The following is a 186,116-nucleotide window of genomic DNA, read 5'->3' on the forward strand; positions in this document are numbered from 1 at the left end:
CTTTTTCCAGGCGGCGGTCGCCAAACCGTCCCAGCACCAACTCCATGCAAACGCCTCCATCTAATCTCCCCACAAGGAATCAGACGGCAAAAGCCTATGCAACTACGATGTGTGAATGTCGTAGCCCAGAAGGGAGAGGGAGCAAGCTCTGCCCCAAGGCTGCACTGTTCACCTACTCCGCAGCCAGTCTGCCGCCGTTCAGTTCGGTCATGATGTCGGCTGCGATCTGGAAGGAGCGGATGCGGGCGGCGGGGTCGTGGATGTGTCCGGTGAGGATCACCTCGTCTGGCTGATACTTCGCAACGAAACCGGCCAGTTTCCGCATCACGCTGTCGCGGGAGCCATAGGCGGAGATGCTCAGGGCTTCGTTGACGGCATGCAGCATTGCCGGCCCGACAAGTGCTTCTAGGTCTTCGACCGGGCGGGGCAGGGGGCCGGGGCGGCCCGTGCGCAGGTTGATGAAGGCCTGTTGCATGGAGGAGCGCAGATAAGCGCCTTCCTCGTCAGTGTCCGCGGCGAAAGTGTTGACCGCCATCATGAAATGCGGCTTCTCCAGATATTTCGACGGGCGGAAGCTGTGCCGGTAGATCCGGATCGCGTTGCCCAGTTCCGCGGGCGCGAAATGGGACGCAAAGGCGTAGGGAAGCCCGTAATAGGCAGCCATCTGCGCGCCATAGGTGCTGGAGCCCAGGATCCAGACGGGAACCTTCGTGCCGGTGCCCGGAACCGCCCGGATTTTTACATCTTCCTGCAGATCATCCAGATAGCCCATCAGTTCCACAACGTCTTCTGGGAAACTGTCGGAAGCGTCGGCTTTGCGGCGCAGGGCGCGCATGGTCATCATGTCGGTGCCCGGCGCACGGCCAAGACCGAGATCGATCCGGCCCGGATAGAGTTCCGCGAGCGTCCCGAACTGTTCTGCAATGACCAGAGGCGAATGGTTCGGCAGCATGATGCCGCCGGAGCCAATGCGCATCCTGCTTGTGAGGCCGGCCACATGGCCGATCAGCACAGAGGTCGCCGCCGAAGCAATGCCCGTCATGTTGTGGTGTTCGGCGAGCCAGTAGCGCTTGTAGCCTGCCGCCTCGGCGGCTTTGGCCAGCGCGCCGGTGTTGGCAAGGGCCTGGCGCACGGTGGACCCTTCCGGAACCGGTGCGAGGTCGAGAAGCGAATAAGGAATCATGGTCGATCAGGTCCGTCTGCTCTGCTGCTCAAGTCTGTGTGATATGCCAAATAGGAACGCTCAGTCCAAAATAAAACCCCTTCGAGGCATGCGGCCTCTTGAAATCTGGTCTGGCCGGTCCAATATCCGCTTCATGACAACGAGACCCGCCCAGAAACATGCCGCCGGGAGCGGTGACAGCAAGGCCCACGCCAAGGGGCAGTGCGGTCCTGGCCGTCCACGTGGATATGATGAGCAGGAAGTGCTCTCGGCCGCGCTGCAGGTCTTCTGGCGCCAGGGTTACGAGGCGACGTCGCTGGATGACCTGACCGGAGCCATGGGGCTTTCCAGGTCCAGCTTCTATGCGGCCTTCGGCTCTAAGCAGGGCGTTCTGATCGCGGCGCTGAAGAGCTATTCCGCGACGGCTCTGTCGGCCTTGCGGGAGCTGGCGGATGGTCCCCGCGAAGGGGCGGTGCGCGCCATGCTGCAGGCTCTCTCCAATCCGCAGGGCGGGCCGAAAGGCTGCCTGCTGGTCAATTGCATCACCGAACTTGCGCCTCACGAGCAGGAGGTCGCGGAGATCGGCCGCAGGCACCTGCAAGGGGTGGAAGATCTTTTTGCCTCCGCATTAAACCCGGAGGCCCCTGAAAGCGTTCAGGACAAGGCGAGGGCACTGTCGGCGCTCGCAATTGGAACGTTGACGCTGCGCAAGTCCGGCCTTCCGCCGGATCAAATCTCAAAGGCTCTCGAAGCCGCTGAAGGCATATTGACGTCTTAGGCGGTCTCATGCGTTCCAGACTTCAAGGCACCTGCAGGATCCCATGGTGTGTCGAATTCTGGAACGCTCAATCCAAAAATAGTGAACTCAAGGACACGCAATATGACTGATGCCAAGCTGTTCTCTCCTCTCAAGGCCGGGGCCATCGAGGTCAAGAACCGGATCGCAATGGCGCCGCTGACGCGGAACCGCGCCCGCCCGGAAGACGATGCGCCCTATGATATCCATGTGACTTACTATGAGCAGCGTGCCGGAGCGGGGCTGATCATCACCGAAGCGTCGCAGATCTCGCCCCAGGGCAAGGGCTATGCCTGGACGCCGGGCATCTATTCCGACGCCCAGGTTGAGGGCTGGAAGAAGGTCACCGATGCTGTCCATGCCAAGGGCGGCAAGATCGTCATCCAGCTCTGGCATGTGGGCCGCATTTCGCATCAAGTGCTGCAGCCAGGTGGTGCCGACCCTGTCGCGCCCTCAGCCATTGCGGCCAACTCCAAGACCTTCGACGGCGAGAAGTTCGTTCCCACGCCGACGCCCCGGGCGCTTGAGCTTGCCGAACTGCCGGGCATTGTCGAAGACTACCGCAAGGCAGCGGCCAATGCGATCAAGGCCGGGTTTGATGGCATCGAGATTCATGCGGCCAACGGCTATCTGCTGGATCAGTTCCTGCGCGACAGCTCCAACAAGCGCACGGACGCTTACGGTGGCTCCGTTGAGAACCGCAGCCGGCTGCTGAAGGAAGTGATGGATGCGGTCACCGCTGAAATCGGTGCGGACCGTGTTGGTATCCGTCTCAGCCCATTCTCTGCGGCCAATGATATTTCGGACAGTGACCCGATGGGGCTGTTCAGCCACGTGGTTGATCTCTTGAACGGCTATGGCCTTGCCTATCTGCATCTGGTCGAAGGTCAGACCGGCGGCCCGCGCGAGCTTGCCGAAGGTCTGAGCCTCAAGGCGCTCTACGACCGGTTCGGCGGTGTGAAGATCGGCAACAACGGTTACGACCGGGACCTTGCGATCGAGGCGGTCGAGAGCGGTTTGGTGGATATGGTCGCCTTTGGCCGTCCATTCATCTCCAACCCGGATCTGGTGGAGCGCCTGCGCCGGAACGCGCCGCTGAACAAGCTGGATCCGGACACACTCTATGGCGGCGGGGAGAAGGGCTACACCGACTATCCGGTTCTCGATGAAGAGGCAGCCGCCTGATCCAAGCCAAGAGACAAGATCCCGTGCCGGTCAGTTCAGACCGGCACGTAAGACAGCCGGTGCGGCCCTCTCTGCGCACCGGCTGTTTTCGTTTGCAGCTGGCAGTTCACGGCGTGATCAGGCGATAGAGCGCTGGGTCAGGGAAAAGGGCGAGAGAATGGGAGTTGTTTGAAGCCCGCTTTTGGTCGTTTCTCCTGAACTGGCAACGGTTCGGCTCCTGCTCGTTGTCTTGGCATGGGCTATGCAGCGGGTTGAGATCTCAAAGGCCCGTTCAAGTGAGGTTGCCGGGGTGCCATAGAAGATGCCTGTGCTGACGGTGATCTTGAGCCGCCCGCCCGAAGCCTTCGCAGCCTGAGTGGTCATCAGCCGGGAGATGCGCGTGGCAATCGCGCTCGCCGCCTCATTGTCCTGCCCCGGCAGGAACAGGGCGAACTCCTCGCTGTCGATCCGGCCGGCAAAGCAGGGTTTTTCCACCGTGTCCTGGCATATCCTGCTCAAAAGCTTCAGCATGGCATCACCAAGGGCTAGGCCAAATTGCTCGTTCACATCGGACAGCCTGTCGATGTCGATGACAAGCAGCGCATAGGCCGCATCTTTGTTCTGGCGGGCCTGTCGCCACTTTTCCGCATCGTCAAAGAAGGCGCGGCGGTTGCGCAGGCCCGTCAGCTGATCGCGGGTGGCCTGCTCCTGGAAGATAAGCTGTGCCCGTTCGAGCGAGATTGCCACGATCAGAACACTGGATAGAACCGTGCAGGTGATCAAAAGGATCAGGTACACAGAGGTCACCGGCAGGGAGAATATGTCCACCAGGGCCGCCGACGGATGGAGAAGCTGGTTGGTCAAGTGCAGCACATAGGCGCTGATTTCCAGCAGCGTAATACCCGCCAGCAGCTTAGGCGTGGTCATGCCGGAGGGCGCTTTCCTCAGGCAAAGCCAGATGATGTGCAGGGAGTTGGCGATGAGCAGAACCTGGGAGTACAGGGTTCGGGCGGCAAAGGAGTCCCGGAAGGCCGGAACCTGACACAGCACGATCCAGCCAAGCGATGCCGCGAATCCGAGCCAAAGGAGTTTGTGCTTTTGCTCAAAGAAGATCCGCAGCGCGGCAGGACGCAGGTTGTGGCCGATGAGCAAGATGGCGTTGGCGGCAACAATGCTGATGCTGTCCGGTATATGGCCGCGAAGGCCGATCAGCGTGCAGCCAAGACCAAGCATCAGCAGGGCTGCGGACCAGCACAGGCTGCTGAGCCGCATGGCACGTGTCTGGCCCGATACGGAAACTGTGAAAAGACCGAGCACGCAAGCGCCGCTGAAGCAGGCGATTGTTACGCTCGTGAAAAGGGTCGGTGTGTCTAACATCATCTGAAAAGCATCCTGCAAGTAAAATACTCATCTTGCCTGATCGGAAGCGTAAGGCACTTTCGTAAACGCTCTCTTGATATTGTATAATTTTACGAGTGCGCTAATGCCTAAATTCTTGCTTTGGTTGCTTTAAGGTTGTGCAGTGCGGGGCGGAATGCCGGTTGGCGGGATGATGATCGTACCGGAGCGTACGGTTTTGGGCTGAAGCGGCCTTTTCACAAGAGCCAAAACCTGACACAACACTGCCATAGAACAGGCCGTAAGGGATGCCCCGAGGGAGTGCGGCCGGAAGAGACAAGCGCATGCGAAGCTGCATGCGTGGACAGACGCCAAGAGGACGTAAGAAATGCCCCCCTATCGTTCACGGACATCCACCCATGGCCGCAACATGGCCGGTGCGCGCGGCCTTTGGCGCGCCACGGGCATGAAGGACGGCGATTTCGGCAAGCCGATCATCGCGATCGCGAACTCCTTCACCCAGTTCGTGCCGGGCCATGTGCACCTCAAGGATCTTGGTCAGCTGGTCGCACGGGAAGTGGAGAAGGCCGGCGGCGTCGCCAAGGAATTCAACACCATCGCAGTCGATGACGGCATCGCCATGGGCCACGACGGGATGCTCTATTCCCTGCCGAGCCGCGAAGTCATCGCCGATGCGGTGGAATACATGGTCAACGGCCATTGCGCCGATGCGCTGGTCTGCATTTCCAACTGCGACAAGATCACCCCGGGCATGCTCAATGCAGCCATGCGTCTGAACATTCCGGTGGTCTTCGTGTCCGGCGGCCCGATGGAAGCAGGCAAGGTCGTTCTGGAAAACGGCGAAGCCAAGTCCATCGACCTGATCGACGCCATGATCGCAGCTGCCAACGACAAGGTGTCGGATGCGGATGTTCTGACCATGGAACAGAATGCCTGCCCGACCTGCGGCTCGTGCTCGGGCATGTTCACCGCCAACTCCATGAACTGCCTGACCGAGGCGCTGGGCCTCGCGCTGCCGGGCAACGGCTCCACTCTTGCCACCCATGCCGACCGTGAGCGCCTGTTCGTGGAAGCCGGTCACCTGATCGTCGATCTGGCCAAGCGGTATTATGAGCAGGATGACGAGAGCGTTCTGCCGCGCAACATCGCGACCTTCCAGGCGTTCGAGAACGCCATGACGCTGGACATTTCCATGGGTGGCTCCACCAACACGGTTCTGCACCTGCTGGCAGCTTCCTATGAAGGGGAGGTCGGCTTCACCATGGATGATATTGACCGTCTGTCCCGCAAGGTTCCGGTTCTCTGCAAGGTCGCTCCGGCGGTTGAGAACATCCACATGGAAGACGTTCACCGCGCCGGTGGCATCTTCGGCATTCTGGGCGAACTCGACCGGGCAGGCCTGCTGCACACCGACGGCCCGACCGTTCACTCGTCTTCGCTGAAGGAAGCGCTGTCCCGCTGGGACATCACCCAGACCAATTCGGAAAGCGTGCATAATTTCTTCAAGGCAGCACCGGGCGGCGTGCCGACGCAGGTAGCCTTCTCCCAGTCCCGCCGCTGGGATGATCTGGACCTCGACCGCACCAGGGGCGTCATCCGCTCCAAGGACAATGCCTATTCCAAGGACGGCGGTCTGGCCGTTCTGTTCGGCAACATCGCGCTCGACGGCTGCATCGTGAAGACCGCAGGCGTGGACGAGTCTATCCTGACCTTCTCCGGTCCGGCCCGGATCTTTGAAAGCCAGGACAGCGCGGTTTCCGCGATCCTGACCGGCAAGATCACCGAAGGCGACGTGGTGCTGATCCGCTACGAAGGCCCGCGCGGCGGCCCAGGCATGCAGGAAATGCTCTATCCGACGAGCTATCTGAAGTCCAAGGGCCTGGGTAAGGCCTGCGCGCTGATCACCGACGGCCGCTTCTCGGGAGGCTCCTCGGGGCTTTCCATTGGTCACATATCGCCGGAAGCGGCAGAAGGCGGCGCGATCGGTCTGGTCGAGGAAGGCGACATGATCGTCATCGACATCCCGAACCGGGTGATGAAGGTGGATCTGTCCGACGAGGTTCTGGCTGAACGCCGCAAGGCCATGGAAGCCAAGGGCGCGGATGCCTGGAAGCCGGTCGAAAAGCGCAAGCGCAAGGTCAGCACGGCGCTGCGGGCCTATGCGGCTCTGACGAGTTCTGCTGCCAAGGGCGCGGTCCGTATCGTCGACTGATCCGGTTCTTGTCACGTTCGCGTGACGGCTGAACAAGAGAAAGGCCGCCTCCACATCACGCGGGGGCGGCCTTTTCTTTTAATTCCAGACGAAAGGGCTGGCCCTACTCGGTCATGGTCTTGAGCTGGGTATCCGTCATGGCAACGATCACGGCATCCGCGTCGATGTTGATCTCGCTGGCGGGCAGGACAACCTTCTTGGCGCCAAAGCCCAGAATGCCGCCGATCTTGGTTTCAACGGCGGAGAGCTGGCCATTGGACTGGGTCTGAACGGCTGTCACCTCACCGACGCTGGTGCCGTCGAGGGTCAGGACTGGAAGGCCGACAAGCTCTTCAGGGTTTGCGGTGACAGCAGAAGTCTGTCCGCTTGTCTTGGTACTGGTCTGAGCACTTGTCTGGCCATCAGTCTGGATCTGGCCGGTTGCCTGAGCGCCGCTTGATGGAGCCTGTGTCAGCGCATTTCCCGAGACCGCCGGAGCCTTGGGGGGAGCGGACGGCGTGGCTGCATCCATCCGGGTTTGCACCTGAGTGCCGGTTTGGGCTTCGATTGCCGCGCCGGCTGCAGGTGCTGCGCCCGCGGCGATACCGGTTTCGTTGGAAGAGCCTGCATTGAGGCTCAGGCTGTCTGCCAGAACAGGCGTGGCGGCGAACATGGTTGCGCACACAAGGCCCGCGGCGGCTTTGGCAAACAGGCCGGTACGCACTACGGTGGTTTTTCCCAGAGCGTTCATATCGGAACTCCTTCCATCAACTCAAGGCAATCAAGCCTTCGTCTGCCGGTAACACCACGCCTGATAGGCTATGGGCTTCCGGTGAGGTGGAGTTGGGGCTGACGCCGTGGCCAGACCATGAATATTTCAAAATGTTACAAGGCTTGTGATCGAAATCTTGAAATGGTTCGCAGCTGTCCGCAGTTCGGCCTGAACACTTGCAGATTGTGGACTCATTTCTCCACTCTTGCCCTAATTGAAAGCACGCGTTCAATCTCCGCTTCAACCCGCTGGTCTGCAGGCCCTGGTTTGAACCTAAATTAAGTTGTTCAAATTTATTTATTATTTCCCCATTGATGTGACTGTCGGCCTGGAGGCTGAGTTTTTGCGGATAGCTTTGCATCTCCTAGAGAGAATGCCTGTTGGACAAATAGGCCGGGCGATATTCTTAAGGGTTGAATTAAGTAGGACTTAACTCCGGTTATGGTTCCTCTGAGACAATTAGAGCCTTCAAGAGACCGGCAGCAAATAGCTGCCATTCTGTGTTCCGGAGAATTGACCATGGCAAAACCGGTACATCTGACCGGACGTGAGCGAACCTTTCCAGAAAACGAGATCATCGTCAGCAAGACAGATCTGAAGGGGCGCATCACTTACGCAAACCGCACGTTTCTCGAAGTGGCGGGCTACACGGAAAAGGAAGTCATGGGCGAGCCCCATAGCATCCTCAGGCACCCCGCGATGCCCCGGGCCGTCTTCAAGCTGATGTGGGATACGCTGGAAGCAGGCGAGGAAATCTTCGCCTATGTGATCAACCGCTGCAAGAATGGCGATCACTATTGGGTGAACGCCCATATTACGCCGAGCCGGAACGTCAAGGGTGATCTTGTCGGCTATCACTCGAACCGGCGGGTGCCGGACCGGCGGGTGGTCGAAGAGAAGATCATTCCGCTCTACAAGTCTCTGAAGGCACTTGAGGACGGGGCTGACAACCGGAAAGACGGTCTGGTGGTCTCGAGCAAGGCGGTGTCGGATCTTCTAGCCAGTAAGGGCTGCCGTTACGACGAGTTTATTGCGACGCTGAAATATGCCTGACAACAGCCTGACACCGGCGCGGCTTTGCTGCGGCAAGGATGCCTGGCGCTATAACGATCTGGATGAATAAAGACATGTTTTCTCGACTAAGCAAAGCTTCGCTGCGCAAGGCAGCTGCGGTTTGCAAGGCCGTCGCAAACGGTGACTTCGAGGCCCGCATTCTCAACATCACCGAGACGGGCGAAGCCGGGGAGTTGATGCATTCCATCAATCTGCTCATCGACCGGGCCGACGCCTACCTGCGGGAATCCAAGGCCTGCATGGAATATGTCAGCCGCAACCAGCATTTCCGGCTGATCGAAGAGACCGGCATGTCCGGCAGCTTCAAGGATGCCTCGCGCACGATCAATAACGCGGTCCAGGTGATCAAGGAGCGTCACGAAGGTCTCTGCAGGCTCGGCAATGATTTTGAGGGCCGGATGCTGACGGTGGTCAATTCGGTCACCGAGTCTGTCGACACCCTGAACTCCGTCTCGAGCGATGTCGCTGCCGCTTGTGCCGAGGCCAGCGAGCAGTCTGGTGTGGTCGCCAGCGGCGCGGAGGAAGCGTCTTCCAACATGCAGCGGGTGGCCGCCTCCACAGATGAGCTGACCAGCTCGATCGGGGAAATCAACCGCCAGGTCAGTTCCGCGGCAGAAGTCGCCGCAGCCGCTGTGCGCAAGGCCCAGGCGATGGACCAGGAAATCGAAAGCCTGTCCGAAATGTCTGCCAGAATAGGTCAGGTGGTGAAGCTCATTAATGACATTGCTTCCCAGACCAATCTTCTGGCCCTGAACGCCACCATTGAAGCGGCGCGAGCCGGAGAGCAGGGGCGGGGCTTTGCCATCGTCGCGCAGGAGGTCAAGGAACTCGCCGGGGAAACTGCACGGGCAACCGAAGAGATCAATTCCCAGATCACCGAGCTGCAGGACATTACGTCTAACGCGGTGAGCGCCAACAAGGAAATCAGCGAAGCGATCCTTCAGGTCAATCAGATCTCTGCCTCGATTGCAGCCTCTGTCGAGGAGCAGACGGCTGCGACCAGCGAGATCGCCCGCAGCATTGATATTGCTGCGTCCGGAGCTTCGGAAGTCACCAACTCGATCGCGGATGTCCGCCGGGCCACAGCCGAAACGGAAGAAGCGAGCAGCCGCGTCATCGTGGCATCCAAGGAACTCAGCCGGCAGGAAGAAAACCTGAAAGCCCTGCGCGGCGAAATGCGCGACTTCCTTATGGTCGCCACCAAGGTCGGCTGACTAAAACGGAAATGCTTATGACGGCAAAAGGGCCGCGCAAGTTTTGCGCGGCCCTTTTGTATAAGGTAGCTGTCAAATGGATCAGGAACCGGAGTTGACGGCGCCATTGCCATACGGACGGATGACCTTGTCGTCACTGCCCGCGCCACTATCAGCAGCCTTGACGTTCATATCAGCCTGCGCATTGGCGGTACCCGGAAGGACAACCTTGTCATCGTTACCAGCGGCAGTTGCCGGGGCTGCGACCGGAGCGTCCATATCCACTTCAGCCTGAGTGGCGCTAGACGGCATGATCACTTCGTCGTCGTTGCCAACGGTGTCCGGTGCCTTGGCCGCAGGTGAATTGACCTTGATCAGGGCAGCCGAGCCCAATTCAGCGGAAGCCTGAGGACGGATCACCTGGTCGTCATTGCCAGCGGCAGTTGCCGGGGCCGTGACCGGGGCATCCATGTCAACTTCAGCCTGCGCTGCGCCGGAAGGCATGATGACCTTGTCGTCGTTACCGGCGGCGGCCGCAGCTGCGGAAACGGGCGCATCCATGCCCACTTCAGCCTGGGTCGCCGCGTTCGGGCGGATCACCTTATCATCGTTGCCAACGCCCGTTGCCTGGGCTGCACTCACAAGTGCAGTCGAAGCGATCAGGCCGGCAAAAAGAGTAGCAGCAGATTTCTTAGTAAAACGCATGGTCTAATCTCCATTCCATATATTGAGCGCCGGAGTTTTGAGATCAAAGGCTATGATCCAACCTCATCGTTGACGCTTGCAAGGAAAACAGATTGGAGTTGGATTTTGTTCCGGAAAAAATATAGAAAAAACCATCAAAAATTTTGAAACAAATCATGGAGTTTCGCGTTGATTACGCTTCTATCCCGATATGGATCACGCTCTCATGCTGAGTTTATTATTATTTAGCTTCAGATGATGCCCGGGAGTACGTCTCCACCCACAGGCTCGGCGGACAGCCTTTCACCCGCAGGAATTCCCGGTTGAAGTTTGACTTGGTGTTGAAGCCGCTGGAATACATCGCGGAGGTCACACTGGCTCCATCACTCAGCAGATCGCAAGCATGAGCGATGCGGTAGCCATTTATGTAACGGGAAACATTGGCACCGGTTACCCGGTTGATTGTCGTCGAGAGCTGCTTCTCCGGGACATGGAGCTTGCGTGCGATCCGCCCCAGCGTCAGATCAGGATCCAGATACAGCTGGTTCGTGCGCATGAGCGTTTCGACACTGGCGTAAAGTGCTGTGTCCGTTCCATCTTGATCTGTTTCAGCCACTGAAGTTGAAAGGCCGGCCGCAGGACGCTCTGGAAGGTCCTCAACCTCGCTCCCGTCGGGAGAGGCCGCATCCGCCCTGGGAGATTTCAGTGTGTCCGAAAGGTTGAGGGCGCCGATAACCAGCAGGAACGTGCTGGAAAAGACCGAAATGATCCATGTGCGCAGCCATTCCTGCCCGGAGATGACAGCGAACAGGATTGCCATGTCGCTGATCGCGGAGGCAATCAGGGTAACGGCCACCCAGCGCCACAGCAGAACGGCCCGGTTGCCATGTTCGAGACGGATGAGTGGCAGTTCCTCTGCATTCCGGCCCAGCTGGGTCAGTAGCAGCAGCCCGTAGCCTGCGAAAGACAGGATCAGCACCACGTCTACGCCATCCGGCAAAAACCAGATACAGGCAACAACGAGCAGCGGCGTAATCAGGTGCAGCGCGTCTGGCAGCAACGCCAGGGGCCGTATCGATGTGCTGACGAAGGACAGATAGGCCAGGACCGGGATTGCCATGGCTGTCACTGGCTGGATGGGACCAAGCCAGTGCTGGCCGTAATAGAGGTTAGCGCTGGTGATCAGGGACTGTCCGGCACAGACTGCGATCAGCCCAAGGACCATTTTGGGTGTCTCTCCCTCCAGCGCCGCGCGCAATCCCAGAAAGGCGAGCACTGCGGCGGTGAAGAGGGGAATGGGGATGGCAAACATAGCACCTTCGCTTGCGTGGCTGGATCGCTTCCATGTCCTGAAACCGGTTCCGGGACGACCTGAAACCGGATTTAGGACGCTGCAGACGCTGCAATCAACCAGTGTCCGCCTCGTGATCCACCACATGAGGCACCGACATGACCTTATTCGCTCTTCAAACCGTTCTGAACACCTGGCGCCGCCTGAAACCGGGTATTTTGTGTGCCAGCCTTTCCATAGCAGCGCTTGCACAGTTCTACAGCCACGCCCGTGCCGGCGAGCTGCCAGGCTATGACCGGATCGATATTCATGCCAAGCACCGCAGCACTCTTGTCGCCGGGTCCGTCTGGTATCCAGCAGGATCTCAGACCTACCACAGTCTCGTTGGCGACAATCCGGTGTTTCAGGGGACGCGGGCGATGCTCGGCGCGACCGTCAAGGATGGCAAATATCCGCTTCTGGTGCTGTCGCATGGCTCCGGCGGCAACATGGACGGTCTAAGCTGGCTGTCTTCGGAGCTGGCGAAATCCGGCATCATGGTGCTCGGGATGAACCATCCAGGCAGCACCTCCAACGACAGCTCACCGCGCCGGTCCGCCCAGTTTTGGGACCGGGCGCAGGATACGGGAGCCGCTCTCGACGAGATCCTGGCCGATCCGGTCTATGGGCCGCATATCGACCGGGACCGGATCTACATGCTTGGTTTTTCACTCGGTGGCGTGAACACGCTTCAAAACATTGGAATGCGGGCAGATATCCACCTCTATGAAAAGTTCTGCACGCAACAGCCGCAGTCTCCCGGATGTGTCTTCTTCGCCAAAGGGGGCGTGGACTGGAAAGCCGTGGATGCGGAGCGGATTGGCGCTTCCTACGAGGAGCCGCGTCTGGCCGGGGCCATCGCAGTGGATCCGGGCATGCATTTCGCGATGACGCCGGAAAGCGTCGCTGCGGTGAAGAAGCCGGTTCTGTTCATCAATCTGGGCTCGGACGACACGCTCTGGGACGAGATCAATGTCGGTCCAACCGGCTCGAACCTGGCAGCCCATCTGGCTGGTGCCGAATATGTCCAGATCGCGCCAGCCGACCATTTCACCTTTCTGGGGCTTTGCAAGGAGAATGCGGCGCAGCTCCTCAAGGAGGAAAATGACGATCCGGTATGCACCGACCCGAAGGGGGCAGACCGCGCTGACATTCACCGCCGGGTGATTGATGCGGTGACGCAGTTTATCAAGAAGGAGGGTGCCCCTACCTGACGGTCAAGTGTCCCTTGCAAGGCCTCTGCGATTGGATCGCAGGGGCCTTGTACCTTTACCGTGGGGTCAATGCGGCGTGTGCTCCAGACGGCGGTTCTTCAGGCAAAGCGCCGCGAGAAGACCGAGGAAGCCGAGGAGCGCGGCAGTAAAAAACACCGGATGCAAGGCCTGAATATAGGCGGCATGCACAGCTGCCTGAGTCTCTGCCGGAAGGCGGGCGATGGCCTCGGGCGTCAGGTTCTCAAGTTTTCCAGCGCCGGGTAGAGTGAGGCTTGAGCTGTTGATCACGTAGGAAACCAGCGTGCCATAGACCGAAATGGCGATGGATGCGCCGCCCATGCGGGACAAGGTGGTCAGGCCTGTTGCCGCTCCGACATCGCGTTTGGGGGCGGCGTTCTGGACACCCAGAAGAGGCACCTGCTGCCCGATGCCGGTTCCCATGCCCTGAAGGAACAGGAGGATGACAAGAAGGACCAGGCTGCTGTCCTTGTCGATAAAGGTCAGCAGCACCAGCAGGCTTGCCGCCGTTGCGGCGCTGGCAATCGCGAAGGGCTTGTAGAGGCCGGTCTTGAAGATCAGCCGTCCCGCGTTGACGGAACCAAAGGCAATGCCGCCTGTCAGGGGAATGAAAAACAGGCCGGCCATAGAGGGCGAGAGGCCCAGTCCGGACTGCAGGAAGAGAGCATAATAGTTGGCCATGCCGATGCCCATGCAGCCGCCGGCAGCTGATATGATCAGCAGAAGGGTTATGGTCTGGTTCTGGAAAAGCTCCAGCGGAATGACCGGCTCCGCAGCGCGCCGTTCCACCAGCACCCATGAAATCGCACAGACGCATCCGGCTGCAACGATGGCAACGCTTTCCGTGGCAATCAGACTGCCGAAGAGGGTTGGGCTGTCAGCCCAGAGCACCAGGCTGGAGATCGCCCCGGCCAGAAGGGCAGCGCCCAGATAATCGATCTTCGGCGCTCTGAGCGGGCGTTTGTAGGGCAGCAGGAGGCTCAGGCTGATCACGACGGCGATTCCGATCGGGACATTGATCAGGAAGATCGAGCGCCAGCCGAAATGGTCTGTCAGGAAACCGCCGAGGGTCGGGCCAATTGCCCCGGCCAGCATGAGCACCAGACTGGTGTAGCTTTGATACTTGGCCCGCTCTCTGGGGGTGAAGATATCGGCATTCACGGAAAACACCGAGACCATGATGCCGCCGCCGCCAAGAGCCTGAAGCACGCGGGCCGCAATCAGCGTTTCCATCGAGACCGCCGCTGCGCAGGCGATGGAGCCCGCGGCAAACAGCACGATGACGGCAATGAGCACATATTTGCGGCCGAACAGATCGCCCAGTTTGCCGTAGAGCGGCATGACGGCGCTTGAGGTGAGAAGATAGGCGGAGGTTACCCAGCTGAAACCTTCGATCGATCCGAACTCTCCGACAATGGTGGGGAGGGCGGTGGAGACGATCTGCACGTCCATCATCGCCATGAACACGGAACACATCAGGACGAGATAGACGAAGAGCCTCAGCCGTTTGTCCGTGATGAGCAGGCTGTCGTCGTCATGGCCGGGCGTGGCAGAAGCCGTAGCTTCGGAAGTCGTTTGGGAGCTCATGGGAAACCTGTAAAGAACTAAGTTTCCCTTATATATGCTTGAGGCACATATTTGTCAAAGTCATAAAGGTGTAATATGCAGGTGCCGCGGCAAGCTTGGGCGAGCCGCAGACATTCATATTTAGGCTGGGAACGCGTGACCGGCACGAAAGCGGCTCAATGACGGATCAAAAAATGAAGTCTCTGATCGAGCGGATCGGCTTGACCATGGCCCGCTACCGGGTTCTGGCCAAGAGCCGTCTGATCACGCGGATGACGCTCGGCAGGATGGGTGCGGATCTCGACATTGCCTATCTGGACATGATGGAACTTGTGGGCCGTTGTGCCCGCAAGGGGCAGGAAGTGACCGTTGGCACCGTTGCTGAATTGATGCGGATCGATCCGTCCCGCGCCAGCCGGGCGGTGGCGCAACTTGTCGATCAGGGATACTTCCACCGTGACGTCTCCCAGGAAGACGCGCGGCGTTCGGTCCTGTTTCTTACGGACAAGGGACAAAAGGTTCTTCACGACAAGGTGGAGGTCAAGCTGGGCCTGATTTCCAGGATTGTCGAGGATTGGCCGGAAGAGGACATTGCCCGCTTCGCTGATCTTTACGGCCGGTTCCTCGACGATTTCGAGCGGGTTGCAGCCGACCAGCTGCGGGAGCAGCAGGACGAGGGGTAGAGGCTCGCTTGACGCGTAACAGCTAGGCGCCCCTTTTACCGTCCTACAGCCTCCGGGCCCTTGGCAGAGCCACGAGGAAGAGCAAGGCGAACCCCGCGCTCATTCCAGCCATGGCATAAAAAAGGGCCGATACACTGGTGCCGGTGTCGAGCAGAACGCCGATGATGCTGGGACCGAGGGCTCCGAGCAGAACGCCGCTGGCTGTGGTGAAAGACCGGATCGAGCCGAAGTGTCCGAGGCCGAAGAGGCGGGACAGAAGCACATCCTTGAGCGGCATCACCATTCCCATCGCCATGCCCGCAAAGCCCAGATAGAGGGCGATGCCGATGGGGTTTTGAAGGCTGCCAAAGGCAAGCAGGGCGGCCATCTGCGGCAAAAGCACGACAGGCAGCAGGCGTAAGGGGCCGATCCTGTCAGCGAGTGTGCCGGTCAGAAGCGATCCGCCGATGTTGGCAGCAGCGGCCAGCGGATAGCCCGCCACAAACCAGGCCGGATCCCAGCCCTTCGCCTGTGTCAGCGCAACCTGGTGGAAGAAGATCGCGATGTTCATGATGACCGGCGAAAGCAGACCTGGCACCAGCAGATAGAGCAGGGGGTTACGCAAAAGCTCGCCCAAGGTCCAGGACCGGGCAGTTTCTTGCGGGCGGAGCGGTTCTTCCGGTGCTGCTTGGATCTTGCCGGCATCTGCCCGAGCAGGCGGAAGATTGCGTGTCAGAGCCAGGAACAAGGGCAGGCACACCGCGATCAGGAGGATCGCCACGGTCAGCCAGGTGTTGCGCCATCCGGCTAGAGCCATAATGGCGACGGCGGCCAGAGGCAGCGTTGCTTCCCCGATCGGATTGCCAAGCGAGGCCATCGACAGGGCCCTGCCGCGCACATTGGCGGGAAACCACTGGGTCATGGAAGAAACGGAGACGTGGGGAGCCATGCCCTGCCCCATCAACCGGACTGCATAGAGTGCAAAGGCCAGAACGACCACGTTCCCGGCCAGTACAACCAGTCCGGAGGCGGCAGCCAGCGCTGAGATCGTCAGGGCGCCGATCAGAACCGTCGAATGCCGGTCCACCAGCCGTCCCAGGACCATGAGGGTCAGTGCGCTGGCGATGGTGATGGTGGTGTAGAGCGCTCCGAAGGCGCCGTTGGAGAGATCGAAGCTGCCGCGGATCTCGCCGCCGAAGACGGCAATGAAGAAATTCTGCCCGAAACTGGAGACAAACGTCAAAAGCACTCCGGCCAGAACATGTCTCGGATTTTGACGCAGGATCGTCAGCATGGCTCTTCGGTTCCCCTTTTGGCGGAAGGTTCCATTTCAGAACTCGAGCGGCAAGGCTGGTTGCGGGAAAAAGCGTTCTGCTGCGGGAGTTGTGTAGTCGGATATTGACGGCCGCCGAGCGTTCAACCCTCACCCGGCGCGTCGCGCCGACCTCTCCCATGCTTGGGAGAGGTGTCTGGAGGAGAGGCTTTTTAAGGTTGAGACGCTGGACCGGAAGAGAGGAATGCTGTCTCTCGACCTGCCGCAGCAGGTTCCCTCTCCCTGGCGGGGAGAGGGCTAGGGTGAGGGGCGGACGCAACGCTGTTTATGCGGGTTCCGCGACCTTGGCTTTGACCAGCCGGGCGACCACGTTTTCGATGATCTTGTGGCCGGCGTCCTGATCGAGAGACATGATCGACTCCGGATGGAACTGAACGGCGGCGATCGGTTCCTCGTCGTGTTCGATGGCCATGACCACCCCGTCCTCAGTCTCCGCCGTGACCCGGAAATGCGGGTCCAGCTTGTCGCGCTTGGCATAAAGCGAGTGATAGCGGCCAACGACGACCGGGGCCTTCAGCCCCTCGAACAGGATTGAGTTGCCGGCGATCGAGATCGGAGACGGCTTGCCATGCATGGGCACGTCGAGCTGGCCGAGTTCCCCGCCGAAGCTTTCCGCCAGAGCCTGAAGGCCAAGGCAGACGCCGAAGACGGGCAGGGCGCGGGCACGGGCCCGGCCGATGGTGGCCGCACAGTCGAAGTCCTTCGGGTTGCCGGGGCCGGGCGAGAGCACAACCAGATCCGGCTTCACATCCTCAAAGACATGATCGGCAACCGGCGTACGGTAGGTGACCACGTGCGCGCCGGTCTGGCGGAAGTAATTCGCCAGCGTGTGGACGAAGCTGTCCTCATGGTCGACAAGCAGGATCTTCAGGCCAGCGCCCAGCTTCGCTTTCGCGGTCTTGTCCTCGGGCTTGGTGGCAAGGCCCGCCTCGCGCACAGCTGCCCTCATGGCTTCCGCCTTGAGCTCGGTCTCGGCTTCCTCGTCTTCGGGAATGCTGTCGTAAAGTAGGGTAGCGCCAGCGCGGATCTGGGCCACACCGTCCTTGATGCGGACGGTGCGGAGCGTCAGGCCGGTGTTCATGTCGCCATTGAAGAGCACGGCGCCAATCGCACCGCCATACCAGGCGCGCGGGGACTTCTCGTGGCTCTCGATGAATTCCATCGCCCACCGCTTCGGCGCACCGGTCACGGTCACGGCCCAGGTGTGGGAGAGGAAGGCGTCGAGCGCATCCATGTCTTCGCGCAGGATGCCTTCGATATGGTCCACCGTGTGGATCAGCCGGGAATACATCTCGATCTGGCGGCGGCCGATCACCTTGACGGAGCCGGGCACACAGACACGGCTCTTGTCGTTCCGGTCCACGTCCGAGCACATGGTCAGCTCGGCTTCGTCCTTGGCAGAGTTCAGAAGCTTGCGGATCTGGGCTTCATCTTCGATGGCGTTCTTGCCGCGCCGGATGGTGCCGGAGATTGGGCAGGTTTCGACCCGCCGGCCGCCGGTAACGCGGACATACATCTCCGGAGAGGCGCCAACGAGATATTCCCGGTTGCCCAGGTTGAAGAAGAAGGAATAGGGCGACGGATTGATCTGCTGCAGGCGGCGGGACACGGCAGACGGCGGATTGGCGCAGGGCTCGTAGAAGGTCTGGCCCGGCACCGTCTCGAACAGGTCGCCCCGGCGGAAATAGTCCTTGGCCTTTTCGACCAGCCTTGCGTATTCGCCTGGCTCATGATCGCCCCGGCCCGGATCTTCATTGGCGGGGGTGTATTGGCTCTTTTCTCCGTCGCGCGGCAGGCCGCGGGTGGAGCGGCCATCGACCTCGAATTCATATTCAAGAACGTAGGCACGCTTGCCATGGTGGTCGACGATCAGAATTTCGTCCGGCAGGAACAGCACGACATCACGCTGGTCATCCGGGCGCTTGAGCTTCAGGTCGATGGGCTCGAACTGGAAGGCAACGTCATAGCCGAAGGCGCCGTAAAGGCCGAGCTGATCATCGCCACAGGCGAAGAGATCCTTGAGGGCGCGCACGATGGAGAAGGTCGAGGGCTGACGGGAGCGCTCTTCTTCCTGGAACACCCGGTCCGGCGCCTTGACGGTCAGGTCGATGCGGCCATCGGTGACAGTGAAAGTGCCCACATCCGGATGGTCCCGCAAAGCGGATACGATCGCGGGAAACAGAACCTGCCCACGCTCGTTCAGGACCCTGATGGACACGTCGCGGCCAGCGGATTCCATCACCAGGGGCGGATTGACCAGCGCCATGTCCCAGCGGGTGTAGCGTCCGGGATATTCATAGGACGAGGACAGGACCGCACCGCGCTCCGCGTCCAGCCGGTCAATCCAGCGGGACGTGCCTTCGTCGTAGTCTGCGGGGCGGGAAGAGCGGTGGATGGCGATGCCACCCTGGGTCACGTAAGTCTGGTCTGCCAGTGCCGGCATCTGTCTAATCCTCCATGGGGCGCTGTTGGAAGGCATCCCCAGATAGACCAAAGGCCGCTGGCGGGGAGCCCCGCGGCGGCCTTTTGGTCAACTTCGAACACGTTAGAACATGGGAAATCGCTGGCCGCCGTCAGACGTCCTGCCACCACCAGATTGTGTTCATAATAGCGTTCATGGGCTTTGAATATCCGATGCGCGCCAGCGTGGCAATGGGGCGGATGGCCCATTTGGGAATTTCCGCCTCATCACAGGTGGGACGCGGGATCAGGACGCGGCGACTGCGGATAGAAAGCTCTCCACCTCCGCCTTGAGCAGATCCGTCTTTTCAGCCAGGTCTCCAGAGGCGTTGAGAACCTGGCCGGCGGACCGGCTGGTCAGGCTGACCGTCTGGGACAGTTCGGACATGCTGAGCGAAACCTCTTTCGTGCCTTGCGCTGCCTGCTGGACGTTGCGGGTGATCTCGGTGGTCGCGGTGCCCTGCTGGCTGACAGCAGATGCGATCGCGGTGGTGTAGCGGCTAACGTCTTCCATGACGCCGGAGATCCCGGCAATGGCCTCCGCGGAGTCTCTGGTGGCTCCCTGGATAGAGGCGATCTGGCTTGCGATGTCTTCGGTCGCCTTGGAGGTCTGTGTGGCGAGTTCCTTGACTTCGCTTGCAACCACGGCGAAGCCGCGTCCTGCGTCTCCCGCCCGCGCAGCCTCAATGGTCGCATTGAGCGCGAGCAGGTTGGTCTGTTCGGCAATCGCCCGGATCAGGGTGACCACTTCACCGATTTTTGCGGCAGAGGCGGAGAGGCCTGCAACCAGTTCGTTCGTTGCCCGTGTGCTGCTGGTCGCCTGGTCCACCACGCCGGTGGTCTGGGTAACCTGGCGCGAAATCTCACCAATCGAGGCTGCCAGCTCCTCCGCTGCACTTGCGACGGTCTGGACGCTCTGGCTTGCCTCACCGGAAGCGCTCAAGGTGCGGTCCGCGTGTCCTGAGCTCTCTCTTGCCATGTCTGTCAGAGCGCGGGCGGTGCTGTCCAGATCCTGCGCCGTCCCGTCGACGGCTGACAGGATTGAGGCCGCCTTTTCCCGGAAGCCGGCGATCAGATGTTCGATCCGGAGCTGCCGCTGTCTGGCAAGATCTTCCTCGCGGGCCTGTTCCTCCTGGAGCTTCTGACGTTCCAGCGCATTGGTTCGGAACACTTCGACAGTGCGGTTCATGTCGCCGATTTCATCGCCCCGGTCCGTACCGGTGATCTTGATCCCGGTCTCCCCATGGGCGAGGCGCAGCATCAGCTCCGTCGTCGCACGGATCGGCTGGGCGATGGCCCGGTGCAGCAGCATGGCCAGCAGGACGCCTAGGGCGAGAGTGGCGGCGAGCGCCGAGCAGATCACCACGACGGCGTTCGACCCGGCTGCCCGGCTGTCCTTGCTTTGGGTGGTGACGATGCCGGAAATCTCGACGGCCAGTTCATCGGAGAGGCGCTGCAGATCCGCAATGCCCGCTTCTGATGCCGTTCTGGAATGGCTCATGGACTGGAAAGCTTGCTCGAAGGTGAGAATTGCTTCCGGCATAGCACTGATGGCCGAAGCGGCAGCAGGCAGCACGTCGCTGGATTTTGCCAGCTCTTCGGCAGAGGTCTTCAGCATCCCGATCTTGTTCAGGATGACCTTGCCCTGACCGGTGTCTTCCTTCTGGAAGGAAATCGTATCTGCCTGCAGGCTGGCTGCGGTGAGGGCAAGCGTGTTGCCGCTGGCGCTGATATCCGCCAGGGACGACAGGTGGGCCTGCCGCCCGATGGCGTCGCCGAGCTGGCTGTCGAGGGACCGGTAGGCCGCGACGCGCAGTTCAGGAGCCTGCGACTTGATCGTCTCGATGAGGTCCGCGACAGTTTTCTTCTTGCCCATCTTGTTGAAGAGGTTCGTTTCCGCGAGAAGGTCGGGAATGCCGGTCTGGAGAAGACGGGTGTTTTCCGCCACGCCCTTCAGGGTTTCCCCGCTCACGCCGTCGATCCTTGCTGTTTCCAGCGCCGTTCCGGCCTCAACCATTCTGGCAAGGCTGGCTTCAATCTCCAAAGCGGTTTCCGGGGTCATGTCCTTTTGCTTGAACTGGGAAGACTTGCCGAACTTCTCATCCAGCCGGGTTGCCTCTTCCCGAAGCACACCTGCCTGGCTGCCATATCCACGGGCGGAGGACTGGGTTTTGCGGGCCGCTGTCGCAGCCTCTGCAGCTTTCCGCTGTTCTTCAGCAACCTCCTTGCTGATGGTGGAAGCAAGTCCGGCGAGTTGGAGCGTCGCTGCGGCGATGGCCCTGCTCGCGTCCGCTTGATCCTTCACTTCGACGGCCACTTTGCTGAACCGTTCGCCATAGTCTCCAAGCAAAATCTGGGATTGATGGACGCTTTGATGGCTCTCCGACCCATCGGCAATCACGGTTTCAAGCCGTCGCAGGCTGTCCACCAGGCCCTGGATCTGGCCCGCTGTTGCCTCAGCGTGTTCCCTTGAAGGGTGATCGAGGAAGGTGCGCTGAGCGCCGAGAACCTGATGAAGCGAGGCGAGGGCGGCCGATGCCTTGTCCGTGACATCTGCGTTGCGCGTGAGCGCGAAGAGATTGAAGACGGCAGTTGCGCCCAGAACGCCGGTTAGCAGCAGGATGGTTCCAAGTCCACCCCAGACCTTGTGGCCGAATTTCAGATCAGAGAATTTGCGGATTCCAAACATTCTGTTGTCCCAGCAGCGTCTTGAGAAGCAGCGCTTTACCCGCTTCCGTGAAACTTGCTGCAAAGCAACAGAGCCGGATGACAGGGATATGACTATTGCTTGAGGCAAGAAACCGGGCTGGAGAGGCAATGGTTAAGCCCTGGTCCTGGCCGTAGGATCATTTTCTCAAATAGAGCTGCCGCAGCTGGAATTCAGGCGGGTACGAGCTGTTTGAGAGCACGGGATTCCAGAACTTGAGCCTCGTAAGAACTACTTAAGGATACTGGAAGTTTTCCCGGAAAAAGGTTTGGAAATCCTATCCATTGGCTCTTGCGAACACAGCGTTCAGCTTGAGAGGACAATCCTCCCTTTCAGGGGGAGCCCCAGGATCTTAAGTTGGCGGCCAGGATATGGCCCGCTTCACGGCGTGACGCGCCGCAGCCGCAACAACAGGATGACTGACAAGACAATGACCCAGACACTTGAACTTGGTCTCGATACGTTCGGTGACATCACCGAAGCTCAGGACGGCTCTCTCAAGCATGAAGCGGATGTGCTGCGGGATCTGGTGGAGCAGGGCGTTCTGGCAGATGAAACCGGCGTCGATTTCCTGGGTCTTGGCGAGCATCACCGGGCTGATTTTGCCATCTCCGCTCCGGAAATCCTGATGTCCTTTCTGGCTGCCCGGACCAGACAAATCAAGCTTGGGACCTCGGTAACGGTCCTGTCGTCTGATGACCCGATCCGCGTTTTCCAGCGTTTTTCCACCCTGGACGCTCTGTCCGGCGGACGGGCCGAGATTACCTTGGGCCGCGGCTCTTTCACTGAGAGTTTCCCGCTCTTCGGGTTCAAGCTGGATCAGTATGAAGTGCTGTTTGAGCAGAAGCTCGATCTTCTGTCCGCGCTTTTGAACAATGAAGTGGTGAGCTGGTCCGGCCAGATCCGTCCGCCGCTGAAGCAGCAGCGGGTGTTCCCGCGGGTTCAGTCCAAGCCGCTGACCTGCTGGATCGGTGTCGGCGGGAGTCCGGAATCCGTTGTGCGTGCGGTGACTTACAACATGCCGATGATGCTAGCGATCATTGGAGGTAATCCGGCCCGCTTCAAACCCTATGTCGAGCTCTATCATCAGGCCTGTGCCCAGATGGGGCATGAGGTGAAGCCCTTGGGCGTTCACTCTCCGGGCCATGTGGCCGAAAGTGATGAAGAGGCGCTGGAGCAGCTCTGGCCGCATTATAAGGCGTTTCACGACCGCCTTGGCAGTGAACGCGGCTGGGCGCCCATGGGCAAGGAGGCCTTCATCCAGGAAGCCCGTGGCGGCTCGCTTTATGCAGGGGCCCCGGAGACCGTGGCCCGGCGCATTACCAAGACGATCGGGACCCTCGGTCTCTCCCGTTTCGATCTGAAATACGCCACCGGCACCATGCCTCACAGCCAGCTGATGAAGAGCATTGAGCTCTATGGCACCAAGGTCATGCCGCTGGTGCGCGAGATGGTGGCGGGCTGAGCATCAAGCCTTTGTAACTAATTGGCGTCGTAATGAAATGAAAAGCGCTGACCGGGGTTGGGCCGGTCAGCGCTTGATTGTTTCGCGAGGAGGTGATTATTCGCCGCGCCCCGCGAGGCAGTCTGTCGGCTGGAATGGCTGGGTTTCCGGGTCGCACTCGATCAGACAGTCTGAAGCCACGAGGCAGTCGGAAATGACCTGGCAGAGGTCGTCGTCCGATCCCTTGGGGTTGCCGAAAAGGTCGCGGCTCAACGGCCAGATGTCAAACGGCGGAACCTGCTTGAACAGACGTGTGTAATCGATCAGGAAGCGGATATACATGATCGGAAGCTTGGGTTCTTCCTGGATCGACTTGGGCGTGTGGTGAATATATTCACCAAAAGCCTTGTTGCAGAAATCGACATATTCTTTGGTGTGCAGAATGAAAGTGTGAAAGAGCTCGTCGATCGTGTCGATGGTGCCATAGTTCACATTGTGAGAACCACAGACCTCGAAGAACCGGCGGAATTCCGTCTCGATGCGAGAGAGCTTCTCTTCACTGTAATCAGGGTGGTTTTTCTTGAACGCATCCATGACCTTGGAGAGGTCATAGGAGTGGATGACGTTCTTCATCTTTTCAAGATCAGTGGTCTTCATGGAAGTCTCCTCGGTCAAACTGCAGGGGGAGTGGGGGGCTTGGCGGATCTTGCTGCAATGTCTTCTCCGCGCCGGATATGAAATCGGTGCCGCAGTTTCCCCTCAGGCCTTTCTCTTGAAAGATCTTGAACCGGCTTTTGAAAGTTGGCTGAAGGTGTCCGCTGCTGTGCGAAGAAACATGGCAGGCATAAGCCGTGATTTTGATTAAAATCTACTTAAAATTGTCATTTGTGCGCATAGTATTTTTCGCTGGTGCAGCTTTTGGGAGAGCTGGTGCAATGAGCGGCGGAAAGGCGGGATTGCGGGTTGACGCGGCCTTCATGTTTCGGGCTTACCTTCTGATCTATACTGCGGTGCAATATGGAGACTGTCTGTCCGGCGAGGGGCAAGCAGCAGAGGGTAGCCAATGGACCATTATCAGCTCATCGTCATCGGCAGCGGCCCGGCTGGGCGCCGGGCAGCGATTCAGGCGGCGAAATTCGGACGCGACGTTCTTGTCGTGGAAAAAGGGCGCCGTGTTGGAGGTGTCTCCGTGCACACGGGCACAATTCCGTCAAAGACCCTGCGCGAAACCGCGCTCAACCTGTCCGGATGGCGCGAGCGCGGGTTCTACGGCCGGGCGTACCGGGTCAAGCAGGACATCTCGGCGGACGACCTGAGAGCCCGCCTGCATATTACCTTGAACCACGAGATCGAGGTGCTGGAGCATCAGTTCGCCCGCAACAAGGTCGACACCCTGCGTGGCGAGGCCAGGTTCGTGGATGCTCATACGCTGGAAGTGACGGGAGATGCTGGCGAGACCCTCAAGTTCACCGCCGACCGCTTCCTGATTGCTGTCGGCACCAAACCCTTCCGCCCGGACTATGTGCCTTTCGACGGGGAATGTGTGCTGGATAGCGACGAGATCCTGGAGCTGGCGGATCTGCCGCGTTCCATCGCCGTCATCGGCGCAGGCGTCATCGGCGTTGAATATGCCACTATTTTTTCCGCGCTTGATGTGCATGTGACCCTGGTCGAGCCGCGCAATTCCATGCTGGATTTCATAGACAGCGAGCTTGTTGCAGATTTCACCCACGAATTGCGCGACCGGGGCATGGCCCTGCGGTTCGGTGCCAAGGTTGAGAAGATCGTCAAGCATGGCCCCGGCAAATGTGAAATCACGCTGGAGGGCGGGCGTTCGGTCCGCTCCAACGTGGTGCTGTTCGCCGCCGGACGCATGGGCGCGACCGACAGCCTTAACCTGGAAGCCTGCGGGCTTCCTGCGGATCACCGGGGACGTCTCAAGGTCGACCCGGCAACCTTCCAAACCGAAGTGCCGCATATCTTCGCGGCTGGTGATGTCATCGGTTTCCCGAGCCTTGCCTCTACCTCCATGGAGCAGGGCCGCATTGCCGCCTGTCATGCGCTGGGCGAAAAGGCCTATGACCCGCCGGAGTATTTTCCATATGGCATCTATGCCGTTCCGGAAATCTCGACGGTTGGTATGACAGAGGAAGAGGTCAAGCAGCGCGGCATTCCCTATGAATGCGGCATCGCCCGGTTCCGGGAGACCTCGCGCGGCCACATCATGGGCCTGAATTCCGGCATGCTGAAGATGATCTTTTCCCTGAAGACCCGGCGTCTGCTCGGCTGTCACATCGTGGGAGAGGGGGCAACCGAACTGGTCCATATCGGCCAGGCGGTACTGAACCTGAAGGGAACGCTCGAATATTTCGTCGAGAACACCTTCAATTATCCGACCCTCGCCGAAGCCTACAAGATCGCGGCGCTGGACGCCTGGAACCGGATGCCGCCGCTCGACCGTTAGCAGCTTTCAGAACGAAAAAAGCCTCCGGAACGGCCACTCCGGAGGCTTTCGTGTTTAAGGCAAGCCCGCGCTTATTTGACGCCCAGCAGCTCGACTTCGAACTTCAGCGTTGCGTTCGGCGGAATGACCCCGCCAGCGCCGCGGCTGCCATAGCCCATCTGCGGTGGAATGATCAGCTCGCGCTTGCCGCCGACCTTCATGCCTGCGACGCCTTCATCCCAGCCCCGGATCACCCGGCCCGCGCCGAGCGGGAAGGAAAAGGGCTCACCTCGGTCCACGGAGGAATCGAACTTGGTGCCGTCCATCAGCCAGCCGGTGTAATGCACCGTGACCATCTGTCCTGCGACGGCTTCCGCGCCATCACCTACCTTGAGGTCGGTGATCTTGAGCTCTTCCGCATGGGCGATGGCGGCAGAGGAGGCAATGAGGCCAGCGGCAAGGCCGGGGCGCAGGAACTTGAACAGCTTGCGGATCATGTAAGAATCTCTCGCAGTTTCAGATGACAGGAGCCTGCCGGGTCATTCCGGCGGGAATGTGATGGCCGGCGGGATTATGGTCGGTTGTGGTCAGTCGTTCCAGAGCCAGGCCGCGCCGCGCACGCCCGAGCTGTCGCCATGGCGGGCCTTGCGGATCGGCACTTCATAGACATCGGACATGATATAAGGAGCCATGGCGGCGGGAAGGTCTTCATAAAGCTCTTCCACGTTCGACATGCCACCGCCCAGAACAAAGCAGTCCGGATCAAGCAGGTTGGCCGACATGGCCATGGCCCGGCCAAGGCGGCTGACATAGGCCTCGTAAGTGGCCTTGGCGCCTGCGTCGCCCGCGCGCTTGGCTGCCATGATCTCGTGGCCTTTCAGGGACTGCCCAGTGCGCTCCAGATGATCTGCCTGAAAGCCGGTGCCGGAGCACCAGTGGTCAATGGCGCCAGGATGGCCAAGCCAGTTGACCGGGCCGGGAAACTCCTCCGGCTTCAGCCACGGCACGGGGATCGCGCCCCATTCGCCGCCAATGCCGTTGGCGCCCCGGTGGGCCTTGCCATCAATGGCGATGCCCGAGCCGCAGCCAGTGCCGATGATGATGGCATGAACGATGTGGCAGCCCGCGCCGGATCCGTCCGTGGCCTCAGACACGGCCAGGCAATTGGCATCGTTCTGGATGCGGACGGGGCGGCCCATCCGGCGCTCCAGATCCTTGTCCAGCGGTTTGCCGTTCATCCAGGTGGAATTGGCGTTCTTCACGAGACCCGTTGCCGGTGATATGGAGCCGGGAATACCGAGGCCGAGGCTGCCGGTTTGGCCTGTCGCCTTTTCCGCGTTGGCGACCAGCGTTGCCACTGCTTCGATGCAGCCGTCATAGTCGTCGCGGGGGGTGGGCATGCGCTCGCGGAACAATTCCTCGCCCCTGTCCCCCAGGGCGATGATTTCCATCTTCGTCCCGCCCCAATCGATGCCTAGCCGCATGCTGCCTCCCGAATTTCCAAAGTCCTGAACAGCATGCGCCTGAACGGCAAACAGGCTGTGAGCGGCGTCATGTAACCGGCGCATCTAGAGGGTTTCAAGAGGCTTGATGCGGTCGCTGTTCACGAACTTTCTGAAAACCCGTTGAAATGACCCGGTTTTAGGACCAGAAGTGGGGGCAAGGAAGCTGTGCGGCGCTCTGTGGCGGAGGTTTGGCTGCATGGGTTCCTGATTGCAGCAGCTGTCTTGCGGGCGCTGCTGCCGTTTGAGGCCGGACCATGGACAAACGCAAGCGCGAATTTGAACAGGGCAAACGCCGGGCTCCCGATTGGCTGCGGCAGGACAACCGCCGCCGCATCTGGGGCGAGGATGCTGCCTTTGCCGCTGCGCCCCCGCGGCCGGTCCAAAGGGCGCCCTGGCGCGGCGGAAAGCTCAAACCCGCACCCCAGGGCCAAGTGCTTGCCCGCGCGCTGATGATCGGCCTGCCTCTTGTGCTGGCCGCAGCCCTGACAGGAGCGGTGGTGTTCAGCGATGAACTCGGTCTGACAGAGCCGGCCCCGGCGCCCCTTGCGGCGCCTCAAATCCCGGATCCCCTGGCCGGGTTCGATGCCGGCACCCGCCAGACCCTGACGGAACCGGACGTCCTGGTCCCCGCAACGCTGAAGCTCGGCTTTAGGGGCGATCCCCAGTCGCTCTGCGACGAGATGGGCGCCATGGGGCTGGAGAACAGCGGCTGGAACCGTGCTCCCTTTATTTCGGGCGCCTGGCAATGCGCGTCCAGCCTGGTGCCGCTGACCACGCCCAGCGTCGACTATGGCCCCGCGACCCTGTTCTTCCTGCTCAGGGGCAAGGCTGCGGACAAGGTCGACTATCTGCGGCTGAAGCTGAACGTGGAAGATCCCAAACAAAAGGAAATTGGCGAGAAAGCGGCCCGCATGGTCATCTCCGCCTTGTCTGACCGCTATGGCTGGGCCGTGCCTGACGAATTCCTCCAGGCCATCCGGGACTTCAGGCCGCTGGAGACCACGGACCGGGGCGTCCGCCTCTCCGTTGCCCCGGAAAATCCGAATCTGACCGGCGACCCCGCCGCCGCCCGCCGCCTCAACATCATCATCGACTTTGGCGACCCGGAACTGATCCGCCCGGCGGACGGGTTCGAGCGGTGAACGGGGCGTTGTCACGCTCAGCAGGACTTTGGCCTGCCGCCCGGCCTTTTATTATGGCATCCTCAGGATGAGGATGAGAGGTTGATGACAAAGGGGGGCTCTTTTCCCGTTCGTCATGGTCGGGCTTGACCCGGCCATCTGCAAGTCATTGACTTGTTTAGGTCCTCGGCTCAAGGCCGAGGAAGACGGAGGAGAGGTGGGGGGCAGCAGTCTGGCCTCCTCAGGATGAGGATGAGAGTTATTTGGCACCGCATATCAACACGGCCGCCTCATCCGAAGATGCAGCGATGCTGCGTCTCCAAGGATGGGAGGCTTCAGCCTTTCTTTGCCTGACCCATCAGGAATTGCTCCTGCCTGCAAGAATGACCTAGGATTGCTGACGCGGACTTGCTCCATGGGGCAGGGCATTCATCAATAGGCTGGGGGCAGTCATGTTCTGAATTGGCAAGTTCACGTTGGAAAAAGGCACCGGTCCGCAGGCCGGACGGCGGAAACAGGTGGGGAGGCTTGCCTCTTGCCGGAGATTGGGGCTGGCGCTGGTCGTGGCACTCAGCGGTCTGGGACTGACGACCACCATCTCCCATGCAGCCGATTACGCCGTCTATGAAGAGCATTCGCCGGAAACCAAGCCGATGCAGCCGGGCGGGAACCTGCGGACGCTGAACCGGGTGATCACCCAGACGGGCGATGCGATCCATCTGGACACGGAAACCGGCATCGTCTCGCTCAAGGCTGGAACCTACCGCATCTCTGGCGTGTCCGTGGTAACCTATTTCGACGCCACGGCGGATACGGATGGCCGGGTGTCGGCTGCAGCCCGACCCAATGCCAGCTATGCCATGCTGCTACATCCGGGCAAGGCCAGCCGCGACGTGGAGCCTCTGGCTCTGGGAACCGTCGCGACCGCAAACATGGTCCCGAGCCTCGTCGACACGATCCTGACCTTCGACCAGGACACCCAGATCGTGCTGATGCACCAGGCCGGCCGCGATGTGGAAGGCATCTATCTGGAGGTCTATGTCGACAACTCCGACAAGCACGTCATGGCCCGGCTGGTGATCCAGAAGCTGGAATAGGGGCGCCTCAATAGAAATGAAGGGCTGGATTTTCATCGAATTTGGAAAGTGGGTTTACTATGAAATACTGTCTTATAGTGTCGTTGGCCGTTGTTCTTGTTGGGTGTGTGAGCACTGAAAGTAACTATAATCGTGGTGATAATTCACAACGAAGTGCTGACATGGATGATTGCCAAGTGAATGCGCTTTCCAAGGCGCCAAGGGCGCTAAATAGTTACAACGTTGACCTAAATTTTGACTTGCGAATGAGGATATTTGACGCGTGCATGTCCGAAAAGGGGTATGCGAAGACGTAGCATTGGGGCCAGGGAAGTAAGTTCTTTGGTCTTCTCGGATAGAAACCCATGCATGCAGTGTCACCCCGGCCGAAGGCAAAGCCGGAGAGCCGGGGCCTACTCATTTCCAGAGTGGTCGTGCCGTCTGGCGTGGCCGCAAGTTCAATTCCTAGCGCCTCTTTCCCTCAGAGTGGGGAGTGAGCGGGTATCCCGTTCTTTCTCAAGGCGAGGCAGTCGATCTGATCTGGAAACATGCGATGAGATGACAGGCTACATCTTCACGATTGGCAGGAATTGCTCAGCTCTGGCAATGAGTAGGCCCCGGTTCTCCGCTTCGCTGCGACCGGGATGACGACCAGCTAATAAATGCCTCACCCGAACATCCCCCGGTCTTCCGCAACGCAATTGCGGAGGAAGTCCTGGACCACGGAGACGTGGCGAAGGGGGCGGGAGCTTTCGTGGGTGACCATCCAGTAGGCGCGCTCGATCCTGAGGTCCGGCAGCACGGGGATCAGATCCGGCAGGCTGCGGGCAATGAAATGATGCAGGATGCCGATGCCGGCCCCCGCCTTTACAGCTTCCGTCTGGCCAAGGGCCGAGGCGATCTCGAAGCGGGAGGACCAGTCCCGCACCACATCCGCCGCATAATTGAGGGCAGGGGAATAGATCAGGTCTTCCACGAAGCCGACCAGATCATGGTCTGAGAGGCTTGCCGGGGTCTCCGGCATGCCCCGTTCTTCCAGATAGGCCGGAGACGCATAGAGCCCCAGGGCATAATCCACCAGCTTGCTGGCGACGAGCCGCCCGTGCTCGGGCCGCTCGACCGTGACGGCAATATCCGCCTCGCGCCGGGACAGGGAAAAGGAGCGCGGCACAGGCACCAGCTGAATGGTGAGGCCTGGGTGGGCGCGGGTAAGCTTAGCAAGGCGCGGGCCGAGATAGGCCACGCCGAAACCGTCCGGCGCGCCAATGCGCACGGTGCCGGTAACCTCTACCGAGTTGCCGCCAAGATCTTCCTTCGCCGCCATCATTTCCGCTTCCATGCGCTCGGCCCGTTCCAGAAAGCGGGACCCTGCCTCGGTCAGGAAGCAGCCGCTGGTGGAGCGGTCGAACAGGCGGGCCTCCAGCGCGGTCTCCAGCGCGGTGAGACGGCGGGCGACGGTCGCATGGTTCAGCCCGAGGCGCCGGGCGGCGGCGAGAATCTGGCCAGACCGGGCAATGCCGAGAAAAATGCGGATATCGTCCCAGTTCACAGGCTGGCTCCCGTCTGGCAAGGTCTGCGGATCAAGTGTCTGTTGCTTTAATTTTCGCACAATGGATGCGGAAACCATACCCTTGTTTGCGGCAAAAATAAAAGGCACTAAAGGGTCACTTCAAAGGGGCCGGTATCAGCTGGCTCGACAGCAGGGAGATTACGCCATGCGCACGATTGGTCATTTCATCGGCGGCAAGCACGTAGAGGGCACCTCTGGCCGCTTTGCCGACGTCTTCAATCCGGCAACCGGTGAGGTTCAGGCCAAGGTGGCGCTGGCAACAGATGCGGAAATGGCAGCCGCTGTCGCCAATGCCGCTGCCGCGCAGCCGAAGTGGGCCGCCACCAACCCGCAGCGCCGCGCCCGCGTGATGATGAAGTTCGTCGAGCTTCTCAACCGGGACATGGACAAGCTGGCCGAAGCCCTGTCGCGTGAACACGGCAAGACCCTGCCGGATGCAAAGGGCGATGTGATCCGCGGTCTGGAAGTGGCAGAGTTTTGCATCGGTGCGCCGCACCTCCTGAAGGGCGAATTCACCGAAGGTGCTGGCCCGGGCATCGACATGTATTCCATGCGCCAGCCTCTGGGCGTCGTGGCCGGCATCACGCCGTTCAACTTCCCGGCCATGATCCCGATGTGGAAGTTCTGCCCGGCCATTGCCTGCGGCAATGCCTTCATCCTGAAGCCGTCCGAGCGCGATCCGTCCGTGCCGATCATGCTCGCCGAGCTGATGATCGAAGCCGGTCTTCCCGCTGGTGTTCTGAACGTCGTCAACGGCGACAAGAGTGCCGTGGATGCGATCCTGGACGATGAAACCATCCAGGCCGTGGGCTTCGTCGGGTCGACCCCGATTGCCCAGTATGTCTATGCCCGCGCAACCGCGTCCGGCAAGCGCGCCCAGTGCTTTGGTGGCGCGAAGAACCACATGATCATCATGCCTGATGCGGACATGGATCAGGCTGCCGATGCGCTGATTGGCGCCGGTTATGGCGCTGCCGGTGAACGCTGCATGGCCGTCTCCGTTGCTGTTCCGGTTGGTGCCAGCACCGCGGATGCGCTGATCGCGAAGCTTGCGCCGAAGGTCGAAGCGCTGAAGATCGGGCCGTATACCGCAGGCGATGATGTCGACTTCGGCCCGCTGGTGACCAAGGAAGCGCTTGCCCGCGTCAAGGGTCTCGTGGACCAGGGTGTCAAGGAAGGCGCGACGCTGGTTGTCGATGGCCGCGGCTTCAAGATGCAGGGCTACGAGAACGGCTACTTCATGGGCGGCTGTCTGTTCGACAACGTCACCCGTGACATGGATATCTACAAGACCGAAATCTTCGGCCCGGTCCTGTCCGTTGTCCGCGCAGAAACCTACGAGGAAGCGCTTGAGCTGCCGATGAGCCACGAATACGGCAACGGCACGGCGATCTTCACCCGCGACGGCGATACGGCCCGCGACTTCGCGTCCCGCATCAACATCGGCATGGTCGGCATCAACGTGCCGATCCCGGTTCCGCTGGCCTATCACACCTTCGGCGGCTGGAAGCGGTCCGGCTTCGGCGATCTGAACCAGCATGGTCCGGACGGGTTCCGTTTCTACACCCGCACCAAGACCGTCACCTCCCGCTGGCCGTCCGGCCTCAAGGATGGTGCCGAGTTCTCCATCCCGACGATGAAGTGAGACCTGATCCGGGCGTCAGCCCGGATCATTCGCTCCAGCGGAGCTTGCTGCGAATTTCAACGCCGCCCTTTCGGGGCGGCGTTTCTGTTTCAGCGGGCTCAGCTTGCCTTCAGGTAGTTCTGGGCAGAGGCCTCCACCTTCCGGTCCAGCCGGTAGTGGGACATGCTGATGATCCCGTCGATCGAGCTCATGAGGGCGGCGAAGCCGGGATCGGTGCGGACCCGTTCCCCGGCGGCCTTTGCGGCCTCAAGGCTCTCCCACATGGCCACATCGGCAAAGACAGTGGCGTCGTCCTCACTCTCCCAGGCGGCCCAGGACAGAAAGCCCTCGTACTGGCTTATGGCATCCTGAGCGGCCCGGCGGGCCTTTGCCGCGTCATCGGGGTTCTTGATCCGGTAGATCACGAGTTCAAGGCAGGGGCTGGCGGGTGTCTGTTTGGCGGTCATGTTTGTCTCCGGTTTGTCTTTGCCGCAGTCTCCTGCGGGAAGGGGACGGGCCTTAGGCCCATGACCGAAACAATAGCGAAGGCCTCCTGACAGCCTTCTGTCAGGAGTGCCGGTCCTGGCGCCCCACGCCGGCATGTTTTTTGCGAGCCGGGGAAACCGCTTTTTAAAAAAAAGACCGGCAGAGCCGACCTTGAAGGTGATGTTTCGGGTTGCCCGCAACCGGGCCTGAATGCAGCAGAAAGCGGAAGGGCTGCCTGTCAGCGGGACTGGAATACATGCGGAAAAAAAGCTCTGTTTGAAACGCGCGCATTACAACCATGACAGGCGTCGGAGTGCATCCTCTTTTCGCAGTTTTCCACATGTTGTGATTTTCAAGATGCTCAGGGTGCGCAACCTTGCGGTGCTTTTCTGGTTTTGTCCGAGGGTGAAACTTCTTGAAACGATGGGTTCCTGGTGTTGCGGAGGGGCAACATTGCCTGTGGATTGCTGTTTGTGGCGCAAATGTGGACTCGGTAAAAATTATATATGAGTATAATACTCATGAATAAGTCTCCGGTGCCTTCGATGCAGCCCCTTGCGGCTGCCTGCTCTGCTTTACCGGTCTGACATCGCCAGCCAGCCGGGCGCCGCCTGGAACTCAGCCAGCCTTTTCTCCAGACAATCGAAACCTAAAAGGATGGCCGTATGTCATATCATGCGCGCATGACGCTCCTGCTTGCCGGGACCGTGATCGGAACATTGGGAGGCTGGACCTCTGCTCATGCCCAAAGCGCAGCAGTCAAGGCTGCCGAAGCTGCAGAAGAGGGCTCTGCCGGGCAGGCCACGCTTTTGAAGAAGCTGGTCAGCAATTTCCAGGAAGCTGAAGTTTCCGGTGCGACGGTGAGCACGGTTACCTCGCTGCAGCTTGAAGACCGGCAGGTTACCACCCTCAAGGATCTCAACAAGATTGACCCGAGCGTGGACTTCAACACCGACAACGGCAGCGTCAACATCCGCGGCCTCGATGGCTCCCGTGTCCTGACCACCATCGATGGCGTGCCCGTGCCGTGGATGAATGAGCCGATCTATGGGGCGCAGGGCGGCGTCAGCACCTTCGGCTTTGATACGCTGTCGCAGGTCGACATTCTCAAGGGCGGGGATTCCTCCCGCTACGGGTCCGGCGTTCTCGGCGGCATGATGGGTCTGCGCACCATCACCGCGGAAGACATCATCTCCAGCGGCAAGACCTGGGGCGGGGAGAGCAAGGTCTCCTATGATTCCTCCGACAGCAGTGTCAGCCTGAGCCAGGCAGCAGCAGCTCGCGTTGGCGCGACCTCTGTCCTGTTGCAGGGCGGCTACAAGATCGGTCACGAGACTTATACCCAGGGTGAAACCGGTGGCACAGGCTCAGCCCGCGACAAGGCGAACCCGGCTGACTATGACCAGTACAATCTCCTGGGCAAGGTCTTCCACGATTTCGACGGTGGCCACCGGGTTGGCGTCATCGCGGAACATTATCACAGCAAGGATGATGTCGATGCGCTGACCTCGCGCAGTTCAACCTATTCCGACTATGACACCATCGAGAAGAGCGAGCGCACACGCGTTTCGTTGCAATATGACTATGACGCCCAAACGGAAAATCCGTTCCTGGATGAGGCGCATGTCCTGGCCTATTGGCAGCAGCTCAAACTGAACTATGACAGCGAAGCCATCCGGACCGGATCGCTGGCCGGTGACTATGACCGCGGCGACGAGCTGACCCGGGATGGCTTCGGCGGCCATCTGGACGGCAGCAAGACACTTCAGCTGTTCGGCCAGGAAAACCGGTTCCTGTTCGGCATGGACGGCTATTTCGGCCAGTCCACCCAGTACACATCCGGTCAGGACGCCTGCTCGGTCACCTACAGTTTCTCCTGCAGCTTCTATCACACCAACCAGTCCTACCAGCCGGACGTGGACACACGTACCTTTGCGGCTTTCCTGGAAGACCGGATTGCGCTTGGGCAGACGGGGTTTGCGATCACACCGGGTGTGCGCTTTGACTGGTACACTCATAATCCCAGCATCTCGGCCGGATACGCTGCCAATGACTCGGCTCTGGATCTCGACAAGAACACGGACAGCGCCGTCTCCGGCAAGTTCATGGCCGAATACGGCTGGAGCTTTGGCCGGGTCTATGGCCAGTGGGCTCAGGGCTTCCGGGCTCCGACGGCGGATGAGCTTTTCACCACCTATGGCTCACCCGCGACCTATCTCACCATCGGCAATCCCAACCTGAAGGCCGAAACCAGCAACAGCTTCGAACTAGGGCTTCAGCTTGGCGATGATCAGTTCGGGGGCGGTGCGGCAACGTTCCTCAATCTCTACAAGAACTTCATCGACACGGAATCCGTCACCGCAGCCTCTCTTGGCCTTTCCGGTTATCCATACGGGGTAACCCGGTACATCAACCGTCAGGACGTCCACATTTATGGCGCGGAAGCCAATGTCCACTGGCGCTTCAAGCCGAACTGGAAGGTCAGCGCTTCCGTTGCCCTCATCAATGGCGAGGATGCGGACACCGGCGAGACGATCAAATCCATCCCGCCGTTCCGCGGCATCCTGGATCTGGCTTATGATGACGGCACCTGGGGCGCGGGCGCGACCTGGACCGTTGCCAGCAGCCGGGACAATGTCGGCCTGTCCAAGGGCTATACCCCGGGCTACGGGCTGCTGGACTTCCGGGCGAGCTACAAGCCGGAGCAGATCGCGGGCCTCAGCATTTCGGCCAGCGTCGAGAATGTCTTCGACCAGACCTACTACAACGCGGTGCGTCTGCCGACCTCGTCCCTGTCCCAGCCGGACCTCTATTATTCCGAAAGCGGCCGGACCTTTAAGGCAAACCTGACCTACAAGTTCTGAGATCTGAAGAGTGTGGCAGCCGGGTCCAATCCGGCTGTCCTGTTCCCCCGCGTATCAGCACAATAGCCTCCGGCAGATCCTTGCCGGAGGCGTTTGACTGCTGACGAAGGAAAAACCTTTCGAGGTCATCCCGGTTTGGCGTATGAGCGCCAAGACCGGGATCCAGTATCCCGTGGGTCACGTTTTTGGGAAAAAGAAGACATCTCAATTGGTTACTGGGTCCCCGCCTTCGCGGGGATGAAAGCCGTCTACTCCGACGATCCTAGAGGTCTTAGGGTTTGGAAGGTTTTTGACTGCTGACAAACCCGGATTTCAGAAGTGTTCTCCGCGCCGCCCCGGCCTTGAGCCGCGACCTGCAATTTTCAGCATAGTCATCAGACGGGAGATCCCGGATCTCCGCTGCGCTTCGTCCGGGAAGGCGCAGCGGCGAGGTGTGAGATCAATATGCAGTTTCCCGTCCTGCCTGCCGGCCCGCTCCATTGGCACCGGCTTGCCGTGCGAAGCGGCAGAAGCCGCCAGCCAAGCGAGACGCCTGCCGCCGCAAGAATGATGGCCGCCGCACCGGCAATCTGCACCGGCTGCAGCTCAACACCGAACGCGAACCGGTCGACCGCGATGGCGGCAAGCGGATAGATGTAGGAGAGCGCTGCGGTCAAGGTCGTTGGCAGCTTCTGGATCGCGCCATAGAGCAGCGCATACATGATACCCGTATGCACAAAGCCAAGGGTGATCAGGCTGCCCCAGGCAGCCCCCGTCTGCGGCAGGTCGCTGAACGAGGCGAAGGGCGCCAGGATGACCATGCCGGTGGCAACCTGAACCAGGGCAATCAGGTGAGGGGGGATGCCCCGCAGCTTCTTGGTGACCGCCGCTGCTATGGCGTAGAGCGCCGCAGCCCCGAGAGCCAGGGCAATGCCCGTGCCGTAATCAGTCCCCACGTAGCTTGTTCCATGGGCGCTCTCCGGGCGGCTGCTGATGATCAGAACCACCCCCAGGAAGGAAATCACCAGCCAGCCGGTTTTCTGGAGGCTTGGCCGCTCCCCGAAGACAGTCATGCCGATGGCCGTCAGCATGAAGGGCTGCGTGTTGTAGACGACGGTTGCCACGGAAATACTGGCTCTGGGATAGGCCTCGAACAGCAAAAGCCAGTTCAGAACGATCGCAACGCCTCCGGCCACCGCGAGGCCAAGGAGAGGCAATGTGAAACGGGCCTTTGCAAACAGGCCAAGGCTCCAGCAGATGACAAGAAGGGCAAGCAGTCCAATGGCGCAGCGCCAGAACACCACTTGGAGCACAGGCAGTCCCGATTGAAGGACGAACCAGCCGATGGTGCCTGAAATCAGCATTGCTGCCGTCATTTCAAGCCCGCCGTGAACATTCTCGGATTTCATGTTGGTCACTCCAGTTTCTAAGTGACCTCAGGATCTCAGATCGCTGCGCTGCTCTCCATGGACTGAGTAAGATCGTTGCGCTAATATGAGCTCGAAATTTAGGTAAAAAAATTAAGAAGCCTTAGAAATGAAGATTGATGATGTCGACCGCTGTCTGCTGGAAGCCCTGCTTGAGGATGCCCGGCTGCCGCTTAAGGAGCTGGCCGCCAGGGTCGGCATGTCCTCTCCCGGTGTGTCCGACCGGTTGAAGCGGCTGGAGGAAAACGGCGTGATCCGCGGGTTCACGCTGGATGTGGACCCGAAGGCGCTGGGATATCTGTTTCAGACCATCGTTCGCGTCCGCCCCTTGCCGGGAAATCTGCATGTGGTTCAAAAAGCCTTGCAGGACACCCCGCAGATCACCGAATGCGACAAGGTGACGGGGGAGGACTGCTTCGTGGTCCGGATGCATGTGCGCTCCATGGAGGAGCTCGACCAGGTTCTGGACAAGATTGCTGAGAAGGCGGAAACGAGCACCGCCGTCGTCAAGTCTCAGCCGGTAATACGCCGTTTGCCGCCCGTTCTGTGACCCGCCTCTGTCCAACCCCTGCCACAGGGCTGGGAAGGGCCAGATTTCTGCCCAGTGAACGGAACAAATGCGTATCCCGCCGGTTATCTGAAAGACCGGCTGTGCAGCATTCGATCTGGCGGATACAGTCCGGACTGAAGTGATTGTAAAATTCAAGGACGACATCATGCTGACGTTGAAAGACCCCGGACTTCTGACCACCAAGGCCTATGTCAACGGCAAGTGGATCGAGGGCGGGGAAACCTTCGAGGTGACCAATCCCGCAACGGGCGAAGTGATCGCCAACGTGACCCATGTTGACGTTCCGGGCGTGACGGCTGCCATCGACGCCGCCTATGCGGCCAAGAAGGGCTGGGCCGCGCATACGGGCAAGGAGCGCAGCGCGATCCTGCGCAAATGGTTCGAGCTCATGGTGGAGAATGCCGACGACCTCGCCACCATTTTGACGGCTGAAATGGGCAAGCCCTTCTCCGAAGCGCGGGGTGAGATCCTTTATGGCGCGTCCTTTATCGAGTGGTTCGCAGAAGAGGCAAAGCGCGTTTACGGCGATACGATCCCAGGCCACCAGCGCGACAAGCGGATCGTGATCCTGAAGCAGCCGATCGGCGTTGTCGGCTCGATCACGCCCTGGAATTTCCCGAATGCCATGATTGCCCGCAAGGTGGCGCCTGCGCTCGCCGCAGGCTGCACCTTCGTCGCCCGTCCGGCCGAGCTGACACCGCTTTCTGCGCTGGCCATGGCGGTTCTGGCCGAGCGGGCAGGGGTCCCGGCTGGTGTCTTCAACATCATCCCGTCGAAATCTGCTGCTGAGACCGGCGAGGAGCTCTGCCGCAATCCGAAGGTGGCCAAGATCTCCTTCACCGGCTCAACCCGCGTCGGCACGATCCTGATGCAGCAGTGCGCGCCGACCATCAAGAAGATGTCGCTGGAACTGGGCGGCAATGCACCGTTCATCGTCTTTGACGATGCGGATGTTGATGCTGCTGTCGACGGCGCCATGATCGCGAAGTTCCGCAATGGTGGCCAGACTTGCGTCTGCGCCAACCGCATCTATATCCAGTCCGGCGTCTATGATGCCTTCGCTGAAAAGCTGGCCAAGAAGGTTGCCGCGCTCAAGGTCGGCGATGGCCTTGCCGACAAGGACGCCGCAGTCGGTCCGTTGATCAGCAAGTCCGCTGTCGAGAAGGTGGAAGATCACCTGAAGGATGCGCTGGCGAAAGGCGCGAAGGTAGAAGTCGGTGGCAAGCCCCATGAAAAGGGCGGTACTTTCTTCCAGCCGACAGTGCTGACCGGCATGAAGCCGGAGATGAAGATCTCCACCGAGGAAACCTTCGGCCCGCTGGCTCCGCTCTACCGCTTCGACACCGAAGAAGAGGCGCTGGATCTGGCCAATGACACCGAATTCGGTCTGGCCGGCTATTTCTATTCCCGCGACATCAACCGCATCTGGCGCGTTGCCGAACGCATGGAAACCGGCATGGTCGGCATCAACACCGGTCTGATTTCCACGGAAGTGGCCCCCTTCGGCGGCGTCAAGCAGTCCGGCCTTGGCCGCGAAGGCTCCAAATACGGCATCGATGACTATGTGGAGATCAAGTACCTCTGCTTCTCCGTCGAGAACTGAGGTCAATTAAAACAAAAAGACCCCGGCGAGCTGCTGCTGGCCGGGGTCTTTTGGCGTCTGGCTCTTCGTTTTGCGAAGCGGCTAGGGCGTCAGGGTCAGCAGGGCTTCCCGGAAAGAAGGCTCGCTCAGCACCACTTCGCCAGCGCCGAGAGCGGCTGCGTGGCGCAGGGCGCGGGCGGTCAGTGTCTGGGCGGTCTCAACGGATCGCTCAAAGGGCAAGCCACGGCCAAGCCCGGCGATGATCAGCCCGGCGAACAGGTCGCCGGTTCCCGGAAGGGCGATCGGGAGATGCTCGGTGGGGTGACGGCTGAGGCCGTCCGGTCCCATGATGACGCTCTCGATATGGCCCTCCGGCGTATCTTCCAAGGCGCAGCCGGTCGCGATCAGCCGGGTGGACGGGGAAACGCCAAGCAGGCGGCTCGCCTCCCGGATGTCATCGATTGACCTGATCGTCTGGCCCGTCAGCCAGGACAGCTCAAATGGGTTCGGCGTGGCAATGTCCGCCTGGGGCAGAAGCCGGGTGCGCATGACATCGGCGATTGTTTCGGGCACGTAAAGGCCCGGCCCCTCATCCCCCATCACCGGATCGCACAGGTAGATCAGGTCAGGATTGCGGGCCTTGGCCTCGGCCACGAAGTCTGCGGTCATCTTGGCAACCTCCACGGAGCCGATGTAGCCGCTGACGATGTAGCTCGCCCGCTCGGGTAATCCGCGCTCACGGGCTCCCTGCAGCAGATCGGAAAAGAACTCCGGCGGCAGCGCCTGACCGCGCAGGGTCGGGTAATCCGGTGTGTTGGAAAAGATCACGGTCGGGATGGCGGCGGCTTCCAGTCCGGCGGCCTGCATGGGAAACAGGGCAGCGGAATTGCCCACGTGGCCGAAGACCACCTGGCTCTGGATCGAGATGACAAAGGGCGGACGTTTCATTTCATATCTTCCAGGCGTTTGCTCCAGTCGGGGACCCGGCCTCTGCGGCCAAGACAAGCCGGGTAGTCCGCCAGCTCAATGACAGCTGTCATGCGTCAAACTCCAGAAAGTGACCGGCGATGGGGGATGATGAGGAGGGCAGGAGGAAAACGATGACTTGAGAGGCGGGAAAAGCAGTGTGGCATTTCCTGCGGCTTCGGCAAATACCCTGCCACTCAAATAACCGTTTGGGCCTGCTTGCTGGTCCAGGTTCTGCAGGCAGGCGCAGCCCGCCGCCTGCTTCTACTTTTCCCACCAAATTTACGGGGTTGCCGGAGTGCCGGAAATGCAGATGCCGTGCGGGTTTGCGCAAGCCGGGGGCTTCGGCCGGCGGCCGCAGGGCAACGGAAACCTGCCTCAATCATATTTACATGAGTATTTGACTCAGGTATTAGTTCGATCCGTTAAAACCTGAAATTGTACCTTCGAACAATCCCAAGGTGACGAATGCGGGCATTGATGCTGGCTCTCGGGGCCAATGCGTTTCATCAGGCGGCGCTTATCGCCCTGGTTCCGGTCTTGCAGGCGCTTTATGGCGTCCCGCTTGCCGTTCTGGGCGCGCTCGTCGGCCTGGGACTTCTGGTTGCAGCAGCTGCCGTTCCCCTCTGGGGCAGGGCGGCGGCGGCAGCTGGGCTGCGCCTGGCGCTGTCCGCAGCCCTGACCGGCGCCTGCGCCGGGGTCGTGCTCATGGGTGGGAGCCTTTTCCTGGTGGCGCGGGATCTTATTGATGCCACGGCGGGATTTGCCCTGCTGGCCGCTGGGCGGCTGCTGTTCAGCCTGAGCGCGCCCGCGCTTTTGCCGCTGGTCCAAAGCGCTGACGGTTTGCTGCCGGCCCGGCCATCCGGTTCAGGCGGCGCGGGCAGAGGCACGCTTGCCGGTCACATTGGCCGGGTGAATGCCATGAACGGCTTTGGCCGTCTGGCCGGCAATGCGCTGATCGCGCCTCTGCTTGCCTTTGGCCCCTGGGTGCCTGCGGTTCTGCCGCTGCCGGTCTATCTCGCCGCTCTGATGGTTCTCCTGCGCCAGGCGGGATCTGGCGGCGCGCGGCTGAAGAAGAGCCCGGCGGTCATGGCTGATGCAGCCAATGGTGCGCCGCGGGCGGCTCTCCGATGGCGGCCGCTTTCCGGCCCGCTTGCCTTCGGCTTCCTTCTGCAGCTTGCCGCCGGTGCGTCCTATGTTCTGCTCGGCCCGGTTATCGCCTCCCGGCTCGGGCTCGGGGCCGAGGCGGCGGCGGGTGCGGCAGGCTTTTGTCTTGCGGCTGCGGTGGCAACCGGTCTGGCTGTTCAGCTTGGTCTTGAGCGCCTCGTCGGCCCGCGCCTGCAGTTGGGCCGTCTGGCGGGCGCTGTCCTGTGCGCCCTCGGCCTCGGCCTCTTGTCGGCAGCAAACAGTCTGCTGGTTCTCGCCGCCGCCGCATCGCTGATGGCCGCAGGTGTTTCGGCGGCGCTGGGCGCCAACACGGCCTTTACCATTGAGCTTGGCCGAGAGCAGAACCAGGGCGGGGCCGGGGGCACGATTGCCGCCACGCGGCTCAGCAGCGTTCAGTTTGCCGGGCTCGCCGCCGGCGCCTTTTTGGGCGGCGCCCTTGGCGGGACGGATCTGAACGGCGCCCTTGTCGTCTTCACCATCATGGCGGCTCTGGCAGCCCTTCCATCTTTGGCCGCTGTCCTTGCCGTGGGCCGGGAGAGGCGAGGCCGCGAGCCCTCCAGCTCCCTGTCACTTGATCCGGTTCTTCCCACAACTGCTGTCCGTAAAGGAGCATCTGAATGACTCCCGTTCTCGAAATGCGCCCGCCTGCCGCCGCGCCAAAGGGCGTGCTTGATGTTGCCGGTGTCGGTGTTGGCCCCTTCAATCTCAGCATCGCCGCCTTGCTCGACCATGTGCAGGGCATTGAGGCGCGCTTCTTTGAAAAGAAGCAGAAGTTTGCCTGGCACCAGGGCCTGATGTTTCCCGGTTCGATCCTGCAAACCTCCTTCCTGAAGGATCTGGTGACACCGGTTCTGCCCACCAGTCCGCATTCCTTCACCGCCTTCCTGGTGGAGAAGAAGCGGTTTTACGATTTCCTCTCCGGCCGTTTTACTGGTGTGACCCGGATGGAATTCAATGAATATCTGCAATGGGTCAGTGGGCGGCTGGAGAGCTTGGTCTTTGGCGAGGAGGCCAGCGCCGTGCGTCTCGACGGCAACCGCCTCCGGCTGGAATTTGCGGGCGGGCGGACGGAGCTGACCCGGAACCTGATTGCGGGGGCGGGGATGATGCCCTTCTTTCCGCCTTGCACCGCGCCACATGTCGGGCCGGATTGCTTCCATGCCGGAACCTATCTGAGCCACCCGCGCAGCTTTGCGGGCAAACGCGTGGCGGTCATTGGCGGTGGGCAGACGGGGGCGGAAATCGTTCTCGACCTGCTGACCCGGTCCGAGGGCGCGCCCGCGCATGTCAGCTGGATCAGCAATCTGGCGCGGTTTTCGCCGCTGGAAGAAGGCGGTTTTGTCGATCAGGTGTTCACGCCTGGCTATGTCTCTGCCTATCAGACCCTGAATGACGACGCCCGGCGGAGCGAGATTTCCGGTCAGAAGCTTGCGAGCGACGGCATCACGCCGATAACGGTCGATACGCTGTTTGCGGAGATCTACCGGCGGCGGCACCTGATGGGCGAGAACTGCATTTCTCTGCTGCCGGGCCGTAACCTTGAGGCCATGGACCGGCAGAACGGCAGTTTTCTGCTGCGCACCCGCGCCCTGCCAAGCGGCGGGGACGAGTTTTACAACGCCGACATTGTGATCCTTGCCACCGGGGCAAGACCGGCGCTTCCCGCCTGTCTCGAGCCGCTGCGCTCCCGGATGGATCTCGACGCCAACGGCCTGCCGGTGCTGGATGCCAGCTACCGGATCCAGTGGGACGGCCCGGCAGGCGTCAGCCTGTTCGGCCTCAATCTCGGCCTGTCCTCCCACGGCATCGTTGATCCGCAGATGAGCCTGATGGCCTGGCGCAGTGCCGTGATCATCAACGCGCTGACAGGGCAGGACGTGTTCGACGTCAGCGCAGGACCGGAGCTGGTCGACTGGCCGAAGCGGCTGCCGGACGAAACCCCCATGACCCGCGCCGCCAGCTAATGCTGCCCGCCCCTATGCCCTTGAGGGCAGGGGCCTCACCCTATCCTGAAGTGACGAGGAAACGGCATGAACCAGCTTCTGCCAACAAAACGGATTGTGCCCGCCGAACCGCAAATACTGCCCATGAGCGCAGCGGCGCTGGCCGGCCATTCCGCCGCAAGCGCCTTTTTAAATGCCTTGCTGCGCGAATGGGACGGCTGGCGTCCGCTCGGCCCGGCCGAACGGTCAGCGCTTGAACCAAATCTGCCGGAGGGCTTTACCCCTGAGGGCGGCGAGATCCTGACCCTGCCGCTGGCCAGTGGCGATGCGTTGCTGGTCCATGCCCCCGCCCGCACCGCCTTCCGGGTTGCCGTGGGTCTGCCCTTCTGTCTCCTGGGGCGCGATGGCAGTCTTCGGACGGTTCCGCTTGCAACAGCTCTTTCGCTGCTTGTTACCGACCCTGTGGCCAGCGCCGGAGAGCCGGATTTGCAGATGAAGCTGCTGCAGCGGGTCGTGGATAGCCATCTGGCGGTGGAGGAGGCCTTCCGGCTGCGGACGCCTCCCGGTTTGGCGTCGGACTGGAATTTCCAAGAGGGCGAGCAGGCGCTGACCGGCGGCCATGCGACCCACCCCAATCCGCGCAGCCGCGACGGTCTGGATCTGGAAGAAGCCCGGCGCTTTGCCCCGGATCTTGGCGGGCGCTTTCCCCTGTTCTGGTGCCTGGCGCACCGCTCCGTCCTGGTTCTTGCCAGCGGCACGCTGATCCCGGCGGAACAGATGCTCCGTTCGCTTGCTGGCAGCGATCCCTCGTTGCCGGAAACCCTGCGCCAGCCGGAAGACGGTTTCGTGCCGCTGCCCTGGCATCCGTTCCAGGCGCCAAAGCTTCTGGCCCGGCCGGAGGTGATAACGCTCATCCGCGACGGCTGGCTCAAGCCTCTGGGAGAACTTGGCCAGTCTTTTGCGGCAACCGGCTCTTTCCGGGGCGTTCATGCTTGGCACGCGCCGTCGATGCTGAAATTCTCCTTGTCCCTCAGGTTGACCAACTCCCGCCGCACCTTGGCCGGCAAGGAAGTGGAGCGGGGGCTTCAGCTGGCCGAACTGCTGGATGGCCCCATTGGCGCCGCGCTGACGGAAGACTTCCCGCAGGTCTCGATCCTGCGCGAGCCTGCCTATGTGGCGCTGAAGGACCGGGAAGGCGAGGCGCTAGAGGAAAGCTTCGTCGTCCTGCGTGACAATCCGTTCCGCAATGCCGCTGCTCCCGGCCCGGTGATGATGGCGAGCCTGTGCGAACAGCGCCCGGACAGGCCGTCGCCTCTGGGCGCGCTGGTTCTTGCCCGCGCAGCGCGTGAGGGCGGTGACACGGAAGCGCTCGCGGAAAGCTGGCTTCAGACCTTCCTGGACGTGGCGATCCATCCGCTTCTGGAAATCCGCGCCCGCTACGGCCTTCTGTTCGGCGCCCACCAGCAGAACATGACGATCGCTCTTGAAGAGGGCTGGCCCGCCCATCTGTGGCTGCGCGACTGCCAGGGCACGGGGCATCTGACCACCCATCACGACATGCTGGCCCGGCATCTGCCGGATATTGGCAAGAACGCCGGGAATGTGCTGAGCCCGGAGCTCGGCGACGGGCTCTTTTGTTACTACGTCATCGTCAACAACGTGATGAGCGTCATCGCCACGCTCGTGCTGGACGGCCTGATTTCCGAGGAGCGGGCCAACCGCTGCCTGCTCGCCTTTCTGGAGCGGGAAAAGGCGCAAAGCCAAGGCGATACCAGCCTCTACGAGTTTCTGCTGAACCGGCCAAGCTGGGTCAGCAAGGGCAACTACCGCACCAGCCTCAGCAATGTGAACGAGGCCTCGGGCGACGGCTCGGGCCAGCTCGCCAGCTTTCTTGAAATCCCGAACCCGCTGCTGGCGCTGAAGCGCGCAGCGGACACGGCATCCCAAACACCGGAGACAGTCTGATGAACTTTCACGCCGCTGCAAACACACCCGTGCAGGACGCCGGATATGCCAGCGCCCGCCTGCGTCTAGCTCCCGGCAATGGCCCAGCTCTAACAGCGAGCCCGGACGCCCCGGACAGTGTGAAGCTTCTTCTGGCCGGCCAGCCTTTTGCAAATGCCCGTTTGTCCTCTGCGGGGGATACGCCAGTGCTGGCCCTAAAGTTTGACGAAGCCGACCCAGCGCCGGAGCAGGTGCCCGGCGCGGCGCTTCTGGCGCTGGAAGCGGTCTTCGCGCAAAACGGCGGTCTCGACCGGCTGATCCTCGATCTTGGGCACGCAGCGCTTACCCTGCGCGATCTGCCCTTCGCCCATCCGGTGGCCCAAGGTAAGGATTGTGGTCTCGAAGTTCGCCGGGATGGCTTCTACCAGACGGATCAGCTCTGGCTCGGGCATACGCCGTCCGGACGGTTGCGCACCGGCTTTGTACCCGGCCCGGATGGCCGGGACCATCCGCTGCGCCCGCCCCATCCGCAAGGCGTGGTCTATGAGCGCTACGATCCGGTTGCGGATGTGACCGTCTCGTTCCGCACGGTCGATATCGACCGGGATCTCGACACCTTCCACCGCTGGATGAACGATGGCCGGGTCGCCTATTTCTGGGAGCTGGCCTGGGAAAAGCCGAAGCTGCGCGACTATCTCGCGGCTTTTGAGGCGCGGCCCCACACCTATCCGCTGATCGGCTGCTTCAACGGCGAGGACGCCGGTTACTTTGAAACCTATTGGGTGCGGGAAGACCGGCTCGGGCCGTTCTATGACAGCGGGCCCTGGGACCGGGCCTGGCACGGGCTGATCGGTGAGCGCAAGCATCTGGGCCGCGCCAAGACCGGCGCTTGGCTGCGCGGGCTGATCCATTATCTCTTCCTCGATTGCCCCATGACTGAGAATATCATGGGCGAGCCGCGTGTCGACAATGCCAAGCTGCTCAGTTACGCGGCGGAGGTCGGCTATGAGAAGGTCGGGGAGTTCGACTTCCCGCACAAGCGCTCGGCCCTGATGCGCTGCACCCGCGACCGCTTCTTCTCCGAGGTGCGGCTATGAACGCGCCCTTTGCGCTGAGTTCACCGGCGGAGAGCAGGGCAGCCGCCCAGAAACTGTGGGAGGAGGTCTGCTGGACGGCTCTTGCCAAGATGCTGGACGAGCTGACCTATGAAGAGGTTCTGGTCCCGGAAGCGGAAGGTGAGGGGCGCTACGTCCTGCCGCTCGCCTCCGGCGTGACCTGGCGGTTCGAGGCGGCCACAGGCGCCTGGGGCAATCTCCTGACTCGCAGCGGCACGATCCGCCGGGAGCCGGAAGGCGCACCCTCACCGCTGCAATTCACCCTGGATGCGCGGGCCGAACTGGGCATGGCGCCCGAAACGCTGGCGACCTTCCTGCGCGAACTGTCCAACACCTTGCGGCAGGACCTGGTCCTGCGGCAGAAGACCGCTGGGCTCAGTGCAGACAGGCTTCTGGATCTGCCGGTGCATGTGCTGCACGGCCTTCTCGAAGGCCACCCGAAGGCGGTTGCCAACAAGGGCCGTCTTGGCTGGGGCGCGGAGGATGCCGCCCGCTATGCGCCGGAATCTGCCGAACCCTTTTCTCTTCTCTGGCTGGCGGCAGCCAGGACCAACTGCCGGACAGGCGGGGAGGGGGATGAGGCGGCATTTCTCACCCAGCAGCTGGGGGAGAGCGAGGCTGGAAAGCTGCTCTCCCGGCTGGCGGACAAAGGCCTCTGCCTGGAGACCCATACGCTGATCCCGGTTCATCCCTGGCAGTGGGACAATGTGATCCAGCAGGCCTATGTCGGCGATCTGGCGACGGGTGATCTGGTGTTCCTTGGCAGTTTTGGCGGCCGCTTCGTGGCCGGTCCCAGCTTGCGCACATTGACCAGCATTGACCGTCCGGGGGCGGCGGATGTGAAGGTGGCGCTGACCATCCTGAACACCTCCGCCTGGCGCGGCATTCCGGGCAAATACATTGCCATTGGCGCTGCCCTGTCGGACTGGCTGGAGGGGATTGTCGCCTCGGATGAGCTGCTCGCCCGGCATGTGACGATCCTGAGGGAATCGCGGGGCATCTGGTACCGCCATCCGCTCTTCGGCCAGATGACGGATGCGCCCTATCAGCACGGCGAGACGCTCGGTGTGATCTGGCGGGACAGTGCCTCTGCCCGGGTGGGACCGCACCGCCGGGCCTGTCTCTACGCGGCGCTGCTGCATCCGGATGCGGACGGGCGGCCTTTGGCGGTTGCCCATGCGCAGCGCGCAGGGATGGCCTTCGAGGATTGGCTGAAACGCCTGTTCGAGGTCAGCGTGGTGCCGCTCTACCACATGCTCTGCCGCTTCGGCACGGGCTTCATCGCCCATGGCCAGAACATCACCGTGGTGCTGGAGCGGGACGTTCCCGCGGGCATCGCCATCAAGGATCTGCAAGGGGACGTGGATCTGGTGAATGTGCCCTTTCCGGAACAAGCGGGACTGCCCGATGAGGTGCGGGCCGTGCTGCCGTCAAAGCCGCCGGCCTATATCGTGCACAACATCCAGACGGCGCATTTCGTCACGGTGCTGCGGTTTTTCTCGTCGCGGCTGGCCGCTTGCGGCGTTCTTGCCGAAGACCGGTTCTACGCGCTGCTGTCCGGAGTGCTTCAGGCCTATCTAAAGGCTTATCCGGATCTCGCCGAGCGGCACAGGATGTTCGACCTGTTCAATCCCGCAATGCCGCGGGTGTGCATCAACAAGGTGCGTTTTGCGATCGGCTATGGCGATGCAGCGCAGCGTCCCTTGCCTGCGCTCGGCACGGATCTTCTCAATCCGTTGATCTGTGGCGAAAATGTGACGTGATTGCAACACTGCAACTAAAGCAATCAGTTACAGCGAGAATAAACTTGAATATTTGAGATAAGTATGAGGTATGTATCCGCAAAATTGCATAGCCAGGCCGGTCTCAGGCCAAGCCACCGCAGACTTCTCCAAACACTTCACGCGACAGGCAGCCAGCTATGCATATCAGGACACTTGCGCTGACGACGACAGCGCTTCTTTCGGCACTTCCAGCCTTGGCCCAGGACGGTAGCGACACCAGGACGGCAACGACGCTCGATCAGATCGTTGTTACGGCAGGCCGCAACGAGGCCGAAATCAGCACGCTGGCACAATCCGTCGTCGTCATCGACCAGGAGCAGATCGAGAATGCCAATTTCGGTTCCACCGATGCGGCTGATCTGATCGCCCGGCTTGTGCCCGGCTTCGCGCCGTCGAACCAGACCCTGTCCGGTGCTTCCGAAACCTTCCGCGGCCGCGACGTGCTGATCATGGTCGACGGCGTGCCGCGCAACACGCCGCTGCGCGACAACTCCCGCATCCTCTCCATGATCGATCTGTCGACCATTGAGCGGATTGAGGTCGTCAACGGCTCTTCCAGTCTTTATGGCGCCGGCGCGACGGGCGGAACGATCAACTTCATCACCAAGCGCGGCTTGGAAGACGGAATCCGCACCACCATCACGACCGGGGTCTCCGCCTATACCCAGGACATCGGCAATTCCATTGCTCCGCAGGTTAGCGCGAATGTGGAAGGCCGGATCCGGCAATTCGACTATTTCTTCTCCGTATCCGGCGATATGACCCGCAAGGCCTACGACGGCCAGGGCCGGGAGATGGCCTCCGATGCCATGCTCGGCCAAGGCGGCGCAGACCGGACGAAGCAAGGTAACCTTTTCACCAAGCTGGGATATGAGAACGAGGGCCGCCGCTTCGACCTGAGCTTTGACTGGACCTATCTGGAGCAGAACCCGGACTGGCTGACCAATTACAACACCTCTCCGGTGTCGCCGGACTATTCGTCTCCCTATGTGGGCGATCCGCTGAAGGAAGATTCCAAGTATCTGACCGGCAAGTTCACCGACGAGAACTTTGCCCTCGGCAAACTCGCTGTGACAGCGTTCTACAATTCGATCGAAAAGCAGAGCCCCTTCAACACGCTCTCCTCCGTCAACTCGATCGTCTATTATTCTGGCAACCGCACCAGCCCGACTTCGCCCTATAACCAGAGCGTTCTGAACAGCGAGCGCGCTGGTATCAACGCAACGGTGAACAGCGCCGTCGACTGGCTGCGCCAGGGTGCGAACCTGACCTGGGGCATCGACTACACCTACGACCACACCACCCAGGAGTTGACAGACGGCACGACGGTCATTTCGCCGATGACCCAGAACCAGATCGGCGCCTTCGCCCAGCTGGAAGTTCCGGTGACCGACCGCCTGACCCTGCAGGGCGGCGCGCGGTTCGACCAGTTTTTCCTGACTGTGGATGACTTCGTCCGCCCGGCGGCGGTCCAGTACCGGTCATCGAGCGCCTACACGCTCTGGCCAGCGGTCAACGTGACCGGTGGCGACTTCAATTACAATTCGCCGACCTTCAACCTCGGCGCTGTGTTCGACATCACCGAAGAGGCTCAAGCCTTCGCGAATTTCTCGCAGGGTTATTCGCTGACGGATATCGGCAGTTTCACGCGGCGGGCCGGCGTGAATAGCCTCAGTGAGATCTGCGCAGCTTACGGCGCGCTGGCGGCAGCCTATGGTTGCTCCGGCTCGCCGACCTACGCAATCAACTACGCGTCCATTGCGCCCGAGCCGCAGCTCGTGAACTCCTATGAAGCCGGTCTCCGGGGAGACTGGGGCCGCTTCCGGGGCATGGTCAGCGCCTATCTCTCGACCTCGGAAAACGGTGTTTCCTACAACGTGACAACCAACCAGGTCTCCCAGCAGAAGGAACTGATCTGGGGGGTGGATGCCAGTGCCTCAGCTGATGTGCTCGACAATCTGACCCTCGGCACGGTCTTCTCCTATGTCGAGGGCAAGTATGACGCCGATGGCGACGGCGAGATCGAAGCGGGGGAATATCTGCCGAACAACCGCATTCCGAACAATTACAAGATCAACGTCTTTGGCGAAATGCGGTTCATGTACGACATCATGGCCCGGGCCGAGGTCGAGTATCTGTCCGGCCGCAACGTGACCTCGCAGGACCTGCCGGAAGTGACACTGGTCAATCTCGGCTTGTCCAAGGATTTCGGCAAGTCGGGCAAGCTGTCGCTGGCGGTGCGGAACGTCTTTGACACCAGCTACGTCAACCCGGTTGCCAGCGCTGTGCGCGGAGCGGAGGTGCCGGGTCTCGGCCGCACGATCGCTCTGACCTACCGCGTGACGTTCTGATCCTTCTGCCACCGCAGCTCTTCGCGCTGCGGTGGCTTTCTTCTTTTTTGGAAAGACCAGTGCCATGACAGGCGCCGAGAACAGCCGTCGGGACAAAAGCCGGATCCGTCTTTATGTGACGCTTGCCGGCCTTTACCTTGCCCAGGGTATCCCGACCTATCTGATTGCAGCAGCCCTGCCGCCCGTCCTGCGGGAGCAGGGCGTTTCGCGCACGGACATTGGCATCTTCTCTCTCCTGATGCTTCCGCTGGTGGTGAAATTTGCCTGGGCGCCGCTGGTGGACCGGATCCGCCTGCTGCCAATCGGCCACCGGCGCGGCTGGATCGTGCCGATGCAGCTGGTTAGTTCGGCTGCCATCCTGGCCATGGCTTTCATCGAGCCGGTCAATGTGACCGCTCTGTTCATCATCTGTATGATCATCTCCGTGAGCATGTCCACCCAGGACATCGCCACCGATGGCTATGCCACCCGCAAGCTGGAAGCTGCGGACCGGAGCGTCGGCAATGCCTGCCAGGGCGGCGCGGTTGCCTTCGGCGTGGTGATTGGAGGCAGCCTGTCGCTGTTCCTGTTCGAGACCTGGGGCTGGCAGCCGACTCTGCTGCTGGTGGCTGTGCTGACCTTGGTGCCGCTGGCCGTGACCCTGCTCATGGAGGAGGACGAGGCGGAAGATCAGTCCGCAAGCGGCCAGGTCCAGCGGCCACGTCCCTCCATCAAGGCGTTTTTCCGGCGTCCGGAGGCGGTTCAGATCCTGATCGTGGCGCTTGTGTTCCGCGCCAGCGAAGGCCTGGTGAAGGCCATGGAAGGGCCTTATCTGGTCGACGCGAAACTGCCCCTGTCCTGGATTGGCTATCTGTCGGGCGGTTCGGCAGCCACCGCAGGCCTCATCGGATCTGTCGCCGCTGTCGGGCTGATCCGCTGGCAGGGGACGACCGCCGCGCTGATCACGCTCGGCGTGCTCAGGACCCTCTGTTTCCTGATGTTCACCACCCACGCCATCGGCCTTTCGGACAGCATCTACACAGTGATGGGCGCTGCCGGGTTCCAGACCTTCATCCGCTATATGGAGATCGTGGTTCTCTATTCGCTGTTCATGTCCGTGTCGTCCAGGGAACAGCCGGGCACGGACTTCACCCTTCTCGCCTGCGCCCAGCTCGTGGTCTATCTGATCGGAACCAGCGTCTCCGGCGTTCTTGCCGACCGGCTGGGATATGGCACGCTGTTTGTCGTCTCGACCAGCCTGTCTGCACTTGCGGTCCTGCTGACCGCCCTGTTGCTCTACCGTAAGCTGCCGTCGCGTAAACAGGCCGTGCGGAAGTTTGAAGAAGCCCGCTCATGACGGCTGCCTTGCAATGCTCGGCCTCTGTCCTGCTTCCCGGCAGTGGCCCCACGCCGATGCTGGAGATGCTCGTCGCGGAGATGAACCGCCACAGCATGGATGTCACGCGTCTGTCTCCGGCAGAAGCGCTCCTCAATCTCGACGGCAACTTCGTCCGCCTCAAGGTCCGGGACGGGGAGGGGCTGCTCGTTTCCATTGAGGCGGGGGGCGTGGTGCCTCTGCACCGGATCAAGCAATGGCTCGTCGAGCATCTGGAAGAGCTGCTGCCGGGCAAAGCAGCTGGCCTGCGCTGGTCGGATGACCTTGAGCGGACCAGCGAAGTCCCGCCGCCCTATTTTCACGAGCTGACTGTCCTGCGCAAACGGGCGCTGAGCCCGCTCTTTCTGCGCCTAACCTTCCGGGTGGACGGCATGGACCGGTTGGGCCGTGACGGCATCCATGTGAAGCTTGCACTGCCGCCGGAGGGGCGCAAGCCGGTCTGGCCCACACTTGCCCTCAACGGCGGACTGAACCTGCCCGGCGGCGAGGACGCGCTCAGCCTGCGCTATTACACCATCCGGGCCGTAAGGCCGGAGGCAGGCGAGATCGACATCGATATCGTGCGGCACAAAGGCGGCGTGGTGTCGGACTGGGCGGAAACCTGTACGCCCGGTGCGGTGATAGGCCTTCTTGGGCCTGCCGGCTTCCAGCACCCGCCGCTTGCCGGGCCTCTCCTGATTGCAGCTGACAGCACGGCCGCCCCGGCCGCCGTCCGGATGATCGAGGCTTTGGCGGAGGATGCAGCCCGCAGCGGGGCAGCGGTCAGCGGCGGGGGGCATGTGTTCCTCGGTCTTGGGACGGGCGAAGACGCGCGCTCCTATCTGGAGGGGCTGGAGCTGTCTGCGCTTGGCCTGAGCATCCATGGTCTCGCACCGGAGACTTTCGATGCGGAAATCGAACCTGCCATCCGCTCAGCCTTTGATCAGACATCCCCCGTTTTCGCCTGGTTTGCCGGTGAACAGCAAACCGCGCAGCGCCTGCGCGCCCTGTTCCGCAAGACCTACGGCCTCGGCAAAGGCAGCCAATACGCCATTGCCTATTGGACCCGGGGCAATCCGGTTTAGCGGGCCGTGAGCCGTAAGCGCTGGCAGCAGTTGCGGCAAGGCTTTCCCCGAAAGATCAATGGGCTTTCTCAGGCCGGGGTCATCCATCGGTGGGGTCGTGGCGGAACTTCAAAGCCGTGGAGTCCGCCACGCCGGAATAGGCCGGCTGGTTCAACCATCACGGTCTTCTGAAGCCCATCGGAAACATCCTTCCGGCTGGAGCCGCAGAGCGATATGTGCCTATGCTCGACACACCAGCCATGGCCGTATGACCTAAACCAAACAGCCTCCGGAAAATCTGCCGCGGTTCAGGTGTCTCATGCGATCGCTTCGAAACCAGCGTCCAGGGCAGACAGGATGGTCTGGACGTTTTGCTGTGACAGCACGAGCGGCGGTGACATGATGATGTTGTTACCCGAAACACGCACCATCACACCGTTTTCATAGGTGACGCGATGCACCTTGCCGATCACCTGCTTGTTGACCGGCGTCTTGCTGGTGCGGTCGGACACGAGTTCGAGCGCGCACATAAGGCCGTGGCCGCCACGGACGTCACCGATGGCTTCGTGCTTGTCTGCGAGCTTCAACAGCCCCTCGTAGAGCTCAGCGCCGCGGGCAGCGGCATTGTTCTTGACCTGCAGCCGTTCCGTTTCCTTCAGACAGGCGATTGCCGCTGCGGCCCCCACCGGGTGACCGGAATAGGTGTAGCCGGAGCCGATGGCGCCCTTGCCGCTCTTGTCGTTTTCGAAGACCTCCGCCACGCCGTCGGCGACCATCACGGCGCCGAACGGAAAATAGCCATTGGTAATCGCCTTGGCCGTGCACATGAACTCAGGCTTGACGCCCCAATGGCGGGAACCGGACCACGATCCCGTCCGGCCGAAGGCCGTGATAACCTCATCGGCGATGAGAAGGATGCCGTATTTGTCGCAGAGGGAGCGTACGCCCGGCATGAAGCTTTCATGGGGCGGAATGACCCCGCCCGCGCCTAGCACCGGCTCCATGATGAAAGCGGCAATGGTTTCGGCGCCCTGGAACCGGATCTCGTCTTCAAGGGCCGCCAGACAAAATTGGGCGAGCCGGGCGGGATCAGTTTCGTTGAACGGATTGCGGTAGGTGTAGGGCGCTGGAATGTGATAGCAGCCCGGCATCAGCGGTTCATATTGGGTCCGGAAATTGGCGTTTCCGTTGACCGACGCCCCGAGCGTATGGGTCCCGTGATAGCCCTTCTTGAGGCTGAGGAACTTCACCCGGCCCGCTTCGCCTCTGATCTTGTGGTACTGCCGCGCCAGCCGCAGGGCGATCTCGACGCTGTCGGACCCGCCGGAGGTGAAGAATGCACGGGAAAGCCCGTCCGGCGCGAAGAAATCGCGCAGCATGGCACTGAGCTCGATCACCGCGTCGTTGGAGGTGCCGCGGAAGGTCGAATAATAGGGCAGCTTGTTCAGCTGCGCCGCAATGGCGTCCTTCACCGGCTGGCAGGAATAGCCGAGATTGACGTTCCAGAGACCGCCAACGGCATCAACCGTGCGGTGTCCGTCCACATCGACGATCTCGACACCCTCGCCCTCAACGATGATGTCGGGCGGGTTTGCCAGACTGTCTGCCGGATGCGCCATCGGATGCCACATGTGGCGGGCGTTGTTTTCCTTGAGAAAATTGTCGTCCTTCATCGGGGTCCCTCAGGTGCGTAGCAGTGAAAGCGCCTGGGCGTAGCTGTCGCCCGGCCGGGTCACGTCGAAGTGGACGAAAGGCATGCCGACCGCTTCCGCTCCCTTCAGGTTCTTCTTCTGGTCGTCAACGAAAACGCAGTCCGCAGACTTGATGCCGAGTCCTTCGGTGATGAAGCCGAAAGCCCGGGGATCGGGCTTCAGGATGCGGGTATAGGTCGCGTCGACGATCAGCTCGAAATCGGCGAGGAACGGCAGCTTCGCGCGGAAGTCTGCACCATAGAAGAGATCGAGCTCGTTCGACAGGATCGCCAGACGGTATCCTTCCGCTTTCGCGCTTGCAATTGCCTCCAGCGCCTCTGGCCGGATCACCGACGCCGGGTCCGCGCCGCGCACGCGGGCGATGAACTCGGGGAAAGTGGTCCAGGTTTCGCCCACAAGCGCGCCCGTCTCCTCCATGCGCAGGAACCAGTAGTCGCGCTCCGTCATCCCGCCGGCCTGCATCGCACGCCACGCAGAGTCCATTGCCGGATCGAAAGGGCCGCGCCAGGTCAGTGTTCCGGGCGCCAGGCCCAGTGCGGTCTCCGTCAGGTCATGTGTCTCGAACAGCGTCTTGGAAATGACACCGCCGAAGTCGAGAACGAGCGCGCGGGTCACAGCTTTATCCAGGCGGTCTTGAGGTCGAAAAACTTGTCGAAGGCGTGAAGCGACTTGTCATGGCCGTTGCCCGACTGCTTGACGCCGCCGAGCGGCACGGTGATATCCGCTCCGCCATAGGTGTTGACGTGAACCACGCCGGCCTTGACGGCACGGATCATCCGGTGGGCGCGCGACAGGTTTGCCGTCCAGACAGCGGCCGCAAGGCCGAACTGGGTTCCATTGGCGATCGCCACGGCTTCCTCCTCCGTGTCGAACGGAATGACGGCAAGAACAGGTCCGAAAACCTCTTCCTGAGCCAAGGCGTCCTCCGGCGAAACCCCGGCGACGATGGTCGGCGCCATGTAAAAGCCGCCGCTGTCTTCCCGCACCCGGTGCCCGCCCGTGACAATCGTCCGGCCCTTCGCGCGGGCCTCTGCCACGAAGCGCAGATTCTGGGCAAGCTGGCGCTCCGAATTGATCGCCCCTGCCGACGTCGCCGGATCGAGCGGATCGCCTACAACCATTGCCTCCGCCACCGACTTGAGCTTCGCGACGAAGGCGTCATGGATGGTGCGCTCGACCAGCAGCCGGGACCCGGCAACGCAAACCTGACCCGAATTGCGGAAGATCCCATGGGCCGAGACCTTGGCGGCCTCATCCAGGTCCGGGGCGTCGGCAAAGACGATGTTCGGCGACTTGCCGCCCAGTTCGAGATAGACACGCTTGAAGTTCGACCGCGCCGACGCCTCAAGAAGCCGCCGGCCGGTGGGGCCGGAACCGGTGAAGACCAGAACGTCCACATCCATGCTCTCGGCGATCGCAGCCCCCACAGTCGCGCCTTCGCCCGTCACGACATTGAGCACACCGCGCGGCAATCCAGCATCCAAGGCCAGCTCCGCGATCCGGAGCAACGTCAGGGACGCGGTCTCCGCCGGCTTCAGGACAACCGTGCATCCCGCGGCAAGCGCCGGGCCGAGCTTCCAGGCGCCGATCATCAGGGGAAAGTTCCAGGGTACGATCGCGCCAACGACACCCGCAGGTTCGCGATGGACCAGCCCCAACGTGCCCGGAGCGGCCGGTGCGATTTCGCCGTAGAGTTTGTCGGCAGCCTCGGCGAAGTAGCGGATCGTTGCTGCCGCGGATACCGGTTCCGCCTTGAAGGCCATCGAGATCTCGGTGCCGTTGTTGCGGACACCGAGCACGGCGAGCTCCAGCGCGTGCGCATCGACGAGATCAGCCCACTTGAGCAGAACCGCCTTGCGCGCAGCCGGAGACAGGCCCGACCAGCGTCCGTCGTCGAAGGCTTTCCGGGCCGCGGATATGGCTGCGGCTGCATCGTCTGCGGTCCCGCGCGGCATCGTGGTCAGCACCGAGCCGTCAAGCGGGGAGACGACATCCATCGTGCCGCCGCCGGAAGCCTGGCAACGTGCGCCGTCGATGACGTGAGCCGCCGGAGCAACAGGTGCGTCCCGCAATGCGGTCAGCTTTTCTCGGTCAATCATTGGTTTATTATTCTCACCATCATTTCATATATCGTGCCAATCCGCACGCTGCCTGTCAATCGCGAAAACGCCGCACCCGGGCGGCAGCGCGTTCGGATTGGTGAGAAAGGCGATAGGAGAAGGTCAGGTGATGGTTGCCAGCAAGCGCGCGGCAGCGTCGGTGTAGTGGCGCGGATTCTGGCCGCCAAGACCGGCCGTGATGAGACCGGCTGCGCGAATGACCGCAGTTATGCTCAACCGTCTTTGATCTTCCGTCATGCGGTGAGAGGGCGTTGAAACCGACACGGCTCCGCATGCCAGACCGGCCCGGTCGAAAATTGGGGCGGCTATGCCGTGCACGTCTTCCTCATTGGTCTGGTCGGATTCGGAGACGCCGCATTTGCGAACCTCTTCGAGACGGGCGAGGATTGCCGCGCTGTCGGTTATGGTGAAGGGGGTCTTTGCCTGAAGTGGCCGCGAGAGCACGCTCTTGAGCAGCTTCTCGCTGCAATAGGCGAGGGTCGCGAGACCAGAGGCGGTGCAGTGAAAGGGCAGAATTTCACCTGCCACAAGCGAAACCCGGTTTCCTTTACGGCTTTCGCAGGTGGCTATGTTCGCCAGCGCGCGGCCCGAAATCAGCGAAGCATGAGCCGTCTCACCGGTCGCCGCCGACAGCTCCTCAAGAATGGGCTGGACGATGGAGCTGATGGGAAAGGCGGTTTCGCGCACCCGCGCAAGCCTCAGCACGCCCGCGCCCAGACGGTAGAGGCGGGAGTCTGCCTGCTGCTCGACGAGGCCCGACTCCGCCATTGCTCCCATCATCCGGTGGACTGCCGCCTTATCCATGCCGGAGCGGCGGGCGAGTTCCGACAGTCCGAGTTCGGGCTCCTCCTCGGAGAAAAACTCAAGCAGTGTGAGTGCCTTTGCGACTGTAGAGGACACTTTTGACTTCCCTTTCTGCGGCCACGCCAAAGCGGCATGGGCCGGAAGCGTTGACATGCTAAGTATTTTTGTCTTAATATCACCAGCGTTGTGAATAAATCACCACCAAGGGGATGTCAATGTCTATTCTCAAGTCAGTGCTGGGCGCGGCACTTCTCTCCGCCCTCATCACGCCGGCCCTTGCCGAATATCCAGATAAGCCCGTCAGCTTCGTTGTTCCCTTTCCTCCTGGAGATCTTGAGGATGTCCTCACCCGCATGATTGCCGAAGACTTTCAGGCGGAGTATGGCGTCGCAGCGGCGGTGGTGAACCGTCCCTCCGATGGCGGACCCTTTCCGGGAGCCGCCTCCGTCGCCACCGCGCCTGCCGATGGCTACACAATCGGCTCTTTCGTTGTAGATATCCCTGTCGTCGGACCCGAAGTGGGCGTGCCGGCCCTGTCGCCGGATCCGTTCGAGCCGCTCGGCATCTTTCTGACCTATCCATTCGTCATTGCTGCCAGCAAGGACAAGCCATACAGCACCATGCAGGAACTCGCGGACTACTCTGCCGAAAACCCGCAGGTGCTCGGCCATTTCGGCGCATTCCTGCTTCCCACACAAGCCACCTTCGCAGCCGCCAAGGAAATGGGCTTCGCATGGGGGGCTGAAGCGTCCTCGGACGCGCTCGACTGCAACTCGCTGGCCTCGGGTGACTTTGACGTCGTCAACACGACGATCCAGCAGGTTCTGCCTTGCCTCGACAAGGTCAATATCCTGGCCACGATTACCGAAAAGCCGATTTCCGTTGTGCCGGACGCGCCGTCGCTTGCCTCCGTTGCGCCCAACCTGAACATTTCGCTCTGGAACGGCCTGTTCGTCCGCAAGGATACCCCTCAGGACGTGCGGGAAAAGATCATCGCGGTGGCCGAGAAGACCATGTCTTCAGACCGCGCCAAGGAACTCGCCGCCCAGACCGGCGCCATCATCTATTGGATGAACGCAGAGGATGCGAAGGCGCGCATCGCCTCGGACATCAAGGTGTCTGGCGCGATCAACAAGATGATCGCGGAATAATCCTGACCTGATCGCAGGCCGCGTCTCTGGCGCGGCCGCTTGTTTCTGATGCCACCGGAAACGTTCCGGCGAAGCCGGGACGCGGTGAATGTTTTTGCCAGGGGTTATGATGAGCGAGAACACCACAGAAGAGCCGCATGTGTTTCCCGTTGGCCGCCGGCCGGGTGAAATTCTCTTCGCCACGCTGACCATGGTGATTGCGCTGGCCCTGCTTGCCGCGATCTTTTGGCAAACAACCTGGTTGCCAGGAAAACGGCTGGCGGCGCAGCCGCGCTTCTGGCCGGGACTGTCGCTGCTCGGCGTTGTCATTTTCGGCTTTCTTCACGCCATGTCCCGGCTTCGTGTCACCCGCACGCCAGGCCGCTGGATCGAGGCGACCGTCTGGGTCCGGTCCCTCGAGTTCATCTGCTGGTACATGCTTTATGTGTGGGCGATCCCGGTCGTCGGTTATCTGAGCGCAACCGTCCTCTTCTGCTCCGCGCTGGCGTTCCGCCTTGGTTATCGCGGCCGCATGATCGGCTGGGCCGCCCTTTTCGGTCTTTGCGTCGTTCTGTTCTTCAAGACCGCCATGAACGTGAAGATTCCGGGCGGTGCGATCTACGAGTTCGCGCCGGAGTCCCTCCGCTACATTCTCCTCCGTTATTTCTAAGGCCATCCCTTATGGACCTCCTTCTCTCAAGCATCGAACTGATCGCCCGCTGGGACGTTATGGCCGCTCTCTTCATCGGCTCGATCGGCGGCGTTCTCGTCGGCGCGCTTCCTGGCGTCGGTGCAGCGGTTGCCATCGCGATCGTCCTGCCGGTGACCTTCTCACTCGAACCGATCGTCGGCCTCACCGCTCTACTGGGCATCTATGGCTCGTCCATGTTCGGCGGCGCCATACCGGCCATCCTGGTCAACACACCGGGCACTCCCGTCAACGCGCTGACCACCTACGACGGCTTCCCGATGACCCAGCGCGGCGAGGCGCGGCGTGCGCTCAGCCTGGCCTATTCCGCTTCGTTCTTCGGCGCGCTGTTTTCGATTGCCGCCTTGATGCTCTTGGCGCCGGTGCTGGCGAGCATCGCCCCGATGTTCGGCTCGCGTGAGATCTTTCTTGCAGCCTTCCTCGGCATCCTGATGGTCATCATCACCCATCGTGGCCAGGTGCTCGCGGCCGGTATTCTTGCCTTTCTGGGCATCTTCATCCAGACGATAGGGATCGAGGGCACCGCTTACACCCAGCGTTACACCTTTGATCTTCCGATCCTGCAGTCGGGTGTCAATCTGATCGTCGTGGTGCTTGGGCTTTTCGCCATTAGCCAGGCCCTGATCCTGTTCATGGACAAAGATAAGCAGACAACGTTTCCCAAGGTCGAGAAAGTGGGCTTCTTCGAGCAGATGAGGGATCTGTGGATCTACCGCCGCATCGCCACCGTCGGCTCATCCTTTGGCGTCATCTGCGGCATGATTCCAGGTGTCGGCGAATTCATGTCACAGTTCATGTCCTACGCCTATGCTCAGCGCACGTCCAAAACCCCCGAGCTGTTCGGCAAGGGTAATCCGGAGGGCATTGTCGCGTCCGAGGCTGCCAACAATTCGGTGCCAGCTGCGGCCATGATCCCGCTTCTTGCCCTCGGCATTCCCGGCGAGGAACTGACTGCGATGATGCTGGCCGTGTTTTACGTGCACAACGTCATTCCCGGCCCGCAGCTGTTCTCAGGGCAGATGGATTTCGTTCTGGCACTCTATATCTGCCTGCTCCTTCTCAACGTCATTGTGGTCGTTTTTCTCTTCTTTGCGACGACCACCCTCATGCGTGCGATGGCGATTCCGAACCGTTTCCTCGGGATGATGATCCTCACCTTCAGCCTCATCGGCATCTATTCGCTGCGCAATTCGCTGGCCGATGTCGCAACCGCTTCTGCCTTCGGCGTATTCGGGTTCATTCTGAAGCGCCTCGACTATCCGACCTCACCGATCATCCTTGGTATCGTGCTTGGCAAACTGATGGAGGACAAGCTGCGGACCGCGACGGCGCGTGTCCACTCTTTTTGGGAATTCATCGACCGTCCGATCGCCTTTATCCTCTTTTCCCTCATCGTGATCGCATTGGGGGTTCAAGCCTGGACTGTCTGGAAAGACTGGACCGCCAAGAAAGAGAACGAGAATGCCTGATCTGCTCAGCCGCCGCCGCGCGCTCCTCGGCCCGAATGTCTCGACCTTCTACGACGACCCGATCCATGTCGTTCGCGGCGAAGGTGTATGGCTCTGGGACGAGGAGGGGAACAAGTATCTCGACTGCTACAACAACGTTCCCCATGTCGGTCACTGTAATCCCCGCGTGGTCAGCGCCATTTGTGCGCAGGCGGGGGTGCTCAACACACATACCCGCTATCTGCACGAGGGCATCCTGGATTATGTCGAGCGGCTGACGTCGACGTTCGCAGATCCGCTCGGTACGGCGATCCTGACCTGCACTGGCTCAGAAGCGAACGACATCGCCCTCAGGATGGCCGAAGCGATGACCGGCAAACGCGGAATCGTCGCAACCGATGCGACCTATCACGGCAACACCACGCTGGTCAGCCACCTGTCCAAGTCCAATGTGCCGGAGGTCGGGTTCGGCCTTGGAAAATATCTGCGCCACGTCGAAGCGCCGGACAGCTACCGGATCGCGGATCCGGACGGCCGCCACTTCGCGGCAAGGGTTCAGGAGGCCATTGACGACCTGGAAGCTTCGGGCATCGGCTTTGCAGCGCTGATTGTCTGCCCGCTTTTCCTCAACGAAGGGTTCCCGGCCCAGGCCGAAGGCTGGCTCAGGCCCGCGGCCGAGGCCGTTCGCCGCGCAGGCGGGCTGCTGATCTGCGACGAGGTGCAATCAGGTTTTGGCCGGTGCGGCAGCCATTTTTGGGCGCATCAGAAACAGGGCGTGGTCCCTGACGTGGTCACTCTGGGCAAACCGATGGGCAACGGACATCCGGTCGCCGGTCTCGTCACCACACCGGAGATCATGGCCCGTTTCCGCAGCTCCTTCCGCTACTTCAACACGTTTGGCGGCAACCCGGTTTCTTGTGCCGCCGCCATGGCTGTGCTTGAGGAACTTGAGGAAAAGAACCTCCAGGCCAACGCAGCCCGCATCGGCAAGCTGGCAGCAGAAAGACTTACCGAACTTGCTGGAAAATATGAGGTCATCGGCGACGTGCGGCAGAGCGGCATGGTGTTCGGTGCCGAGTTCGTCCTTGACCGGGACACCAAGGAACCTGCCAGCGCCTACACCGATCGCGTGGTTAACGCCATGCGCCATCGCGGCATCATCCTGTCGAAGCTCGGCCGCCACAAGAACATGCTTAAGATCCGCCCGCCCATGCCGTTTGCGGAAGAGCACCTGCATCTGCTGATCGATACGCTGGACTCCGTCCTCGCTGAAATGCCGGCGCGCGCATGAGCGAACTTGCAGCAAAAGCCCTTGTCCTCTGGGGCATGTCGGAAGCGTCCTGCGACTTTGTCGCCGGACGCGAGAACCAGGTTTTCAAGGTTAAAGGCGACCGCGGGACTTTCGCGCTGCGCATCCGACGGCCTGGCTTGCGCAGCGTTACGGAACTCCGCTCCGAGCTTGTCTGGCTCGATGCCATGGACCGGGCCGGCCTATCGGTGCCACGCCCCGAGCCGTCGGCATCGGGATTTCTCCTGGAGACGGTCGATGGCCATCAGGTTGATCTGGTCGGATGGCTGGACGGGCGTCCCTTGGGCCGGAGCCGGGAACCGCTGGAGCTGGACAATCCCGCCGGGATATTCTTTGCACTTGGCCGGGAACTCGCCCGGCTGCACGATGCCAGCGACGCCTTCGTTCCGCCGAAGGGGTTTTTGCGCGTCCATTGGGACGCCGACGGACTCCTTGGCGATGATCCGCTCTGGGGCCGGTTCTGGGAAAATCCCTCGCTGGATGCGGAGACGCGCAACCTGCTGCTGACTTTCCGGTCCAAGGCGGGAGAGGAGCTCAAACGTCTTTCCTCCACGCTCGACTATGGTCTGATCCACGCCGACCCTGTCCGCGAGAACGTGTTGCTGGACGGCGACTGTCTCCGGTTCATCGATTTCGACGATGGTGGCTACGGTTTTCGTCTCTTCGATATCGCGACCGCGCTGCTGAAGAACCGCAAGGAGCCGGACTATATGACTCTGAAAGCAAACCTGATCGAGGGCTACGCCTCTGTCAGGCAGCTGGACATGAGCCGGCTCGGCCTGTTCATGGCGCTGCGGGCGGTAACCTATGTGGGGTGGGTTGTGCCCCGTATGGGGGAGGAGGGCTCACCAATTCGTAACACGCGCTTCGTAGCTGACGCGTGTGAACTTTGTTCGGACTATCTGCGCCAGAGTGCCGCGATCTAAGGGAGAGACCGCCATGACCAAGACGATCCTCGTAATCGGAACGTTCGACACCAAGGCCGAGGAACTCGACTACCTTATCAAGCGAATCCGGAACCAGGGCGGCAACGTCGTTGCGATGGACGTCAGCGTGCTGGGCGACCCCTCCCAGCCGGTGGATGTGACGAAACACGAGGTCGCGGGAGCTGTCGGCGAAACCATCGAAGTCTTGATCGCGCTCGGCGAGGAGGGCGAGGCCTTCGAAAGAATGAGCGCCGGTGCTGCTGTCATGACCCGCCGCCTGTTCGATGAGGGCAAGGTCGACGGCATGATCGCGCTCGGCGGCTCCATGGGGACCGACCTGGCGCTCGATTGCGCCCAGGCGCTTCCGATCGGCGTGCCGAAATACATCGTCTCCACGGTCGCCGGCTCGCCCCTCATTGCCGCGGAACGGATGGCTGTCGATGTGCAGTTCATCCTCTGGGCAGGTGGTCTCTACGGCCTTAATCCGCTGTGCCGGTCCTCGCTGAGCCAGGCTGCCGGCGCGGTTCTGGGGGCTGCACTCTCCGTGGAACCGCCCAGGTTCGACAGACCGGTGATCGGCATGACCTCTCTCGGCTCGTCCTGCCTCAAATACATGAAGCGCCTGCATCCGGCCCTGACGGCACGCGGCTACGACGTGGCGGTGTTCCACACCACGGGCATGGGCGGTATGGCCTTTGAGCGGTTGGCTGCAGAAGGCGCATTTGCCTGCGTGATGGATTTCTCGCTTCAGGAACTCGTCAACGTTCTGCACGGATCGGTGGTCAGTGCCGGCGCTGACCGCCTGAGCGGAGCGGGTCTCAGCGGGACGCCGCAAATGGTCGCTCCCGGCGCCTCGGATATTCTCGACCTCGCTGGATGGCAGGAGATTCCGGCACGGTTCTCCGAGCGCCCCTTCCATCAGCATAACCGGCTGATCAAGAACATCGCTTTCAATGCCGAGGAACGCACCGCCATCGCACGTGAGATCGTCGACCGGCTCGCCGCCGCCAAAGGACCGACGCAGTACTTCCTGCCAAGGAAAGGTATTGAGGAATGGGACAAGCCGGGGGCGCCCGCCCATGATGCGGAAGGCCTCAGCGCCTTCGTGGCTGCCACCGAGGCTGCCGCGGCCGGCCGGGTCAGCCTGACGGCACTCGACTGCCATATCAACGACGACACCTTCTGCAACGCGGTTCTGGAACAGTTCGACACCTGGGTTGCCGAGGGCATCGTGACCTCCGGAAAACTCTCATGAGCGGCCGCTTCGAGGGAAAGACCGCCCTCATCACGGGTGCGGGTACCGGAATCGGTGCCGCTGCCGCAGAACGCCTCGCCGCCGAGGGGGCACAACTGGTGCTCATGGGCCGCCGCCAGGAACCGCTGGAAGCGGTTGCGAAACGTGCCGGTGGAATTGTCTGCACCGGCGATGCCGCAAATCCGGAAGATGCCGGTCGCGCCGTTTCTACCGCTTGCGAAAGCTTCGGAGGCCTCGATATTGTTATCGCCAACGCTGGCGGCCACGGCTTCGGAACCATTCTGGAAACAGATGACTCTGAGTGGCGGGCGGCCACAGCGGCCAATCTCGACACGGCGATGGTGGTGCTGCGCGCCGCCCTGCCGTCGCTCAGGGCAAGGCGTGGCGCCATCTGCGTTACCGCGTCGATCGCCAGTCTCGCCGCACCGGCAGGCGCCTTTGGCTATACCGTCATGAAGCACGCCCAGATCGGCCTCGTCCGGGCCATCGCCCGCGACTATGGCCGCGACGGTGTCCGCTGCAATGCCGTCTGCCCCGGATGGGTGACCACGGAGATGGCCGATGCGGAGATGGACGAATTGATGAGCCGGTCTGGACTACCCTCGCGCGAGGCGGCCTATGCGCATGTGACCAGCAACGTCCCGATTGGCCGCCCGGCCAGCCCGGAGGAAGTTGCCGCCGCGATTGCCTTCCTTTGTGCTCCGGAAGCGTCTGCAATCACCGGAGCCGTGCTGACCGTGGACGGTGGATCGACAGTCGTCGACGTCCCCACTCTCGCCTTCGGATAGATCCTGGCGTCGAAACCGGTCACGCCAAGCCTTGCGTGACCGGTGGCTGCTGTGAACGAGGCACCGTCCAGAAAACGTTAGTTTGCACTTGGTGTCTTGGGAATCTTGTCTTTCAGTCTGTCACTCAAGGGATGCTCCTTTTGCGCAGCACAGGAGGTTCCCGCCCGTAGAAGGCAGGTGCCGCCACAAATTCGGTGTTTTCTGCAAGTCTGGTGGTGAAGCCGCCCCGCGCGGGCTCTATGTTCCAGCCAGAGTGTTCGGCTTGCAGCCACTCCGCCGGCGCGCGGCGGTGTTCTGCATGACCCCGCATCCTCACATATGCTGGACAGGGCAGGGGCATTCTGAGGGCCGGCGGCGTCCTTGTGATGGACAATCTGCCGGCCCTCAAGCCTATGGCTGTGTGCTTCACTACAGAAGCCGGAGGCAAGCCTTTCTGTTCTGCGGCCCGTATGTCCACCCGATCAGGGTGGCGTTCTCGAAGCGCACGGCATTCCTGGAAAAAGACAGCATTCCGCACAAGCAACAGGCTGTGAAGCGTATCTGTCCAAGGAAACGATGTCTTCACACCAGGCGAATGCCAGAACTGCTTGGCCGCTGCAGGATTTGACCGTGCATGACCGGAAAGTGCTCTAGAACTTTGCTGCGATATTGAACCAGAAAGTATCACCCTGCGCCCTGTTTTCGGCAATGACGTCATGCTGCCAAGAGGAGCTGAGCTGCAGCGCCGGAGTGAACGAGTAAGTGAGCGAAGGGCCAATTGCCAGTCCTTTGCCGCGATGCCCATCGGCAGGAGCCCCGGGGCCGCTGTCATCCGTCAACTGCTGGAGATAATAGCCGACGGCGCCGATGCGCCATTTGTCGAAGTTCCAGCCCGCAGCATAATCGAGAACAAACTCATTACCTGAGGTGTAGTTCGTGTCCGGGTTCTCCGTATTGAAGATGAGACGGGCGAGCGCGCCAATTTCCAGTCCTTGCGGATCAGAATAATGATAGCCGAGCGCTGGCTGGAAGGACCAGTGATTGAGGCCGGGGCTTGCGGCATTGGCGACGTCGTATTTGCCAACGGGTGCCGCAATGTCGAGACCCAGAGTGTAGCTGGACTTGCGGTCAGGATGCCAGGTCAGGCCGATTGTGCCCACCATATCCGCCAGTCCGAGGTCGCTGGCCGAGAAGAAGGCGGTCGACAGGTCGACGTTGACAATCGGCACAACCAGCTGCGTCGACAACCGGGCGCCTGCGAACTCTAGGGGCGTTACATAGAGAAAACGCATCGTTTCCGAAGCTGCCCTAACCTTGAAGTCGATCGGTATTTCCTTCCCATTGCCGTCATTCAGACGGTTGGAGGCGTAATAACTCGATTGGGAAAGGAAATAGAGACCTGGAAAAGGCGGAAATGCGCCAGCAAAAAATTGGCTGGATCCTGGACTATATTGTGTATTGCCGTTTTCCGCCGCTTGGGCCGGGCAAAGCATCATCGTGGACAGACTTAGTACGAACCCAAGTGTCTTCAATCGCATTATTCATCCTCCTCACATGAACAACGGTGTAAATGTCAACGGAGGAAAAGACGGTACCCAAGCGCTGCGTAAACGGCGCAGTGCTCAAAAATGCCACCGGCAATTTTCTGATTTCCGCCCTTGGCGTCCCCCCGCCACCGGCAGTCTCCAACCTTCCTGTTCGAGATGCCTTCCGGGAGACCTAGGTAGATTCACAGTATTTGTAAAATTGTATAAAATGATATCTGATATTTGCGGAATCTATGATTGTGTCAAACATATGAATCTCTTATGTATTTTGAATTGTTAAGGGTTTTCCTCCCTGTTCAGTGAAGAGGCGCCTGCTGAAAGTGCGCTGTATTCAGAAGTGTGATGCTTGTAATTCACAGAACCAATTTTACTCTATGTCCAGCTGAGGTAAGTTCTTGGGAGAGGGGGGGCAGGGATGGCCGTGCAGCAAGCGGGCATACGTCTTGCCTATCTTGGGCAAGAAGAGGGCTCTTGCGGAAGAGTCTCTCCGTCAGGTCCGGCTATCAGGCGCAATGACCTACGTCACCTTTTCCTCATCGGCGGTTTCCGCCTATCGCGGTATCTATCCAAAGATGGAAATCGGTCCTGAAAACACCCGGGTTCTGCACTTTACCGGGTTTCTGCGCGGGATCGTTGAGGGGGGCAGGGGCTCGCTGAAGGGAGCTGGCCGAGATACGGGCCACGATATACAGGCCACGCTATGCGGGCCAGAAGGCCGCCTTTCATGACACCTGCAAGCTGAGCCGGCTGCCGCCTCCGAGGTCAAACACAAGTGCCCACAGGAGGTTTTCCGGCGGGCACGCATCCGATGATGACTGGCGCGGGTACAGCGTTCAGATGCCATTCCCCACCCGGATTTCGACAGCTGCGGGGAGCGCGTCCCCGCTCTGACCTTACGGGAACGCGCGGCCTCTCAGACCATGGCGACCGCGCGGCACCAGCCGGCAGAGCCGCCCTTGATCTTCACCGGCAAGCAGGAGACAGTAAATCCGGACGGCGGCAGTTGATCGAGCTGCGTCAGCTTTTCCATATGCATGAATATCCCGTCGCGCGCCGCCTTGTGCCCTTCCCAGATCAAGCCGGCATCGCCTGTTTCGGCAAAGCGCTTGGCGGTGACGGGAAACGGCGCGTCCCAGGACCAGGCGTCCGTTCCCGCGATACGCACGCCCTTTGCCATCAGCCAGAGCGTGGCTTCCCGCCCGATGCCGCAGCCCCGGCCGAGATAGTCCGCGCGGCCATAGGCGGCACCTGCAGCGGTGTTGACCAGCACGATATCGAAGGGCTGGAGATCATGGCCAGCCGCGCTGACAGCAGCCTCGATGTCCGCGGCCGTCGCCACATAGCCATCCGGCAGATGACGCAGGTCGAGCCTGACCCCCGGCCGAATGCACCAGTCGAGCGGAACCTCATCGATCGTCCAGGCCCGCTCGCCATTGTTCATTGTGGAGGCGAAATGCCATGGCGCATCCAGATGCGTGCCTGCATGGGCCGTCAGGTTCAGCTGTTCGACCGCCCAGCCTTCCGCCCCCGGCACATCAGCGATATCGAGGCCGGGGAAAAAGCGCAGGACTTCTTCCGCGCCTTGCGCATGCGTCGTGTAGGTGATCTTCGGGCCAAGCCCCGGCGGATCGGCGGGCACGTCGTTTTCAATCGCAACCGAAAGGTCAATGATCTTCATAGGTATTCTCCTGAAAGGGCGGCTCTTGTCAGCGTGCCGAGATCGGCATCTGCCTGAAATCCGAGAGCGAGCGCTGGAGTGGCGTCGAGCGGGGGCATGGCACCAAAAATCCGCTGCAAGACTTCGTCATTGCCCCAGTGGACGTCCGCCTTCATCCCGGTCTCTCCGGCAATGGCCTCCGACATGGCCTTGAGGCTCGCGTGGAGAACCGGCAGCTGAATAACGGTCTGGCCGGGAGCCGGAGCAATACGAGCCGCATGCAGCAGCGCTGTCACAGCCGCCTCCCTGGACAACCACCAGCAGGTGCTGGCCGCCGGGACAGGGCAGTCAAAGGGCTGGCCGGCCGCGATGCGGTGAAAGATCTGGCTCATGAAGGCTGATCCATGGCCGCTCTCGACTGGCGGCCTGGCGACAAGACCGGGGAAACGCAGGCTCACGGCCCGCAGTTCTCCCCGCCGGGTCATATCGGCGAGCTGGATTTCCAGCATCAGCTTATGAGCGCCATAGGTCAGAAGCGGAGCCGGCTGCGTTGCCGGTGTTACGGCAAGGCCATTCAGATCCCCGTAGACGGCAATAGACGATGCAAAGACGAAGCGGGCACCTGAACACCGGGCAGCGGCCCCTCGCGCGAGGGCAAGAGGAGCCAGAAGATTTACCTGATGACCGAGTTCCGGCTCTTTCTCCGCAAGGCTGCCGGGAACGCTGGCCAGGTGAAAGACAAGGTCAAATCCCGGTTCCAGCAGCTCCTTCTGAAATTCCGGGTCGCACAGGTCTCCGGCCTTCTGCTCCATACCGTCAGATTGCGGCCCTTCGAAAGCCGTGTCAGTCAGAACCAGCCTTGACGCATCCGGATAGGCAGCCGTTAGCTTTGCCGCCAGGCCTCTTCCCAGAAAGCCGTTGGCACCAGTAACCAGAATACGCATCAGGCCTTTACCACCTCCTGGTCGATGATCCCGAAAGGCGCGGTTCCATCGGGAAGACGCGCTTCCATCCGCACGCGGTCTCCCCATGTCAGGAACGGCGTACGGGGAGAGCCTTGATCGAGAAGTTCGATAACGCGGATTTCCGAGATACAGGAGGAACCGGCGGCGCGGTCCTCATTGGAAACGGTTCCCGAGCCAATCACGGTTCCAGCCGAAAGACGCCGTGTGCGTGCGCAATGAGCAATCAGCCCGGCAAAGGAAAAATGCATTTCCCGTCCGTTGGCGCGGCCGACTTCCTGGCCATTGACCGCTACATGAAGCGGAAGTTCGACCCGCCCCTCAGCCCAATGATCGCCGATTTCGTCCGGGGTCACCGCGACCGGCGCAAAGGCTGTCGAGGGCTTTGCCTGAAGAAATCCAAAGCCGGCGCGCATTTCCCGGGGGCCGACCGCACGCAGCGACCAGTCGTTGATCTGAACCAGAAGACGGACATGATCCAATGCCTTGTGATCGGGAGTTCCCATCGGCACGTCAGAAAGGATGACCCCGAACTCGCCCTCCATGTCGATGAAGAGCGCATCGTCGGTAAACTCGACAGGAGCCAAAGGTCCCCGGAAGTCGTCGCTTGCACCCTGATAGATCAGGGGAATCGTTTCGAAATCCGGGTTGGGCGGATTGTCGAATGCCTTGTCCATCAACCGGCCATGGTTGAGAAAAGCCGATGCATCGAGCCATTGCGGCGCGCGCGGCAGCGGTGCCAGGCACCGCTCCGGCTCGAAGCGGGTTGTGAAAGGTTCTTCACCGGCATTCACCCGGTCATAGAGAGCTTCGAGCTGAGGAGAAACATTGTCCCAGTCCTCAATTGCCGCCAACAGGGACGGGACAATCCCAACCGCCGTCACCGCGCGTGTGAGATCCCGCGAGACGACCCACAACTGGCCGTCGCGGCTGCCATCGTGATAGCTTGCGAATTTCATATCGAACCTGTTCCTGTTGTTTCCTGCTTGCGGACTTCTGCAGCCTTAGGGGGGCCGCACCCTAGCTGTCTGCAAGGCTTTCTGCGATCTGCGGATCGTAGGACCCTGAAATCAGAACAAAGAGCATCCGGCACATCTTACCGGAGCGGTTGGCCCAGGCATGGTTCGTGCCGCGTTGAACGACCACCGATCCGGGTTTCAGAAGCGCTTCGCCGTCGTCCAGCACCAGCGTCAGTTCACCCTCAATGACGACACCGTAGTCGATGGACTCCGTCCGGTGCATCAATGGATGCGGCGAGGTCTCCTTGACTGTGGAGGCAGCCTTGTCCCCGATCTGCGCGAATGCTTCCCCCATCTGGTCCTTACCGGTCTTCAGAAAGTCCTCCGTGTCAGGGGGAATGTCGACAAAACGGATCCGGGTGCCGCCGGGTGGCGGCGGCAGCGTCAGCGGGCCAGTCGTCGGATCGGCGTCATTTGACACGCGCGCCGGACTTTCTGACGTCGACCAGACCTCATGAAAGACCGTTCCCGGGATTGCGGTGACTTCCACCACTGTTGGCAGTGGCCCGTGTTCGCTGACAATCGAGCGTCCGTCCTCGGCATGCCCGGTGACAACACGGGTGATGGGCGGGAGATGGGTCATGCATGTTTTCCCTTGGTGAAGAAGAAGATGGAAGCCAGGCCGACGAACACCGCTGCGATGCCAAGCGACGGGTAGCCGAAATTCTGGCCAAGAGCTCCGCCTGCGCTCGGCCCGAGGGCCGCGCCGATCATCAGCATTGCCGGAGTGGCCGCCGCAGCCCGGCCGGTTGGGTCGAGCTTGGTCAGATGCCCGAAGGCGAAGGTGTGGGTGAAGATCTGGACTGAGACGAAGACCGCAGCTGAGGGCGCCCAGACAGGGAAGGCGGTTGCTGAGGTGATGATTATAGCCAGGACGATCTGCAGGAGCGGACCGATCTGGGTCACCAGTGTAGCGGAGATGCGGTTTTGAAGAATGGCTGCGAGAGGCGAGGGCAGCACGAAATTGACGAACCCCAAGGCAATCAGCACAGCCAGAACATGTTCAGCGGAAAACCCGCGCGACTTGCCGATAACTTCCACGAAGGAAAAGACCATGGCCTGGTTGAAGGTCATGATGCTGATGGCAAGAATTGTGAACCAGACCGCCCGGCTGAATGGTTGCTTCTTGTGGTCCTGAACGGGCTCTGCATGAGGGAAGAACAGGGCGCAGGTGACTGCGGCCACAGTCATGACCCCTGCAAAAACGAAGAACAGGCTTTGCCCGCCAAAGGCGATCAGCAATTGCGGGATGGCCGCAAGCAGAATGATCGCGAAGAGCCCGAGGGCGATCCCGGCCATTGCATAGAGACGGTGCGGGTTCGCGGTATGAGCCATCGTGCCATGCACCATGGACAAAGCGGTTCCGACCGAGGCGCCCGCAAGCAAATGCAGCCCTGCCAGCGGGGTAAAGACGGTTTGGCCCGCAGCGGCGAAAAAGGCCGCGGCAGCCACAAAAAAACCTCCGGCAGAGAAGGCTCTGCCGTTCATGCTGTTCAGCCGCGGGGCCGCCACGGTGCTGGCTGCGACGGCTCCCAGCAGGAACAGCGTCACCAAAATGCCAGCCTGTTGGGGGCTGAAACCATAACGTTCGACCAGGGCACCAACCCAGACGGGCAATGCGATCAGATCAATCATACCCGAAAAGTGGCCCACGACGAGAGCCGCCGCTCCCGCCACACCAAATCTCCGTCCCGACATTCCAGTTCCTCCAGCCTGTAAAGAATGCGGTGAGCCGGTGCGCTTTCTCCCAAGCACCGGCTCAACTTAAGATCAGATGGCTTCAGCCAGCGTTCTCATTGATGCTTTCATGATCGAGGCGTGCTCCTCCCGGCTGCCGCCATAAATCTCAATGTCAGCGAGGCGGCCGGAATTCTCGACCACCATGCGGCAGCGATCCCAACGCCTGTCCTCGAAGGCTTCGAGCGCAGCTGACAGTTCGCTACCCCTTGCCAGCTCTTCCGCCAGCACCATCGCGTCTTCGATGCCAATGCAGGCGCCTGCGGCCAGATGCGGAGTGGTTGCGTGAACCGCATCCCCGATCAGCACAACCCGGCCCTTGAACCATGGCCGTGGCATAAGCATCTGTTCCAGCGGGCGGTAGATGACCTGATGCTCGCTGGACAGTTCCGCCGCAACCTTCTTGATGATCGGGGAGGGGAATTGCTCCAGCAGGCTCCGCAGTTTTTCGACAAAATCCTCAGGCGCGACGAAGTCATTTGTGGGCCGGTCTTCCGTCAGGAACAGATAGACCTGATCCTTGCTGACACCGTTCATGCCGACCTTGAGCTTCCCGCTCATCCACATAGTCACTGTGTCGATGCCTTCCGGCTTCGGCAGCACGGCCCGCCAGACAGACTGGCCAATGAAGCGGGGCTTGGGCGCCTCGGGGAAGGCGCTGGCTCGGACTGCAGAATAGAGACCGTCTGCGCCGATGACGAGATCATAGCGGCCGGAACTGCCGTCGCTGAACGTCACGTCAACCCCGTCCGCATGATCTTCGATCTTGGTGAAGGTCAGCCCGAGGCGGACATTCGCCGCCGATGCGCGTACGGCCTCCGACAGGATCTTTGCCAGTGCAGGCCGCATGATCCCGCCTCCGCCAGGGATATCGTCACCGGCAACGCGCGGGGTCGGCAGCGTCACAAGCACGGTGTCATCCGGCCCGCGCATATCAACCCCGTCGCTCACGAAACCTTCCTCAAGGAAGCGGTCGAGCAGACCAAGCTGGCGGATGACCCGGAGGGTCGACCCGTGAAGACTGATCCCAGCGCCATAAGACCGCCAGCCCGGATCGATCTCGACCAGATCCACATTGGCTCCCAGGCGGGAAAGTTGCAGTGCCGCCGTCATTCCGGCGAAACCGCCGCCAACAACCAGGATCTTCTTCATACCCGAGTTCATGCTAGTCCTCCCTTGCGTGGTGCCGCGATATACACATCGCCCTCTTCGTCCACCGCAATTTCAATTCGTTTCAAATTCTGCCCGAGGCACGGCCCCAGAACGCATTTGCCCGTATCCATCTGGAACAGGGCGTTGTGGGAATGGCAGGTGAGATGGGTCCGATCGCCATTCAGATAGGCATCTGTCTTCCAGGCCATCGGTGTCCCGGTGGAGTAATGCGGACAGGCGTCGAGCCAGGCATGCAGAGCTCCGTTGTGCCGGACAACGATCACCTTGCGCTTCGAGTCATCGAATGGCCCGAAGCCCCGAGCTTCGCCCTCACCGATATCGAGTGCCCGGCAGATCCATGTGCCGGCTTCCCCCCCTGCAGTCCCCCTCTCAGACATGCAGTTCCCTCAACGCAAGCGACATGCGCTCTGCATCCGCCAGATAGTCTTTCTCCACCATGGACTGGAGGATCCTGGTCCGGTCGAAGACCTGGTCGCGCAGCCAGGCGAGCGGTTTCGGCATGCGATGGAAGATGTTCCCGAGCTTTCGGGCAAACTCGACCTGGTGATTGCAATAGGCGACCCGCTCTGCCTCGAACGCGGCAAACGCGCTCTCTACGGAGGCGCGGTCCGAGAGATCCGTCTGTCCCAGGGCCCGGGCCAGAAAATAACCATCTTCTATGGCCATGCCCATACCATAGGCCGCATAGGGGGAGACCGGATGCACGGCATCGCCGAGGCAAATGACACGTCCGCTGGACCATGTGGAAAGGGACGGGCGGTTATAGACTTCCCATCGGAACATCTGCCGCGAGAAGTCGGTCCGATCAGCGAAAAGATTCATGGGATAGGAGAAGGGCGCCAGAAGCTGGCGGACATGTTGCTCCGGGTTGGCGGGGGAAGGTGTGTCAGCCGAGGACTTCTCGACAATCCACCACTCAAAACCGGGTTTGCCCTCGTGTTTCATCGGGAAGTAACTTGCCTGAACATCGCGGCCGTGATGCAGCGCGCCAATGTCCTTTGGCAATTCTTCGATGTCCTCACACCATGCAAGCCAGACCCGTAATCCGACATGGAACAGGTTCAGCGGCCCGAGTGCCTGTTCAGACACCCGTGAACGAATGCCGTCGGCCCCGATCAGCAGATCGGTTGCGATCTCCTCGCCATTGTCGAACTTGACGATGATCTCGTTACCGCGCTCCTCGTAAGAGCTGAAGCGGTGCCCCGGTGTAACCACCTCTGGATCCAGCACATTCAGCGCTTCCAGCATCTTTCCATAGGCTGAAGATCGCAGGATGCCGTAATGCCATCCCTCAATCCCCATCGCCCTTTCAACATTGCGGTTGAACGGGAGATCGACCCGGACCTCGCCCTTCGGATTGCGGAACTGAACGCGCGTCTTGAGCCCGAAGTTGTTGACGACATCGATCCCATAGTTCCTGAGCACTGCCAACACAGGCACCGACAGGAGAACCGCACCACCTAAGGCCTTTGGCTCCGCATTCTGCTCAAAGAGCTTCACATCGTAGCCCGCCTTGCGAAGCGCTATAGCTGCCGATACTCCTCCCGGACCCGCTCCGACGATTGCAATTCGCTTGCCGGTACGCTGCTCCATTCCATCCTCCCGATGCGTTGTTTTATGCTTGTCCACTCTCCTCGGCGTGGACGTCATTTCTTTCCTTCGGGTGGAGGCCCCCCGGCAGGTGACCACTTCTCGCGCATCTCGAACAGGAATATCTGGGAGCTTTCGGCATTCAGAGGCGTTTCACGCGCGACCCAGGTGTCGTCGTGCTTGTCCATGTCTGCGTCATATTCGAAGTGGCAACCGAGCGGACTGTTGAAGTACCAGAACCAGTTCGAGCCGAACTTGTGACGGCCCGGCCCCCAAAAGCTCTGGTAGCCTTTTTTCACAAAGCGGGTTCCTGCCACCATCAATTCGGTCGGGCCGCCCATGTGGAAGGCCAGATGCTCGCACCCTTTCATGTAGTCCGGTGTGCGGATGAAGAAGAGCGTGTGATGATCGTCATTGGCCTTCGGGCGCAGGAAGGGGCCGGCACCGGTCAGGGTGTCGGTGATCACAAATCCAAGACGGCCGCAGTAAAAGCTCGTTGCCACTTCAATGTCAGGAACGAAAAGCACGACGTGGCTCAAGGTGCGCGGCAATGCCGGCATCTCTTCCCAGACACCGATTTCGTTCGGCTTGCGCTGAGCCGGAGCCCCCGGAGCATTGATCTTTTCGGCCGGCATCACCAGTTCGCGGCGCTTTGTGACCTGGAAGCGCAGTTCGAAACCGTGATCGTCCTTCAGCTCGATGGAGCCGTCGGCAAGCCGTGTGACCCGCCGGTCCTTGGACAGCTCAGCCTCAATGGCATCAAGATCCTCCGCGGCTTTTACACCATAGACCTGCTGCCGCAGCATGTTTGATGTCGGCAGCGCCGGCGGAAGCGAAGGATCATTCTTGTGGCGGATGATAAGCCCGGTTCCGTCCAGAGCTTCAAAGAGGCCGCCTTCGCTGGTCACATCAACCGGCTTGAGGCCAAACGCTGTCAAATATTCCGTGCTGGCGGCGACATCGTCCACTCCAAACACCAGATAGTCAGGGCCGATAATATTCATGGATAAATCCTTTCGCGAACCGGCTTCGGTTCATCCTGCATGGAGGACGTATTCGCGTGCGATGGTGATCGTGAAGGTCTGCGTATCCGCAGGCAGCTGGGACAGCACCGCGTCACGGCAGGTTTGAGCAAAGGCCAGAGCTTCGGTCTCGCCGCGGAACCAGAACTGGTCGACCGCCTGAACGGGGGAGGGAACAGCTGGTGTGCTGCGTGTATGGCCAAGCGGCTGCTCTCCGGCGGAGCCGGTGAGCCCGGTCAGAACGGCAGGAGCGGGCACATCGCCATGCCAGACAAGGAATACCTTCACACGGTCTTGGCCAGCAGTGGCGGGAGCGTGGACAACCTCTTCCGTGAACGGCACACCCACGACAGTCGGATCGTCGACCATCTGCGGTTCGTCCGGCTGCAGATGCTCGAAATAGAAGGCAGTCTCCCGCGAAGACTTGAGAGCAGCGAGGTCCGGGAACCAGACTTCGGTGACGAAGTCGAGGCCTGCGGCGAAGGCTGCGGGATGGCCGGGCTGGCCCCAGTAGACACCATCGAAGGCATGGTTCTGGACATAGCGGCGGGGCGCGTGCTCCGGATCTTCCGCGATGTATTTCAGCACCAGCTGCCCGTGAACATCCTTCATGTGGGCGCGGTGCTCTGACAGGGTCTGGCCAAGCCGCCTGCGGCCGAAGACCATAAGTTTGATTGTCATGTCCGGTCTCCGTGTGCCGTATGTCCGCCCAGAACTTCTGCAACCCAGTCAGCTATGTAGGCTCCGGCGTTTGCCGAATTATCGAAGCTGGAGTGCTGAACGCCACCGGTGCGCTCGTCGAAGATCTTCAGCTCACGGTTGGGGCTGTTCACGAGCTGGTCATAAGTCGCATGTGCCCACTGCAGCGGAATCTGACTGTCCTTTTCGCCATGGGTGACGAGGAACGGAACCCGGATGCGGTCTAGGATGCCGTGGAGATGCACCTTTTCGGCTGTCTCCATGAACTCGTCCATGTCCTTGGCTCCCCAGACCCACATGACGTGGCTCCAGTAATGAGGGACCGGAAAATTACCTTCGCGGGCAAGGCGCTTCTTTTGAACATCGCGCCAGTCATGATTGGCGCCCCAGACAACGCCGCAGGCGAAACGCGGTTCGAAGGCAATGGCCCGCGGGCAGTAGTAGCCGCCTAGGGAAACACCTTCCATGCCGATGCGCTTCGGATCGATGTGCGGCTGTGTCTCCAGCCAATCGACGACGCGGCTTGCCCAGTGCTCGCTGTCATAGCGTGCAGTCAGATTCTGCAGGCGCAGCGCTTCCCCTGTGCCTGGCTGATCCACAATCAGCGATGCGATGCCGCGCTCCGCCAGCCAGCCGGGAAGGCCGACCAGAAATTTCATTTCCTTGGTGCTGTCGAGCCCATTGACTTGAACAAGCAAAGGCGCCGGCCCCTCGACACCCTTTGCCGGTACATAAAGAGCAGAAAGATGGGTTCCCTCGTACGGGATTTCGACACGGCTGCAGGACGAGCCGGACAGGTTCAAACCCAACTCGAAGGCGCCAAGAAAGCGCTGATACAGAGCAGCGCGGCCTTCCGAGCCATGGGCGAGCAGACGCTCTGCGGTCAGCATGTAATTTGAGGCCCGAAGCAGCTTGTCCCCGGCGGAGATGAGCCTGCCCCGCGCCTGGTCCTCTTCCGCGAGAGAGACCAGCTTGTCTGCCATCTTGATCCAGGTTTCCCGGAAAGCCTGCGTGCCGGCGGCATCGGGGGCCTTGGCCGCTTCCTGCAGCGGCGCGCACATTTCCTCGATTTCTCCCATGCGGGCACCCATCTCGATCGACAGATTCACCGAGAGGTTCCAGACATAGTTGGTGGGAAAGTACTTGAACATTTGGTCTCCTCGTATCTGCCTTCTGACCGGGCATCCGCATACGGGAGATCTATTCCGCTTTGCATTTTTGCAAATCACGCCAAGCAGCGCCCCTCCCTTGGTTCACACTTAGCGGCAAATGACGTGTTTACAAAATTGCTTTAATCAATAATAAGAATTTACAAAATAAATATATGGGAGGGTCATATGCGTTTCAAAAACTTGGATCTGAATTTGCTGGTCGCGCTCGACACCTTGATCAGGGTCCGTAATGTCAGCCGTGCCGCCGAAGAGGTGTTCATCACCCAATCAGCGATGAGCAATGCTCTCGGGCGCCTGCGAAGCTACTTTGACGACCCCCTGCTCATCCAGGTCGGGCGCTCGATGGAACTGTCACCTTTGGCGGCGTCTCTCGAGCAGCCACTGCGTGACATAATCGTGAGGATCGAAGCGGCGGTGGTATCCACCCCCTCTTTCATCCCGGAAGAAACCAGCCGGAGCATCAATTTTGTTGTTTCAGAGTATACTCTGAATACGCTCATGCCGGCGTTTCTTCAGAAGACAGCCCTGTTAGCGCCTGGTCTGAAAATAAACTTCAAGCCACAACAAAATTATCCTCACGTTCTTCTGGAGCAGGGAGAGGCGGACCTTCTTATCGCACCTTCGGTTTTCTGCTCAGCAAGCCATCCCACCCAGGTGCTGTTTCAGGACCCTCTTTGCTGTGTCGTCAGCGCAGAGACCGAACTCGAGAACGGAAAGCTGACTGAGGCAACGTTCCTGTCTTCTGGCCACGTTACGATGCAGCCGCCCAACGGTGGCGAAAGCTACGCCACGCGGGTCTGTGACCAGCTTGGGATAAAAATCAGGGTTGATGTAACGACCTACTCCTTTGTCTCACTGCCCCTGCTGGTCCGCGGGACAGACCGCATCGCCATCGTGCAGAAGAGCCTGGCATCCCAAATGGTTGCCCTTGGCGGCATAAAAATAGCGGAGCCGCCGGTCGCTCTGCCCCCGTTGGAACAATCAATTCAATGGCACAGCTACCGCTCCCGCGATCCCGCAATTCTCTGGATTCGTGAACAGATTAATGAAGCGGCCGGTATCTTGCGGCACAATCCGGAGATGCGTTTGTGAAACCCGGTCAGCGGGCCCTTGCCGGTTTGGTCCTGCTGCGGAGCGCAGCCCGTGTGTTTGCCGTGAGGCGGTTTGAAGAGGTCCCGGGAAACTGGACGGGTTGCTGAAGCGGAGCCGGTCAGCATTCCACGGCATGTCTGCCGGGATCAGCGCGGCTGCGCGGGAGCTGATGAAGGCCATCGACCGTGTCTTCACCAGACATCTGTTTCTCGGAAGCCGGTAAATCGCGGCCTATCTGCGCCGGGATGGTCTTCTGGCCGGCCGCCATCAGAGTCGCGGTCTGATGGCGAGTATGGGACGGGATGATCTTCTGTAACGGCGAACGGTCTCATTCAGCCCTCGATCACGAACTTCAGGCTTTCTTCAATATAGAGAGGCGGCACACTCCTCAAGTGGCCTGCGCACATACCGGTTGTGGCGCTTGGCTGACCAAGTATTTATCCTTGAAGTCATTCGTACAAAGGATAGATCCGCAGGCGTCACGACAGACAGCCGTATTTGTTTTGACCTGTGTCCGGAATCCTTCAATTCATGCAGAAAGTGTAGGATCTTCCACACAACTGGACACGCTTACCGCCAAAAATATTCAGGAATATGGGCGTGACATCTGGCATGCCGTTTGCTGCCTTCCTTCTTGAAAAGACCCGATCTGTTTCTTTCGCAAGCGGTCATGCCCTTTGGGCAAAGGTACCTGTATTGCAGGACAGGAATAGGGTCTTCGAATATTGGACCGACTGGGAACAGCATGGCCGAGACCTCCGTTCTAGACAAACCGAAATGCCCGGTTGCTCATGAGGCCGCCCGTGCGGGAGCTCTTTCTGAACTGCGAACAGTCGTCGTGACGGGTGCGAGCCGCGGTATCGGCCACGCAATCGTAAGGCGGTTCGCCGAGGACGGTTGGCGTATCATCACATGTTCGAGGCAACCCTTCGATGCGGTGCGCTGTCCCTGGGATGCGGGCCCCGAAGATCATTTGCAGATCGACCTCTCGGACCGCAAGCGAACGGCCGAGGCGATCGAAGAGATCCGGAACCGTCTCGAGGGGGGACGGCTTGACGCGCTGATCAACAATGCCGGGGTTTCACCCAAGGGGGAGGAGGGGGAGCGCCTTAATTCGCTGACCACGCCTGAAATGCTCTGGATGGGGGTGTTCCACGTCAATTTCCTCGCGCCTTTGCTACTCGCACGCGGACTGTTTGAGGAACTCGCAAATGCAAAGGGATCGATCGTCAACATCACCTCGGTCGTCGGCTCCAAGGTGCATCCCTTTGCCGGTTCGGCCTATGCCACGTCGAAAGCGGCTCTTTCCTCGCTGACGCGCGAAATGGCGGCGGATTTTGCGCCGCACGGCATCCGGGTCAATGCGATCGCGCCGGGCGAGATCGCGACCGGCATCCTGTCGCCGGGCACGGCGGAGCGGTTCGTGCCGCTTATTCCCATGCGCCGCCTCGGTCGGCCAGAGGAAGTTGCAACTGTGGTGGCTTTCCTGTGCTCCGAGGCGGCAAGCTATGTCACCGGGGAGGAAATCAATATCAATGGCGGTCAACTACTGTAAGAGCGTAGGTGTTTTTGTGTATTTGCGATTCGTTTGTGCATTTTTTCCCGGAAAATGCTGATATTTGGCGCAGGACGGGTCGAGTTATCTCTGCTAGGCTCCGTAAATAGAAGGAACAGAAGCTGCTCTGAGGGAGAGGCGGGTTCCGGATACATGAGTAAATTGCTTTGCTGGTGCGCTTGAGGCGTTTCTTGCAAGAGTTCGACGCAAAAATACCTTCCGGATACGAGTTTGGACGTTCCGCGCATTCGGAATGTGAGAACATATGCGCCTTTTGCAGGGCCGATAGGCCTGATCATGCGCGCCGGCAACCTGCCAGAGCAAGGACGCCGGGTATGAACCACTTCGTTGAAATCGCCGGAACTGATCGCCCATTGACCGGTGCCGGGGAGGCGGCCTGGAACAGGCCCAACCGGACCTCGGATATCGGGCTGCTCGGCATCTATGAAATCTCCAAACTCCTGAATGAACCGGCACGCCTGGAAACGGTGCTGGCGAGTGTCGCCAATGTGCTGAGTTCCTTTCTCCAGATGCAGTTCAGTATGATCGTGATCCTGGATGAAGCCGGCGATCCCGAAATCGTCGCGACCGCGGATGGCGCCGGTGACAGTACGGAACGCAGGGTTGATTTCCTGCCGCAGGCCGTGATTGACCAGCTGGTTGCCACGCAGACACCGGTCGTTGTCCAGAACATTGCCTCCGACCCCCTGTTTGCGGAAGTGTCTGAGCGGATCACGGCGGGCCTGAGCGGCCGCGTGTCCTTTTTGGGCGTTCCGATCAAGGCAGGCGACAAGGTGGTCGGCACCTTGTCGATCGACAGGGTGCGGGACGGGACGATGACGTTCAGGATCGACGAGGACCTCCGCTTCCTGAAGATGGTGGCCAATCTGATCGGCCAGTCGGTTAGGCTTCACCGGATCCTGTCGGCCGACCGTCAGCGGTTGCTGGACGAACGCAGCGCGTTGGAAAAGGCGCTCACCCAGGAGCTGGCCGACAAGGGCCACCTGCCAACACCGAAGAAGATCGGCGGTATTGTCGGGGAGAGCGACCGCATCCGGAAGGTGATGCAGACCATCGCCACGGTCGCGAAATCGAACTCCACCGTATTGCTGCGCGGTGAAAGCGGGACCGGCAAGGAGCTGTTCGCACGGGCCATTCACGACATGTCTGAGCGCAAATCCAAGCCGTTCGTGAAACTCAACTGTGCTGCGCTGCCGGAAAGCGTTTTGGAGTCCGAACTGTTCGGGCACGAGAAGGGCGCCTTTACCGGAGCCGTCAGTCAGCGTCAGGGCCGCTTCGAAATGGCAAATAGCGGCACTCTTCTGCTTGACGAAATCGGAGAGATTTCCGCCAGCTTTCAGGCGAAGCTTCTGCGGGTCCTGCAGGAAGGCGAATTCGAGCGGGTCGGTGGCAACAAAACGCTCAAGGTCGATGTTCGCCTCGTCTGTGCGACCAACAAGGACCTGGAAACCGCCGTCAGTAAGGGCGAGTTCCGCGCTGATCTTTATTATCGCATCAATGTGGTGCCCGTCTTCCTGCCGCCTCTGCGGGATCGTCCGGGCGATGTGAGGCTGCTTGCCAGGAATTTCCTGGACCGGTTCAACAAGGAAAACGGGCGTAAGCTGGACTTCTCGGGTATGGCGCTGAACGTGTTGGAGCGCTGCTATTTTCCGGGCAATGTCCGGGAGCTGGAAAACTGCGTGAGACGTACAGCCACGCTTGCACGCGGCGGCACGATCGACCGGGGCGACTTTGCCTGTGCCAGCGGCGATTGCCTGTCCGCGCTGTTGTGGACGGGGAGCGGGCGCCGTAATCCGGCAGAACTGACTGCTGTGGCGCCGGCTTCCGTATTGGCACCGGCTGTTCCGGAAACCGGCACTTCCTGCGCCGGATCCGAGTTCGAACTGCCGGTCGGTCCGGCACAATCCTGCGGCCATGCGGGCGTCGGCGATTGCCCGGCCATCGCCGGAGGCAGGCCGGCAGACCGGGACCGGCTGATCGAGGCGATGGAGCGCTCTGGCTGGGTCCAGGCCAAGGCCGCCCGGCTGCTCGGTCTCACGCCGCGGCAGATCGGCTATGCCCTGAAGAAGCAGGGTATCGAGTTGAAGCACATCTAGGCCACTCAAGACGGCAGGGAACCGGCTGGGTTCCTGCCGTTCATCTCATGTTTCACTGAACCTTCCAGAAAAATGCGCTGTTTGCGGCCCGCAGGATGCGCACAGTCTGCGGTTCGTAGCGGCCGGATGAACGGAAGCTGTCGCGGCGCTGAGGGCACGGGAGGGGCAAAAAGGGCCGGACAGAGCCTTTTCACAGGCCGCAAAATGCACTCCGGCGGTTGGCTAACACTAACTATGAAGCCGCCGGTGAAACTCGATGACGTGGCCTGCTCCCGGATCGTCATGCACGTCTTGGATGGGCGTAATCATCGGGTCCGGGCCGAACCCGAGGAATCCTTCGGCGACCATGAGCAGGCGTTCCAGGTCAGCATTGCCGATCGGCTCCTTGTGTCTGGTCGCATGGTGGCGAACCAGGGAGAGCAGCACGGGAGCAACACCGGGCTTCAGCGTCCGCCCCATGGCTTCGACCGCGTTGGCGAGCGCCGCTGTGCCTGAATGCTTACCGAGGATGATGGTATGACGGCGGCCGAGTTCGGCCGGATCCAGGCCCTGATAGGTTTCCGGAGCCTTCAGGATGGCCGAGACGTGAATACCCGACTCGTGGCTGAAGACATCGCTGCCTACGATGGCCTTGCCGTGTGGAATCGGACGCCCTGAGGCCGCCGCGACGCGCGTGGCGAGCATGGGAAGCTGTTTCCAGTCGACGCCGGTTGCGATACCGTCCAGCCGGCCCAGGGCCACCGCGATCTCCTCAAGGGCAGTGTTGCCCGCCCGCTCTCCAAGGCCGTTGATCGTCGCCGAAATATGACGGGCACCGGCGCGTACGGCCGCGAGACTGTTGGCGGTGGCAAGCCCCAGATCGTTGTGGCCGTGGAACTCCACTGCGATACCGCCGGCGGAGACAACCCGTTCGACCATTTTCATGGTCGAGAACGGATCCAGGATACCGACGGTATCCGCAAGCCTGAGGCGGAAGGCGCCAGCCTCGGCGGCGATATCAGCCACACGGGCCAGATGATCCGGATCTGCGCGGGAGGCGTCCTCGCCGCCGATGGCAACCTCAAAACCAGCGTCCAGAGCCATCGGCGTGAACCGGCGGATGCGGGCGAGTGCTTCTGCCTGCCCGATACCGAGCTTGTTCGACAGCATCAGATCGGACATGGGGATCGACAGGTTCACGGCATTGGCGCCGGTCTGCCGGGCGGCCTTCAGGTCGCCTTCGGTCATCCGGCACCAGGCAAGCACGCGGAAGTCCCGTCTGAGCCGCGAGATAATGCGAATGCTTTCGATTTCCTCATCGCCCATCGCCGGCGTTCCCGCCTCGATTTCCGGCACGCCAGCAAGCGCGAGGGATTCGGCTATGTCGATCTTCTCCGACAGGGAAAAGGCGACACCGGGTGCCTGCTCACCATCACGGAGCGTCGTGTCGTTCAAAAAGACGAAAGGTGGTTTGTGCGTGGCATCTTGCATTTCAATTCCTCAAACAGACTCCCAGGACCTGTTGAGCAAGAGCTGTGCCATGTATTAAGTTGTTGATTTAAATGAAATAAAAAATGAACACCTGTGTCGCAAACAAAACAGGGGCGGGTTTGCGACACAACAAGGCCGAACAGGTAGCGCGACTATGCCTTCCAAGTTGTCCGTCAGGCTGCGACCGGCTCTGCTTCCTTGAGCGCCTGCAGAATGTTCTGCGGGGACGAGACGCCATAGGGGTCGCTCTCGCAGTTGTCGGAGAAGCCTTCCTCCTCGAACCACATTTCGATGACGCCGTTGTTGACCACCGCACCGTAGCGCCAGGAGCGCATGCCGAAGCCCAGATTGTCTTTAGCGACCAGCATGCCCATCTTGCGGGTGAACTCGCCGGAGCCGTCCGGAATGACCTTCACCTTGCCGATGCCTTGCGCCTTGGCCCAGGCGTTCATGACGAAGGCGTCGTTGACCGAGATGCAGTAGATCTCGTCGATGCCTTTGGCCTTGAAATCGTCATAGAGCTTTTCGAAGTCCGGCAGCTGGTAGGTGGAACAGGTCGGGGTGAATGCGCCCGGAAGGGAGAAGAGAACCACGCGCTTGCCGGCGAAATAATCGTCAGAGGTCTTGTGTTCCCAGCGAAACGGGTTCGGGCCTTCGATGCTGTCATCGCGGACGCGGGTGCGGAAGGTCACGTTCGGTACTTTTTTCTGCATGGCCAAAATCGTCTCCTTTGTTCAGATGGCCGCCGGCCGGCCGGCGCTGACTTTCCTCACCCGGACAATGACGTCGATATGGGTCACTTCCATTCCCTCGGGTGGTTCCGGGATCCCGTCGAAGGAGACAGAGCCCGGCGGGATGTCGAGAACCTGCTTGTCGTCCTCGACGAAGAAATGGTGATGGCCGGAGGTGTCGGTGTCGAAATAGCTGGAGGCGGATTCCACCGCTACTTCCCGCAGCAGTCCGGCCTGTCTGAACTGGTGCAGCGTGTTGTAGACGGTTGCCAGAGACAGGTTCGCATTGGCCGCGATCGCCTTCTGATGCAATTCGTCGGCATTGAAATGCTGATGCATGCCGGTAAAGAGCAATTCGCCCAGTGCAACGCGCTGGCGCGTGGCCCTGAGTCCAGCCATGCGCAAAACCGCCTTCAGGCAGGCCTGCTGCGCCGGAATTGGGTGGGTGGAGGGGGTGGTGTCGGGCATTTGACTGTCTCCGCGATTTGCCGGGCTGGCGGCCTGGGACGGCTAGGGTCACATGAAACCGAGTTCGAGCTTTGCTTCCTCGGTCATTTTCGACTGATCCCAGGGCGGATCGAAAACGAGGCGCACCACGACGGCATCGATACCACTGACGTCGTTGACCGCCTTTTGAACCCAGCCGACGATTTCTCCGGCGACCGGACAGCCCGGAGCTGTCAGGGTCATCTCGATCTCCGCGATATTGAGGTCATTGACGGTAACGCTGTAGATCAGGCCGAGATCGTAGATATTGACCGGTATTTCCGGGTCCAGAACGGTCCTCAGCGCCGCGATGATGTCTTCCATCTGGCCGTCACGGCCGGATCTGCCGGTCGCGATGGCGGATGCTGCGTGTTCGTGGTTCTGCAAGCCTCTGTCCATCATCCGAAAAACTCCTTGACCTTGCGCAGGCCGGCGGCGAGCGCTTCCACATCCGAATGGGTGTTGTAGAAAGCAAATGATGCCCGGGTCGTCGCGCTGACGCCCAGGTGGTCCATCAGCGGCTGGGCGCAGTGGCTTCCGGCCCTTACGGCAATGCCTGACCGGTCGAGCAGCATGGATATGTCGTGAGCGTGGAACCCTTCGAGATCGAAGGTCACCAGCGCGCCTTTTTCAGGCGCATTGCCGAAGATCCTAAGGCCTTCGATGCGGCCCAGTTCCTCGGTGGCGTGGGCGAGCAGCTCGGCTTCGTGTGCGATCGCCGCTGCCCGGTTCAGGCCGCTCATGTAGGTCAGCGCCGCGCCGAGGCCGATGGCCTGCACGATCGGCGGCGTTCCCGCCTCGAACCTGTGCGGCGGCACGCCGTAGGTGATCCGCTCGCGGGTAACCGTGCCGATCATCTCGCCACCGCCCTGGTAGGGCTGCATAGTCGCCAGGTGCTCGTGTTTGCCGTAGAGAAAGCCGATGCCTGTCGGACCGTAGAGCTTGTGGCCGGTGGCGGCATAGAAGTCGCAGTCCAGAGCCTGAACGTCGACCGTCTCGTGAACTGATCCCTGGCAGCCGTCGACCAGCACTTTGGCGCCTGCGGCGTGGGCCATGCGGATCACGTCGTGCAGGGGTGTGAGCGTGCCCAGTACGTTCGACATGTGCGTCACGGAAACCAGTTTGGTCTTCGGCGACAGCAGTTTGGAAAAGGCCTCCAGGTCGAACGCGCCATCCTCCGTCAGCGGCACCCATTTCAGCACCGCGCCGTTTCGCTCGCGCAGGAAATGCCATGGAACGATGTTGGAATGGTGCTCCATATCCGTGATGATGATTTCATCGCCCGGACCGATCTCAGCGCCAAGGCTCGAGGCGGCCAGATTGATCGCCTCCGTGCCGCCCTTGGTGAAGATGATTTCCTCCACCTGTGCCGCATTGACGAAGTCGCGGACGACTTCGCGCGCATGTTCGAAGGCGGCCGTCGACTCGCTCGACAGGAAATGGATACCCCGGTGCACGTTGGCATAGGTCTCCGCATAGGCGCTGGTGATGGCATCCAGCACCACCTGGGGTTTCTGCGCTGAAGCGGCATTGTCCAGATAGATGAGCGGCTTGCCGTGGACCTCGCGCGCCAGCAGCGGGAAATCGGCGCGGATGGCATCGGCGTCGAAGGCTTCGGACACCGGAGCGGCCCGGAGCGTGAGCGGATTATCCGGCATGGATCACCTCCGTGGCATGAACGGCGAGCCAGTCCCTGACGGCGCCGGACGCCACTTCGCGCAGGTCCGGCCGCTCGATCGTGTCCAGGGCTTCCTGGAGGAACGCCTCGACGAGCATTGCCCGGGCCTCCTCTTCCGGGATGCCCCGGGCGCGCAGGAAAAACAGCGCCTCCCCATCGAGTTCGCCCGCCGTCGCACCGTGGCTGCATTTAACGTCGTCGGCAAATATCTCCAGTTCGGGCTTCGTCGCGATCCGTGCATCCTTGGAGAGCAGCAGGGCCCGGCTCATCTGGTAGGCGCTGGTCTTCTGCGCATCGGGGCGAACCTTGACGCATCCCTGATAGGCGCTTTTCGATGCGCCCGACAGAACGCCCCGGAAAGCCTGGCGGCTGGTGGTGTGCGGAGCCGCGTGGGTGATGATGGTGGTGTTGTCGCAGTGGCTGTTTCCGGTGACCAGAAACGCTCCGTCGATCTCCACATTGGCATCCTCACCGTTGAGTTCGAACAGCGCCTCGTGGCGGCAGAAATATGCGCCCTCGGACAGGTAGAAGCCCTTGTATTGCGCCGTTCCTGCCAGTTCGCCCAGGGTCACCGCGCTCTGGCGTGCGTCGCCACCGAGCTGGTCGATCCGGATATGGGTCAGTTTGGCCGATTGCGCCAGGCGGAGCTCGGTGACGACGGTCGCAAAACCGGGCGTTCCGCCATGGGTTTCCAGGATCGTCGCTTCCGCCCCTTCCTCAAGTTCCACCAGAAGCCGGATATGGCGGCCATCCAGGCTTTCTGCCCCATCCATGGTCCAGTTGACACGGACGTGCAGCGGGGGTGAGAGGGTCTCGCCCTTGGGTACCCGCAGGACGAAGCCCTGTTCCATCCGGGCCGTATTAAGGCCCAGGATTGGATGGTTCTTCTGTTCCGTTCCGTTGATCCGGCCGATGGTTCCGGCAAAAGGCGACCCGCTGTCGGCGAGCACATCGGTAAGAGGCACGAGATAGTCGTCGGGCAATGCCGACCGGGAGATGTCGAGCACGCCATTTTCAAAGAAGGCGACATAGGCTCCGTCCAGGCAGGGCAGGGTGCGGGATACGGCGGTGCCCGCCGGTACCCCCGCCAGAGCCTGGGACAGATCGGAATATTTCCACGATTCCTGCCAGCGGTTGGGAATGCCCAGGGCTGCGAATTTCTCGCGGCCCTGTTCACGGAGTGTCCCGGCCCAAGGGGCGGTGTCCGTCTGAAGCGCGGTCGCCGCCCTCAGAAGGTGGTCGATGGATATGATCTCTCCCATATCGCCCTCTCTCTTACGCGGCCTTGCCGATAACGGCGTCGTAGCCCTGGTCCTCAAGCTGGCGGGCCAGGGTCTTGTCCCCGGACTTGACAATCCGGCCGCCGGCCAGGATGTGCACGACATCGGGTTCGATGTAGTCGAGCAGACGCTGGTAATGGGTGATCACCAGGAAGGACGTGTCAGGACCGCGCAGGGCGTTGACCCCTTCGGCCACGAGACGCAGCGCATCGATGTCGAGCCCGGAATCTGTTTCGTCGAGAACGGCGAGAGACGGCTTCAAGAGGGTCATTTGCAACACCTCGTTGCGCTTCTTCTCTCCGCCGGAAAAGCCGACATTGAGCGGCCGGCGCAGCATCTCCTCGGAGACGTTGAGCTTCTTCGCGGCGTCCCGAACCATTTTCAGGAATTCTACAGCACTCGGTTCCTTCTCGCCGCGCATGCGGGCCTGCGAGTTCACCGCCGTCTTGAGAAAGTTCATGTTGGTCACACCGGGGATCTCGATCGGCGACTGGAACGCCAGGAACATGCCCTTGGCGGCGCGTTCCTCCGGCGGAAGATTGACGATATCCTCGCCCCTGAACTTGATGGCGCCGGAGGTCACCTCGTAGCCTTCGCGGCCGGCCAGCGTATAGGACGTGGTCGACTTGCCTGCACCGTTCGGCCCCATGATGGCATGAACTTCGCCAGCCGGGACGGTCAGTGACAGGCCTTTCAGGATGTTCTTGTCCTGAACCGTTACATGCAGATCATTGATTTCAAGCATGGCTAGCCAACGCTCCCTTCCAGACTGATTCCGACAAGCTTCTGCGCCTCGACTGCGAACTCCATGGGGAGCTGTTGCAGCACGTCCTTGCAGAAGCCATTGACAATAAGGGCGATGGCCTCTTCCGGATCGATGCCGCGGGAGAGGCAATAAAACAGCTGATCTTCGCTGATCTTGGAGGTCGTCGCTTCGTGTTCGACCATGGCCGAGCGATTGCGGGACTCGATGTAGGGCACGGTATGAGCGCCGCATTTGTCCCCCATCAGCAGGCTGTCGCACTGGGTGAAGTTACGCGCGCCATCCGCCTTGGAGTGCATGCGCACCAGCCCGCGATAGGTGTTCTGCGAGTGACCGGCGGAGATGCCCTTGGAAATGATCCGGCTTTTTGTGTTCTTGCCGAGGTGGATCATCTTGGTGCCGGTGTCGGCCTGCTGATAGTTGTTGGTGATCGCGATGGAGTAGAACTCGCCCTGGGAGTTGTCGCCGCGCAGGATGCAGGACGGATATTTCCAGGTCACCGCTGACCCGGTTTCCACCTGGGTCCAGGAGATCTTGGAATTATCGCCCCGGCAGTCGCCGCGCTTGGTGACGAAATTGTAGATGCCGCCCTTGCCGTTCTCGTCGCCCGGATACCAGTTCTGGACGGTGGAATACTTGATTTCCGCCCCTTCCATGGCGACCAGCTCGACAACGGCCGCGTGAAGCTGGTTCTCGTCGCGCTGCGGCGCCGTGCAGCCCTCCAGGTAGCTGACGTAGGAATTCTTTTCTGCGATGATCAGCGTGCGTTCGAACTGGCCTGTGTTGGAGGCATTAATCCGAAAGTAAGTGGACAGTTCCATCGGGCAGCGAACGCCCTCTGGGATGTAGACGAAGGATCCGTCGGAAAAGACTGCCGAATTGAGCGTGGCGTAGAAATTATCCGAGGTCGGAACGACGGTACCCAGATATTTCCGGACAAGATCGGGATGCCTGGCGATCGCTTCGGAAATCGGGCAGAAGATGACGCCGGCTTCCTCGAGTGTTTCCTTGAAGGTGGTGACCACCGACACGCTGTCGAAAACCGCATCGACGGCGACCCGGTTTTTCGGCTCGACACCGGCCAGTATTTCCTGTTCGGAGAGTGGAATGCCGAGCTTCTTGTAGGTTTCCAGGAGTTCCGGGTCAACTTCGTCGAGGCTCTTCGGTCCCTCCTTGCCCTTCGGGGCAGCATAATAATAAAGGTCGCCGAAATCGACGTTCGGATAGTTCAGTTTGGCCCAGGCGGGCTCATGCATAGTCTGCCAGCGCTGGTAGGCGGCAAGGCGCCAGTCAAGCATCCATTCAGGTTCGTTCTTTTTCGCTGAAATGAAGCGGATAACTTCCTCGGAGAGGCCCTTCGGAGCGAATTCGCTTTCGATGTCGCTGACGAAACCATACTTGTATTTCTGGCCCGCGAACTCTTCCAAAGTATCCATTGCTTGGGTCATGTCAGCTTCCCGACGTTGGCGTGATTCGAACATGGCGGCAGTGCGACATGGCCAATGTTTCTGGGCGAATGTCACGGATGGCCGCCCGGTGGCCATGGACACGTCCGGCACCTTGAAAAGCGCGGATTTCCGGGGTTTTGACGCGGGTGTTGAAAGGGCCGATCACGGGTTCCGTCCTTAAAGGTGCTCGGTTGGAAGTGTCTTGGAACTGTTCTAAGCAAGGGGTGTGCCACTTGCTTCCGGGGACCTCTCCGGCGGGGTATGCAGCCCATCTGCGAGTGCCGCGACGACGGGCCAGCCGGTGGAGCCGGACGGGTCGAGTTTTTCAAGTGCTGCGAGCATCTCCCGGGCCGGGGGCGTTTCATCCTTGCGCAGGAGAATGAAGCTGAGTGCCTTCAACGTATAAAGGGCGAAGCGGCCGGGCCCGTCCTTAATGGCTGCCTCGGGGTTCCAATTACGCCAGTCCGGATCCCACCCTGCCTGACTGGCCGCTTCCGCCAGGCCAGCCTCGGCAATGGCTTGCGCCTCGCCGAGATGACCCTGGTAGGTGTGGATCTTGTAAAGACAAAAATAGACCGGGAGTTCCGCCGGGGCGATCTCGAGCGCCTGCCGGAACAGGCGGCCGGCTTCGGCCCGGTCGTGCCGGTAGGCCCGGACGCCCTGCTGCAGCAGCGCGTTCACCGCTTCGGGCAAGGCTCCGAAGTCGATCAGGTCTGGTTCCAGGGGCAAGTCGGTCATGAGAGGAAGCCTTCCGCGTTACCGGCAAAATCAAACTGGCCTTCGGGGAAGCAAAAGCCGGACCGGACGGAAAACGGCCTGAACCTGCAGGACCGACAGCTTTTCGTCGTCGTTGTTCTGTCCGGTTCAAAACAGATGCCGTGTCCGGTGTCGTGAACGTGACACTGGATTTTGACGTTTCCGGACCCATTCCGGTGCTGCGGGGGCAAGAACGTTTGGTAAACCGCAGGTTTCCGGATTCCCGGGTGGGCACTTCCTAACTGGCTCCTAACTTGCTTTGGCTTCGAAAACACCTGTCACAACAGAGCAATAGGATTTGAAGCCATGGCTATGGAAGGATCGGAAATCGAACGTCTTATCAAGGATGCGCTGCCGGATGCCCGGGTTATCATTGTCGACCTGGCCGGCGACGGCAATCATTATGCCGCCAAAGTCAGCTCCGAAGCGTTTCGCGGGAAGTCGCGGGTGCAGCAGCATCAAATGATCTATGCCGCATTGCAGGGAGAAATGGGCGGAGCGCTGCATGCGCTCGCCCTAGAGACTTCAGTTCCGAACTAAAGCCGTTCTCGCGGCACGCTGCCGTCGCTGCCGTATCCCGCCTTCATCAACGCCTTGTTTTGAGAAAGGAGACTTCCATGTCCCAGTCCGCGTTCGAGCGCATCAATGACATCATCGCTGCCAGCGATGTGCACCTGTTTATGAAAGGAACTCCGGCGGCCCCGCAATGCGGGTTTTCCGGTGCTGTGGTCCAGGTGCTGAACCAGCTTGGCATTCCCTTTGCCAGCACCAATGTTCTGGCCGATCTGGAAATCCGGGAAGGAATCAAAGCCTTTTCGAATTGGCCGACCATTCCGCAGCTTTACATCAAGGGCGAATTCGTCGGCGGCTGTGACATCGTCCGGGAAATGGCGCAAAGCGGGGAACTGACCGGACTGCTCAGCGAAAGGAGCGTTTCTCCGGCGGTCTCAGAGACGGACCCGTCTGCGGCCAAGGCGAAGTTTCACCGGTCGAGCCCCGATTTCTGAGGCGCCATCTGCAAGAATTTAAGGAGAGCACCACATGGACAGCCAGGTAGCGCGTTTTGAGGATGTGCCCCAGCTTTACAAGCGTCACGTCTTTGCCTGTCACACCCAGCGGCCGCCAACCCATCCGCGCGGCAGCTGCGGCGCGGCGGGCGCACAGCCCCTGTGGGAACGCCTGAGCAGCAAAATAGAGGCTGAAGGATTGTCGGCGGATGTCGGTTTCACGGCATCGGGTTGTCTCGGCTTTTGTTCCGCCGGACCACTGATGGTGGTTTACCCGGAAGGCATCTGGTACCGGCCTTCCACGCCGGAGGATGTCGATGAAATCGTCGAGGAGCATCTGAAGAACGGTCAGCTTGTGGACCGTCTCGTCATGGTTTTCTCCCGGGCCTGATATCCAAAGCAGCCGGAAGCAGAGGAAGCTTTTGACGCGCGCGTTGCGCGCGTCCGGCATCCGGACTAGCTGAGCGCCATTTCCTTCAGCGTAACCTCCTTGGCATTCAGGCTCTGGATGGCCATCTCGGAGGCCTTCCATGCGTCATAGCCGCCATCAAGACTGTAGACCTCCTGAAAGCGGAAATCGGAGAAGGTCTGCCCGTATTCCTGGCTGGCATAGCCGCGGTAGCAATAGATAAGGACCGGCCTGTCCTTGGCGATACTGTCCATCGTGCTGGCCAGATTGGCGATGGTGACATGCCGTGCCCCGGTTATGTGGCTCTTCTTGTAGGCCTTGGCATCCCGGACATCGATCACGACCACGTCCTCGCGCGCGATCTTGTCGCGGGCAGCGGTGACATCAATGTGGCGATACGGTTTGCGCGGAAACATGGTTCAAACTCCTTGTCGCTTTGGGTCGTGTTCAAGTCCGATCGGGTTCAGGAACCGGGCAGGGGGAAGCGGAGGCGAAGCGCCGGCAGGACTCCAGGTCCTCGTCCCGCCGCTCGAAGGTCTGGAGAAGGGTCAGCACCGGTTCCCGGTCGAACCCGGCGCAGGTTTGCCCCAGCGCCACAACCAGCGGCCTGCGGATCAGCAGCGGCTCCTCGATCATCAGGGCCAGAGCCTGGTCCGGAGCGAAATCAAACGGGTTGACCACGCCAGATTTGATCTGGGCAGCCGCCGGGTTGAACCAGCTTGCCACCGGCGTTTCGCCGAAGAAGGTCCGCAGCCTCTCCGCTGTCCAGGGTTCGCTCAGGAGGTCATGAGCGCTCACCGTGTGACCAGCCTGCTGCAAGGCCCTTTTCTGCCGGGCATTGGTGCCGCAGCCGGGCTTTTCATAGAAGTCGACAGTGGCCATGGTCCTCTCCGCCTATTTGAGACCGCCAAGCTGCACCATGGCAGCTGCGCCGCCCCGGCCGAGCACCGTGTCCACCTTGGACCGGACGGCTTCCAGGGTCAGCGGCTTGAGCACGGCTCCGTTGGCCCCGGCCTTGAGAGCGGAGACGGCCACCGTCTCGTCCTCCTTCTGGCAGATGACCAGGATCTGCACGCCGGGGAACTTGATTTTCAGCTCGCCGACCAGGGCTTCGCCCCGGGCCTTGACGAAACTGACGCCGACCAGCACCAGGTCGGGCTTCAGCCAGCCCACGCCCTTGTCATAGGCCTCTTCCAGAGTTGCCATCTCATGGGTTTCGATTTCGTCCTGAAGCATGAATTGCAGAACGGTCCGGGTGATGTCGTCGTCATCGATGACAAACACGCGCCGCTGATCGACAGCCTTGGAAGTCTCAACACCGATTTGCATAGCGCCCTCGCTTGGTCTGGAAGCTTCGCGGCCATCCTGGCCCTTTCTGCCTCAAAGCAAGATCCGTTCCGAATGGACCAAAACGGGCCGGAAAAGCGGGAATTGGGCGGTTTACCGGAACCAGACGGCGAAAGCCGGCAGTTCCTGTCCGACGAATTTGTTGTGCTGTTTGTCGGAGCCGACACACCTGTGTCGTGTTCTACACATGGTTCGTCGGGACAGTATTTTTCATGAAAGCTTCATGATTTCAAAACGTTAAGCTCTTTCGACCGACTTGGCACGTTCGTTGCGAAGTAGGTCGGCGGAACGGCTAGTGAGGGCTGAGTGCACGCCTACGCTTCGACGAGCGATGTGCTCCTTCCCATGAAACCGCGAGCTCGTTTCCTGGAATGAGGCCTGTCCACGCGAGGGGCGGGACAGTCACTAACCAAACGGTTCTAAGGAGACGTACCATGTCGTCACTGCGACAGATTGCATTTTACGGAAAAGGTGGCATCGGCAAATCGACCACCTCCCAGAATACCCTGGCAGCGCTCGCCGAGATGGGGCAGCGCATCATGATCGTCGGCTGCGATCCGAAGGCAGACTCCACCCGCCTGATGCTGCACGCAAAGGCCCAGGACACGATCCTCAGCCTTGCTGCTGAAGCCGGTAGCGTCGAAGACCTCGAGCTCGAAGACGTGATGAAGATCGGCTACAAGGACATCAAGTGCGTTGAGTCCGGTGGTCCGGAGCCGGGAGTCGGCTGCGCCGGCCGCGGCGTTATCACCTCCATCAATTTCCTAGAAGAAAACGGCGCTTACGACGACCTGGACTACGTCTCTTACGACGTTCTCGGCGACGTGGTTTGCGGCGGCTTTGCCATGCCGATCCGCGAAAACAAGGCCCAGGAAATCTACATCGTCATGTCCGGCGAGATGATGGCCATGTACGCGGCCAACAACATCTCCAAGGGCATTCTGAAATACGCCAACTCGGGCGGCGTCCGCCTCGGCGGCCTGATCTGCAACGAGCGCCAGACCGACAAGGAACTGGAATTGGCTGAAAACCTGGCGAAGAAGCTGGGCACCGAACTGATCTACTTCGTTCCGCGGGACAACATCGTGCAGCACGCAGAGCTGCGCCGCATGACCGTGATCGAATACGCGCCGGAATCCGAGCAGGCTGAACATTACCGCAAGCTCGCACACAAGATTCACAACAACGCCGGCAACGGCATCATCCCGACGCCGATTACCATGGACGAACTCGAAGACATGCTGATGGAGCACGGCATCCTGAAGACTGTCGACGAGACGGAGATCGGCAAGACTGCCGCTGAACTGGAAATAGCTTAACCCGCCAAACTCGCATCCCGGCCCATGACAGGCCGGGATGTCGACACGGCCACTTCAAGGGACTGGAGCGAGGTATACGATATGAGCTTGGCCAAAACTGAGGGTGTTGGAGAGGTCAAGGCCCGCAACAAAGAACTGATCGAAGAGGTTTTGAAGGTCTATCCGGCAAAGTCCGCGAAGCGGCGTGCCAAGCACCTCAACGTCCATGAGGAAGGAAAATCCGACTGTGGCGTGAAATCGAACCTCAAGTCCATTCCCGGTGTCATGACCATCCGCGGCTGCGCTTACGCAGGCTCCAAGGGTGTGGTCTGGGGCCCGATTAAGGACATGATTCACATCAGTCACGGCCCGGTGGGTTGTGGCCAGTATTCCTGGGCCGCCCGGCGGAACTACTACATCGGCACGACGGGCATCGACACCTTCGTGACCATGCAGTTCACGTCCGACTTCCAGGAAAAGGACATCGTCTTCGGCGGCGACAAGAAACTCGCCAAGATCATGGACGAAATTCAGGAACTGTTCCCGCTGAACAACGGTATCACCGTTCAGTCGGAATGCCCGATCGGCCTTATCGGCGACGATATCGAAGCCGTGTCCAAGCAGAAGTCCAAGCAGTACGAGGGCAAGACCATCGTCCCCGTCCGTTGTGAAGGCTTCCGCGGCGTGTCGCAGTCCCTCGGCCACCACATCGCCAACGATGCGGTCCGTGACTGGGTCTTCGACAAGATCGACGAGAACATGCCGGCACGGTTTGAATCGACCGATTATGACGTCGCCATCATCGGCGACTACAACATCGGTGGTGATGCCTGGTCGTCGCGTATCCTGCTTGAAGAGATGGGCCTGAGGGTGATCGCCCAATGGTCCGGCGACGGCAGCCTGGCGGAACTGGAAGCAACGCCGAAGGCGAAGCTGAACGTGCTGCACTGCTACCGGTCGATGAATTACATCTCCCGTCACATGGAAGAGAAGTACGGTATTCCGTGGTGCGAGTACAACTTCTTCGGGCCGAGCAAGATTGCGGAATCCCTGCGCAAGATCGCAAGCTTCTTCGACGACAAGATCAAGGAAGGCGCAGAGCGCGTCATCGCCAAGTACCAGCCCCTGATGGATGCGGTCATTGCCAAGTACCGGCCGCGGCTGGAAGGCAAGACGGTGATGCTTTTTGTCGGCGGCCTGCGTCCGCGCCACGTGATCGGCGCTTACGAAGACCTCGGCATGGAGGTGGTCGGCACCGGCTACGAATTCGGCCACAACGACGACTACCAGCGCACCGCCCAGCACTACGTCAAGGATGGCACGCTGATCTACGACGACGTGACGGGTTACGAGTTCGAAAAGTTCGTCGAGCGGATCCAGCCGGATCTGGTTGGTTCAGGCATCAAGGAAAAATACGTTTTCCAGAAGATGGGTGTTCCGTTCCGACAGATGCATTCCTGGGACTATTCCGGTCCGTATCACGGCTTTGACGGCTTTGCGATCTTCGCTCGCGACATGGACATGGCGATCAACGCTCCGATCTGGAAGATGGCAAAAACTCCGTGGAAACGTGGCCTTATGCCGAAACTGATCGCAGCTGAATAACGCGGTGCCCCTTGGCCCCGCATAAGCGGGGCCAAGTTCCTGCCGGCGCACCCACTCAGAATGCAAAGGGCTTCATCATGACACAGAACGCTGAAAACGTGCTCGACCACTTCGAGCTATTCCGTGGCCCGGAATACCAGCAGATGCTGGAAAACAAGAAGAAGATGTTTGAAAACCCCCGTGATCCGGCCGAGGTGGCACGTGTCCGGGAATGGGCCAAGACCGAAGAATACAAAGAGTTGAACTTCGCCCGCGAAGCTCTGACGGTGAACCCGGCCAAGGCTTGCCAGCCGCTCGGCGCTGTGTTCGTCGCTGTCGGTTTCGAAGGCACCATCCCGTTTGTCCATGGCTCGCAAGGCTGCGTTGCCTACTACCGCAGCCACCTGTCGCGCCATTTCAAGGAGCCGAGCTCCTGCGTGTCGTCCTCGATGACGGAAGACGCGGCCGTGTTTGGCGGCTTGAACAACATGATCGACGGTCTGGCCAACACCTACAGCCTCTACAAGCCAAAGATGATTGCGGTCTCGACCACCTGCATGGCGGAAGTTATCGGTGACGACCTCAACGCCTTCATAAAGACCGCGAAGGAAAAGGAATCTGTTCCGCAGGAATTCGACGTCCCCTTCGCCCATACCCCGGCCTTCGTCGGCAGCCATGTCACCGGCTATGACAACGCGCTCAAGGGCATCATCGAGCATTTCTGGGACGGCAAGGCCGGCACCGCGGAAAAGCTGGAGCGCAAACCCAACGACAGCATCAACTTCATCGGCGGTTTCGACGGCTACACCGTCGGCAATATGCGCGAAGTCAAACGCATCTTCGACATGATGGGTGTCAACTACACCATTCTCGGCGACAACTCCGATGTCTTCGATACGCCGACCGACGGTGAGTTCCGCATGTATGACGGAGGCACCACTCTGGAGGACGCCGCCAACGCGATCCACGCCAAGGCGACGATCTCCATGCAGGAATACTGCACCGAAAAGACCCTGCCGTTCATCAAGAACCACGGGCATGAGGTGGCAGCATTCAACCATCCGGTCGGCGTAGCATCCACGGACGCCTTCCTGATGGAAGTCGCCCGCCTGACGGGCAAGGAAATTCCGGAAGAACTGGCCAAAGAACGCGGCCGCCTGGTCGACGCGATCGCCGACTCCAGCGCGCATATTCACGGTAAGAAATTTGCCATCTACGGTGATCCGGACCTCTGCCTCGGCCTGACCGCGTTCCTGCTCGAACTCGGCGCCGAACCGACCCATGTCCTGGCCACCAACGGAACCAAGTCCTGGGCGGCAAAGGTCGAAGCGCTGCTGGCGTCTTCCCCGTTCGGCAAGGACTGCCATGTCTATCCGGGTAAGGACCTCTGGCACATGCGCTCGCTGCTGTTCACCGAGCCGGTCGATTTCCTGATCGGCAACACCTACGGCAAGTACCTGGAGCGTGACACCGGCACCCCGCTGATCCGGATCGGCTTCCCGGTCTTCGACCGGCACCATCATCACCGCCGCCCGGTCTGGGGCTATCAGGGCGGGATGAATGTGCTGATCACCATTCTCGACAAGATCTTTGACGAGATCGACCGGAACACCAACGTCCCGGCGAAGACGGACTACAGCTTCGACATCATTCGCTGAGGCGAACCAGGGCAAGGCGGTCCCGCGCTTCTCGTGCGGGACCGCGGACTGCGACAGCATCACGGCTGCCGGGACGCCGGCGGTTCGTTCTTCCGGTTCCATTTGTCAGGAGAGACGCATGAGTTCGCTTTCGGCCACTATTCAGGACGTGTTCAATGAGCCCGGCTGCGGCAAGAACGCGAACAAGTCGGAGGCGGAACGCAAGAAGGGCTGTACCAAGCAATTGCAGCCTGGCGGTGCGGCTGGCGGTTGCGCCTTCGACGGGGCGAAGATCGCTCTGCAGCCTTTGACCGACGTCGCTCACCTGGTTCACGGGCCGATCGCCTGTGAAGGCAATTCCTGGGACAATCGCGGCGCCAAATCCTCCGGCTCGCAGATCTGGCGTACAGGCTTCACCACCGACATCAACGAGACCGACGTCGTGTTCGGCGGAGAGAAGAGGCTCTTCAAGTCCATCCGCGAGATCATTGAGAAATATGATCCGCCGGCGGTTTTCGTTTATCAGACCTGCGTGCCAGCGATGATCGGCGACGACATTGACGCGGTCTGCAAGGCCGCAAGGGAAAAGTTCGGCAAGCCGGTCATCCCGGTCAACGCGCCGGGCTTTGTTGGTCCCAAGAACCTCGGCAACAAACTCGCCGGCGAGGCGTTGCTGCAGCACGTCATCGGCACAGAAGAGCCCGAATACACGACCCCATACGACATCAACATCATCGGCGAGTACAATCTGTCCGGCGAACTCTGGCAGATCAAACCGCTGCTTGATGAACTCGGTATCCGGATCCTCGCCTGCATTTCCGGCGACGGAAGATACAAGGACGTTGCCTCGTCCCACCGGGCCAAGGCCGCGATGATGGTCTGCTCCAAGGCGATGATCAACGTCGCCCGCAAGATGGAGGAGCGCTACGGCATACCGTTCTTTGAAGGCTCGTTCTACGGCATTCAGGACACGAGCGATGCTCTGCGCGAAATCTCCCAGCTGCTGGTGGAACGTGGCGCCGATCCGGAACTGCTGGACCGCACCGAGGCACTGATTTCGCGCGAAGAAGCCAGGGCATGGGCAGCAATCGAGCCGTTTAAGCCACGCTTCAAGGGCAAGAAGGTTCTGCTGATCACCGGTGGCGTGAAGTCCTGGTCCGTGCTCGCCGCGCTGCAGGAGGCCGGACTGGAGCTGGTTGGAACCAGCGTCAAGAAGTCCACCAAAGAGGACAAGGAACGTATCAAGGAACTCATGGGCCAGGACGCGCACATGATCGAGGATATGACCCCGCGGGAGATGTACAAGATGCTGAAAGATGCCAAGGCCGACATCATGCTTTCCGGCGGCCGCTCCCAGTTCGTGGCGCTCAAGGCTGCGATGCCGTGGCTCGATATCAACCAGGAGCGTCACCATGCCTACATGGGCTATGCCGGCATGGTGAAGCTTCTCAAGGAAATCGAGAAAGCCCTCTACAACCCCGTCTGGAAACAGGTTCGCAAGCCCGCACCGTGGGAAAGTGAGGAAGAGACCTGGCAGGCCAAGGCGCTGGCCGAAGCTGCGGCCGAGGAAGCCGCACTAGCGGCCAATCCGGTATTGGCCGAGCAAAGACGCCGCGACACGGCAATCTGCCGGTGCAAGTCGGTTTCCGCCGGCGCCATTGAAGATGCGATCTCTGCCTTTGATCTGAAGACGGTGGATGAGGTGCGCGAGCACACACAGGCTTCAGGCGGCTGCACGGCCTGCATCGAGAAGGTGGAGGATATTCTTGCTTCGATGAACAGGGCGGACCCGGCCTTGTCCGTCGCAGCGGAGTAGGGGGCGGTGATGGCTGAGGTCAAGGTTAGCAAGAAGGCCTGTTCGGTAAATCCTCTGAAGATGAGTCAGCCCATCGGTGGCGCGCTCGCCTTCATGGGACTGCGTGGCGCAATGCCGCTTTTGCACGGCTCTCAAGGATGCACCTCGTTCGGTCTAGTGCTGTTCGTCCGGCACTTCAAGGAAGCCATTCCCCTCCAGACAACCGCTATGTCGGAAGTCGCGACGGTGCTGGGGGGATTCGACAATGTCGAACAGGCAATCCTGAACATCAACAACCGCACCAAGCCGGAAATCATCGGCATCTGCTCCACCGGCGTTACTGAAACAAAAGGGGACGATGTGGAGGGTTACATCAAGATGGTCCGGGCAAAGCATCCCGAGCTTGATCGCTTGCCGATCGTCTATGTTTCGACCCCAGACTTCAAGGATGCGTTCCAGGACGGATGGGCGAAGACCGTTGCCCGGATGGTGGAGTTGCTGGTCGATACGCCGGCGGAAGGCGCGGCCAAGGATCCCAACCGTCTCAACGTGCTGCCGGGGTGCCATCTGACACCGGGCGATCTCGACGAACTGCGGACGATTATCGAGGACTTCGGGCTGGCGGCGACGTTTTTGCCGGACATCGCCGGATCTCTGGACGGTCATATTCCAGATGATTTCACGCCGACCACGATTGGCGGCGTTGGTTTGGAAGAGGTTGCTGCCATGGGCCAGGCGGGGTGGACCATCGCCATCGGCGCACAGATGCGCCGCGCCGCGGAAGCCATGGAACAGAAGACCGGAAGTCCCTTCAAGCTGTTTGAACGGCTCTGCGGCCTTGAGGCCAACGATGCGCTGATTGTGTTTCTCAGCCAGATCAGCGGCCGTCCTGTGCCGAACAAATACCGCCGCCAGCGCGGTCAGCTCGTCGATGCGATGCTTGACGGTCATTTCCATATTGGCGGCCGCCGCCTTGCCATCGGTGCCGAGCCGGACCTTCTCGGCGATCTGGGCGGCATGCTGCATGAGATGGGCGCACACATGTGCGCTGCCGTTACGACCACCCAGTCGCCGGTGCTGGAGCATCTGCCTGCGGACGACGTGCTGATCGGCGATCTGGAGGATCTGGAGACGCTTGCGCGCGAGCGCTGCTGCGATCTTCTGGTGACACATTCGCACGGACGGCAAATGGCCGCCCGGCTTGGTATTCCCTTCTTCCGGGCGGGGCTCCCCATTTTCGACCGGATCGGGTCCGGTCACCAGCTTTCGATTGGCTATCGCGGGACGCGCGATCTGATCTTCAAGATCGCCAACTTGCTGATGGCCGATCACGACGAGAATCACGAACCGACACCTGAAACCTGGCGTGATGGAATTGGGCGCGAAGGCGCCGGGCATGGAGACGGTTCATCTGCAACGGCCCACTAGTTTACGAGCGGAGGTGAAGGCGCATGAAAGTCGCATTTGCAACCCAGGACCTCAAAAGGGTCGATGCCCATTTCGGCTGGGCCAAGCATATCGCCATCTACGACCTTGAGCCGGAAGGCCACACCTTCCTGGAGGCGGTCGAATTCGAGGGCGATCTCAGGGAAGATGGCAATGAGGATAAGCTCGCGCCGAAAATCGAGGCGATCAAGGACTGCGCCATTCTCTACGTTGCCGCAATCGGGGGATCAGGTGCGGCGCGGGTCGTCGCCAACAACATTCATCCGATGAAGGTGACCCAGCCGGAGAACATCGAGGAGTTGCTCGACAAGCTCCAGGACGTGCTCAAAGGCAATCCGCCGCCCTGGCTGCGTAAGGTCATGATGAAGGGCAAGGAACGCAGTTTCGACGAGTTCGATGATGAGGATGAAAACTGATGGCTGAAGCAGCAACCCTTCCTGAAGAAACGTCCGTAGCAGACGCGCCGTTTATCAAGGAAATGATCAAGGTCTGGCGCGCTCAGGACATGCATGGCACCTGGGAGAACAAATCGGATTTCGATCTCCTGAAGCCGTACATCCTCACCAAGGAAGAGCGGCGCGCTTTGCCGATCGTCGGCGACCCCGATCCGGACACGGTCTGGCGCATGGAACTTTTGTTCAACGCCGTCTGCCTGTCCATTGAAAGGGCGACCAAGGTGATGATCACACCGATGCTGAAAATGCATCACGAAGGCTTCGGCCGGATGGTGCTCATCGGCGGCCGGCTGATCGTCGTGAACAAGCAACTGCGCGACGTGCACCGGTTCGGATTCGACAGCCTGGAAAAGCTCGCAGAGCAAGGCGACAAGTACGTGAAGGAAGGCGTCGATATGATCAACCGGTTCCCGGACGTGGCGAAATACTGAGGTAGAGCGATGAATGACGTGGAAACGCTGAAGGCGGAAGTGAAGAAACTATCCTCAAGGGCGACTGCCCTGAAGATGGACCTTCACGACCTGGCGGAAGATCTGCCGGTCAACTGGCAGTCCATCATGAATGTGGCGCAGGAAACATACAGCACCTATCAGGCGCTGGAATCCAAGCGCGCCGAGCTCAAGCAGCTCGAGGCATAAGGAGGGGATCATCATCATGAGCGCCCATTTGACACGTGATGGCCGGGACTGGTCGCCAGACTTCCTGGTCGCGATCGATGGCGAGGTCTGCATCGGCTGCGGCCGCTGTTACAAGGTCTGCGGACGTGAAGTGATGACGCTTAAGGGCCTCAACGAAGACGGCGATATCGTCGAACTCGACGATGACGAGGATGAGGAAGTCGAAAAGAAAATCATGGTGATGAACGACACCGGGGCCTGCATCGGATGCGGTGCCTGCGCGCGTGTTTGCCCCACCAATTGCCAGACCCATATCAGCCAGGTTGCGAAGGCGGCCTGACGGAAAAACCACGAGGCTCAGATGACCGGTGACGAAGCCTATCGCTGGCTGATTGACGCATCCGTTCATTCGGAGTGCGATCCCTTCGACATCCACGTGGCCGCTTCGATTCTTGCGCTCGCACTCGCTGAAATGGAAGCGATGGATCAGCGCAGCCTTGGCGACGGGGCCGGGCTTGGCGAGGAGGAACTGAACCGCTTGAGCTTTCGTATGTTTCCGGCTATCGCCGGAGCGCTTCAGGACCTGGCGGAGGGCTCCGACCCGGAGATCGGTGAGGAGGAACAGTCAGTCCGCGACATCCTGCTGATGTATGCGAGCGGGGCAGGGGATCTGGAAAGAACCTTTGCCGCCATGATCGCCCGGCGTTGCAAGGCACCCCATCACCTTTGGCAGGATCTCGGCCTGCGTCACCGTGGTGAGCTGTCGGAACTGATGGAGCGGCATTTTTCGAGGCTCTCGGCCCGCAACAGCGAAGACATGAAATGGAAGAAATTCCTCTACCGGATGGTGTGCGGCTCGGCCGGCTTCTCGCTGTGCACATCGCCGGTGTGTTCCGACTGTGACGACTTCGACAATTGCTTCGGCGATGAGAGTGGCGAAGCCCGCCTTGCCCGGATTGCGAGTGGAGTGGCGGGCCAGCCTTGTTGATATCAGACTTCATTGATCCCTACTCGACACCGTCCATACACGCACGGCGCCTTACCGCAAGCCGGAAGCGCTCGGAAATTGCCGCCGGGTTGGCGAGGATCTGCTGTTCCGTTTCAGCGAAGGCTTCCTCAACCTTCCTGGCCTCTTGAGCGGTAAGGGCGATCCGGCCGGCCATATGGGTCGCTGCCGGCATGATTTCCTGAATGGCACGCTTATTGGGGTGCATCTCAACCTCGATCAGCTCGAAAGCCTCCAGTTTGCCGTCCAGGCAGACGGCCAATCCGTTGACCTCGACCTTGCGCCCGTCTTCCGTCGTCTTGATCAGTGTTGCCATTGGTGTGCTCCAGTGGTGTGTTCTGGCAGATGTCATCGAGCGTGTCCGGTTTCCGACAAAATGGCGCCTTTGAAACGCGCCGCCGGAACCCGGCGCGGGGAAACCAGGCTGGTTTAAAGCGTTTGCGGCATGGCGTAGCCGGGACGCGGCCGGCTCTCGAAATAGTCTTTTCGCTCCGGCCAGCCGTCTTCCTCCTGGATCTTGAACAGGGCGACCTTCACTGGCGCTCCCTTGGAGCAAGAGACTTCGGCGAACTTGATTTCCCGGGTTCCGGGACCGGCGGAAAAGTCGGCGGCAACGGTGCCGTCTACTGTACAGGCGCGGGCAAAACCCGGCGTTCCAACGTCTTCCGCCGCGACGGTTTCTTCCACGAATACAGGGGCTTCGCCGTCTTCGGAACGTTCTCCGAAGGCGGGCGAAGCAAAGGTGAACACCGCGAGCACACTGCTGCGGTCGACCGGCAGGTCCGCGGTGAGCGGGCGGGCTACGGAATAGACGGTCAGGGTGCCGCCGGCGAGTGCCGCCTTGATGTCGTCCAGGCTGGAGTTCGCAAATGCCTCTGCAACCTTCATGGGGATCTCCTTGTCTTGCGGGTTTGGTGAAACCCATCAAGTTCTGTGCCAGTTTTTCGGAGCCCCAAGCGGCCGGGAAACGAATTGTGCGCGATTCTTGCATCGCTCTCCCAAGGGGCACGCCGGGCGCGGTTTGGCCCGAAGCTGCAAGAGGAGCGAACATGCTTGATGTTGCGATCGCCGGTGGGGGGCTGACCGGACATTCCTCCGGAAACGCTGCGTATCTGGCGCAGTTCTCGGCTTGGGGTCAGGCGAGAAGCGATCACGCCTTTGATTCCGATCGGCAGAACCTGAAGGAGTGCCTGTCGGAACAGGATCGGTATCAGCTTACCCCGCGGCCGGTGCTGGAAACCGTGGAAGCAACGCTGGACGAGGCGTTGGTCTTTCTCGGACAACTCGACTTAGACATGGCTGGCATTGCGGTTGAAAACGGCGGGTCTGCGCTGATGCTGGAGACCCAGGCGCCGTTCCGGAGTTTTCTTCACACGCTGACGGACGATGTGATCGCCTTCAACCGGACTTGCTGCGCCCTGTCCAACGTCCCTTACGAACACAAGCTGTCGAACGATTACAAGCAGAGGATCCTGCGCGGCGTTGCGGCCGGCTGGCGGGAGTTCTCGCTCGCCGCCAGCCGGCTTTTGCTGTCTCGGGCCGAAGCGCGGGGCCTTGACCTTTCGGGCAGCCATTCTTTCGGGGAATTGTCATGACGGAAACCGCGATGCCGACCGAATCCGCCTACGTCATCTGCGGCCTGAACGACATTCCGAGCAAGCGCGCCTATGGTTTCTATCTCGCCCGTATCGATGAGGACGGCAACGAGCAGCCTTGGCCGATCGTGATCGTCCGCTGGGGCCGCCAGGCCTTCGGCTATGTCAACCGCTGTCCGCACAACGGCGTCAATCTCGATTGGGAGCGGAACCAGTTCCTGGATGCCTACGGAACCCGTCTGATGTGCGGCAAGCACGGCGCGCTGTTCGACATCGGCACCGGCGAATGCGTGGACGGTCCGTGCAGGGGAGAGCGGCTCGAGACCATCGACGTCCGGGTTATCGAAGGTGAGATCTGTGTGTTCGGCACTCAGCTCGCCGGTTATGACGATGAGGAGATGGAGCCCGGCGGCGTGGAGTGACAGGCCTGTGCCGGACCGCCCCCGGCCGGCTGGTCGAGGACGGCTTCTTGATGAGGCATTCCAGCCAAATCACACAGGCCGGTTTTCGTTCCGGTTCCGCACCGGCTCCATCAATTCGAGGCCTTTTTCGTAGCTGATTTCGTCGAAGCCGTTGCTGAAGCCCTTTGCCGCGTCCAGGACAAAGTCGGTCTTGCCGGCGGTGTTGAGCTTCTTGACGTCGTTCTTGTCGATGCCCAGCAGGTCGAGGGTTTCCTTCCAGACCGTCGATTCATCGCAAGGCAGGATGTAGAAGGTGATGTCACCCATCTTGACCTTGTACTGCGACCTCAGATCGACGTTGTTACAGAACATCAGATAAGTCCCGTTGGGGCTCAGGAGACCGCTGAGCACTTCCGCGGCCGACTGCAGGTACTCGAAGGAGTGCAGGTAGCCGATCAGGATCGGGATCTGCTTGTCGTCGCCTTCCGAGAAGGTCAGAACCTGTTCGATGGAAAAATCCGGCGGCCGTTTTTCGTCCGCAACCTGATCCTGAAACTTCAGGGCGATGTCGCCGCGGAAGCCGAAGCGGCCTTCCTTCGTTGTCGGCCCTTTCAGCACCGCATTGAATAGGCGGCCTTCGCTTTCCAGGCGTGCCAATGGGGTCTGGTCAATCGTTGTCATGGGGTGTCCTAACTAGCGATAACAGTTGCGCTCTCAGGCGCGCAGCGGCTGTTATGCAAGCCGTTTGCCGGTTTGGCTCCTGGCTGGCTTCATGGCCGGTTTTATGGCCGGAAACCGCGGCATTTCCCGGTGTTTTGTGTCCTCTGCAAATTGGGGAATACAGGCGGCTGCCGACAATTCTCGTTAGGGATGGAACCGGCCTGTCGGAAACCCGACACGCGTCGCAAAGCCAACAGGTTTTCTCAATTGAAATCGCGGAATTCCGCGGTTCTCTCCGGGTGGCACGCCATTTGCTGATTTCCCGTAACGAAGACTTCAGCCAAGAGCGGAGACAGCTATGATCAATCTGACTGACAGTGCAATGGATGCCGTCCGCACCGCGATTTCCGGTGCCACGGATCCGGTCGGGGGGCTGCGCATCATGGTCGAGACCGGCGGCTGCGCCGGCTACAAATACATGATGGGCCTCGTGGACAAGGCCAATCCGGATGACACGGTTATCGAGCGGGACGGCGTCAAGGTATTCGTCGACACCCAGAGCCACGAGCTGCTGAATGGAACCACCATCGACTTTGTCGTCGCGCTGGAAGGCTCCGGTTTCACCTTCGACAACCCGAATGCCAATTCAAGCTGCTCCTGCGGCAAGTCCTTCGGCTGACCGCGATCCAGTCACGAGAACGGGAAGATGAGGAAACGACATGCAAGCCGACATTGAAGCGACACTGGAACACCCTGTCTCCTCCCAGGCGGAGGCGGAGCGCCTGCGCGTCATCAACGAGGTGCTGGAAGAGATCCGGCCCAACCTGCAGCGCGACGGCGGCGACTGCCAGCTTGTCAAGGTGGACGGCAAGAAGGTCATGGTGAGGCTCACTGGAGCCTGCGTCATGTGCAAGCTCTCCGGCATGACGATCGAGGGCATCCAGTCGCGTCTCGTCGAAGAACTCGGTGAGTTCGTCCGCATCGTTCCGGTCATGGGCGGTGTGCCCGCCTGAGGTGAAAGGGGGATCCGGTGCGACCGATTTATCTCGACAACAACGCGACCACCCGCACCAGCCCTGACGTTGTGGCGGCCATGTTGCCGTTTTTCTCCGAACAGTTCGGAAATGCGTCATCGACCCATGCCTTCGGCTCGGAGGTTGCGGGTGTTGTCCGCGACGCCAGGCGTCATGTGCAGGCCCTTCTCGGCGCGGCACATGACCACGAGGTGATCTTCACCTCCGGCGGTACGGAATCTGACAACACGGCTCTGCTGTCGGCGCTCGAAGCCCAGCCGGAGCGCAATCAGATCGTCACGACGGCGGTCGAGCATCCGGCGATCCTCTCCTTCGCCGCTTACTTGCGGCAGACGCGCGGCGTCGAGGTCACCATGATCGGCGTCGATGGGAACGGCCGGCTGGATATTGACGCCTACAGGACGGCTCTGGGGCCGCAGACGGCGGTTGCCTCGGTCATGTGGGCCAACAACGAGACCGGCACGATCTATCCGGTCGAAGAGCTTGCCGGCTATGCTCACGAGGCAGGCGCCCTGTTTCACACCGACGCGGTCCAGGCTGCCGGCAAGATACCGATCGATTTGTCTTCAAGCGCTATCGACATGCTGTCGCTTTCCGGCCACAAGCTCCACGGCCCCAAGGGCATCGGTGCGCTCTATGTCCGGAAAGGTGTGAAGTTTAAACCCCTGCTGCGCGGCGGACGCCAGGAACGCGGACGGCGCGCGGGGACTGAAAACGTTCCGGCCATCGCCGGCCTGGGCAAGGCGGCGGAAATCGCAGCCGCCGGGATCGCGGAGGAACAGACCCGCGTGCGTAGCCTGCGGGACCGGTTAGAACAGGGCGTTCTTCAGCAGATCGGCGGCAGCATGGTCATTGGCGGTCGCGAGGAACGCCTGCCAAACACCTCCAGCATCACTTTCGAGTTCCTCGACAGCGAGGCCATTCTGCACAAGCTGGAACAGGCGGGGATCGCCGCGTCGTCAGGCTCGGCTTGCGCGTCGGGATCGATGGAACCGTCCCATGTGCTCAGGGCCATGAACGTACCTGCGACATCGCTGCAAGGGGCGATCCGCTTTTCTCTGTCACGGGAAAACACGCCGCAGGACATAGACCGCGTTCTCAATGTGCTGCCTGGCATCATTTCACATCTGCAGTCGATGTCACCGCTGTGGCGCGAACGTCATGAGGCGGGATCCTCAGCGCAGGGATCGAGCGGGGGCGCGGCACATGTCTTTGCACAATCTTGAGGGGCTCGGTCTTGAAGCTCCCGACGAGGCCGGAGACCTGATCCCGGTTGCCCCGTCCGGCTTGCGTTCGCCGGAAGAGCGAACTGCCCGGCCGGAAGCGGCAGACGTATCGGCCCCCCGCCGTCATTGGACCGGCCTGCCGCCCCGCAGGCCACTATGGTCGCTCCTGCGGGAGGATGTCGGTTGCGTCAAGGCGCGCGATCCGGCGGCCCGGCACATCTACGAGATCTTGCTCACCTATCCGGGCGTTCATGCGGTTGTCCTTTACCGGATCGCCAACCGGCTCTGGACGAGAGGTTTCCGGTTTCCCGCGCGGTTTCTGTCCTGGTTCGGACGGGTGCTGACAAATGTGGACATTCATCCGGGCGCGACCATCGGGCGGCGTTTCTTCATCGATCATGGCGCCTGTGTCGTCATCGGCGAAACGGCGGAAGTCGGTGACGACGTGACCCTCTATCACGGTGTCACCCTGGGCGGAACGAGCTGGTCCGCCGGCAAGCGTCACCCGACGCTGGAAAACGGCGTGCTGGTTGGGGCAGGGGCCAAGATCCTCGGGCCGATCTGCATCGGCGCGGGCTGCCGCATCGGCGCCAATTCCGTGGTCGTGGAAGACGTGCCCCCGGACATGACCGTCGTCGGCATTCCAGGAAAGGTCGTCAAAGACCGGCGCGGCCGGCGCCTTCCGGACGGCCGGATCGATCTGGACCATCATCTGATTCCTGATCCCGTAGGCGATGTCCTGAACGTCCTGATCGACAGAGTCGAATTCCTCGAAGCGAGGGTCAGCCACCTCCAGGGCCGGCTATGTGCCAGCACGGCCTCCAGGACGTCAGCAAAGGAGAAGCCTGAACATGAGCGTGCTTGAAGACCTTGCGCGGCTTTCTGCGGCCGAAGAGTTTTTCACCTATCTCGGCGTGGAATTTGAACCGTCGGTGGTTCATGTCTCCCGCCTGCATATCTTGCGCCGCATGGGGCAGTATCTGAGGACGAGCGAGGCCGGCGGCGCTTTCGACGCCTTGAGCGATGACGAGATCAAGGCGCTCTGCCGGACCCATCTGGAACAGGCTTATCAGGACTTCGTGAACTCCTCGCCGATCGAGGAACGCCTGTTCAAGGTGCACCAGGATGCAGTGGCACCGAAGCCGGAAGTGACGAAGCCCTTTGTCGCTTTGTCGTCGATCGCGGGAAACAACGCCGACATATGACACTTTGTCGACAAGCCGACAGGCGCGTTGCGTTTCCCGCAGCAAGATGTCGGGCGGTTGGCCGGCCAACAAGGAAAACGGCGGAATCCCGAGGGTTTCAAGTTTGGCACGCAATTTGCCGGTACAGGAGACAGAGTTCGAAATTCCAACCGATCAAAGAGCAGGTGAGATCCGATGCACATCGTGGTTTGTGTGAAACAGGTTCCCGACAGCGCTCAGATCCGCGTTCATCCGGTGACGAACACGATCATGCGGCAGGGCGTGCCGACGATCATCAATCCCTATGATTTGTTTGCGCTGGAAGAGGCGCTCCGGTTGCGGGACAGGTTCGGCGGCGAGGTCACGGTGCTGACAATGGGACCGCCGATGGCGGAAGATTCCTTGCGCAAGGCGATGACTTTTGGTGCGGACCGCGCGGTGCTCTTGACCGACCGCTTCTTCGCAGGTTCCGACACGCTGGCCACGAGCTTCGCCCTTGCCATGGCGCTGAAAAAGATCGGCGAGGAATTCGGCGAACCCTCGATCGTCTTCACCGGCAAGCAGACCATTGACGGCGACACTGCCCAGGTCGGGCCGGGGATCGCCAAGCGGCTGAAACTGAACCAGCTCACCTATGTGGTGAAAATCTCGGATTTCGATCCGGAAAACGGCGGCATCACCGTGGAGCGGCGCGCGGAAGGCGGTGTCCAGATCCTGTCAACCAAGCTGCCGGTGCTGATCACCATGCTCGAGGGCTCCAACGAGATGCGACGCGGCTCGCTCGACGATGCGCTGCGCGCCGCCAAGGCGGAGGTGGTGAAATGGAACGCCGCCGATGCGGGCATCGAGGACCTGACCAAATGCGGACTGCGAGGCTCGCCGACTATCGTCAAGAAGGTGTTCGCACCGGAGGCGCGCTCCGAAAAGGCGCAGGCGATCGAGACCAAGGATCAGTCCATGGAGGCGATTGCCCACAGCTTCATGGCCGCGCTTTTCCAGCGGCAACCGGAGCTGGAAGGCGAACTCTTGCGATTTGCCGCCACCCAATACGGACAGGAGGGATTAGGTCATGGCTGACGCTCCGAAACCCAATGCTGGCGGAAGCCGGGCCGGAACCAAGAAAGAACTTCCAGATCATTTCAAGGACTACAAGCACGTCTGGGTCGCCATCGAGTGCGAACACGGCGTCGTGCACCCGGTCTCGTTCGAGCTTCTCGGCGAAGGGCGCAAGCTGGCGGACAAGCGCGGCGTGGAACTTGCCGGTGTCGTCATGGGCGGCAGCGACGAGGCGATCGCCGAAGCGATCGCTGCGACCTTCGAATATGGCGCAGATGTCGTCTATACGGTGGTCGATCCGGTGCTGGCACATTACCGGAACGAGCCCTACACCAAGGCGATGACGGATCTCGTCAACACCTACAAGCCGGAAATCCTGCTTCTGGGGGCAACCAATCTCGGCCGCGACCTGGCTGGCTCCGTGGCGACCACGCTGCTGACCGGATTGACGGCGGACTGCACGGAACTGGCCATCGATGACGAGGGATCGCTGGCGGCCACCCGCCCGACCTTTGGCGGCTCGCTTATGTGCACGATCTTCACCCTGAATTACCGGCCGCAGATGGCCACGGTCCGACCGCGCGTCATGTCCATGCCGGAGCGGCAGGAAGGCAAGTCCGGGCGGGTCGTCTCCCATCCGCTCGACATGGGCGAGGAGGACGTCATCACCAAGGTCCTGCAGTTCGTGGCCGACCGGGAAACCGCCACCGCGCAACTGCCTTACGCGGATATTGTCGTCGCGGGCGGTCTGGGCTTGAGGTCCGCGGAGAACTTCCAGCTCGTCAAAAACCTGGCGGAAGTGCTCGGCGCGGAGTACGGCGGGTCGCGGCCCCTGGTGCAGAAGGGCTGGATTACCGCGGACCGGCAGATCGGTCAGACCGGCAAAACGATCCGGCCGAAGCTCTACATCGCCGCCGGCATTTCGGGCGCGATCCAGCACCGCGTCGGTGTTGAAGGCTCGGACCTGATCGTCGCGATCAACACCGATCCAAACGCGCAGATCATGGATTTCGCCCATTTGGCCATCGTGGCCGATGCGGTTCAGGTCCTGCCGGCGCTGACGGAGGCGTTCCGCAAACATCTTTCGGTCAACCGGATGGCAGGTTGAAGGAGGCTTCCATGAGTGACGAACATTTCGATGCAATCGTTGTCGGCGCCGGACCTTCCGGAAACGCGGCCGCCTATACCATGGCCAAGGAAGGCCTGAAGGTCCTCCAGCTGGAACGCGGCGAATATCCAGGCTCCAAGAATGTGCAGGGCGCGATCCTCTATGCCAACGCGCTGGAGGAGATTATTCCCGACTTTCGCGAGGATGCTCCGCTGGAGCGGCACGTTATCGAACAGCGCATGTGGACCATGGACGATGCGTCCCACGTGGGCATGCATTACCGGTCCGACGATTTCAACGAGGAAAAGCCGAACCGCTACACGATCATCCGGGCGCAGTTCGACAAATGGTTCAGCCGCAAGGTCCGCGACGCCGGAGCGACCCTCTTGTGCGAAACGACCGTCACCGAATTGGTGCGAGATTCGAAGGGCCGGGTGATCGGAGTGCGCACCGACCGCAATGCAGGCAAGGTTTTCGCAGATGTGGTCATCCTGGCAGAGGGCGTCAACGGTCTCGTCGGCCAACGTTCCGGCCTGCGGTCCGAAGTGGCGCCGGACAGTGTTGCGCTGGCAGTCAAGGAAATGCATTTCCTGCCGCGCGAGGTGATCGAGAGCCGCTTCAACCTGAAAGGCGACGAAGGGGTTGTGATCGAGGCCATGGGTACGATCACGAATGGCATGACCGGAACAGGTTTCCTCTACACCAACCAGGAGTCCATCTCCGTCGGCATCGGCTGCATCGTGTCGGATTTCGCCGAAAATGGGACGACGCCCTATGGACTGCTAGAAGCCTTCAAGAACCACCCGAGCATCAAGCCGCTGCTGGCCGGCTCGGAGTGCAAGGAATACGCCTCGCATCTCATTCCCGAGGGCGGCTACAACGCCATTCCCGAGCTGGTCGGAGACGGCTGGATCGTGGTCGGTGATGCCGGTCAGTTCGTCAACGCGGTTCATCGCGAAGGGTCCAATCTGGCCATGACGACCGGCCGCATCGCCGGTGAAACGGTCGTCTGGCTGAACCGCCGCCGTGAGGAAATGTCGAAGGCCAATCTGGCTGAGTACAAGAAGCGCCTGGAACAGACTTTTGTCATGAAGGATCTGAAGAAGTACCGGAGGATCCCGGACTTCCTTCATGCCAACAAACACGTTTTCACGCTTTATCCGAAGCTGTTCAACAGTGCGGCGCAATCCTGGTTCCGCGTTGACGGCATCGACAAGCGTTCCAAGGAAAAGCAGATCATGGGGGCGTTCCGCAAAAGCCGGAGCGTGCTCGGACTGGTCGGTGACGCATTCAAACTCGCGAGGGCATGGAGATGAGCTCGATGCAGGAAAGTGCAATGAAGGTCGAGGAAAAGCTCTACCAGAACCGCTATCTTGTCGACGCCGGTCGGCCTCACATCAAGGTTCTGCCCCACGACAAGCCATCGAAGGCCTTGCTGTCGCTGACGCATACTTGCCCGGCGGGCTGTTACGAGCAGAACGAACGGGGCCAGGTGGAAATTACCGCCGACGGCTGCATGGAATGCGGCACCTGCCGTATCGTGACCGCCAAGACCGGCGAGATCGAATGGAACTATCCGCGCGGCGGTTTCGGCGTTCTCTACAAATTCGGATAACCGGCTGCCGGAGCAATGCTCCGGCACATTTGGCTTTGGGCCGAATTTTCCGCCGACTTCTCTTGTCGTTTGCAGGAAGCAACAGGGTGGCAATAGCTTGACATATCCGGATCAGGTTCTCGTAAAAAGTGCTTGTCGTTTTATGTTGCACCTGCGAAGATTTACAAAAAGCGGGATGAAGCTGCCAGGCTTTACAGGCACCCGCATTTTCCGGGGAGGCGCCCTCCAGTCAAGAGAGTTGGTGCCATGCCTGCTGATTTGATTACGGAGCCTCAAAAGCCTGTCACAATGGCAGGCCTGTTTACAACGCGCGCTGAAGTCGCGTTGCACGGGATGTACGAGATCTCCAAGGTTCTGGCGATCCCCGCACGCCTCGAAACGACGCTGTCGAACGTCCTCACGCTGCTTTCCAGTTTTCTTGACATGTCTCACGGGCTGATCGCCCTGCTGGATGAAAGTGGCGAGCCCAATGTGGTGGTCGGCTCCGGATGGAGCGAAAGCAACGCCAAGAGCCATTTCGAACTGTTGCCGCAACTCGCCATCGGCCAGATCGTCGCGACAAAGATGCCTCTGGTGGTGGAAAATGTCGCCAATGATCCGCTGTTCGAGGATTGGATCGCTGCCGAGCATTGGCGCGGCGCGCCGCGGATTTCCTTTATCGGCGTGCCGATCAAGGAACGTGAAAAGGTTGTCGGAACGCTGACGATCGACCGGATTTCAGACGGTCACACGTCGTTCAAGTTCGACGAGGATGTCCGTTTCCTGGCAATGATCGCCAATCTTGTCGGCCAGACGGTGCGTTTGCACGACATCATCAATCGCGACCGCCAGCGGCTGATGGGCGAACAGCGCCGCTTGGAAAAGGAGTTGTCCGAAAGGATCAAGCCTGCACGCGCCACGGGATTGCGCATGCGCGGGATTGTCGGCGACAGCGATGCCATCCATTCGGTTCTGGAGAAGATCCAGGTGGTCGCGCGCAGCAATTCCACGGTCCTTCTGCGCGGGGAATCTGGAACGGGCAAGGAACTTTTTGCCCGCGCGACCCATGACCTATCCGAGCGCAAGAAAGGCCCCTTTATAAAGCTCAATTGCGCCGCTCTGCCGGAATCGGTCCTGGAATCAGAATTGTTCGGTCACGAGAAGGGCGCATTCACCGGTGCGACCAGCCAACGCAAGGGACGCTTCGAACTCGCCAATGGCGGGACCCTGTTTCTCGACGAAATCGGGGAGATATCGCCCTCTTTCCAGGCCAAGCTCCTGCGGGTGCTGCAGGAAGGCGAATTCGAACGCGTCGGCGGCATGAAGACCATCAAGGTCGATGTCCGCCTTGTCGCGGCAACCAACCGGAACCTCGAAGAGGCGGTCGCCAAGGGGGAGTTTCGCGCCGATCTTTACTACCGGATCAACGTCATAACCATTTTGCTCCCCGCCCTGCGGGACCGTCGGGAAGACGTGTTTCCCCTGGCGCAAGAGTTTCTCAAGCGCTTCAACGACGAGCACGGGACCCATCTGGCCTTTTCCGGTTCGGCGCGTGACGTTCTGGAGGGATGCTTCTTTCCCGGCAATGTGCGCGAACTGGAAAACTGCGTGCGCCGGACAGCGACGCTTTCCCAGGACAAAACCATCATTGCGGATGACTTCGCCTGCCGGAACGACGATTGCCTGTCCTCCACGCTATGGAAGGGGGCCGTCGAGGCGGCAAAGCCGTTCACCATCATTTCCCGGCCCTCGGCTTCCAGCATGACCGGACCGGCGGGGAAACCTGACCGGGAGATGCCGTCCAGCGTGAACAACGGATCGTGCAGCGGGTCCCCTGCAACCTGTCCGGAGACGGACACCTGCTCCCTCCTGAACGGCGACGGGCAATCGGAGCGCGAGCGCCTGGTCGATGCCATGGAGCGGGCCGGCTGGGTCCAGGCCAAGGCCGCACGGCTCCTCAATCTGACCCCTCGTCAGATTGGCTATGCCCTGCGCAAGCACAAAATCCTGATCAAGAAGTTCTAGGGTCTTCTTCATTTCCTCCGTTCTGCCATCGTCTGACCATGGCATCCATGCCGCGATCTCCCAAAAAGGGATCCGGATTGTATTGGCCTTCTTCCCGTAACCCGCATTGGACCAAACAAAACACGCAGGACTCCGGGACAAATCTGGAATGGCGGCGTGAGGAAACGGCGGGTCTCTCTCAGCTTTCCGACAGAAAATGTTGCAAGTCCTACACAGTGAAATTCAGGCGCAGGAGACGATGCATTTTGCCGGTCGTCATTCCAACCGGCCATTGAAGTTTCATTTCCCGATCGGACGGGCTAACGGCCTGTAATCAAAATAAGAATAGTTCGAAACTGGAGCGTTGAGTCTTTCATTCTACGTTCTTTGAAGCCGGCTTTGCGAGCGTGGCACGATGCTTGCTCAAATGACCTTGAAAGCAAAGGTCAGCCGAACTTCCGCCGGTTTTCTCCGGACCGGAACGGCCATGACCCGAACAGAGGAGCGCAGTTATGGCCTACAAAATCATTGTCTCGCAGTGCACGGTTTGCAGCATGTGCGAATTCGAATGCCCCAATGCGGCAATTTCCATGAAGGGCGACACCTATGTGATCAACCCGAACCTGTGCACCGAATGCGAAGGCAGTTACGACAGCCCGAAATGCGATGAGGTCTGCCCGGTTCCGAACACCTGCGTTCCCGCCTGAGACGCGGGGAAAGTCAACTTCCAGACGTTGAGGGGCGGTCATGAATGATTTCAGCCATGTCGTCGGGAGGCGCGGCACGGAACACGGGGCCTTGAAGGTCGCGGCGGATCTTTCACCCATGCGTGATCCACAATCCTGCGGGGTGGATTGTTACATCCAGCAGCAGCAGTCAACGCGCCGGAGATGGTGTTTCTGCGACGTTCTCGCCTCCATCCAGGCTCATCTGGAAGATCGCGCCGATGACGAGTTCCGGGTGGTCTTCCATCCGGACCCTGCTGTCCGGCTGTCGTTTGCGCACCGGCTATCGGAAGGTGACCTGGCCCCGTTTCTCGACGATCCGGACAGCGAAGTTCGCGAATTGGCCTACGGCCGCCTGTTGGCCGTTTCGCGCCAGCAGGTCAGCCGGTTGATGACCGCCCCCTGAGGCACCAGCGAAAACTCCTAAGTGAAGGACCGCATTCAATGAAGATCATGATCCGCCGTTCGCCCGAGATCGGCCTGTCGATTTACGTCCCCAAAAAGGATCTCGAAGAGCCGGTCGTGGAGATGGAACACGAAACCATGTGGGGCGGCTGGATCAGGATCGCCAACGGCTGGGTGCTCGACCTGCCTGAAAAGGATGCTGACACGCGGCTGCCGGTCACGGTGGATGCGCGGAAACGCGCCGAGACTGAAGAGGTCTGACAATGGGCGCTCTTCTAGCCGACGTTTCCGAATTGAGCTTTGCAAAGGCGCAAGACGTCTTACCCGGATTGGCCGGCGGTCTGCGTGATGGCCGGGTCGTGCCTTATCTGGGGCCGCAATTGCTCACAGCGGCAAATCCCGATATTCCGGCAACGCCGGAAGCACTCGCGGCATTCTTCCAGAGTAAGGTTGCGCTGCCGTCACGGGCGCGAGGCAATGCCTGGGCTGCGGCGCAGTATATCGAAAGCACCCGGCACCGGGCAACGGTGACGGCCTTGATGGCGGAAGCCTTCGCCACGCCGGCCAAACCCACCGACCTGCATCACATGCTGGCTGCCCTCGACCTGCCGCTCATCGTCGACAGCTGGTACGACGGCGCTATGCGTTCGGCGCTGGAAACCCGCGACGGCTGGGGCGAGATCCAGGGGATCACCCGCGCCGGCATCGGTGAGGACCAGTGGTACCGGTTCTATGACCGGTCTGGCGAGAAAACGGATGTTGCGGCGGCTACTTGCTGGAAGACCATCCTCTACAAGCCGCATGGCGGGATTGTTCCGGCGCGCAACTTCCTGATTTCCGATGCGGACTATGTCGAGGTTCTGACCGAAATCGACATTCAGACGCCGATCCCCGAAATGGTCCGCGACCGGCGCACCGAACACGGGTTTCTGTTCTTTGGCTGCAGGTTCCATGACCAGTTGCTGCGCACCTATGCAAGGCAGATCATGAAGCGATCCGCAGGTCCGCATTACGTTATCGTCGACCCTGCAGATACGTTGACACGGAACGAAGCCCGGTTTTTGGCGGCGCAGGAAATCATCCCGATTTCCGCTACCGTTGAGGAGGCCGCCGGCATGATGCTGGAAGCAGCATAGCGGAACCATTTGCCGGGTTTTGACGAAAATAAGACGGCGCGGCCTGGTCCGCGCCGTTTTGCTGTCTGCAGGTCTGTTGTCCGGAAGCGCCGGCGATTAGCGAAAGACAACATTCTGTGTTGGCAAGGCGACAGATGTCGGCAACGGAACATTCCCTGGTGCGTTAAGTAACAAGCTGATTCTTATGAATAATTTCCATTTCCTCCAGTCTGGCACGCGAGTTGCTGTTGCTACTTTAGAACGGTTACAGCTCCGGCGAACAGCGAGGAACGGGCGATGGATACACCGGTACAGCACGAAGATACGTATGTTGAGCGCCTCGTCGACATGGACGCGGTTATGCAGCAGGTGGCCGAGCACAAGGGCTGCGGCACGGAAGGCGGCAACAGCAAGCCGAGCTGCGGGTCCTCGGCCGGGCAAGGCGATATGCCGACCGAGATCTGGGAGAAGGTCAAGAACCATCCCTGCTACAGCGAGGAAGCGCATCACCACTATGCCCGCATGCATGTGGCCGTGGCGCCTGCCTGCAACATCCAGTGCAATTACTGCAATCGCAAGTATGACTGTGCCAACGAGTCCCGTCCGGGCGTGGTCAGCGAGCGGCTGACGCCGGAACAGGCCGCGAAAAAGGTTGTGGCGGTTGCCTCCACGATCCCGCAGATGACGGTGCTCGGCATTGCCGGTCCTGGCGATCCGCTCGCCAATCCGGAAAAGACCTTCAAGACCTTCGAGCTGATCTCCAAGATGGCGCCGGACATCAAGCTGTGCCTGTCGACCAATGGTCTGACGCTGCCTGACCATGTGGACACGATTGCTAGATACAATGTCGACCACGTGACCATCACCATCAACATGGTGGATCCGGAAATCGGCGCGCAGATCTACCCTTGGGTGTTCTACAAGCACAAGCGCTACACCGGCGTGGAAGCTGCCAGGATCCTCACCGACCGCCAACTCCAGGGTCTGGAAATGCTCACCGAGCGCGGCATCCTCTGCAAGATCAACTCGGTCATGATCCCCGGCATCAACGACCAGCACCTGGTCGAGGTCAACCGGGCGGTGAAGTCGCGCGGCGCCTTCCTGCATAACATCATGCCGCTGATTTCCGCGCCCGAACACGGCACCGTCTTCGGCCTGAACGGCCAGCGCGGCCCGTCGGCCCAGGAACTGAAGGCCCTGCAGGATTCCTGCGAAGGTGAAATGAACATGATGCGCCACTGCCGCCAGTGCCGCGCCGACGCGGTCGGCCTGCTCGGTGAGGACCGCAGCGCGGAATTCACCACCGACAAGATCATGGAGATGGAGGTCGACTACGACCTGGATACCCGCAAGGCCTATCAGGCGCAGGTGGAACTGGAACGCCAGGCCAAGGTTGCGGCCAAGCAGGAAGAGCTCAAGGAGCTTGCTGGTTCTGCCAGCGATATCAAGCTGCTGGTGGCCGTTGCGACGAAGGGGTCGGGTCTGATCAACGAACATTTCGGCCACGCCAAGGAATTCCAGGTCTACGAGTTGTCGACCGATGGCGCCAAGTTCGTCGGTCACCGACGCGTCGATCTCTACTGCCAGGGCGGCTTTGGCGATGAAGACAGCCTCCAGACTGTGATCCGCGCGATCAACGACTGCCACGCGGTGTTCGTCGCAAAGATCGGTGGTTGTCCGAAGAGCGATCTTCAGGAAGCCGGGATCGATCCGGTCGACCGTTATGCCCATGAGTATATCGAGAAATCGGCGATCGCCTGGTTCAAGGACTACCTGGAGAAGGTCCGGAGCGGCGAGATCGAGCACACTGTACGCGGCGATGCGGACATCCGTCAGGGAGCCCTGATTTCGGTCGCCTGAGGCGGCCGGAATTTAAGGCAACTGGTCCCAGGCAACCATCTGCTCAGGAGTGGTGACCCATGGCTTTTAAAATCATCGCGTCTCAATGCACCAACTGCACCGCTTGCGAAGCGGAATGCCCGAACCTGGCGATTTCGGAGAAGGACGGAACCTTCGTCATCGACCCGGCAAAGTGCACGGAGTGCATCGGACATTTCGGCTCGCCCCAATGCGAGGCGGTCTGCCCGGTCGATAACACCTGTGTCATCGACCCGAACTACCCGCGCTATCAGGCCGCGGCGGAATAGGGGGAAGAAATGGCGTTTGAAATATCACGGAGTGCGGAACGTTTTATCCGGATGATGCTGATGGCAGACGGGCGGCCACAGAGCGGTTTCCGCCTCGCCGTCAGCCCTGGCGGATGTTCGGGACTGTCATCGGAGATCAACATCGTCGATGCGCCGGAGCCCGGCGACGCGGTCGTCGAGCGCAACGGTATCCGCCTGTTTCTGCCGGCGGAAAGCCGGATCCTCCTGGACGGGGTGACGATCGATTTCGCCGATACTGCGTCACAGACGGGTCTCGTCTTCCACGATCCAAAGGCAAACGGTACTTGCGCCTCCCACGCGGGTTGAGCGCAGGGAAGGAGAGGATGATGACCGGACCGGTGGCAAGCGGGAAAGGCCGTATTTCCCCCGTGGACGCGGCCATGATTGCCGACAGTCTCCTCGGTGGCGGCTTGCCGCGGGAGGCCGAGCATCACCTCGCCCAGGCCGGTCTGTCCTATCATCTGGATGATGTGGCCGAGGCGCACCTGTCGCAGGCGCTTCTTCTCGCGCCGGATCATGCCGCGGTGCTGATCGGCCTCTACCGCTACTATTTCTACAAGGGGCGTCTCGTCGATGCCCTGGATATCGCAAAGGCCTGTCTGCAAAAGGCCTCGCGCGAAAACAGTCTCCCCGAAGACTGGCGGCAGGTAAAACCCGGTGACGCGGCCTTCGGCCGCTACGAGGAGATCCTGCCGCGCTTTTTTCTCTTCACGCTCAAGGGGTACGCCTATCTGAATATGCGCCTCGGCGAGACCGAGGAAGGCAAGGCGGCGGTCCTGAAGCTTCTGGAACTCGATCCGAGCGACAAGATCGGCGCCAGGGTGCTGCTCGACGTCGTGACAAGGGCAGGGCGCGGCGATGACGATTGACGACATCGATGACGCCGTTGACTGGCAGGGAAACCCGGTCGACTGCAGCCCGTGCGACCACGAAGCCTTGCTGGCCGCGGGCAAGTGCCGGATCAGGCGTGCCTGCGTTCACGACCGCTATGCCCGGCGGATCGACCGGTTCTTCGACTGGAACCCGTCCCTTGCAAACGGCTATCTGGCTCACCCGCATTTCGAGGTCCGAGCGATTGCCGCCAAGCATGCGGATGTGTTCCGGCTGCCGCCGCTCCTGCGGGACAGGGAGGAAACCGTGCGCTGGAACGCCGCGCGGCGTTTGCCAAAGCGCCTGATCCTGGATCTGAGAACCGACCCGCACCGGGAGGTCCGCATCCGCATCGCCAATCTGCTCGACGATCCCGAGCTGGTGCCGATGATGAAGGATCCCGACTATTATGTCCGCCTTGTCGTTGCCCGGCGCATCGCTCCGGCCTTGCTGTCCCGGATGATGCGGGATGCGGAGGCGGAGGTCCGCCGCGTCGTCGCGCGGCGCATCTCCCCCAATCTGCTCCCTTGCATGATGGACGATCCAGAGGCGGCGGTCCGCCACGAGGTTGCACGGCGCCTGCCGCCGGATCTCCTGATCCGGTTCCGCGATGACGAGGACTGGCGCATTCGCTACGAGGTCGCCTGCCGCGCCCCTGAAGACCGGATCGAAGATCTTGCCGGAGACCCGGACGAACTCGTCAGGGAGGCCGCGCGGGCACGTCTTTCTGAAACCAGGCAAATCCAGGAGTGGCCGGTATGAGCAATATCGTACGCGACAGCGATGTCGTCGAACTGTCCGGACCGCCGTTTTTCAATTTTGGCGAGAAAGTCCGCGCCAAGCGGACCATACGCAATGACGGGACCTATGCCGGTAAAGAAATCGGCGAGATTCTCGCGAAAAAGGGCGAGGAAGGCTACGTGGTGCACATCGGCACCTTCCTGCAGCAATTCTACATCTACGGCATCGAATTCATGGATAGCGGCAATCGCGTCGGAATGAAGCGCAAGGAGCTGGAAGCGGTTCATGCGCCCGGGGACGACGAGACCGATCTGCCTTTGCCAGGGAGACAAGCATGAACAACGGTCAGACCCCTCCGGCCGGCAATCTGCCGATCGAACCCAGAATGCCGAAATATGACTGGGGTCAGCGGGTGCTGGCAACGGTCGACCTGCACAATGACGGCTCCTATCCGGGGGCACCGGAAGACGGCCTGCTGGTTGCCATCGGCGACATGGGCGAGATCGTCCAGGTCGGCATGCACACGGAGACGAACACCCCGGTCTACATGGTCGAGTTCAACGGGGAACGCGTGATCGGATGTCTCGAGGACGAGATTTCTTTGCTTTAGAGCGAGTGAAAGATCATGCAAGCATCCGCCCTGAAATCTCCTCCGCATATGCCGGCCGCGCATCCGAACGAATTCGACCTGAGGCGCATCGAGCGCGCACTCCAGGACCGGGTCCGCTACCGCTATGTGACGCCGGCGATCATCGGCATCGATGGCGGTTACCGCATCCAGGCGCCGTGTTGCTCGCGCAATGTCGATCCGGAGGGCGGCATCGTCGACGTGGCTCTGATGCTGTTCGACGGCCTGCACGGTGAATGGAGGCTGTTTGCCAAGGACCATGACCGTCAGAGCTGGGAACTGCACAGCACCTATTCGCGGCTGACCGAGCTGCTGGACGGCCTGAACACCGATCCGGACCGGGCGTTCTGGCAATGACAGGGCGCGGACACGGACACCTGAACCCAACACAGGGAATGGAACCATGGCGTTAAGCACCAGTGAACTGGAAGAGATCGGGAAGGAACTGACCGCACCGGGCGTGGACGGCACCGTATTTACCACCCTTCGGAGCAAGTTCCCGCATCTGTCCTGGACACGCTGCGATGCCGCCGATGTGTGCGAGGAGCCGTTCGGAACCTTCGGCGGGTTCGACCTCCACCTCATCGACACGAGCGACCACTGCGTCCAGATCATCGCGGATCCGGAACGCGCGACAGGCCTTGTTCTGGCAAAGCGGAGTGCGACGGCATGAGCGAAGCGCTGATTGGCGAAACAGAGTTCGACGAGGTCGGTGAGGAAACCGGCATCATCCCGCTTTCCGATCCGGACATGACCGTCGATGACCTTGCTGCCGTGGATGCGGTCCTGCGATCGGCGTGGATCTCCAACGGCAAGGCGGTGGACGATTTCGAGGAGGCCTTTGCCGAATATCTCGGCCGCAAATACGCGGTGGCCGTGCCAAGCGGCACGATGGGTATGGTGCTTGCCCTGCAGGCTCTCGGTCTCCAGCCGGACGACGAGGTGATTGCCTCGCCCTTTTCCTTCCGGGAAACGGCGCATGCCATCAGCGTCTGCGGAGCCCGTCCGGTCTTTGCAGATGTCGACTATTGGTCAGGAACGCTTGCGCCGGCGAAGGTCGAGGCCCGTATCACGGACAAGACCAAGGCGATCATTGCCGGCAATACCAATGGCCACCCGGCGCAGTGGAGTGAGTTGCGAGACCTGGCAGACAGGCACGGCATTGCGCTGATCGAGGATTCCACCGAAGCCATCGGGTCCACCTACAAGGGTGCCCCCGTCGGAACATTCGGGGATTGCTCCGTCTTCGATTTCTCGCAACCCATGGCGATCACCTGCGGCGAGGGCGGCATGGTGGTGACGGATGATATCGACATTGCCGTGGCACTGCGTCGCCGCCGGTCGCGCCGTCCGGAGGACCGCTCGTCGGTCGTCATCACGGCTACGGCCCCCTATCAGGCACCCATGAGCGGCGTGACGGCGGCGCTCGGCTTGTCGCAGTTGAAGCGGATCGACGAGATCCTCGCCAAGCGCAAGCTGATCGAGGCCTTCTACCTCTCCAATGTCGAGACTTTCGAAGGCATCAAGCCGCCCTATGTCGGGCCGGATGTCACCGAAATTCACTGGTTCCTTTATGTGGTGCATCTCGGCACGCGGTTCTCCAGATCCAGCCGGGATGCCATCATCGAGGATCTGCGCGTGGAACAGGTCGAGGCAGCCGCTTACAGCGCGCCGCTGCACCTGCAGCGCCACTATTACGATCTCGGCTATCGCAGGGGCGATTATTTCGTCACCGAGAAGGTGGCTGACAGGGCCATTGCGCTGCCCTTCCACACCCATCTTGCCGAAGACCAGATCGCCTTCCTGGTCGAGACCATGAAGGACGCCTCGATCAACGTCGGAGCCGGATCGGCGATCTACTGAGGCCGCCGGCAACAAGCTTCTCAACCCTGGAAAATACGGGAGTATTCGATGTCACTGATTACCTTGATGCCGTCCGGCACCACCATTGAAGCGGCGGCAGGAACCACGCTCCTCGAGGCGATCCTGTCGGTCGACGACAAGTTCACCCACAAGTGCGACGGCAACGCCACCTGCGGTTCGTGCCACATCTTCATTCAGGAAGGCCGCAAGGGCGTGTCCAAGATTGCGCGTGAGGAAAACGAGCGGCTCGACATGCTGGTCGGCGTCGGTTCGAAGTCGCGTCTTGCGTGCCAGGCCACGGTGCTTGGCACCGAGGACATCAAGATCGAAATGCTCGGCTTTGATTCCGGCTTCTAAGAAGCCGGGACCGTACCGAACCCTCAGGATGGAAGGAGACGGAACATGAGTATGGATAACACGGTTATTCATGTGCGGTTTGCACCGAACGGCTCGGTTGTTGAGATCGGCGAGCGGCCTGAAAGCCTGTCGCCGCAGCAATGGTTTAACTGGCTGAGCCTCAACGTCCCGGCCCAATACAGGGTGCTGGCTGGAGGCAGGGGCGTCTTCACGGTCGCATCGGGCGAGGTGGAGATGCTGCAGAAGACCTCCATGGCCTCATAGGAACCCGATCACCGGATCAGACCCTGCGGCGAGAGCTTTGGGCGGAGCTGCACACCATCGCAGGTCCGCCCTTTTGCCGGGAGAGGCCTGCATCGGCACGCTTTATGCAAGTTCGTCCCCAGTCCCGGTTTAGCCGGGATATTCAGGCGGAAATGTCGGAATTGCGACATGCCCGCCGGGACAAGGAAAGGGTCTGGAGATGCAGGACGATATCGATCTGTTTGTCATTTGCGATGCCGGCGGCATTCCGCGCGGGGGAGCCGCCTCTTTCAGCCTGTCACGCCAGAACGACGAGGGCGAAAGCAGGCCGTTTCCGATCTTGATCATTCGAACCGACGACGATGTCTATGTCGGCTACGCCAACATCTGTCCCCATAACCGGCTCTGGCTCAACATAGGTGACAACGAGTTTTTCAGCGGCGATCACAATTTCCTGGAATGCGGCCGACATGGCGCGAGGTTCGATATCCTGTCCGGCCAATGCGTCACCGGGCCTTGTTCGGGCGCACGCCTTGAGCCGGTGCCGCTTATGCTGAGCGAAGGCGAGGTCTGCGCCTATGGGGTCAAGCTGGTGGAAGACAGTCCCTATCCGGACCCGTTTTCGGACTACGCAGATTATGACGAGACCATGGAAATCATGATTCATCCCGACTGACGAGGAAAGAGCGTGTCCGGCTCCCACTGGCATTTTGTCACCTATAACGGGGTGAAACTGCCTTTTTGGCCGGTCGGCCCGATCGATGCAGAAGCGTGTCCAACCGCAACACCTTCATCCGGGCGACTTTTAAAGGCCCGGACACATTGATTGTGTTCGGCAAGATAGTCTACGGCGAGGTGGAACTGTCGCATGGCTATGCGTATCACGCTAACGGTACCCTGCAACGGGCAGAGATTGTCATGCTAGACGAAGATCCTGTCCTGCTGAATTTTGATGAAACCGGGCGGCCGCTTGGCTGAAGCGGCGCGGGATAAAGAAGACAAATGCGGAGCGGACATGGAAGACGCCGGGCAAAAAGACACCATTTTTGAGCGGATCGGCGGCACGCCCGCGATCGACCGCCTGGTGGACCTGTTCTACGAGCGCATGGACACCATGGTGGAGGCAAAAGGCATCCGCGCCATGCATGCCGCCGATCTCGGCCCCACCAGGGACATCCTGAAGCGGTATCTGAGCGAGTGGACCGGCGGGCCGAAACTCTACTCACCGGAAAAAGGCCATCCCCGTCTGCGCCAGAGGCACATGCATGTCGCGATCGGCGAGGAGGAACGGGACGCCTGGCTGACCTGCATGCGTGGCGCATTGGAAGAAACCGTCAGCGACAGGGAGGCCCGCGAGGGGCTCTACGAAAACATGGCCAAGCTCGCCGACTGGATGCGCAACCAGGCAGGCAACCCGCATGACACGCGTGGGGGGCATCATTGACGCTGTTGCGATGATTGAGCGCCGCAGAAGGCCTGTGCGCATCTTTTACATGCGGGCCTAGCCCATTTGAAGCTGTCTCTATCGGCCGCCTGTTAGAGCGGAATGCCGAAAAACTCGTCCTCGTCGCAGCCACCGGCGCGGTGCAGGGCGAAAGCGTCGTTCCAGCGGGCCAGTTCCCGTTCCGTGGCATCCCGATGGGAAATGACACCGTCTGCGTAGCCTGCCAGAAGATAGGGTTTGCCGTTGCGCAGGAATCGGCCGAGCGCTTTTCGGTCGGTCAGCCGCACGATGCATCGCGGCGTTTCGTCGATCAGTATTGTCGTCGGTAGCATGGTCGAAGTCCTTCCCGTCCTGAAGTCCTTATTAAAAACCGTCCTGTTTGCTGCCCCAGGGATGGGAACTGTCGACGAGCGGCGCTGTGATCCCGGCCTTGGCCACGTCCTCAAGGGTCCGGTAGAGTGTTGCCTCGTGGACGAGCGCACCGGTTTTTGTCGTAACCGCGACATAGCGGGCAATACGGTCGATGTCGCAGAGATAACCGCCTCCGGGCTCGCCTGCGGGGCGGAGATTGCCGTCCCAGTCGATAAAATAGCCTTCCACGTCCGTCATCGCCCGTCTCCTTCAATGTCTGCTTTCCCGTCTGTCCGGCACACAGGATCGGGGAAGCAAACTCCTTGCCAAGGGAGGGGCATACGGCGGGATCACGCCGTCCTCAGTCTAGAACGGCCGCGGTCTTGATATGGGCCCAGACCTGTTTCCCGGGGGCGAGTGCAAGCGCTTCGGAAGATCGTGCGGTGAGACGGGAAATCAGCGGCGTCGTACCGTTGAGAATCCAGGCAGGGTTTTCGTTTTGATTGGCGGGCGGCGCAAGGTTGGAGCCGGGTGCGCCCAACCGGATCTGCGTCAGAACGACTGCCGGGTGATCCGTCGGCACGGACCCGGTCACAGTCGCCGGCAGGATATTGAGAATGCTGCTTTCCTCGTGGCGCTCCAGGGCAAGACTTACATCCCGTGCCAGAACCCGCATGCGCACGTTACGGCCGATCTCTTCGCCGTGATCCCGGATCCAGAGACTGCCGCCAGGAAAGGCGACACGCATCAAGTGCCAGCGCGCGTCCCGTTCCACCACGCGGGCTTCGAGTGCGACCCCGGCGTCCTCGTCCTGCCGGATCGGCAGGTCGAGGCGGGCGAGCGTTTCAGTGAGTGGCCCGTCCGCCAGCACCCGGCCTGCCTCCAGAACCACCAAATGGTCGGCAAGGCGGGCAACTTCGTCCGGTGAGTGAGTGACATAGAGGATGGGGATCGACAGCGCGTCGCGCAGGTATTCCAGATAGGGCAGGATCTCCTTCTTGCTCTGGTGATCGAGTGCCGATAGGGGCTCATCCATCAGGAGGAGGCGCGGGCTGGTCAGCAGGGCGCGCGCCACGGCAACCCGCTGGCGCTCGCCGCCGGAGAGATTGGTGGGCCTGCGGTCGAGCAGGGCCGAAAGCCCAAGCCAGTCCACTGCCTGGCCGAATTCGATCCGCCGCTCGCCTGCGGGAATACGCCTGGCGCCGTAGTCTAGGTTCTGGCGCACCGAGAGATGCGGAAACAGGCTTGCCTCCTGGAAGACATAGGCAAGAGAACGCCGGTGGACCGGCAGGAAGTATCTTGCATCCTGCCAGGTCTCGCCGTCGACCCGTAATGTCCCTTCCGCCCGGTTGAGGCCAGCAATGCAGCGCAGGGTCGTGGTCTTTCCCGATCCGGAATGGCCGAACAGGGCGGTGACGCCGGTTGCCGGCAAGTCCAGATCGACATCAAGGGAAAATCCTCCCTGAAAACTGGTCCGGAAGCGGGCTTCGATCGATCCGGTCATGGCTTTTCCGCCCAGGCGGCGCGGCCGTTGACCGCGTAAAGGGTCAGGAGCACGGTAAAGGAGAACACCAGCATGCCGGCCGACATCAGGTGTGCCTGGCCGTATTCCAGAGTTTCCACGTGATCGTAGATCGCGACCGAGAGCACTTTGGTCTGGCCGGGGATGTTGCCGCCGATCATGAGCACCACGCCGAACTCGCCAATCGTATGGGCGAAGGCGAGAACAGCTGCGGTGAGAAATCCCGGACGGGCCAACGGAACCACGACCGTGAAAAACCGGTCGAGCGGGGAGGCCCGCAGGGTGGAGGCGGCCTCCAGTGGCCGGTCACCGAGGCTCTCGAAGGCATTTTGCAGAGGTTGGACGGCAAACGGCAGCGAGTAGAACACCGACGCAATCACCAGCCCGGTAAAGGTGAAGGGAATCGTACCGAGCCCGAGGCTCTGCACGATCTGGCCGACCGGGCCCTTCGGGCCGAGCGCCAACAGCAGATAGAAGCCGAGGACTGTGGGAGGCAACACCAGCGGCAGAGCAATCAGCGAAACCAGCGGCTGCTTGATCCAGTGACGCAGCCGGGCAAGCCGCCAGGCAATCGGTGTTCCCACGATCAGGAGGACGAATGTCGTTACGCCTGCCAGCTTGAGGCTTAAAAAAACAGGGTTCCAGTCAAAAGGCATCTCAAATTCTCCGCTTGGACATGCCGCCGGCCAGGGTCACTCGACCCCGTAGCCGTAGCTGACGGTGATATCCTGGGCGGTGCCGCCCTTCAGGAAGTCGATGAAGGCCCTGGCTGCCGGATTGGTCTCGCCCTTCTTCAGGAGAACGGCCTGCTGCGTGATCGGCTCGTAATAGCTTTCCGGAATTTCCCAGCTGCTGCCGGTCTTGTCCGGCAGCGCCTTGAGCTGGGAGAGTGCGACGAAGCCGAGCTCGGCATTGCCGCTGGCGACGAACTGGAAGGTCTGGGCGATCGTATCGCCGTGCACCAGCCAGGGGGACAGGGTGTTCCAAAGGCTCATATGGATCAGCGCTTGCCGGGCCGCGAGGCCGTAAGGGGCGGTCTTCGGGTTGGCGATCGCCACATGGCTGAAGGTGCCGGTCTTCAGGAACTCTTCTCCGCCGGTAAACAGGCCTTGAGTTGGGCTCCAAAGAGCAAGCTTGCCCTTGGCATAGGTAAATCGCGATCCCGGCACCGCGAGGCCTTCCGCCTCTGCCTTCTCCGGCCGTTGGCTGTCTGCGGCCAGGAACACCTCGAAAGGCGCGCCGTTCTCTATCTGGGCATAAAGCTTGCCGGTGGAGGCAAAGCTTACGACGGCCTTGTGGCCGGTTTCCTTCTCGAACTCCCTGGCGATGTCACGCATCGCATCGGTGAAATTGGCCGCCACTGCGACCAAGACTTCTTCCGCATGTGCGGCGGGAGCGAGAAGCAAGAGGGAGGCCAGAGCGGCGATCGCCGGTTTTGTCAGTCTTTCCGTAATACGCATGGATCGGATCCTTGTTTTTGGGGGGAAGGGGGCGTTATTCGACGCCGAGGATGATCTGCGACGCCTTGATCAGCGCGCAGCAACGCATTCCGGGTTCCAGTGCCAGGGCCCAGGCGCTGTTGTTGGTGATGATGGCCGCGAGCGTCTTGCCGCCGCCGATGTCGAGAACGGCTTCCGTATTGACGGCGCCTTTATCGATAGAGAGCACGGTGCCGTGGATCTGGTTTCGGGCCGACAGACGCATGCCCTCCATATCCCGGGTCAGGAGCGGTGTGCTGGCCTTGATCAGGGCAAAAGCGGGCCGTCCCTGCCGCAGGTCCAGCGCCGCCACGCTCTGATTGGTCAGGACGGCTGTGATTGTCGTGGTCTCTGAAATCCTTAAGGATACCTCGGTATTGACCGAGCCGGCGGTGATTGCGGAAACCACGCCGTGAAAGCAGTTGCGCGCGCTTGTTTTCATGAGAAAGCTCCAGAGAGAGGGGCCGGGCAGGTCCGGGTCGTCTTGTCCGTCCGCCAGGGACAGGTCCAGTCCGGCCAGAAGTTCGCCGAGGCTTTCCGTCAGGCGGCGGTGGGTGCGCAAGGCACGGCGTCCGGCCGCCGTCACCTCCGCTCCGCCACCGTGGCGTCCGCCGGGCCGCGTCACGATCAGGGGGCGGGCAAACAGGTTGTTGAGAGCGTTGGCCGCATCCCAGGCGGCCTTGTAGCTGAGACCCGCCTCTTTCGCTGCGGCCGAGATCGATCCGAGCCGGCCGATGGCTTCCAGCAAGCGGAAACGGTCTTCGCCGACGCGCAATCCGGTCTGGTTTGTCATCGAAAGGACAGGTTTAAGGGCCGTCGTTCTGGAGCTCATCGCTATGTACCTTGGCTACATATCGGTTGAAACGTGCATGCGAAACACGGGAAAACCGCTAAGCAACGATGATGCCAGATTGGTATCTCTTGTTTTTTTCAGTAACTTAATGGAAGATGGTGGCCTTTGGATTGCACCCGGATTGTTCCATTCCCGACATTGTCGTTTCCGCTTTGTCGCTGTTCCGCGTGTCGATGACCGGCGGGTGATTTCAAGCATCATTTATGTGCTCAAGCATGGCCTTCAGTGGAAGGATGCGCCGAGTGGAGTCCTCACGACGCTCTACAACCGCTTCCGGCGGTGGGCCGGACTTGGTGTGTTTGACAGGGTTTTCAGCTGCTTGGCATCTAATGACGGGCCACCGGATACGATGATGATCGATGCGGCACACCTCAAAGCCCATCGCACCGCGTCGAGCCTGGTAAAAGGGGGCATTTTCCCGTCACATTGGCCGGACCATCGCGATGTGTCTGACAGCCGGACAGGTTTCTGAATTTTGCAAAACCCAATATAAACAGCGCCATAAGATCGAAAACATGTTCGGGCGGCTGAAAGACTGGCGGCGCATCGCCTCCCGATATGACCGAAGAGCCGATGTCTTCATGGCCGCAATCACCATCGCAACAATCGTCGAATGGTGGATCCAATGAGATCCTGAGCCTAAGTTTCAGCGAATGGGTCAGTGTCTTTGGTGACGCCAAGATGACCACCGCGCTGCTCGTCCGGCTTACCCAGCGTTGCCACATCCTTGAAACCGGAAACGATAGCTTCCGCTTCAACAACAGCCCGGCGCAGGAACCCAAAACGAAGAAGGAGAAAGCTAAGAACTTGACCGAAACCACAGACCCGAAACCTACCTAAAAGGCGGGTCAAATCCTGGTGGAAACGCCGGGTCAGTTCTCATTGGAAATCAACATGCCGTCTCGCAAAGGCCGCGTGGGCCGTGCTTTCTGCGTCGAAATCGTCATTCTTGCCGCGTCGGCGGCGGTCCTGTTTGTCTGGTGTTGTAACCGTCAGGATCTCGACGTCTGCAGTTTGCATATCGCGCAGCGGCCCTGCACCGAAGCTGCCGGAGCATTTGAGCCCGACATGCTGGCGGTCCCCAAAAGGATGTCTGTCTCAGGCGACAGTCTGCTCACCCTCTGTGCCCTGAACGATCTCGTCGAGGAGGACGGGCATAATCGCTTTCATATCAGTTTCGATGGTGGCTTGCGACACGCCGAGGTCCCCGTATCGCTCGATGACGTAGTCCGGCAGGTGTTCGACCTCCTTTTGCTGCAGGCCCAGCATGCGCAGCAACAAGATGGTCGCGTCGCGCTCGATATTTGGCTTTTCGGGCCTTTCAAGGCGAAGATGAACGGCCGTTCCGACAACGGCCAGCAGGCTGGAGAAAAGCAGACGCGATGGTTCGACGTTGAACTCGTGAGCCTGAAGACCGATGAGCACATCCTTGCGGATGCCGCGTGAAATTACCTCGTAGAAGGTGCCCATGTCACCGATTGCCCGCGCGATCAGCCAGCCCCACTCCGGAATCGCCGCGGCACCACGGATAAACACCTGCGTTGCCATCGCGACGCGCTCCGGACCGGAGGCGATCCCGCGTATCTGGCGATCAACCAGTTCCGCCAGCCCTGCGGCGACCGCGCGGCCGACAGCTTCGACGATTTCCTCCTTGTTGGAGAAGTGGTAGTAGAACGTCCCGTGGGAAACCTTGGCCGTGGTGGCGATATCGTCGATCGATGTCTTGCCGATACCCCTGGTTCCGAACTCCATGATCGCACAATCCATGAGAAGGGCACGTGTCCGCATCCGTTTGCCCTGCTCGCCGGCAGCGTCCTGCAGTAGCTTTCCTTTGTGTTTCATGTCTCGCATCCATCTCCCGCTCCGGTCACGCTGGCCGTCGCCCGCAACGGGTCATTCTCGTTGCCAAAGAGCCTCAGGAGTCCGTCCACCCCCTTCATCCCACGGATCAGAACCCATTTATTGACAATGCTGTCAAATTACAATGGGCGAAATCTGGGGACCTGACGTCAGGTGTGTTTGCGTATGGGGCGCGGCGGGCGGGACGGCAAAGTAGACATTCGCCGCATCGTCAGCTGAACGACTGTGCTGCGTGGCCGCGTCCGCGCCGGTTCCACTTGCGACCGGCGCGTGGCGGGAATAACGACCTGTTTGGCTTGTCCCGCGCGGAGCGAAAGCAAGTGGACATAGCCCGCCAGATCGTCGCCGAATGCCGTGTCGTCGGCGCCTTCCGGCAGGTAGACGTCCAGCCGGTTACGTTCGTCAGGCCCGTAGACCTGATTGCCGAGCTTGGCTACCCCGGCCGGCAGATCGCGGCATGAAGCGGCTTGTAGAGCGCCATGGCCTGTCCAATGGTGTCGCGCGTGAGTCTATGGCCGATCTTCCTGAGCTTTTTCTTGATCTTCGGCGTGCGCCGACCACGGTGGCAGTCCTCGTCCAGTTTATCATGGTCCTCCCAATAGCTCTCGGATGATGAAGGTCAGTTCTTGACACCGGCGAGGAGCTGCATCGCGTTTTCGGAGCAGACCGCGCGGCGCTCTTCGCCGATCAAGGGGGCGTTCTCGATCCACTCGCCCGCTTCGGCCGGCTTTTCGAACGGATAGTCGACCGAGAACATGACCCGGTCGCGCCCAAGCGCATCCAATGCGCAGCGCAGCGGTTCGCTCGAGCAGACCCCGGCGGTCGTGACCCAGATGTTGCGCTTAAAATAGTCCGACGGCTTCAACTCGAGCGTCTTGTTGCCGCGGTTCGAGATTTCCCAGCGGCTGTCGAAGCGCCAGAGCTGGTAGGGAAGCGTCTCGCCCATGTGCCCCAGGACGAGCTTCGCCTTCGGGAACCGGTCGAACACACCGCCGAAGACCAGGCGCAGCGCATGATTGCCCGTCTCCACCGTCCAGCCCCATACCGGGCCGAAGAGCTCTGGATGGTTCAGATACATGTAGGGGAGGTCGGGCGGGTTGTAGGGATGGATGTAGATGGGTGCGCCGAGATCTGCCGCGCGTTCCCACAGGACGGAGAAGCGGTCGTCATCCAGATAGGCGCCGTTGGTCTGTCCGTTGATCATGGCGCCGGCCATGCCGAGGTCGCGCACGCAGCGCTCCAGTTCGTCGGCCGCGGCCTTCGGGTCCTGAACGGCGAGATGCGCGAAGCCGCCATAGCGACCTTTGCTGTCGGCCATGTGGCGAGCCAGGAAATCATTGCATTCGGCAGCCTTGCGTACCGCTATGTCGGTGACAGTCTCAGCCTGCACGCCGGGCCCCGACAGCGACAGAATGGCCTTGGAAATGCCGATCGAGTCCATGGCGGAAAGCCGCCGTTCGCCGAAATCTGCAAGCGCTTCCCTGGCCTTGCCAAACATCGCGGGACTGATGTTGATTGCGGTCTTGGCGAAATACTCTTCCATGCCCGGCGCAATGAAATGCTCTTCAAGAGCAATCTTCTCGATCATTGTCTCACTCCATTGCTGTCAGTTGATTTCAAAGATGCACTTTTCGGTTTTATGTTCGCACGCCAGCGGGCCATCTGGTCCGATCGTGTAGTTGTCGCAGATGACGGCGAAGACGCTGCCGTCGTCGTAACCGGGGTGGACGGCGAACGTCATGTTCTCCATGAGCGGCATGGTTTCGTCCTGCCGGATCAACGGGCGCTCCACCATGTCGCTGCCCTGACTGTGGGCGTAGAGGCGCATTTCGGGCGGCAGGCCGCGGGCCGACATCCAGTCATTGTGGGCGGCCAGAATTTCGGCCGGATGCGCGCCCGGCTTCATCAGGCTCAGCGTGTAGTCTTGTGCCTCCACCATTGCGGCGAACTGCTCCTTGAGCTTGTTCGTCGCTTTGCCAAGCACGATCGTCCGAGCAATCTCGCCATAGGCGCCGCCCGGTCCGTTGACTTCGATGAGAATCGTGTAGTGGTCGCCCGGTTCAATGATGCGGCCCTGCATTTGACGCGGATTGAAGCGCGCCGCCGTTCCGATGGGCGCGGAGCCGCACAGCACGATGCCTTGGTCGCTGCCCAGCGCTTGTGCCTTGGCCATTGCGGCGGTTGCGACATCGACGTCGCGCATGCCCGGCTTGATGATTGACAGGACATGCGCGAAGACTGCGTCCTGCAGCCTGCACGTCTGCCTATAGAGCGCGATTTCCTCGGGGCTCTTGACCGCCTTCAGCCGATCGACAATCTCGGTCGCATTGGCAATTTCGATCCCGTCGACGCCGCGGATGGCTGCGACAAGGTCGGATGGCATGGCGCCGGGCGTGACGAGGCCGACGCGCCGGCAACCCGTCAGCTGCTTTGACACGAGTTCGCCGTCCAGCGTATTTGTCTGGGCGATACTTGAGAACGCAGGGGTGGTTGTCTGGATTCCGACGCCGCGATGGATGCCATCCTGTCCGGCAAAATCGCGTGCGCCGCCGAAGGCGCCCATCTCGACAACCGACATCGGCCGGTCTGCAAAGAATATGACGCTACGGAAGTAGCCATTGGTCGCCGGGAAATCCGTCAGCCAGCGTACATGCCCGCCGAGCCAGTCATTGCTGCCGGTGGCGACGATCGCGTCGAGTCCGTGCTTGGCCATCTCGCCGCGAAGCGCGCGCCATCGCCGTTCGAGTTCGCTGTCCGAGACTCCGTTCAGGCGTGCTGATGCCGACATGGCTCTCTCCTCTTCGTGACTATGGGCAGGTCGTGTTCGGTGGAAATTGGGGATTTGGGGCAATGGCGCGTCGGGAGATGGGTCGCCGGTCCGAAGGACCTGTTGTCGAGCGCCCTGCAATTGCGCCCTCCATCATCGGCCGCACCTCGTGCATCCTGTCGGACGCCGGTGCGGATGAGACCGGCATTCACCGGCCGCACCTGCTCCGTTGATGGATACTACTTCACATAGGCGTCGTAGAAGGCCTGGGCCGGTTTGCCCTTCGCGGCGACCGCCGAAATGGCGTCGTTGATCAAGGGCTTCATCAGGTCCTTCATCTTGGAGGCCTCGGTTTCGGGAAGGGCAACGATCTTCACGCCGTTGCTTTCCAGATATGTCTTGCCCGCTGTCTCATGCTCGTTCCATGAATGACCGAAGTGGGTTGCACGGTCGGGACCGGTTGTGTCGGCGATCAGCTTCTGAAGCTTGGGGGAGAGCGCGTCGAAGCGCTGCTGGTTCATCACGACGGCAAAGGTTGCCGACGCAATGCCGTTCGACAGCGAATATTTGAGCGTCGGCCCAAGACCGAAAGACTGCGTTGCCTCGAACGGGAAGGTTGCGGCATCGATGATGCCCTTGGATAAGGCATCGCTCGTTTCACCTGGCGAGACGGGAAGCGGCGAAGCGTCGAGTTTCTCGATGATGTTTTGGAAGACTTTGCCGGCATAGCGGATGCGCAGACCCTTGAAGGCAGCGAGGCTCGTTGGATCCACCTTGGTGAAGTGGAATTTTAGCGGCGGCGTCACTGCCATCCAGAGGATTTTCGTTCCCTCGTGCTCGTCCTTCAGATAGGTGTCCGCCAGTTCGGTCAGACGGCGCGAGGTCACCTCGCTAGACTCGCCCCCGCTCGGATAGGAGAGCGGCAGCCCCGCCAGTTCGGTCAAGGGAAAGCGGCCCGGTGTCGCGCTGTGAAGCACGACGGACACGTCCACAACGCCTTCGCGGACCATTTCATATTGACGGTTGACCGGCCCAAGCTGTCCGGCCGGATAGATCTGCACCGTCAGTTCGCCCATCGATTTCTCCGCCAATTCCTTGCCCCACGCGTCCAGTTCGACGTTGAGGGCATGATTTGGCGGAAGGTAGGTGGATATCTTCAGCGTGTCGGCGATAGCCGGAGCAGAGACGGTCAATACGGCTGCAAAAGCGCCGCGCGCGATGAAATTCATGAGTTCCTCCTCTTGGAGCGCATCTCCCATACGCTTCCATGATACAGTACATCTGTACTGTATTGCGGTCAATGTCGCTAATCGAGAAGGCAAGCGGCCACGCAAACGCCTCGTGACGGGCCGCAGGTAACCAACGTCTTGCGATGAAGGTTATGCGGGCCCGTCGACGCTCGTTCGGGCGCAGTGTCGGGAGGGATCAGGTTCTTTGAACAGTCGGCTCTCGGCCTAGGCGCCGAAGGTTGCCGCCAGCTGTGCCTTGATCTTCAGAAGCGCGGCAGTGACGACCTCTCGCTGCTGGTCGAAGCGCGACGTGGGAATTGGCACGGAAATCGCGTGAAGCGCGCCGCGCCAGTCGCCGAACGCGACGCCGGCCGCCGATATGCCCGGCGAGTGCTCGTCGAGATCATAGGCGACACCTTCCTCGCGGACACGCTGGAGCAATTGGTCGAAGGCGGGCCACGAATGAGTGCTGCCGCGCTGATCCCACTCGGCCTGAACAAGACCTTGCGCGGTTTCTATAGGCAAGGCGGCCAGCACGGCACGGCCGTTGGCCGTATCGGTCAGCGGAAACACGTCGCCGACTGCCGAAATTGCGCGGAGGCGCTGCATCCCCGAGACCTGATCGAGGAAAATCATCGATTGCCCGCGCAGCACCGAAAGGTCCGCAGTCTCATCCGTCAGTTTGACCAGTTCGACGAGATAAGGGCGACAGATGTCGACGACGTTGAACTTCACCGCTTCTGCCAGCGCCGTCACTTCTGGACCGAGCCTGATCCCTGAACTACCGGCGGCGAAGACCAGCCGCTCGTCCTGCAGGGCCGCAACGATACGCTGGACTGTCGACCTGGGCAGACCGACGCGTTCGGCGATCTGACCAAGCGACAGACCGTTGGGGTCCTCGCGCAGCGCGCGCAAAACCGCCGCTGCCCTGGAAATCACCTGTATGCCGCCGCGCGTCAGTGCCGCGTCTTCCTTCATGTGCTCTGCCATCAGTTTCACCGTGTGTCGCTTACCGCCTTCTTACACGACCGGCGCAGAAAAGCCATAGGAACGTAAACCGCAATACGATACAATAGTACCATATAAAGAAACATCTTGACCGGTATGCGATGCAAATGCATCATGATGCGGTATAGAGTTGATGGCGCGAGAGTTCGGCATCAGAAACAGGCAGCGTTCGCTTCTACTGGTGACGCGCGTTCGGGAGGATGAAAAATGGTCAAGATCCGTGGGATTGAATTCGAGGGCAATACGGACAACTCGATGGGGCTTGAGTTTTACAACCTCAGCCATCGTTTCGGCTATCAGTCACCCAACTGGCCATATTTCGAAGATGTGAAGATCGAGCGCATTCATTACATGGCGAAGTCGGGCGTGCTGTCACAGCGCATCACCACCTCGATGCACAATACGACCCACATTGATGCACCGGCGCACGTTGTTCAGGGGACACCGTTCATCGACGAAGTGCCGCTGCCGCATTTCTTCGGCTCCGGCCTGGTTGTCTCGATCCCGAAGAAGCAGTGGGAGCAGATCACCTATGACGATCTGGAAAAGGCGGCCGGAAAGGCTGTGCGCCCCGGCGACGTGATCATCGTCAATACGGGCTACCACCACATCTACGATGACAGCGAGGACTACTTCCTGCGCGCGCCCGGTTTCGTGCCGTCCGCTGCCGACTGGTTCATCGAGAAGAAGGTCAAGGTTGTCGGTCACGACACCCAGGCCAACGACCATCCGCTGGCGACCGCGATCGGTCCGCATGGCATCGGTCCGATCATCAACCACGTCGACCTGAAGCAGGAATATTACGAGTGGTCCGGTGGTCGCGACTGGAAGGACGACTTTCCCGAATGGGAGCCGGTTCATCGCAAGCTGTTCAAGGCGGGCATTCTCGGCATCGAGAATGTCGGGGGCGACCTCGACGCAGTGACCGGCAAGCGCGTCACCTTTGCCTTCTTCCCCTGGAACTGGGATCGCGGTGACGGCTGCATCATCCGCCTCGTCGCCATGATCGACAAGGGGCAGAACTACAGGATCGAAGCCGGCACGGCGTTCTGACGAACCCGCGCACGCCGCACCTCGCGGCGTGCGTGTTCGCGACCGGCTTTTGCGAACAAGATCAGGCATAGGGAGGTGCGTGATGCATGTGAAGCGATTTGAGGACGCCAAGTCCTATGAGGCGCCCAATCACTGGGGCGTGGTGGGTCTGCGTCTGCAGGGGTTCGAGGAGGGCGGCCCGACCAACCAGTGGGTCGGTCTCAGCCAGTTCCTGCCGGGCGGCGGCGCCGGACCGGACAGTTCGCCGGTCGAAAAGATTTACGTGATCCTGTCGGGCGAGATGACGGTGATTGTCGACGGCAAGGAAACGGTCCTGCGTCAGTATGACAGCTGCACCATTCCGGCCCACGAGGTTCGCAAGATCGAGAACCGCTCCAACCATGTTTGCGCGATGCTCGTCGTGATTCCCTTTCCGAAGGAGACGAAGTGATGTCGCTTTCCAATCCGCTTTCCATGTTTGACGTCAAGGGCAAGGCCGCTCTGATCACTGGCGCCTCCGGTGCCTTCGGCATGGTCGCCGCCCGTACGCTTGCGGGGGCCGGCTGCAAGCTGGTTCTGGCTGCCGGTAATCTCGCCCCGCTGTCTGAAATCGCCGGCGAATGCCGCGCCTCAGGCGCTGAGGTGCATGAGGTGAATGCGCGGCCTAACAGCGAAAAGGCTGCCGACGCGCTCGTGGCCGAAACGGTCAAGGCGTTTGGCGCGATCGATATTCTCGTGGTCGCCTCGGGCATGAACAAGGTTGCCAAGATCGACGAGATGGACCTGACTGCCTTTCAATCGGTGATGGACGCCAACGTCACCCAGAGCTGGCTGCTTTCGCGCGCCGCCACCCGTCAGATGAAGGTCCAAGGCATGGGCGGCAAGATCGTGCTTGTCAGTTCGGCGCGCGGTCTTCTCGGTCATCCGGCGGGCTATACCGCCTATTGTGCTTCCAAGGCTGCGGTAGACGGAATCACCAAGGCGCTCGGCTGCGAGCTTGGCCCGACCGGCATCACGGTCAATGCTATCGCTCCGACTGTGTTCCGTTCACCGCTGACTGCCTGGATGTATGAGGAGACCGAGCAAGCGACAGCCGTGCGCAACGGCTTCCTCGCCCGCGTCCCCAAGGGGCGGCTCGGCGAACCGGAAGATTTGGCCGGTCCCTTGCTCTTTCTCGCCTCGCGAGCATCGGACTTCTACACCGGCCATATTCTCTATGCCGACGGCGGCTATACGGCGGGCTGAGCGATGAGCAACCAATGGATCGGTGTCATCGGTGCCGGCCTCATGGGACACGGCATCGCGCTGACCTTCGCCAAAGCGGGGTACCGGGTCGCCATCCACGACCCGGTTCAGGCCGCGCGCGACGGCGTGAAGGCACGAATTTCTGAGAGCCTCACCATCATGGGCGAGGCCCCGGAGGGCGTTTCAGCCGTCCTCGACCGTGTCGAGGTTCGCGACACGCTTGCGGGCACCGTTCAGGCGACGTCGACCGTCTTCGAGGCGGCTCCGGAAAAAATGGAGCTGAAGCAGGCGATCTTTGCCGAGATCGAGGCGCATGCGCCGAGCGATGCGATCCTTGCATCGAACACCTCGGTCATGCCGATCACGCAGATCATGTCGAAGCTGCAGAACAAGGGTAGGGCGATCGGCACCCATTGGTGGAACCCGCCCCATCTCATTCCTCTGGTCGAAGTCGTGCGGACGGAGTGGACCGAGGATGCTGTCGCCGAAACCGCGATGGCGCTGTTGTTGGAGGCGGGCAAGACGCCGGTCCTCGTCGCCAAGGATGTGCCGGGCTTTATCGGAAACCGGCTCCAGCATGCCTTGTGGCGCGAGGCGATCAGTCTCGTCGAGCGCGGTATTTGCGATGCCGCCTCTGTCGACACTGTCATCAAGAATTGTTTCGGGAGGCGGCTTTCGGTGCTCGGGCCGCTGGAGAATGCCGACCTGGTCGGGCTTGACCTGACCCTCGACATTCACAGCCAGGTTCTTGCCGATCTTGAGGCAAGGCAGGGACCCTCGCCACTCTTGGAGGAGATGGTGCGCGAGGGGCGGATCGGCATGAAATCCGGCCGTGGCTTCTACGACTGGACGCCGGAGGAAGCGTCCGCCGTGCGCAGCCGTGTGTCGACGCATCTGCAAAAACTGGAGACCATTCTGCCGGAATGAGGGCGGCGAACCGCCCCGCACAACTCGCTCGGAGGAGAGACGAGATGAGCATGCCAGTGACTTACACATCTCGGATTCCGCAGACGCCGTTGCCTGAGACGGCGGCGGTCTTGGCGCATGCATCGCAACGCGGCACCGCCCCTTCTCCCAGCATCATTTATCGCCACAAAAGCATGTTGAGGGAGTGAGGCATCATGCGCTTTGAAGAGAGAGACGACCTTCTTAAACCCGGTTATCTGAAACTCGAAAGCGGCATTCAGCGCTACGATGACGGCTATGTCACGATCGCTGCGCTGACCCGCATGCCGCATTGCCGCGCCAAGATGGTTCACTGGTGGTTCGGCTGGCTCGGCGGGACGGATCAGTACAAATTGTGGCATCCGCGCGACCACGTCTTTTCCGACTGGGAGGACCGGGGCAATGGCGGCAATTACTATGGCGCCAAGCATCTGGTGCATGAACGGCTGGGCGATTCCAGTCCGATCCACAAGCTGAGGATCCATTTCCGCGATCCGCACGAGATTTTCGACCATGCAGGTTACGACGCGGTGGACGGCGTTGCCGTGTGTGCGAGGGCGGGATCGCTGGAGAAGCCCGTGAATATGGGCCACATGTGCCACTTCGTGCGGAACACGGATTTCGGCTGTGAGATGCGTACGCGCTTCTGGTTCGGTGACATCCACAGTCAGGACCCCGGTCAAACCCTTCCCGAGGATATGCGGGCCGGTATCCGGCATGCGGCATTGACCGACGACTTCTGCCACGGGCTCCATCAGCACGCGACCGAGGAGATGGGCTACCTCGCAGACCTGTTGCCGGTTCTTTACCGGCAGATCACTGGAGACGCCTCGTTCTGAGAGGTCTCAATCGCGGACGAGCTTTCAAGGAGCCTGATATGGCCAAGCAAAAGACCATCATCACCTGCGCTATCACCGGCGCGATCCACACGCCGACCATGTCGGATGCGCTGCCCTACACGCCTGATGATATTGCGCGTCAGGCCATTGATGCGGCGGAAGCCGGCGCCTCGATCCTGCATTTGCACGCGCGACGGCCGACCGACGGCGGTGTGTCGATCGACCCAAAGGATTTCTCCGCCTTTCTCCCCCGTATCAAGCAGGCGACGAACGCGGTGATCAACATCTCGACCGGAGGCAGCCTGAAGAACACGATCGAAGAGCGCATTGCGCCCGCTCTCGCCTTCTCGCCAGAAATGTGCTCGATGAACATGGGCTCAATGAACTTCTCGTTCCATCCGCTCGCCCAGCGCTACGAGGCGTTCAAGTTCGACTGGGAAAAGGACTATATCGCCAATTCCGACACCTACATCTTCCGTAACACGTTCGCCGACATTGGCAATGCGGCGACACAGTTGGCGCCCCACGGCACCAAGTTTGAGCACGAGTGCTACGATGTCGGCCATCTCTACAATCTGAAATTCTGCATGGATATCGGTTTGTTCAAGGCGCCGATCTTCATCCAGTTCATCTTCGGCATTCTCGGCGGCATCGGTCCCGAGGTCGACAACCTCATTTTCATGAAGCGCACGGCCGACCGGCTGTTCGGCAAAGATTACCGCTGGTCGGTGCTCGGTGCCGGCGGCGCCCAGATGTCGCTTGCCTCGACCGCCAGTCAGATGGGCGGCAACGTTCGTGTCGGGCTCGAGGACAGCCTCTTCATCGAGCGCGGCAAGCTCGCCACCAGCAATGCCCAGCAGGTCGCCAAGATCCGGCGCATCGTCGAGGACCTTGGGTGCACCGTGGCATCGCCTGAGGAGGCGCGCGAGATCCTCGCCCTCAAGGGGGGCGACAACGTCAACTTCTGATGTGTGGCCCGGCATGCGGGATGCCTCGGGCCAACCGCTTCACCCCCAAGGGATCATAGTGTCGTGCCGTCACGGACAGGTACATCTCGCCGCTCGGGCGAGGGGAAACGGAGGATCAGATGGCTTCTAGGATTTCGACTATGCTCGAGGCGCTTTTCGAGCTGCTTTTCAAGCTTTCGATGCTGGCGCTTGCGGCGATGATGCTCGTGGTCGTTTGTGACGTGACCTCGCGCTATCTGTTCAATCACCCGATCCGGGGCGCCTATGATCTCGTCGAGACGCTGCTCCCCGTCACCATCTTCTTCGGACTGCCTGCCGTCGTGGCGGGGCGCCATGACATTGTGATCGACCTGATCGACGCGATCATGCCGCATGGTCTCAGACGGGTTCTCATCGGCGCCTCGAGCCTGCTCGGGCTCGTCATGCTGTGCTTCGTCGAGTGGGCGATGTGGGGGCCTGCACAGCAAGCCTATCGCTACGGCGACGTGAAACTCGAACTCAACATGCCTGTCTGGATCCTCTGGATCCCGGCCTTCCTAGGCATCGGAGCAACCATTCTTGCCGCTCTCAAGGTCCTGCTCGACGTGATCGCAGGCAATTCTAAGGATGCAGCACGGGACGAAGGGACGAAATTCGAATGACCGCCACGTTTCTCGGTTTCTGCCTCATCGGCCTGCTTTTCCTGCTGCTCTTCCTGCGGGTCTCGATCTGGATCGGGCTGCTCGTCACCGGTGTCCTCGGCAACATCATTCTCAACAGCCTCGGTGTGGCGCTGTCGGTCACGGGTGCTAACACCTTTGATTCCGCCAGCAATTACGGCCTGTCGGTGGTCCCGCTCTTCATTCTCATGGGGGACGTCGCCTCGGGCTCGCGGCTTTCCAGCGAACTCTTCCAGGCGGCGCGCGTCATCCTGTCGGGCGTGCGCGGCGGGTTGGCGATTGCTGCCATCGGTGCGTCCGGTGCTTTCGGCGCGGTTTGCGGTTCGTCGATTGCCACGGCAGCCACGATGACGCGGATCGCCATCCCCGAAATGCGCAAGGCAAACTATGAAGACGGCTTCGCGGCCTCATCGGTGGCAGCCGGCGGTAGCCTCGGCATCCTCATACCGCCGTCGATCATCCTGGTCATCTACGGCGCGATCGCCGAACAGTCAGTGCAGAACCTGTTCGCCGCCGCCTTCATTCCCGGCATCGTGCTGCTCGTCCTCTACATACTGATCGCCATCTGGATTGCAAATCGCAACCCGGAAAAGGCACCGGCCGATCCGGCCGCCAGCTTTCTGGACAGGCTGAAGGCCCTAAGGGAACCGTGGCAGTTCATCGTTCTCTTCATTGTGACGATCGGCGGCATCTATGCCGGAATATTCAGCCCCAACGAGGCAGCCGCGATCGGCGCTTTTGGCGCCATCGTGCTCGGCTTCCTCGGACGCAGACTGACGATGGCGCAACTCGTACGATGCTTCAGGACCAGCGTGATCACGAGCTGCGCCTTGTTCATGATCGTCATAGCCGCAAACCTGTTTTCCAATTTTGTTGTCCAGACCCAGTTGCCGGACGTTCTGCTCAGCGCCGCGCATGCTGCCGGCTTCGCGCCATGGGGCATCATGGTGACCATTATCGCAGTCTACATCCTGCTTGGCTGCTTTTTGGAGGGCATCGGCATGGTACTGATAACTGTGCCGGTCTTCCTGCCGGTGGTCACGGGCTACGGCTACAACCCCGTCTGGTTCGCCATCATCGTGGTCATTGTCGTGGAACTCGGGCTCATCCATCCGCCCGTCGGCATGAACCTGTTCGTGATACAGGCGCAATTGCCCGACGTCAGGATCGGCCAGATGTATCGCGGCATCCTGCCGTTCCTCGTGGCGCCGTTCGCGCTGATCCTGCTGCTCTTCCTGTTCCCGCAACTGGCCCTGTGGCTGCCCTCGGTTCTCTATTGAGCCGGGGGAGTGCTGCAGCAGGCCGGCGTTGAGCATCTCAGGCAGTCCTATCGGGGAACGGGTCGAGAGTCCGGGGCTATGAGCCGCTCTGCGCATCATCGAAGGGCACTCGGCATGGCCCCTGAAGTTGGTCTCAAACGATTATTGACGATATCGTCAGAAAATGCATAAATGACAACATTGTCAGTTCTTGGGTCGCGGTCGGTTGAGGAGCCTTGTCGATCTGGAAGGAACGGACGGGAGGAGGAGTTTCGAGTGCAAAGCGCGCTATACATTGACAACCGCTCCGTTGCTGCGAGCGGCAACGCGACGTCGGTCAGATTGAACCCCGTCACGGATATCGCAGCGACGGTTTTCGCCGCAGCGACGCCGCAAGACTGCATCGCGGCTGTCAAGTCTGCCGCCGCCGCATTTCCATCCTGGTCGAAGACAGGGCCGAACACGCGGCGCGACATTCTCCTGAAGGCGTCTGCTCTGCTTGAGGAGCGCGCCGACCAGTTCGTCGACGCGATGATGAACGAGACGGGGGCATCCATGCCCTGGGTGCGCTTCAACATCCGCCTGGCGGCCGGGATGCTGCGCGAGGCCGCTTCGATCACTACCCATATCAAGGGCGAGATCATTCCGGCCGACAAGCCGGGGGCCTATGCGTTCGCTTTCCGGCGTCCGGTTGGCGTCGTGTTGTCGATCGTGCCGTGGAATGCGCCCGTCATTCTGGCGGTCCGCGCATTCGGCACCGCACTCGCTTGCGGAAATACGGTCGTGTTGAAGGGGTCAGAGCGCAGCCCCGCCACGCAGTTCCTGCTGACGAAGGTCATGATCGACGCCGGACTGCCTGCGGGCGTGATGAACTATGTCACCCATACCCGGGAAGATGCTGCCGAGGTCGTTGAGGCGATGATCGCATGCGATGAGGTCCGCCGGGTCAACTTCACCGGATCCACCGCAACCGGCCGGGTCATCGCGCAACTGGGAGCCAAGTACCTGAAGCCGGTTCTGCTGGAGCTGGGTGGCAAGGCGCCGCTGCTGGTTCTGGAGGACGCCGACATCGACAACGCTGTCCGCGCGGCAGCCTTTGGCGGCTACATGCATCAGGGGCAGATCTGCATGTCGACCGAACGGATCGTGCTCGACGCCAAAATCGCCGATGAGTTCGCCGCAAAAATGAAGGCGAAGGTCGGAACCTTGAGCGCGGGCGACCCCCAAAAGTCCAATACGCCGCTCGGCGGGCTGATCGACAAGGATGCCGCGGGCCGGGTTGAAGGACTTATTGAAGACGCGATTGCGAAAGGCGCGGTGGCCCTTGTGCGGGGCAGCAGGGATGGTGCGGTGATGCAGCCGACCCTGCTGGATCGTGTCACCCCAGACATGAATATCTACTACGAGGAGTCCTTCGGGCCCGTCACCTGCATGATGCGGGTAAACGACATCGAAGAAGCGATCAGCGTTGCCAATGACACCGAATACGGCCTGAAGGCCGGGATTTTCTCCCGCGACGTGAAGCGTGCCCTGGAGATTGCGGACCGGTTGGAATTCGGCTGCTGCCACATCAATGGACCGACCGTCTACGACGAGGCGCAGATGCCGCTCGGCGGCATGAAAGCCTCCGGTTACGGGCGCTTTGGCGGGCATGCGGGCATCCATGAATTCACGGAAATTCATTGGGTGTCGGTCGAAGACCCCAATCAGCATTACCCGATCTGATCGAGACTAAATTGCAGGAGGAGAGTAACTTGGCTTCGACTTACGATTTCATCGTGATCGGCTCAGGTCATAACGGATTGACGGCAGCGAGCTATCTTGCCAAGGCGGGCAAGAAGATCCTGGTGCTCGAACGCAACGACTGGTACGGCGGCGGCGTCGTGACCAAGGAAATTCTGGCGCCCGGGTTCAAGTTCGACTTGCACTCGTCACTGCATGTGAACATCCAGGCCAACCCGCTCATCATCAATGACGAGCTGAAACTTCAATCCAAATACGGACTGAAATATCTCTATCCGGACGGCGTCTACTCGACGATGTTCGACGACGGCACGGCGCTCATCACCTACAAAGACATCGACAAAACCTGCGAGTCGATTGCTCAGTTCTCCCGCAAGGACGCCGAGGCCTACAAGCGCTTCGCGGAAATGAGCATGAAAATCCTGCCGATGGTGACGCAGAGCCTTTTCGTGCCGGCTCTGCCGCAGGGGCCGTTCTATGCACTGCTCGACCAGAGCCTGGAAGGTCAGGAGATGATGCGGGCGTTGCAGATGTCGAAGCTCGACATCTGCCGCGAATTCTTCGAAAGCGACAAGCTGATCATTCACCTGCTGAAATTTGCCGCCGAGACGCTGACGGCGCCGGAGGAAATGGGCACCGGCTTTGTCATCTACACGATGCCAGGCATGGTGCACCGCCATCCGATCGGTGTTCCGGTCGGTGGATCTGGTGCGTTGGTCGATGCGCTTATCGCCTGCTTGAAGGATTACGGCGGGGAGTTGCGCGACCGAATTCACGTCGAGAAGGTTTTGGTTGAGAACGGCAAGGCCGTAGGCGTCCGGCTGGAGGGTGGTGAAGTCATCCGCGCTCGAGACGGCATCATTGGTCAGATTCATCCCCATCTCCTCGGCGACATGGTGGATGGGCTGGATCAGGGAATGGTTGCACGTGCCAAGAGAGTGCAGAACGGCGCGTTTTCGATCATGCCGCAGCACTATGCGCTGAACGAAACCCCGAAGTTCAAGGCAGGCGAAGAAGCCGGCCGGGTGATCCTGCAGAACTACACGCCGTCGACGCTGGAGCGTTTTCTGCGCGTCTTCGACAATTATCGCTATGGCGACATGTGGGCGGAAGGCTCCAACGACACGATCATGGCCTCGCACATGCAGTGCCAGTTCGACCCCACCCAGGTGCCGGAGGGCAAATGCGCCATTACGGTCTATGGCTTCGGGCCGTATGAGCTGCGCGGCGGCGGCGCCTCCGAATGGGACCGGCGCAACAAGGAAATGGCCGATTGGTTACTGGAGCGCTTCCGCGACTATACTACCAACATGACCGACGACAACATCATCGGGCGACGGTTCGACAGCCCGCTGGAAGTCTCGCGTCACTCGCCGATGTTCCAGCGTGGCGACGTCTCGGGGGTCGGTGAATATCTGCACCAGATCGGCGGCCAGCGCCCGACACCGGAACTTGCCAAGCTCAAGGTGCCCGGCGTCGAAGGTCTCTATCTGACCGGCACCGCCATCAATGTGTCCTCGGTCAGCGGCGCGGGCCGCGCCACGGCCATCAAGATTTGCCAGGACATGAAGATCAACTTCGACAAGCTGTGCGGGTGAAGCGATGAAGATGCAAGGGCCGGATGGCTCCCAACTGATTGAAATCATGGGCGTGGAAAACCACGGCAACGGCTTGCTTGTCAGCGGGCAGATCATGGGCGCCATGCCCATGAAGGCTGTGCTGAAGCCGAGCGAGCTGAGGGCCGGCTTCAAGCTCCTCTCGTTCAGGCTCGTGGTGCAAGTGATCGCCATGCTGTTCAAGAAGGACGATTGACATGGAGTTTGCCATGTCATTCCCGCGCATCGTCATGGGCGCCGGCGCCATCGCCGGTCTTGCCGGTGAGCTTTCGGCGCTCGGCATACGCCGGCCGCTGCTGCTAAGCGATACCGGCCTGGCGCGCGCGGGGCATCTGGACAGGGTCTCGGCTCTCATTCAGGGTCCGTGCGAAATGTTTTCCGGCATCCCGGAAAATCCGACCTCGGCCGGTGTCGAAGCCGCTGCGGAGCGCTTCGCGGCAGGGGCCTGCGATGCGGTGGTGGCTCTAGGCGGAGGGTCGGTGATCGATACCGGGAAACTGCTTGCCGTGATCGCCGCTCAGGGAGGCGTTCCAGGCGACTATCTCGGGCGTCCGGGCAAGGTGAAGTCGGCTATGCCCATCGTTGTCATTCCGACGACGGCCGGTACGGGGTCCGACAGTTCGCCCGATGCAGGGATCCATCCCGATGCGCATAGCCTGTCCTCGGGGATCACGTCGCGGCATGTGGTGCCGCGGCTGGCGCTTTGCGATCCGGAGCTGACCGCAACGCTGCCCGCGTCCTTGACAGCGGCGACAGGCCTCGATGCCATTTCACATTGCATGGAAGGGTATCTTGCCATCGGCGACAATCCTCTCGCCGACGTGCTTGCCCTGGATGGCCTTTCCAGAGCCTGGCGCTTTATCGAGAATGCGACGAATGACGGCAGCGATCTTCGCGCGCGCGGGCACATGATGCTGGCCGCTTTCGAAGGAGGAATAGCGATCGCCAAGGGCCTCGGTCCAGCTCACGCGATCGCCATCAGCTGCGGTGATCAGGGGCTGCATCACGGGCGGCTGAGCGCTCTCGGCCTGCTGGCCATGATGGATTTCATGCTGGTCAAGCAGCCCGCCAAGATGGGGGCGCTTGCCGTGGCGCTGAACATTCCTGACCCGTCCGACATCGCCGATGCGCTGCGCGGACTGATGCGCAGACTGGGGCTGCCGCTGACGCTCGCTGAAATCGGGTACCGGATCGGTTCACTGGACCGGTTGGCGCAGCTCTGTGCCGAAAGTCATTTCAACATGACGACGCCGTTCAGTCCAGATCAGGCCGAATACAGGGAGATGTTGAGCTCAATACTTTGAGGAATTCGTAGCGTCAAAATCATGCCGCCACGATATCGTGACCGCCCGGAGGGGAGAACGGGCAAGCACAACCATACGCGGCAGGCCCGGCTCAAGGGCGCTGCAACAGGGAGGAACTTATGAAAATTGGTTTCAATGACATCAGCCGGCGCTCTTTGCTGACGTTGGCTGCGGCGGGCATTCTCTCAATCGGAGTGGCCCGACCATCATTCGCCGCCGATGACATCGTTATCGGGGCGTCTCTGCCGCTCAGCGGCGTCCTCGCGGGCTTTGGGTCCTATCTGAAATGGGGCTACAACCATGCTGTCGACGAGGTCAATGCCGCAGGGGGGATCGAAATCAAGGGTGCCAAGAGGAAGGTCCGCCTTGAAATCCGCGACGACAAATCCGACCCCAACGTGGTTGCCTCGAACACCGATACGCTGATTTCCCGCGACCATGCGGTTGCGATCCTCGCATCGCCGACACCGCCGCTGGTCGCAGCAGGTGGTCTGGTGGCAGAACGGAACCGGATTCCGTTCATCACCGGAGCCGCGCCGCTGGAATCCTTCAAGGCGGTCCGCAAGTGGAGATATGGCTGGGATGTCTTCTTTTGGGAGCCGGATCTCGCAGCATCGCCGTTCCATCTGATCAACGACCTCGCGCTTGCCACCAACAAGAAGGTGGCCATCCTGCATGACAACGGCCCCGACGGCCAGCAGGTGGGCGGCGTCGCTTGGCCGGCCATGGCAAAGCAGTTCCAGTTCGAGGTGGTGCGGAATTCCGCCTTCCCGATGGACTCAACCCAGTTCACATCCGTTATCGCCGATGCCAAGGCGTCCAATGCCGACATCATGCTGGTCATGTCCTCGACCCCCCAGGCCGTGGCCATCCGCAAGCAGCTGGCGGCCGCAGGCTATACGCCCAAGGTGCTTGTGATGGAACGCGGTGGCGAACCTCAGCAGTTCTCCGAAGCGCTGGGTCCGCTCGCGAACGGCACACTGGTCGGTGCCTACTGGAACCCATCCTATCCTTATCCGGGCTCCTTCGAGCTGACCAAAGCTTTCGAGACGGAAACGGGCCAGACATGGAGCCAGCACATTTCCGCCTCCTACGCCGTTGCCAAGATCATGCTCGACGCGATCGCTCGTGCCGGCTCCACGGATAGCGAGGCGATTAACGACGAGATTGCCAAAACGGAGGCGACCTATGTCGTGGGACCCGTCAAGTTCGACGAAAGCCACACGTCCAAGCTGCCGATCGCGCAATCGCAGTGGCAGGACGGCCAGGTTCAGATCGTCTGGCCGCAGGCGCAGGCGTCGGCAAAGATCCTGTTCCCGGTCCCGGCCGGCAATTGATCCTGCCCATTGGAGGTGTCGAGGGTATGTCTTTTGAGATCATAGCCAGCAATCTGCTTTCTGGTGTCCTGTGGGGCGGCATTCTGGCGCTGATCGCGCTCGGCCTTTCCATCGTGCTTGGTGTCATGCGCCTGATCAATCTGGCGCATGGCGAGATTATGGTGGCGGGGGCGTATTGCGCCCTCGTCATCGGTTCGTTGACGGGCCTTGATCCGTTGATCGCGTTGCCGCTGATTGCCGCTATCATGGTTGTGGTGGCCGTGCCCCTGCAGCAGCTTCTGCTTGCGCCTCTGGCGGGCAAGGGCGCCGAAGCGCCGATGATGACGACATTCGCAGTGTCGCTCATCCTGCAAAACCTCTTCCTTGTCGGCTTCAGCGCCGACACACGCTCGATCGGGCAGGGCTATTCGACGCAGCCCTTCTCCATCGGGCCGATATCAGTGCCGTTGATCTACGTTTTGGGTTTCGTCATTTCCGTCGGGATCATCGGCGCGGTCTATCTGCTGGTCAATCGAAGCGCCTTCGGGCGCGACCTGCGGGCCAGCGCGCTCGACCCGGTGGCGGCCGCAAGTGTCGGCGTCAATGTTCGTCGCGTTCACGCCTTGACCTTCGGGTTGGGCGCCGCCTGTGCGGCGACAGGCGGAGTGCTGGTGGGCATCGCCTTGTCTTTCACGCCGACCACCGGCGCCGCCTACCTTCTCACCAGCTTCGCCATCGTGGTGCTCGGTGGCATGGGCAGCATCTTCGGTACGCTCGTTGCAGGGATCGTGCTTGGCGTCATTCAGAGCATTGGCGCACTGGTCCTGGGTGATGGTTTCCGTGATCTGGTTGGTCTCGTGCTCTTTCTGGCTGTGCTCGCGGTTAGACCCGCTGGCCTCTTCGGTCGGAGGACCTGAGAATGATGCAAGAGAATTCTCTCGGGCGCAGCATGGCTCATCCCCTGACCGGCAGCGTAGCGCCTGCCTTGATCGTGGCCGTCTTTGCCGCCGCTTTCATGACGCCGGGCCTGTTGGGCAACTATGAAGTCGAGATCGCGTACCGGCTCATGCTTTATATCTGCCTGGCGGAGGCCTGGAACCTGCTTGCCGGCTATGGGGGGCTAGTCTCGCTCGGAAGCGCCGCATTCGTCGGCGTCGGTGCCTATGCGTTCACCAGCGCGCTCAATGCTTTCGGAGTGCCGCCGATCGTCGGTCTCTTGCTGGCAGGGCTCGCCGGTGGTGTGTTCGCCGTGCTGGTGTCGCCTGCGGTGTTTCGCATGCGCGGCCTCTATTTCACGGTCGGCACGCTGGCCCTGGGAGAGGCGCTCAGGCTTTTCATGGTCAATGTTCCGTGGTTCGGCGGTTCCCGAGGTCTGTTTCTCGATGCGGATTTTCCCAGTCGTGAAGCCCTGTTTTGGTGGGCGCTCGGCCTGCTCGCACTGAGCCAGTTCCTCATCACGGTCTACACGCGGACGCGGCTATCGATCATTCTTCGCTCCGTTCGCGATGACGAGGATGCCGCCGCGCAGCTGGGTGTGCGCATTTACCGGGTGAAGCTCGTGGCCTTCGTCGTGGCGAGCATGCTCATGGGCATGGGCGGCGGGCTTCAGGCCTACAAGCTTGGTGCCGTCGAGCCCTACGGCATGTTCGGTCTGCCGTGGTCCATTGACATCCTTTCAATGGTCGTCATCGGCGGGCTTGGCCTGCGCTACGGAGCCCTCGTTGGAGCCTTTTTCGTCATCACTCTGGCCGAACTGCTCGCCGATTATCCCGAAGCGCACATCGTTGTTACCGGTCTCGTGCTTGCCCTTGTCGTCCGCTTTGCCCCGCGCGGGGTATGCGGCCTTGTGATCGACAACTGGAAAAGGCGCAGATCCGAGACGCGCGGGAGCGAACGGGAGGTTCAGCCATGAAGAGCGATGGGCAGAAAAACGTGCCGGCGATCGAAACACGGGGCCTGACAAAACGCTACGGAGGACTTGTCGCGGTCGAAGACCTCAGCATTTCCTTTCCCAAGGGGGAGATCAGCGGCGTGATCGGTCCCAACGGCGCCGGAAAGTCGACCCTGATCGGCCTGATTGGTGGTGCGCTCGCTCCGAGCGCAGGCGAAGTCATCTATTACGGCGAAGATATTTCGAAGCTCCCGGCGCCGGAAAGGGCTCGTCTGGGCATCGGCCGTACCTATCAGTTGCCGCGCCCGTTTCTCGACATGAGCGTTCGCGAGAACCTGCAGGTTGCGCTCTTTTCGAAGTCGCCGCTGATGTCACGACGCGAGGCGGCGGCCCGGACCAACCAGGTGCTGGAACAGACGGGCCTTGCCGGAGCCGGAAACATCGCCGCGCGCAACCTGCCGCTGTTGCGCCGCAAGCGGCTCGAAGTCGCGCGGGCGCTGATGCTCGATCCGAAGCTTCTCTTGCTTGATGAGGTGGGTGCGGGACTGGTTGACCACGAAATAGACGAACTGATCGCGCTCATTCACGCGCTGAACGACGGAACGCGTTCGATCCTGATCATCGAGCACGTCATCCGCGTCGTGCGCGAATGCTGCAAGCAGTTGGCCGTGCTGAATTTCGGCAAGAAGCTTGCGGCAGGACCGACGCAGGAAATCCTGAACGACGATAATGTTGCAGCGGTCTATCTGGGCGCCGCCCATCGCACCGATCCCGCAGCCGCCGGTGTCGCTACCCTCACGTCTGCCCGGCGTAAGGCCAAACCCGACCGCGCCACGCTGTTGCAGCTTTCAGGCGTCAGCGCCGGCTACGGCCAGGCTCGTGTGCTCGACAATATTTCGATGCGCGTCGGCGAAGGTGAGGTTGTCGCGGTTCTCGGCAGCAACGGCGCGGGAAAGACGACGCTCGCCAATGTCATTGCCGGGTCACTGGCCCCTTCGGCGGGAAAGCTCGAATTCGGCGGCGAAGACGTCACGCGCCTTTCGGGTGACAAGCTGTTTTCGCGTGGGCTGGCCCATTGCATGGAAGGCCGCCGGATATTCCCGGAACTGACCGTCGAGGAGAACCTCAAGATCGCCCTTCGCGGCGATGCGCGTCGTCAGACCGCACAGCGTCTCGAGGAGATCTACACGCTGTTTCCGGTTTTGGCGGAGCGGCGCAACAGCATGGGCACGGCGCTGTCGGGCGGGCAGTTGCAGATGCTGGCAATCGGGCGTGCGCTGATCTCGAAGCCGCGGCTGGTGATTTTCGACGAGATCAGTCTAGGGCTGGCGCCGGTCGTCATGGATCAGCTCTATGCGGCGCTTGCGAACCTGCGGGACAGCGGTCTGACGATGCTTGTCATTGAGCAAGACGTAGAGCGCGCGCTTGAGCTTGCCGACGGCGCCTATGTGCTCAAACAGGGGCGCATCGTCTTGTCCGGTGACGCCGCCTCCCTCAGCCGCAACCCGAGTCTGCGCGACATCTACCTGGGAGAGAAAAGCTGACGTTCTTCCGATAGCGGACGATCATGCTTCTGGAAGCCAATCCAGTCCCGCTTGATCCCGTTCCGCAACGCGCATCGTCCGATCGCACATTCCAGTCTGGAGGTCACAGTAGCATGTCACACGCAGCAGGTCACACGAGCGGGGAAGCCGACACACGCGTTCTCATCCTGGAGCCCGACAGCCATCACGAGATGCGGGTCTATGCCGATGCCATGAAACGAGAATTTCCGCGTCTGATCATCGACGAGGCACATTCGACCGATGCTGCTATGCAGGCCGCACCGCCGAACATCATCGTGGCGAAGAGCATCTACATCACGCAGGATCTGGTCAACCGGTCGCCTAATCTCGCCTGGGTTCACTCGCTGATCAGCGGCGAGGACCATATTCGCCGCCTGCATTTTCCCACCTGCCCCGTTATAACGGCGACCCGTGGCGTGCACTCGACGCAGGTCAGCGAACTTGCGATCCTCCTGATGATGGCGCTCGCACGCGATCTTCCAAGCTTCTTGAGGGCGCAGCAGACGGAGACCTGGACGCACAGGACGCAGCCGACGCTGGCTGGAAAGACAGCGCTGATCGTCGGGCTGGGGCGGATCGGCGAGGAATTGGCCCGGTTGCTGACGGCATTCGGAATGACGGTCGATGGCGTCAGCAACGGCCGAAGCGATCTCAAAACGATCAGGACCGTCTATCCGCGCAACGAGTTGGCCAAGGCAGTCGCCGGCGCGGACTTCGTCATCGCGCTGATCCCCTTGTCGCCGGAGACTGTGAAGATGTTCAATCGCGAAATCTTCGCTGCCATGAAGCCCAGTGCCTATTTCGTCAATGTCGCCCGCGGCGGCGTCGCCGACGAGGAGGCACTTATCGCCTCTCTCGAAACCGGGCAGATTGCCGGCGCCGGTATCGACGCCTTCGCGACCGAGCCTCTGCCTGCAGGTCACCCGCTCTGGCACGCCCCCAACACCATCCTGACGCCGCATGTCGGGGGGCGTAGTGACCGGTATGCAGAAGTGGCTTGCCCGCTGCTGATCGACGCTGCCAGGGCATTCTTCAATGGCCGCCATAGTGACATGCCGTTTCGCGTGCAAATCTAGGCGCGCGCGCGGCCGGTCGCAATTGCTTTGGCGCACGGTTTGCGAGCGTTGAAAATTGGTCCGCCACCTCACTCTTGGGTGTAGCTGTCGATGGCCTTGCCAGGGGTAGATTCACAAACTTGACGCACCCTGCAGGGATTTGGCGAATTCGTCCGGCTACAGCGTTGCAAGCCTTTGAAAGCCAGACGGCTTCCTGCAGTCTTGCACGACGAATTCGCTCAAACCAGTGCCTGCAAATTTATGGGTCCACAGCCTCGTGCCGGATCTGCGGCCTTGACATCGTCGAAGGCGCCTGGTTTCGCGAGCTCACGCTCCCCCTTTTACTCGTCCGAGCCATATCAGCTGGACGTCTGTCAAAAGCCTTCGTCTCGTGATAGGAAGGTCCATCCCGAATAACCCGCACTCGCGCCATGTCGCCGACGCTGCCGTGTTTGCGCTTGCGCGCAGCAACCGTGCCCATTATCGCTGCCTTATTTGGTACATTGTGCCAAGTCTAACTTCGAAGTCGGCGGATTTGGTGCAAAACGATCGTAAATGAGACGGAGAAGGAAGTGTCTTATCAGCCTGAAAACAATAAAAAAAATGGGTATTCCAAGGCACCTCTTCTCGCCATTGCGCCGATGATGGACTGGACGGACCGGCATTGCCGGGCGTTTCACCGTCAGCTGAGCCATGAGGCGCTGCTTTATACGGAGATGGTCACCACGGGCGCGGTCATTCACGGCGACCGGGAGCATTTGCTGGGCTTTTCCGATTGCGAACATCCGATTGCCTGCCAGCTTGGCGGCTCTGATCCCCAAGACATGGCGGCCTGCGCGAAGATCGTCGAGGACTGGGGCTATGACGAGGTCAATATCAATGTCGGCTGCCCGTCCGACCGGGTGCAGTCGGGCAGCTTCGGCGCCTGCCTGATGCAGGAACCGGCGCTGGTTGCGGCATGCGTTGCCGCCATGAAGGCGGAGGTCTCCATTCCGGTGACCGTCAAGTGCCGGATCGGCGTGGACGAGCAGGATCCGGAACCGGCGCTGGACGCCATGGCCGATGCGGTCTTTGCCGCCGGTGGCGATGCGCTCTGGGTCCATGCCCGCAAGGCTTGGCTGAAAGGCCTCAGCCCCAAGGAAAACCGGGACATTCCGCCACTCGATTATGACCGGGTCCGCCGCCTGAAGGCGCGCTATCCAGACAGGTTTATCGGCATCAATGGCGGCATCCAGACGCTGGATGAGGCCGAAGCTTTTCTGCCGGAGCTGGACGGGATGATGCTGGGGCGGGCCGCTTATCATACGCCGCAGATCCTCGGAGAGGCGGACCGCCGAATTTACGGCAAGGATGTGCAAGACGTATCCCCCTGGCAGGCGGTCGAAGCCTATTTGCCTTATGTGGAAGAGCAGCTCTCCAAGGGGGTGAAGCTTGCCCGCATGACCCGGCACATGCTGGGCCTGTTCCACGGCCGCCCCGGTGCGCGCAGCTGGCGGCGTATTCTGACCGTCGAGGCGATCCGGCCTGATGCGGGCATTGAGGTGATCCAGCAGGCTCTGGCCGCCGTGCGCCCGATGGACCTGATGGATCAGGACATGGCGGATAGCGCTGCGTAGCCTTGCGAGTGCGCGCTGCTGAAGGCCGGGCCCGAGATAACCGTCATCCCGGTTTGGTGCCTCAGCGCAAAGACCAGGATCCAGTATCCTGCAGAGGAAACTCGCCGAAGATAAAATCATTTCAAGTGGTTACTGGATCCCCGCCTTCGCGGGGATAACAAGCGGTGGGGCAGAGATTTTTTGATCTGACGCCCGGAGAGCTTTTTGCTCTCTCCAGCCCCTCCCAGAAACGGCGGGTGATTGGCGTCTCGAATCGGCGTACCCTGTGGTTCGCACGCCGTTTCTCAAGGATTCCCCACAATGGATTTTTCCGCCCTCGCAGCTCAGGGGCAGCTGATGGAAGTTGCCGGTCTGGGTCTTGCCCTGCTGGCCTCGGGCCTGATCGCGGGTTTTCTCGCAGGCATGTTCGGAATTGGCGGAGGCGCGGTGCTGGTGCCGGTGCTTTATCAGTTTCTCACCGTGCTCGGCGTGGACGAAAGCGTGCGCATGCATGTGTCCGTTGCAACCTCGCTCGGGATCATCGTCCCCACCTCCATCCGCTCCTTCATGGCGCACAAGAAGCGCGGAGCGGCCGATCTGGAGCTTTTAAAGTCCTGGCTCATTCCGCTGCCCCTCGGGGTGGTCGCCGCCTCGCTTGTCGCGGCGCATGTGTCCGGCAGCGGGCTGAAGGGCATTTTTGCCGGGATCGCGCTGGTGCTCGGCCTGCGCATGCTGATGGACAAGCCGCACTGGCGCCTTGGCAGTGACATTCCAGGGGCGCCGATCCGCCCGCTTTGCGGCTTTGGCATCGGCTTTTTCTCAACGTTGATGGGCATTGGCGGCGGCGTCATGAACAACACCTTCATGACCCTTTATGGCCGTCCGATCCATCAGGCGGTCGCTACCTCTTCGGGCACGGGCTTGATGATCTCGGTTCCCGGCACCATCGGCCTGATCTGGGCCGGGTGGGGGGCTGCCGGTCTGCCGCCGTTCTCTGCGGGCTATGTCAATCTGCTCGGGGTGGCAATGATCATCCCCGTGACGACCTTTGCGGCGCCTTTCGGCGTGAAGGTGGCCCATGCGCTGCCGCGCCGGAAGATGGAAATCTTCTTCGGCTGCTTTCTGCTGGTGGTCGCCATCCGTTTCCTGCTCAGCCTGAACGGTTACTGACCGTTTCTCCTGGTATTCAGGGAACCATGATCAGCTTGTCGCCTTCGATCCGCCAGCTGGACAGGCGGTCGAGGGCGTTCATGCCCAGAAGGCTGCTTTGCAGCGCGCCGTCCTGAGAGACGAAGGCGCGGACATTGTGCAAGGTCAGGCCGGAGATCTTGAGGGTTTCAAGCTGGACGGGGGCAACCATCGCGCGGCCATTCGCAGTGCTGACTGGAACGCTGAAAGACAGCTTGGCAGGGTGGAAACCGGCGGCTTCCGCGTCGCCATAGGTGAGCACCACGGCGGAAGCTCCCGTGTCCAGCAGGAACCGGATACTGGCATTGTTTGCCTTGCCTTCAATCTGGAAATGGCCGGAGGCGTCCCGGATCACCAGGATGGAGCCGCCCTCATGCGGAACCGCAAGGCCAGGAGCCAGAGCGCCCAGAACCCTGTAGCCGCCTTTGACAAGATCATCCTTGTAGGCATATCCGGCCACGAGCAGCAGGGCGAGTGCGCCCCACATCAGCGCACCCTGCAGCACGTCCCTGAGGCGCGCCGGGCCAAAGACCAGGCTGGCCATGAAAACCACCAGCAGCGTGGTCAAGGCGACAATGCGCGGGCCGGTCTCGTCGAAATCCGGCTCGTCAGGAGTGAAGACCCCCGCGGAATAAGCCCAGAAGCCGCCACCGATGATCAAGGCAAGCAGAACAAGCGCTGCAACCGCGCGGGGTGTCTTCATTGGGAAATGTCCGTTTTCACTGGATCGGATGTCGTAAGACCGGCGTTTTGTCTGCGGTCAGGAAGCCCGGCCATGATCTTTTGACGCTGGGCGTCTGACATGGAGGACCATCCGCCGATCTCCTCAAGGCTGCGCAGGCAGCCGAGGCAAAGGCGGGTCTTGGGATCTATCTGGCAGATTTTGGTGCAGGGCGACAGCATGGGAGGGATATAGGCTCCCTGTCCGGCTTTGGCCAGACGGGGGCCACCATTCCTCTGCCACTCCCATATCAGCCCGGCAGGGCGTAATTCCTAATTGCCGCCAGTTACAAGGGAGAGGGGAGCCGTCACAAGGCTGATCGGCAGGGTGATGGCCACCTGGGCTGTGCTGGAGACGAAGCTCTTCAGATCGGTGCCGGACTGTTCGAACCCATTGCCGCTGGTGGACTGTGCGCCAAGCGAGCGCTGTGACAGAACAGACCTGAGCTCCGGTGCATATTGGGCCAGCTCTGCAAACTTGTTGTGGTTGATCGCGTCCGGTCCGCTGAGTTCGGTCAGATTGAGCACGACAGTGCCGAGATCCGCCAGTTCCTTGTCATCCGCATATGAGCCGACCCGCTGCTTGCCCCCGGCGATCGCTTCGGAAAAACGCAGGGCCTTGTCATCGGTCGAGGTCAGGATGATCAGAGGCTCGCGCAATTTGCCGATGCGCCGGAGCTGTTCCTTGAAGACATCAATGTCGATGTCCGGCGAGGCCAGAACAATCGTCTCGACCTTCCTGAAAAGGGCAGCCCGGTCTTGCGGCGACATCTGGCGGATGGTCTCCATCAGAAGCTGGTTGCCCATGGAATGGGCGAGGATCACGATGCCTTGAGTGTTGCTCCGTACCATGTCATTCAGCGTCTTTTCCAACGCAGACCGGGCGGCGAGGGCGCTGTTCAGATCGTAGACGTAGTCGGTCAGTTTCCCCCGCGAGGCCCAGGTGAAGAGCACGGGAACGCCGGGGAAATTGGCGTCGTGGACGAATTGGGTGAACCGGTAGAGGCCTTCGGCGAACAGCGTGTTGTAGCCATGAATGAACAGGAAGGTGGCCCGGTCCTTGCCCGGCAGCTTGGCCAGCCGCTGGTTCAGCCGGTTGCGGAAAGCGGCCTGGCTGTCGATGTAATGCGCAGACCTCGTGACAAAGTCCTTTTCCGGATTTCCTGGAAACGTCTCCGGCCACTCGATCTGGCTTGCCTTGTGGGACGGAGGAACAGAGATCACCGCTTCCGCGTAGTCCAGGCCTTGCGTGCGTTCGCCATTGAAGTAGGTGCCCGGACGCTCGTCCCGCTCGCGCGTGGTCGCGATCATGATGTCGTGGGTGGTGGCGTCGTCAGCGGGCTTGTCGTTGACGACCAGTGCGCCCGTTTCCGGACGGGAGGCGCAGGCCGCAAGAAGCAGCGCAAGGCCCAGCACCAGTCCTGCCCCTCTGAAGCTGAAATGCCTTCCGGAGGCAGAAAGGGAGACTGAGAAGTTACGCATGGACGCTACTGGATACCTGCTCGAACAAACGGCTGTTCCGGTATCAATGACAGGCAATCGCCGGAAAACAAGGAAAAGCTGTCATTTCGCCGCTCAACGTCATGCGGTGATGCAGATGAGAAACACAAGACCGCTGACCTGTTGGACGGCCCCCAGCACGTCGCCTGTGAAACCTCCAATCTTTGCTTTTGCCAGACGGCCTGTGGCATAGGCCGCGCTATAGGCGAGAAGAAGACCCAGAGAGAGGGCCGGGAGCGGCAGCAGAAAAGCGGACGGCACCAGAAAGACAAGTGCGGCAAGACTTGCAAGGACCACCGCAGCCTGATCCGGGCAGCCGAACCTGTGTCCGAGTCCTCCCGGCCTGGCGGGGGGCAGAACGGACCATTGCCAAGCCATCAGGGTCCGGGACAGGGCCTCGCCTCCCAGGAGGATTGCCATGGCAGGCACCGGGCCAAGCCGCTCAAGCAGCGTGGCAATCAGCACGGATTTCAGGCCAAACAAAAAAATCAGGGCAAGGGCGCCAAAGCTGCCGATCTGGCTGTCCTTCATGATGGCCAGCCGTCGTTCCACCGTGGCCCCGCCGAAAAAGCCGTCGGCGATATCCGCCAGCCCGTCCTCGTGAAGCGCGCCGGTCACCGCCGCCAGCAGGCCGGTCACGATCAGGCCCACCGCTAGAAAAGGCAGGTGGGTGAGGCCAAGCACAACCCCAGCCAAGGCCGCGGGAAGGGCGATGATCACCCCGGCAATGGGAATCGCCCACGCAATGGCGCTGAAGTCGGGCAGGGCGGCCGGATCGTCGCAGGCCGACAGGCGTGGAACGGGCATGCGGGAGAAGAAGCGGACACAGGCAGCCGTGTCGCACAGGATCCGCTGCGGCAGGGAGGGCGCGCCGTCTTCGCCGGGGTCGTCTTGAAAGGTCACGCCTCTGCCTTGCCTTGTAATTTGTCTGCCGGACGTTATAGATCGGCGCCACAGACAGACCAAGCCCGTCCGCGCACGGATGGGCTCTTGTTGGAGCCAGAAGTCCATGTCGCTCGCCGAAACTGCCCTGCCGTTCACTGATATCCGCAATCTGGTGAAGTCCTTTCCAGGTCCGGACGAGGCGGCCCTGGAGGCGGTGAGGGCGCGGGAAGCGCAATTGACCAAGCCCGCAGGCTCTCTGGGCAAGCTGGAATCCATTTCGGAGTGGGCCGCGGCCTGGTCAGGCAATGCCCGTCCCAAGGTGACGCGTCCGCTTGCCGCCATTTTCGCGACGGCGCATGGTGTTGCCGACAAGGGCGTGTCGGCCTTCCCAAGTTCCGTCAACCGCCAGATGGTCGAGAATTTTGCCGCCGGCGGTGCCGCCATCAACCAGATCTGCCGGATCAACGACATCGGCCTGAAGGTTTTCGACCTGGCGGTGGATATGCCGACGCCCGCGATCACGGAAGAAGACGCCATGGACGAGGCGAATTGTGCAGCCACCATGGCCTATGGCATGGAAGCGCTGGCAGGCGGCATCGACATGGTGTGCCTGGGCGAAATGGGCATCGGCAACACGACGGTTGCCGCAGCCGTCTATATGGCGCTCTTCGGCGGCACAGCTGCCGAGTGGGTGGGCCGGGGCACCGGTGTTGACGACGAGGGACTGGCCCGCAAGCAGGCTGCCGTCGAGATGGCCGTCGCCCGCCTCAACGGTGAAAAAGATCCGCTTGAGATCCTGCGCAGGGTTGGTGGCCGTGAAATAGCGGCCATGGCCGGGCTGATCATCGCTGCCCGTCTGCAGCGGGTTCCGGTCATCGTCGATGGCTTTGTCACCACGGCTGCCGCGGCAGTGGTCTATGCCATGGATCCCGCTGGCCTTGATCACTGCCTCTTTGCCCATGTTTCTGCGGAAGCTGCCCATGAGCGGGCACTTCAGATCATGGGCAAGACCGCCCTCTTGAACCTGGGCATGCGCCTTGGCGAAGGCACTGGCGCGGCCATCGCGGCGGGCATCGTCAAGGCGGCCCTGGAAGCCCACAACAGCATGGCGACCTTCGCGGATGCCGGAGTGTCCGGCAAGGACGCCTGATCAGCCGCTTCAGTCACCCTCATCCGCCCTTCGGGCACCTTCTCCCTCAAGGGAGAAGGACGATGCGGCGGGACTCAGGATTGAAATAGGCCCTGAGAGACCGAGTCGCAGGTGCTGAGTGAATGATTACCTGCAACTTCTCCTCCGCCCCCCCCTCGCCCCTTGGGGAGAGGGCAGGGTGAGGGGGTGATAGGTTGCCGGAACAGCGGCTGGCTGTCAGGCGATCTTGCGGGCTGAAGCGTGGCGGCGGACGACCGGGTGGTCATAGACCGGCATGGCTTCCAGAACCCTGGAAGCGGGCAGGGTTACCATGGCCTCCGTTCCCTCCCGGAGGCGGGATTTCAGCTCGAACTTGCCGCCATGCATGCCAACGAGAGCCTGAACGATGGAGAGGCCAAGGCCTGTGCCTGGCTCAGCGCTCTGGATCGCGATCGATCCCTGGCCAAACGCCTGCAGAACGACCGGAATTTCTTCCTCGGGAATGCCGGGGCCATTGTCCTTGATGGAGACGAACAGCCCGCCGTCCTCAGTGCCGCCCATGTGAGCTTCAACCGTGCCGCCGCTGGGGGTGAATTTCACGGCATTGGACAGAAGGTTCAGGATCACCTGGCGCAGGGCGCGCTCATCGCCCCAGACCTTCGGCATGATATCCGGATGGCTTGCTGTCAGATTGATGCTCTTTGCATTGGCGCGGATGCGCATCATGCTGCAGCACTCATCCAGTACGGCTGTCAGGGAAAGAGCTTCCTCCTGAAGCTGGTGGCGTCCGGCCTCGATGCGCGACAGGTCCAGGATCTCATTGATCAGATTGAGGAGATGATCGCCTGAGGCGTGAATGTCGGAGGCATAGGACCGGTAATTGGCGTTGTGCATCGGGCCGAGGATCTCGTCCTTCATCACTTCCGAAAAGCCGAGGATGGCATTCAGCGGCGTGCGCAGCTCGTGGCTCATGGTGGCGAGGAACCGGCTCTTGGCAAGGTTCGCCTCTTCCGCCCGGCGGCGGGATTCATCCGAAAGCGCGTTAGCTGTCTCCAGCTCAGCGATCAGGTGGTCCTTTTCGGCCCGGTACTCCAGCATGGTGTTTGCGGTCTTGAGGAGCTGGCTTCCCAGAATGAAGAAGAAACCCTGCGCGCCGACGGCCATCGCGGCGAGCGTGTAGTGAATGGGCTCTTTTTGCTGCAACAGGGCAGCTGTCATGGTCAGGGAAACGGGCAGGGTGCCCGCCAGCAGCGCTCTGGGCAGCGTGGCCGACAGCATTGTATTCATGGCCACGACAATCAGCATGGTCGCGAATTGGAACACCTGGAAACCATCGCCAGCGGTTTCCTTTGGCGGCAGCAGAAAAAAGACCGCCCAGCTGCAGGCATAAAGAAAGTCGCCGATCACGAAACGGCGCAGCCAGTGTTTCAGGGAGCGCTTGGAGGTGGATTGGCGCTCATAGGTCCGGCAGGTGCCGACCGTCAGGAAATGCAGGCTGAGCGTGAAGACCAGCCATGTTGCGACAATATACGGATCGATCCAGAGATTGGAGATAGCCGCAACAATCATGGCGAGCATCGGCACTGCATAGGCCGAGCTGATGCGGTTGTCCGCAAACAGGTGCTGGCGTTCCAGCTCGTAGTCATTGTGAAGGCTGCCGGTCTGTCCTATGCGGCCGCGCACGTCGGTGATCGTGCGTGCAAGCTCACGCCGCCGGATCGCCCGCTTGCGGTTGATCGCGGTCTTGGCATCGCTGTGCATGGTCGCGCCGTGGAACATCTTTCCCCTGATGCCTATCGAAAGATTGATGGGCCTATCCCTGTTTATAATCTGTGACTCATGATTTCTTAAGATGAGCCTCAAAGGATTGGTGAATCCCTCCTTAATCCTTACATGACAATTTGAATGACGAGAGAGGTAACGTGGGAAAACTGGGCAAACTGGCAGAAGAAATTTCTGGTTGCCGGATCTGCGTCGACAGCCCGCGCGCAAAGCCGCTGCCCCATGAACCCAGACCCGTCATCCAGCTGTCTCCCACGGCCCGCATCTGTATTTGCGGCCAGGCGCCGGGGACGCGGGTGCATGCCAGCGGTAGGCCCTTCACCGATCCCTCCGGAGACCGGCTGCGCGACTGGATGGGTATCGGCGAGGAGATTTTCTACGACGCGCAGAAGCTCGCCATCGTGCCCATGGGGCTGTGCTTTCCTGGGCTGGACGCCAAGGGCGGCGACCTGCCGCCACGCCCCGAATGCAGGCAGACATGGCATGACAGGATCTTCGCGGCCATGCCGCAGATCGAGCTGATCCTGGTGATCGGGCAATATGCGCAGGCCTATCATCTGGGAGGCGCGCGCAAGGGCTCTTTGACGGAAACCGTTTCCGCCTGGCGTGACTATTGGGATGCGGGCGTGGTGCCAAGAGTGCTGCCCATGCCGCACCCGTCCTGGCGCAACAATGCCTGGTTGCGCAAGAATCCCTGGTTCGAAACGGACCTGCTTCCGGTGCTGAGGGCTGAGGTCAAGCGGCTGGTGGAGTGATTGCAAACTGCTTGCATCGGCGGTTCGAGCAGGAAGGTGATTGGAAAAAGAAAGCCGGAATGCGCGGGGATACACTTCTCCCTTTGGGGAGAGGTCGGACCGGAGGTCCGGGTGAGGGGGGCTTTTAGGCTGCTGACAAAATGGCTGTCTTCTCATTCGTCATGGCCGGGCTGGTCCCGGCTATCTGCAAGCCATTGACGTGTGCAGGTCCTCGGCACAAGGCCGAGGATGACGGTGGAGAGGCCTCAGCTTTATCAGGAGTGAAAAAGCCCACCGCAAAGGGTGGGCTTTGACGTGTTTCACCTGAACTGAGTTTGGTGCTTCGGGTCAGTTCGTGTTGGCAGGCTCTGCCGGAGCAACGGTGGCTTCGACCGGCAGGGATTTGTCCTGCGACCAGCCGACCATGCTCGCGTCGTAAAGCGTCACGTTCTCGCGGCCAAGAAGCTGGGTCAGGATGAACCAATTCGCGGCAGCCCAATGTCCGGTATTGCAGTAGGATACGACCTTGGCGTTGCTATCCTTGACGGACGCCGGCAGAAGGCTGGCGAGTTCCGCCTTCGGCTTCAGCCGGTTGGTCTTGTGATCATAAAACTGGTCCTGATCAAGGCTTAGGGCACCCGGGATATGGCCGAAACGGGTGGCGTTGGAATGCTTGTGCGCTCCGGCAAACTGGTCGGCCGGGCGGCCATCCAGAAGCAGGGTTCCGGTGCCGAGCATTTCGGCGACCTCATTGGTCGAAACCAGAAGCGCTTCATCCGGCTCGGCCACGAAGAGGTCACCAACCGGGGTCACATCGCCGGTCTGCAGCGGACGGTTCTCAGCGGTCCAGGCTGCGAAGCCCCCATCCAGAATGGCAACGGCGTCATGGCCCAGATATTTGATCGTCCAGTAGACACGGGCTGCGGCACTGAAGTCCTGGCTGTCAAAACCGCCGGGAACGATGACCAGGGCCTTGTCTTCCGACAGGCCGATCTCGGAGAGCACAGCTTCCAACTTCTCTACGGCGGGCAGCATGCCGGTCACGCCATCGCGGTCCGTGCGCCAGTAGCCCGGATATTCCGACCAGACAGCGCCGGGAATATGACCCTTGAGATAGTCTTCCTTGCCGGACTTGGACATTTTGGAGCGGATGTCGAGAATGACGACATCATCCTCACCCGTGTGGGCGGCAAGCCAGTCCGTCGGCACCAGCGGTGTGACATCCGGAGCGGCTGCGGCTCCCGAGACAGACAGAAGGATGGAAACAACGGCACCGGCAGCCAGCCGCAGAGAGCCTTGAGCGAAACGGTTCAAAGGTCCGGTCATGGACAGCCTCCAGAATTGCGGAATGAGGAATTTTATTCCCTTTGAAAGAGGGAATTGACATTGAACGCGGGAGGCGGCAAGGGATATTGACCGGGTTACTAGAAGAAAAATCTAGTTTTTTGCATGCGTTCCGCGCATTGGAAAATTGTTCCAAGCCAGCCTTGGTACCGGAAAATCGAATCCATCGGGCATCGTCCCAAATCAGGTCCGAAACACATGATTGACCGCATTGACCGCCGTATCCTGTCCATCCTGCAAGAGGATTGCACGGTGCCCGTTGCCGAGATTGGCCGCCGGGTCGGCCTATCCACCACGCCCTGCTGGCGGCGGATCCAGAAGATGGAAGAGGACGGGGTGATCACGGGCCGGGTGGCCCTGCTTGATCCGGCCAAGGTGAATGCCAAGGTGACCGCTTTCGTCGCCATCACCACCAACCAGCACACGGAAGACTGGCTGAAGAAATTCGCCGATGTGATACGCGATTTCCCGGAAGTGGTGGAGTTCTACCGCATGGCAGGACAGGTGGATTATCTCTTGCGCGTGACTGTGCCGGACATTGCGGCCTATGATGCCTTCTACAAGCGCCTGATCGCGAAGATCGACATCACCGATGTCTCGACCACCTTTGCGATGGAGCAGATCAAGTACACCACGGAACTGCCCCTCAGCTATGTGGTGCCGGAAAAGCCGAAGGCCGATTGATCCGCTGAACTGCGGGGCATGCGGCGGGGAGGAGGAAGCATGATCAGGTTCCAGTCGAAGTCCAAATTGGGCGGCTCCATCAGCCTGGCTGCCGCCATGGCCGCGTTGTTTGCGGGAGTGTTGCCCTCGCAGGCCGCCGATCCGGTCACCTTCAAGGTGGAAGCGCCATTTGACGATGTGCGCTTCGATCTTGAGAGCGCGATTATCAACCGCGGGCTTGTGATCGATCACACGTCTCACGTGGGCGAAATGCTGGCGCGGACCAAGGAGGACGTGGGCGGCACGAAGGATATTTTCGGCAACGGCGACGTCATGCTGTTCTGTTCGGCGGCCCTGTCGCGCAAGGTGATGGAGGCCGATCCGCTCAACATCGGCTATTGCCCCTATTCGGTCTTTGTCTTCGACACACCGGATGCACCGGGTCAGGTGACCGTCGGCTACATGCCTCTTGATGAGCGCGGCAACGATGCCTCGAAGGCGGCGATTGCTGAGGTCAACGCGCTGCTGGATGAGCTGGCACGGGAGGCCGCGGGGCAGTAATTCTCTGGCTTGCAGATGCCAGGAAGGCCCCGGAGCTATTGGGGTTTGAGGTTATGACAAACCTCTGCACCGCGCTTTCCCGGACGCAGCGAAGCGGAGATCCGGGATCTCTCACCTGAGCGTCGTATTGAGAACAATAGGTTCTTAAAGCGGGTTCCGGCTCAAGGCCGGGACGGCGTGGAGCAAACTCTTGCTGTCTTCGGTTTGTCCGCAGCAAGTAGGCCCCGGAGGTTGCGGGGCCTTGTTGCTGCCGGCTTCGGTGAGGAATGAGCCCGGAAGCCCGTCTCACTCCCCGCTTCGAAGGCCGACGCCTCAGGAGCCCTTGGTCAGGCGGACGCCCTCGCGCTTTCCGGCGGTTTCAAGCGTCTTCACAGGAGCGCCCTGCAGCCGAACGCCTTTGCGCCGGTCCTGCATCTCCTCTTCTTCTTCCTTTTTCTTGCCGGCGTATTTCTGATGAACCTTCTTGAAGGCGCCGGAAGAATAGAAGGCCTTGTTGATGTCCTTTTCGATCTTCTTGGCCACCGCATCGCGGGCGTCCTTGTAGATTTTGGACCAGTCTTTGTCCTTCCAGTCCTCAAGGGTGCCAAGCGTGTCCGCCATATCCCGGGTCTTGGAGGAAATTGCGCTGAGCCGCTTCTTCGGCGTCGGGGAGAAATAGACCGGGAAGTCCTTTTTCGGATCCTGGTCTGCTGTCTCGAGCAGGAACATGATGCTGTCCTTGTGCCCGTTTGCGGCTGCAAAGGCCATATAGGCCTTGCAGGCAAGATCGCTCTTCTTCTCGATGATCTTCAGAACGCTGGTTCTGTAGGTGACGCCGTCAATCGTAATGGCCATTCTTCCCGGCTCCCGTCAATCTGTCTCGGTTCGGTCTTTCCCGCAGGCAGGGTGCTGCCATGTGCGGTGACTGTCCGTATGTGCCGGGGACGGGCGCAAAGGTTCATTGAGGGGAAGGCGGGAGCTGGCGGGACAGCTTCCGTAGGGCAGCCCCGGCTTATGGGCCGGGGCCTTTGCATCAGGCTTACTTCTTGTCCGCGTTTTCCAGACGGGCGATAAGGCTGGACGTATCCCAGCGCTTTCCGCCCATGGCCTGGACTTCGGCGTAGAACTGGTCGACCAGAGCGGTCACCGGAAGGCGGGCGCCGGTGTCATTGGCGGTCTGAAGACAGATGCCGAGATCCTTGCGCATCCAGTCGACGGCGAAACCGAAGTCGAACTTGCCGTCCTTCATCGTCTCCCAGCGGTTTTCCATCTGCCAGCTCTGGGCCGCCCCGCCGCGGATCGCGGAAATGACCTTGGCCACATCCAGATCCGCCTTCTTGGCGAAGTGGATGGCTTCCGACAGCCCCTGAACCAGACCGGCGATGCAGATCTGGTTGCACATCTTGGTCAGCTGGCCCGCGCCGCTCTCGCCCATCAGACCGGAGAACTTGGCAAAACAGTCGATCACGGGCCTGGCCTTGTCGAAGATCTCCTGGTCGCCGCCGCACATGACGGTGAGAACGCCGTTTTCAGCGCCTGCCTGGCCGCCGGAGACGGGGGCGTCGATAAAGCCGCAGCCCTTTTCCTTGGCAGCAGCATAAAGCTCGCGGGCAGCTTCCGCAGAAGCGGTGGTGTTGTCGATGAAGATGGCTCCGGGCTTCAGGCCATGAAAAGCGCCATCCGGACCGGTGGTCACGGAGCGCAGGTCATTGTCGTTGCCCACGCAGCAGAAGACGAAATCCGCCCCTTCGGCGGCTTCCTTTGGCGTCTTGGCAAAGCTGCCATCAAATTCCTTGGCCCATTTTTCAGCCTTGGCTGTGGTCCGGTTGTAGACAGTCACCTCGTGTCCGCCACGGGTCTTCAGGTGTCCGGCCATGGGATAGCCCATCACGCCCAGTCCGATGAATGCAACCTTCGCCATATACCTGCGTCCTCCAGTCAGCCAGGTGCCCGGCATCAAGCCGGGCCAGTGTCTTTTCCGGAGTGAGTAGTAGCGGATTCACTTTTGATTGTCAGGCGAAAGACCTTGATGCCAGGAGCTGAAAACGCCAAAGGCCAGTCTGGCTTCGCGGCTGCGTCCGGCGTGATCGCCCTCGATCAGGCGCTCCGGACGGGAAGAAGAGGGGACAGGCCGTGTGAACGGGGAGAACCGTGAGGCCTGAAAGAACTGCAGTGCGTGTCTTGCAAACATTTTCTTACATCCTTGTCTGGTCTGGATGTAATGAAAATGAATGATATTATCGGCAAATGCGATTCAGGAATTCTTCTGTTGTGTAAGGTAAAGTAACATATGGATTGGCATCACTTTCCATCGCTTTCCAGCTTGAGAGCCTTTGCCGCGGTTGCTGAGGAGAAGAACCTGTCAGCGGCAGGACGCAAGCTGAACGTGACCCATGCGGCCATAAGTCAGCAGGTCCGTTCACTGGAAGCCCATCTGGGCGTGGAGCTCCTCCGCCGCGCGGGCAGAGGCGTTGCCCTCACTCCCGCCGGAGAGCATCTGGCTGAAAGCCTTGCGGAGGGTTTCGGCATTATCGCGCAGAAAGTGGATGAGATTCAGCGGGGCAATCGGGAACGGCCTCTCAACATCACGCTTACACCATCATTCGCCGTGAGCTGGCTCATGCCGCGGATCTCCGACTTCAAGCAAGATCATCCAGAGGTCGAGCTGATGCTCAATCCGACATCACAGGTCATTGACCTGGCCGCCGGGGATGTCGATCTCGCAATCCGCTTTGGCACCGGCAGCTGGCCCGGTTTTGATTGCGAACTTCTGCTGGCCTCGCGCCATGTGGTGGTGGGGGCTGCTTCGTTGCTGGGAGATCGTGTGATTACAGATCCTGCCGAGATGCAGGAGTTTCACTGGCTGCAGGAGTTGGGCACGAATGAGGTGTCTGTCTGGATGGAAAGACAGGGCGTGGTGCCAAAGTCAAAGCTCAACATCACGCATCTGCCCGGATACATGATCCTGGACGGTTTGAGGCGCGGCCACGGGATTACCGCGACGGCGCGCATCTTCGTCGAGAGCCTCATCGAAACCGGCGCTGTCAGGGTCCTGTTTGAAGATACGGAACCAGTATCGACAGGATATCATATGGTCACGCGCCCAGGCCTGCGGCGTCCGCCGCTAAAGGTGTTCATGGCCTGGCTGCGGCGCAAGGCGGCGGAGGACGCGTGCTGCTTCCCGTTTTGAGCTGATGGTTCAGCGGGCAAGATGCCGGGTCAGGCGCGCCTCGAACTTGTCCCAGACCCTGCGCAAGGTTTCGACCAGGAACAGGTAGAAGACAGCTGCCCAGATATAGGCCTGGAAGTCATAGGACCGCGAATAGGCCCGGCGGGTCTCGCCCATAAGGTCGAAGACGGTCACGATCGAGGCAATCGCGGACCCTTTGATCATCAGGATGATTTCGTTGCCATAAGGGCGCAGTGCCACCATCAGTGCTTGCGGGATGATCACCTTGAACAGGATGACATGACGGGGCAGGCCGAGTGCTTTGGCGCCTTCCCATTGCCCCTTCGGCACGTTCGAAATTGCCCCGCGCAGGATTTCGGCCTGATATGCGGCTGTGTTCAGGGAGAAGGCGAAGATCACGCAAAACCAGGCATCGCGGAAGAAGGTCCACAGTCCGACCTCAGTCAGGGCATCCCGGAAGGAGCCTGCGCCGTAGTAGATCAGGAACGTCTGGGCAAGAAGCGGGGTGCCCCGGAAGAAATAGACATAGGCGTAAGCTGGCCAGCGGAACAGCGCCAGACGGGAGTTCCGCGCCAGGGCAACGGGCACGGACAGGAGCGCGCCGATGAGGAGCGAAACACCGACGATCTGAAGCGTTACGATGAAGCCGGAAACGTATTTGTCCGCATATTTCTCGAAAAACGGGCTGAAATAGGCCTCAGCTAGATACCAGACGAGGAAAAAGCCCGAAACGATCCAGAGCGCCATGAGCACATGGCCGGCGATACGCGCGCCGGTCCAGGGACGGGGAGGGGCTGCGGGCGGGCGGCGCGCTTCGATAAAGCCTGTGGCGATGCTCATCGTGCGGTCTCCCCGCGTTTGCTCCAGCGTTCAATCCGGACAAGACCGGCGGAAGAGATGATCGCAAGAACCAGATAGATGCCGCAGGCGATGCTGAAGAACAGGAACGGTTCCTTGGTGACACGCGCGGCGACGCCGGTCTGCCGGATGATATCTGCAAGGCCCACGACGGAAACGAGAGAGGTTTCCTTAAGCAGGATCAGCCACAGATTGCCGAGGGCTGGCAGGGCGAGGCGGATCAGCTGCGGCAGGATGATCAGGCGCATGGTCTGATTTCTGTTCAGGCCAAGCGCATAGCCGCCTTCGTATTGTCCGCTGGATATGCCACGGAAGGCGGAGAGGAAGGCTTCTGATGCGTAGGAGGAGAACACCATCGAAAGGGCAATCATGCCGGCCACGAAGGAATTGATCTCGATCGTGATGTCGAGGCCAAGAAGTTTGGCCAGCTCCTGAACGCCGATCTGCACACCGAAATAGACCAGGAACAGGGTAAGCAGCTCAGGCAAGCCGCGGAACAGCGTCGTGAAAATACTGGCCGCAGTTTCAAGAGAGCGCTCGCCGGACATCTTGGCGAGAGCGATCAGAAACCCGAGAATCAAGCCGAAGGGCAAGGTCGCGATGGCCAGGGTGACAGTGACAACGACGCCTTGCGCGATCTCGTCGCCCCATCCGGCGTCGCCGAAAGAAAGCAGTGTCAGAGCCTCAGTCATGATCCGGGGCAGCTTTCGCTCTTGTGCAAAATAAACTGTTCAAAACAAATGAAGCGCGGCGCCAGAAGAGCCGCGCTTCAAAAGTTCACGAACGGAAATTTTTAGTCGCCGTAGACATCAAAGTCAAAGTAGGCGTCATTGATTTCCTTGTATTTGCCGTTGGTCCGGATGTTCGCGATTGCCTTGTTGAACATCTCCTTGAGATCCGTGTCTTCCTTGCGGATCGCAATGCCTGCGCCTTCGCCGTTGATGACCGGATCCGGCTTCAAGGTGCCGAGGATCTTGCAGCAGGAGCCTGCATCCGACTTGACCCACTCGTCCAGAACGACGACGTCATCGATGGCAGCATCGATACGGCCGTTTTCCAGGTCGAGCTTGTACTCGTCCGGGGTCGGGTAGAGCTTCAGGGCTGCGGACGGCAGCTTGGCTTCCGCATAATTGGAGTGGGTGGTGGAGGACTGCGCGCCCAGAACCGCACCGGCCATATCCGCGTCGGTCACACCCTTCAGCGGGCTGTCCTTGGGGACGGCGATCGCGGGCGGGGTGTTGTAGTATTTGTTGGTGAAGTCGACCTTCTGCTTGCGCTCTTCCGTGATCGACATGGATGCGATGATTGCATCGTATTTGCCGGCTTCCAGGGCCGGGATCATGCCGTCCCAATCCTGCACGACAAACTCGCACTCGACCTTCATGTCGTCGCAAAGGGCCTTGGCGATATCGACGTCGAAGCCACTGAGCTGGCCATCGGAGCTGAGCACGTTGAACGGGGGATAAGCGCCTTCCGTTCCGATCCGGATCTTTGTCCAGTCCTTTGCTTCGGCGCTGCCTGCTGCGGCAAGAGCAATTGCAGCGGCTGCTGCCAGACGCGTGATACGCATATGATGGTCCCCTATCTTCTGTTTGACGCAGGCTGGCTGTTGATCGCCAAGTCCTGCCGAAGTTGCTATTCCATACTTTTCTGCATGAATTTCAACCGTGCCTAACAAAAAAACAGCGATGTTGAGGAAGCTTCAACAAGGACCTAACGTAAACCTGTCAATCCTGGCTTCCATATCTGCCCGTGAAGCTGGCGTGATCAAGCCTGCTGTCTCCGGTCCACGCCCTAGCTCTCTTGCGGGTCAATTGCGGGATTGCTTGGGTTTGCGGCCTCTCTGGCCGAGAATTCCGCCTCCCGCAGCTTCAAGGTCATGATGTCCACGAGGGTGCGTTCCGACAGGAGAGAGGTCGAGTTCTTCGCCTTCTCCAGGTCTTCCTGTTCGTAGCTCTTGAGCATGGGCTGTTTGGTCTGCTTTGCAATCCGTTCCTCGTGCAGCAGCCGTTCTTCCGGCGGCAGATTGGCGAGGCTGGATTCGGACAGCTTGTGGTCGTTCAGGTACTTGTCCCGGATGCGCTCTTCTGCCGGAAGTTCGGTCCAGGCTCTGTAACGGTCTTCAAGCGTGCGCTTGAACGCCTCCATGTCGAAAGCCGGTCGTACCTTCCGGCTCTGGCCGGACATGCTTTGGGCTGCCGGCACTCCGCTTGCCGGGGCTGTTCCGATGGCCGTCATCCCGAAACTCCGCTCTTATGAAGGGATCTCCAACTCGCATGAGTCTTTTCAGCAAGATGCATGCCGGACCCTCCGGGCAGAAACTCTGTTCAGTATCGGGGCATTTCTGTCGGTATCTTAAATTTCCGGCGGAGTTTGCCCGGCAGAATATGCCTGACGGAAGGTTCTGCAAGTATCAGCGGCGCTGAAACCGGAGAGAACCGGGCAGCCTATGCGGTTGCCTGGCTTAGGGCTTGCCGGGCGGTCTCAAGGTCTTCAGGCCGGTTGGCGTTGAAGAACGGGTCCAGTCCGGTCAGGGGATCGGGGGCAAAGTCGATCTCGATGCTGTCGTGCCGGTCGACCCAGGCCAGCACCTTGCCGTCCTGGCCGCTGGCGAGCCAGAAGGCCAGATCATCGGCAAGCCCAACCGGCCACAGGCCGAAGACCGGGTGCAGCCGGTCGCTGGAGGTGGCCAGCGCGATCACCGGCTTGTCCCGCGGCACGGCGGCCTTCAGGCGGGCAATCAGATCTCTTGGAAAGAACGGGGTGTCCGCTGCGACGGAGACGATGCTGCGCACCTGCGGGAAATATTGCCGGGCGTGGAGCATGCCGGTGAGAATGCCTGCCAGCGGGCCGCCATAGCCGGAAATGCTGTCCGGGATGACCGGCAAGCCGAAGCTTGTAAACCGCTCGGGATCGCCATTGGCATTTAAGACCGTGCGGGCGCACTGACCCTCAAGCCGCTCGAGAATATGGGCAAGCATGGGTTTGCCGCCAAGTGGCAGCAGTGTCTTGTCGCCGCCGCCCATGCGTCTGGATTGACCGCCCGCCAGGATCAGGGCCAGAAGGTCATCGTCTTCAGGGGGGGATGTCTGAGTGCCGCGGATCATGGGAGCCTTCCGTGCCGGAGGCTTGTCTTGCCGCGAGGGACGAGGTGCAAGTCCCCGCTTGGCGGTTCATCGCAGTTTGAAAGCGGGCAACTGTCAGGCAATGCCGACTCCCTGTGAAGTCCTTTTCAAAAAAAAAGGTAGGCCTGCCAGTGTTATGACGCAAGTGCGAAGGCGGGCATAAACCCCGTCTGAGTTTGATGAAGACCTTACCGTCAAGCTTTTCCGGACGCAGCGAAGCGGAGATCCGGGATCCCGCAGAAGCTCATTTTCTTCAAAAAGACGATGGAATTAGGCAGGTCCCGGCTCTAGGCCGGGACGGCATGGAGAGTGGTGGCGGGATTTTCCGGTGCATTTTCAATCTGAGCAGCCGCAAAACCCGTTGCCCAGAAACGCTTGTTGGACTCAGCGGTGTCTATCCAGTTGCCAGGTGAGGTGATTGCGCACCGCGGGCCACTCGCTGGCAACGATGGAATAGACGCAAGTGTCGCGCAGGGAGCCATCCGCCAGCTTCTGGTGGCTGCGCAGGACGCCGTCCAGCTTCGCGCCCAGCCGCTCGATTGCGGCCCGGCTCTGCCGGTTCATGAAATGGGTGCGGAACTCGACGGCGATGCAACCAAGCGTCTCGAAGGCATGGCGCAGCAGCATGAGCTTGCATTCGGTGTTGAGGCCGCTCCGCTGGACCGCTGGACGGTACCAGGTGGAGCCGATCTCCACGCGCTTGTTGGCTGCATCAATGTTCATGTAAGTCGTCATGCCGACCGCATTGCCGCTTTCCGCGCACAGAATCGCAAAGGCGAGCATCGATCCGGCTGCCTGAAGCCCAAGCCGCCGGCCGATCTCCGCCGGAACCTTTTCCGGGGCGGGAACCGCCGTGTACCACAGACGGTGAAGCCCGCCCTCCGCAGCGGCTTCCGCAAGGTCTTCCGCGTGAGCCTGAGTCAGCGGGACAAGGGTTGCGAGTTTGCCTTCAAGGGTAACAGGCTCGGGCCAGGGCATCGGCGGATCTCCGGAAATATGACGATGAGTCCCTTCTAGAATGGCCTTTCCTCGCCCGTCCACTTGAAGAATGTGCCGGTGACAGAAATGGTTAGCTTGTCCGCAATGGAGAGAATGCCTTCTGCGACCCGTTCCGGTTCGTTGTCCGCATCTGATCCTCCCATATCGGTTTTCACCCAGCCCGGATCAATGACCACGACCGGAATGCCGTCATCTTCCAGATCGGTTGCTAAGCCCTGCATCACTTTGTTGAGGGCTGACTTGGAAGCCCGGTAGGCAATCCGGTCGGAGGTCTGATAGCCCATCCAGGACATTTGGCTGGAGATACTGAGAATGCGGCCGGAGCCGGAGGCCCTAAGCTTCGGCAGGAAGGCCTGAGATACGGCGAGGGGCGCGACCGTGTTGACCTCGAGTGTTTTCAGGAAACCATCGAAATCCATGTCGAGCGTGGCTTGGCGGGACGGGCCGATGATCCCTGCATTGTTGATCAGAATGTCCAGGCTGCCGTCCACCTTCCCGGCGGCAGCAGCCACCGCTTCGCGGTCGGTGACGTCGAAGACAAGCGGGGTCAATCCCGGCAGACCTTTGGCCATGTCAGCTGCCAGCGGTTCGGTGCGGGCAGAGCCATAGACGGTCCAGCCTCTTGCCAGAGCAGCCTTGGCCATAGCAAAGCCAATGCCGCGGTTTGCGCCGGTGATCAGTATGGACGTCATTCGAATGGCTCCTGTTTGCAAACAAAAAAACACCGCCGGAGAGGCCCCGGCGGTGCGTTCGTTGGGGGTATTGGTCTACTTAGAGCGCGATACGGTAGCGGGCAAACCCGTCCGCGCCGTCGCCCGCCGGTTCGATCTTCACGCCCTTGACCGCAGCCGCATAGTCCTTGCCACCGGGGCCCGTGTCGAAGAGTACCGTGGTGCCGTCCATCGGCTTGAAGGTCCAGTTGCCGTCGGCAGACGGGTTCACCGTGCCCTGTTCCACAATGTAGCGGACCAGAACGTCCCGGTTGGTGTCCGGACCGACGAAGACGATCACGCTGTCGTTGATGCCCGGGAAGTTGCCGCCGCCGCCTGCGCGGTAGTTGTTGGTGGCGACCACGAATTTGGCGTCCGGATCGATCGGCTTGCCATCATACTTGAGGTCAACGATCCGGCTTGCGCCTTCGTTGATCAGCTCGCCCTTCGGACCGTATTTCGATGGCTGGCTCAGGTCGATCTGATAGGTCACCCCATCAATGACATCGAAGTTGTAGCTCGGGAACTCCGGATTGATCAGCGGCTGATCGGCCTTGCCCGGTTCGACCTGAAGGAAGATGCCCGCGGAACGCTCCAGCCACTCCTTCACGGTCGCGCCGGTGATGGCGACGGCCCGCACGGTGTTCGGGTAGAGGTAGAGGTCGGACACATTCTTGATCGCGACATCGCCCGCCGGAACATCTGTGTAATAGGACGGGCCGCCACGGCCACCGGCCTTGAAGGGGGCTGCTGCGGAGAGGATCGGCAGGCCTTCCCATTCGGTGCCCTTCATCATCTGCGCCATGTACCAGGTCTGAGCCTTGGAAACGATCTGGACGCTGGGGTCATCGGCGACCAGAGCGAAGTAGGAATAGAGCGGTGCCGAGGTCTTGCCGACCGGGCGGCGGACATAGGCGAGGGTTGCCTCGTGGTCTTCCTTCACTGCGTCCAGAACATCCTGCTGGCTCTCCACCAGCGGCGTCACGGTGCGGCCTTCCTTTTCATAGATCGGGCGGGCCTCGGTGGTGAAGCCGGCGATCTTCCAACCGTTGCCCTCACGCTCCAGCATCAGGTCGATGACGCCCAGGTGCGAGCCCCAGAAGCCGCCCATGGCTGCGGGCTTGCCGAAGAGCGTGCCCTTTTCGATATCGACTTCCGGCACATCCTTGAAGTCCGGGCCGGGGAAGACAAGATGCTGGTGGCCGGTGAAGACCGCGTCGATGCCGTCGACTGCCGCCAGATGCAGGGAGGCATTTTCCATGCCCTCCGCATAGGTCGAGCCGTCGATGCCGGAGTGGGAGAGGGCAACCACCAGGTCACAGCCCTGTTCGCGCATTTCCGGCACGAAGGCCTTGGCGGCGGCGACGATGTCGCGGGTGTTGACCTTGCCTTCCAGATGGCCGCGGTCCCAGTTCATGATCTGCGGCGGCACGAAGCCGATGAAGCCGATCTTGATCGGGTAGCTCTTGCCCGCGCCGTCCTGGATCGTCTTTTCAACGATGACATAAGGCTTCAGGAACAGGCTGTCGTCCCGGGCATTGGCGGCCAGGTCACCCTTGGCGAGGTTGGCGCAGACGACCGGGAAATTCGCTCCAGCCAGCACCTTGCTCATGAACTCAAGACCATAGTTGAATTCATGATTGCCAAGCGTGCCTGCATCAAAGCCGAGCACGTTCATGCCCTTGATCACCGGGTGCAGGTCGCCGTCCTTCATGCCGCGCTCATAGGCAATGTAATCACCCAGCGGGTTGCCCTGAAGGAAGTCGCCATTATCGACGAGAACCGAGTTGGTCGCCTCGTTGCGGATGGCGCGGATCAGGCTGGCCGTGCGGGCAAGACCGGCGGTGTCGACCGGCTTGTCGGCGTAATAGTCATAAGGGAACACATGGACGTGCAGATCCGTGGTTTCCATCAGACGGAGATGAGCCGTGCCTTCCGCCGCGCGCAGGGAGTAGGGGTGAAGGAAGGCTGCAAAGCCGGTTGCCGCTGCCCCTCTCAACAGAGTGCGGCGGCTGAGGGATGTACTTGAAAACAAAGACATGACGGCAACTCCGGAGAGGATGGAACCCATTGAACCGGCAGCAGGCTGCCTCACTCGGACGACATGCGCAAGCGTCCGTAAGGGCAGGTGCCTGAGGGGCTGTGAGAGATGAAACACGGCAAACCGGAGCCAGGCTCCGGACGCTGATGCTGATCTGCACCACCGGTGTGAAGGACATGTGACAGGTCCAGCTCATCGGCCCCGAACACCGGGGGAATGGCTTTTGATCCTTCAGAACTCAGGCAGGTTCTTGGCGCAAAGAGGCAAGCTGCGGTGCGGTTACCTCCTCGCAAGCATCGGCAGGATCAGACCCCATTGCGTCATCTCTGGCGGACCGGCAGGCTCGAATCCCAGTTTCTTGTAGACGGCAATCGCCAGCGCATTTTCTGGATGAGGATCGGTGGCAATGACGGGCGCCCCCGCCTCGAAGAGGGCGTTCATTCTTGCGCTGATGAACGCCGGTCCGTGACCTCTACCGGTCATTTCCGGGTCGCCAATATATTGATCGATGCCCCGTGAGCCCTTGGGAAGTCCGGCAAAATGATGATCCTCCCAGCCATGAACCGTATAGTCCTGCATGAAGGCAAAGGGCCGGCCTGCAGTCGATACAATCCATCGGGCGGCCTTTGGATCGGCCAGGTCTGCGGCGCTGTAGGGCTCCGCAGACTCCCACCATTGGCGGACATGCGGGGCCGATTGCCAGGCTGCCAGCAACGGCAGATCGTCCAGCGTCACTTTGCGAAAACTGTATTGGCGGTCTCTCGTCATCTGACACACTCACCACATACCGGATTTGTCCAAGCCTCAGGCGCAGCGACGCCTATTCAACCTTGCTGGCAGAAAACGGGTCAAGCGGCTTGCCGCCGACATGGCTGGGGATAACGCTGCCGTGTCAATCCGGCAGGGCCGCTGCGATTGACGCTTGCCGTTCCATGACTACGTTAGGCGCCTGAGTTTTGTCCGGTGGAGAGCCGGGCCTGCGGATGCGAACCCCAAACGCCGTAGAAAAGGCGCAAGCAATGAGCGAGACGATCAAGAAGGCCGTGCTGGAACGGCTGTCCACGATTAAGGGACCGGACCTGGAGGGGGACATTGTTTCTCTCGGTTTGATCTCGGATGTTTTTGTGTCGGATGGTCGGGTGGCCTTCTCCATCACCGTTCCGGCCGAGCGGGCGCGTGAACTGGAGCCTTTGCGCCAGGCAGCAGAAAAGGTCGTGCGCGAGGTTCCCGGCGTCGAGACGGCAATGGTCGCGCTGACGGCAGAACGGGCCGCAGGCAGCGCCCCGGCTCCCTCAGCCCCCAAGGCCTCCATGGGGGCGCCTGCCAAAGGGCGGGCAACGGCGCCGGAAAAGCCGGGCCAGAAGCCGGGCGTTCCGGGGGTCAAGCACATCATCGCCGTTGCCTCCGGAAAGGGCGGCGTCGGGAAGTCCACAACCACGGCAAACCTTGCGCTGGCCATGCAGGCCAACGGGCTGAAGGTCGGCGTTCTGGATGCGGATATCTACGGCCCGTCCGTGCCGCGGCTGTTCAAGGTGTCCGGCCGGCCGGAACCTGTTGATCCCGCCAATAGCAGGATCCTGAAGCCGCTTGAGGGCTATGGCGTCAAGGTCATGTCCATCGGCTTCATGGTCGAGGAAGACACGCCTATGATCTGGCGCGGACCGATGGTGATTTCTGCCCTGACCCAGATGCTGCGGGAAGTGGCGTGGGGTGAGCTGGATGTTCTGGTGGTTGACATGCCTCCGGGAACAGGCGACGCCCAGTTGACCATGGCCCAGCAGGTGCCGCTGGCAGGTGCAGTGATCGTTTCCACGCCGCAGGATCTGGCACTGATCGATGCCCGCAAGGGGCTCAACATGTTCAAGCGGGTCGACGTGCCGGTCCTCGGCATTGTTGAGAACATGAGCTACTTCATCTGTCCGGACTGCGGTGGACGGCATGACATCTTCGGTCATGGCGGTGCACGCGCGGAAGCGGAAAAGCTCGGTGCGCCTTTCCTCGGTGAAGTGCCGCTGGATATCCGGATCCGGGAAACCTCCGATGCCGGAACACCGATTGTCGCCAGCGAACCGGATGGCGTTCATGCGAAGGTCTACCGGGAGATCGCGGCAAAGGTGATGGATGAGGTGCGCCAGAACGAGGAGGGCGGCCAGAGGGCTGCGCCGAAAATCGTCTTCGAGTGATGCCTCAGCGCTGACAGGGTTGGGATTTATATTAAATTCCAAAGAGTTATCCGGTCCGTTTGAATCAATCATCAAGGTGGTTGAATCAGATTTTCAACGGACCTGATTTGGTGCTAAACGCACTTGCCGGAACGGGCCGCATGGCGGAGGCTCCGGCAAGTGCCTGCATGATTGGCGAAGGGGATGGACAAGCCTCCCGAACGCCGCTTCAAGCCGGATACTCGAGAGATTATGAAAAGCCCGGCAGGCAGCCCTGACCGGGCCTGTGCCCTGCTGGGAGAGCGACCTTGGATTTGATGGGGAACGGCCGTGCAATCTCGGCCATGCTGGTTGCCAATGCAGCCTTCATCATCAATGACAGCCTGGTAAAGGTGGTCGCCGGCGACCTTCCGCTCGGCCAGATCATCCTCCTGCGCGCGATCATGACGGGCGTCATCATGGTTGTTATCTGTCATTTCACCGGGGTGTTCCGCAATTGGCGCGGGCTGGTGCATCCGCTGGTTCTACTGCGCACCTTCGCGGAAGTGGGCTCCACCGTCCTCTACCTGACAGCCCTGATGCAGATGCCGATCGGCAACATCACGTCGATCCTTCAGGCCCTGCCGCTTGTGGTGACGGCGGCCGCCGCGATCTTTCTCAAGGCTCCGGTGGGCTGGCGGCGCTGGACGGCCATCCTGGTCGGCTTTTGCGGCGTCGTGCTGATCGTGCGGCCGGGACTGGAGGGCTTCAATGCCTGGTCGCTGCTGGCTCTGGCTGCGGTCATGTTCATGGCCCTTCGGGATCTGGCGACCCGGCAGATGCCTGCCACGGTTCCGACCTTCGGGGTCGCCCTGTCTACGACTGTCGGCGTAGCGATACTTGGTGGCGTGATGACCCTTGCCGAAGACTGGCAGCCCGTAGACATGGGGTCCATGTCTCTTCTGGCCGGGGCGACCGGATTCATCACGGTCGGCTATATCTTCATCATTCTGGCGATGCGCTCCGGCGATATCTCCGTGGTTGCGCCTTTCCGTTATTCCTCAGTTCTCTGGGCGCTGGGCCTGGGCTATTTCATCTGGCGCGAGGTGCCGGATCTGATGACCGTCGCGGGCACGATCATTGTCGTGCTGACGGGCATCTACACCTTCCTCAGGGAGCGGCGGCTGTCGCGCATTCCGGCCAAGGGTTAAAACGGCGCCGGTAACCGGTATGGTTGCGCTGCGGCGCAGATGATGACTTGTAAGCGAAGCGAACTGTTCCTAGTGTGTGGGGACGGCTCTGCCGTCTGAGATTGATGACAAAGGTATGAAACCCTCCATCGTCATCCCGGGCAAGCGCAGCGCGACCCGGGACCGGAGAGCCCGAAAATTATCGGTTTCAGTTAGTTATCGATCAAAGCAACTCGGCTCACCGGTCCCGGATCTCCGCTTCGCTGCGTCCGGGAAGACGAATTGAGAGGTTTGTCAGCACCCTCGGACAGCTCTGCCGTCTTCTTTCTGAGATCCCTTTGTCCGCTACCTTTCAAGAAGATCATGTTGCAGCCGTTATCTACTGCCAAGGCAAGTGCGCCGTCTATTCCGGTTCTGGTCGCCATCTCGACCCTTTCTCCCCTGTCGATGAACATTTACCTGCCGTCCCTGTCCGGGATGATGCAGGCTTTCGGGGCGACGGCTGCCGAAGTGCAGCTGACCATGTCCCTGCCGTTTGTTGCGATTGCCCTCGCTCAGCTTGTGCTTGGGCCGCTCTCTGACCGGTATGGCCGCCGTCCGGTCGTGCTCATAGGTATGGCCGTCTACACATTGGGGAGCGTGCTCTGCCTGCTTGCTCCGACCGTCGAATTGCTGATCGCGGCGCGCATCGTGCAGGCGGTGGGGGGAAGCGCGGGGTTGACCCTGGCCCGCGCCATCGTGCGCGATCTCTATGACAGGGACCGGGCGGCCAGCATGATCGGCTATGTCACCATGGGCATGACGGTTGGCCCCACTTTCGGTCCAGCGATTGGCGGCTTTCTGGATGCCAGCTATGGCTGGCGGGGCGGCTTCTGGCTCATGCTGATTCTGGGCGCTTCGGTTCTGGCGGCGTCCTTCCTGACCTTGCACGAGACGAACAAAGTGAGAGCGCATGGAACGGCTGGCGTTCAGGGACTGGTGCGCAATTACAGGTCTCTGATCCGCGAGCCGGTGTTCTGGGCCTTTGCCTTGACGGCCTGCTTCACGTCCTCGGTTTATTTCGCCTATCTTGGCGGCACGCCTTTCATTGCGGCTGGCCAGCTGGGCATGCGGCCGGAGGAAATGGGCTTCTATTTCATGTTCGTGGGCCTCGGTTACTTCGTCGGCAACGGTATTTCCGGCCGGGTGGCCTCCAGGGTGGGGCTGGTGCCGATGGTGGTCACCGGCACTGTGTTCCCGACCCTTGCCATAGCCTGTCTGGTGATCGGAACCATGGTGATGGGCATCCGCTCGGAGCTCATGCTGTTCCTGCCCATGGTTCTGGTCGGGCTCGGCAACGGTCTCTGCCTGCCGAGTGCAATGTCCGGTGCGGTCAGCGTGCGCCCGGACCTTGCGGGCTCCGCCTCCGGCCTGATCGGTTCGCTTCAAGTTGGTATGGGCGCGGTCAGCAGCACGTTGGTCGCCTGGCTCCTCTCCGACACCATGTTCCCGCAGGACAGCTGGCCGATGGTTCTGGTCATGGGGATCTATATCGTTCTGACCTGGTGCGGCATTCTCGGGATTTTTACGAGCGGCCGGCAGGCGGAAGCCTGAAGGGGGATCAGCAGATTTCCCTCCCCCAAGGGGCTTTCTTGAACCGGCGGATGACAAGTCTATCCTTCGTCTTCCCGGACGAAGGCAAAGCCTGAGATCCGGGACCGGTGAGCATAGGTGCTTTGATATTATAGCACTTTAACCTGACAGGCTTCTGGCTCACCGGTCCCGGCTCGCGCGTGGCTTGGCCGGGATGACGATCATGGAGGCCGTACCTGTGCCTTCAGTCTGGTTTTCCAAAGGTCTCCGGAGGGAGCCTTGCCGCAGGTCCGGGTGAGGGGCTTAGCCGCCTGTCACGCTCATGTGGCGGGAGACGGCGGGCTGGCGGGTGCGGCGGTCGATGACGAAGTCGTGGCCCTTGGGCTTGCGGCCGATGGCCTCGTCAATGGCGTCGCTCAAGAGCTCATTGCCTTCGGACGCCCGGAGCGGGGCACGAAGATCCGCCATGTCATCCTGGCCCAGGCACATGTAGAGCTGGCCCGTGCATGTGACACGCACCCGGTTGCAGCTTTCGCAGAAATTATGGGTCATCGGCGTGATGAAGCCGATCCGCCCGCCGGTTTCCTCCACCTTGGAATAGCGGGCCGGGCCGCCGGTCTTGTAGGGGATGTCCGTCAGGGTGAAGCGGTCGGCCAGGCGGCTGCGGACCAGGGACAGCGGCAGATACTGGTCGGTCCGGTCGCCGTCGATCTCGCCAAGCGGCATGGTCTCGATCAGGGTCAGGTCATGGCTGTTGGCATGGCACCACTCCATCATCGGAATGATCTCATGCTCGTTGACGCCCTTGAGTGCGACCATGTTGATCTTGATCTGCAGCCCGGCTTCCTTGGCAGAGCGGATGCCGTCCATCACCTTGCCCAGATCTCCCCAGCGGGTGATGGCCTTAAACCGCTGCTCGTCCAGTGTATCCAGCGACACATTGATCCGGCGCACGCCCGCGTCATAAAGCTCACCGGCGAGGCGGGCGAGCTGGGAGCCGTTGGTGGTGATCGTCAGCTCTTCCAGAAGGCCGCTGTCCAGATGGCGCGACAGACCGCGGATCAGGGTCATGATGTTCTTGCGCACCAGGGGCTCGCCGCCAGTCAGCCGCAGCTTGCGCACGCCCTTCTCGATGAAGGCGGTGCAGAGCCGGTCCAGTTCCTCCAGAGAAAGAACCTCGCGCTTGGGCAGGAAGGTCATGTCTTCCGCCATGCAATAGACGCAGCGGAAATCGCAGCGGTCCGTCACCGAGACCCGCAAATAGGTCACGGCACGGCCGAAGGGGTCGATCATCAGCGGGGAGGGGCCGGCGGCATTGGCGGGCTCGGCTTGGCGCGTTTCTGCGCTCTCGGCCAGGATCGGCTGCCCGGTGTCACCATTGCTCATCGCATGCTCCCTCATACCCGCCGGTTTGGCCCGGCGCGTCTTCATGACAGCAATATGTCTCCGAATGGGCCGGGCTTCAAGGCGGGCAGGTGCGCGGAGACCATCACATCTCAACAGATGTACGGCAAAGTGGGAGCTGTTCCGGTGATCCGATTGCCCCATATGCCGTATCAACTATCTGTTCTAACCGCTTGATTTGGACCGCCGCTCTCATGACCACCCTCGTCTGGTTCCGCCAGGACCTGCGCCTGGCCGATAATCCCGCGCTCAGCGAAGCCGTGGCAAAAGGCAAGATCCTGCCAGTCTTCATTCTGGAAGACGCCAAGGCGGTGGGAGACAGTCATCCGCTCACGGGCGCCAGCCACTGGTGGCTGCATCACTCTCTGGCTTCCTTGAAAAAGGCGCTGCCCGGTCTGGTGTTGCGCAAGGGCGATCCGCGCTCCATCATTCCTCATCTCGTGGAGGAGATGAGGATCAAAGCTGTCTACTGGAACCGTTGCTATGAGCCACATGCCATTGCCCGCGACAGCGACATCAAGGCGGATCTGAAGGCCAAAGGCCTTGATGTGCGCAGCTTCAAGGCCTCGCTCCTGTTTGAACCCTTTGAGGTGCAGACCAAGTCTGGCGGCCCTTACAAGGTCTATTCGCCCTTTTGGCGGGCAGCGAAGGAGGAGGAAGTGCCAGAGCCTCTGGCAACGCCGCACAAGATCGAGACCCTTTCCGGCTGCGATAGCGACGAACTGGAGAGCTTCTCACTGCTTCCGAAGCGTCCCGATTGGGCCAAGGGCTGGGACGATCTTTGGTCACCGGGCGAGGAGGGGGCTGCGGAGCGCCTGTCCCAGTTCCTGAAGGAAGGGCTCTCCGGCTATGGCGAGTTGCGCAACCGTCCGGATCTTCCCAATGTCTCGCGGCTCTCAGCCCATCTTCATTTCGGTGAAATCTCGCCGCGCCAGGTCTGGCATGAGACCCTGAACCATATTGAGGCCTGTCCTGATGACGAGAAGGACGGCTGGAAATTCCTGAGTGAATTGGCCTGGCGGGAGTTTTCCTATCATCTGCTCTATCACTTCCCCAAACTGCCGGAGGAAAACTGGAAACCGGCCTTTGATGCCTATCCTTGGCGGGAGAGCGAAGAGGACCTGAAGGCCTGGCAGCGTGGCCAGACCGGCTATCCGATCGTGGATGCAGGCATGCGCGAGCTTTGGCAGACCGGCTGGATGCACAACCGGGTGCGCATGATTGTCGCCAGCTTCCTGATCAAGCATCTGCGCCTTCACTGGCACCATGGCGAAGAATGGTTCCGCGATACGCTTGTGGATGCGGATCTCGCGAACAATTCTGCCAGCTGGCAATGGGTGGCCGGCAGCGGCGCGGATGCCGCGCCCTATTTCCGGATCTTCAATCCCATGACCCAGGGTGAAAAATTCGATCCGGAAGGCGATTACGTGCGCAAATGGGTGCCGGAACTCGCGAAGCTGGACACGGCCTATCTCCACGCGCCGTTCGAGGCGCCAGAAGCGGCCCTGCGCAAGGCCGGAGTGGAGCTTGGCAAGACCTACCCGAAGCCCATCGTCGACCACGCCAAAGCCCGCCAGGCTGCACTCGACGGCTATGAGGCGGTGAAGGAGGCGGGGCAGGACGGGTGATGCATCTTCCATGAGGCGCGGCCGCTTGGAGACGTCACCGCATCCAACCTCGTCACCCCGGCCAAGCGGAGCGCGAGGCGGGGCCCACTCGCCAGTACGGGAACGCAGGCAGTAGAGGGGCGACGAAGGCGTTCCGCCGAAACGGCTCTCGAGGCACTTTTTGCTGCGAGCCGTTACTGTTTCAAGAAAAGCTCTGCGAATGAGTGGATCCCGGATCTCCGCTTCGCTGCGTCCGGGATTGTTTGTTCTTGCCGATGTTATGATGGGGTGCTCTCCCGGCCCCTAAACTGCCGGGAGAGCAGTGGCAGGCGACCGTGCGGGGATTGGGTTTTCACCCGCAGTCATCATGGCTCCCTGCCGCTTCCTTTTCCCGCTTGGAGAGTTGATTGGGCCGCTGTCCGCACGCCCGCAAACAATCCGAAGCACGCGAAGGATACCACGCTCATGAGGTT

The 186,116-nt window shown here is 60.8% G+C and carries 185 protein-coding genes and 3 pseudogenes; 110 read left to right on the top strand and 78 right to left on the bottom strand.

Annotated features, from left to right (window positions below):
- Positions 1 to 172 precede the first annotated feature (172 nt).
- Complete coding sequence (locus IG616_RS16995) at positions 173 to 1,183, bottom strand: LLM class flavin-dependent oxidoreductase (protein WP_192149372.1); 1,011 nt, start codon at positions 1,181 to 1,183, stop codon at positions 173 to 175.
- Between the two features lie 133 nt (positions 1,184 to 1,316).
- Here IG616_RS16995 and IG616_RS17000 point away from each other — a divergent pair, with 133 nt between their 5' ends.
- Positions 1,317 to 1,940 carry a TetR/AcrR family transcriptional regulator gene (locus IG616_RS17000; RefSeq protein WP_192149373.1) on the top strand — a complete coding sequence of 208 codons (624 nt, stop codon included), beginning with the start codon at positions 1,317 to 1,319 and terminating at the stop codon, positions 1,938 to 1,940.
- 102 nt (positions 1,941 to 2,042) lie between these two features.
- A complete protein-coding gene (locus IG616_RS17005) occupies positions 2,043 to 3,143 on the top strand; it encodes an alkene reductase (RefSeq protein WP_192149374.1) in 1,101 nt (366 codons plus the stop codon).
- A gap of 117 nt (positions 3,144 to 3,260) precedes the next feature.
- On the opposite strand, the gene IG616_RS17010 is transcribed toward IG616_RS17005, so the two are convergent.
- On the bottom strand, positions 3,261 to 4,502 hold the full coding sequence (locus IG616_RS17010) for a GGDEF domain-containing protein (RefSeq protein ID WP_192149375.1): 1,242 nt from the start codon (positions 4,500 to 4,502) through the stop codon (positions 3,261 to 3,263).
- A gap of 346 nt (positions 4,503 to 4,848) precedes the next feature.
- Between IG616_RS17010 and ilvD the strand changes: the two genes are divergently transcribed.
- Positions 4,849 to 6,693, top strand: coding sequence for a dihydroxy-acid dehydratase (gene ilvD, locus IG616_RS17015; protein ID WP_192149376.1), 1,845 nt, complete (start codon positions 4,849 to 4,851; stop codon positions 6,691 to 6,693).
- Positions 6,694 to 6,796: 103 nt separating this feature from the next.
- Here the strand turns inward: ilvD and IG616_RS17020 are convergent, their stop codons facing one another.
- Complete coding sequence (locus IG616_RS17020) at positions 6,797 to 7,423, bottom strand: PRC-barrel domain-containing protein (protein WP_192149377.1); 627 nt, start codon at positions 7,421 to 7,423, stop codon at positions 6,797 to 6,799.
- A gap of 540 nt (positions 7,424 to 7,963) precedes the next feature.
- Here IG616_RS17020 and IG616_RS17025 point away from each other — a divergent pair.
- A complete protein-coding gene (locus IG616_RS17025; protein ID WP_192149378.1) occupies positions 7,964 to 8,497 on the top strand; it encodes a PAS domain-containing protein in 534 nt (177 codons plus the stop codon).
- 74 nt (positions 8,498 to 8,571) lie between these two features.
- Positions 8,572 to 9,732: a methyl-accepting chemotaxis protein gene (locus IG616_RS17030; protein ID WP_192149379.1), complete on the top strand. Its 1,161-nt coding sequence runs from the start codon at positions 8,572 to 8,574 to the stop codon at positions 9,730 to 9,732.
- An 81-nt stretch (positions 9,733 to 9,813) separates the two neighbouring features.
- Here IG616_RS17030 and IG616_RS17035 read toward each other — a convergent pair whose 3' ends face one another.
- Both IG616_RS17035 and IG616_RS17040 read right to left on the bottom strand, forming a co-directional pair.
- Positions 9,814 to 10,416 (bottom strand): hypothetical protein, encoded by a 603-nt coding sequence (locus IG616_RS17035; RefSeq protein WP_192149380.1) that lies wholly within the window; start codon positions 10,414 to 10,416, stop codon positions 9,814 to 9,816.
- Positions 10,417 to 10,636: 220 nt separating this feature from the next.
- The gene (locus IG616_RS17040) at positions 10,637 to 11,707 is read right to left on the bottom strand and encodes a helix-turn-helix domain-containing protein (protein WP_192149381.1); all 1,071 of its coding nucleotides are present in this window, start codon (positions 11,705 to 11,707) and stop codon (positions 10,637 to 10,639) included.
- Positions 11,708 to 11,844: 137 nt separating this feature from the next.
- On the opposite strand from IG616_RS17040, the gene IG616_RS17045 reads away from it, so the two are divergent.
- A complete protein-coding gene (locus IG616_RS17045; protein ID WP_192149382.1) occupies positions 11,845 to 12,939 on the top strand; it encodes an alpha/beta hydrolase family protein in 1,095 nt (364 codons plus the stop codon).
- A gap of 66 nt (positions 12,940 to 13,005) precedes the next feature.
- Here IG616_RS17045 and IG616_RS17050 read toward each other — a convergent pair whose 3' ends face one another.
- Positions 13,006 to 14,433, bottom strand: coding sequence for an MDR family MFS transporter (locus IG616_RS17050; RefSeq protein ID WP_484593345.1), 1,428 nt, complete (start codon positions 14,431 to 14,433; stop codon positions 13,006 to 13,008).
- A gap of 269 nt (positions 14,434 to 14,702) precedes the next feature.
- On the opposite strand from IG616_RS17050, the gene IG616_RS17055 reads away from it, so the two are divergent.
- Complete coding sequence (locus IG616_RS17055) at positions 14,703 to 15,206, top strand: MarR family winged helix-turn-helix transcriptional regulator (protein WP_192149384.1); 504 nt, start codon at positions 14,703 to 14,705, stop codon at positions 15,204 to 15,206.
- A 43-nt stretch (positions 15,207 to 15,249) separates the two neighbouring features.
- Here IG616_RS17055 and IG616_RS17060 read toward each other — a convergent pair whose 3' ends face one another.
- The 3 genes from IG616_RS17060 to IG616_RS17070 form a co-directional block, all read right to left on the bottom strand.
- A complete protein-coding gene (locus IG616_RS17060) occupies positions 15,250 to 16,479 on the bottom strand; it encodes an MFS transporter (protein WP_192149385.1) in 1,230 nt (409 codons plus the stop codon).
- A 304-nt stretch (positions 16,480 to 16,783) separates the two neighbouring features.
- On the bottom strand, positions 16,784 to 18,961 hold the full coding sequence (locus tag IG616_RS17065; protein WP_192149386.1) for an anthranilate synthase: 2,178 nt from the start codon (positions 18,959 to 18,961) through the stop codon (positions 16,784 to 16,786).
- Between the two features lie 264 nt (positions 18,962 to 19,225).
- Positions 19,226 to 21,667, bottom strand: a complete 2,442-nt coding sequence (locus tag IG616_RS17070) for a methyl-accepting chemotaxis protein (RefSeq protein WP_192149387.1) — start codon at positions 21,665 to 21,667, stop codon at positions 19,226 to 19,228.
- Positions 21,668 to 22,115: 448 nt separating this feature from the next.
- Here IG616_RS17070 and IG616_RS17075 point away from each other — a divergent pair, with 448 nt between their 5' ends.
- Complete coding sequence (locus tag IG616_RS17075; protein WP_192149547.1) at positions 22,116 to 23,150, top strand: LLM class flavin-dependent oxidoreductase; 1,035 nt, start codon at positions 22,116 to 22,118, stop codon at positions 23,148 to 23,150.
- Between the two features lie 96 nt (positions 23,151 to 23,246).
- Here the strand turns inward: IG616_RS17075 and IG616_RS17080 are convergent, their stop codons facing one another.
- Positions 23,247 to 23,786, bottom strand: coding sequence for a glycine-rich domain-containing protein (locus tag IG616_RS17080; RefSeq protein WP_192149388.1), 540 nt, complete (start codon positions 23,784 to 23,786; stop codon positions 23,247 to 23,249).
- A 406-nt stretch (positions 23,787 to 24,192) separates the two neighbouring features.
- Here IG616_RS17080 and sthA point away from each other — a divergent pair, with 406 nt between their 5' ends.
- Positions 24,193 to 25,593: a Si-specific NAD(P)(+) transhydrogenase gene (gene sthA / locus IG616_RS17085; protein WP_192149389.1), complete on the top strand. Its 1,401-nt coding sequence runs from the start codon at positions 24,193 to 24,195 to the stop codon at positions 25,591 to 25,593.
- Between the two features lie 71 nt (positions 25,594 to 25,664).
- Here sthA and IG616_RS17090 read toward each other — a convergent pair whose 3' ends face one another.
- Both IG616_RS17090 and IG616_RS17095 read right to left on the bottom strand, forming a co-directional pair.
- Positions 25,665 to 26,069: an FKBP-type peptidyl-prolyl cis-trans isomerase gene (locus IG616_RS17090; protein ID WP_192149390.1), complete on the bottom strand. Its 405-nt coding sequence runs from the start codon at positions 26,067 to 26,069 to the stop codon at positions 25,665 to 25,667.
- A gap of 90 nt (positions 26,070 to 26,159) precedes the next feature.
- Complete coding sequence (locus tag IG616_RS17095) at positions 26,160 to 27,056, bottom strand: ROK family protein (RefSeq protein ID WP_192149391.1); 897 nt, start codon at positions 27,054 to 27,056, stop codon at positions 26,160 to 26,162.
- A 275-nt stretch (positions 27,057 to 27,331) separates the two neighbouring features.
- On the opposite strand from IG616_RS17095, the gene IG616_RS17100 reads away from it, so the two are divergent.
- Both IG616_RS17100 and IG616_RS17105 read left to right on the top strand, forming a co-directional pair.
- On the top strand, positions 27,332 to 28,219 hold the full coding sequence (locus IG616_RS17100; protein WP_192149392.1) for a DUF6030 family protein: 888 nt from the start codon (positions 27,332 to 27,334) through the stop codon (positions 28,217 to 28,219).
- 542 nt (positions 28,220 to 28,761) lie between these two features.
- A complete protein-coding gene (locus IG616_RS17105; RefSeq protein WP_192149393.1) occupies positions 28,762 to 29,295 on the top strand; it encodes a hypothetical protein in 534 nt (177 codons plus the stop codon).
- Between the two features lie 646 nt (positions 29,296 to 29,941).
- Here IG616_RS17105 and IG616_RS17110 read toward each other — a convergent pair.
- Positions 29,942 to 30,823, bottom strand: coding sequence for a LysR family transcriptional regulator (locus tag IG616_RS17110; RefSeq protein WP_343072388.1), 882 nt, complete (start codon positions 30,821 to 30,823; stop codon positions 29,942 to 29,944).
- Between the two features lie 166 nt (positions 30,824 to 30,989).
- On the opposite strand from IG616_RS17110, the gene IG616_RS17115 reads away from it, so the two are divergent.
- Complete coding sequence (locus IG616_RS17115) at positions 30,990 to 32,489, top strand: CoA-acylating methylmalonate-semialdehyde dehydrogenase (RefSeq protein WP_192149395.1); 1,500 nt, start codon at positions 30,990 to 30,992, stop codon at positions 32,487 to 32,489.
- A 98-nt stretch (positions 32,490 to 32,587) separates the two neighbouring features.
- Here the strand turns inward: IG616_RS17115 and IG616_RS17120 are convergent, their stop codons facing one another.
- A complete protein-coding gene (locus IG616_RS17120) occupies positions 32,588 to 32,935 on the bottom strand; it encodes a hypothetical protein (protein WP_192149396.1) in 348 nt (115 codons plus the stop codon).
- A gap of 684 nt (positions 32,936 to 33,619) precedes the next feature.
- Here IG616_RS17120 and IG616_RS17125 point away from each other — a divergent pair.
- Positions 33,620 to 35,818, top strand: a complete 2,199-nt coding sequence (locus tag IG616_RS17125) for a TonB-dependent hemoglobin/transferrin/lactoferrin family receptor (protein ID WP_192149397.1) — start codon at positions 33,620 to 33,622, stop codon at positions 35,816 to 35,818.
- Positions 35,819 to 36,192: 374 nt separating this feature from the next.
- On the opposite strand, the gene IG616_RS17130 is transcribed toward IG616_RS17125, so the two are convergent.
- Positions 36,193 to 37,206, bottom strand: a complete 1,014-nt coding sequence (locus tag IG616_RS17130; protein WP_192149398.1) for a DMT family transporter — start codon at positions 37,204 to 37,206, stop codon at positions 36,193 to 36,195.
- A gap of 127 nt (positions 37,207 to 37,333) precedes the next feature.
- Here IG616_RS17130 and IG616_RS17135 point away from each other — a divergent pair, with 127 nt between their 5' ends.
- Together IG616_RS17135 and IG616_RS17140 are read left to right on the top strand one after the other, a co-directional pair.
- On the top strand, positions 37,334 to 37,774 hold the full coding sequence (locus IG616_RS17135; protein WP_192149399.1) for an Lrp/AsnC family transcriptional regulator: 441 nt from the start codon (positions 37,334 to 37,336) through the stop codon (positions 37,772 to 37,774).
- Positions 37,775 to 37,940: 166 nt separating this feature from the next.
- Entirely contained in the window at positions 37,941 to 39,398 is a 1,458-nt protein-coding gene (locus IG616_RS17140; RefSeq protein ID WP_192149400.1) for an NAD-dependent succinate-semialdehyde dehydrogenase, read from the top strand.
- An 81-nt stretch (positions 39,399 to 39,479) separates the two neighbouring features.
- Here IG616_RS17140 and pdxY read toward each other — a convergent pair whose 3' ends face one another.
- Positions 39,480 to 40,325 (bottom strand): pyridoxal kinase, encoded by an 846-nt coding sequence (gene pdxY, locus IG616_RS17145; RefSeq protein WP_192149401.1) that lies wholly within the window; start codon positions 40,323 to 40,325, stop codon positions 39,480 to 39,482.
- A gap of 486 nt (positions 40,326 to 40,811) precedes the next feature.
- On the opposite strand from pdxY, the gene IG616_RS17150 reads away from it, so the two are divergent.
- The 8 genes from IG616_RS17150 to IG616_RS17185 all read left to right on the top strand — a co-directional run bounded on the left by IG616_RS17150 (position 40,812) and on the right by IG616_RS17185 (position 53,086).
- Positions 40,812 to 42,131 (top strand): MFS transporter, encoded by a 1,320-nt coding sequence (locus IG616_RS17150; RefSeq protein WP_192149402.1) that lies wholly within the window; start codon positions 40,812 to 40,814, stop codon positions 42,129 to 42,131.
- Positions 42,128 to 43,474 (top strand): lysine N(6)-hydroxylase/L-ornithine N(5)-oxygenase family protein, encoded by a 1,347-nt coding sequence (locus IG616_RS17155; RefSeq protein WP_192149403.1) that lies wholly within the window; start codon positions 42,128 to 42,130, stop codon positions 43,472 to 43,474. The genes IG616_RS17150 and IG616_RS17155 overlap by 4 nt, the downstream gene beginning before the upstream one ends.
- 66 nt (positions 43,475 to 43,540) lie before the next feature.
- Positions 43,541 to 45,418 carry an IucA/IucC family protein gene (locus IG616_RS17160; protein ID WP_192149404.1) on the top strand — a complete coding sequence of 626 codons (1,878 nt, stop codon included), beginning with the start codon at positions 43,541 to 43,543 and terminating at the stop codon, positions 45,416 to 45,418.
- Complete coding sequence (locus IG616_RS17165; protein WP_192149405.1) at positions 45,418 to 46,494, top strand: GNAT family N-acetyltransferase; 1,077 nt, start codon at positions 45,418 to 45,420, stop codon at positions 46,492 to 46,494. Before IG616_RS17160 ends, IG616_RS17165 begins: the two co-directional genes overlap by 1 nt.
- On the top strand, positions 46,491 to 48,275 hold the full coding sequence (locus IG616_RS17170) for an IucA/IucC family protein (RefSeq protein WP_192149406.1): 1,785 nt from the start codon (positions 46,491 to 46,493) through the stop codon (positions 48,273 to 48,275). Before IG616_RS17165 ends, IG616_RS17170 begins: the two co-directional genes overlap by 4 nt.
- 158 nt (positions 48,276 to 48,433) lie before the next feature.
- Positions 48,434 to 50,647: a TonB-dependent receptor gene (locus IG616_RS17175; protein WP_192149407.1), complete on the top strand. Its 2,214-nt coding sequence runs from the start codon at positions 48,434 to 48,436 to the stop codon at positions 50,645 to 50,647.
- A gap of 64 nt (positions 50,648 to 50,711) precedes the next feature.
- Complete coding sequence (locus IG616_RS17180; RefSeq protein ID WP_192149408.1) at positions 50,712 to 51,983, top strand: MFS transporter; 1,272 nt, start codon at positions 50,712 to 50,714, stop codon at positions 51,981 to 51,983.
- Positions 51,980 to 53,086 (top strand): siderophore-interacting protein, encoded by a 1,107-nt coding sequence (locus IG616_RS17185; RefSeq protein ID WP_192149409.1) that lies wholly within the window; start codon positions 51,980 to 51,982, stop codon positions 53,084 to 53,086. The genes IG616_RS17180 and IG616_RS17185 overlap by 4 nt, the downstream gene beginning before the upstream one ends.
- A 296-nt stretch (positions 53,087 to 53,382) precedes the next feature.
- Here IG616_RS17185 and IG616_RS17190 read toward each other — a convergent pair whose 3' ends face one another.
- From IG616_RS17190 to IG616_RS17205, 4 genes are all read right to left on the bottom strand, one after another.
- The gene (locus IG616_RS17190) at positions 53,383 to 54,738 is read right to left on the bottom strand and encodes an aspartate aminotransferase family protein (RefSeq protein ID WP_192149410.1); all 1,356 of its coding nucleotides are present in this window, start codon (positions 54,736 to 54,738) and stop codon (positions 53,383 to 53,385) included.
- A 9-nt stretch (positions 54,739 to 54,747) separates the two neighbouring features.
- The gene (locus IG616_RS17195; RefSeq protein WP_192149411.1) at positions 54,748 to 55,392 is read right to left on the bottom strand and encodes an HAD-IA family hydrolase; all 645 of its coding nucleotides are present in this window, start codon (positions 55,390 to 55,392) and stop codon (positions 54,748 to 54,750) included.
- Positions 55,389 to 56,876, bottom strand: a complete 1,488-nt coding sequence (locus tag IG616_RS17200) for an aldehyde dehydrogenase family protein (RefSeq protein WP_192149412.1) — start codon at positions 56,874 to 56,876, stop codon at positions 55,389 to 55,391. Before IG616_RS17200 ends, IG616_RS17195 begins: the two co-directional genes overlap by 4 nt.
- Before the next feature lie 123 nt (positions 56,877 to 56,999).
- Complete coding sequence (locus tag IG616_RS17205; protein WP_192149413.1) at positions 57,000 to 57,797, bottom strand: IclR family transcriptional regulator domain-containing protein; 798 nt, start codon at positions 57,795 to 57,797, stop codon at positions 57,000 to 57,002.
- Between the two features lie 119 nt (positions 57,798 to 57,916).
- Between IG616_RS17205 and IG616_RS17210 the strand changes: the two genes are divergently transcribed.
- The 7 genes from IG616_RS17210 (at position 57,917) to IG616_RS17240 (ending at position 65,266) form a co-directional block, all read left to right on the top strand.
- Positions 57,917 to 58,852: a tripartite tricarboxylate transporter substrate binding protein gene (locus tag IG616_RS17210; protein WP_192149414.1), complete on the top strand. Its 936-nt coding sequence runs from the start codon at positions 57,917 to 57,919 to the stop codon at positions 58,850 to 58,852.
- Between the two features lie 109 nt (positions 58,853 to 58,961).
- Positions 58,962 to 59,501, top strand: a complete 540-nt coding sequence (locus IG616_RS17215; RefSeq protein ID WP_192149415.1) for a tripartite tricarboxylate transporter TctB family protein — start codon at positions 58,962 to 58,964, stop codon at positions 59,499 to 59,501.
- Positions 59,502 to 59,512: 11 nt separating this feature from the next.
- A complete protein-coding gene (locus IG616_RS17220; protein WP_192149416.1) occupies positions 59,513 to 61,009 on the top strand; it encodes a tripartite tricarboxylate transporter permease in 1,497 nt (498 codons plus the stop codon).
- The gene (locus IG616_RS17225) at positions 61,002 to 62,279 is read left to right on the top strand and encodes an aspartate aminotransferase family protein (protein ID WP_192149417.1); all 1,278 of its coding nucleotides are present in this window, start codon (positions 61,002 to 61,004) and stop codon (positions 62,277 to 62,279) included. Before IG616_RS17220 ends, IG616_RS17225 begins: the two co-directional genes overlap by 8 nt.
- Positions 62,276 to 63,223 carry a phosphotransferase gene (locus tag IG616_RS17230; protein ID WP_209007695.1) on the top strand — a complete coding sequence of 316 codons (948 nt, stop codon included), beginning with the start codon at positions 62,276 to 62,278 and terminating at the stop codon, positions 63,221 to 63,223. The genes IG616_RS17225 and IG616_RS17230 overlap by 4 nt, the downstream gene beginning before the upstream one ends.
- A gap of 13 nt (positions 63,224 to 63,236) precedes the next feature.
- On the top strand, positions 63,237 to 64,478 hold the full coding sequence (locus tag IG616_RS17235) for a Tm-1-like ATP-binding domain-containing protein (protein WP_192149418.1): 1,242 nt from the start codon (positions 63,237 to 63,239) through the stop codon (positions 64,476 to 64,478).
- Positions 64,475 to 65,266, top strand: a complete 792-nt coding sequence (locus IG616_RS17240; RefSeq protein WP_192149419.1) for an SDR family NAD(P)-dependent oxidoreductase — start codon at positions 64,475 to 64,477, stop codon at positions 65,264 to 65,266. The genes IG616_RS17235 and IG616_RS17240 overlap by 4 nt, the downstream gene beginning before the upstream one ends.
- A gap of 629 nt (positions 65,267 to 65,895) precedes the next feature.
- Here the strand turns inward: IG616_RS17240 and IG616_RS17245 are convergent.
- Positions 65,896 to 66,783 (bottom strand): SphA family protein, encoded by an 888-nt coding sequence (locus tag IG616_RS17245; protein ID WP_192149420.1) that lies wholly within the window; start codon positions 66,781 to 66,783, stop codon positions 65,896 to 65,898.
- 521 nt (positions 66,784 to 67,304) lie between these two features.
- Here IG616_RS17245 and IG616_RS17250 point away from each other — a divergent pair.
- On the top strand, positions 67,305 to 67,520 hold the full coding sequence (locus IG616_RS17250) for a hypothetical protein (protein WP_192149421.1): 216 nt from the start codon (positions 67,305 to 67,307) through the stop codon (positions 67,518 to 67,520).
- 185 nt (positions 67,521 to 67,705) lie between these two features.
- Here the strand turns inward: IG616_RS17250 and IG616_RS17255 are convergent, their stop codons facing one another.
- From IG616_RS17255 to IG616_RS17305, 11 genes are all read right to left on the bottom strand, one after another.
- On the bottom strand, positions 67,706 to 68,476 hold the full coding sequence (locus IG616_RS17255; protein ID WP_192149549.1) for a cyclase family protein: 771 nt from the start codon (positions 68,474 to 68,476) through the stop codon (positions 67,706 to 67,708).
- Positions 68,467 to 69,393 (bottom strand): NAD-dependent epimerase/dehydratase family protein, encoded by a 927-nt coding sequence (locus IG616_RS17260; RefSeq protein WP_192149422.1) that lies wholly within the window; start codon positions 69,391 to 69,393, stop codon positions 68,467 to 68,469. The genes IG616_RS17255 and IG616_RS17260 overlap by 10 nt, the downstream gene beginning before the upstream one ends.
- On the bottom strand, positions 69,393 to 70,370 hold the full coding sequence (locus IG616_RS17265) for a fumarylacetoacetate hydrolase family protein (protein ID WP_192149423.1): 978 nt from the start codon (positions 70,368 to 70,370) through the stop codon (positions 69,393 to 69,395). The genes IG616_RS17260 and IG616_RS17265 overlap by 1 nt, the downstream gene beginning before the upstream one ends.
- A gap of 61 nt (positions 70,371 to 70,431) precedes the next feature.
- Positions 70,432 to 71,013: a cupin domain-containing protein gene (locus IG616_RS17270; RefSeq protein WP_192149424.1), complete on the bottom strand. Its 582-nt coding sequence runs from the start codon at positions 71,011 to 71,013 to the stop codon at positions 70,432 to 70,434.
- Complete coding sequence (locus tag IG616_RS17275) at positions 71,010 to 72,128, bottom strand: MFS transporter (RefSeq protein ID WP_192149425.1); 1,119 nt, start codon at positions 72,126 to 72,128, stop codon at positions 71,010 to 71,012. The genes IG616_RS17270 and IG616_RS17275 overlap by 4 nt, the downstream gene beginning before the upstream one ends.
- Before the next feature lie 72 nt (positions 72,129 to 72,200).
- The gene (locus tag IG616_RS17280) at positions 72,201 to 73,331 is read right to left on the bottom strand and encodes an FAD-dependent oxidoreductase (RefSeq protein WP_192149426.1); all 1,131 of its coding nucleotides are present in this window, start codon (positions 73,329 to 73,331) and stop codon (positions 72,201 to 72,203) included.
- The gene (locus IG616_RS17285) at positions 73,328 to 73,717 is read right to left on the bottom strand and encodes a Rieske (2Fe-2S) protein (protein ID WP_192149427.1); all 390 of its coding nucleotides are present in this window, start codon (positions 73,715 to 73,717) and stop codon (positions 73,328 to 73,330) included. The genes IG616_RS17280 and IG616_RS17285 overlap by 4 nt, the downstream gene beginning before the upstream one ends.
- Positions 73,710 to 74,933: an FAD-dependent oxidoreductase gene (locus IG616_RS17290; protein WP_192149428.1), complete on the bottom strand. Its 1,224-nt coding sequence runs from the start codon at positions 74,931 to 74,933 to the stop codon at positions 73,710 to 73,712. The genes IG616_RS17285 and IG616_RS17290 overlap by 8 nt, the downstream gene beginning before the upstream one ends.
- Positions 74,934 to 74,986: 53 nt before the next feature.
- Entirely contained in the window at positions 74,987 to 75,934 is a 948-nt protein-coding gene (locus IG616_RS17295) for a VOC family protein (RefSeq protein ID WP_192149429.1), read from the bottom strand.
- Positions 75,935 to 75,964: 30 nt separating this feature from the next.
- On the bottom strand, positions 75,965 to 76,633 hold the full coding sequence (locus tag IG616_RS17300; protein ID WP_192149430.1) for an EthD domain-containing protein: 669 nt from the start codon (positions 76,631 to 76,633) through the stop codon (positions 75,965 to 75,967).
- Entirely contained in the window at positions 76,630 to 77,802 is a 1,173-nt protein-coding gene (locus IG616_RS17305) for an alpha/beta hydrolase family protein (RefSeq protein ID WP_192149431.1), read from the bottom strand. The genes IG616_RS17300 and IG616_RS17305 overlap by 4 nt, the downstream gene beginning before the upstream one ends.
- A gap of 186 nt (positions 77,803 to 77,988) precedes the next feature.
- Between IG616_RS17305 and IG616_RS17310 the strand changes: the two genes are divergently transcribed.
- The 3 genes from IG616_RS17310 to nifA (IG616_RS17320) all read left to right on the top strand — a co-directional run bounded on the left by IG616_RS17310 (position 77,989) and on the right by nifA (IG616_RS17320) (position 82,587).
- Positions 77,989 to 78,915 carry a LysR family transcriptional regulator gene (locus IG616_RS17310; protein WP_192149432.1) on the top strand — a complete coding sequence of 309 codons (927 nt, stop codon included), beginning with the start codon at positions 77,989 to 77,991 and terminating at the stop codon, positions 78,913 to 78,915.
- 745 nt (positions 78,916 to 79,660) lie between these two features.
- Positions 79,661 to 80,470, top strand: a complete 810-nt coding sequence (locus IG616_RS17315) for an SDR family NAD(P)-dependent oxidoreductase (RefSeq protein WP_192149433.1) — start codon at positions 79,661 to 79,663, stop codon at positions 80,468 to 80,470.
- Positions 80,471 to 80,805: 335 nt separating this feature from the next.
- Complete coding sequence (gene nifA, locus IG616_RS17320; protein ID WP_192149434.1) at positions 80,806 to 82,587, top strand: nif-specific transcriptional activator NifA; 1,782 nt, start codon at positions 80,806 to 80,808, stop codon at positions 82,585 to 82,587.
- A gap of 228 nt (positions 82,588 to 82,815) precedes the next feature.
- Here nifA (IG616_RS17320) and nifV read toward each other — a convergent pair whose 3' ends face one another.
- From nifV to sufB, 8 genes are all read right to left on the bottom strand, one after another.
- Positions 82,816 to 84,057, bottom strand: coding sequence for a homocitrate synthase (gene nifV, locus IG616_RS17325; protein ID WP_192149435.1), 1,242 nt, complete (start codon positions 84,055 to 84,057; stop codon positions 82,816 to 82,818).
- Between the two features lie 173 nt (positions 84,058 to 84,230).
- On the bottom strand, positions 84,231 to 84,770 hold the full coding sequence (locus IG616_RS17330; protein ID WP_192149436.1) for a peroxiredoxin: 540 nt from the start codon (positions 84,768 to 84,770) through the stop codon (positions 84,231 to 84,233).
- 21 nt (positions 84,771 to 84,791) lie between these two features.
- The gene (gene irrA, locus IG616_RS17335; RefSeq protein WP_192149437.1) at positions 84,792 to 85,256 is read right to left on the bottom strand and encodes an iron response transcriptional regulator IrrA; all 465 of its coding nucleotides are present in this window, start codon (positions 85,254 to 85,256) and stop codon (positions 84,792 to 84,794) included.
- A gap of 48 nt (positions 85,257 to 85,304) precedes the next feature.
- Positions 85,305 to 85,673 carry an iron-sulfur cluster assembly protein gene (locus tag IG616_RS17340; RefSeq protein WP_192149550.1) on the bottom strand — a complete coding sequence of 123 codons (369 nt, stop codon included), beginning with the start codon at positions 85,671 to 85,673 and terminating at the stop codon, positions 85,305 to 85,307.
- Complete coding sequence (locus IG616_RS17345; protein WP_192149438.1) at positions 85,673 to 86,932, bottom strand: cysteine desulfurase; 1,260 nt, start codon at positions 86,930 to 86,932, stop codon at positions 85,673 to 85,675. Before IG616_RS17345 ends, IG616_RS17340 begins: the two co-directional genes overlap by 1 nt.
- On the bottom strand, positions 86,922 to 88,214 hold the full coding sequence (gene sufD, locus IG616_RS17350) for a Fe-S cluster assembly protein SufD (RefSeq protein WP_192149439.1): 1,293 nt from the start codon (positions 88,212 to 88,214) through the stop codon (positions 86,922 to 86,924). The genes IG616_RS17345 and sufD overlap by 11 nt, the downstream gene beginning before the upstream one ends.
- Positions 88,215 to 88,227: 13 nt before the next feature.
- On the bottom strand, positions 88,228 to 88,977 hold the full coding sequence (gene sufC, locus IG616_RS17355; protein WP_192149440.1) for a Fe-S cluster assembly ATPase SufC: 750 nt from the start codon (positions 88,975 to 88,977) through the stop codon (positions 88,228 to 88,230).
- Between the two features lie 2 nt (positions 88,978 to 88,979).
- Entirely contained in the window at positions 88,980 to 90,443 is a 1,464-nt protein-coding gene (gene sufB / locus IG616_RS17360) for a Fe-S cluster assembly protein SufB (protein ID WP_192149441.1), read from the bottom strand.
- A 31-nt stretch (positions 90,444 to 90,474) separates the two neighbouring features.
- Here sufB and IG616_RS17365 point away from each other — a divergent pair, with 31 nt between their 5' ends.
- A complete protein-coding gene (locus tag IG616_RS17365; protein WP_192149442.1) occupies positions 90,475 to 90,624 on the top strand; it encodes a hypothetical protein in 150 nt (49 codons plus the stop codon).
- 32 nt (positions 90,625 to 90,656) lie between these two features.
- On the opposite strand, the gene IG616_RS17370 is transcribed toward IG616_RS17365, so the two are convergent.
- Complete coding sequence (locus tag IG616_RS17370) at positions 90,657 to 91,181, bottom strand: hypothetical protein (RefSeq protein WP_192149443.1); 525 nt, start codon at positions 91,179 to 91,181, stop codon at positions 90,657 to 90,659.
- Between the two features lie 324 nt (positions 91,182 to 91,505).
- On the opposite strand from IG616_RS17370, the gene IG616_RS17375 reads away from it, so the two are divergent.
- The 3 genes from IG616_RS17375 to IG616_RS17385 all read left to right on the top strand — a co-directional run bounded on the left by IG616_RS17375 (position 91,506) and on the right by IG616_RS17385 (position 92,597).
- On the top strand, positions 91,506 to 91,739 hold the full coding sequence (locus IG616_RS17375; protein ID WP_192149444.1) for a BolA/IbaG family iron-sulfur metabolism protein: 234 nt from the start codon (positions 91,506 to 91,508) through the stop codon (positions 91,737 to 91,739).
- Between the two features lie 77 nt (positions 91,740 to 91,816).
- Entirely contained in the window at positions 91,817 to 92,206 is a 390-nt protein-coding gene (gene grxD, locus IG616_RS17380; RefSeq protein ID WP_192149445.1) for a Grx4 family monothiol glutaredoxin, read from the top strand.
- Positions 92,207 to 92,240: 34 nt separating this feature from the next.
- Positions 92,241 to 92,597: a (2Fe-2S) ferredoxin domain-containing protein gene (locus IG616_RS17385; protein ID WP_192149446.1), complete on the top strand. Its 357-nt coding sequence runs from the start codon at positions 92,241 to 92,243 to the stop codon at positions 92,595 to 92,597.
- Positions 92,598 to 92,662: 65 nt separating this feature from the next.
- Here IG616_RS17385 and IG616_RS17390 read toward each other — a convergent pair whose 3' ends face one another.
- Genes IG616_RS17390 through IG616_RS17400 form a run of 3 tightly spaced genes read right to left on the bottom strand, consistent with a single transcriptional unit; the run spans position 92,663 to position 93,944 of the window.
- On the bottom strand, positions 92,663 to 93,031 hold the full coding sequence (locus IG616_RS17390) for a rhodanese-like domain-containing protein (protein WP_192149447.1): 369 nt from the start codon (positions 93,029 to 93,031) through the stop codon (positions 92,663 to 92,665).
- A 31-nt stretch (positions 93,032 to 93,062) separates the two neighbouring features.
- Positions 93,063 to 93,497, bottom strand: a complete 435-nt coding sequence (locus IG616_RS17395; RefSeq protein ID WP_192149448.1) for an ArsC/Spx/MgsR family protein — start codon at positions 93,495 to 93,497, stop codon at positions 93,063 to 93,065.
- Between the two features lie 12 nt (positions 93,498 to 93,509).
- Positions 93,510 to 93,944 carry a response regulator gene (locus IG616_RS17400; protein WP_192149449.1) on the bottom strand — a complete coding sequence of 145 codons (435 nt, stop codon included), beginning with the start codon at positions 93,942 to 93,944 and terminating at the stop codon, positions 93,510 to 93,512.
- Between the two features lie 452 nt (positions 93,945 to 94,396).
- On the opposite strand from IG616_RS17400, the gene nifH reads away from it, so the two are divergent.
- The 10 genes from nifH (at position 94,397) to IG616_RS17450 (ending at position 103,782) form a co-directional block, all read left to right on the top strand.
- Complete coding sequence (nifH, locus tag IG616_RS17405; RefSeq protein ID WP_192149450.1) at positions 94,397 to 95,281, top strand: nitrogenase iron protein; 885 nt, start codon at positions 94,397 to 94,399, stop codon at positions 95,279 to 95,281.
- Between the two features lie 81 nt (positions 95,282 to 95,362).
- Positions 95,363 to 96,865, top strand: a complete 1,503-nt coding sequence (gene nifD / locus IG616_RS17410) for a nitrogenase molybdenum-iron protein alpha chain (protein WP_192149451.1) — start codon at positions 95,363 to 95,365, stop codon at positions 96,863 to 96,865.
- Between the two features lie 77 nt (positions 96,866 to 96,942).
- A complete protein-coding gene (gene nifK / locus IG616_RS17415; RefSeq protein ID WP_192149452.1) occupies positions 96,943 to 98,502 on the top strand; it encodes a nitrogenase molybdenum-iron protein subunit beta in 1,560 nt (519 codons plus the stop codon).
- A gap of 118 nt (positions 98,503 to 98,620) precedes the next feature.
- A complete protein-coding gene (gene nifE, locus IG616_RS17420; protein WP_192149453.1) occupies positions 98,621 to 100,297 on the top strand; it encodes a nitrogenase iron-molybdenum cofactor biosynthesis protein NifE in 1,677 nt (558 codons plus the stop codon).
- 9 nt (positions 100,298 to 100,306) lie between these two features.
- On the top strand, positions 100,307 to 101,704 hold the full coding sequence (nifN, locus tag IG616_RS17425; RefSeq protein ID WP_192149454.1) for a nitrogenase iron-molybdenum cofactor biosynthesis protein NifN: 1,398 nt from the start codon (positions 100,307 to 100,309) through the stop codon (positions 101,702 to 101,704).
- Positions 101,705 to 101,727: 23 nt separating this feature from the next.
- Positions 101,728 to 102,138 carry a nitrogen fixation protein NifX gene (nifX, locus tag IG616_RS17430; RefSeq protein WP_192149455.1) on the top strand — a complete coding sequence of 137 codons (411 nt, stop codon included), beginning with the start codon at positions 101,728 to 101,730 and terminating at the stop codon, positions 102,136 to 102,138.
- Positions 102,138 to 102,608, top strand: a complete 471-nt coding sequence (locus IG616_RS17435; protein ID WP_192149456.1) for a NifX-associated nitrogen fixation protein — start codon at positions 102,138 to 102,140, stop codon at positions 102,606 to 102,608. The genes nifX and IG616_RS17435 overlap by 1 nt, the downstream gene beginning before the upstream one ends.
- A 9-nt stretch (positions 102,609 to 102,617) precedes the next feature.
- The gene (locus tag IG616_RS17440; RefSeq protein ID WP_192149457.1) at positions 102,618 to 102,815 is read left to right on the top strand and encodes a CCE_0567 family metalloprotein; all 198 of its coding nucleotides are present in this window, start codon (positions 102,618 to 102,620) and stop codon (positions 102,813 to 102,815) included.
- A gap of 16 nt (positions 102,816 to 102,831) precedes the next feature.
- The gene (fdxB, locus tag IG616_RS17445) at positions 102,832 to 103,134 is read left to right on the top strand and encodes a ferredoxin III, nif-specific (protein WP_192149458.1); all 303 of its coding nucleotides are present in this window, start codon (positions 102,832 to 102,834) and stop codon (positions 103,132 to 103,134) included.
- Between the two features lie 21 nt (positions 103,135 to 103,155).
- Complete coding sequence (locus IG616_RS17450) at positions 103,156 to 103,782, top strand: nitrogen fixation protein NifQ (RefSeq protein ID WP_192149459.1); 627 nt, start codon at positions 103,156 to 103,158, stop codon at positions 103,780 to 103,782.
- 19 nt (positions 103,783 to 103,801) lie between these two features.
- Here the strand turns inward: IG616_RS17450 and IG616_RS17455 are convergent, their stop codons facing one another.
- Positions 103,802 to 104,116 carry a hypothetical protein gene (locus IG616_RS17455; RefSeq protein WP_192149460.1) on the bottom strand — a complete coding sequence of 105 codons (315 nt, stop codon included), beginning with the start codon at positions 104,114 to 104,116 and terminating at the stop codon, positions 103,802 to 103,804.
- Between the two features lie 113 nt (positions 104,117 to 104,229).
- Entirely contained in the window at positions 104,230 to 104,688 is a 459-nt protein-coding gene (locus IG616_RS17460) for a hypothetical protein (protein ID WP_192149461.1), read from the bottom strand.
- A 161-nt stretch (positions 104,689 to 104,849) separates the two neighbouring features.
- Between IG616_RS17460 and IG616_RS17465 the strand changes: the two genes are divergently transcribed.
- Together IG616_RS17465 and IG616_RS17470 are read left to right on the top strand one after the other, a co-directional pair.
- On the top strand, positions 104,850 to 105,395 hold the full coding sequence (locus IG616_RS17465; protein WP_192149462.1) for a hypothetical protein: 546 nt from the start codon (positions 104,850 to 104,852) through the stop codon (positions 105,393 to 105,395).
- Positions 105,396 to 105,406: 11 nt separating this feature from the next.
- Complete coding sequence (locus IG616_RS17470) at positions 105,407 to 105,817, top strand: Rieske (2Fe-2S) protein (RefSeq protein WP_192149551.1); 411 nt, start codon at positions 105,407 to 105,409, stop codon at positions 105,815 to 105,817.
- Between the two features lie 69 nt (positions 105,818 to 105,886).
- On the opposite strand, the gene IG616_RS17475 is transcribed toward IG616_RS17470, so the two are convergent.
- Positions 105,887 to 106,477 carry a hypothetical protein gene (locus IG616_RS17475; protein ID WP_192149463.1) on the bottom strand — a complete coding sequence of 197 codons (591 nt, stop codon included), beginning with the start codon at positions 106,475 to 106,477 and terminating at the stop codon, positions 105,887 to 105,889.
- Positions 106,478 to 106,814: 337 nt separating this feature from the next.
- On the opposite strand from IG616_RS17475, the gene IG616_RS17480 reads away from it, so the two are divergent.
- From IG616_RS17480 to IG616_RS17620, 29 genes are all read left to right on the top strand, one after another.
- Positions 106,815 to 107,135, top strand: a complete 321-nt coding sequence (locus IG616_RS17480) for an iron-sulfur cluster assembly accessory protein (protein ID WP_192149464.1) — start codon at positions 106,815 to 106,817, stop codon at positions 107,133 to 107,135.
- A gap of 40 nt (positions 107,136 to 107,175) precedes the next feature.
- Complete coding sequence (locus IG616_RS17485; protein WP_192149465.1) at positions 107,176 to 107,469, top strand: NifU family protein; 294 nt, start codon at positions 107,176 to 107,178, stop codon at positions 107,467 to 107,469.
- A gap of 17 nt (positions 107,470 to 107,486) precedes the next feature.
- Entirely contained in the window at positions 107,487 to 108,716 is a 1,230-nt protein-coding gene (gene nifS, locus IG616_RS17490; protein WP_192149466.1) for a cysteine desulfurase NifS, read from the top strand.
- Positions 108,697 to 109,581 (top strand): serine O-acetyltransferase, encoded by an 885-nt coding sequence (gene cysE, locus IG616_RS17495; protein WP_192149467.1) that lies wholly within the window; start codon positions 108,697 to 108,699, stop codon positions 109,579 to 109,581. Before nifS ends, cysE begins: the two co-directional genes overlap by 20 nt.
- Complete coding sequence (nifW, locus tag IG616_RS17500; RefSeq protein ID WP_192149468.1) at positions 109,568 to 109,921, top strand: nitrogenase stabilizing/protective protein NifW; 354 nt, start codon at positions 109,568 to 109,570, stop codon at positions 109,919 to 109,921. The genes cysE and nifW overlap by 14 nt, the downstream gene beginning before the upstream one ends.
- A gap of 174 nt (positions 109,922 to 110,095) precedes the next feature.
- The gene (locus IG616_RS17505; protein ID WP_192149469.1) at positions 110,096 to 110,977 is read left to right on the top strand and encodes an electron transfer flavoprotein subunit beta/FixA family protein; all 882 of its coding nucleotides are present in this window, start codon (positions 110,096 to 110,098) and stop codon (positions 110,975 to 110,977) included.
- Complete coding sequence (locus IG616_RS17510) at positions 110,970 to 112,064, top strand: electron transfer flavoprotein subunit alpha/FixB family protein (RefSeq protein ID WP_192149470.1); 1,095 nt, start codon at positions 110,970 to 110,972, stop codon at positions 112,062 to 112,064. Before IG616_RS17505 ends, IG616_RS17510 begins: the two co-directional genes overlap by 8 nt.
- A gap of 11 nt (positions 112,065 to 112,075) precedes the next feature.
- A complete protein-coding gene (locus tag IG616_RS17515; RefSeq protein ID WP_192149471.1) occupies positions 112,076 to 113,380 on the top strand; it encodes an FAD-dependent oxidoreductase in 1,305 nt (434 codons plus the stop codon).
- A gap of 5 nt (positions 113,381 to 113,385) precedes the next feature.
- Positions 113,386 to 113,679 (top strand): ferredoxin family protein, encoded by a 294-nt coding sequence (locus tag IG616_RS17520; protein ID WP_425504196.1) that lies wholly within the window; start codon positions 113,386 to 113,388, stop codon positions 113,677 to 113,679.
- A gap of 288 nt (positions 113,680 to 113,967) precedes the next feature.
- The gene (gene nifA / locus IG616_RS17525) at positions 113,968 to 115,683 is read left to right on the top strand and encodes a nif-specific transcriptional activator NifA (protein WP_246476294.1); all 1,716 of its coding nucleotides are present in this window, start codon (positions 113,968 to 113,970) and stop codon (positions 115,681 to 115,683) included.
- Between the two features lie 491 nt (positions 115,684 to 116,174).
- On the top strand, positions 116,175 to 116,369 hold the full coding sequence (locus IG616_RS17530; RefSeq protein ID WP_192149474.1) for a 4Fe-4S dicluster domain-containing protein: 195 nt from the start codon (positions 116,175 to 116,177) through the stop codon (positions 116,367 to 116,369).
- Between the two features lie 40 nt (positions 116,370 to 116,409).
- Positions 116,410 to 116,793, top strand: coding sequence for a hypothetical protein (locus tag IG616_RS17535; protein WP_192149475.1), 384 nt, complete (start codon positions 116,410 to 116,412; stop codon positions 116,791 to 116,793).
- Between the two features lie 38 nt (positions 116,794 to 116,831).
- Positions 116,832 to 117,053, top strand: coding sequence for a putative nitrogen fixation protein NifT (gene nifT / locus IG616_RS17540; RefSeq protein ID WP_192149476.1), 222 nt, complete (start codon positions 116,832 to 116,834; stop codon positions 117,051 to 117,053).
- A gap of 2 nt (positions 117,054 to 117,055) precedes the next feature.
- Positions 117,056 to 117,928, top strand: coding sequence for an SIR2 family NAD-dependent protein deacylase (locus tag IG616_RS17545; RefSeq protein ID WP_192149477.1), 873 nt, complete (start codon positions 117,056 to 117,058; stop codon positions 117,926 to 117,928).
- Positions 117,929 to 118,204: 276 nt separating this feature from the next.
- On the top strand, positions 118,205 to 119,767 hold the full coding sequence (nifB, locus tag IG616_RS17550) for a nitrogenase cofactor biosynthesis protein NifB (RefSeq protein ID WP_192149478.1): 1,563 nt from the start codon (positions 118,205 to 118,207) through the stop codon (positions 119,765 to 119,767).
- A 59-nt stretch (positions 119,768 to 119,826) separates the two neighbouring features.
- Positions 119,827 to 120,054 (top strand): 4Fe-4S binding protein, encoded by a 228-nt coding sequence (locus IG616_RS17555; protein WP_192149479.1) that lies wholly within the window; start codon positions 119,827 to 119,829, stop codon positions 120,052 to 120,054.
- Between the two features lie 9 nt (positions 120,055 to 120,063).
- Positions 120,064 to 120,381, top strand: coding sequence for a HesB/IscA family protein (locus tag IG616_RS17560; RefSeq protein ID WP_192149480.1), 318 nt, complete (start codon positions 120,064 to 120,066; stop codon positions 120,379 to 120,381).
- A gap of 20 nt (positions 120,382 to 120,401) precedes the next feature.
- Positions 120,402 to 120,944, top strand: coding sequence for a tetratricopeptide repeat protein (locus IG616_RS17565; RefSeq protein WP_425504197.1), 543 nt, complete (start codon positions 120,402 to 120,404; stop codon positions 120,942 to 120,944).
- A complete protein-coding gene (locus tag IG616_RS17570) occupies positions 120,934 to 121,707 on the top strand; it encodes a 4Fe4S-binding leucine-rich repeat protein (RefSeq protein ID WP_192149482.1) in 774 nt (257 codons plus the stop codon). Before IG616_RS17565 ends, IG616_RS17570 begins: the two co-directional genes overlap by 11 nt.
- On the top strand, positions 121,704 to 122,024 hold the full coding sequence (locus tag IG616_RS17575) for a nitrogen fixation protein NifZ (RefSeq protein WP_192149483.1): 321 nt from the start codon (positions 121,704 to 121,706) through the stop codon (positions 122,022 to 122,024). Before IG616_RS17570 ends, IG616_RS17575 begins: the two co-directional genes overlap by 4 nt.
- Positions 122,021 to 122,296 (top strand): nitrogen fixation protein NifZ, encoded by a 276-nt coding sequence (locus tag IG616_RS17580; protein WP_192149484.1) that lies wholly within the window; start codon positions 122,021 to 122,023, stop codon positions 122,294 to 122,296. The genes IG616_RS17575 and IG616_RS17580 overlap by 4 nt, the downstream gene beginning before the upstream one ends.
- 15 nt (positions 122,297 to 122,311) lie before the next feature.
- Positions 122,312 to 122,671 (top strand): DUF3024 domain-containing protein, encoded by a 360-nt coding sequence (locus IG616_RS17585; RefSeq protein WP_192149485.1) that lies wholly within the window; start codon positions 122,312 to 122,314, stop codon positions 122,669 to 122,671.
- A gap of 46 nt (positions 122,672 to 122,717) precedes the next feature.
- Positions 122,718 to 122,987: a hypothetical protein gene (locus IG616_RS17590; RefSeq protein ID WP_192149486.1), complete on the top strand. Its 270-nt coding sequence runs from the start codon at positions 122,718 to 122,720 to the stop codon at positions 122,985 to 122,987.
- Positions 122,984 to 124,177 carry a DegT/DnrJ/EryC1/StrS family aminotransferase gene (locus tag IG616_RS17595; protein ID WP_192149487.1) on the top strand — a complete coding sequence of 398 codons (1,194 nt, stop codon included), beginning with the start codon at positions 122,984 to 122,986 and terminating at the stop codon, positions 124,175 to 124,177. Before IG616_RS17590 ends, IG616_RS17595 begins: the two co-directional genes overlap by 4 nt.
- Positions 124,178 to 124,225: 48 nt before the next feature.
- Positions 124,226 to 124,534, top strand: coding sequence for a 2Fe-2S iron-sulfur cluster-binding protein (locus tag IG616_RS17600; RefSeq protein WP_192149488.1), 309 nt, complete (start codon positions 124,226 to 124,228; stop codon positions 124,532 to 124,534).
- 45 nt (positions 124,535 to 124,579) lie between these two features.
- Entirely contained in the window at positions 124,580 to 124,798 is a 219-nt protein-coding gene (locus tag IG616_RS17605) for a hypothetical protein (RefSeq protein ID WP_425504198.1), read from the top strand.
- Between the two features lie 199 nt (positions 124,799 to 124,997).
- Positions 124,998 to 125,453 carry a Rieske (2Fe-2S) protein gene (locus tag IG616_RS17610; protein WP_192149489.1) on the top strand — a complete coding sequence of 152 codons (456 nt, stop codon included), beginning with the start codon at positions 124,998 to 125,000 and terminating at the stop codon, positions 125,451 to 125,453.
- Between the two features lie 95 nt (positions 125,454 to 125,548).
- Positions 125,549 to 125,755, top strand: a complete 207-nt coding sequence (locus tag IG616_RS17615; RefSeq protein ID WP_343072389.1) for a DUF6156 family protein — start codon at positions 125,549 to 125,551, stop codon at positions 125,753 to 125,755.
- A gap of 37 nt (positions 125,756 to 125,792) precedes the next feature.
- Entirely contained in the window at positions 125,793 to 126,221 is a 429-nt protein-coding gene (locus IG616_RS17620) for a group II truncated hemoglobin (RefSeq protein ID WP_192149490.1), read from the top strand.
- A 92-nt stretch (positions 126,222 to 126,313) separates the two neighbouring features.
- On the opposite strand, the gene IG616_RS17625 is transcribed toward IG616_RS17620, so the two are convergent.
- From IG616_RS17625 to IG616_RS17650, 6 genes are all read right to left on the bottom strand, one after another.
- A complete protein-coding gene (locus tag IG616_RS17625) occupies positions 126,314 to 126,553 on the bottom strand; it encodes a hypothetical protein (RefSeq protein ID WP_192149491.1) in 240 nt (79 codons plus the stop codon).
- 31 nt (positions 126,554 to 126,584) lie between these two features.
- On the bottom strand, positions 126,585 to 126,830 hold the full coding sequence (locus tag IG616_RS17630; RefSeq protein ID WP_192149492.1) for a hypothetical protein: 246 nt from the start codon (positions 126,828 to 126,830) through the stop codon (positions 126,585 to 126,587).
- A gap of 103 nt (positions 126,831 to 126,933) precedes the next feature.
- Positions 126,934 to 128,076 carry a molybdenum ABC transporter ATP-binding protein gene (gene modC / locus IG616_RS17635; RefSeq protein ID WP_192149493.1) on the bottom strand — a complete coding sequence of 381 codons (1,143 nt, stop codon included), beginning with the start codon at positions 128,074 to 128,076 and terminating at the stop codon, positions 126,934 to 126,936.
- A complete protein-coding gene (gene modB, locus IG616_RS17640; RefSeq protein ID WP_192149494.1) occupies positions 128,073 to 128,750 on the bottom strand; it encodes a molybdate ABC transporter permease subunit in 678 nt (225 codons plus the stop codon). The genes modC and modB overlap by 4 nt, the downstream gene beginning before the upstream one ends.
- Before the next feature lie 36 nt (positions 128,751 to 128,786).
- Complete coding sequence (gene modA / locus IG616_RS17645; RefSeq protein ID WP_192149495.1) at positions 128,787 to 129,554, bottom strand: molybdate ABC transporter substrate-binding protein; 768 nt, start codon at positions 129,552 to 129,554, stop codon at positions 128,787 to 128,789.
- 34 nt (positions 129,555 to 129,588) lie between these two features.
- Entirely contained in the window at positions 129,589 to 130,404 is an 816-nt protein-coding gene (locus tag IG616_RS17650; RefSeq protein WP_209007714.1) for a TOBE domain-containing protein, read from the bottom strand.
- A gap of 109 nt (positions 130,405 to 130,513) precedes the next feature.
- On the opposite strand from IG616_RS17650, the pseudogene IG616_RS17655 reads away from it, so the two are divergent.
- A pseudogene (locus tag IG616_RS17655) lies at positions 130,514 to 131,054 on the top strand (transposase).
- A 7-nt stretch (positions 131,055 to 131,061) separates the two neighbouring features.
- Positions 131,062 to 131,265: pseudogene (locus IG616_RS17665) on the top strand (ATP-binding protein); the annotation flags it as partial.
- Positions 131,266 to 131,328: 63 nt separating this feature from the next.
- Here IG616_RS17665 and IG616_RS23445 read toward each other — a convergent pair.
- The 4 genes and pseudogenes from IG616_RS23445 to IG616_RS17680 all read right to left on the bottom strand — a co-directional run.
- Positions 131,329 to 131,511, bottom strand: a pseudogene (locus tag IG616_RS23445) (IS110 family transposase); the annotation flags it as partial.
- A gap of 12 nt (positions 131,512 to 131,523) precedes the next feature.
- Complete coding sequence (locus IG616_RS17670; protein ID WP_192149498.1) at positions 131,524 to 132,267, bottom strand: TetR/AcrR family transcriptional regulator; 744 nt, start codon at positions 132,265 to 132,267, stop codon at positions 131,524 to 131,526.
- Between the two features lie 637 nt (positions 132,268 to 132,904).
- On the bottom strand, positions 132,905 to 133,873 hold the full coding sequence (locus tag IG616_RS17675; RefSeq protein ID WP_192149499.1) for an amidohydrolase family protein: 969 nt from the start codon (positions 133,871 to 133,873) through the stop codon (positions 132,905 to 132,907).
- Positions 133,874 to 133,891: 18 nt separating this feature from the next.
- Positions 133,892 to 135,073, bottom strand: a complete 1,182-nt coding sequence (locus IG616_RS17680; RefSeq protein ID WP_192149500.1) for an aminopeptidase P family protein — start codon at positions 135,071 to 135,073, stop codon at positions 133,892 to 133,894.
- A 62-nt stretch (positions 135,074 to 135,135) separates the two neighbouring features.
- Between IG616_RS17680 and IG616_RS17685 the strand changes: the two genes are divergently transcribed.
- The gene (locus tag IG616_RS17685; RefSeq protein WP_192149501.1) at positions 135,136 to 135,285 is read left to right on the top strand and encodes a hypothetical protein; all 150 of its coding nucleotides are present in this window, start codon (positions 135,136 to 135,138) and stop codon (positions 135,283 to 135,285) included.
- A 6-nt stretch (positions 135,286 to 135,291) separates the two neighbouring features.
- Here the strand turns inward: IG616_RS17685 and IG616_RS17690 are convergent, their stop codons facing one another.
- Both IG616_RS17690 and IG616_RS17695 read right to left on the bottom strand, forming a co-directional pair.
- Positions 135,292 to 136,281 (bottom strand): TRAP transporter substrate-binding protein, encoded by a 990-nt coding sequence (locus IG616_RS17690; protein WP_192149502.1) that lies wholly within the window; start codon positions 136,279 to 136,281, stop codon positions 135,292 to 135,294.
- Between the two features lie 225 nt (positions 136,282 to 136,506).
- Positions 136,507 to 137,271 carry an IclR family transcriptional regulator gene (locus tag IG616_RS17695; RefSeq protein ID WP_246476288.1) on the bottom strand — a complete coding sequence of 255 codons (765 nt, stop codon included), beginning with the start codon at positions 137,269 to 137,271 and terminating at the stop codon, positions 136,507 to 136,509.
- Positions 137,272 to 137,496: 225 nt separating this feature from the next.
- Here IG616_RS17695 and IG616_RS17700 point away from each other — a divergent pair, with 225 nt between their 5' ends.
- From IG616_RS17700 to IG616_RS17790, 19 genes are all read left to right on the top strand, one after another.
- A complete protein-coding gene (locus tag IG616_RS17700) occupies positions 137,497 to 138,342 on the top strand; it encodes a cyclase family protein (RefSeq protein WP_209007716.1) in 846 nt (281 codons plus the stop codon).
- Between the two features lie 82 nt (positions 138,343 to 138,424).
- Positions 138,425 to 138,772: a cupin domain-containing protein gene (locus tag IG616_RS17705; protein ID WP_192149503.1), complete on the top strand. Its 348-nt coding sequence runs from the start codon at positions 138,425 to 138,427 to the stop codon at positions 138,770 to 138,772.
- Positions 138,772 to 139,566, top strand: coding sequence for an SDR family NAD(P)-dependent oxidoreductase (locus IG616_RS17710; protein ID WP_192149504.1), 795 nt, complete (start codon positions 138,772 to 138,774; stop codon positions 139,564 to 139,566). The genes IG616_RS17705 and IG616_RS17710 overlap by 1 nt, the downstream gene beginning before the upstream one ends.
- Positions 139,567 to 139,569: 3 nt before the next feature.
- Positions 139,570 to 140,493, top strand: coding sequence for a 3-hydroxyacyl-CoA dehydrogenase family protein (locus IG616_RS17715; RefSeq protein WP_192149505.1), 924 nt, complete (start codon positions 139,570 to 139,572; stop codon positions 140,491 to 140,493).
- A 194-nt stretch (positions 140,494 to 140,687) separates the two neighbouring features.
- Positions 140,688 to 141,350: a DAPG hydrolase family protein gene (locus IG616_RS17720; RefSeq protein ID WP_192149506.1), complete on the top strand. Its 663-nt coding sequence runs from the start codon at positions 140,688 to 140,690 to the stop codon at positions 141,348 to 141,350.
- Positions 141,351 to 141,388: 38 nt separating this feature from the next.
- Entirely contained in the window at positions 141,389 to 142,318 is a 930-nt protein-coding gene (gene kce / locus IG616_RS17725; protein WP_192149507.1) for a 3,5-dioxohexanoate:acetyl-CoA acetone transferase, read from the top strand.
- Between the two features lie 119 nt (positions 142,319 to 142,437).
- Positions 142,438 to 142,959 (top strand): TRAP transporter small permease, encoded by a 522-nt coding sequence (locus IG616_RS17730; RefSeq protein ID WP_192149508.1) that lies wholly within the window; start codon positions 142,438 to 142,440, stop codon positions 142,957 to 142,959.
- The gene (locus tag IG616_RS17735) at positions 142,956 to 144,257 is read left to right on the top strand and encodes a TRAP transporter large permease (protein ID WP_192149509.1); all 1,302 of its coding nucleotides are present in this window, start codon (positions 142,956 to 142,958) and stop codon (positions 144,255 to 144,257) included. The genes IG616_RS17730 and IG616_RS17735 overlap by 4 nt, the downstream gene beginning before the upstream one ends.
- A 255-nt stretch (positions 144,258 to 144,512) precedes the next feature.
- Entirely contained in the window at positions 144,513 to 145,961 is a 1,449-nt protein-coding gene (locus IG616_RS17740; protein ID WP_343072390.1) for an aldehyde dehydrogenase, read from the top strand.
- Between the two features lie 29 nt (positions 145,962 to 145,990).
- A complete protein-coding gene (locus IG616_RS17745) occupies positions 145,991 to 147,577 on the top strand; it encodes a phytoene desaturase family protein (protein WP_192149511.1) in 1,587 nt (528 codons plus the stop codon).
- Between the two features lie 4 nt (positions 147,578 to 147,581).
- Entirely contained in the window at positions 147,582 to 147,791 is a 210-nt protein-coding gene (locus IG616_RS17750) for a hypothetical protein (RefSeq protein ID WP_192149512.1), read from the top strand.
- A 13-nt stretch (positions 147,792 to 147,804) separates the two neighbouring features.
- Positions 147,805 to 148,899 carry an iron-containing alcohol dehydrogenase gene (locus IG616_RS17755; protein ID WP_192149513.1) on the top strand — a complete coding sequence of 365 codons (1,095 nt, stop codon included), beginning with the start codon at positions 147,805 to 147,807 and terminating at the stop codon, positions 148,897 to 148,899.
- Positions 148,900 to 149,018: 119 nt separating this feature from the next.
- Entirely contained in the window at positions 149,019 to 150,236 is a 1,218-nt protein-coding gene (locus IG616_RS17760) for an amino acid ABC transporter substrate-binding protein (RefSeq protein WP_192149514.1), read from the top strand.
- Positions 150,237 to 150,262: 26 nt separating this feature from the next.
- A complete protein-coding gene (locus tag IG616_RS17765; protein WP_192149515.1) occupies positions 150,263 to 151,132 on the top strand; it encodes a branched-chain amino acid ABC transporter permease in 870 nt (289 codons plus the stop codon).
- A 2-nt stretch (positions 151,133 to 151,134) separates the two neighbouring features.
- Positions 151,135 to 152,127, top strand: a complete 993-nt coding sequence (locus IG616_RS17770) for a branched-chain amino acid ABC transporter permease (protein WP_192149516.1) — start codon at positions 151,135 to 151,137, stop codon at positions 152,125 to 152,127.
- The gene (locus IG616_RS17775) at positions 152,124 to 153,650 is read left to right on the top strand and encodes an ATP-binding cassette domain-containing protein (protein ID WP_192149517.1); all 1,527 of its coding nucleotides are present in this window, start codon (positions 152,124 to 152,126) and stop codon (positions 153,648 to 153,650) included. Before IG616_RS17770 ends, IG616_RS17775 begins: the two co-directional genes overlap by 4 nt.
- A 113-nt stretch (positions 153,651 to 153,763) precedes the next feature.
- Positions 153,764 to 154,747 carry a D-2-hydroxyacid dehydrogenase gene (locus IG616_RS17780; RefSeq protein WP_192149518.1) on the top strand — a complete coding sequence of 328 codons (984 nt, stop codon included), beginning with the start codon at positions 153,764 to 153,766 and terminating at the stop codon, positions 154,745 to 154,747.
- A 620-nt stretch (positions 154,748 to 155,367) separates the two neighbouring features.
- On the top strand, positions 155,368 to 156,342 hold the full coding sequence (dusA, locus tag IG616_RS17785) for a tRNA dihydrouridine(20/20a) synthase DusA (protein WP_192149556.1): 975 nt from the start codon (positions 155,368 to 155,370) through the stop codon (positions 156,340 to 156,342).
- A gap of 300 nt (positions 156,343 to 156,642) precedes the next feature.
- On the top strand, positions 156,643 to 157,491 hold the full coding sequence (locus IG616_RS17790) for a sulfite exporter TauE/SafE family protein (protein WP_246476289.1): 849 nt from the start codon (positions 156,643 to 156,645) through the stop codon (positions 157,489 to 157,491).
- A 16-nt stretch (positions 157,492 to 157,507) separates the two neighbouring features.
- Here IG616_RS17790 and IG616_RS17795 read toward each other — a convergent pair whose 3' ends face one another.
- The 4 genes from IG616_RS17795 to IG616_RS17810 all read right to left on the bottom strand — a co-directional run bounded on the left by IG616_RS17795 (position 157,508) and on the right by IG616_RS17810 (position 160,632).
- Complete coding sequence (locus IG616_RS17795) at positions 157,508 to 158,212, bottom strand: retropepsin-like aspartic protease family protein (protein WP_192149519.1); 705 nt, start codon at positions 158,210 to 158,212, stop codon at positions 157,508 to 157,510.
- The gene (locus IG616_RS17800; protein WP_192149520.1) at positions 158,209 to 158,412 is read right to left on the bottom strand and encodes a DUF1289 domain-containing protein; all 204 of its coding nucleotides are present in this window, start codon (positions 158,410 to 158,412) and stop codon (positions 158,209 to 158,211) included. The genes IG616_RS17795 and IG616_RS17800 overlap by 4 nt, the downstream gene beginning before the upstream one ends.
- A gap of 90 nt (positions 158,413 to 158,502) precedes the next feature.
- Positions 158,503 to 159,645, bottom strand: a complete 1,143-nt coding sequence (locus tag IG616_RS17805) for an alpha/beta hydrolase (protein ID WP_209007718.1) — start codon at positions 159,643 to 159,645, stop codon at positions 158,503 to 158,505.
- Positions 159,646 to 159,810: 165 nt separating this feature from the next.
- Positions 159,811 to 160,632 (bottom strand): adenosylcobinamide-GDP ribazoletransferase, encoded by an 822-nt coding sequence (locus tag IG616_RS17810; RefSeq protein WP_343072392.1) that lies wholly within the window; start codon positions 160,630 to 160,632, stop codon positions 159,811 to 159,813.
- A gap of 106 nt (positions 160,633 to 160,738) precedes the next feature.
- Here IG616_RS17810 and cobT point away from each other — a divergent pair, with 106 nt between their 5' ends.
- On the top strand, positions 160,739 to 161,764 hold the full coding sequence (gene cobT / locus IG616_RS17815; RefSeq protein ID WP_192149523.1) for a nicotinate-nucleotide--dimethylbenzimidazole phosphoribosyltransferase: 1,026 nt from the start codon (positions 160,739 to 160,741) through the stop codon (positions 161,762 to 161,764).
- A gap of 216 nt (positions 161,765 to 161,980) precedes the next feature.
- On the opposite strand, the gene IG616_RS17820 is transcribed toward cobT, so the two are convergent.
- Positions 161,981 to 163,522 carry a sensor histidine kinase gene (locus tag IG616_RS17820; protein WP_192149524.1) on the bottom strand — a complete coding sequence of 514 codons (1,542 nt, stop codon included), beginning with the start codon at positions 163,520 to 163,522 and terminating at the stop codon, positions 161,981 to 161,983.
- 143 nt (positions 163,523 to 163,665) lie between these two features.
- Between IG616_RS17820 and IG616_RS17825 the strand changes: the two genes are divergently transcribed.
- Positions 163,666 to 164,280 (top strand): uracil-DNA glycosylase family protein, encoded by a 615-nt coding sequence (locus IG616_RS17825; protein WP_192149525.1) that lies wholly within the window; start codon positions 163,666 to 163,668, stop codon positions 164,278 to 164,280.
- Positions 164,281 to 164,607: 327 nt separating this feature from the next.
- On the opposite strand, the gene IG616_RS17830 is transcribed toward IG616_RS17825, so the two are convergent.
- Entirely contained in the window at positions 164,608 to 165,585 is a 978-nt protein-coding gene (locus IG616_RS17830; RefSeq protein ID WP_192149526.1) for a sulfurtransferase, read from the bottom strand.
- A gap of 219 nt (positions 165,586 to 165,804) precedes the next feature.
- On the opposite strand from IG616_RS17830, the gene IG616_RS17835 reads away from it, so the two are divergent.
- A complete protein-coding gene (locus tag IG616_RS17835; RefSeq protein ID WP_484593346.1) occupies positions 165,805 to 166,287 on the top strand; it encodes an Lrp/AsnC family transcriptional regulator in 483 nt (160 codons plus the stop codon).
- Between the two features lie 39 nt (positions 166,288 to 166,326).
- Positions 166,327 to 166,827: a DUF302 domain-containing protein gene (locus IG616_RS17840; RefSeq protein WP_192149528.1), complete on the top strand. Its 501-nt coding sequence runs from the start codon at positions 166,327 to 166,329 to the stop codon at positions 166,825 to 166,827.
- A gap of 312 nt (positions 166,828 to 167,139) precedes the next feature.
- On the opposite strand, the gene IG616_RS17845 is transcribed toward IG616_RS17840, so the two are convergent.
- The 3 genes from IG616_RS17845 to IG616_RS17855 form a co-directional block, all read right to left on the bottom strand.
- On the bottom strand, positions 167,140 to 167,661 hold the full coding sequence (locus IG616_RS17845) for a hypothetical protein (protein WP_192149529.1): 522 nt from the start codon (positions 167,659 to 167,661) through the stop codon (positions 167,140 to 167,142).
- Positions 167,662 to 167,845: 184 nt separating this feature from the next.
- The gene (locus IG616_RS17850; RefSeq protein WP_343072393.1) at positions 167,846 to 168,805 is read right to left on the bottom strand and encodes an NAD(P)-dependent oxidoreductase; all 960 of its coding nucleotides are present in this window, start codon (positions 168,803 to 168,805) and stop codon (positions 167,846 to 167,848) included.
- Entirely contained in the window at positions 168,806 to 168,997 is a 192-nt protein-coding gene (locus IG616_RS17855) for a hypothetical protein (protein WP_192149531.1), read from the bottom strand.
- A gap of 99 nt (positions 168,998 to 169,096) precedes the next feature.
- Between IG616_RS17855 and IG616_RS17860 the strand changes: the two genes are divergently transcribed.
- The gene (locus IG616_RS17860; RefSeq protein WP_192149532.1) at positions 169,097 to 169,996 is read left to right on the top strand and encodes a LysR family transcriptional regulator; all 900 of its coding nucleotides are present in this window, start codon (positions 169,097 to 169,099) and stop codon (positions 169,994 to 169,996) included.
- A 9-nt stretch (positions 169,997 to 170,005) separates the two neighbouring features.
- On the opposite strand, the gene IG616_RS17865 is transcribed toward IG616_RS17860, so the two are convergent.
- The 9 genes from IG616_RS17865 to IG616_RS17905 all read right to left on the bottom strand — a co-directional run bounded on the left by IG616_RS17865 (position 170,006) and on the right by IG616_RS17905 (position 178,497).
- Positions 170,006 to 170,836: an ABC transporter permease gene (locus tag IG616_RS17865; protein ID WP_192149533.1), complete on the bottom strand. Its 831-nt coding sequence runs from the start codon at positions 170,834 to 170,836 to the stop codon at positions 170,006 to 170,008.
- Positions 170,833 to 171,546 carry an ABC transporter permease gene (locus IG616_RS17870; RefSeq protein ID WP_192149534.1) on the bottom strand — a complete coding sequence of 238 codons (714 nt, stop codon included), beginning with the start codon at positions 171,544 to 171,546 and terminating at the stop codon, positions 170,833 to 170,835. The genes IG616_RS17865 and IG616_RS17870 overlap by 4 nt, the downstream gene beginning before the upstream one ends.
- A 101-nt stretch (positions 171,547 to 171,647) precedes the next feature.
- A complete protein-coding gene (locus tag IG616_RS17875; protein WP_192149535.1) occupies positions 171,648 to 172,424 on the bottom strand; it encodes an ABC transporter substrate-binding protein in 777 nt (258 codons plus the stop codon).
- Between the two features lie 224 nt (positions 172,425 to 172,648).
- Entirely contained in the window at positions 172,649 to 173,092 is a 444-nt protein-coding gene (locus tag IG616_RS17880) for a hypothetical protein (RefSeq protein ID WP_192149536.1), read from the bottom strand.
- 209 nt (positions 173,093 to 173,301) lie between these two features.
- Positions 173,302 to 173,961, bottom strand: coding sequence for a molybdenum cofactor guanylyltransferase MobA (gene mobA, locus IG616_RS17885; RefSeq protein ID WP_192149537.1), 660 nt, complete (start codon positions 173,959 to 173,961; stop codon positions 173,302 to 173,304).
- A gap of 402 nt (positions 173,962 to 174,363) precedes the next feature.
- Positions 174,364 to 174,957: a GNAT family N-acetyltransferase gene (locus IG616_RS17890; protein ID WP_192149538.1), complete on the bottom strand. Its 594-nt coding sequence runs from the start codon at positions 174,955 to 174,957 to the stop codon at positions 174,364 to 174,366.
- A 35-nt stretch (positions 174,958 to 174,992) separates the two neighbouring features.
- A complete protein-coding gene (locus tag IG616_RS17895) occupies positions 174,993 to 175,670 on the bottom strand; it encodes an SDR family oxidoreductase (RefSeq protein ID WP_192149539.1) in 678 nt (225 codons plus the stop codon).
- A 79-nt stretch (positions 175,671 to 175,749) separates the two neighbouring features.
- Positions 175,750 to 177,729, bottom strand: a complete 1,980-nt coding sequence (locus IG616_RS17900) for a bifunctional 2',3'-cyclic-nucleotide 2'-phosphodiesterase/3'-nucleotidase (RefSeq protein WP_192149540.1) — start codon at positions 177,727 to 177,729, stop codon at positions 175,750 to 175,752.
- A 279-nt stretch (positions 177,730 to 178,008) separates the two neighbouring features.
- The gene (locus tag IG616_RS17905) at positions 178,009 to 178,497 is read right to left on the bottom strand and encodes a GNAT family N-acetyltransferase (protein ID WP_192149541.1); all 489 of its coding nucleotides are present in this window, start codon (positions 178,495 to 178,497) and stop codon (positions 178,009 to 178,011) included.
- Between the two features lie 251 nt (positions 178,498 to 178,748).
- Here IG616_RS17905 and apbC point away from each other — a divergent pair, with 251 nt between their 5' ends.
- The 3 genes from apbC (at position 178,749) to IG616_RS17920 (ending at position 182,653) form a co-directional block, all read left to right on the top strand.
- Complete coding sequence (gene apbC, locus IG616_RS17910; RefSeq protein WP_192149542.1) at positions 178,749 to 179,912, top strand: iron-sulfur cluster carrier protein ApbC; 1,164 nt, start codon at positions 178,749 to 178,751, stop codon at positions 179,910 to 179,912.
- A gap of 296 nt (positions 179,913 to 180,208) precedes the next feature.
- Positions 180,209 to 181,081 (top strand): DMT family transporter, encoded by an 873-nt coding sequence (locus IG616_RS17915; RefSeq protein ID WP_246476298.1) that lies wholly within the window; start codon positions 180,209 to 180,211, stop codon positions 181,079 to 181,081.
- A 342-nt stretch (positions 181,082 to 181,423) separates the two neighbouring features.
- On the top strand, positions 181,424 to 182,653 hold the full coding sequence (locus tag IG616_RS17920) for a multidrug effflux MFS transporter (protein ID WP_192149544.1): 1,230 nt from the start codon (positions 181,424 to 181,426) through the stop codon (positions 182,651 to 182,653).
- Between the two features lie 282 nt (positions 182,654 to 182,935).
- On the opposite strand, the gene moaA is transcribed toward IG616_RS17920, so the two are convergent.
- Positions 182,936 to 183,925 (bottom strand): GTP 3',8-cyclase MoaA, encoded by a 990-nt coding sequence (gene moaA, locus IG616_RS17925; protein ID WP_246476299.1) that lies wholly within the window; start codon positions 183,923 to 183,925, stop codon positions 182,936 to 182,938.
- 305 nt (positions 183,926 to 184,230) lie between these two features.
- Here moaA and IG616_RS17930 point away from each other — a divergent pair, with 305 nt between their 5' ends.
- Positions 184,231 to 185,664, top strand: a complete 1,434-nt coding sequence (locus IG616_RS17930; protein ID WP_192149546.1) for a cryptochrome/photolyase family protein — start codon at positions 184,231 to 184,233, stop codon at positions 185,662 to 185,664.
- Positions 185,665 to 186,116: the final 452 nt, after the last annotated feature.

Source organism: Roseibium litorale (assembly GCF_014842915.1).
GTDB lineage: Bacteria > Pseudomonadota > Alphaproteobacteria > Rhizobiales > Stappiaceae > Roseibium > Roseibium litorale.

Excerpts from the sequence above, each read along its gene's own strand:
- IG616_RS17905 (WP_192149541.1), bottom strand. The coding sequence starts at position 178,497 with ATGACGAGAGACCGCCAATACAGTTTTCGCAAAGTGACGCTGGACGAT.
- IG616_RS17515 (WP_192149471.1), top strand. The coding sequence starts at position 112,076 with ATGAGTGACGAACATTTCGATGCAATCGTTGTCGGCGCCGGACCTTCC.
- IG616_RS17025 (WP_192149378.1), top strand. The coding sequence starts at position 7,964 with ATGGCAAAACCGGTACATCTGACCGGACGTGAGCGAACCTTTCCAGAA.
- IG616_RS17510 (WP_192149470.1), top strand. The coding sequence starts at position 110,970 with ATGGCTGACGCTCCGAAACCCAATGCTGGCGGAAGCCGGGCCGGAACC.
- apbC (WP_192149542.1), top strand. The coding sequence starts at position 178,749 with ATGAGCGAGACGATCAAGAAGGCCGTGCTGGAACGGCTGTCCACGATT.
- IG616_RS17620 (WP_192149490.1), top strand. The coding sequence starts at position 125,793 with ATGGAAGACGCCGGGCAAAAAGACACCATTTTTGAGCGGATCGGCGGC.
- IG616_RS17780 (WP_192149518.1), top strand. The coding sequence starts at position 153,764 with ATGTCACACGCAGCAGGTCACACGAGCGGGGAAGCCGACACACGCGTT.
- nifB (WP_192149478.1), top strand. The coding sequence starts at position 118,205 with ATGGATACACCGGTACAGCACGAAGATACGTATGTTGAGCGCCTCGTC.
- IG616_RS17120 (WP_192149396.1), bottom strand. The coding sequence starts at position 32,935 with ATGACCGCCAAACAGACACCCGCCAGCCCCTGCCTTGAACTCGTGATC.
- mobA (WP_192149537.1), bottom strand. The coding sequence starts at position 173,961 with ATGATCCGCGGCACTCAGACATCCCCCCCTGAAGACGATGACCTTCTG.
- IG616_RS17730 (WP_192149508.1), top strand. The coding sequence starts at position 142,438 with ATGGCTTCTAGGATTTCGACTATGCTCGAGGCGCTTTTCGAGCTGCTT.
- modB (WP_192149494.1), bottom strand. The coding sequence starts at position 128,750 with ATGCCTTTTGACTGGAACCCTGTTTTTTTAAGCCTCAAGCTGGCAGGC.
- IG616_RS17695 (WP_246476288.1), bottom strand. The coding sequence starts at position 137,271 with ATGGCAGAGCACATGAAGGAAGACGCGGCACTGACGCGCGGCGGCATA.
- IG616_RS17280 (WP_192149426.1), bottom strand. The coding sequence starts at position 73,331 with ATGAACTCGGGTATGAAGAAGATCCTGGTTGTTGGCGGCGGTTTCGCC.
- IG616_RS17630 (WP_192149492.1), bottom strand. The coding sequence starts at position 126,830 with ATGACGGACGTGGAAGGCTATTTTATCGACTGGGACGGCAATCTCCGC.
- IG616_RS17055 (WP_192149384.1), top strand. The coding sequence starts at position 14,703 with ATGACGGATCAAAAAATGAAGTCTCTGATCGAGCGGATCGGCTTGACC.
- IG616_RS17470 (WP_192149551.1), top strand. The coding sequence starts at position 105,407 with ATGCCGACCGAATCCGCCTACGTCATCTGCGGCCTGAACGACATTCCG.
- IG616_RS17600 (WP_192149488.1), top strand. The coding sequence starts at position 124,226 with ATGTCACTGATTACCTTGATGCCGTCCGGCACCACCATTGAAGCGGCG.
- cobT (WP_192149523.1), top strand. The coding sequence starts at position 160,739 with ATGTCGCTCGCCGAAACTGCCCTGCCGTTCACTGATATCCGCAATCTG.
- IG616_RS17160 (WP_192149404.1), top strand. The coding sequence starts at position 43,541 with ATGAACCAGCTTCTGCCAACAAAACGGATTGTGCCCGCCGAACCGCAA.
- IG616_RS17520 (WP_425504196.1), top strand. The coding sequence starts at position 113,386 with ATGCAGGAAAGTGCAATGAAGGTCGAGGAAAAGCTCTACCAGAACCGC.
- IG616_RS17830 (WP_192149526.1), bottom strand. The coding sequence starts at position 165,585 with ATGACCGGACCTTTGAACCGTTTCGCTCAAGGCTCTCTGCGGCTGGCT.
- sufC (WP_192149440.1), bottom strand. The coding sequence starts at position 88,977 with ATGCTTGAAATCAATGATCTGCATGTAACGGTTCAGGACAAGAACATC.
- IG616_RS17050 (WP_484593345.1), bottom strand. The coding sequence starts at position 14,433 with ATGTGTTCCGTGTTCATGGCGATGATGGACGTGCAGATCGTCTCCACC.
- IG616_RS17245 (WP_192149420.1), bottom strand. The coding sequence starts at position 66,783 with ATGCGATTGAAGACACTTGGGTTCGTACTAAGTCTGTCCACGATGATG.
- IG616_RS17570 (WP_192149482.1), top strand. The coding sequence starts at position 120,934 with ATGACGATTGACGACATCGATGACGCCGTTGACTGGCAGGGAAACCCG.
- IG616_RS17715 (WP_192149505.1), top strand. The coding sequence starts at position 139,570 with ATGAGCAACCAATGGATCGGTGTCATCGGTGCCGGCCTCATGGGACAC.
- nifD (WP_192149451.1), top strand. The coding sequence starts at position 95,363 with ATGAGCTTGGCCAAAACTGAGGGTGTTGGAGAGGTCAAGGCCCGCAAC.
- cysE (WP_192149467.1), top strand. The coding sequence starts at position 108,697 with ATGTCTTTGCACAATCTTGAGGGGCTCGGTCTTGAAGCTCCCGACGAG.
- IG616_RS17670 (WP_192149498.1), bottom strand. The coding sequence starts at position 132,267 with ATGAAACACAAAGGAAAGCTACTGCAGGACGCTGCCGGCGAGCAGGGC.
- IG616_RS17140 (WP_192149400.1), top strand. The coding sequence starts at position 37,941 with ATGCTGACGTTGAAAGACCCCGGACTTCTGACCACCAAGGCCTATGTC.
- IG616_RS17005 (WP_192149374.1), top strand. The coding sequence starts at position 2,043 with ATGACTGATGCCAAGCTGTTCTCTCCTCTCAAGGCCGGGGCCATCGAG.
- IG616_RS17000 (WP_192149373.1), top strand. The coding sequence starts at position 1,317 with ATGACAACGAGACCCGCCCAGAAACATGCCGCCGGGAGCGGTGACAGC.
- IG616_RS17130 (WP_192149398.1), bottom strand. The coding sequence starts at position 37,206 with ATGAAATCCGAGAATGTTCACGGCGGGCTTGAAATGACGGCAGCAATG.
- IG616_RS17765 (WP_192149515.1), top strand. The coding sequence starts at position 150,263 with ATGTCTTTTGAGATCATAGCCAGCAATCTGCTTTCTGGTGTCCTGTGG.
- IG616_RS17590 (WP_192149486.1), top strand. The coding sequence starts at position 122,718 with ATGGCGTTAAGCACCAGTGAACTGGAAGAGATCGGGAAGGAACTGACC.
- nifE (WP_192149453.1), top strand. The coding sequence starts at position 98,621 with ATGAGTTCGCTTTCGGCCACTATTCAGGACGTGTTCAATGAGCCCGGC.
- IG616_RS17210 (WP_192149414.1), top strand. The coding sequence starts at position 57,917 with ATGTCTATTCTCAAGTCAGTGCTGGGCGCGGCACTTCTCTCCGCCCTC.
- kce (WP_192149507.1), top strand. The coding sequence starts at position 141,389 with ATGGCCAAGCAAAAGACCATCATCACCTGCGCTATCACCGGCGCGATC.
- nifA (WP_246476294.1), top strand. The coding sequence starts at position 113,968 with ATGGCAGGCCTGTTTACAACGCGCGCTGAAGTCGCGTTGCACGGGATG.
- IG616_RS17400 (WP_192149449.1), bottom strand. The coding sequence starts at position 93,944 with ATGCAAATCGGTGTTGAGACTTCCAAGGCTGTCGATCAGCGGCGCGTG.
- IG616_RS17865 (WP_192149533.1), bottom strand. The coding sequence starts at position 170,836 with ATGAGCATCGCCACAGGCTTTATCGAAGCGCGCCGCCCGCCCGCAGCC.
- IG616_RS17275 (WP_192149425.1), bottom strand. The coding sequence starts at position 72,128 with ATGTCGGGACGGAGATTTGGTGTGGCGGGAGCGGCGGCTCTCGTCGTG.
- IG616_RS17790 (WP_246476289.1), top strand. The coding sequence starts at position 156,643 with ATGGATTTTTCCGCCCTCGCAGCTCAGGGGCAGCTGATGGAAGTTGCC.
- IG616_RS17845 (WP_192149529.1), bottom strand. The coding sequence starts at position 167,661 with ATGGCCATTACGATTGACGGCGTCACCTACAGAACCAGCGTTCTGAAG.
- sthA (WP_192149389.1), top strand. The coding sequence starts at position 24,193 with ATGGACCATTATCAGCTCATCGTCATCGGCAGCGGCCCGGCTGGGCGC.
- IG616_RS17565 (WP_425504197.1), top strand. The coding sequence starts at position 120,402 with ATGACCGGACCGGTGGCAAGCGGGAAAGGCCGTATTTCCCCCGTGGAC.
- IG616_RS17370 (WP_192149443.1), bottom strand. The coding sequence starts at position 91,181 with ATGACCGACTTGCCCCTGGAACCAGACCTGATCGACTTCGGAGCCTTG.
- IG616_RS17040 (WP_192149381.1), bottom strand. The coding sequence starts at position 11,707 with ATGTTTGCCATCCCCATTCCCCTCTTCACCGCCGCAGTGCTCGCCTTT.
- IG616_RS17890 (WP_192149538.1), bottom strand. The coding sequence starts at position 174,957 with ATGCCCTGGCCCGAGCCTGTTACCCTTGAAGGCAAACTCGCAACCCTT.
- IG616_RS17735 (WP_192149509.1), top strand. The coding sequence starts at position 142,956 with ATGACCGCCACGTTTCTCGGTTTCTGCCTCATCGGCCTGCTTTTCCTG.
- IG616_RS17065 (WP_192149386.1), bottom strand. The coding sequence starts at position 18,961 with ATGCCGGCACTGGCAGACCAGACTTACGTGACCCAGGGTGGCATCGCC.
- sufD (WP_192149439.1), bottom strand. The coding sequence starts at position 88,214 with ATGGGAGAGATCATATCCATCGACCACCTTCTGAGGGCGGCGACCGCG.
- fdxB (WP_192149458.1), top strand. The coding sequence starts at position 102,832 with ATGAGCGCCCATTTGACACGTGATGGCCGGGACTGGTCGCCAGACTTC.
- IG616_RS17030 (WP_192149379.1), top strand. The coding sequence starts at position 8,572 with ATGTTTTCTCGACTAAGCAAAGCTTCGCTGCGCAAGGCAGCTGCGGTT.
- IG616_RS17060 (WP_192149385.1), bottom strand. The coding sequence starts at position 16,479 with ATGCTGACGATCCTGCGTCAAAATCCGAGACATGTTCTGGCCGGAGTG.
- nifW (WP_192149468.1), top strand. The coding sequence starts at position 109,568 with ATGAGCGTGCTTGAAGACCTTGCGCGGCTTTCTGCGGCCGAAGAGTTT.
- IG616_RS17880 (WP_192149536.1), bottom strand. The coding sequence starts at position 173,092 with ATGACGGCCATCGGAACAGCCCCGGCAAGCGGAGTGCCGGCAGCCCAA.
- IG616_RS17700 (WP_209007716.1), top strand. The coding sequence starts at position 137,497 with ATGGTCAAGATCCGTGGGATTGAATTCGAGGGCAATACGGACAACTCG.
- IG616_RS17455 (WP_192149460.1), bottom strand. The coding sequence starts at position 104,116 with ATGGCAACACTGATCAAGACGACGGAAGACGGGCGCAAGGTCGAGGTC.
- nifX (WP_192149455.1), top strand. The coding sequence starts at position 101,728 with ATGAAAGTCGCATTTGCAACCCAGGACCTCAAAAGGGTCGATGCCCAT.
- IG616_RS17240 (WP_192149419.1), top strand. The coding sequence starts at position 64,475 with ATGAGCGGCCGCTTCGAGGGAAAGACCGCCCTCATCACGGGTGCGGGT.
- IG616_RS17035 (WP_192149380.1), bottom strand. The coding sequence starts at position 10,416 with ATGCGTTTTACTAAGAAATCTGCTGCTACTCTTTTTGCCGGCCTGATC.
- IG616_RS17800 (WP_192149520.1), bottom strand. The coding sequence starts at position 158,412 with ATGCTGTCGCCCTGCACCAAAATCTGCCAGATAGATCCCAAGACCCGC.
- nifK (WP_192149452.1), top strand. The coding sequence starts at position 96,943 with ATGACACAGAACGCTGAAAACGTGCTCGACCACTTCGAGCTATTCCGT.
- irrA (WP_192149437.1), bottom strand. The coding sequence starts at position 85,256 with ATGCCCGACACCACCCCCTCCACCCACCCAATTCCGGCGCAGCAGGCC.
- IG616_RS17330 (WP_192149436.1), bottom strand. The coding sequence starts at position 84,770 with ATGCAGAAAAAAGTACCGAACGTGACCTTCCGCACCCGCGTCCGCGAT.
- IG616_RS17250 (WP_192149421.1), top strand. The coding sequence starts at position 67,305 with ATGACCTACGTCACCTTTTCCTCATCGGCGGTTTCCGCCTATCGCGGT.
- IG616_RS17115 (WP_192149395.1), top strand. The coding sequence starts at position 30,990 with ATGCGCACGATTGGTCATTTCATCGGCGGCAAGCACGTAGAGGGCACC.
- grxD (WP_192149445.1), top strand. The coding sequence starts at position 91,817 with ATGTCCCAGTCCGCGTTCGAGCGCATCAATGACATCATCGCTGCCAGC.
- IG616_RS17875 (WP_192149535.1), bottom strand. The coding sequence starts at position 172,424 with ATGCGTATCACGCGTCTGGCAGCAGCCGCTGCAATTGCTCTTGCCGCA.
- IG616_RS17760 (WP_192149514.1), top strand. The coding sequence starts at position 149,019 with ATGAAAATTGGTTTCAATGACATCAGCCGGCGCTCTTTGCTGACGTTG.
- IG616_RS17485 (WP_192149465.1), top strand. The coding sequence starts at position 107,176 with ATGCAAGCCGACATTGAAGCGACACTGGAACACCCTGTCTCCTCCCAG.
- IG616_RS17225 (WP_192149417.1), top strand. The coding sequence starts at position 61,002 with ATGCCTGATCTGCTCAGCCGCCGCCGCGCGCTCCTCGGCCCGAATGTC.
- IG616_RS17305 (WP_192149431.1), bottom strand. The coding sequence starts at position 77,802 with ATGTTCAAGTACTTTCCCACCAACTATGTCTGGAACCTCTCGGTGAAT.
- IG616_RS17100 (WP_192149392.1), top strand. The coding sequence starts at position 27,332 with ATGGACAAACGCAAGCGCGAATTTGAACAGGGCAAACGCCGGGCTCCC.
- IG616_RS17900 (WP_192149540.1), bottom strand. The coding sequence starts at position 177,729 with ATGTCTTTGTTTTCAAGTACATCCCTCAGCCGCCGCACTCTGTTGAGA.
- IG616_RS17045 (WP_192149382.1), top strand. The coding sequence starts at position 11,845 with ATGACCTTATTCGCTCTTCAAACCGTTCTGAACACCTGGCGCCGCCTG.
- IG616_RS17610 (WP_192149489.1), top strand. The coding sequence starts at position 124,998 with ATGCAGGACGATATCGATCTGTTTGTCATTTGCGATGCCGGCGGCATT.
- IG616_RS17595 (WP_192149487.1), top strand. The coding sequence starts at position 122,984 with ATGAGCGAAGCGCTGATTGGCGAAACAGAGTTCGACGAGGTCGGTGAG.
- IG616_RS17675 (WP_192149499.1), bottom strand. The coding sequence starts at position 133,873 with ATGATCGAGAAGATTGCTCTTGAAGAGCATTTCATTGCGCCGGGCATG.
- IG616_RS17125 (WP_192149397.1), top strand. The coding sequence starts at position 33,620 with ATGTCATATCATGCGCGCATGACGCTCCTGCTTGCCGGGACCGTGATC.
- IG616_RS17070 (WP_192149387.1), bottom strand. The coding sequence starts at position 21,667 with ATGTTTGGAATCCGCAAATTCTCTGATCTGAAATTCGGCCACAAGGTC.
- IG616_RS17385 (WP_192149446.1), top strand. The coding sequence starts at position 92,241 with ATGGACAGCCAGGTAGCGCGTTTTGAGGATGTGCCCCAGCTTTACAAG.
- IG616_RS17680 (WP_192149500.1), bottom strand. The coding sequence starts at position 135,073 with ATGTCGGCATCAGCACGCCTGAACGGAGTCTCGGACAGCGAACTCGAA.
- IG616_RS17300 (WP_192149430.1), bottom strand. The coding sequence starts at position 76,633 with ATGACAATCAAACTTATGGTCTTCGGCCGCAGGCGGCTTGGCCAGACC.
- IG616_RS17920 (WP_192149544.1), top strand. The coding sequence starts at position 181,424 with ATGTTGCAGCCGTTATCTACTGCCAAGGCAAGTGCGCCGTCTATTCCG.
- IG616_RS17860 (WP_192149532.1), top strand. The coding sequence starts at position 169,097 with ATGGATTGGCATCACTTTCCATCGCTTTCCAGCTTGAGAGCCTTTGCC.
- IG616_RS17625 (WP_192149491.1), bottom strand. The coding sequence starts at position 126,553 with ATGCTACCGACGACAATACTGATCGACGAAACGCCGCGATGCATCGTG.
- IG616_RS17685 (WP_192149501.1), top strand. The coding sequence starts at position 135,136 with ATGGCGCGTCGGGAGATGGGTCGCCGGTCCGAAGGACCTGTTGTCGAG.
- IG616_RS17895 (WP_192149539.1), bottom strand. The coding sequence starts at position 175,670 with ATGACGTCCATACTGATCACCGGCGCAAACCGCGGCATTGGCTTTGCT.
- IG616_RS17310 (WP_192149432.1), top strand. The coding sequence starts at position 77,989 with ATGCGTTTCAAAAACTTGGATCTGAATTTGCTGGTCGCGCTCGACACC.
- IG616_RS17530 (WP_192149474.1), top strand. The coding sequence starts at position 116,175 with ATGGCCTACAAAATCATTGTCTCGCAGTGCACGGTTTGCAGCATGTGC.
- IG616_RS17650 (WP_209007714.1), bottom strand. The coding sequence starts at position 130,404 with ATGAGCTCCAGAACGACGGCCCTTAAACCTGTCCTTTCGATGACAAAC.
- IG616_RS17720 (WP_192149506.1), top strand. The coding sequence starts at position 140,688 with ATGCGCTTTGAAGAGAGAGACGACCTTCTTAAACCCGGTTATCTGAAA.
- modC (WP_192149493.1), bottom strand. The coding sequence starts at position 128,076 with ATGACCGGATCGATCGAAGCCCGCTTCCGGACCAGTTTTCAGGGAGGA.
- IG616_RS17235 (WP_192149418.1), top strand. The coding sequence starts at position 63,237 with ATGACCAAGACGATCCTCGTAATCGGAACGTTCGACACCAAGGCCGAG.
- IG616_RS17340 (WP_192149550.1), bottom strand. The coding sequence starts at position 85,673 with ATGGACAGAGGCTTGCAGAACCACGAACACGCAGCATCCGCCATCGCG.
- IG616_RS17285 (WP_192149427.1), bottom strand. The coding sequence starts at position 73,717 with ATGTCTGAGAGGGGGACTGCAGGGGGGGAAGCCGGCACATGGATCTGC.
- IG616_RS17440 (WP_192149457.1), top strand. The coding sequence starts at position 102,618 with ATGAATGACGTGGAAACGCTGAAGGCGGAAGTGAAGAAACTATCCTCA.
- IG616_RS17185 (WP_192149409.1), top strand. The coding sequence starts at position 51,980 with ATGACGGCTGCCTTGCAATGCTCGGCCTCTGTCCTGCTTCCCGGCAGT.
- IG616_RS17390 (WP_192149447.1), bottom strand. The coding sequence starts at position 93,031 with ATGTTTCCGCGCAAACCGTATCGCCACATTGATGTCACCGCTGCCCGC.
- IG616_RS17605 (WP_425504198.1), top strand. The coding sequence starts at position 124,580 with ATGAGTATGGATAACACGGTTATTCATGTGCGGTTTGCACCGAACGGC.
- IG616_RS17585 (WP_192149485.1), top strand. The coding sequence starts at position 122,312 with ATGCAAGCATCCGCCCTGAAATCTCCTCCGCATATGCCGGCCGCGCAT.
- IG616_RS17080 (WP_192149388.1), bottom strand. The coding sequence starts at position 23,786 with ATGAAGACCACTGATCTTGAAAAGATGAAGAACGTCATCCACTCCTAT.
- IG616_RS17315 (WP_192149433.1), top strand. The coding sequence starts at position 79,661 with ATGGCCGAGACCTCCGTTCTAGACAAACCGAAATGCCCGGTTGCTCAT.
- IG616_RS17135 (WP_192149399.1), top strand. The coding sequence starts at position 37,334 with ATGAAGATTGATGATGTCGACCGCTGTCTGCTGGAAGCCCTGCTTGAG.
- IG616_RS17230 (WP_209007695.1), top strand. The coding sequence starts at position 62,276 with ATGAGCGAACTTGCAGCAAAAGCCCTTGTCCTCTGGGGCATGTCGGAA.
- IG616_RS17450 (WP_192149459.1), top strand. The coding sequence starts at position 103,156 with ATGACCGGTGACGAAGCCTATCGCTGGCTGATTGACGCATCCGTTCAT.
- IG616_RS17365 (WP_192149442.1), top strand. The coding sequence starts at position 90,475 with ATGGCGGCAGTGCGACATGGCCAATGTTTCTGGGCGAATGTCACGGAT.
- moaA (WP_246476299.1), bottom strand. The coding sequence starts at position 183,925 with ATGATCGACCCCTTCGGCCGTGCCGTGACCTATTTGCGGGTCTCGGTG.
- IG616_RS17475 (WP_192149463.1), bottom strand. The coding sequence starts at position 106,477 with ATGACAACGATTGACCAGACCCCATTGGCACGCCTGGAAAGCGAAGGC.
- IG616_RS17820 (WP_192149524.1), bottom strand. The coding sequence starts at position 163,522 with ATGTTCCACGGCGCGACCATGCACAGCGATGCCAAGACCGCGATCAAC.
- IG616_RS17460 (WP_192149461.1), bottom strand. The coding sequence starts at position 104,688 with ATGAAGGTTGCAGAGGCATTTGCGAACTCCAGCCTGGACGACATCAAG.
- IG616_RS17545 (WP_192149477.1), top strand. The coding sequence starts at position 117,056 with ATGGGCGCTCTTCTAGCCGACGTTTCCGAATTGAGCTTTGCAAAGGCG.
- IG616_RS17840 (WP_192149528.1), top strand. The coding sequence starts at position 166,327 with ATGATCAGGTTCCAGTCGAAGTCCAAATTGGGCGGCTCCATCAGCCTG.
- IG616_RS17555 (WP_192149479.1), top strand. The coding sequence starts at position 119,827 with ATGGCTTTTAAAATCATCGCGTCTCAATGCACCAACTGCACCGCTTGC.
- nifN (WP_192149454.1), top strand. The coding sequence starts at position 100,307 with ATGGCTGAGGTCAAGGTTAGCAAGAAGGCCTGTTCGGTAAATCCTCTG.
- IG616_RS17795 (WP_192149519.1), bottom strand. The coding sequence starts at position 158,212 with ATGAAGACACCCCGCGCGGTTGCAGCGCTTGTTCTGCTTGCCTTGATC.
- IG616_RS17750 (WP_192149512.1), top strand. The coding sequence starts at position 147,582 with ATGAAGATGCAAGGGCCGGATGGCTCCCAACTGATTGAAATCATGGGC.
- IG616_RS17855 (WP_192149531.1), bottom strand. The coding sequence starts at position 168,997 with ATGTTTGCAAGACACGCACTGCAGTTCTTTCAGGCCTCACGGTTCTCC.
- IG616_RS17770 (WP_192149516.1), top strand. The coding sequence starts at position 151,135 with ATGATGCAAGAGAATTCTCTCGGGCGCAGCATGGCTCATCCCCTGACC.
- IG616_RS17870 (WP_192149534.1), bottom strand. The coding sequence starts at position 171,546 with ATGACTGAGGCTCTGACACTGCTTTCTTTCGGCGACGCCGGATGGGGC.
- IG616_RS17265 (WP_192149423.1), bottom strand. The coding sequence starts at position 70,370 with ATGAAATTCGCAAGCTATCACGATGGCAGCCGCGACGGCCAGTTGTGG.
- IG616_RS17710 (WP_192149504.1), top strand. The coding sequence starts at position 138,772 with ATGTCGCTTTCCAATCCGCTTTCCATGTTTGACGTCAAGGGCAAGGCC.
- IG616_RS17465 (WP_192149462.1), top strand. The coding sequence starts at position 104,850 with ATGCTTGATGTTGCGATCGCCGGTGGGGGGCTGACCGGACATTCCTCC.
- IG616_RS17375 (WP_192149444.1), top strand. The coding sequence starts at position 91,506 with ATGGCTATGGAAGGATCGGAAATCGAACGTCTTATCAAGGATGCGCTG.
- IG616_RS17010 (WP_192149375.1), bottom strand. The coding sequence starts at position 4,502 with ATGATGTTAGACACACCGACCCTTTTCACGAGCGTAACAATCGCCTGC.
- IG616_RS17150 (WP_192149402.1), top strand. The coding sequence starts at position 40,812 with ATGCGGGCATTGATGCTGGCTCTCGGGGCCAATGCGTTTCATCAGGCG.
- IG616_RS17775 (WP_192149517.1), top strand. The coding sequence starts at position 152,124 with ATGAAGAGCGATGGGCAGAAAAACGTGCCGGCGATCGAAACACGGGGC.
- modA (WP_192149495.1), bottom strand. The coding sequence starts at position 129,554 with ATGCGTATTACGGAAAGACTGACAAAACCGGCGATCGCCGCTCTGGCC.
- IG616_RS17345 (WP_192149438.1), bottom strand. The coding sequence starts at position 86,932 with ATGCCGGATAATCCGCTCACGCTCCGGGCCGCTCCGGTGTCCGAAGCC.
- dusA (WP_192149556.1), top strand. The coding sequence starts at position 155,368 with ATGATGGACTGGACGGACCGGCATTGCCGGGCGTTTCACCGTCAGCTG.
- IG616_RS17560 (WP_192149480.1), top strand. The coding sequence starts at position 120,064 with ATGGCGTTTGAAATATCACGGAGTGCGGAACGTTTTATCCGGATGATG.
- IG616_RS17930 (WP_192149546.1), top strand. The coding sequence starts at position 184,231 with ATGACCACCCTCGTCTGGTTCCGCCAGGACCTGCGCCTGGCCGATAAT.
- IG616_RS17165 (WP_192149405.1), top strand. The coding sequence starts at position 45,418 with ATGAACTTTCACGCCGCTGCAAACACACCCGTGCAGGACGCCGGATAT.
- IG616_RS17535 (WP_192149475.1), top strand. The coding sequence starts at position 116,410 with ATGAATGATTTCAGCCATGTCGTCGGGAGGCGCGGCACGGAACACGGG.
- IG616_RS17220 (WP_192149416.1), top strand. The coding sequence starts at position 59,513 with ATGGACCTCCTTCTCTCAAGCATCGAACTGATCGCCCGCTGGGACGTT.
- IG616_RS17180 (WP_192149408.1), top strand. The coding sequence starts at position 50,712 with ATGACAGGCGCCGAGAACAGCCGTCGGGACAAAAGCCGGATCCGTCTT.
- IG616_RS17175 (WP_192149407.1), top strand. The coding sequence starts at position 48,434 with ATGCATATCAGGACACTTGCGCTGACGACGACAGCGCTTCTTTCGGCA.
- IG616_RS17505 (WP_192149469.1), top strand. The coding sequence starts at position 110,096 with ATGCACATCGTGGTTTGTGTGAAACAGGTTCCCGACAGCGCTCAGATC.
- IG616_RS17260 (WP_192149422.1), bottom strand. The coding sequence starts at position 69,393 with ATGCGTATTCTGGTTACTGGTGCCAACGGCTTTCTGGGAAGAGGCCTG.
- IG616_RS17295 (WP_192149429.1), bottom strand. The coding sequence starts at position 75,934 with ATGAATATTATCGGCCCTGACTATCTGGTGTTTGGAGTGGACGATGTC.
- sufB (WP_192149441.1), bottom strand. The coding sequence starts at position 90,443 with ATGACCCAAGCAATGGATACTTTGGAAGAGTTCGCGGGCCAGAAATAC.
- ilvD (WP_192149376.1), top strand. The coding sequence starts at position 4,849 with ATGCCCCCCTATCGTTCACGGACATCCACCCATGGCCGCAACATGGCC.
- IG616_RS17075 (WP_192149547.1), top strand. The coding sequence starts at position 22,116 with ATGACCCAGACACTTGAACTTGGTCTCGATACGTTCGGTGACATCACC.
- pdxY (WP_192149401.1), bottom strand. The coding sequence starts at position 40,325 with ATGAAACGTCCGCCCTTTGTCATCTCGATCCAGAGCCAGGTGGTCTTC.
- IG616_RS17190 (WP_192149410.1), bottom strand. The coding sequence starts at position 54,738 with ATGAAGGACGACAATTTTCTCAAGGAAAACAACGCCCGCCACATGTGG.
- IG616_RS16995 (WP_192149372.1), bottom strand. The coding sequence starts at position 1,183 with ATGATTCCTTATTCGCTTCTCGACCTCGCACCGGTTCCGGAAGGGTCC.
- IG616_RS17690 (WP_192149502.1), bottom strand. The coding sequence starts at position 136,281 with ATGAATTTCATCGCGCGCGGCGCTTTTGCAGCCGTATTGACCGTCTCT.
- IG616_RS17020 (WP_192149377.1), bottom strand. The coding sequence starts at position 7,423 with ATGAACGCTCTGGGAAAAACCACCGTAGTGCGTACCGGCCTGTTTGCC.
- nifA (WP_192149434.1), top strand. The coding sequence starts at position 80,806 with ATGAACCACTTCGTTGAAATCGCCGGAACTGATCGCCCATTGACCGGT.
- IG616_RS17395 (WP_192149448.1), bottom strand. The coding sequence starts at position 93,497 with ATGGCCACTGTCGACTTCTATGAAAAGCCCGGCTGCGGCACCAATGCC.
- nifH (WP_192149450.1), top strand. The coding sequence starts at position 94,397 with ATGTCGTCACTGCGACAGATTGCATTTTACGGAAAAGGTGGCATCGGC.
- IG616_RS17270 (WP_192149424.1), bottom strand. The coding sequence starts at position 71,013 with ATGACCCATCTCCCGCCCATCACCCGTGTTGTCACCGGGCATGCCGAG.
- IG616_RS17580 (WP_192149484.1), top strand. The coding sequence starts at position 122,021 with ATGAACAACGGTCAGACCCCTCCGGCCGGCAATCTGCCGATCGAACCC.
- IG616_RS17290 (WP_192149428.1), bottom strand. The coding sequence starts at position 74,933 with ATGGAGCAGCGTACCGGCAAGCGAATTGCAATCGTCGGAGCGGGTCCG.
- IG616_RS17435 (WP_192149456.1), top strand. The coding sequence starts at position 102,138 with ATGGCTGAAGCAGCAACCCTTCCTGAAGAAACGTCCGTAGCAGACGCG.
- IG616_RS17575 (WP_192149483.1), top strand. The coding sequence starts at position 121,704 with ATGAGCAATATCGTACGCGACAGCGATGTCGTCGAACTGTCCGGACCG.
- IG616_RS17170 (WP_192149406.1), top strand. The coding sequence starts at position 46,491 with ATGAACGCGCCCTTTGCGCTGAGTTCACCGGCGGAGAGCAGGGCAGCC.
- IG616_RS17200 (WP_192149412.1), bottom strand. The coding sequence starts at position 56,876 with ATGATTGACCGAGAAAAGCTGACCGCATTGCGGGACGCACCTGTTGCT.
- IG616_RS17090 (WP_192149390.1), bottom strand. The coding sequence starts at position 26,069 with ATGATCCGCAAGCTGTTCAAGTTCCTGCGCCCCGGCCTTGCCGCTGGC.
- IG616_RS17705 (WP_192149503.1), top strand. The coding sequence starts at position 138,425 with ATGCATGTGAAGCGATTTGAGGACGCCAAGTCCTATGAGGCGCCCAAT.
- IG616_RS17915 (WP_246476298.1), top strand. The coding sequence starts at position 180,209 with ATGGGGAACGGCCGTGCAATCTCGGCCATGCTGGTTGCCAATGCAGCC.
- nifT (WP_192149476.1), top strand. The coding sequence starts at position 116,832 with ATGAAGATCATGATCCGCCGTTCGCCCGAGATCGGCCTGTCGATTTAC.
- IG616_RS17480 (WP_192149464.1), top strand. The coding sequence starts at position 106,815 with ATGATCAATCTGACTGACAGTGCAATGGATGCCGTCCGCACCGCGATT.
- nifV (WP_192149435.1), bottom strand. The coding sequence starts at position 84,057 with ATGCAAGATGCCACGCACAAACCACCTTTCGTCTTTTTGAACGACACG.
- IG616_RS17215 (WP_192149415.1), top strand. The coding sequence starts at position 58,962 with ATGAGCGAGAACACCACAGAAGAGCCGCATGTGTTTCCCGTTGGCCGC.
- IG616_RS17095 (WP_192149391.1), bottom strand. The coding sequence starts at position 27,056 with ATGCGGCTAGGCATCGATTGGGGCGGGACGAAGATGGAAATCATCGCC.
- IG616_RS17755 (WP_192149513.1), top strand. The coding sequence starts at position 147,805 with ATGTCATTCCCGCGCATCGTCATGGGCGCCGGCGCCATCGCCGGTCTT.
- IG616_RS17155 (WP_192149403.1), top strand. The coding sequence starts at position 42,128 with ATGACTCCCGTTCTCGAAATGCGCCCGCCTGCCGCCGCGCCAAAGGGC.